This is a genomic window from Stieleria neptunia (genome assembly GCF_007754155.1).
GTDB lineage: Bacteria > Planctomycetota > Planctomycetia > Pirellulales > Pirellulaceae > Stieleria > Stieleria neptunia.
Genome location: NZ_CP037423.1, coordinates 230,686 through 461,371, shown reverse-complemented (window position 1 = coordinate 461,371; position 230,686 = coordinate 230,686). Strand labels below are relative to the sequence as shown.

The following is a 230,686-nucleotide window of genomic DNA, read 5'->3' as shown; positions in this document are numbered from 1 at the left end:
ACGCCGCGATGGCCGATGGATCGTTCCGCAGCGACCTGTTTTATCGCTTGAACGAATTCACGATCTCGTTGCCCCCGCTTCGCGAGCGCGGCCAAGACCTTCGCAAGATGACGGAACATTTTTTCCAGCTGTTCGCCCGCCAGCTCAAAAAAGACTTCGTTTCGATCGCGCCAGAAACGATGCAACGGCTATTGGGCCACGATTGGCCCGGAAACGTCCGTGAGCTGCAAGGCATCATCAAGCAGACCCTGCTCAAGGCCAGCGGCCCGGTGATCCTGCCCTCGTTCTTGCCGAGCGGATTCGGCGCCGCGTCGCCCGGCTCGACTGCTGGCGAGACATCTTCCCAAGAATGGCAAGGCGGGCTCGTCAAAGAGATTCACAGACGACTTGCCGAGGGATCGTTCACCATCGGCAGTGACATTCACGACGACGTCGATCGCATTCTGATCGCCGAAGTCATGAAGTCGAGCGGCAACAACATCAGCGAAGCCAGCAATCGTCTGGGCATCAGCCGTCCGACGCTGCGGAGCCGAATCAATCATCTGCGGATCGACGTCCGCTGATCGGGTCGCACCGCTGAAATCGTAGCGGAACGGCGCGAGCGGGCTGTCGATTGAGTCGGGATCTGCTGAGTCAATGGTGAGCCGCTGGCCGTAAGGCCTCGGGCAGCGTCGCGGCTCACAATATCGACAGCCCGCTTGGCGTCAAAGTAGATGGCATTGGGCACCCACGTGCGTCGGCAACAGAAGAGTAGGCGTGCCAAGACAAGCTTGGCACGCCCCTGGGATGGGGACCTACCTGTGACCATCAAGGCCGAACCTCCTGGTCATCCAGTAGCTCCATACCAGTTTGCGGTGTTCCGGTAGCGGATCTTGTTAAAGATCCAAGTGCTGCACAATTTCGCGTTTGGCGATCAAGCGCGTGCCCCGTTTGCGTTCGACGCCACAGACGTCCAACCAACGATCGCGCAGCAGGTTGGAGACCTTGTCGATCGCGGCGGCGCTGTCGCCGACGTTGGGGATTTTCCCGCCGGCCCGATGCGCGTGTCCCCCCGAACCTCCCAGACCTTTCATGGTTTCTCGAATCATCTCCGCCGCGTTGTCTTCAACATATTGTGTCCGCGCCGAGACCAGCAGGTCCCCCGCGATCACGGCGCCGCACATCACCCGGCTGACCGAATCCCCCCGGATCAGCAGATCGGCGATCTCGCCCACAATCTCGACGCCATCGGCGCGGGGCAAGAAGCACATCGCCACATCCTCATAGAGAAAGGTGTTTTGCAGTGCCAGAAGCAGATCTCCGTAATACGATCGCTGCAGCGGTGCGTTGTGGATTTCGGCCAACAACTCGGGTTCGCCGTATTCCATCAACCAGGGCAAGATCAATCGATCCAGCGACGAATAATGGGACTCGTAGGCGCAGGTCTCGGTGCTGATCGCATACAGCATAGCGGTCGCCAACTTCGCCCCCGGGCAGATCTTTTGCTCACGCAGGTAGCTGGCAATGATCGACGCCGACGCGGCGACCTCCACACGGATGTCGCTAAACGGCGTCTGGACCCTGCGTTGATCGGCGATGTGATGATCGATGATCGCGAAGGGCTTGACCCCCTGACGGGTCAAAACGTGGTTGGAAGCTTCGGCCCCACAATCGACCAGAATCGCCGCGGTGCGGTCATCGAATTCAAAGTCGTCCACCAATTCGATCGGCGGTTCCAACAAATCCACCATGTGTCGGTTTTCGGCCCGCACGATCGCGCCGCCGCCGATCACCCGTGTCGGCAGCCCGACCGTTTCATCGATCAGGACTTTCAGCCCCCAGCCCGACGCGATCGCATCCGGATCGGGATTATCGTGCATCACGACGACGACCTCGGCACAATCGTCGAGACGCTCCAACAGCCGGGTGGAGACGGATTTCGCATTCAATTGCGTTGCCTTCATAACGCCGTCGCTTTCATCACACGCCTACCCTTGATTCAAACCGGGGAAACACCGCCCCTGTTTGCTATCGTATCCGCGGCCAACACCGCTATAAAGGTTGGGAATCCTGATTCGGCGAAGTTCGCGCTCCAGATCCGCCCAACGGGGCCGGTTAGGCAACGCGGCCCCCCCGGAAACGGGCGACAATGGATGACAGCCCCTCTGGTTGACCATGATTGAATCGATTTTCTTGATCTCTGACGAGTTGCGGCAGACATTCCGCCTTGTCGACGCGATCGACATTCTGCTGGTTTCGGCGTTCCTGTACGCTTCGCTACTCTGGTTCCAGCAGACGGCATCACGGGGCGTCCTGGTCGGCGTGGCGGCGCTCGCCTGGGTGTATTTTTTGGCCCGCAGCCTGGACATGTACCTGACGTCGCTGGCCTTTCACACCACCTTTGCCGTTCTGTTGTTCATCTTGGTCGTGGTTTTCCAGGAAGACCTGCGTCGGCTGCTGGAACGGGTGGCTTCGTTCCGGTCCGTTCATTTCGAGCACGGCGGCCAGAGCCTGGTGGAGATCGACGCGCTGGTGGACGTGGTGTTTCGCATGGCGTCCTCGAAAACGGGCGCCCTGATCGTGCTGAAGCGAAAGGAGTCGCTCGAACGTCTTCTCAATGGCGGCTTCCCGCTGGACGGCAGGTTCAGCGTGCCACTGGTCTACAGCATCTTTGATTCCAGTTCGCCGGGACACGACGGTGCGATCGTGATCGACCGTGACCACATCGAACAGTACGCCGCCCAACTGCCGATCTCCCCGAACACCAACAAGATCGAAGGCCGCGGCACCCGCCACAGCGCCGCACTGGGGCTTTCCGAACGCTCCGATGCGGTGACCATCGTGGTGTCCGAGGAACGGGGCAGCGTCAGTGTCGCCCAGGCGGGGACGCTGACCGAAATGGCCACCCCCGCCGACCTGCAACACTGCCTGGAACAAAGTTTCGCATCCGTTCTCGGCGATTCCCGGCCACCGATCTGGAAACAAATCCTGGTCGACCACGCGGGTTTGAAAATCCTGTCGCTGATCGTGGCCGTCGCAGCCTGGTTCGTGCTCGCCTACGACCCGCACACCGTCCAACGCACCTTCATCGTGCCGATGGAGTACCGGAACGTGGCCAAGCAACTGGAGATTGACACCTCGGCGCCGATGGAATGCCGCGTGACGCTGTCGGGTTCCGAACGCGATTTTCGATTCCTCGACCCGGCCAGCCTCAAAGTCTCGTTGGACCTCGGCGACTCAGCGGCCGGGTACCACGAAATCCTGCTCAGCGAGCAAAACATCCGCTTGCCCGCCAACCTGTTTCCCTATCGCATCGACCCCCGCGTCGTGCTGTTGAAGATGAATCTGAAACGGCCGGATCCGCCGACGACCGATCCGAGCACCGCTCCCAACTAAAGTCCGGCTGACAGGTGACATCGCGGTTGGAAAACATTTTTCCATCACGATGCAGCTTCTTTTCCAGACCCTCGCCGGCGCCCGACGCTCCCACTGCGTCTTGTTGCCGACAAACCGCACCCCGGCTCCCTGTCGGTGACATTGGCACGAGAAATGCATTTAACCGCTGCGATCGACCCGGCGTGGGTCGCCCACCGAATCGTTTGCTCCTGCGAGGAAACTGCAATGGCCAACCGTGGCAAGAACCAAAAGAAACCCAAGGGCTTCAACAAAAAAGTAGCGCCCGTCGTCACCCCCGTCACGAACCACAAGGGAAAGTCGGCGGCTTCACCACGCGGTAAAAAACGATAAGTCGATCGCCCCAATTCTGACGCGTGCCAAGGCAAGTTTGATCATCGCCCTACCACGCTTTTTCATAGCGACCCGCAAAGTATTATTTTGGCTTTGCGGGTCGCGTCGTTTTTGGATGTCGTCTAATCTTCGATCGGTCCGCTAAAAAAACACCCTGCTTGACGTTCATGTCGATGGCATTGGATCACCCGGAGATTGCTTGTGGTCGGTGTAATTTCACTATTGGTGACACTCACGCTGTCGATGATCGTCACGCGGGTGGCCGCGATGGCGCTGATGTTCACGGGACTGTCACGCGAAGCCGCGAAATTTCAGGCCCGATCGGCTTTCACCGGATCCGGTTTCACCACCCAAGAATCGGAAATGGTGGTCTCCCATCCCGTGCGGCGGCAGATCGTCATGCTGTTGATGCTGTTGGGAAACGTGGGGATTGCCACCGTCGCTGCGACCGTGATGGTGTCGGTGATGAGCACGTCGAACTCCACCTGGCAAACCCAGGTCCTGCTGTTCACGATCCTGATCGGCGGCATCACTTTTCTGTGGGTCTTCTTTTCCAGTCGTTGGGTCGAACGACACATGAACCGCGTCATCGCCTGGCTGCTCAAAACGTTTACGGATCTGGACGTTCGTGATTACGTCAGCCTGCTGGAACTCTCACGCGGCTACGCCGTGACCGAAATGCTGGTCGAGCCACGTGATTGGATGGCCGGTAAATCACTCGCCTCGCTGCGGCTGAGCGACGAAGGGATTTTGGTGCTGAGCATCCGGCGTGAAGGCGGCATTTTTCAAGGCACGCCGCGGGGCGACGACGTGGTCCATCCCGGTGACGTGCTGATCCTGTACGGTGATCTGGACGACGTCGAACGACTGGATAAACGCCGGGCCGGATTCAGGGGTGACCAGGAACACGCCATGTCGGTCGAACAGCAAGAAGAATTCGAAGCCGAACAGCGGGAATTGCTACACGCGCTGGAAGCCAAACAGGCGCTCGAGTCGGAGATTTCGGAAAAGGCCGAGAAGCTCGATGCGTAAGCGTCGGTGTGCAGGCTTTAGCCGCCTAGGACGACCGGTTTTTCCAGTACGATGGCCCTTCCGGGCCGTCGTCCGCAGGGCTCGCCCCGACGACCTAGAAAGGACGTCGTACAACGCCATACCATTGCGTCACGCCATGATCTCTTCCACGACCCGCGAAGGCTGCGTGACGTTGGACAATCGTTGCGGCAGCCCTTGATGCATGTAGGTCAATCGCTTGTGGTCGATCCCCAGCAAGTGCTGCAGGGTCGCATGCAGGTCATGTGGTGAGACCTTATTTTCGATCGCTTCATAACCGATCTCGTCCGTTTCGCCGTAGGAGATCCCGGGTTTGATTCCGCCGCCGGCCATCCACATCGTGAACGCACCGGGGTTGTGGTCGCGACCGACGAATCGCATCTCGCGTCCGCCACGATTTTCCCGCATCGGTGTGCGACCGAACTCGCCGCCCCAAACCACCAGCGTGTCTTCGAGCAACCCTCGCCGAGCGAGATCATTCAACAGAGCCGCGATCGGGCGATCGACTTCTTCGCAGCGGGTTTTGAAACCGCCGTTGAGGGCTTCGCTTTCGGCCGCGCCGTGTGAATCCCACCCCCAGTGAAACAGCTGGATGAACCGCACACCACGCTCGGCCAAACGCCGGGCGAGCAAACAATTGTTGGCAAACGATTCTTTGCCCGGCTCGGTGCCGTACAGGGCGTGCGTCGCCTTGTCTTCCTGCCGCAGATCGAACGCTTCGGTCGCATGGGTTTGCATTCGAAACGCCATCTCGTATTGAGAGATTCGCGTCAGCACTTCCGGATCACCGGTCTCATTGAACGTTTGCTGATTGATCCGTCCAATCGCGTCCAAGGCCCGGCGTCGCTGTTGCAGCGAAACGCCGTCCGGGTTGGACAGATACAGCACCGGATCGCCCTTGGATCGGCACTGCACTCCCTGGTAGACCGAGGGCAAAAAACCGGATCCCCAAACGCTTTTCCCGGCCGACGGCGTTTTGCCGCCAGAGACCAATACGATGAAGCCTGGCAGGTTTTCGCTTTCGCTGCCCAGTCCATACATGGTCCAGGCACCGAACGACGCACTGCCCAGATTCTGGTTTCCCGTGTGCAGCAGCAATTGGGCCGGCCCGTGGTTGAACTGGGTGGTGTGCATCGACTTGACGAAACAAACCCGGTCGACGACCGATTGGAATTCGGGCATCCGATCGGAAACCCAGGCGCCGCTTTGGCCACATTGTTGAAAGGGATACTGCGGCCCCAACATTTTCGGAACGCCTTGAATGAAGGCGAAACGTTTGCCTGCTAAGAAACTGGCGGGACAATCCTGGCCGTCAAGCTTCTGCAGCGCCGGCTTGTAATCGAACAGTTCCAGTTGGCTGGGTGAACCGGCCATGTGCAGAAAAATGACGCGTTTGGCCCGCGGCGGAAAGTGCGGAATCGATTGCCCGGCGTCGGAGGCGTCCGGTTGCGTGCCAACGCGGTCGGCGGCCATCGACTGTCCGCCCAACCAGACCCCGGCGAGTCCCATCGAGCAGTTTCGCAAGAAATGTTTCCGCGTCTGCAGCCTTGCAAATTCTTCTTGAACCTGGTCGTGAAGAGTTTTCATTTCGTTACCGCTCGATCCAAATTCAAAATGGTGTTGGCGACGATCGCCAGGGCGTCTGGGGCGATCCCATCACGGGCGGCATCACCCGATCGGTCATCCCGCAAATCGTGATACAGTTGTATTAATTCATCGATCTCGAGTTGACCGGGCGTCCGCTGTGTCACCGCTCGGTACATCCACTCGATCGCTTGCCCGATGTCCGCGGTGTCACTGGCCGCGGTGTCACTGGCCGCGGACGCAGCGGTCGCGCGACTTGCCAGTGCCCGTCCACATTCGACATAGACGGGGTCGTTCAACGTGACCAGCGCCTGCAGCGGTGTGTTGGTCGCGATCCGCCGAGCCGAGCAAAGATCTCGGGTCGGCGAATCGAACATTAAAAAACTGGGGTAGGGACTGGTGCGTCGCCAATAGGTGTAAAGCGCCCGTCGGTACTTGCCGGCCCCTTCAGGTGTCTTCCACTGCGCGCCGCTGTAAACGGTTTGCCAAACACCGTCGGGTTGCGGCGGCATGACCGACGGTCCGCCGAGCCGATTTTCCAGTAGCCCCGCCACCGCCAACGCCTGGTCGCGAATCATCTCCGCCGTCAACCGTGTTCGCGGGCCGCGCGCCAACAGTCGATTGCGAGGATCTTGCTGGCGTAACGACTCCGGCGCCGTGCTGGTCTGGCGATACACCGACGACAGCACGAGTTCTCGCAACAACGGCTTCAACTGCCACCGATGCTCGTCGCGTAACCGCAACGCCAAATGGTCCAACAGTTCGCGATCAAAGGGCTGTGTTCCGCTCGATCCGAAATCTTCCAAGGTCTCGACCAATCCGATTCCAAACAGCTGCGCCCAAATGCGATTGGCCCAAACGCGGGCCGCCAACGGGTTGTCGTCCGAAACGATCCAGCGGGCGAAATCCAAGCGGTTGCGAACCGTATGTTCGGTGTCGAAGACGGCGGGGATTCCCGGCGGGATTTCTTCACCACGATCGAGCCAATTGCCGCGAATGAACTGACGTGTCGCGCGGCCGACCGCGGCTTGGCGTTGCTGCATCACGGGCAGGGCCGCGCCACGCACTTTGGCGGCCGCTTGCTTCGCTTGCGCCAAAGCTTGATTCGCGTCGGCAAGTGCCTGCGATGCGATCAATTCGATCCAAGCCGGTTCGTCGCAAACGTCCCAGCGAAAATGACGAATCGGCGTCGCCAGATTACCGGTAACGCTGTTGGATTGCAGCATCTCCAACTGCAGCACGGCACCGGGGCCAACCTCATCCAGCAGCAGACGATCACGCAGCACAAAGACGGCCCAACGGGGACGATGCAGTTTCGGATAACCACCGACACCGGCCGCGTCCTTGTCCAGACTCGACCGCGGATCATCCGGACCGGTCAGTGCGTCGGCGAACACATCGGCGATCGGCACCGGCATCACGGCACCGTCCGCTTTCACCACGGACAATTTCAATTGACTCAACACGGATCCTTGTTCAGGCCACTCGGAGGGGTTGTCCGAGGCGGGCAGAATCTCAATCCGCAAGGCAGTCAGCGGCGACGCGTTTGCTTGGACCGTGTACCGCACCCCCGGAGGGAACGTGCCGCCGGCGGTGCGGACCTGATCGCCATCGATCCGCAGTTTGCCTTCGGTACTCGAAACGCTCGACGGCACCAGTGGGCTCCAGGAAACATTCCCGGCGAGCGCGCTGCCGAGTTGATTGCGCTCGGCACGCCGCTTTTGGTAGGTCCGTTGGACTTCCACCGCCGCCGAGATGCGTGCCGGATCGTCGGGAATTTTCAGAGTCGGGTAATCCGACGCCAAATCGGCATCCAACGTGTCGTTCATGATCGCCATGCAGGCGTAATACTCGTCGTGCTTGAACGCGTCGTAGGGGTGTGAATGGCATTGCACGCATCCGAACGTCGTCGCCTGCCAGACGGTCCACGTCGTGTTGATCCGATCGATCAATGCCGCCACGCGAAACTCTTCGTCGTCGGTCCCGCCTTCGGTATTGGTTTGCGTGTTGCGGTGAAACGCGGTCGCAATCAAGTCATCCGACGTGGGATTCTCCAACAGGTCACCGGCCAACTGGCGGATCGTGAATTGGTCATAGGGCAGGTCGTCGTTGAACGCCCGAATCAGCCAATCGCGATACGGCCACATGTCGCGATGCGGGTCTTTTTCAAAACCTTTCGAGTCGGCGTAGCGGGCCAGGTCCATCCAGACCGATGCCCATCGTTCTCCGAACCGTTCGCTACCGAGCAGCCGATCGACCTCGCGCAAATAAACACGCTCTCGCGACGCAGCGTCGACGGCTCGGCCGAGCGCGGTCGTGAACGTTCGGATGCGTTCCATCGACGGCGGCAAACCGATCAGGTCAAACGACACACGTCGCAGCCATTCCTCCGGAGCGGCTTCGGGTGATGGAGAAAGCCCTCGGCTCGTCAGTCGCTCGAGCACCCGTCCATCCAGCGGTTGCCGGGGCCAGTTCGAGTGATTTTCTCCGGCCGAGAACGTGGCCGGCTGGAGCGGCTCCAACGACCACAGCCCACCCCATTTGGCGCCTTCGCCGATCCAACGTTCCAGCAACTCGATTTCATCCGGTGACAACGGATCGGGATGCTCATGCGGGGGCGGCATCCGATCATCGGGATCGTCGGATTTGACCCGCTCGATCAGGATCGACGCGTCGGGATCACCGGGCTCGATCACCCATCCGTCGGGCGGCAAGACTTTGTCGGCGTACACAAACGACAGATCGCCGGCTTGCTTGACCCCGCCGTGACAGGAGGTGCAATGCTGCGTCAGGATCGGGCGAATTTGCTTGTTGAAATCGATCGGCTCCTCGGCCCGAGCCACGTCGCCAACGCAACTGGCGATGATCAGCAACAGGATTCCGAACCGCCAACGGGACCGACCGGCTTTCCCAAGCGGCTTTGCAACTCGATCCGACATCTGCGGCTTTGCAGTGGGCCGCATCCCACCTGGCAAGTCACCCTCCCTGGCAGGGAGGGTCGAGCGCAGCGAGGGGAGGGTCGAGCGATCGTCACTAAGCGATTCCCAGCCACATCGACCCTCCCCGCGTCGTCGTAAACTCCTCCGCGACCCTCCCAGAGGGAGGGTGACTACGACTCTTGCAACTTGTGCAGATACCAATGCCTGGCAAGAAGGTCGAGCGAAGCGAGGGAGGGTCGAATCGCAAATCGCCGATGCAAGTTCAACTTGAAACACGCGTTTCGCCGTTTGGTGTGAAAGGGGCAAAAGCATCACTCAGCTTTTCAAAATCGTGTCGATGACGCGTCCGTGCACGTCCGTTAAACGGAAATCGCGTCCCGAGTAGCGGTAGGTCAAACGTTTGTGATCGAATCCCAACTGGTGCAACAACGTGGCATGGAAATCCGGCATCGTGACTTTGTTTTCCGTCACCGCCATCGCCAGTTCGTCGGTCGCTCCGTAGGTCATTCCCCCACGCACACCACCACCGGCCATCCACACGGTGTAACCATCGATGTGATGGTCGCGGCCGACTTTGGTCGGATCCTTGACCTGCTGCACCGTCGGCGTGCGGCCCATTTCGCCACCCCAGATGACCAGCGTTTCGTCCAGCATTCCACGTTGTTTTAAATCGGTCAACAACGCGGCAATCGGCCGATCGGATTCCTTGGCCAACCGTGTGATATTTCGAACGATCGAACCGTGGTTGTCCCACGGTTGACCGCCGCCATGGTAACACTGGATGTAACGTACACCGCGTTCGGCCAAGCGTCGAGCGTAAAGCATGTTGCGGCCCTGAGTCGTCTCGCCGTAGAGCTCGCGGATGTGCGCCGGTTCTTGTGACAAATCAAAGGCATCGGTTCCGGCACGTTGCATCCGAAACGCTAACTCCATCGTGTGAATGCGACTTTCCAGCCGCTCGTCTCCCGAACGCTGTGCCGCGTGTCGTTGATTCAAAAATTGGGTCAGCGCCACCTGGGCCCGCTGCGAGCCCGGGCGAATGTCATCCCGCGTCAGGTTGGCGACGATCTGTTTGCCGGTCGTCTCGGTGTCGATGTGTGTACCCTGATAAACGCCCGGCATGAACGCACTGGTCCAATTGCGCGACTGTGCGGTCGGCAACCCGCGGGGACACAAAACCACAAACCCCGGCAATTCATCGCTTTCGTTGCCCAAACCGTACAGCAACCAGGACCCGAGACTGGGGCGGGGCAGCGTGGCGTGACCGCAATTGGTCAACAGCAACCCGGGCGTGTGGTTGGCGATTTCACCTTGCATGCTGCGAATCACACACAGATCATCGGCGTGCCGGGCGACGTTGGAAAACAGCTCGCTGACCTCCAATCCACACTCGCCGTAGCGTTTGAATTTAAAGGGCGATCCGAACAGATTGCCGGCGCGTTTGCGTTGAACCGGTTGAAGCTGTTTCTTGACCGAATCGGGAAGCGGCTTGCCGTCGAGTCGATTGAGTTCGGGTTTGCGGTCAAACGTGTCCATCTGGGACGGACCGCCGTTCATGAACAAGTGGATCACCCGTTTGACCCGCGGCGGAAAGTGCGGCGTTTGTTCGCTCAACGGCGACTCTTCGGGCGCCCTGCCGGCCGCGGCCGGTTCGTGCAACAGACTGGCCAGCGCGATCGACCCCAGACTGGTCGACTGCAACAACTGGCGACGCGAAACGAAAGGGCTCATGTTGCTAGTCCACATACTGAAATTCGTTGCTCATCAACAACGCCTGGGCAACGAGTGGCCACGGCGAATCGATGTAGCGTGTTTGCGGCCGGTCTGGTTTTTGAAATCGTTTCTGAAACTCGACCAATTTCAACGTCCTGGAAACCTCCGCGGGAACCGGCTGGCGTCCCAGGATCGACCGAAACAAAAACTCCACTTTGGCCTCGTCGGCTTTCATCCGCGTCAACGCGTCCGACGAACCGATCGCGGCGGCCTGGTCGATCACCAACGGCGAGTTCATGATGAACAGCGCCTGTTGGGCGACGATGCTTTCGCCCCGCGCGGGTTGCGTTTGCACCGGGGCCGGGAAATCAAAGGCCCTGAGCGTCGGGTCCAAATTGAAGCGATTGATAAATCCGTAGATCGCGCGGCGTCGGGTGTAGTCGTCGCCCCAAAGTCGCTCGGGGTGACCACCGATCCGTCGGTCCAATTGGCCGGCGACCAGCAACATGCTGTCGCGAATCGCTTCGATGGTCAGGTGTTTTCGATTGGCCCGCCACAGCCACCGGTTCTCGGGATCCGCCACCACACAGGTCTCGCGTGTTCGACTGGATTGCTGATACGTCTGTGACATCACGATCCGCCGCACCAAGTGTTTGACCGACCAGTTGTGGCGGATGAAATCGTCGGCCAACCAGTCCAACAGTTGCGGGTGCGTGGGCGGTGCTCCCTGCAATCCGAAATCCGACGGCGTGGCCACCAAGTGGGAACCGATCAGGTATCCCCAAACGCGGTTGACGAACACGCGAGCGGTCAGCGGGTTCTCCGCCGACGCGATCTTGTCGGCCAATTCCAATCGGCCGCTGCTGGTCGCCGGAAAGGCGTGCTGTGGCGGATCCAGGATTTTCAGAAACCGACGTGGCACCGCCTGACCGCGTGCGGCGGCATCGCCGCGGAGAAAGACAAAGGATTCCGGTCGCTGTTTCCGTTCGGCAACCACCATCGCCCGCGCCGGGGCGCCGGGGTGAAACGTCAACAACTCGGCCAACTCCGTTTCACGAATCTTCTGCGCGATGGGGCGATTGTTATTTTTCGCCTTCTTGCCCGCAGCCCCGTTGATCTTGGCTTCGATGGCCGATCGCTTCGCGGCGAAGTCGGCGGCCTGGGATGGCGTCGGTTGATACGAGGTCAACAACGGCTGTTTCGTTTCATCCAACGGATTCACGCGAGCGACTGAGGCAAACACGCCGCGCAACGAATAGTAGTCCGCCGTCGGCACGGGTTCGAACTTGTGGTCGTGACAACGTGCACAGGCAGCCGTGATGCCCATCAGCCCGCGTGTGGTCACGTCGATCCAATCATCCAACGCTTCGTTTTGCGCCCGGCTGGAATACGGACCCGCAGCATAAAAGCCCAGTGCCGCCATCTCCGGTGCATCGGCCGCAAACCCCATCAAGTCCGCCGCGATCTGTTCTTTCAAAAATTGATCGTAAGGCTTGTCGTCGTTCAGCGAATGCACGACGTAGTCGCGATAGGAAAACGCGAACGGGTGGTAATGCGGCGTCCGTGTGTCGGGACGATAGTTGTTGTCGGTGTCGGCATAACGAACGACATCCAACCACAGACGACCGAGATGTTGTCCAAATTCGGGTGATTCGATCAGTTGGTCGATCCGCTGCGACGTCGCGCGATCGGGATCCAATTCCGTCGCTTCCTGAAACGCGGTGACTTGCTCAAACGTCGGCGGCAACCCCGTCAAATCATAGTGCAAGCGACGCACCAACGTCGCAGCGTCGGCGACCGGGGACGGCGTCAATCCGGCGTTGACCATCGCATCAAGCACGAAACGGTCGATCGGGTTGTCCCCCCAATGTTTGAGATCCGAATCGAGCGCCGACGAGGGCACGGTGACCGATCTCACCGGCTGGAATGCCCAATGAGTTGCCGCTTGATCAAACAGATAGTCCTGGTCACCCAATCGCGAGAACTCGGTCTCGCCCATGTCATCGGCCGGGCCATGAGCACCACGCCGGACCCACCGCTCAAACAACGCGATGGTTTCCTCATCGAGTCGCTGTTCCGGCGGCATCTGCAAATCGTCGTTGTCATAACGAATCGCGGCGATCAGCAACGACGCATCGGGTTCGCCGGGAATCACCGCTTTGTTCGTCTCGCCACCCTCGATCCATCCCGAGCTGCGATCCAGCAGCAATCCGCCCTGCTGCTCACCGGCCTCTTCGCTATGGCACTCGTAACAGTGCTCGACCAACAGCGGGCGAATCTTTTGCTCAAAAAACCGCAGCTCGTCGGCTGACCCGGACGTTCGCCGCCCTTCGGCAAGCAGCGATCGCGTGCCGCAGGGCATCAGGGTGCCCGCGACGAGTCCGGCGAAAACGGCAAAGCCGGCGAGGGCGTGGCGATGGAAACAGGCGTGCATCGACGGGGCAGCGGTTGGAATGGCGAAGAATTCACCGTGGCGGGGGACCGCTCTGCGGCCATCCTCATTGTGATCGAGTCGGCAAACGCTGTCCAGGCAAACGCTGTCCAGGCAAACGCTGTCCAGGCAAGTAAGGATCGGACGCAAAATCAGTGTCGGATCTTGCGAGTGGGATAGGCTTCCAGCCTGTCATTCCAGAGTCGACAGGCTGGAAGCCTATCCCACTTACTTTCCGCCTGATGCCAGCCGGGTGGCGACGACGCAGCCCGATGGGGAAAGTCACGGCCGATTGTATGAGCGACAGATTTGATCGTAACACAAGGCGCTAAGACTCTTGCAGCGTGGGCCCTTTCTGGCGTTTGCTTGCTGCGCAAACGCCGTCTCTCCCAGAGGGGGTTCTTCGCGGATTTTAGCGGCTGCTCTCGGATACTCGGAGAAGGTTTTTTGAGGGATGACTGCGATGTCCGATGGTTCTGTTCGGTCTGATGGCGAAGCCAGCTGTAGCGGAGACGGGCTCTGCGGAGGAGCAACCCGCCTCGGAATCACCTGGTCTGCGATGCGGCGAAGGTGCTTCGTGCCCTCCACCGGCCCGCGTCGCCGGAGGGGCGTTTGAACCGAGCGGTTGTCGTCCAACACCCATTCGGACATCGCAGCAATGCCTCAAAAAACCTGGGTCCTGAGTGATTAGCCACTAAAATCCACGAAGAACCCCCTCTGGGAGAGATGCCATTGGGTTGCCAAAAGCTGCCGTCGTGCAATCGCCCCCCGCGGCGTAGGGCGGAACCTGGGAACACGCAGCAAGCCTATTCGCCGAATTGCGGTCCACCGGCGTTACCGAATTTCCGCCACCAACGGCTTGTGCCAGGTCTTGGATTCGGCGGTGTAGTACAAGTACGCGCGACTCGGCGGACCGGTGTATTTCCCCGCGATTTCCGCGACACAGGCAATCGGGATGCGTTTGGATTCCGCCGGTGCAAAGGTTCGCCAATACAAGACGACTTCGCGACCGCGCAATTCGTAGAAATCAATTTCACCCGACTGACGGAGTTTCTCCAAGCTCTCGATGATCGGTTCGAGGCCTCCGGGAAGTCCGACCACGGCGACGGTCATCGGACGCCCGGTGTTGGTCGCGTTGGTGACGTTCGCAACGACGTCGATCGTCTCGCCGCTTTCGACGTTCGCTTGATCGGGCTGGCCGGCGAAGGACAGGTTCATCGCGATCGGACATTCGGGATCACTTGATGGCGTCGTGGTCCGCCCGCTGAATCGAAGCGTGAAGGGCAAGCTAGCCGCATCGCTGCTGCGAAGCGTCAAACGCGTCGTGGGATCGGAAACGAATGCGTCGATCAGCGTCGGCGTCATTTGCCATGTCACGCCCTCGGCGGGACGCCCTTCCCAGCGAACCGTTTCCACGACTTCACCGTCGATCAAAATGTCAACGCTGCCGCCTTCGCCGCCGACCATCTGATCGTGCATCGCGATCAAGGCCTTGAGCGCCAACACCGTCGCTTGGGTCGATCCGAATCCGCCGCCGCGTCGATGGTCGATCAACCACGCCGCCGCCTTTTGGGCCACGCCGCGATGGTCATCGCTGCAGGCAAACGCCAGGATCGCCAGCGCTGTCGTTTCGACGGTCCGCGAGATCCCGCCGCTTTGCGTGATCGTCGTTTTGCCGACGAAGCTTCCGTCTGGTTGTTGCAACTCTGCGAGCCGTTCCAGCAACGCCGCAGCCTGGCTGTTTCGGCCGACGTTGGCCAGCGTGATGGCGGACAACGCGATCAGGTAGGGATCGTCAGAGGATTCTGCCACGTGTTGCATCGCATCCAGTTCGGCCGACAGTTCCGAATCCGTACGGGAAGCATCGTCCGCGGCCAAGTCGGCTTGCGAGAGCGCCCACAACAAGTACGCATTGACGACCTCTTGCTGAACCGACCAGACGTGCAAGTGGCGTGGGTTGCGTTTGAAACCGCCCTTGCCGTCGCGTCGGGACAGCAACCATTCCCGTGTGCGGCTGAGCATTTCGCGATCGATGTCGATCATCTTCGCCATCTCGGAAAACTGCATCAATCCGAATGCCGACAACGCTTCGTGCCCGGGATCGTTGCCGAACCATTCGTAACCGAGCGTGGAGCATTCGTAGCTGGTCAGTTTTCGATAGCCGCGACGCAGCAACGACACGGTGCGGCGTTGGGCACGGTCATCGACGACGCCTTCCAGTTGCAGCAATTGAAATGCCATCACGTTGGGATAGTTCGACGCCGATGCCTGTTCGAAACACCCGTGCGGTTCTCGCAAGATGCTTTCCAGCCCCGCGCTCAACTGCGATCGGGGGCTCGGGAAAAACTCCATCTCGGCCGACAACGATCCCGGCACCACGGTCTCGGGCAAGTTCGCCGACAGGGAAGTGGTCTTGGACAGCGAACCCGACTGAGAAACGTCGAACGGAAATCCGTCGGGAACGATTCGCACGGTTCGTTCGACCTGATCGGCGAGCGTGCTGCCGCTGAGTGTCGCCGAGACGCGGACCTTGGCGTCGGTCGGTTTGGCCGGTTCGGTGACGTCGAGGGAAAAGACTTCGGTGCTTCGCTCGCCGGCGGCGACGGAGGTCATTCCGGACCGTCGCGTCGCATTGAATGCCGGGTCCAATTGCAATTGAACCTCGAACGCGCCGTCCTGGTCGGTCGCATTGACCAAACCCACGGGCAAGTCGATGCGATCGCCGCCGGTGACTTCCAACGGCAATTTGGGTTCGACTTGAATCGGAATCTCGGTCACGACCGAGCCTCCTCCACTGCCCAAACGTCCGTCGGTGCTGTGCGCGTCGACGTCCACGCGGAACATCGTCAGCGAGTCCGACAGATCGAATCGAATCGTCGCCGTTCCCGTTGAATCGGTCACCATCATCGGGTTCCAATACAATGTTTCGGTGAAGTCGCTGCGGACATCGTCTTCGCTGCGGCGATGCAGATGGGCGTACTGACGTATCGGAAACCGCAGTTCGTCCATCAATTGATCGGCCAGCGTCTGGGCGTCCAGATCACGCGACTTTGCCCAGCGTTGCAGTTGTTCCGGGGTCAGTCGCGACTGCGACACCTCGGTCGGCACCTTCGCGCCCCGCTGGCCCAAGAATGCTTGGACGACACGTTGGACAAACGGTTGGGTCGCGCCCGGGTCGGCACCGGCTGCATCGGCCTGTTCTTCTTCGCCCCGAAATCGTGCTTCATCGGCGGAGCTTGATGCGGACGGTGCTTCTAACATCGGTGCGATGTCGCCGGCGGTCATCTGATCGCTGGCAGATTCCGACGTCGCTTCGACGCGATAGTTTCCTTGGCTGCCGCAACCGGATTGCGCGAGCATGACCGCCGCGAACAACAGCAGCCCGGCGGCAACGGCACCGGCCTTTCGCGGACGGACCAACAACCCGATCAACCAAAACGCGCCGATCAAGATCAACGCGATGCGGACTTCGGAAACAAAGCTCCGCCAGGCGGCCGCGAGGTGCAGTCGGTACTGGTGCAACTGCGCCGCAATCGTCGCCTCGTTCGTCTGTGTCCGACCGGTCAATTCCGTTCGTTGTCCATCCAGTTCCAGCAATCGCGTCAGTGCGTCGCGAAAGGTTTCATTGAACTGGTCCGGTGATCCGCTGACAAACCGTCGCCAGCCCTGGGTGCCCAGCAACAGATCCAAACTCTCGGCCGCCTCGGGCGAATCGTCTAGATAGAAATCGGCGTGTTCCAAGTCCTCCGGCGACTGAATCTCGCTGGTTAAGAAGAAATGGGTGGCGATCGACGGCAGGTCCTGTTGCCGCAAGCTGAGCGCGGCGTCGTCGACGACTCGGACACCCAAGACCGCTCCGGGGACGGGTTGATCGTTTTCGTCGGTGACCGCGATCGTCATCCGCACCGACTCGCCGGGCGAGTGGACGCGACGGTCCTCGTCCACGCTGGCCGTGACGTTCAGTTTCTTGACGGCTTTGCGATAGACCAAACGCTCGACCAGCGGGGTGGCCGTCTCGCCGGCGGCATCCAACACCGTGACGCGAATCACGCCGGCGGCGCGGTCTTGAATCGGTACCGACACGGACGTGTCACCGATGCCGAGTTCGGTCGTCTTGACTCCCACCAGTTCCCCGCGACAGACCACGCGAACGATGCACGACCGGCGTTTGGTGCTGCGAACGGTCATTGAAATCGGATCGCCGGGTTCGAACACACCGCCGCCGGTATCCAACACCGGCAAGGCTTCGACGACCGATGGCAACCACGGTGTCTCGGTGATGTCCAACGGCGACGTGATCCGGAGCGAGTAACGTTGTCCCGATTCGGGCTTGAATTCGAACCGGCCCATGCCGTCGCGGACCGTCTTGATGCTGGCGACCATCCGTCCGGCTTGCGACAGGACTTCGCCAGCGATCTCGATCGGATTGCCATCGGGGTCCCGTGCGGCAAAGTAGACTCGGTTGTTGACGCCGCCGACCAGGTAACCGCCTTCGGGATAGAAATCGACTTCGGCGCGTCCGGTGTGAATCGGGATCGGTCGGGCGGCGGTTTCAGTAACCGATCCATCGTCGATCGCGATCGACAACGTGCCCTCGCCTTCGCGGATCACTTTGGGCAGATCGAAGTCGACCGCAAGCTCTCCATTGATGCCCAGTGAGCTGGTCGATTGATGAACGACACTCCCGTCGACGACGGCTTGGATGCGCGCCGGGGCGGCGACGGGGATCGAATCATCCGCGCGGCGGACCGTCAACGTGGCTTCGACGCGATCGGATGCACTGTAGGACCGCTTGGAAAATTCGAGGTCCGTTTTCAATCGAACCGCACGGTAACGCCGCACTTCCAGTTCGCAGATCTGATCCGGGAAAAAGCCGTCCAGGCTTTTGGCGATCAACTGGTACGTTCCACCGGGTGCGGTTTCGGGAATCACAAACGTGCCGTTGCCGACACCCCGCTCGGTAACGCCTTCAAGGATCGCGCCGTCAACCGCCGCACCGCTGGCGTCGGCGAGTTCGAAACGGATCGGGACGTCGAGGTGCGCCGCCAGCGTTCGACGGTTCAGCGTCACCGACCGAAAGAACACGGTTTCGCCTGGGCGATAAACCGGTCGATCGGTCGACAGGAACGTCAAACAACGCGTCGGTTCCAGCGGCACCGTCAATCGCACTAGACCTTTGCGACCGGTCGGATTGGCGTCGACGTGCAAGACCGCATCACCGGGAATCGCGATGTCGTCGGGCACGCGAATCCGGCAGGGGCCTTGCGTGGTCGTTTCCGAGGTCCCGAAGAACAGCACCGCCCCCTGGGAGAGCACCTTGAAAGAGATCGTCGCCGGCACCACCGGCATCGACGGATCGAATGTTTCGCCGGCCGTCGGATCGGCCGGTTGGGGTCCGACCGCGACCAGAAACTCGTTCCTCGCACCGGCGTCGGCTCCGGCGACGGGTTGCACTGCGACATGCAGCTCGGCGTCGGGCGATGCGGGGCGCTGGTTTAGGTAGCGAACGCCGCTGATCGCGATCGCCAGTGTCGCCGCGGTCGCCAACGATCCCAACCAGAGACGCAGAAAGCGATTGGGGGCTGCGGGCGAGACATCTGCCGGCGAGACATCTGCGGGTGAGGCATCAGGGGGCGACGCCGCAGCAGACATCTTGTTGCGTTCCGGTTCGGTCTCGGTCGGTTCGCGCGGTGTCGTTGGAACCACGGGCGGCGGGGTGACCGGCGTCTGGACCGCCGGGGGCGCGTTGGGTTCCCGCTTTGCCGGCGCGCTGACTTTGGCGGCGGCGGCCAGTTTCGAGGCGACCAACAGCGTCTCGGCCCACCGTTGTGCGACCGTGGGATCGGTATCGATGCGTTGTTTCAACTCCGCCGACTCGTCGTCATCCAGCAATCCGTAATGCAGCTCCAATAGGGCTTGTCGCAAGTCGTCGTCGTCGGTGGGCGGGTGATTGGTATTTGGCTCGTGGTTCATGACAGGTCTCCCACGCTTTGGCGAAGTTGACGGATGGCAGAACGCATACGGGTTTTGACGGTCCCCAGCGGCAGCGACATCGCGTCGGCGATCTGGGAATAGGTCAGGTCGCCGTTTTGCCGCAACAAAAACACCTCTTGCTGTTCCGGCGGCAGCGTCGAAACGGCCCGCCGGAGCCGGGCGAGTTCCTCGTTTTTCATCAGCCCGTCCGTCGGGCTGTCAGCGGTCGAAGCCATCGGATGGTCCTCTTGCAGGGATTTTCGACGACGATTCCAGGCGGTTTTTCGGAAATCGCGTCCGGTATTGAGCGCGATTCGAAATACCCAGGCCCGTAGGTTTTGGATGTCATCGATCTGGTGCCGGCGATGCCAACACTTCAAAAACGTTTCCTGCAACGCATCCCGGGCGTCCTCCAGATTTCCGACGACGTAATACAACGTCCCCAGAATTTCGTCCGGGCAGGAATCAAAAAACAGCTCCAGACGCTCGCATCGGGCGTCTGTCGTCGTCTCTTCGATCGATTCCGGATCGTCGCTCATGCGATACGCCTGCGGCGGAAAATGCGTTGTCCGAAGATACAGACGAGGCACGGGAGTGAACGGATTTTACAAAATCGGATACGATCGGGCTTTTTCCTGTCCGACAGCGAGATCAAACGTGGGACTTCAGGCGGCATTTGACCTTTTACTTCGTTCGGACCAGCCCCTGGTCGAATTGGACGATTTGGTTTGGCAAAGCCTGCGGGCCGGTGCCAACTCCTCCGATCACCCCTGGAATTTGGGGGCATTTTCGACGATCGATTCGGCGCACCCGCAGTTCCCTCGCCCCGATTGTCGCACGGTGGTACTGCGTCATGCCGATCAGCAGCGGCGGACGATCGATTTCTACACCGACGTGCGATCGGACAAAATTCGACAACTGAATTCCGGCCACTCCCCCGCTTTGGCGTGCTGGATGTTCTACGAAGCGTCGACCAAAATCCAGCTGCGACTTGATGGCACAGCGGAGGTGATCGACGGGGTACAAGCCGACCAGGCCTGGGAACAAACGCCGCTCGTCAGTCGGTCGGCGTACCTGTCGCTGCGGCGTCCGGGTGATCGTTTCGACGGTCCCCAGCCGCCCGACACCGGCGACCGCACGGTTTCACAAGCCGAATCGGAGCGGGGGCGAGCGAATTTTCGCATCGTCCGCACGACCGTCCGGCAGGCGGACTGGTTGTATCTACGTCGCCAAGGCCATGTCCGTGCGACGATCGGCTATGGCATCGACGGAAAATCCGACGTGTCCTGGGTGGTGCCTTGATCGGCGATCTTCACTCGCCCTTGTCCTTGCGGGCGCGGCGTTTTGCTTCCAACAATCGCTCGGTGTAACTGGTTTGTGGTGGCGCGGCGACGGATTTGCTTTCCGTCGGTTTGGACGCCGCTTGGCCGATGTCGGAGAGTTCGACTTGGTCGTCGGTTGATTCGACGCGCGTCGGTTCAAATCGGACGTTGGCCCGGCGTTTCTGCAAGTCCTCGTCGATTTGAGACTTGTTCTTTCGCAACGCATCGAGCCGCGTGACGACTTGGGCCGCGGATTCTTGTTCGCCACGCATCTTTTTGATCGTCCGGCCGACCCAGCTGAAATCAAAGGCGATGCGGCGGATCATCACGTCGCCGAGGAACAGACAGCATCCGCCCAACACGAACCAGGGCCAGGCGTCACGGATGCTGCGGGCCAGCGCCAACCCGCCGCGAAACGCGTTGGTTTCCACCAGTTCCTCGCTCGCCCGATTCTCCAGCGGCGCGGTGACTTCGCCGACCGTTCCGCCACGGGGCTCGGTCGCGGCCAGGGATTCGATCAGCGCCAGGTTGGTTTCGCGGACACGATACTCGTCACTGTAGGGCACCGTGACACCGGTCGTCAGCGGCGCGGCGCCGGGGCCGGGGACGACGTTGACGAAATAACTGCCCGCGGTCGTCGCCGGGAACGAACCGACATAGCGTCCGGGGGCCGCCTGTCGCATGCCGAGCGGGATCGGTTTCAAGTTCGCATCGAGCGCCGTCGCGTTCATTTCCAGAAAATCCAGAAACGAATCATCGTTGGCCAGGGCGTTGACGACCACTTGGACTTGGCCGTCTTTGACACTGGTGGCGATCGTAAATTTGCCGGTGTCGCCGGTCGGTCGCATCAGCCAACGCACCAATTGGCTATAGAATTTGTCGTAGTCGGCCCAGTCGTTCCAGGCGCTGGCCCAGCGCGCCCCGGCGTCGGTCGTCAGCACGGCCGTGCGGCCCAGCCCATAGGTCCAAGCCGCCAGGATCGTCGCGTTTTCCGGTTGGTCCGGCTTAGGCGATTGAATCAAGACCTGCGCCAGCGGACTGTCTTTGGTTTGCGTCATCACAAACCCGGTGACCGGCGGCAGAACGCGATCGATTCCGTCGAGCATCGCATGCGGGAAGATGACTTCGGGGACCGCGCCGCCGGGCGGTTCGTAGACCAGGGGTTTGGAGACGCGACGCGCTTCGCGTTGAAAGATCCTCGGCAACGCACGTCCCGATTTGACGCTGTAATACTTGCCGCCGGTTTGCGTCGCGATCTTCTGCAATCGCTGGCTGCCCGCCAGACCGTGCGAGGCCACCGCAACGGTGCTGATCGTGATGTTGTTGTTTTTAAACGCGGCGATCGTGCCGGGCATCGGATCACTGGGGTCGCCATCGGAGATGATGATGCAGTGTTTGACCGACGCCGGAGCCGACGAGAGCGATTTCACCGCCATCTTCATCGCCGGGTCAAATTGCGGCATGTCGCCGGGCGTCATCTTGCTGATCCGGGCGAGCATGTTGCGGCGATTCGGGCCGACTTCCAACAGCCCCGGTGACGACGGATAGCCGCCCCACAGCCACGCATCACCGCTGAAATTCCAGTGCAGCACGCCTGCCAGGTCTGACGGGCCGAGTTGTTCGATGGCGGATTTGCAGATCACTTTTTGCCAGTGGTTTCCGTCGGCCATCTCGCTGGCATGCATGATCAAGGCCAGCGCGCCCACCGCTTGGACCTTGGCGTTCTTGATCTTGAAATCGACCGGCATCGCTTTTTCGATTTCCGATCCCGTCCAACCGCCGGCGCCAAAGGCTTCCGGTCCGCCGAGCATTAGCAATCCGGCGCCGAGCTGTTGCGTGTTACGGACCAGCATTTCAATTTGCGGGTCGGTGAAGGAAACGATTTCGTTTTGACTGCTGCCCGAGACGCGGGGGACGCCGGCCAGGATCGCGGCGTCATAGGCTTGCAACTCGGCGAGCGAACCGAACAGGTTGTCGTTGGTTTGCGTGACGACTTCGATGTTGTTGTCACGCAGACGACTGACCAGCAAATCAAAATCGCCCAGACGACTTCGGTCTTCGATCATCAACACGCGTCCTTGACCACGCACGTGCGTGTAGGCCGTCGCGCTATTGTTCTGACGCAATCCGTCGTCATCCTTGCTGTCGGGAACGAACTCTGCTTGATAGATGTACGGCGCCGGTTGATCGATCGTGTGCCGCAACGGAAACACGTTCTTGCCGGGGTCCAGCGTGATGTCCTGTTCCAGCAAGATCGATTCGTTGTCGCCGACTTTCTGTTTGACACGAATCTTGCCCTTGGTCGGTTGGCCGCCCTCGGGCGTCGCATCGGTGTAGTTGTTGACAACGATTCGGGCTTCGAACGGTTGGCCTTTGCGAATGTCGCTGGGCAAGTCAATCTTTTCGACCAGCACTTCGCTCTTGGCATCGAGCATGACGGGAACCACATCGATGCCGATGCCCGCCGCGGCGACCCGCGCGACCAGCTTTCGCGCTTGGCCGAGGTTCTCGTTGCCGTCGGTGACCACGACGATCCGCCGCGCGGTGTCTTCGGGCATCGTCGCTTGGGCCAGGTTCAACGCCGATTCCAAATTCGTCGCGTCGCTGCGATCCATCAGGCTTTCCAGCCGTCGCAATCGAATCTCATCGTCAAACGGCGGGATTTCGATCGACGCGTCGCGGCCGAACACGATGATGCCGGCTTTGTCACCGCGACGGCCGTCACGATGGCGTTTGACATTGCGGACCACAAAATCCAGCATCACTTGGCGTTTCGCGTTGGGAATGCTCTCGGATTGATCCAGCACGTACATCACCGTGATCACGTCACTGACGCGAACCAGTTGCACGCCCGCCATGGCAAACACCAAAATCGTCCACACCAGCGTTCGCAACAGCAATGCCAACGCACGCCGGGTCTTGCCCAGCACCCCCAGGGATCGGAACCCCAGGTACCACAACACCGGCAACGCCAGCATCAACCACAAATAAATCGGATGCTCAAAGCTGAGGCGATAGGGCAGCATGTCGGTACGGCGCGTGGAGTGCAAAACGAGCGATGGAGCGTTCCATCGGGCGAAGCAACCAGCTTAACATCTCCCACCGGAAAAGGACGCGCCGGTTTGCGATTTCAACGCGCGTCCGGGGGCAGATTCACGCGTCAACACCAGCGGGAAGCGTCACGGCCTGTTGATGGATTCGGAATCTGCGGAGTCAATGGTGAGCCGCTGGCCGTAAGGCCTCGGGCGGGCGCCGGAATGCCCGGCCGCTTACGCGTCGCGGCTCACTCAATCAACAGACCGGTCAGCGAGCGGCGCGTGCAGGGCGGAAGACTCTGAAACCAGCACCCACCACCGGCTGACGGCCAATCCCACTTTCTTTGACGCCAAGCGGGGTGTTTTTTGTTAGCGGCAGGGCGCAAGCCCTCCGGTCTTTCACGGTGTTTTTGAAGCGCGACCGGACGGCTCGCGCCGTTCCGCTAACACCTTGAGAGCGAAAGTAGATGGCATTGGCCGTGACGCCACGTGCCGGAACCGTCGTCCCCCGCCCGCTACGAAACGGCGGGCTCAGGCGTCAGCCGCACCGGCGGTGGAACGGGCAGACGCCACATCGCGACCGCGGTCAACAGGGCTCCCATCAGGCCCAAGCCGATCACCACCACCAAAAACAGGGCCATTTCAGGCGACGGATCCTGGTCCTGAGTCTCCGGCCCCAGCACGACCGCGAACACGCTGATCGAATTGTTGACGAAGTGACCGAGCATGGCCGGGATCAACGAAGCGCTGCGCCAGGCGATCACGCCCAGATACACCCCCAACGGAAACACGGCGATGATGTGGATCAAGTCCATGTGAAAGACGGCAAACAATGCCGAGGACAGGAAAATCCCCAGCGCCGGTCCGATACGACGGTTCAGCCGTGTTTGCACATAGCCGCGAAACAAAAACTCTTCGCAGAACGCCGGTGTCGCGCCGATCAAGATCGCCAGCGGGATCAGAAATCCCGTTTCACCGTGACTGCGAAAAATATCGGACATCATCTTCAGGCTCTCACTTTCTTCCATCAGAGAACCGACCGCGATCGACGAGATGAAACCGATCAGCGGCGTCGTCAACGCCGCGGCAACCCAGGCCCACAACGGCCAATGTCCACGGACCAATGACAACCGCTTGGAAAAACCGACCGGCGACAACGCAGCGGCGATCAAGGTCGGCAGAACCAACGCCAACTGCGGCGCGACGACCATCAACAACAATCCCACGCGTGAGGCGGACACCGTTTGCATCGCCTCGGCACTGACCATCATCCGCGGACTGAACTCGCCGTGGACGACATAAAACGCCACCACCATCATCACCAGGCTGGACAGCAGAAACGCGACCAGCGAAATCAGCGGCAACAACAACGCCGGCCAGATCCGCGGTCGATCCCGCTGGGCAGGCGGTGGCGGCGACTCCCCTCCAAAGCCCGTCGACTCCCCGGCTGAAAACTCCCCGGCTGAAGATTCCCCCATTGCGGGGTCGACGGCGTAGGGATTGTGCGGCTGTTCGCCGTAGGGTTCTCGCATCGCTGATTTAGCCTAGACCGGATTGTTGGTCATATCCGAACATCACGTTCATGTTCTGTACCGCGGCGCCGCTGGCGCCTTTGGACAGATTATCAATCGCCGACAACAGCACCAACCGCTCGCCCGCGCGGCGCACCGACATCTGAACATAGTTCGTTCCCGCAACGTGTGCGGTGGCGGGCAGGTGATCCACCGGAGTGACGAAGGGACTGCCGGCGTAACAATCGCGCCAACTCTGCATGACCCGGTCAACCGCCGGGTCGGTTGATCCGTCTGCGGTCGAACCGCTCGCCGATTCAGCGGCCAACCCCTCCGATGGCCGGACATAGATCGTCGACAGAATGCCGCGGCTCATCGGGGTCAAATGCGGTGTGAACAAGGCTTCGATTTCACGCCCTGCGATCCGGCCCACCAGATCCTCGATCTCCGGTTGGTGACGATGGCAGCCGACGGCGTAGGCGGCGATCGACTCGTTGGTTTCGCAGTACAGCGTCCCGACCTTGGCGCTGCGGCCCGCACCGCTGACCCCGCTCTTGCTGTCGATGATGATGTCATCGCCGCGGATCAGCCCCTCGCGAATCAACGGGGCCAACGGCAGAATCGCGCTGGTCGGGTAACACCCGGGGTTGGCGACCACGTCCGCGCCGGCGATTTCCTCGGCGAAAAATTCCGGCAACCCATAAACCGTCTTGCCCACCCGCTCCGGCCAGGGGTGCTTCACGCCGTACCACGATTCGTAAACGCGCAGCGAGGAGAGTCGGAAATCGGCACTGAAATCGATCACACGGACGCCGACATCGACCAGTCGCCTGACGGTCTCGGCCGACGCCGCATGGGGCAGACAGCACATCGCCACGTCACAGCGTTTGCCGATCCGGACCGGGTCCAATTCCTCCAGTTCCAGATCCAGACGCCCGGCCAACGAAGGGTGCACCGAAGCGATCGGTTTGCCCGCTTCTGCCCGCGCCGTCGCGATGGCCAATTCGGCGTGGGGGTGATGGGTGAGCAATCGGGCGACTTCCAATCCGGTGTATCCGGTGGCACCGATCAGGGCGACAGAAAGCGACATGGGGCGATTTTCGATTCGGGAAAAAAGGGGGGGGACAAAAACGTCATTTCGTCGCACCCGTCTCAAACAACGCCACGGGCAGACGGATGGCGATGCACGGGGGGGCCGACCGTCGATTGTCACGTTTCGGCGTTTTAGGCCACCAGCGACGAGACAAATGACCATTTAGCACCGGAAAGTCATTACTTTAAAGGGGTTGTGAAACGGTTCACGCTGTTTTTTTCGGGCGCTTGCACGTGCGCAGTTTCCTGCAAAGCTAGCCGAATGCGACGCGGTCCGCGACCAGGAATTTGCATGTCCACTTGTTATTCGCACGCACGAAATCATCAACCACGATGCGCCGGGCCCACAAAGGTTGCATGAGCCGTCTGAGCTACCAGAGATTGGAATCGCGTCGCCTGCTGGCGGCCCGACTGGATGCTGCTGGCGATGGCCCGCTGGACGATTACGAAACCGACGCCCGGTTGATTGAGCGATTTTATGGCCCGCTGGTTCCCGGCCGCCCGGTCCCACCGATCCAGGGCATCGCGCCGCTGGTCGGTGAAACACCCGACGGTGACTTCCCCGTGGCCTCCGACGAGGCCGACGACGAGGCCGACGGTGGGCTCAGCGAGGCCGCGCCGTTCTCGTTGGACGATACGTTCACGCTGCACAGTCGGCCGGATTCCAATTTCACGATCTACCTGGACTTCGACGGACACACCACGACCGACACGAGTTGGAACACGGGTTACGGAATGTCGGTCATCGAGCATCCGAACTATTGGGGCGGAACGGGAGCGGACTTTTCCGCCGCTCGGCTGGAATTGATTCAGCAGATTTGGCAAATCGTCGCCGAGGATTTCGCGCCGTTTGACGTCAACGTCACCACGCAAGAACCCGGCGATCTGGATGACCTTCGTTACAACGGCAGCCAAGACACCCGCTGGGGCACGCGCGTGGTGATGACCAAGGACACGTTTGCCGATTGCAGTTGCGGCGGTCACGCCTACCTGGGCGCCTTCGATGATCGCCAAGACGAACCCGCGCTGGTTTACAACAACGGACTCAACACGGGCAGCGAAACGGCCAGCCACGAAGTCGGCCACCAACTGGGCCTGCATCACGACGGGGCCGGCAGCAAGACGTACTACAGCGGGCACGGCAGCGGATCCACCGGATGGGGGCCGATCATGGGCTCTCCGTTCAGCAAACAGATCACCCAGTGGAGCGCCGGCGACTACTACAACGCCAGCCTGACCGACGAGGACGACTTGCAACGGATCACCGGCAGTTCCAATTTCCCTTACAACGCGGACGACCACGCCAACGATCCTTCCTCCGCTTCGCCGCTCCGCGAATCCGGTTCGGTCGCCGTCGATGAATTCGGCATCATCGAACGAAACGACGACGTCGATTGGTTTCAATTTTCCACCGGCGGTGGCAACGTCTCGCTGCAGATCGACGTGCTCGATTACAAACCGAACCTCGATGTGTGGGCCGGACTGTACGATGCGTCGGGCACCTTCCTGGTTGATTCCAACCCCCAAACATCGCTGTCGGCTTCGCTGCAAAACATCCCGCTGGCCGCCGGTGATTACTTCCTCAAAATCGACGGCGTCCCCCGCGATGGCAGCTACGACGCTGAACTGGACGCCGTGGTCGAACCCACGCCGGCCCCGTACACCGTGGCCAACCCGCTCGGTTACAGCGACTACGGCAGCTTGGGCCAGTATCGGATCAGCGGAACCATCATCGACCCCGGCATCGCATCGGTCTCGATCACCGCCACCGCGGCAACGGTTGCCGAGGGGGAACAGGCGGAATTCACGCTCAGCAACAGCGATGGCGGCGACGGCGATGTGATCGTCGAAGTCCGCTCGGTGCGTCAATCGGCGCCGGGCCAGCCGGCCCCCAACTCGACCGAGCCCGCCGATTTCGGGGCGCCGCTTCGACAAACCGTTTCGATGATCAACGGCAGCGGGACGTTGCGGATCCCGATCGTTGACGATGCAATCAGCGAAGGCCCCGAGTTCTTTGAGGTGCACATCGTCGACGCGGCAACGTACGCCGTGGCCGATCGCGTCGCCGCCATGGAAGTCGAAGAAATCATGTCGATCTATTCCATCGACGCGACCGCGACGATCGCAAATGAAGGGGACTCAGGGATCGGTTCGACGCACCAGTTCACCATCGATCGCGACGGACCGCCCGCGCTGGCCCACGAGGTCCATTGGCGACGCGTCTTCCCGACCGACACCATGACGTCGGCCGACCCGCTGGATTTCATTTCCCCCGCCTCCGGATCGGTTTTCTTTGAGATCGGCGAGACGTCCCAGACGCTGGAAATCGAGGTTCTCGGTGACACCGATTCGGAGCCCGACGAATCCTACTCCATCGAGTTGTACGTTCCGACCGGCGGAACCTATCAAGTCGATCCAGACGCATTCAGCGCCGACGGCCAGATCATCAACGATGATCCGGTCCTGCCCGAAATCACGTTGCGCGGCGATCAAGCATTGTCGATCGACGATGGCGCTCCGGCGATGATCGACAACGGGACCGACATGGGATTGGTGGACGTCCAAGCAGACACTCAGACGCAAACCTTCGCGATCGAAAACGACGGCGGCATGGATTTGTACCTGTCGTCGATCGCGATCTATGGAGCCCACAGCGGCGATTTTTCCGTCACGCGGCAGCCCGCTGTCTTGGTCGGGCCGGGCGGATCAACGACCTTTGACGTCACCTTTGATCCGACCGCCGCCGGACGGCGAGACGCCAGAATCCTGATCTCCAGCAACGACCCCGACGAGTCCGTGTTCGACGTCCCCGTGTCGGGGCTGGCGACCGATCTCCGTGTCGAACGGGTCGAAGTCAACCAGGGCGCCATCTCACGCAGCCGACTCGATTCGGTCACGGTCGTTTACAACCAACCGGTCGACCACCAATCGCTCTCGGATGCCTTCGAAATTCGAAACCTCACCACCGGCCGGTCTGTCGATTCCATCCAAGCGACGCCGGCCGATATCGACGGACGCACCGAAGTCGTGCTGACCTTTGAAAATCAAAGCGGCGCCGTGATTCTCGACGACGGCAATTACGAACTCCGCGTGCGATCGTCCGCGGCGATGTCACTGGCCGTCGAACCCTATCCGATGCGCAACGATCTGCTATTCGGCAGCGAAGCCGGGGCGGTCGATCGGGCCGACGCGTTCTTTCGCCTGTTCGGCGATTCCGACGGCGATCGCGACGTCGACGGTCAAGATTACGGGCGCTTCGGATTGTCGTTCCTGCGGCCCAACACCGCGGCGGAATTCAACGACGCCTTCGACGCCGATCGGGATGGCGATGTCGATGGACTCGACTACGGCCAGTTCGTCCGCAGGCTCCTGACGACGCTGTAGCGATTGATTCCAATTGAAAACGAGGGTTAGACCGGACGGCTCGCGGTCTGCCGTTACTGTGAGCCGCGACGCGTAAGCGGCCGGGCATCGCGGGCGCCCGCCCGAGGCCTTACGGCCAGCGGCTCACCATTGACTCCGCAGATCCCGACTCAATCGAACCGGAACCAAGCTCTAACGCAGCGGCGGTGAGTTTCCGGCGGCGATGCTGAGGTCTCCGCCGGGGACGAAGTTTCCGCTCAACAGGTCGGTCAACTTCGCCCGCGCGTCGCGTTCCCGCGGTTGCTCCATGCCCGGCGGGCTGCCCCAGAACAGGTGCGTGTTGTCGCCGGTGGTGATCTCCAATTGGGGCACCAGGTTTAAACGTGAGTCCCCGCTGACAGTGATTTTGGCGATCCGAATTTGATCGCGGACGGCCGAGAGCAGCTTGGCCAACAACGCCGCCGACTCCACGCGGCGGTCGCCAAACGGGGTCCCCTCGTTGCCGGTCGGGTACAGCTCCCAGACCTCGATGTGAATCAATTCCATCGCATCGTCGTACGTCAAACCGGCGGTCGGCAGCAGCATCCCTTCGCCATCGAGCGGCAGATAGCCGTTCACGTCCGAGACCGGATAGCCGAGACTTTTTAGGTGCTCGGCGATCATCTGTTTCCATTTCTCGCCTCCGGTGACATGGAACGCCGCCACCGGTTGGCGGTAATCCAGGTCCAGCTCGAACTTGCCCGACGGCAGCTTTCGAACGCGATGGACATGTTTGACCCAGGGGTGGCTGGCAAAGGCCGACGCCAGTTTCGCCGTCACGCTGCGATCGACCGGCGACAACTCCGTCAACCGTGTTTCGTCATAGACTTCCGCCACCAAATCGGTCCGGACGTACTGATGGGGCGGGGAAATCGTGATCGATTGCGGATCCACGCTCCCATAGGCCTGGGCGAAATGCTCGGCGTACCAGCGTGAATAGGCGACGTACGAACCGATCAACAACAGCATCGGCCAAATCAACGACCAGGCCGCCGGCGCCAGAATCAGTCGGCGCAGGATGCTGCGGATCGGGCGATGATCGGTTTGCTCGCTTTGCTTGGCCATCCGGCCGTACCTTCCCTGGATAAAGCCCCCCATTGCCGGCCGATTCCGATCGGCCACGCAGCACGTCCCCCCAGACTTACCAAATCTGAAGATTCAGCTGCAAGTCGATCCCGGTTTGCAGCAAGACTTGCTCTCGAACACGGTCGATCAATTTCAAGCACTCGTCGCTGGTCGCCCCGGCGTGGGCGACCAGGTAGTGGGGGCGGGCCGAATCGAGCGCCACGTTGCCTTCGCGAATTCCGGCAAGCCCCACGCTTTGGATCAATTCGCGCGCCGGCATGCTGTCGGGGTCGATAAACGGCATCGCGATCCGCTCGATGTCCGCCGGCCGAGCGGCATTGCGGGCGATCCACAGTTTTTGCAGCCGTTTGGTCAACGCGACCGGGTCGGCGGCCTCGAGTTTGAAATCCACTTCGACGATCGTCAAACCGTCCAACGCCGTCTTGCGGTACGTGAACCCGACCTCGTCCTGATCAAACTGCTTGATCGTGCCGTCGTTTTGCAGCACCCGCACCCGTTCGACGGCCGAGCCGATGTCGCGGCCCCCGCTGGAAACGTTGCCGACGACCGCCGCGCCCACCGTGCCGGGGATGCCGACCAGGTGTTCCAGTCCGCCCAGCCCGCCGCCGACGGCTTTGACAACCGCGTGCGAAAGCTTGCCGCCGGCACCCGCCGTCAGCCGATCTCCGTTGATCGAGAGCGCGCTCGTCGCCGCAGCACCCAGGGTGATGACCAGACCGTCAAAGCCCGCTTCACGCACCAACAGATTGCTCCCCGAACCCAGCACGCGTGTCGGCAAGTCGTTTTCGGCTGCCCAGGTGACCACCTGGACGATCTGCTCGAAATCCACCGGCTCGGCGAAAAAATGGGCCGGACCGCCGATCCCGAGCCAGACCAAGGGGGCGAGGGGCTCATCGGAGCGGATGAGGTGCTGGAGGTGTTCGGGAATCGTCATGGTTGGCTAGCACGTCAGAATCGAAAGCGTCGCCCGTGAGAAACGGCCACGGGCCAAGCGAAATCATAACGGCCCGCGACGCATTTCAGGTAGGCGGAGTCGCTCGACTTCACCGCCGAAGTGCACTGGATGGTCTGAAAGGGGACGTCCCCGCGGATTCCGCCAGCCGCGTCGCTGTGACGCATTGGTTAGCGGTAGGGCGCAAGCCCCCTGTGTTTCGGCAACGATGAGGAACCGGAGGGCTCGCCGTCGGTCGGTTTAATGGGATTTGTCGAGTCAATGGTGAGCCGCTGGCCGTAAGGCCTCGGGCGGGCGTCTGACAGCCCGGCCGCTTACGCGTCGCGGCTCACTCAATCGACGGGCCACTGGCGCTCTGCCGCTATCACCCGGTAAAACGCAGGGAATCAATGCCTGGGCGGCGTTCAACCGCGTCCCAACGAAACGGCCGAGCGAATCAGATTCCGGACCGGTTGCTGTGTTTGAAAGCCTTTCAACTGATGACGCTTCCACTCTCCCCCGCCGGTACGGGTGAACATGATGATCTGGGGAAGCATCCGCTCGCCCTTGGTCAACTGCTTGACCAGCTCGGGGTTCGCATCGCGATCCAACACCGCGACGCTGACCTCGTCCAACTCACCGGTCTGGGCCATCGGCTCCAGGGTCGTCTGTTTCAGCACGTTGCACGCCGGGCACCAGGGGGCTCCCACGACGACCATCAACGGCTTGTCCTGCGCGACCGATTCTCGGTAGGCCTCGGCGTAATCGGTCTTCAGCGATGCCGACGTGACACTACCAAGCACTACAGCTAACAGCAACGAAACCATTCCTAGCTCCTTTTTTCAAGCAAAATGACCGTTCGGCGATGGCGACACAATGTCGGTGATTTGAATCAATCGTGATGAATAGATGCCGATTCATTCAGACGAGGAACCGCCGAGGGCTAGTTTTCCCGTTGTCGGTCCACCCGGCGTGTTTCCGCGTCGATTCGGCTCGCCGTCTCGATCGGCGCCCAAGTGACCAACAATCGTCCCTAAGGTGAGATCGTCTTTCACAAACGAATTCTCGCCTTGATCCTCCCCAGGACCATTCTGGAACGCCTGGTGAAAGGCTTCCGAAAACAGGCTCCGGGTAGACTGGGCGGAGTATATGGGTGCCCCGGACGGCTTCAAGCCGTGCTGATTAGATTTCTGTGATTATCAATTTGCGGTTCATCGTGCTAAATTGAAGCACCCGAGAGCCAATTCGCCGCCCAGTCGCTAAGCTGCTGTTAGACAACAAGTTGGGGCGTGCCAAACGGATGCCCGCCGGGCCAAAACGACAGATGCACAAAAGTCCACCTGTCGCGAGAATGGAACGATGCACGCCCTTGTTTGGAAATCCCTGTTGGAAGCCGTTGTTTGCAAACCTGTTCATTGCCGAACGAAACGTCGTGCGGCACTCCCGATTTCCGCACGATCCCGCCGCGATTGAGACGTCGACCTGATGAAGCTTCGAATTGGTCTGATCGGGCTGGGTGATCTGTGGCAAACACGCTACCGGCCGGCACTCCGCATGCTGGACGATCGGTTCGATGTCCGTGCGGTCTACAGCACGATTTCCAAATTAGCCGAATCCACCGCGGCCGAGTTCCAGGCCGATCCGATCGACGGCTATCGCAGTCTGGTCTACCGCTGCGACATCGACGCCGTGTTGATCCTGAAACAGTGTTGGCTCGGCTGGCTGCCGGCGCTGGCCGCCTGCCAGGCGGGCAAGGCGGTCTACTGGGCCGCCGGGCTGGACTTTGATCCGCATCGTCAAAACGCGGTGCTGCGGGCGATCGAGCAAAGCGGTGTTTCGTTCATGGCCGAATTGCCGCGTCGATTCGCCCCGGCGACGCTGCGGCTGAAGGAATTGATCGCGACACGCCTGGGCCCGCCGCGGCTGATCCGCGTGCATCGCCAATCGATCAGCGACCAGACACCCGGCGACGCCGGGCCGACGGCCTGTCGCACCGACGATTCGGAATTGGTCGAGCTGGTCGATTGGTGCCGCTACGTCGTCGGAAAAACCCCGCACTGCGTCACCTCGGTTTGCCAGGAAAACACGTTCCAATCGCTGATGCTTCAATACGACTGCACGCCCGATCAGGGCGTGATCGCGGAGATCGCCACCGACGGCACGCTGCCGAGTCGCTGGAAGGAAGCGGCCAGCTTTCGGTCGCCGGCGGCGATGAAGATCCAGTGCGAAAACGGTGTCGCCTTCATCGATCTGCCCAGCAGCCTGGTGTGGTTCGATGATGCCGGCCGCCATGTCGAATCGCTGGAGACCGAATCGCCGGTCGGCGAACGCATGCTGCGTCAGTTTCATCGCAGCGTGACCAGTTTGGTCCGTGACCTGGGCGGTCTGGTCGATGCCTATGAAGCCGCCGCGGTGGTCCAAGCCGCCCGCCAAAGTCACGAATCGGGACAACGCGTCCTGCTTCCCGCCGGCAGGGTGGCGGGTGAACGGTAACGGGTGTCGGTGGAACCAGCGGCCACTGCCCGCCCCCCGGCGAACGCCCGTCCGGTCAGTACACCGTGATCGCGCGGACCGTGTCGGCCCGTCCGTTGTAGTACACCCGCTCGCCCGGCCGTAGCGTTCGGATCGGCCGGCACAGCTGTTCGGCCGACCAGATGCGGATCGGGTCCCCGCGACGCACGATCACAAAACGCTGCGAGGCCAGCGAGACGATCAACGCGTCACAGTTTGCGATCGTTGGGGACGGCGTTGCAGGGCGTCGGGAGTGCGTCCGCGGTTCGGTTGGCTCGGTGGTGGCTGTCATGCGCGAATTCTTGGACCGGCCGGGACACGTTTGGTCCGTCTCGGTCCGTCAACCGCTTGCCGATCGGGCGGTGCAGTTGCGGCAAGAAAATCCAATCGGATTGCCGATGTCGCGGTTTTGCATCCTATGTTTTTCCAGGGTTCATTCCCGCATCCAGCGTTCGGCGGCCTTTGCCGAGCTCGCATGCCCGGATGACCCGCACAAACCAAACGACTCGCACGGGACAGTCGGCCGATCAGCCTGCCGACACGGCGAGGCCACACGATTTCCCCCACCCTGCACCTCGCGATCGCGCAATCCTAAGGACGAGACTACAGATATGGCAACTCGATCAATGCCCGGCAAAGCGGATAGTCGCCAAGATCAATTCGAAGAAATCAAGACTCGGATTCACGGCAAATTGGTCGACAAGCTCGACCTGTCGCGTGTCGGAGACATGAAGGGTGATGCGTTGCGTCGCGAAATCCGCGTCGTCATCGAACACCTCTGTGATGCCGATGATGCCCTGCTGAATCGTCAAGAACGCGAACGCATCGTCGACGAGGTGTTGGACGAAACCTTCGGGTTGGGGCCTCTGGAGTTGATCCTCAAAGACCCCAAGGTCAGCGATATTTTGATCAACGGCCCCAAGAGCATTTATGTCGAAAAGGGCGGCCAGATGCAGAAGACCGACGTGGAGTTCCGCGACGGCAAGCACCTGTTGCAAATCATCGACCGGATCGTCAGCAAGGTCGGACGTCGCGTCGACGAAACGTGCCCGATGGTGGACGCGCGTTTGGAAGACGGCTCGCGGGTCAACGCGATCATTCCGCCGCTCGCCCTGGACGGAGCCGCGGTCAGTATTCGACGTTTCGGCAGCAACCCGTTGAAGCTGGAAGACCTGCTCAACTACAAAGCCTTCACCCCGGAAATGGTGATGCTGCTCGAAGGTTGCATCAAAGCCCGACTCAATTGCATCATCGCCGGCGGTACCGGTTCGGGTAAAACCACACTGCTCAACACGCTTTCGTCCTTCATCGGTCACAGCGACCGGATCGTGACGATCGAAGACGCGGCGGAATTGCAACTGCAACAAGACCATGTCGTGCGGCTGGAAACCCGTCCGCCCAACATCGAAGGCAACGGTGCCGTCAGCGCCACCGACCTGGTCAAGAACGCCCTGCGGATGCGTCCCGAACGGATCATCATCGGGGAATGTCGTGGCGGTGAAACACTGGACATGTTGCAGGCGATGAACACCGGTCACGACGGTTCGTTGACCACGCTTCACGCCAACACCCCACGCGACGCCATCGCCCGTCTGGAAACGATGGTCATGATGGCCGGCTTCGAATTGCCCGTCAAAGCGATCCGGCAACAGATCGCCGGTGCGGTCGACGTGCTGATCCAAGCCAACCGCTTGCAGGGCGGCCCCCGACGGGTCACCGCCATCACCGAAGTGGTCGGGATGGAACAAGACACGATCGTGCTGCAAGACATTTACAAGTTCGAACAAAAAGGCATCGGGGAAGACGGCAAGGCGTACGGAACCTTCGAATGTTCCGGTGTCCGGCCCACGTTCATGGACAAACTGGAATCCGCCGGCGTGCGGTTGCCCTCCAGCGCGTTCCGTGAGCGAACCATGATGCAAGCCTAAGGGCGACCCGCCCCAACTCTCCAGCATCCCAGCCCGATTACGACTCCACGACTCCACGACTCCTCGCAACCTCAACGACCTGATCTGACATGACCGGTACCGTCATCATCATCGCCGTCGGCATCTTTGTCGCCTCCCTGGTGGCACTTGCTGCCAACATGCTTGTTCCCGGCGGTGACAATACCGCGACCGAAGACCGGCTCGCGCAAATCGCTTCGCGGCGTCGCGTCAGCGGCGGCAAACAAGCCGAAGAGTCGGGTTCGTTGCTGATGGAAGGCGGCTTTGAAGACGCCTCCGGACTGATCGGCAGCATCATGAAAAGCCTGCCCGGTCTGGGTGAGTATCTGGACCAGGCCGACGTGCGAATGCCACCGGCACAATTCGCCATGATCTGCCTGGGCGCCTTCGGTGCCGGCGTCGCACTCTGCATCGCCAGTCCCTTCAAGTTATTGGCCATCTTTGTCGGCCCCGTCTTCGCGCTCGTGCCGGTCGGGTGGCTGATGGTCAAACGAAAACGTCGGCTTTCCAAGTTCGGCAACCAGATGCCCGAAGCCCTCGAACTGCTCGGTCGATCGCTGCGTGCCGGCCACTCGCTCAATGCCGGTTTCGGTTTGGTGTCCAAAGAAATGGAAGACCCGTTGGCACGCGAATTCGGACGCGCCTTCGAAGAACAGAACCTCGGCATCCCGCTCGATGAAGCGATCGAAGACATGGCCGATCGGGTCCCCAACATGGACCTTCGATTCTTCGCCACCGCCGTCGTGCTGCAGCGACAAACCGGTGGTGACCTGGCTGAGATCTTGGACAAGATCGGACACCTGATTCGCGAACGACTGCAGATCCTCGGCCAGATCCAAGCCTTGACCGGGGAAGGTCGAATGAGTGGTGCCGTCCTGCTGGCCCTGCCACCGGTGCTGTTCTTCGTGATGCTGTATTTGAACAAAGAATACGTGATGATGTTGTTCAACGATGAAATCGGTCAGTACATGCTCGGCTTCGGATTGATCTCCCAGATTATCGGTGCACTGGTGATCAAAAAGATCATCACGATCAAAGTCTAACCCGAATCCCACCCTTCACCGTCAGACCCGTCTTTTACCGGCCAACCGGATCCTTACGATGACCCTTCTGCTAGCCCTTTCGCTCAACCCCGTCTACGTCACCGCCGGTGCGATCTTTCTGTTCGTGACCGTGGGCATGTGGTTCGTTTTGGCACGTGTCTCCGGCGACGACAAGCCTCGCGCCGAAGCGCGTTTGGACATGATGCGAAAGCGTCGCGCCGGCCAAGCGACTGCCGCCGCGGGCGATGACACCGCCAGCAAAAAGAACGAAGCCCTGACCGCCTACCTGGAAAAAGCCGCCACGCCGCTGGCGGATAAGGTCAGCGGGAACGAAAAAGAGATGGGCCAGCTCCGCGAAATCTTGATGAACGCCGGCTTCCGACGCGAAGCCGCACCGATCGTCTACAAAACCATCCAACTCGGTGCCTCCGCGCTCGGACTGTTCATCGGCAGCGCTTACGGACTGTTCGCCAACGGCTTCGGCCAAGACATGATCATCAAAGTCGGCGGCGGACTGATCATCGGATTCATGGTGCCGAAATTCACACTCGGGATGATGGCCAAAAAGCGGATGGAAAAAATCTTCCTCGGTCTGCCCGATGCCCTCGACTTGATGGTCGTCTGCGTCGAAGCCGGCCTGGGGATGGACCAGGCGCTCAGGAAAGTCGCCGACGAAATGGAAAAGAGTCACAAGGAGATCGGCGAAGAATTTGGCATCGCCAACAAACAGCTTCAACTCGGACGATCACGTAGCGAAGTGCTCCAGGCACTCGGCTTTCGAAGCGGTGTCGATGACTTGAAACAACTCGCGTCGATCTTGATCCAAGCCGACAAATTCGGGTCCTCCATCGCCGCGGCGCTGCGGGTCCAAAGTGACGCGATGCGAACGCGACGACGTCAGATCGCCGAAGAAAAAGCGGCCAAGACCGCGGTGAAAATGATCTTCCCGCTCGTCCTGTTCATCTTCCCCGGCATCTTCGTCGTCCTCGTCGGCCCGGCCGGTATCAGCATGTACCGCAACATGCTCAGTCAGTAGGCAGGTGTAGGGTATGCTGTGCATACCAACCGTCACGCACAGCGTGACCTACTCAGTAACCAGCCCCCGCGCGACGGTGATCTCCACGTCGGCGACCAGGCGGTCGGAATACTGCGTCATCGTGAACGTTCCGCCGCGGAACCAATTCAACAACGGCGCGACGTAGTCGGCCGGCGGTGTCGGCAGCGGTTCGTTGCCGTTCCAAGCCGTGCTCTGCCAACGTTTTTCGATCGGGTCATACTCGTACCGGCCCCCCAACGGGCATTGCAGCGGCACACCCAGCACCAACGTGACCTGCTCGATCGCCTCGTCGGGACCGACATGCAGTTGCTCGGAGAAAAGATTCAAAAACTCCGCGCCCGCCCGACTGGCTTGGGCCGCGTTCTGATACAGCTCGTTGTTGACCCAGCCTTCCAACTGGCTGCCCAGCAAACTGCCGACGCGTCCGCGGGCCGTCGCCGGTTGCCCCACGTCGGTCGCTTCCAAAAACGGCAGCGTGGCGTTGAGGATCTCGGGCTGAAACGACAGCACGCTAAAGCCTCCGCCGCTGTATCGGTACAAGCCGCCGAGCAGTTTGGACAGACCGGGGCCGACCGGTCGACCACGCCCCAGCCCCAGCGGCAATCGGTCCAGCGCCCCCGGTTGCGGCCATGCCCCCAAGTACGCCGGCAACTCGCGGAGCGCCCAATAGGTCTTCAGGATTCCGTCAAACTGGTCCGGTGCCGGCGGATACGTGTCCTTGATGCCCGCGAACAGGTGAGTCGGCGGGCCGATCTGGGCGCTGGCCACGTGGGCCTGGACGGAGACGATGTCGTCGGGTGCAAATCGCATCGCGACCGAAGTCGGCGGACCGAGTTGCTTGGCCCACTTGCCGTACTTTTCCGGGGTCAGCGGAGCGATCTCGGCGTGGATCGAGATCCGTTCCAGCGTGTCGTCGCCCGGAATGTCTTCGCGACGCAACGCCACGATGATCGGGTCGATCTGCGGGAATCGTTCACTGTATTCGTTGGCGATCCGCGTGTACCAATCAGATTCCTGCTGTGTGACCGATTCGATCTCGATGTCCGCGATCGGCACGAAAGTTCCCCGGACGCCGCGCAGCGTGTCGATCACTTGATCGCCGACCGAGATCACGCCGCTGCCGTCGCTGCGGTTGCCGAACGACAGCGGCAAAAATCCCTTTTCGATCAGCTCCTCGACGCCCAATCCCCAATCGCCATCGGCGCTGACTCCCTCGGCCGTCGCGGCCAGTCGTGCCAGATGAACCAGGGCGACATCGCTTTCGGCCCTGGACCGCCGCCGCAGCTCGATCAAGTATTGGGGCGAAACCAAACCTTGCAGCATTTCGGGCGAGAAGTACGCAAAGATCGTATCGTCACGTGTCGTCGGCACCAGCGACCGCGACAAACGAAACGAGTCCGTCGCGGCGAGTGATTCACCGCTCTGGCCGACTTCAAAAAATCGTCGCACCAGCGTCTTGCTGTTGGTGATCAAGAAATAGCCGTCGTCTTCGGCCAGAAACGAGCGTACCGAATTGTCCGCGCTGGACAGAAACGACACGTCACGCCCGGCGATCTTGACCGTCTTCAACGTCACCGCCTCATCGCCGCGGGCGCGATTGGAACGGTCCGACGACAACGACGAACGCAACAGAAACGCGTTGGCCGATTTTAAGATCACCCCCATCGACGCGCCGTCGGACGTAAACAGGTCGCGTCCGATCACCGCCTGGTCCAGCACGACCGTGGGGCCCAATGTCCGGGAAAGTTGGTTGATTTTGACCGAAATCTGTCGCTGGAATTGCGCCGTCGCTTGAACTTCCGTCCCACGCAGTTTGACCATGCGGCCGACGTCGCCGCCGTACTCTGCCGCCAAATCCAGGAACCACAGGTAATTGGAAAACTGCCCAAACCGCAGATAAAAACATTCCGTCGGCACCCGCGTCGCGATCGGTTCGGTGACCACCGATTCATCGATCGGCCCCAGCGTCGGGGCTTTCCATCGTGGGCCTGCCGGCAGCGCCACCATCGCCGCGACATCGTGACGCTGCTTGGCCGGCAGATTGACATCGGTCAGCCCCGCCGACGTACGACGAAACACTTCTTGCGTGACCGCTTCGGCCCCGCCCAAGTATTTCAGCGTCGCCCACAACGGATCGCCGTGGTCCGTGGTTTCGGTGAACCACGTCGGCAACGCGTTGTCCGTCCTGCCACTCAGCATCGCGACCAGGTAGCTTTCCACCCAGGGCGGATAATCGCCGGCGTCGATTTGTTCTTTCGCGTTGGCCGCATACGTGTTCCACCAACGGGCCAACGCCACACGATACACCGTCGCGTCGCGGGTCGGTTTCAATTCATACACGCCCACGTCACCCAAGCCGTCGGCCACGCGGACCCGCAGCGGCGTTTCGCCCTTGAACAAGAACGTCGCCCGCCGCGCGATGATCTGGCTCGTCGGCGCGTCCGTGTCGGTGATCTCGCGGAGCAGATTGCCCAGCCGACCCAACAGTCGGCCGTTGCCCGGTTGCGGCACCGGCCGCTCCGACGGGGGGATGATCCGGGCCTCCACGTCCTCGCTGACCGGATAAAAAACGCGCCCCGAATCGCTGCTGACCGTCAACGGCCGAGGGGCCTGGCCGATGATCGGGGCGGCCAACGGTAACTCGATCGTCGCGATGCCATAGAGCTGTTCTCCGGGCGCGAGCACGGCGGAGGCCAACACATCGACCGCGTCGGCCGCCGGTGAAGCGAGCATCTGTGAGCACAACACACACAGCAGCACGAACGTGGATCGCATACAACGCATCAGAAAATCCTGGAGAGAAAATCACACGGCTAATTCGCGTCCGTCCGCCGGGTCGTCATCGACCCAGGACTTGGCGATACTGTTCCGCAGCACTGATTATCTCCCACACGACCTTTTTTGGATAGCCAGACCGTGGATAGCCCCTCTCGCAGCGGTGTTTTCGAGGCCAGCACCGATGCCCGACTCGAATCGTTCGCCGAATCCATCAGCTTCGACCGCCGCTTGTTCCGCCAAGACATTCGGGGCTCGATCGCCCACGCCGACATGCTGCGGACCGTCGGCCTGATCAGCGACAAAGATTTCGCGGCCATTGGCGACACTTTGAAGCAGATCGAAGCGGAATTCGAATCCGGCGACTTTCCGGTCCGGCTGGAACTGGAAGATGTTCATATGCACATCGAGTCGGCGCTGATCGACCGCATCGGCGACGTGGGCCGAAAACTGCACACCGCCCGCAGCCGCAACGACCAGGTCAGCACCGACGCGCGGATGTGGATCCGCGAAGCACTCGACCAGGTCGACGGCTTGCTGGAGGCGTTGCAAAAATCGTTTCTCAGCCGATGCGACGGTGACATGGACGTCATCCTGCCGGCCTACACCCACCTGCAACGCGCCCAACCGGTGCTCGCGCCGCACTACTGGCTGGCCTACATCGAAAAATTCCAACGCGACCGCGATCGGATCGCCGACTGCCGGCGACGTGTCAATCAATCGCCGCTGGGCGTGGCCGCCGTCGCCGGCACGACGCTGCCGATTGATCGCCAGCAGACCGCTGCGGCACTCCAGTTCGATGGCGTCACCGCCAACAGCCTGGACACCAGCAGCGACCGCGATTTCATTCTCGAATCGGCGTTTGTGCTGTCCATGATCGCGTCCCACCTGAGCGGTTGGGCGGAGGAATGGATCTTGTGGAGCACCGTCGAATTCAACTTCATCAAGATCCCGCAACAGTTCTGCACCGGCAGCAGCATCATGCCGCAGAAGGTCAACCCGGACACGCTGGAGCTGACCCGTGGCAAGTCGGCGCGGGTGATGGGAAATCTGCAGACGTTGATGTTGTTGGTCAAGAATCTGCCGCTGGCCTACAACCGCGACCTGCAAGAAGACAAGCCGCCGCTGTTCGATTCCTTTGACACGATCATCGCGATGCTGGAGCTGGCGATTCCGATCGTCGCCGGCAGCGAGTTGCAGCGTGAACGGATCGCGGCGCGGATCGAAGAGGGTTACTTGGACGCGACGACGCTGATGGAATGGTTGATCAAGAAAGGCATGCCGCAGCGCACGGCGCACCACGCCGTCGGCGCGATCGTCGGCGCCGCGATGGCCGCCGACGTCCCGCTGGCCGAGTTGCCGCTGGAGACGATGCAACAACACGCCCCCGAAGTCGACGCGTCGATCTTAGACGTCCTGGGCACCCAGAACGCCATCGCCGCCTTCACCAGCTACGGTTCGACCGCCCCGACCCAAGTCCGCAACCAAGTCACCGCCTGGACCAAGCGGCTGAACGTGGAATAGGCTTCCAGCCTGTCATCCGCGGCTGACGTCGCGTGCCATCGGTGGGTTCGCCCCGTTTGATCGGTCGTACGTTGCTCGCCGGGATAACAACCGTGCAATGGGACCTATAGGACATAGAGGACACATGGGTCCCATTTGTCCTCTTGGTCCTATCGATCGCGGGACCCTTCGAAGCGATGGCTGGACCAACCACCGTCAGTTCCGAGATTGCCAAATTGTGATGTACAATCCAGGTTGATCGATTCCTCGAATTTGGCAATATCATCGCTGTGATGTTCGAGTTCCTGCTGGTTCGGGTTTCCGTTTGGTTGGCTTGCGTTGCGTGGTTTGCGGGAGCATTTTGTCGATTACTGTCCGCAAGACCGGGCAAGGCATCTACGGCCTTGCCGACGCGTCCCCGAGCAGTCGAAGCGGCTTACGGATGGCTGTGGTTGGTGGGCTCCTTGTTGTTGTGCATTCATATTGCGGCAAGCTACGGATTCGTCCATCAATGGAGCCATCGCGATGCGATCGAGGTGACGGCCCGCGAGTCATTCCGCGTGACTGGAATACGCGCGGGTTGGGGCGTGTACGTCAATTTTCTGTTCGCCATGTCCTGGCTCTGCTACAGCATCGCACTCGTCACCACGGGTCGTCGTGAAAAGGTAATCGACCGAACGCTTTACGTTTTCTTGGCGACCATCCTCGGATGCGCAACCGTCGTCTTTGAAGCCGGCGTGATCCGGTACATCGCATTGGCTGCCTTCATCGCCTTAGTCGTCCTACACGTTCGCGCAAAATCAGCCAGCGCACCTGTGTGAAACGGTGTTCAAGCTGGGAGAGACCCGGGGCGCCGATTCGTCTAAGGCGACCGTGCTCCCATTTCTCGATTAATCAGTCTTTCCGCTTCCGAAACACCGCAAATTCAGGATCAATAGAACACACGCAACACGAACTGCAGAACCTGCACCGGAATCGGCCGCCGGAGCATCGAATTAGCTGGTTCGAAGGCGTTCTACTTGCTGCACCAAATCAACGTCGACAGCCGACTCTAAGCGTTTTGCAGCCGCGAGACAGTATCCCCAATCGAGCCGCTCGCCTTGAATTTCCACGATGCCCTTTACATCTTGCAGGTCTCGTTGACGGCCCGCCAGAACCTTCAGCACTATCAGATCCTCTGGAGTCGCCACGAAAATTTCGTGCCCCTCAACGATAATCGGATCTGCCCGTTCGACGATTTCTTTCTCAAACCCAGAAAGACCGATTGCCAAGTGACCGCGCCAAAGCCAATGCCTGATCCAAGTTGCACAGTAAAATGAGGTCAAGATCTTCCGTTGCTCGAATCCGCCCCCTCATCGAAGCGGCAAGTCCGCTGATCAACGCGTAGCGAAAGCTTCGCCTCTCCAACTCGCCTGCGAATTTGGCCAGCACCTCGATCAACATTTGTTTCAACGCCTAATCTTCCGAGTTGAACGCTGCAATCTCTCGAAGCCGAATCGGAAGTTTTTCGATCAGCCACCGGTTCTGGCGATCGACCAAGAGCGCATCTGGTTTCTCTGCGCACCGGGAGAGGGAGACCAATTCAGCGAAACGCTCTGCCTTCTGCATCGGACTCGCCTGCCGTTCAACGTCTAGACGCGCCATCGCGATCGCAGCTTCGAATTGGTGAAAGTCGTGTTTGGGTGCAAAGCTCATTTCTACAATATAGACCGTCCGACCCGAATGCGTCATCCAGCGCTCCGGCGGCCGACGCCGGTGGGCTCATCGAGATGCGCTGTTTTCTGCGAATGAAGACCACATTGCTGATTTGCCAGTGATTCTGGCGGTCTATCTTGGCGGCCGTCCTTTCATTTTCCTGCCCACCATTTTTCTGCCATCTCTCCATCTGCTGCGCGTACACGCAGCTTCACTCTATGGGCTCGGCTTGTAGCGTTCTTCAATCGATTTCCGGAACTCAGCGTCAACGAAGGGGTCCTCGGTTTGCTCTTGCCACTGCTGCAACGCAAGCTGAAGTCGCGATTGGATGTTCGCCAATTCGGCGTCCCCGGCCCGGATCTGGAATTCAACCGGGTCGGTTTCTAGATCGTACAGTTCCCACTCCGGCGGATGTTTAAGCCGCTGCATTGCCTCGCGCGCCGGGTGGTCTTCTGGCAACGTTTGTGCTTCGGCGTAGGCGCGATCTCCGTCGACCGATTCTGAGGCCGTCGTCTCGCTCGCCCGCAGGTTGTGAATCAATTTGTACCTTCCATCGGTGATCGCTCGTCGTGGAAAGAACGGTGTCGCGCCGTGGAAATGAAATTCGCCGACCAACGTGCTCCGCCAATCGGACGGTTCGTTCTGCGTCTTTAAGACGCCGCGGAGTGAGCGGCCGTGCATCGGTGACGGCAATTCAATCCCGGCCGCGTCCATGATCGTCGGGTAGATGTCGACGCTGCTGACCAGCCGATCGGAGGCATGGGGCTGCGAGACGCCGGGCCAACGGACCAGGAACGGGACGCGGAGCCCGGATTCGTAACAACTGGTCTTTCCACGCGTGAACGGCGGGCCGTGATCGCCGAGAAAGACGATCAGCGTGTTGTCCCAGTTGCCGGTCTGCTGCAGCACGGATTCCAGCATCCCGATGGCCGCGTCGATGCGGTGCACGCAGTTGTAATAGCCGGCGATCTTTTGTCGCTGCTCCGGCGTGTCGATCCGTTGCCACGGCCAAGCCGCGACGTCATCGGGGCCGAGCACCTTCGTCGGCAATCCCTTGACCGAGTCGGGAAAGAACTGCGGTCCGCGGCGGCCGTCGGGCAACCGCTGTCGCGCCACGTGCGGATCGAACAGGTTGAACATCAAGAACCAGGGTTCGTCGCCGGACTGTGTCAGAAACTCGCGTGCGAAATCGATTTGCAGCCGGACGTCTCGGCCGCCGAACCCTTCGCCGTGTCGCATGTCAAAGGCGAATGCTTTTTCAGGGCCGACGTGCAGTTTGCCGATGATGCCGGTCCGATAGCCATGGCCCTTGAGGACGTTGGGCAACAATGCATCGACGAGTGGTTCGTGAACGCGAAAGCCGAGGTTGGCGTTCAGCAACCCGTATTGTCCGTTCCCGTGCGGATAAAGTCCGGTGAACATCGACGAGCGCGAGGGGCTGCACGAGGCCTGGCTGACGTAAGCGGTTTGAAAGCGTACCGACTGGTCGGCCAGACGATCGATGTTTGGGGTATTGGCGACGGTGTCACCGTAACAAGAAAGTTGCAGTCCCAGGTCATCCGCCGTGATCAATAAAATGTTCGGCCGATCATTTCCCAAGGCCCCAGCCGCGAAGGCCAACAAAATGGCGACCGCGCCGAGTCGGCGAAACAGGAACAGGTGATGCATTTTCAATCCTCACAACGCGTCTAAAATGAATCTCAACGTCCAATCGGCAACCATTCTACATTCGCAAATCTCCCCGCGTGATTTCGATTCCTCGCGTGGCCCGGTGTTTAGCTCGACAGGCCTGTGGCGATCGCACGATCGACGGATTGCGCCCAATCCAGGGCCAATCGATCTGCGGCCGCCGAAAAAGGTGTCCGACACCTTTTTGGTAGACAGGGCAGCTTGGTGGGTATAGGAAAACCCGTTCGCTTTGATGGGGGCGGCCAGGGCGCTATCAGGCCTCGAAGTGATGACTTTGTCGCTCGCTGAGGATTCCCGCTGGCATCTTGCGTGGCGCGAATGTTTAGTTCAGCAGACCTGTCGCGAGCGCGCGGTCGACGGACTGTGCCCAGGTAAGGCTCAATTGTTCTCGGGCCAGATGCTCCGTCTCGGATGTTGTGTGGGTCCCATCGGAGATCGGTTGATCGTCATGCCGCTGAGTCTGATGATCGTGACCCGCATCGAGCGTTCGCAGTGCCGCCCCAGTTCGGTTGTCTGTTTGAATGTTTTTCCGCCAAGTCGTCTCCGAGCTCGCGTCTCTCTCCTTTGCCGATGGGACCGCGGGGAGGAAACTATGATCGGTGATCAGGTTGGAGATCGGGCTGAGGGTCGGCGTCACTTGTTCCGATTCTGCAGCACGCTCACCCTCGGCTTGTCGTGCCAAGGTGTTGATCACGAACAAAGCATCCAGCGGAGAAATCATCTGGTCTCCGTTGGAATCGTAGTAGTCGCCGGGCCATTGAGTTAGGCTCAACGGATCAGGCAGCGTGACTTCAGGAACTCTGGCGATTCGGTTGATCACGATCAACGCATCGATGGCCGACGTTGAGCCGTCGTTATTCACATCTGTCGTCTCGACGACGTTCTGCCAAGGTTTTGGGACGTCGACCATGATGGGATTTAAGAGGGTCCCGGGCGCAACGATTTGACGATAAAACTTGCCTTCCTGCTCGAACGCATCTCCCATCCGCCAAACCGATCGGTCATTGAACCGCAGTTGTTCCCGCGAGGAGGCGACAACGGTCAGGTTCTGTGCCGTTGAGATGGATGCCAAATCCTCGACGAGGAGTTGCATTCTCTCGGAGTCGGCGATGTCCAGCATCTCGATGTTGTCGGTTTGGAAATCGCCGGTTGCGCCAAAATCCAGAACCAGTGGTTGTTGATTGGCTCGGTCAAGATCGCGAAACGCGAGTCGATTGATTTCGCCATTGCCCTGAATGGAAATTTGATGGTTCGGCTGTTGTCCAAGTTCAATGGTCAAGGAGTCGCCGGCGGCGGGCATCGAGACGTCGAGTTGTGAGAAATCGCCTTCGGTCTGAAAGATCGGCGGTTCCTGGCCGTTTCCGACGATGACGTGGTCGGCGATCAGTTTCAGGTAGCCGTCCGGATGAATGAGGTTGACGGCGAGTGGTACTGGATCGGATTTGGCATCGATGAGATCCAACCAGTAATCTTCGACTTCGCCATCGGCTGCCGCCCCCGTCGGCCAAGTCTGCCCGGCGGTGCTGAGCCGAACTCGGGCCGCGGTCGGGCCTGCGAAGGCTCCGGCCGGGATGGTCAGGGGGATCAAATTTTCGCCGGCTTGGACGTCTTGTGCGATCACGACTTCATCGATTCGATCACCCCAGTCGCCGTCGCGATCAAAGTCGATCCAGATACTGATTTTCCCTGCTTGTGATGCCGTCACTTGCATGGTCGTCAGCGTGTCCGTCTGTGTGACGAGCAAATTGCTCAACCACCGCACGCCCTGGTTTTCGTCCGGCTCGTTCTGGTCATCATGATCAGCGGTTGCGGTGGGGTGTCCATCGGAATCGACATCAACACCCGCACCCAGGAAGAGTTCCGTGACGTTGTGCCGGGCACCATTTTGCGAAAGTGTCACCGGGTAAGATTGACCGAGCCCATCGGGCAATCCTTCGGGGGCATCGCCGAAATCGGCGACCTCTCCTTCGTCGTCGAAGATTTGAACTTCGCCGGATTGATGGAGCTGACTGCTGTAGATGACGTGGGGAGCAAACGAGCCCTGCCGGACGCCGTAGGCAAGGCCCGTCTCGGTGGCAGCGACGGCTGTCCAGCTGACATCAAATTCACTCGGCAGCAGTGGGTTGATCCGCGACGCTTGGGACCGACCATCGACCGGGACGACGAACAACTCCAGCTGATCATCGACCAGTTGATCCGCGAAATAGTACAGATCTTGTCCGTCCGTGCTGAAAAGGAACGGTGCAAAGCGAGGGATCGCTCCGCCGACCACGAAGTCGCCGTTGAGCTTTTTCGGCGGCTGGGAACCGTCCAGTGGGACGCTGAAAATTTCCACCAGGTCGTCCTCCGGATCACGGAATTCAATGGCCTGGAAGACGATGTGTTTTCCGTCGGGTGACAGAGTGATCTTGTCGATCGCCCTGCCTTCGATGGGGTCGAGCAATTTGCGTGGAGGCTGGGAGCCATCGCTCGGTACCAGATACGTTGAATACCCGTCGGATTCGTTTTCAAAATTGGATCGGAACAGCACGTCTTCGCCGATCACTCGAAAACCGTGCTCCACCCACTGCGAACCGGTCAATTCCGGATGCAAGATCTTGGGCTCGGCGGAACCGTCGACGGGAACGGTGAACAACTCGTGCGGCGCCTCGATTCCCTTGTCCATTCGGTAAACGAGGTATTTTCCATCGGAGGAAAACTGAAAGGACGAGCTTCCGATGTCAAACGCGACTCGTTTCGATTCCCCTTGGCCGTCCAGTCGCGATGTGAATAGATTGCTGATCCGAGAGGAATTCGGGTCGCGTTTTGCGAACGCCAACGTCTGGCCATCGGGGCTGATGGTCCCGGCGAGACCCCAAGTGCTTCCCGGTACATCGGCGGCGACCAGCCTGGGCTCGAACGATCCATCCATCGCAGCAACATAATGCCGCAGATCGTCACCGTTGCGGCTCTGAAACACGATCGAGTTGCCATCGGGCGTGAAATCGACGGTGCCATAGAACGGCGGCAAGTTGTTGATCGGGATAGCCGGCGAGGAATCATCCAGCCGGGCGGAGTACATCATCGATGCATCTTCACCGTCGGGCGTCCAGCTGTACACGAAGCGTTCGCCATCGGGAGCCAAGGTGAAGCTCGACAAGACGCCCGAACTGAGATCGCTCGGTACTCGCATCGGATTCATCGATCCGTCGGCAGGGACGATGTAGACGTCCGATTTTCCATCGGTCTCAAGGTCACCCGAATAGATCAGCCACTGGCCGTCGGCAGAAAATCGGTGTGTCTGAACGGTTTTGTAAAAATCGTCATCATAGCGTGCCAACTCGATGGGAGCCCTCGAACCGTCGGTTGGTACCGAGAGAATCGCGTGGGATGTCGTTCGTCGGGCACCATAAACGATCATGGATCCGTCCGGGCTCGTTTCCAGCCAATCGACAAACAGATCCCCGGGTGGCGAAAACCCTTGCTGGTCGGCGACCACGCGTCCCCCATCGTCATCGACGATCGCGACGCGCACGCCGAAGCTGAGATCCCCGTCGCGCAGTGCATTGTCCAGTAAATCGACGTCGACCGACTTGACCGTTTGGCCCGGTGAAAACGTCAGTCGCTGACCCGTCACCGGCACAAAGTCCCGTCCCCCGACCGCGCCGGAATCGATCGTGTCAAAGAGGACTTCCACGGGCTGAACCTGAGCTTCCGCCAAAGAGACATTGATGGTCACGTGGTCGTCGTTTTCCATGGCGTCCGGCGTGGACAACAACAATTGAGCAAGCAATCGTCGCGGTTCGAGCCATTCAAGCGTCAGTGGATTTTGATCACGACGTTTCGTGGCCAGGGCATTTTGGTTGACAGGGCGACGACGTGGTTGGTTGTTCATGCGATACGAATCGAACACGGAATAGAGTCTCTAAGCGAAACAAAGCTGGGCAGTCTAGCATAGTTGGCGCCCGAGGAATCTGCTTGCTCTGGACGATGCCGCAGGCCTAAGATGACTCCTTCGTCCCCCTGATGCCCCGGCAGGAATTGATGATCATGCTTCGCTTTCGCAATCGTTTTGTGCTGCCAGCGGCCCTTGTCGGCTTCGTGATTTACCTTTGCTGCACGCTGCCAGGCATTGGGCTGCTCCGCGCACAGGACCCGGGGCTGGATGCCTTTCGAATGCTGCACGCCGAACTGCGCGAGCGGATGGACGACGATCTGCAGGGCGCGGTGGAGTTTCTTGATTCGAAAATCGCCGAAAATCCCGATTCCGAGGACCATCATGTGCTTCGCCACAGTCTGGCATCGCGGTTTTCGGACCAGCAAGATGACCAGAAAGCGATCGCACAATTTCGCAAACTGCTCGATTTCTACCTGAAACGCGCCGACCAGAGCAAGAATCTGTTCGGTGCCTGGATGACGATCCAAAGTATGCGGGAGGTCGCCGATCAATCGGGCAACGATGAAGCCCTACGGTCGGCCGTCGAAGACGCGTTGAAGGCTTTCGGCGACGCGCCGGCCGAATCGAATTTCGAGTTATTGTTGCCGCTGTCGCAATTGACGGTTCTCAAAGCTCAGATGATGGTGGACGCGGGCGAGACGGAAGCCGCTGAGGAGTTGGTCGAGATGCAAATCAATCGTTTGCGCGGCATCAATGAATCCGCCGATGCAGACGAAGTGTCGATGACAACCTACGTCCGCACACTTCGCGAGCTAACCGGCGACGAACGCGGCAACGATCCGTGGCGTGACGGATACATCGAAAAATTGGACCAGGCGGTCGAAGTGGCCCTCGAAAACTATCCCCAGTCGACCGCTCTGCAAAACGACTTTGCCGAGGTGCAGCTGATGATGATCACCACCTGGAAACAAGAGGATCCCGCCGCGACCCAAGAGCGGATCGAGAAGGTGTCGAAGCGTTTGGCTCGTTTTGCGATCAAGAATCGATCGGTCCAGGCAACGCTTCGTCGAATCGAGCTGCACCGCGAGCGGATGGCGGCGGCCAAACCGGTTGCCTCGCTCGTTGGCAAACCCGCACCGGATTGGGAAATCGATGCCTGGGTCAACGTCATCGAACTGGACCCGGAGACGCTCAAGGGAAAGGTCGTGCTGCTCGACTTCTGGGCCATGTGGTGTGGACCTTGCATTGCAACGTTTCCGCATTTGCGAGAGTGGCGTGAGGAATTCGCCGATCGCGGTTTCGAAATTGTCGGTGTCACGCAGTACTACAACTTTCGCTGGGACGAAGAAACCAAACGCGCCTCCCGCGCCTCGGAAGACGTCACCCCCGAAGAAGAACGCCGCACGCTCGCCCGCTTTCTGGAGCATCACGATCTCGAACATCCCGTCCTGGTGACGCCCGAAGGAAGTAAAATGCCCGGCGAATTTGCCGTCCGTGGCATCCCGCATGTGGTGTTGATCGACCGCCAGGGGATCGTGCAACTGGTCAAGACCGGTGCCGGACAAGCGACGGCCGACGCCATCCACTCCAAGATCAGCAAGTTGCTCGGCGACGACGAAAAATAAGTGGGATAGGCTTCCAGCCTGTCGACGTTGGAATGACAGGCTGGAAGCCCATCCCACTGGTGAAGGGATTCGCGGGCTCGTTGATCGAGCCCGTTTACCGGCACGGGCTCACTCCGTTGCGTCGGCGACGGATTCTTTGTCGGGTTTTGAATTTCCCGTCAACCTGTAGCAAGCCGCTTGAGCTTGGCGACTGTAGTCGGCGGATTCGGCCAGGATCCGGGCCGCTTCTTGATCGGCGTGAAATCCCTTGCTGTTCTCGCTACTGATGTAATCCAGACGCCACATCGCTTTGCGTTGCAATTTGAGGATCGGCGCGAGTTCCTCTTCGCTGGCACCGGCCGACTGAGCTTCGATGATGGCGTCAAGCATATCCGTCATCGCCGCCGCCGCACGATCCATCAGCGAACGCGTGCGTCCCTGGATGATGTCAACCCGCGCCTGCAGTTCTTGCTCGGGAACATTGTGGCATGTTTGGCAGGCCCGGTTGATGTTCAGCATCGGGCTGCGGACCCAGTGGCTGCTGACCTTGGTTGCCCCCTGTCGCTCATAAGGCATGTGGCAATCACTGCAGCTGACACCTGCGCGGGCGTGAATCCCCTGGCTCCACAATTCGAATTCGGGGTGTTGAGCCTTAAAAACCTTGGTGCCGGTTTCTTTGTGAACGTAATCGTAGAACTCGCCTCCCTTGCTGCCGTCTTCGGCGTCGGGAAACACGGTCTGTTCCCATTCCTGCTCGAGATCTTCCATCTTCAGCCCATTGCTCCACGGAAACGTCAGCGTCATTTTGTTGGCGCAGTAATATTCGACGTGACATTGGCCGCAAACGAAGGATCGGAGTTCTTGGCGGCTGGCATGGACGTTGGGGTCGTAGCTTCCCCGGGATCCGGCATCACGCCACGCTTGGATGCTGGGCAGGTGCGGCACCGGATCGTCGCTCTTGGCAAGCTTGTCGATGCCGAGGATAAAACCAGGGCGTGTCACGCGGATCGCCATCGTTTCCGGGTCGTGGCAGTCGACACAGGAAACCGGGTGGGCGCCACCCAAGTGTGGATCTGACGATTCTGGATCGGCGATCGCATCGGGCGTCTGCTCGATTTCCGCGTGCACCTCTTCGTACTTCATTTGGCTGACCGCACGAAAACCCTCCATCACCGCTTCCTGGTGAAACGACTCACCCAACGTTTCTGCAGAGACCTGTTCTCCCAGTTTTTCCATGCCGATCCGCCGGTATGTCGGCACGATCGACGCGTGGCAATGCAAGCAGGCGCCTGCCTGCTGCACATCGGTCACCCGTTTGGTGACCTCCTGATCGCTGAGCATGAAGGCGTGGCCCCGAGCTTCACGATAGTCGATGCTGAATGCGTAACCGGCGAACAACCGTTTCAGCCACGGGTCTTGCTCCAGTTTACTGGGCGGCAATGCGTTGCTGCCGCCGTATTGCGTCCGCTCGCTATCGGCGGTTTTCAGGTACGATTCGTATTGCAGAGGAAAATTGACGCCCCAAGGCTTGGGATCGGTGCTGATTTCATTGACTTCCACCAAGCGGACGAATGGCGCACGTGCCTCCTGCTTGTGTTCAAAGATGCTGACCAAGACGGAGACGACGCCCACGGTCGCCAAGGCGACCAACAAGGTGAGTGTCGCCAACCAAACGATGCCGCGCGATTGATTCTTCGTCATCTCAACAAGACCGAGGGAAGGGATCGGGAAGTGAAAGGTGGATGGCCAGCGTCAGCGAAGGACGTGACCGACGTCGGCGTGGCAGTGAACACAAGACTGAGTCTGGGCGTCGGCAGCCACCGGAAGCATCGCGTGGACGAAGTCTTTGTGGCACGAAACACACGTGCTCTGGGTGACGCGTTTATTGCGAGGCTTGATTTGAATCGGGTTTTTGAAGTCCCCGGTGGTGAAGGCCAGCGAGTGAAAGAACCCATTGTCGGCCTTGGTCACCCACTTGCCGATCGCGTCGTGGGGTAAATGACAATCGTTGCAGACGGCAACATGGTGGTGGCTGGAATGCTGCCAGGAATCGAGGTGGTCCTGCATGACGTGACAATTGACGCACATCTGTGGATCGTTGCTCAAGTAGCTTGCGCCCTTGCCATATCCGAATGTAAACGTGCCGACGCCGATCAGAATGCCCACCAACACACTCAACAAGATCAATCCGGAAGAAAACCACCGCGGTCGTTTCTTCCCCTGTTGGTGGGCGACGAGTTCCGGCTCGTTTCCATTATCCATGCTCGCGTCTTCCATCGGCCCGCTTTCGTTGAAGCACGATCAACCCCAAACTCCACCACATCGTTGCCCATCATAACGCAACCAACCGAGGTGGTGGAACGCGACCGTCTCACGGAGAAGGATCGATCACTTCACACGGAGCCCGGCACCGTGCCATAACACGTCCAAGTCAGAGGTGGACCATTGTTCAAGTCCTACCGATGGATCGCCGATCAACAGTTCGCCGGTCGGCGCTCGGCCGAATGCGACAACGGAATGGCCCATCCCGGGAATCCAGCCCCATTGTTCGACATAGCGACGGTCGTCGACGCCGTAGGGTAATTCGACGGCCAGCAACACCGGCCAGTCGTCATCGCTGAGCAAATCATCGATCGTGCCATCGACGATTTCCAATTCACGACCGTTCTTTGCGGCGATCAGTTTAACACCGCGATACAGGCCCAACGTCGGTGTGCCGCTGGAATCGGTCAAACACAGTGGAATCATCTCGGACTCGCTCACCTCGATCCTCTCGGCTCGAAACAAGGTTGCCGCGGCAGCCGGGCTGCAAGTTGCCCAAGAGGTTTGCATCGCGACTCCGTTTTCCCATCGATCGCCGCCAAGCGGTGGCGGTCGCAGCGCAATCGACAGCAGCGGCCAGGTGATCGCGGCCAGCGAGGCGGTGGCGAGTAGTGCAGACATGATCATGCGTCGCCAGGCAGACACGTTCGGCAGTCTCCACGCCCATCCGGCAGCCAGGGCCGCAAAGATGGCGGCCAAGTTCGTGTAGATGATGGACGCCGATGCCGGAATCCACTTTGCCCAGAAGAGTTGTCCCGAAGCGTAGAACAGGAAGATCACCGTCGCGAGAACCGCGATCGCAACACTTGCGGTCGTCCGTTGTCCTTTGTCCGAGTAGACGCAACAACCGGCCAGCAAGCCGCTGCCGAGCGAGACAACGGTCATCACCACGATCGCGACGAAGAGATCAGTTGCCATCGGTTCGGCTCGTTGGGGGGGAGGAGTTCGTTAGGAGAGGAGTGTAACAAGAGAGGAGTTCGGGACGTCCAGTTTGAATCAATGAACTGGATCGCGTCCTATTTTCGACGCAACCCAGTTCTGGATCATCCCCACCTTTCGCTCCGCAAGCGTTGCGAAAGAACGCGGCGCCCGCGGCAGCGAAAGGAGACGCAGATTGACTTGGCGTCCTGGATGCGGATGTGACTTCGAATCGAACGACGGGCATCGCCGAACTCGACTTCCTACGGACGCTCGTCAACGGGTTTCGGATCAGCTGGTGCTGTTGCTGGAACTGGGCGTTCGGCGATGGATTTCGGTCGACTTGCCATCCTGCGTGATCTTGCGGGCCATCAAGACGACTCGATCGTTGACCTTCAGCGGGACACCTTGAACGGTGATCTCGGCGCCATCGCTCAGTTTCGACTGGCGGTTTTTGGCGGGCCCCAAGTCGACCATCATTGTCTTTCCGTCAGACGTTTTGACTTTGACCAACGTGTGGTCGACGCCGCGGATGTCGATGGTTTTCGTCTTTTCGATCGTTCCTTTGTACTTTTTGCCGTGGCGATCGATCTGCACGCTGCCATCGTTCGTCGACGCATCCGTGGCGACCAGAATCGATTTGTCGCCGACCTGCAATGGATGACCGGACGCGGTTAATTGATCGCCCTTGGTCAGCGAGGTTTCTTCCGTGGTCGGTCCAAGATCAACCGCAAGTGTATCTCCTTGCTTGGTGTTGACCATTGCGACTAAGTGCTCACGGTCTCGCACCTGCACCGTCTTGGTCTCCGCGACGTTGCCGGAAACGCTCCGCTTGCTGGACTTCAATTCCTTCTGCTGATTCTTGGCCTGTTCTTTCGACTGGTCTTGGCCATCGGACTGGGAATCAAACGCGTAATAGTTGAAGTCCTCATAGAACCCGTCACCGTCGGTGTCCGTGTACGAGGCGTACGCGTCGTAGAGTCCATCGTCATTGGTGTCGTAGTAGTGCGAGAAGTACCGGTTGCCCCAGTAGCTGTACCCGTCGTCGTAGTAGTCGTAGAACCAATCGGAATCGGTGCCGTCGTTGTACCCGTAGTCACCGTAGAAAAGACCGCGATCGTTGTCCGAGTCCGTGCTGGTTGCGTTGTCGGTGAAGGTAAACACCTCGTCATCCCAGCGTCCGATCGCTTCGTCGGTGGGGTTGTAGTCGTTGCCGTCGAACCACTCGCTGACGTCGTACCACGCGTCGTCTTCGTAGTACGGTGTATTGCTACCAAATTCGTCGGCGCGGACACCTGCAACCGGGATCGCGAAGACGGCGGCCAGTGCGGCAGAAAAGATCATGCGTTTCTTGGTCGTATTCATAGTGGGTCTCCTTTTAGAGTGCGGGATTGGAGTTGCACGCTGCAACCCCGATGACAGGAGACGATGCAAAGTGAATGCCAAAACGGGATTCACAGCGAGGACGTTTCGCCGAGAGCGTCGATCGACGCGGGGTTTTGTGGGGGTGACACCAGATTGAAAGAGCCCCAGGACTCACCGCTGGTCGATTGCCGGTGAAGCGGAATGCGCCGCGACGAAGAGCACGCCACCGGAATGATGGAGAGGCGGTCAGACTGGCCGCTGATCGGACAGTGAGCGCCGAGATCTCGATCAACGCGCGGGATGTCGATTTCCTTGTTCCCGGGCTCCCGCCTCCTGGCCGTGAACCGCGTGTGGCAGAGCCACACCGCCAGAAGCGTTCCAAGGTGGAACCCTGGAACGAGTGGAAAGCCTGACCTCAGGGCCTACGTGTTCTTCCCGTGCTTCCGGTGTTGCGCTGGCGCGTCGCGACCGGGTGGCTACCGATCCGAACGCAGGTTCCATGCCGCACGGGCGACCGGCAAGGCGGCTCGTCGCAGCCCGTCAATCAAGCGTTTCTGTGACTCATGGCTCGCTCGAGTCTCCGCGATCTTTTGGTGCGTGTGTGCGATGGCTAAGTTGAACGGATCCAGCGCCAGCAATTCAGCGTCGGTCTTGGCGTGGTAGACCGAGCGCGCGAAATCACGCCAGACTTGACCGCCTCGCACCGGCACATGAAAACCCTCGTGCTTGTCGCCCCGCCGGAGAAGCGGACGTGTCATCGGCTTGTAACAAAGGCCGTCGCCGGAGTAGGTCCGGAAGACGCCCTCGCGAATGGTGCCGTTGGAACGCGTTGTCTTGTACAGGAAATGTTGATCCACGGTGGCCAGCAGATCGAGCTCCCAGAGCTGGGGGCTACGGTAATCCCAAACCCCTTGGGTCGGAAGCAGATCGGCAATCGTTTCCGAGCCTTCCTGAAGCCCGCCGCTGGAGTAGCTCGGAAAATAGTCGTACCGCGTCCGCGTGGCCGGTTGCATCGATCGATGGTCTCTCAGGAACGATTTGCCGGTTTTCTTTTCGAAGTCGAACATCGCGTTTTGAAACGCGCGCATGCGAGTCGGGTCGGTGCTCAAGTCTTGGTGGGGTCGCAGTAACAGCGCCGGTATGGCCGGATAGGGATGCAGCGCCGCGACCTCCTGCTCCGCTGTTTGTGGTTTCGGCGTCGGAACCACTTCGTTCACGTCGCGGCTGGGCGAAACTGCGGGAGCGGTGTTGATCGTCGAGACGGTTTCAGTCGGTCGCCGATTCGGCGGTTCGTATTGACTCAAAAACCACCAACCGCCACCGACCAGACAGGCTGCGATCAGCACCTTGTGGTAGTGCCCCGCGACGTAGGCTCCGATCAGACCGGTCACCAGCCCGCCGAACCAGCGACCGTCACCATCGAGCAGCCCCATTCCCCAGCTGCCCGCCAGGACGAATCCAAGGATCGCGAAACCTGGGCTAACCGGTCCCTGTGGTGTCGGCGGGTTCGGTTTCGACTTCGGCTGAGCTCTCGCCGACTGAGTTTTCGCCGACTTGGCTTGTTTGGTGTTCGCGTTCGGCCGGCCACGCGCGTCACCCTGGTTGCCGAAGTCGGGTTGGCTGAACGCGGCTTCGGCTTGCGCGGCTTCGGCTTGCGCAGCGGCATCCCACGCGGCCTGCTCCTGCTGCTGCCGATTCAGCTCGTCCTGCTGCATCCGCCGCATTTCTTCGGCTTGCGAACCCGCCGGGTCGTTGTACCCATCGACGCTGCTAAATCCGCCACCGGGATGTTGATCGAAATCGCTCACATTGTTCCTCTTCGGGTCCGTGCGAAACTAGCAAACCCGACGGGGGTCTAGCCAGAGGAGTGCGCCGAGGGAAAAAGGTGTCCGACACCTTTTTGGGGGAATAGGTGGTTTGCCCCGCGCCGAGGACCTCGGCGTCTAGAGAAAACGGGCGCGTAAGTGCTGACCCGCTTTCATCTGCAGACCTTGCGGGAAACGCACCACGTATCGTCCCGCCTCGGATTGAAAACGGGAAAAAGGTGTCCGACACCTTTTTGGGGGAATGGGCGGTTTGCCCCGCGCCGAGGACCTCGGCGTCTAGAGAAAACGGGCGCGTAAGTGCTGCCCCGCTTTCATCTGCAGACCTTGCGGGAAACGCACCACGTATCGTCCCGGCTCGGGCTGAAAACGAGACGTGAGGGGCCGGTCATCCAGCGTGACCTCGGCACGATTGGCACTGGTTCCGTCGACCTGATCGAACGCCAATTCCTTTAGATCAAGCCGGCCGTATCGCAGTTCGATCGATCCCGTTTGAACACCCCGACCAGCCGTTTGCTGGAAACGGCCCCAGCCTTCGGCGGTCGTAAAGGCGGCGCGGAAGTTGTCCTGCTGCATCCGCGGCCCGAAGGCCAGTTTGCCTTCGGGGCCATCGTAACGGTATCCACAAACGGCCATGAACGCGCTGTAGCTGGCCATGGCGCGGGCATAGTGGTCGCTGCATTCGATTTCGTTGTACGGGTTGCGGTCTTGCGGCTGATATCGATCGTAGATCGCCTTGCCGATCGCCAGGCCCTTTTCGACCAAACCTTCCCAGATCATGTGGGCGGCGACCTGCCACTCGAACCCGGTCATGCATTCATTCAAATAACCCGCATAGTTTTTCTTGCCGCTCTTCGGCTCGACCTTTCCGTGCGGAAACGAACACATGACCAGGCCCGCATTGCCTTCGACGGCATACCAACGCCCATCGGTCATGACGTTTCGGAAATCGCCCACGTTGGGAGAAAAGTTAAAGGTCCAAAGCGATTCCAACGCGCGACGGATCTTGTCTTGCGGCAGCACTCGGTCCAGGCCCACATTCCAGAGCCAAAACTCGCCGAGGACTTGGTCGATGTGGCAACCGTTGGTGGAACCGTGCTGTTCGTCCTTGCCCGGCCCCGGTTTGTGGATGAAGTGGCCGTACTGCTCGTTCCAGAGCAGGTCGACCATTTTCGGAGTGCCGTTCGCGACGATCCGTTCATAGCGCTGGGCGACGGCGGGCTGCTTCATCTGCCGCGCCATCACGGCCGCTGCCTTGAGCGCGGCGTGGTACAGATTGATCAGCCAATGCACTTGCCCGTACCAGGGTTCGTCCAGCGTGTTGTGCTGGGCACCCGCCAACAGTCCATCGCCATCGGGGTCCCATTTGCGAATCACGTGTTCCATGGAAAGCCGGGTGCGATCCCAGATGCTTTCCAAGAAGCGATGGTCCGCGGTCATCTGACTCTCACGCAGGACGCGCAGGATCGTGCCGCATTGTCCGTCGATGGCATCGTTGAACGTGCTGATGGAATGTCGGAAATTGATCGAACCATCGTTCGGTCGGAACCCCTTGCCGTATTCCACCTTGTCACGGCATTCGCGTTCGATGACCGGAAAGATCCGCGCCAACCCCTGGGCATAGTGCCAGACGTGCGTGCAGTTGCCCGGACAACAGTTCACGCCTTCGTCCAGGTTGTACATGCCGTCCTGCAGGGCCAACCGTTCGGCCACTTGAGTCTGCATGCAGTTCAGTGAGATCAACGTTCGCTCCAGGAACCAATGGGGCAACGTCGAGTCGTACCAGGTTTCGACCCAGGAATGAGTCGTCTGGAGCAGTTCCGATTCCCGGACGGCCACGGCGCCCGCGGCATCGCTGGCGGTCGGCCACCGGGTGGAATAGTAGTTGATGTCGCGGGCACCCGGTTTGCGTCCGAACGCCGTGACGTAGTTTGCATTGGGAAATCGCCAGGACAACGTGAAGGAAACGGTTTGTGCTTCGCCGGGTTGGAGCGTCAGGGTACGTCCCAGAGAGGCAAATCCCCGTTCGCGGAAAGGTCTTTGGTAGACCTCGTCCTGTTTCGCGTTGGATTGCCTGGATGCAAAAAGACCCGCTGTGCCCGGTTCGGATCGCCTGATATCCACGATGTCCGGTGTTTCATTGCCCAGCATCCCCAACGCGACCGCCCCGAAATCCGTCGCCCGTTCCAACGGCGACTCGGGTTGTTGTCTGGCTGGATGGGTCGAGAACACGATCTGATCGATGTCGATGTGTCCCCATCCGCGCGAGGACGCATCCAAGATTTCAAGGTGCGCCTGCTTGCCGACCAGCCCGGCTACATTCCAGCCGGCCCATGCCATGGCGTCGGATTGCTTGCCCGCCGCGGAGCGAACTTTTTTCCCATCCACCCACAAACTGATATTCAGCTTGCTCTCGTCGCGTCCGCCGCCGATCAAAAAATTGAGATAGGGTTGTTCGATTTTGAACTCGGGTGAGATCAGTTTGCCTTGGAGGTCGTCGCTTCCGGTCCAGGAATTTACCAAGCCCTGGCCCTTGAATCCTGACAGTTTTTGAATCGTACGCCCGCCCGACGCCGGCGCCTCGCCAAAGGCCTCTCCTTCCACTTTCCAGTCGCCGTAGTCGCCACCCTCGAAATCAGCGAACACGACGGTTTGTTCGGGACGGTGATCCTCGGTGGCCGATTTCGCCCAGCATTCCACGGCGGCCAGTCCATCCCGCTGGCGATACCGACTCAACCGAATGCCGTTCTTTCCCCGTCCGCTCCTGAAGTTGGAGAAGTTTTCAACCCAACCCGCGATCGCCGTCTGTTGGACTTGATCGGAAGTGTTCTTGATCGTGTAACGAAATGCGATCTATCCGGGTACGGAGTACACGGATAGATCGTGCGTTGAAGTTTGTCGGCACGACTTGGCCGATCTGGGGGACGCTATTAGAACAGCATGAGTTGCTGCATGCCAGTTTCTGCGGTCGTCTCGGTCATGGCGTCCAAGCCCGGGGACTCTCTTGCACTTTCAATGCCACTTTTCAGATACCACTCGTACCACTCCGAAAAACCTTCCCCCATCGCATCGTCCCAGAACCGAATATCATCAAGTTTTTGGCTCTCTCGGTACCAACCTGGGCTACACTCCGAATCGCGTCCCAAGATCACGCTCCAGGATCGCTTCGGATACTCGTGCGTCAGACGAACCGACTCGCTGCCACAGTGCTCACAGCATAGCTCCGGCTCGGTCTCCAACTCGGCCTCCGCTTCTTCCACCGCAGCCATCACGGCCATGCGAGCCTCCGCACCGTCGACTGCACTCAGGGAGGCAAGGCAGCGTTGCTGATACGCCACCGCTTTCGTGCTCGACCAACCTCCGAATTGACGCGTTTTGGTTAGCTGATTGGGCTGGATGTGCAAGCACCAGCGGCAAATGAACTCCGCTGTCGAAAGAGTCAACGGAACTTGAATCGACTCACCACCCGTCGTGTATCCTTCACGTGCCCAGAACGTTACCTCCTGGTCATCGGCCGCGATGATTCGATGGTCGCTGATCGGCCCACCGGTCAGATAACGCGTCAAGTAACGAACCACATGCTCTCCACTACTGCTTTCGGTCGGCGGGGGCTCGATGTAGCTGACCCATTCCTTCGATTCAATCTGATCGATCATCGTGTCCCAGGCTTCATCACAGCGCAGGTACTCAACTGAGCCGTCAAGTTGAAGTTTGCCGTTCTTGCGCAGACGCTGCAGGTGAGCCACCGCGATTTTGCGAAACGACCGCCGGAGATTGATCGCATCGACAAGGTACTTGCGATCGTCGTCGTATCCTGCGGCCGCCGGAGCCTTTGATTCCGTCCAGCTCCCATCGACCAAGCTCGGTCCTGCACCGGGGACCAACGCGTGGACGTGCCAGTGAGCATCCAGCTTCTGGTTCCAGGTGTGAAGGACCATCAAGGCGGCCAGTTCGTATTGCTGTTCGGTTTCGACTGTCTTCTTGAGAGCTTTCCAAGCCGAGTGAAACAGCAACTCGGCGATCTCTTCGCGGTTCGCCAACGCCATCGTCGAGATCACGTCCGGCAACGTGAAGACGACTTGGTAGTAGTCCACACCGTCAAGGATCAGCTTCGAAGCACGATCCGAAAACGTCTGTCGTTTTCCTCCGCTGCATTGCGGGCAGTGACGATCACCACACGAGTTGTGTCGTTTCGTAAGCCGATCACAATCATCACACTGGTACCAACGACCACCAAGTGCAGACGTACGACACAGAGTCGTTTTGGCCAAGACACTTTGGACCGTCATCGTCGCTGCACCGTCGCGGTGCTCGTTGACGTAACGTTCGGCACCGCGACGAAGGAGTTGGTGGACGGTTAGCTTTTCTTGTCTGAATCGTCCTGTTCGCCGTTCTCCTGCGGCGGCGTGTACGTCGGAAGTTGCTTGACCGGCAACCAGTCCAGTGGGCTCGGGACACTGTGCAGGTGCTCCCGGCGGCAATGCAGATAAACCATCGTCGTGATGAAGCTGGCGTGGCCGAGCAGCTTGCTGATCGTCAACAAGTCCACCCCGGCTTCGAGAAGTCCTGTCGCGTAGGAGTGCCTCAGGACATGCGGATAAATCCTGCGTTTGATCCCCGCTTTCACTCCGGCGTCCTTCATCGCTTTGCGAATCGTGGTGTCGGCGTAGGGCTTCCCCGGTTTCTTGCCTGGAAACAGGAAGTCGGTCGGCTTGTACTTGAGCCAGTAGAGCCTGAGCTCTTTCAAGAGTCTCGGTGAGAGTGGCACCAACCGTTCCTTGTTGCCCTTGCCGTTGGCGACTCGGATCATCATCCGCTTGGAGTCGATGTCGTGGATCCTCAAGTTGGCCGCTTCGGAGAATCGAAGCCCTGCGGAGTAGAGCGTCATCAGAAAGGTTCGGTGTTTCAGATTGGCCGTGCATTGAATCAGCTGGTCGACTTCTTGTCGGCCGAGCACGGTAGGCAGCTTCTTGGGCCGTTTGCCGAAGGGCACCATCGTGACCGGCCAGGGCATGGGCTGGGTGTGGCGATAGTAAAACCGTAAAGCACAAACGGCTTGGTTGAACGAACCGTAGGCAAGCTTTCGTTCTTGGATCAAATGGAGCTGGAAGGTTCTAACGTCTTCGCAGGTTGCCTGGCCGAGCGGTTTTTCGATAAAGTCGGCGAATTTGCGAACGTGGTAGGTATAGGCGTCGATGGTTGCTTCGGCCATGTTGCGGATCAACATGTCTTCGGCAAGTCGCTTGGTGAGCTTGCAAGTTCGTTTTTTGTGTGACATCACGGTTGCTTGTCCTTGTTGTGAAACAGAGTTCAAAAGAAGTTCGTGCCGCAGCGTGCGGGGAACACAACAAGGGTGCGTCAACGAGCAAAAAGCGCAAGTTAAAACGTCAGGCAAAGCACCAAGAAAGAGACAGTAAGAACGCCTAGCGCGCACAACTGGCTAACCGAAAAAGCGCCTACAGGCGCGCCGAAAGACAGACACGTTGTGACCCTCACACACTCACCGCACCGACAAAAGAAAACAGTCGCGCCAATGAAGTCGCTGCCGATTAAGTTCAACGCATCACGATCACCGGGTAGCTGGAATCGTCGCGGTTGAGTGGAATGAAGGGGGTGTAGGATTCCAGTTCGACGCGTACCGGACACGCCGCATCGGCATACGTCACCTGCGCCATCGGATACCGATTGGTGAAGACCACGTCTTCAAAGCCGTTGGAATCCAGGGTGAAGATCCGCTTTTCACCGCCGGAGTCGACCTCCAACGCAAACCCCTGGTCCATGGGAGCGTGGATGGTATCCGGATCGGTGAACCGGGGACCACTGCCGATCTGTTTGGCGTCTCGGTTCCCGTCCAGATTCCAGTACCAAAGCCGGCCGTCACCGCCCAGATAGACTTGACCGGTGCAGATGCCGTTGATGGGCATGCCGATGAATCTCAAATCCGCGCCGGTCGCGCGGAGCGGTTCACCCCGGGCGTACAGACTTTCGATCCACGCTTTGCTGAGCTTTTTATCCGAGGGAATGATCTGCTCAAAGTCTTCGTTGGCAAACGGTCCCGCCATGACATTCATCCGCCCGGCCATCAGCATCGCTGCGGTGAGCCCGGAAGTTTTGATGAAATCACGCCGCCCGGTCGGGGCCGGACCGCAGGGACCGGTGCCACCGCAACAGGGGTTGCTGAAGGAGTCGGATTTCTTGTTCATGATTTGTCCGGGTTGGGTTGGCACGTATGGGGATGCGTCAAACGTCTTGTTTCAATCTCGCCTCACGAAACACAACGCACTTGCAACGTCTGTCCCGCCTTCAGGTCCAAGCCCTGCGGGAAGCGGACCACATAGCGGCCTTGCTGCGTTCGAAATTCCGCCGGAATCTCATCCCCATCCAAAACGATGACCGCACGACTGGCCGCTGTACCCTGGACTTGATCCAACGCAAATTCCTTCAACGCGAGCTTGCCGTCATACATTTCAATGGAAGCGGATTGCTGATCGTCCGTCACTTTCTGGGTGAAGCTTCCCCAGCCTTCGGCCGCGGTGAAGGGCGCCTTGAAGTTGCTGGGCGACACGCGCGGGGCAAATCCGATGCGTCCCTGGGGGCCGTGGTACTCGAACCCGCACACGGCGAGAAACACGCCATAGCTGGCCATCGATCGGGCATAGTGATCACTGCATTCGATCTCGTTGTAGGGGTTTCGCTTGTTCGCTCCGTAGCGTTCATGCACCGCCTTGGCGATGGCCAACCCCTTTTCGACCAGCGAGTCTTCCGCGTTTCCTTCATAGACCATGTGGGCGGCCACCTGGTACTCAAAGCCGTTCATGCATTCGTTGAAATAGCCGCCCGGTCCGGTGTACACCGCCGGATTCTCTTCCGTACGCAGCCGGTCTCCGGGGATGGCGTCGGTTGCACCGCCCTTCGGCCAAGTGCACATCACCAAACCGGCTTCTCCCGGCATCGCATACCATCGAAACGCCTGCTCGATTTGAATGTGATCGAGCGCATACTGGCCGGCGTCAGGCGCAAAGTTGTACTTCCACAGGCTGTGGAGCGCCGAAACGGTTTCTCGCTTCGGTATCACCCGCCCCAAGCCCACCTGCTTCATCCAGGCCTGGCCGAGCACTTGATCGATGTGGCACCCCTTGTTGGAATTGAGGGCGCGGACGGTCGGGTCGGGTTTGTGAATGAAGTACTCCCCGTCGAATAGTTCAGTGACGATTCTCTCGGATCCCCGGTCGATCATCGTGCGGCACCGCATGGCAAACTCCGTGTCGGCCATCTCGATCGCCATCGCTTCGCCGGCCGCCAACGCCGCGAGGTACATGCCGCTCAGCCAACCCATCGGTCCGAACCACGAAGCATCGAGCGTGTGCGGCTGTTTGCCTTCGAGCAGCCCGTTGCCGTCGCCGTCTTCGCCGATCAAGTACTCGACCGCCTTTTTGACGTTGGGCCAGATTCGTTTCAGGAAGGCACTGTCGGCCGACATCTGATGTTCGCGATAGGCCCGCAGGATCGAGCCGGCTTGCCCATCGGTCGCAGGACTGGCATGGATCTCGCCGCGGTGCCCGATGATGCCGGACTGGGGATGAAACCCGACGCCGGCTTGGAAGTCCACCTTCTCGCGAAAGGCACGCTCCAGCTCGGGGAACACCCGTCCCAACGCTTGGGCATAGTGCCAGACGTGCGTGCAAGTTCCCGGACAGCAGTCCACGCCCTCCCACGCGTAGGGTCGGCCGCTGTCGAACCAATGAAACGCTTGACTGGCGACGCAATCGAGCGGAATGAAACTGCGGTCAAGCAACCAATACGGCAACGTGCTGTCGTACCAGGTCTTGTTCCACCGGCGCGTGCCGTCAAGCAATCGTTGCTTGTTCTTGCACAGGTAATCGGCAACGCCATCGGCCGAGTCGAACCACGGCGCATAGTGCCTGCGCAGCTTGGCAAAGTCCTTGATCCCCAGCATCTGCCGACGGCGGGCACCCTTTTCGTTGTAGTCGGGGAAATACCAGGTGACGACAAACTCCACCGTCCTCGATTCTCCGGGAGCCAACCGAAATCCGGCAAACAACCCGCCCACGAGCAACTCGCCCAGCGGGCGGACCGCTTCTTCCTGCTGCGATAGGTCCCGCGCCTGTTCAAACAGCCCCGCGGGGCTGTCCGGATCCGTCAGCGACGCGGCGGCCGAGACGGTCAGTCCTGCTTCGTTTGCGTCGTGCAACAGCGTCAGCGTGGTGGATCCGTACCCGTGTTTGTTTTGGATCCCGACGCCGGCACGCGTTCCATCCGAGACGCTGGTCGGTTCCACCGTGCTCAGCACGCCGACCTTGCCATCGGCTTGCACGACTTGATTCCTTCGCTGCCCCGATGCCACATCGGTCGTATAGGGACAGGTCGCGTTCTGCATCCAGCTGCCCAGGTCGACCTGCACGCTGGACTCTGACGTGTTCGTCACGGTGTAGGCCATCACCGTCGCCGGCAGGGCGGAGTCTTTGGTGCGCAGCGGAATGAAAGGAGTGAACGCTTCAAGCTTTGTCGCAACGGGAAATCCCTGCTCGGCATAGGTCACCTTGCCGATCGGGTATTCCCCGCGGAACGTCACGCCGGGGAAGCCCTGTCGATCGAGCGTTCGGGTCGTTGCCTTGGCGGATGTCGTGACGCGAATCAGGAATCCCTGCGCCACGTCGGCGCCGTTGCGTTTTGTGTACTCTTCACCAGCGGCGACCGGATGTGCGTAGTGCCCGCCGAGTGTGAAGGCCGCAATCCGTTGCCCGTGGCCGGTTTCGCGAGTGTAGTTGCACTTGAAGATGTCCCACAGCCAGAGCCGGCCATCACCGGCCAGATAAAGCTGTCCGCAACCGATGCCACCGACCGGCATGCCGATGTACTTGAGCTGATCACCGGAGAACACCTCGGGTCGGCCACGTTGGGTCAGCGAGGCGATCCACTCGGACGCCAGTTTCTTATCGGCGGGAATCAGGTGGCCTGCGACATCCTCCGCCGCGAACGGGCCGGCCATGACCGGCGCGCCGATCGGCAGGGTCGAGGCCGTCGCACCGGCGCCTAAAACTTTGAGCGCATTGCGACGGTTGACGTTCGGTTCGCACCCGCACGAAGACGAGCAGCTAGAGGGCGTTGGGATTTCCGGCTTGGTCAAATCCATCTCGCTCGTTCCTCTTCGTTTGACTAGAGAATGTGACACATTTGTCGTGACACGGACGCTTCCCGCTGCGGTGAATCCGCCCGACTGCGATCCGCCCGACAGCGACCCGCCGGGACCGCGCTCACCTTGGCCCCGGCGCGTTGGTCTGGTCGGCCGAACGGTCTTCCCCCGGCGTCGTCGCGCCGTCGGCATCGATCGCATCCTTGCCGAGCGGTTTGCCGGTTTCGCGATCGAAGGTGTCCGGGGAGAGTTTTTTCGGCACGCTGTCCCCGGTCGCCTCCATCCACCGTTCCAGTACCGCCATCAGCTGCGTTTTGGTTTCGGCGTGTTCGGGCTGCGCTGCCAAGTTATCCAGTTGATGTGGATCAGTTTTCACGTTGTACAGTTCCACGCTCGGACGCGGTGCCAAGAACACGTCGGCTTGGGCGTCGCTCAACTGCCCCGACTCTCGCAGGGTACGCAGTTGCTGGTGCGAATCGCTGCGGACCGAGTCCGCCGGACCTTGCCATGCCAGGTAGGGCCGTTGGTTAAAGATCAACAAATGGTCGCCGTGACGCACGCTGCGGCCAAACGCCTCGTAATCATGCCAGTTGTGCTCCGAAAATGCATACCGGCGAATCGAGGCCGAGGCTTGTTCGAACAACGGCAACATCGATGCACCTTGCACCGTTTCGGGAATCTGGCAGCCCGCCGCAGACAGCACGGTCGGCGCCAAGTCGATCACGCTGACCAGTTGATCGCTGGCACCGGTCCACTGGATCCCCTGCGGCCAATGGGCCACCAGAGCCGTCTTCATTCCGGAATCGTGCAACCGGGTTTTGGCGCGCGGGAACGGCCGCCCGTTGTCGGCCAAAACGTAGATCAATGTCTCGTCCAACACCCCCTGGCGACGAAGTTCCTCGACGACGACACCGATGCGATGGTCGAACCGGGTGACTTCGTTGTAGTACGACGCCAGGTCCTGACGCGTCTTGGTGTCATCGGACAAAAACGGCGGCACCACCACATCCTCGGGGCGGTGCTTGGGGCCGTACTCGTCCGGCTTCCATTGTCGATCGGCGTCCCAACCGCGATGCGCATCGTAGGACGCAAACCAAAAGAAGAACGGTTGGTCTTTGGGGCGCTGACGCGTCACGCTCAACCAATTCGCCGAACCGCTCGTGTCGCCTTTCGTCCTGCCCGCATCGACGTGGTCAAACGCATCCGGCCGCGGCGATTCGCCTTGCCCCGGCGCGGTCGACTTCATGTGGTGCTTGCCCGACAACGCCGTGTAGTAACCGGACTGTTTCAAAATTTCGGGAAACCATGGCAAGTGCAACGAGATCGGTTGGTGCAGCTCCGCGGCCTTGCCGTTGTTGTGTGGGTAACGCCCCGTGATGATGCTGCTGCGCGAGGGGCTGCAACTGCTGGCGGTCAAGTAGGCGCGGTCAAACCGAATGCCATCGGCGGCCAGCGCATCGATGTTCGGCGTGCGGGCGGCCGGATTGCCATAGCATCCGTAGTCATTCCAACTGACGTCGTCGGCCAGAAACAAAACGACGTTGGGCCGATCTGCGGCCGGCGACAGCGAGGCGTGAAGCAGCGCGACGCAAGCGAACGAAAAGAGAACGGCGCGCCGAAAGAGGTTTGATAGCATTTTCAGCCTGTTGGCAAACAGTAAAAAAAGGGATTCAAATGGCTCCCTAGCTTAATCGGTGCTCGAAATCGATGTGTCGCGCGATAAGATTTTGGCAAGCCGATTCTACGGGTGCGGAAACGGGGACGACGAGCGGAAAAGGGGTCAGGTACCAAAAACCAAATGGCCCGCAGGGTGCTTCGCATTTTTGGTACCTGACCCCTTTTCCGCGGCACCCTCAGTTTCAACGTTGACGAAGCACTTGCGGCGGGGGAGTCACGCAGATGTTGGAAACCCTTGACGATCGTTTGCAGCGGTTTGAAATCAACGCCGAACTGACGGCGACAGCCGATGTGGACGCGCTGCGGGGGCGAACCTGGCTGGCGCTGACGTCCAGCCACCTTGGCACATCGCCCCGGCTGCACGCCGAGGTCTGTCGCTACATCAGCCGTTCGATGATCGAGGCGCGGCAAGCGGGACATGTCTTGTTGGTCGCAGCGGGTTCGGCGATCGAACCCTGGGCGGTCCGTGCGGCGGATCTGTTTTCAGTGCCGGTGATTCGCGTGCATGTCAATGCATCGGAGGCGTCGGATCGGTCACCGGGACTGCAGCGGCGGATCGAGGTTCGCGGCGACCGATCGCTCAGTCGCGACTGGGTCGTCGTCGCGCTGGCCGACCGTGTGGATTGTGTGTTCACCCGCCGCAAGGGCAACGTCGAACGGTCGTTGCGATTGCGTCTGGATCACGAGCGTCAACCCACGGTTCGCGTCGCCGTCCACGACGGTTCGGTCGACAAGACCGCACAACGCTCGGCGCGGGATTTGATGGGGTGGGGTGCCGTCGGTTGGTACTGTCGCCCGGGCGCGACCGAATGTGTGTCCGCTGACGGGGGTCGCGAATCGGAGTGTGGTGCCCCGAGGCGTCTTTCCACGGCGTGCCGATCGCCGCAGTGGGCAACGACGCGTGGCCGGTGGCTGGTTCATTGCACGCGGACCAGCCAAGGTCCCTGGCCGGGACAAACCGATCGACAGCACCGCGATGGTTTGTTGCTGGGGGAGACAACGCAGGCAACCATCGCCAAACGCACGCCGTTGGACTCGTTGCAGCGAATCGTTCGCATGCGTCGCTTGGTCGCTTCGGCGATCGCGAGCGACCGGGCTTGGCCGGTGGTTTGTTTTTCCGAGGAGTCGCTGCAGCGGTTGCTGTCGCGAAGAAGCTATCGCCCGCATCTGCACCGGTGGGATTACGAACCGTATGGCATTGCGATCCGCAAGTCGGCCGCGATTGCCGCGGGAGCCGAGCCGGTGATCTACGGCGACGCAGCGCATCGCAAGACGATTCCGGAAACCGACCGGTTCCGTTTTCAATCCGTCGGCACGACGTACGATTGGACTCGCGAGTGCGAATGGCGGTTCGCGGGCGATGTGGATTTGGATCGATTCGATCGCCGTGACGTGCGGGTGTTTGTCGCCGACCGGGCAGATGTCTGGCGTGTCAGCGGACGTTTCGATGTCAGCGTCGTGGGACAGCTCGTTCGATCGGCGGAACATCCGGCATAGGTTGTGCGAAGAGTGGGATAGGCTTCCAGCCTGTCAGTTCAGAATCGACAGGCTGGAAGCCTATCCCACTGGCACTGGTCCCCGCGTCAACGCATGCCTGAGATCCGGTACCAAGGTTGTTTGTCATCGACGGCGTTGGAGTTGTCTTGGCGGATCGTGGACGCCGGCGGATCCGCGGGTGGCAGTTCGCTGATATACGACGGTGGCTGGTCGGCTTGCGGTTGGGGTTTGCCCGCGTGCCGTTCGGGGTGATCTGTCTGCGCTCCCGGTTCTGCCGGCACGTCGGTCGGACAGACCTCGATCGGCCGCGACTCCATCAGCGTTCCGGTGGCGCGTTTCAAGTTGAAGATCGACAGTTTGAAGGTCAGTTGCGATTGCAGGTATTCGTATTCGGCGCCCGCCAACGCGTCTTGTGCGATCAGCAAGTTTTCCAGGGCCAGGCTGGCGGTGACGTCTTCACCGGGCAGCTGCTGCCAACGCTTGGTCAACGCATCGAGCTGGGCGGCGCGGGCCTGCATGGCTTGTTGCTTGGTCGACAATTCGGTCTGGGACGTCATGCATTCACGGGCGGCGACTTCGACTTCGAACCGGACGGTTTCCAGAGTGGTCGCGTACTGGTTGCGGAGTTGCCGGATTTCCAGTTGCCGGCGTCGCTGACGGGCATTGGCGGCGCGGTTCTGAATCGGAAACTCGTACTCCAGCCCAAATCCGTAACTGGGGCGTCCGGTGTCAAACTGGTTGGCCCAAGCGTCGAAGGCTTGCCCCTCGCCTTCCAATCCGCTCAGGTAGAAATTGGTGACCAGGTCCAGCACCGGCAACAGTTCGTGCTTGGCCATTTGCAAACGCACCGATGCGGCTTTAATGTTCTTGATCGCTTGATTCAGTTCCGGTCGTTTTTGAAAGGCGATGTTGATCGATTGATCGAGCTCGACGGGCAGACTTTCGAAAACCGGCAGGTCGATCGGAATGATTTCGACGTCGTAAAGGGTGGGGTCGTTGACGAGTGAACGGAGTCGCGATTCGGCGTTCTTGACTGCCGCGCGGGCCCGCACCAATTGGCTGGCGCGAGATTTCAGCGTCGCTTCTGCACTGATGATCTGCGTCAGGCGTGCGTCGACTTCCCGTCGCTGGTTCAACCGGTCAAAGACGTCTTTGCCACGGATGTACGAATTGATCTTCTGGTACAAAACCGCTCGCTCCAGGAACAAGGCCCAGTACGACCGCGCGACTTCCAGCAGGTGGGACTGAAGTTGGCGTTGGACTTCGTCTTCGGCGACGTTCTTGTCGATCTGGGCCAACAGCACCAGGCTTTCGTTGTACTGGCTTCCGCGGCCACGCATCAGCGGCTGCGTGAAGGACAAGTTCAACCGCGCCGTGCCTTGCGGATCGGGCACGAAGAACTGGGAGTTGTTGTCTTGGAAACCGAGGCGTTGATACAGTTCCAGGTCGGCACCGGAACGTGTGCGTCGACGCAAGCCCGCCCGCGCGCTCAAGCGATGGTCTTCGAAAAATTGGACGTCGCCACCGGCGGTCAGCGAGTTCCCGATCGGGTCGGTCGTGTCGTCCCAGCGGGCTTCGGTGAACGCGGTCCAGTCGAAGGCCGCATCGGCTTCGATGATCGCGGTCTCGCGGATCAACGGCAAGTCGCGAAAAACCTGGATCTGTTTGGAATGATCCAGTGCGCGGATCAACGTGTCATCCAAGGTCAGCCCCGCCGACGGATCTTCCGGGCGGATCGGTTGAGAAACCAGGGGTTGCCACCAGCCGGGATCAAAAGAAACGTTGGCCGGATGAAGCTGATCGGCATCGATGTTCTGATGGGCCTGTTGAAGCGTCTGGTAGTCCGCCACCGAATCCGGCGTCAGCGAAGGAGTCGGCTGCTGCGCGGTTGCGGGGGTTGGGGATTGCGCAGCGACACCGCCCGGGACAGCGAAGACGCTGAGCGCGACGATCGAAAGCTGTGCCAGGGCGGCACGAGCCGGCGGCGTGCGGGCCGGCGCAGTGTGTGTCGCCGCCGTGGGCGCACGACCGAACATCGTCAATCCTTGACGAAGTGAAAACATCACGTTGATTCTGTTCATGTGGGGCAAGTGAACCATCCGGACCCGCGATCGATCTGCGGTACCCGACGGAATGCCCGTGTGGGGCAGGGCAACGATTCCGATGTTGAGGGTTTTCGGTCACGCTCGACGGCGGACTCCACGAGCCGGCACGCAGATCGCCGTTTGAGGTCGCCCCGGGAGCGTTCTGTAGCAGATGTTCATGCCGGTACGTTCGTGAGCGTTGCGACGGTCGTCGCCAAGATGCCGGGTGGCAGCGGCGGCCCACTCGACCGCGGAACAGGGGTCAGGGAGGAGTTTTGTTCGCGGCAGGGCGCGAGCCCTCCGGTCTTCCACGCTGAAACCGGACGGCTCGCGGGCTGTCGGTTTAATCAGGATCTGCTGAGTCAATGGTGAGCCGCTGGCCGTAAGGCCTCGGGCGGGCGTCGCAATGCCCGGCCGCTTACGCGGCGCGCGCGGCTCACAAAAACGACAGCCCGCTCGCGCCGTTCCGCTAACACCTGCAGAGACAAATTCAAAGCTGACCAAGCACTAGCGTTGCCCCGTTGCCCCTTCCATCTTCAGCACCGGCAGTCGGCCGCGGACGTCGATTTGGGAGCGGATCGATGCGGGCGTCTTGTCGGCCGGTCGGGGGCGATCCTCGGGCAGCAGTGCCGGTGGGCGATAGAGCGAACCTTGGCGTGTGCCCCGCCGCGCGAATTCGGCTTCGATTTGAAGCTTCAACGTTGACTTTTCCAGGCACCACTGCGGGGCGATCAGGAACTTCGGCGGCGCATCACCACTGATTCGTTCGACGATCGTGGTGGGGGGGATGCGTTCCAGGAAGTCGACGACGGTGTTCACGTAAGTGTCCTGTTGCATCATCTGAATTTTACCACCGGCCACTTCTTCCCCCAGCGGGGTCCCCTGGACGGCATACAGGTTGTGCAGTTTGATCGCGTCGAAACCGAGTCGTGACACTTCGTCGGCGGTTTGCATCATCATCGCATGGGTTTCGCCGGGGATCCCCAAAATGATGTGGACGCAGCATTCGAAGCCTTGTCCGCGGCTGCGATCGATCGCGTTGACCATGTGGTCGTGGGTGTGGGCACGATTCATCCAGTCCAGTCCCGGCTGATGCATCGTTTGCATCCCGAACTCCAGCGAGACATAGTGTTCCCGGGCCAACTCGCGAGTCAACTCGATGACACTCTCGGGAACACAATCGGGTCGGGTCCCGATCGCCAGGCCGACGATATCGGGGTGCCAACGGAGCGCCATCCGAAAGACTTCTTCGAGTTGGTCGACCGGCGCGTAGGTGTTGGTGGCGGGCTGGAAATACGCTAAAAAACCGGCCACCTGCTTGTAGCGTCGCCGAACGCTGGTGATTCCGCCCTCCAATTGCTCGCTGACCCGTTTCAGCCGCACCCGGCGAGAGGGGCTGAACGAACGGTTGTCGCAAAAATTGCAACCGCCGCGGGCGACCGCGCCGTCGACATTGGGGCAGGTGAAGCCGGCGTCGACACTGACCCGCTGGATTCGCCCGCCGAAACGCCGCCGCAGGGCGGCGCCGAACGCGTTGAAAGGTAGACCTTCGCGTTGCCAGGCCAAACGATCGTTACAATGAGAATTTGTCAAAGGAGTCCGTTGCCAAACGATGGTACTGAATCGATAGTAGTAGAGTGGCGGGAACCCCGCCCGTTATCATTGGATTCTTTCCGCTCCCTCCCAGTCTACCGCGACAGACAGTTCCGCCACATCCCGCGAGGACGACGGTGAATTATTACGACGACGACGAAGACCTAGATTTTGCCGGCCCCTATGGACAATTGACGCCCGTCGGCGGCGGCGACCCGATTCCCCTGATCAAGGATCGGCTGACCGTCGGTCGACGGTCCGAATGCGATGTCCAGCTGAAGTTCAATAACGTATCCGGCCAGCACTGCCGTCTCTCACTCGAGCACGGTTATTGGTTCATCCGTGACATGAACAGCCGCAACGGTGTGAAAGTCGACGGCCGACCGGTGATCCGCAAACGGCTCGATCCGAAATGCAAGTTGTCGATCGCACGCCACGAGTACTTGGTCGAATACGATCCGCAGGCGCTCGGTGCCTACGGTCCCCCGCCGGCCGATGACGAGTACCTGGACGAGTTGATGCGTAGCTCGCTGATGGACCGCGCCGGACTCAGCAAACGGGACACGAAGCGACCCTTCGGAAACAAGGACCCCGAGTAGGGCATGCGGTGCATGCCAATGGTCACGCACCGCGTGACCGGCCCGGCGATCGATCGGCGCACCCTGCCCGACGCCGCGTGCTAGGGTGTCATCCGTTGCGTTTCGGTCACGTCGACACCTGCTGCGCGTTTGGAGGTGTCACCCTGGGAGGGCTCGCGTTCGGTCGGCGAGGCCTCCGGTTCGTCATGTTCTCGGCGATGCCTGCGATGGACGCGATCATCGCCGACCCGGCGGACAAAGATCCAAAGCGTGCCGCTGACCACCAGAATCGACAGCATCGCCGCGGCCCCTTCCCAGTGCAACGTCTGCTTCATCGCCGCGACCGGCGCGAACACTTTGCTCAATCGGTATTGCACCAGCACCAGTAGATCGGCCTGGTTGTCGCCGCCGGAGCCAAATTTGCCTTCGCCGGGCACGGCGACCGGTTGCATCGCCGCGATCCAGTGTCCACCGTAAACCTGGGCGTCTTCGGCGACGGCCACGGGATCTTGGTAGTCGACATCGCCGCCGCGCAACAGATCGTCCATCTTCTCTGCATCGACCTTGTACGGGTCGCCCGCGTTGCGCATGCCGGCCCGGTGCCGGGCCTCCAAGTACGGGTGTTGCAAAATCGTCCCGCGCACCTTGCCTTCACGGGCCTCGACGAGCACGGCGACCTGGTTCGCCCCCTCGTCGCCTTGCAGCAATTCGAAATCCCCCAAGTTGACGGTGGCCACGAACACGGCGTCGGGCTGGCCGGACCGGTCGCCGGACAAGTACACCGGCCCGCTGATCGCGACTTTCCACAACCCCGTGGCGGTCGACTGGAAGGCGGCCGACAGATGCATGTGATCGAGAGGCTCGATCGAGTCGAACGGCGTGTCTTTGGGCAGATCATTTTTCAGGGCGTGGAAATACGTCCGGTAGGCATAGTTGCGGCCGGCACTGTTTTGATCGCGCGCGACGGGGTTGTCGTAAGCGATCGCGAAAATCGTCCCCGATCGGTCGGTCACAAACATCGTCGCCAAACGTGGAACGCGCGAATCGTCCGCTTGATCGGTGTACTGCTGCAGACGTTGATCGAGGTACTCATCGAAAGCGATCCGCGCCGGCAGGTCCAGCAGGGTGTCGCGTGTTTCGACCATCTTGAGGGCCGACGCGCTGGAGCCCTGATCGGCGATGATTTTCAAATTGCGACTGACCGCCTGGTCCTCGAGCGCGGCGGCGAGCGTGGCGCGAAAATCGGGCTCGTCGATCTCGTCGCGGCAGAGCCGGAAATAACGTTCCAGTTCGCTTTCGAGTGTTCGCGCGGCAAATTTGGCCGCCAACTCGTTGCTGCTGAACGCTTCTTTGCGCAAGGCTTGCTTGGTTTCTTCGCTGGCGCGATTGATGGTGCGGATCGCATAAATACTGGTCACGACCAACAGCAAAATGGGGCCGAGAATCCCCAGCACCATCAGCGGCCGTCGCGCACGCAGTTCGTCTCGGCGATCCAAGCGGTCCAAGATTTCTTGAACGTTGGTGAAGCGGTCGTCGGGATTGGCCGCCAAACAGCAACTGACGATCCGTGACAATTCGCGGTCGACGCCGGATCGCTGGATGTGCCGGACCGGCGGCGAGGCTTTTTGGATCGATTCGCGGTAACGCTGCAACCGCTTGGGTAGCGAACCGGCGGTGTCGAGCTGTTCGATGATCGAATCTTCGCGATACGGTGGCCCGCCGGTCAGCATCCGGTACATGATCGCACCGACGGCGTACACGTCCCACGCGCTGCTGGGTGAGGATTCCAGATCGGCCTGTTCGGGGGCCATGTAAAACAACGTGCCCAACGAAGGCGATTGGTCATGGGTCATCCGGCTCTGACCGAAATCGGCCAGCCGGGGCTCGTGGTCGTCGCCCAGCAGAATGTTGGCCGGTTTGAGATCGCAGTGCAAAACCCCCTTGCTGTGGCTATGGTTGAGCCCGACGCAGATTTTGCGAAACATCTGGACCGATTCGGCGATCGGCATCGCCCCGCGTGCGGTCAGCTCGTCTTCCAGTGACCCCCCGTTGACCAGCTCCATCACATAAAAGGGTGGATCGCTGTCCCAACCGACTTCCAGCACTTGGACGATGTGGCGATCGGAGGATAATTGCACGAGGTTTTTGACCTCATGGCTCAGCAACGACCAATTCACACCGCCGCGGTGCAAGAAAAACTTGATCGCGACGGGTCGACCGGTGTTCAGATCCCGTCCGACCCAGACTTGGCCGAACGCGCCGCTGCCCAAAAACCGTTCCAGTCGATACCCTGGGACATCGGCCGGTGGTGTCGTCGCCTGCATCGACAGCTTTTTGCTGGTCGATCGGCCGCCCTCGGTTTGATACTGCGTTTGGTCTTCGTTGCTCACTCCGTCACTCTCGCCCTCTTGGAGCCCACCGTTCGTCTTCGATGCCATTTCATCTTTCACGATCACCGTTTTTTATTGTAGCGGTCGAGGACCCCACGGTCGTCGCGGTGGCGACAAAGCTTTGCATCGGAGGCTGGCTTCGTCTACCGTCGCAAATCTCGTTTCGCACCTCGCCCGCCGCCCTGGTCGTCGTCCTGGCCGCCGCCTGGTTCGCCCCGGTAATGACCATCGCCCAAAATCCGCCGCCGCAGGACACGCGCCGGCAGGCTGCCAGTGAACCGGCTGCCAGTGAATCGGACGCGTCGCCCTTGCAGCTGCCGCTGGACGGACGTGACGGACGCGAATTGCTGCTGCGGAATTTTCGTCCAAATTCCAAACTGGTCGTCCCCCAGCATCCGCGACACGCTGCGGCAATGCCCGTCGTCGATGTTCACACCCATTTCCATTATCGGCTGCGTGATAGCAAAGAAGCCCTCGATGACTTCGTCCAACTGATGGATCGCAACCACATCGCGGTTTGTGTTTCGCTGGACGGGAAACTCGGCGCTCAACTGGATCACCACCGAGAGTTTCTCTGGACCGACTATCGCGATCGCTTTGCCATCTTTGCCAACATCGACTGGCAGGGAAACGCGCCTCGAGATCAACCGGCGTTGTGGCCCTGTCAGCGGCCGGGGTTCGCCGACCGCACCGCCGCCCAGCTCGAACAAGCCGCCAAACAGGGCGTCAGTGGGCTGAAGCTGTTCAAGCGATTCGGGCTGCAGTACAAAAATCCCGACGGGACGCTGATCAAGATCGACGACCCGCGGTGGGATCCGATTTGGGCCAAGTGCGGCGAGTTGGGGTTACCGATCATCATCCACACCGCCGATCCGGCCGCGTTCTTCGATCCGATCGATGAGACCAACGAGCGCTGGGAAGAACTCAGTCGTCACCCCGACTGGAGCTTTCACGGCGACGCCTTTCCATCGCGTCAGGAGTTGTTCGAGGCCCGCAACCGGGTGATCGCGCGTCATCCGAAGACGCAGTTCATCGGCGCCCACGTCGCCAACAACCCCGAGGACTTAAAAGTCGTCGCCGGGTGGCTGGACGCGTACCCGAATCTGTGGATCGAACCGGCGTCGCGAATCGCCGAGCTGGGACGGCAACCCTTCACCGCGCGGGAGTTCTTGATTCGCTATCAAGATCGACTCTTGTTCGGCACCGACGGTCCCTGGCCCGAGACACGTCTGCAGCTGTATTGGCGATTCTTCGAGACCCGCGACGAGTCGTTTCCGTACAGCGAAAAAGTGCCCCCGCCGCAAGGGCTTTGGCAGATCTATGGTGTCGATCTGCCCGACGAGGTGTTGAGGAAACTGTATTTCGAAAACGCCGGCAAGCTGATTCCGGGGATCCGCCAGCGACTTGAAACTTGGGCGAAAAATTGACATCCGCCTTAGTGGGATAGGCTTCTAGGCTCGTCGATTCCACGCGGTAGGTGACGCTGTGCGTCACGGCTGAGATGTGACGCACAGCGTCACCTACCGTTCAGAAAGAACTCGAGTCTGACAGGCTGGAAGCCTATCCCACTTTTCACCTCACAAAACGCAGACCATGACCTCTCCCGACAAACCCACCGCCGAGCCAACGTTTGCCATGTTGTGCTGCGCCAATGGCGCCGAAAAACAGGTCAAACAATCGATCGCCGCGGCGGGTTGGCGTTTGGCGTTTTCGCGGCCCGGCTTCGTCACCGCCAAACACGATCAACCGATGGCGTTGCCCAGCGGGACCTTCATCCGCACCGCGGCGCACTCGATCGGCCATCTGAAAGACGGCGATGGCGAAACCCAAGTGACCCGCTTGGTCGACTTGCTGGACGAAACGTTTGCCGGCGGTCGGGTGTTTGATCAACTGCACGTCTGGCCGCGCGATCGCCTTCCGATCGGTAAATTCGGTTTCGAACCCGGGGTCGATGAAGTCGCCAAACTGGTCGCCCAGCGGGTCCATCAGTCGCTGGCGGAGCGATGGGTGCGCGGCGATCAACCCAACCGCATCGCCCAGCCCGGTGAGCGGGTGCTGGATCTGGTGTTGGTCGATCCGGACGACTGGATGATCGGTTGGCACACCTCAGCCAAGTGGCATTCGCGCTGGCCCGGCGGCGTGCAGCCGATCGAGCCGCAATATGAACCGATCTCACGCGCCTACTACAAAGCCGCCGAATCGATCACGTGGAGCGGCTTCGATTTCGCGCCCGGTGATGTGGTGGTGGAAATCGGCAGCGCCCCCGGCGGTGCCTGCGGACGGCTGCTCGAGTTGGGGTTGAAGGTGATCGGAATCGATCCGGCGGAAATGGACGAGCGGATTGCCAATCACCCGCGATTCAAACACCTCCGCGCCCGCGCCGGGGATCTTCCCCGCCGAGAGTTCCGCAACGTCAAATGGCTACTGGCCGATTCGAACGTGAAACCGGAAAAGACACTCACGACGATCGAACACATCGTGACGCACCGTGAATGCTCGTTGTCGGGAATGTTGCTGACGATGAAGCTGGGCCACTACGACGCGGCGGGGCGAATCGACGCTTGGCTGGAGCAGATCCAGACGTGGAACCCGGTCGACGTGCAAGTGCGTCAACTGGCCCGAAACCGCTGTGAAGTCTGCCTCGCCGTGCAGTTGCGGTAATACCTATCCGTTGGCTCCTTACAAATGCACGGGCAAAAACAGCTTGGTTTCAGCGGGCCGTTTTTCTGCCGGCGGCACGATCCAGGCGGGGGTCTCGCCGTTGGCCAGGCTGTCGGCGACGGCCGATTTGAAGCGTGCGACGATTTGACCGAGCATTTCTCGCTGGCTCGATGCCGATACCTCAATTCCGCCCAAATTGGCGACGCGACCGCAAAACGTGCCACCTTCGCGGGCGAAATAGACGATGCAACCAAACGCCGGCGGGGCCGACGGTTCGGATTCGATCGGTAACCCCGGTTGCGGCGGCTGATCGATCGCAGGCTGTTGGACCGGTGCCGTCTCGCCCACCCGGTCGGACGGTGTCGGATCGCTGGGGTTCAACATCGGTTGCTCCTGCGGCACTGTTGCGCCGGTTTCGATTGCGCGCCGGTCTCGGTTGTCGCCGGTTTCGATTGCGCGCCGGTCTCGGTTGTCGCCGAAAAAACGGCTCGGCTTAAAAAAACCTTAGTAGAATACGGTCCAAGCAAAGTCAATTGGGAAGCGATTGCCTTTACAATACAGCAGCGTGATCTTGTTGCCCACCAAATTCCCATTCCCAAAAAACTCGCCGGCCGACGACGCACTTGTCGCGTCGCCGCCCGTCGAGTTGATCATTCCGAAAGGATAAACAGATGGAAAATCATCCTAGCCGACGTAACTTCTTGAAAACTTCCACTGCCGCTGCCGCCGGCGCGACCCTGACCAGCACGATTGCTCGAACCGCACACGCCCAAGGCAGCGACGAGATCAAGTTCGCTTTGATCGGATGTGGCGGCCGCGGAAACGGTGCCTCGGTCAACATGTTCAAATCCGGCGGCAACGTCAAATTGGTTGCGGTTGCCGACGCGTTTGACGGCAAGGCCTCGGCCACCATCAATTCCCTGTCCAAGCGTTACAAGGACAAGGTCGATGTGCCGGCCGAGCACAAGTTTGTCGGACTCGACGCCTACAAGAAACTGCTGGAAGTCGACGCCGACCTGGTCATCATCGCGACGCCTCCCGGTTTCAAACCGCAACAATTCGAAGCCGCCGTCAAAGCCGGCAAGCACATCTTCATGGAAAAACCGGTCGCCTCCGATGCCACCGGCGTCCGACGCGTCTTGGCCAGCGTCGAAGAATCCAAGAAGAAAAACTTGATGGTCGGCATCGGTCTCCAGCGCCGCCACGAAGCCCAGTATCTGGAAACGATCGGACGCATCCACGACGGCGCGATCGGTGACGTGATCGCCACCCGCGTCTATTGGAACGGCGGCGGCATCTGGTACCGCAACCGCACCGAAGAGCAAACCGAAATGGCATTCCAGTGCAACAACTGGTACCACTTCAACTGGCTTTCCGGCGACCAGATCTGCGAGCAACACATCCACAACCTGGACGTCGGTTGCTGGCTCAAGGGCGAGTACCCCGTCGAATGCAACGGCATGGGCGGACGCGAGCAGCGAATGGATGGCGACCCGACCAAGAGCCAGATCTTTGACCACACCTTCTGCGAATACACCTTCGCCGATGGCACCAAGATGTTCAGCCAAGGCCGTCACCTGAAAGGCTCCTGGACGCACGTCGCCGAGTACGCCCACGGCACCAAGGGAACCGCCGACGTCTCCGGATCACAAATCTCCGGTGAAGGCGGCGATTGGAAATTCAGCGGCCAGCGTCAACAAGGCCACCAGCAAGAGCAGAACGATCTGATCGCGGCTCTCGGCCGCGGAGAGATCTACAACGAAGGCGAGTACGGCGCGTTGTCGACCTTCACCGCCATCCTGGGCCGCGAAGCGTGTTACAGCGGCAAGGTCATCAAATGGGATGACCTGCTGAACAAGGGACGCGAATTGGCGCCCGGGATCGATGACTACACCATCGACACCCCGCCCCCGGAATCGGCGCTGCCCGGCCCCGACGGCAAGTACCCGATTCCCGTCCCCGGCCAGTACGACCCCTTCGCGTGATCGACGCTTAGGATTGTCACTGCCTCGTCCCCAGGGGCCCGCCTGGGGACGGCACGTGCCAGGGCAAACACGCGTCGCCCGCTCACGGCGTGTCAATTGAATCGGGATCTGCGGAGTCAACGGTGAGCCGCTGGCCGTAAGGCCTCGGGCGGACGCCGAAAGGCCCGGCCGCTTACGCGTCGCGGCTCACGGCGCGGGCTACAGCTTGATCACGCCGTTGCTGTCGCCGAATTGTTTGGCGTCGGCGCCCATTTGCTGCATCATCCAGACGTACAGATTGCACAGCGGGGTGCCGTTGTCGTACTTCAGATGCCGTCCGGTCTTGATCCGACCGGCCGCCGAGCCGGCCAACAAAATCGGCAGGTCGTCGTGGTTGTGGCGGTCGCCATCGCTGATCCCACTGCCGTAAACAATCATGCTGTTTTCCAGCAGCGTCCGGCTGCCTTCGCGGACATTTCGCAACCGCCCCAGCAGATACGCGAAACGGTCCAGATGATAGCGATTGATCGTTGCGATTTGCGTTTGCTTGTGCTCGCTTTTGCCGTGGTGCGACAACTCGTGGTGCCCCTCGCTGACGCCGATCTCTTTGTAACTTCGATTGCTGCCGGCATTGGTGAACATGAACGACAGGATCCGCGTGCTGTCGGTTTGAAACGCCAGCGTGACCATGTCCATCATCAGATCGCTGTGCTTGTCCAACTCCCGAGGCACACCGCTGGGGCGCGGGTAATCCGGCACGCCACTCTCATCGAACCGCAAACGTTCTGCGCCGCCGAGTCGTTTTTCCACATCGCGGACGGCGTACAGGTACTCGTCTAGTTTGCGACGATCCACGGCCGGCAAGGCTTGATGCAATCGCTTGGCGTCTTCGAGTGCGAAATCGAGCACACTTTTGCGAAACAGTTCACGTTTCGTTTTGGCCTGCTTGGTCGCTTTGACGCTCTTTCCGGCGAACAGCCGATCGAACACCGCACCGGGATCGATTTCCTTGGCCATCGGGTTGGTCGGCCCGCGCCACGACATGTTGGATGCGTAGGCACAACTGTAGCCGCTGTCGCAATTGCCTGCCTGGGCGCTGGCTTCGAGCCCGAGTTCCAGCGAGGCGAAACGCGATTGGTCACCGACATACTTGGCGGTCGCTTGATCGACCGAGATGCCATTTTGGATGTCCGCACCGTTGGTTTTGCGGGGATGGGCGCCCGTCAGAAACGCAGCCACGCTGCGGGCGTGGTCGCCGCCGCCGTCGCCGTGGGCCCGCGCGCCGTCGAGCGTCAACCCGCTCAACACATTGATGTCATCCTGAAAGTCGGCGATCCGCTCGAGCGTCGGCGGCAGGTCGTATTTGTACCCCGCTTTCTGTGGCGTCCAATCAGGCATGTGCATGCCGTTGGGCACATAAAAGAACGCCATCCGCAGCGGCGGCCGCGCAGTTGCTTCCGCGGCGGACAACAGGCGGCTTGATGACATCACATCCAACAGCGGCAAGGCCAGCGAGACACCGGCGCCACGCAGAACGGTTCGTCGAGAAAGGGTTTTGGGCATCGGATTACTCTCGGAAACCTTGTTTCTGGAAAGGGTCGCTTTGAATGATCGCTGCGATCAAATAGGCGAAGCGGTCGTCGTGCTTGCGACACTCGCTGACAATCGTATCGATCGCACACTTGTCATAAAACGCGGTGCCGCGGCCGATCGCATAGATCAACAGTTTCTCCGCCAGACAGCGAACGAATTGTTCTTTGCGGGGGCCGGCCAACAGACGGCGCAGATCATCCACGCCGTCGAACGTCGTGCCATCGGGAAACACGCCCGCCGCATCGATCGGCTCGCGGCCTTCGCTGGACCGCCAACGCCCCACGGCGTCAAAGTTTTCCAGGGCAAAACCGAGCGGATCCATCATGTTATGGCACGTCGCACAGCCCGGATTCTGACGATGTTGCTCCATCCGCTCGCGCAACGTGCCGACCAATTCGTCACGTTGCAATTCGGGAACATTCGGCGGCGCCGGCGGTGGCGGTGTATTGAGCAGGTTGTCCAGCACCCATTTTCCGCGTTTGACCGGACTGGTGCGGGTCGGGTTGCTGGTCACCGTCAACACACTCGCGTGCGTCAGCAATCCGCCACGCGGTGTCCCGGCCAGCGAGACCTTGCGAAATCCATCGCCAGCGACACCGGCGATGCCGTAGAACTCCGCTAGGGGCTGATTCAGATACGTGAAATCCGCATCCAGCAGCGTCGTCACGGGCAGGTTCTCCCGCATCACGGCGGCGAAAAACGTCAACGTCTCACGCATCATCAATTTGCGAATCTGGTCGTTGAAACCCCGATACACCCTGGTGTCCGGATCGACGTTTTCCAAGTTGCGAATCTGCAACCATTGCGAGGCGAAATTCTCGACGAACTGGTTGGCACGTCGGTCCTGGATCATCGATGCGATCTTTCGCAGCAGCACGTTCGGATCTCGGATCGTCCCGCGATGGGCCATCATCAACAGTTCATCGTCGGGCATGCTGCTCCACAGAAAGTACGAAATCCGGGTCGCCAGTTCATAATCGGTGATCCTCGGCATCGCCCCATCGGGACCCGGCGATTGCGGCCGCTCGACTTTGAACAGGAAGGATGGCGAAACCAGAACGGCGCCGATGGCGACTTGGATGCTTTCTTCAAAGCTTCCGTCCGCGTCACGCACCTGGGCGGCAAGCGCGGACAACCGATCGACTTCCCAACTGCTGGCCGGTCGACGGAACGCACGACTGGCAAACCGGGACAGCACGGCACGTGTCGCCTGGTCGACCGTCACGTCTTTGGACGGCGTGACGAAAATGATTCTCTGATGACTCGGCGGAATCTTGGACGCGTCGACCGAAACGCTGCGGGTCTCGGTGCCGGTCAATTTCACGTGGTGCAAATGGAAATTTCGGTCCGCGACGTTCTTCTGGTAATAGTCGTTGATGAAACTGATTTTGATCGAGCGGCTGCCTTTTCCCAACCGCATGGGAATCTTGAATTCCCGGGGCTCATGATTGGGGACCTCGATCACGACCGGCCGTCGCCCCCAATCGATCTCCACCTTGACCGGTTCGTCCCCGCCCTGATCGCCGCCTGCCAACAGCGTCAGCTGGTACATCCCGCCGAACGGCAGCGTGACCGGTAACGAGACGGTGCCCTGGGACGCGAGCACCAGTGGAACGCGCGATCCGAATTTTTCGGCGCCGACCAAAGATGCGGGGCCGCGCTCGATCTCGTACAGTTCCGGCGGCGGTGGCGTGTAGATCGCTTCGCCGGCGACCTGCAACGCCGCATCGACGTACTTTTCCATCAGCAACGGGGGCAGCGAGAGCACATCGCCGATGTTGTCGAATCCGTACCCCACATCGTCACCGGGAAAATCCGCCGCCGGCGTGTAGTCGACGCCCGTCAAGTCACGAATCGTGTTCCGGTATTCGTCACGGTTGAGCCGACGCAAAGCGACGCGACCGGCGTTGGGATTTTCGACACAGTCGACCGCATTGGCCACGGCGTCAATCATCCGCACCATTCGCTGCCGCGTTTCGGAATCCAGCTCCGGACCGTCTTCCGGCGGCATCGTCCCCAAACGCAAATGGGCGATCGCTTGGGTCCAACGGGTCCGATTGGTCTGCAAACTGGCGGCACGGTCGTCGCTGGCCAAGTCGATTTCGCTGCCGGAATCGTGACAGTCATAACAATACGTGCGAAGCAACGGCAGCAAATGCGTTCGGAAGTTGGCTTCACGGGTGGCCGAGTCCGCCCGGCAGGGGGACGCCCCAAACACCAGCACCATCAACGTCACGTAAGGCAGAAACGTTGAAAAAGGCCGGCGAAAGGACATGAGTGCGGGCGTGGAAACGATGATCGGATCAGGGAGATTCAGGGCGGATACGGACAGTCTACCTCATGAGAAACGCCCCACGCCGGTCCAAGGTGCTCAGTAATCTGTCGCCGGCTGTCTCCGTTTCCACCGAGTGCGCGTCGTGATTCGCCGGCGGGGCGTCCCTTCCGCTTGGGCATCGAGCCGGTGGTGCAATCTGATAGACTACCGCCGCCACCGTAGCGTGATGATTGAATCGGCGCTCACGTTGCATCGCGAACTATCTGAACCAAGGAACCATGAAACCCACCGACATCCGCATCACCGGCGTCCGAACCAATTACGAGCACCACGATTATCGCACCACGATGAAGTTCGGCGGCATGCCCGTGGACAAAGCCACGGTGTTGAACGTGGAGTGTGACGTCGTCACTGGCGATGGAAAGACGGCCACCGGATTCGGTTCCATGCCGCTGTCGAACATCTGGGCGTTCCCGTCGCGTGAAATGGCGTACGATCAAACCCTGGCCGCGATGACCACACTGGCCGCGCGCTGCGAAACGATCGCTGGCGATTACGCCGAATTCGGACACCCGGTCGACCTGGGCATGGCGCTTGAGGAACTGTACCTGGCAGCAGCCGCCGAAGTCAGCGGCGAACTCAAGCTGGTTCAACCGATTCCCATGCTGGCCACGATGGTCACCGGCAGCCCCTTTGATGCGGCGATCCACGACGCCTTTGGCAAAGTCCACGGCAAGAATTGTTTTCAAACCTATGGCCAGGATTTCATGAGCCGTGACGTCGGTGCCTACCTGGGCGCGGACTACGCCGGTGATTGGATCGGCGATTTCTTGCTGGACAAACCCAAACCGCGGATGCCGCTGTACCACCTGGTCGGCGCGCTCGATCCACTCGATGATGGTGAATTGACCAAACCCACCGGCGATGGCTTGCCCGATACCTTGCCCGAATGGATTCGCTACAACGGACTGACGCACCTGAAACTCAAACTCAACGGCGACGACGTCAATTGGGATCTGGAACGGATCGTCAAAGTCGATCGCATCGCCGCGGAAACGCAGGCAACACTCGGCGTCGACACCTGGTATTACTCGCTGGACTTCAATGAGCGCTGCCCACATGTCGATTACTTGATCGAGATGTTGGAAAAACTTCGCGAGCGGACGCCGAAAGGGTTTGACCGCGTGCAGTACATCGAACAACCGACGGCCCGCGATCTGAAGGCGCATCCGGAAAACAAGATGCATGAAGCGGCAAAACTGAAGCCGGTCGTGATCGACGAATCGCTGACCGATCTGGAATCGCTGATGCTGGCCCGCGAGATGGGCTACACCGGGGCGGCGCTCAAGGCCTGCAAAGGACAATCGCAATCGATGTTGATGGCCGTCGCCGCGCAGAAACTGGGCCTGTTCCTGTGCGTCCAAGACTTGACCTGTCCGGGCGCCTCGCTGATTCACTCCGCCGCCATCGCCGCCCACGTCCCCGGCGTCGCCGCGATCGAATCGAATTCACGGCAGTATTGCCCGAAGGCGAACCTGCCCTGGGAAGACAAGTTCCCCGGGATCTTCGTCGTGCGAGACGGATCGATGGACACCAGTTGCCTGGGCGGAGTCGGGTTGGGTGCGGTGCCGAACACCGACGCCGCAACAGCACCCTAGCAACCGTTGGTGTTTAGCCTTGAGGCGTCCAGCTTAGGGCTAGCGCGAAACGCGACAAATCTGAATGATCTGACCGAATGGGTGAGAGGTGGTCGGCGGAGGGGTGCACGACGTCCTTTCAAGGTCGTCGCGCAGAGCCCCACGGGCGACGGCCCGGAAGGGGCCATCGTACATCAGAAAAGCGATCGCCTGAAGCTGGACGGTCTCCAAAGCCTGCACACCAACAAGCCGATCACTGTTCCGGCACGCGGTTGATCGTCCAGTAGATCTCTTCTTCAAATCCCTCTCCGTCGCGCGCCTTTAGCTTCAGCAACAGGTGGACTTGATCGACCGGTTTTAGATCAGGGATGTTCAACAGCACGCTCTTGCCGTCGCTGCCCAACGAGACACTGGTCACGTTCATCTCATCGACGCCGATCTCACCGGTTTCGGGCGAATACATTTCCGAACCGTACGATTTCGCCCAACGATAATTCCAGTGCGTCACGTCGTAGGATGCCAGGTCGGTCGCCGACGGGACGTCGAGCGGGAAATTGAATTGCAGCTTCAATCCGTCCGCTTGGACGGCACAATCGCTGACCATCTTGTGTGGTTTTCCGGTGTACCGCAGCCGCTGGATCCCTTTGTCGCCCAGACCGATCCGTCCGCCGCCGTTCCAGCCTTGCAACCCGGTGGCATAGACTTGTCCGTCGGCCGGATTCACACGGGCGCGCATGATTCCGGTGCTGAAATCGAATGGCAACTTGATGATCGCGGCTTGCGAGACGTCGGGAAAATCTTGGATCATCGTGTAATACATCCATCCCTTGCCGAAACTGGTGTGCAACAGGTGCCCCGACAACGGCCCCCAACGCTCGTCGTCGACCCAGGCCTGGCCGCCACACGAATTGTCGAATTCCTGTGGCATCCAAACCAGCGGCGGGTCGAACGCATCCGGCGGGACGACTTTTTCGAGGTCGATCGTTCCGCCGCCGGGCGCCCACATGCCGGGGATCGAATAGTTGCCGACCCAGCCGTAAAAACCGCCCGGCCGCAGCAAGCTGATTTTGGATGCCGGCGTCCATTGACCTTGGTTGTCGCTGGCGACCACGCGGCCGTCGGGCAAACTGCCCATCCCGTTGGGCGTGCGAAAACCGGTGCAATACACCTCTCGATGCCGCCCATCGGCCGAGACCTTGATCACCGCGCCGGGGATGTCCGAGTCCGTGCCATGCCCGCTTTTGGCGTAATAGAAGTTGCCTTGATCATCGGTTTGCAAATCAAAATTGAAGGCATGGAAGTTGACCGAAACGTCTTGATCAGCGCTGTAACTTTCATAAAAGTCCGCTTCGCCGTTGCCGTCGGCATCGTGCAGTTTGACCAGCCGATCCTTGCACGTCACGAAGACGTTTCCGTCCACGATTTTGACACCGAACGGTTCGTACAACCCGCCCGCGAATCGCTTCCATTTCAAATTCAGCAAGTCGTCGTCGATGCCCGAAACGATCCAGATGTCGCCGCCGTGTGTCGCAACCGCCATCCGTCCGTCGGCAAAGAAGTCCAAGGCCGAAGTGCGAAACCAAGTGTTCCACGGCGTGGCGTCTGGAATCGTGATCGTGTCGAGCGCGTACGCCCCTTGTTCCAATCCCAGGTATCCGGTGGTCGTCAACACGTCGGGCCACAACAGCGGCCCGCCGGACGTCAGGCGGTCGAACTCCACCAGCGGTGATGTCGATTGAGACTCGGCAACGAACGTTTGGAATTGCGACAGGGAAACGTGCTCGCCTGCTCCGCTGGAATCCTCGACCGATCGGCCCGCCAGAGTGTGAACGTCGACTTGCCGTGTTTGATCGCTCGCCGGAATCACCAGTTGCAATCGATGCTTCGCGTCGACCTGCCATTTCAGTCCCTGGACCTGTCCGGTCACGGCCGCGGCAGTGAACACATCGAGCGCTGCTTCGGCACGGTCGTCATCTGACGGGGCACCGACCACGGCGATCACCGCCCCCGCGTCTCCGCCGCCGGCGTCAACCTTGTCGGCATCACCGCTGCCGTCGATCGGCACAATCATCGACCGGCCCCGCGACGCGTCGCCTTGGGCGGCCGCGAGCACAAGTGCCTTTCCCGGGCCGATTCGCAGCGAATGCCGGACGGAGTTTCGTAGCGCGCCCTGCTGCGGCAACTCCAGAATCTCGCGGCCGTCGATGCGATAACGGAGGACCAATTGATCGCCGTGCAAATAATGCCCGCGATAGTCCATCCACCGCTTCGGCATCGGCCCCCGCGGTAGCAAATGGTCCCGCGGATAATCGAGTGTTCCGTCATGCCCCCATTGCCAACCCGCCAGTAAATCGAGCGACCGGCCGTCGGGATTGGCGGTCCCTTCGCCTCGCGCCCGAACGTGCTGCGTGTTGCTGAGATCCAAGAACCCGTCGCGCCAGATGCCGGCCTGGTTCATCGTGTGCAGGTCATACGAGACGGTCAGATCGCCGAGCTTGACCGTCAGCACGCTGCTGAATTGCCGTTTCAATTGGGACGCCAGGGCGGGACCAAAATCTCGCTGCACGTTTTCGATTTCCGTGCCATCTTTGGATCCCTTGGGCAACCCTGCCAAGTAGTCCGTGTCGACCTTGAAGTAGTCGGGGTTGGACGGCTTCATGAACTGCTCGCGGATGTAGTGCACGACCTGATAACGTTCTTTGGGGGTCAGGTGCGACATCGGAGCCATCAGCCCGTTGCCTCGCGTCAGGGTCATGAACATCCGGTAGGGGTCGCTGCCGAACTTCAGCGTTTGGGTCCCGAAGGCGCGGGCGGTGGGCAACGAGGGTGTGTTGCCATCGCTGCCGTGACAATTGAAACAATAGCCGTGATAGATCCCCTTGCCGGCTTCGAAATCGCGCGAGCGGAAACCGCGGATGATGCCCGCATGATCCAGATCCAGAGAGTCATCTTTGACCGCCAACTGCTCCGCTGGCGGTTTCAAATCGGCGAATCGTTCGGGCCCCCCGGCGGCGACTTCGCTGACGTAGCGGACCAGATCCAAGAAATCTCGCTGGTCTGGCAGCGATGCGACCAGCCCCTCGGGCATCATCGATTTGGACGCCGGCTTCATTTGCACAATCTCGTCGCGCGCAAGGCTGGTCTCGCGGGTCAAATCCGAAGCCGATCGCAAGGTCACGCTGTCATCGGTCGTTTTTGCGATCAACCCCGTCACAACCGACCCGTCCTCCAGCAACAGGGTGTGGGTTTGATAGCCGTCGCGAATCTTCTTGGACGGATCGAGCAACGACTCGATCACGTGCTCTTCGGTGACCGGTCCGATCGTCGCCAAATCGGGACCGAGTGGTGTCGCGTCCGCGCCGCTGCCATGGCATTTCACGCACCCCGCGGCGGACTTGTAAAACACCAACGCGCCGCGACGTGCGTCACCACGTCGACGCACCTGTTCGGCCAAGAAACTGGGGGACACGCTGCCGAGTTGTTGCTCCAGACGGTCCGGTTGCCGGAGTGTTTCGGCCCCGGCCCACGAAGAAAGACAACAAACCGTCAGGGGGACAAGCCAACAAAGTAGGTGACGCATGGAAATCGGGGCGGGCGGGGACGGGAGGCGGGCAAGGGGCACAACCGCACAGTCTACACGCTCCCGGCCGCGGCCTCACGTCGTTGACCCCCAACCTGTTAGCGGAACGGCGCGAGCCGTCCGGTGGCTGCTCGTAAACAGACTGAAAGACCGGAGGGCTTGCGCCCTGCCGCTAACAACCCCCAAACGCGTTAGCGGGGCACGTAGATCCTGGAACCACCGTGCGGCGGGTGCATGCGGACGTTCAACAGGTTGTGGGGGTGGCGGGCTCCGGCTTCGATCGCCAGATCCATCGCGGCTTGCCATTGACGCCACGTGTCGACTTCACCGGTCAAAATGACGACTCCATCGCTGACCTCCACGTCAATCTGATTGGACGTGTCAAACAGTGCCAGCTGTAGTTTTCGCTCCAAGTCTTCGCGGATCTGATCATCCGCTTTCGGTTTCCAGTCGTCTTGGACGGCAAGCGCGTTGTTGACATGCACCACACCGGGGACCCCGTCGACGATCCATTCGGCCAATTGTTTTTCGAATTCGCTTTCCACCAAACCGTACAGACTCACGTGCGCGGCTTGACAATGGATGCGAAAATCACGCCGGTCGAGGTTGGGGCTTCGCGAAAGTGCTTGCTGGGACAGGCGAATGATCTCGGCATCCGACGGGGGTTTGCCTCCGTAGCGTACCTCCAGTTCGTTGATAACGCGAGCGACGCCGACCACATCCATGGCCAACCGCTCGGCCTCGTTTTTCACCCGCAGGCGTCCAACGGTCCCGTCAAGCGTGACCACGCCGGACTGGACCGTCGATGAAATCGAATCGGCGAAGGGAAACACGACCGGGTCATTCGCGAACGCGCGATCGAGCGTCTGCCGGATCGACTCGTCGGTGGCGCTTGCGTAGCGACCGGCTCGTCGCGTCGGATCGAGTTGATCGGGATCGACCGAAACTTGGTCGGCAAGCACACCTTTGACGCCCCAGATTTCAGCCGTTTCAATCAGGTGCGATTTCTGGGTGACCGAACCGACGGTGCCGCTCAAATTGACCAGCGCATCTTCCACCTCGACGCGGACTTGGACGTCGTCGAAGTAGACCGAGTTGACGATCAACGCCTGAACTTCCTCGCGCAATTCGCCATCACTTCGTGGACTGGTCAGCGCGACGGTGAGTTGATTTTTCACTTCGGTCACGCCACGCACTCCGGCGGCGGCCGTTTCGGCGAGCCGCTTCTCCGCCAGCGAATCGACCTTGCCCGTCATCGCGACGCTCCCGTTTTGGACGTTGACCACGATTTCGGGACGGTCAAGACTGTCGTTGACACGCAACCGCATCAGAACGTCATCACGAATCTCGTCGTCGCTGCGATCGCTGCGGTCGACGTAGAGCTGATTGAGGACACCTTGGATCGATCGAGTCCGTTTGGCGATTTGTCCCGCACGGCGTTTGTCCATCAGACTGGAGACGTTGCCGGCGAGGGTCACCAGTCCATTTTCGACCTCCACACTGATCCGGCTCGCGTTGAGAGACTCGGTGTCATCGAGGTCGGCCTTGATCGCCGATTCAAGTCTGTCGGAATCAAATGCCGGACGCCCGGCCGCGATAGCCACCGAGGGCCCGAACACGGCGGGGCTGGGCAGGAAAAGACTGACAAGGGTCATCGTTGCCGCCACTGCGACAACGGGAAAGGATCGAAGGTTCATGATGGGATTCGCGTGATGGGAGGGAGTCGTGATTGACCTTCAGCGTCGGGACCGGTGCGTGCCGATCAAGATGGCATCCCGGCCGGCAGCGCGGTTACTTTCTTGAGCGGTTTACCACAGCATGTGAACTCCACTGTCGGGGACTCACAGCTGCACGGCTGGGTGATGTGGATTTCCAGATCACACGTTTGGCAACGGTACATGTCACCGGTCTTCGGTGGTTCTTCTTTGATGGGCATCTGCGATCCTCGGTGGTGCGGTCAACGATCGATGACGTCCATCGTTCTTGATGGAGGCCGTCAATGAAGTTCAGTGACGACTGATATCGAGCACTTCGCATGCCGAATCCCCTTGCGGCGAAGATCCGATCCCCGATGCCGACACAACCGATGAAAATGGCTCCCACGTGGTTGGGCAGCATCCACAGTGGTGCCTCTTCATGCATTCCACCACGGCTTGTTTCGGCTCGATAAACCCGCAGTGATGAACCGATGCGTTTTCGACGCCAACTTGCCGAACCGATTTCCGATGATCGGAATGCGAGTTGCGTCGTCTATCGAACACGGTTTGAACGGCCAATCGGATGCGTCTTCAAGCCCTTTTTTGAGACTGTTTGATAGGAGACCCATCATGTTGATCGCTTTTGAATCAGTTCGCGGAACCACACTGGCCGGCATTGACGACGAGGTCGGAACGATCTTGGACCTGCTGATCGATACCGACGATTGGCTGACCCGGCATCTGGTTGTCGATACGGGCAAGTGGCTTTCGGATCGCCGCGTCTTGTTGCCGCCGAGCATTCTGGGTCAGCGTGATTGGCAGCAACGGGCGATCGCCGTCAAGCTGACCAAGCAACAGGTCCAGGACAGCCCCCACGTCGACTCGAAAAAGCCGGTCTCACGACAGATGGAAGCGGAACTGTTCAAGCATTACGACGTGCCCGCGTACTGGGGACCGGCCGGCGTCTCGATGGCCGCCGGTGGACCGGTGGGAATGCCGATGTCTGCCCACGTGCCAGCCGAGGAGCAACAAACGGTGGAAGAGACCCTTCCCAATCTTCGGAGCGTCAAAGAGATCAGAAACTACTGGATCGAAGCAACCGATGGTGACCTCGGGCACGTCGAGGACCTGATCGTTGACGATGAAACTTGGGCGATCCGGTATGTCGTCGTCGACACCAAGAACTGGTTGCCGGCACGCAAGGTTTTGATCTCACCGCAGTGGATCGAATCCATCTCGTGGTCCGAAACCACGGTGTCCATCAACATGACTCGCGAGGAAATCAAGAACTCGCCGGAGTACGACCCGCTGACACCGATCAACCGTGGCTACGAAGAACACTTGTACGACTACTACGGTCGAGAGCGCTACTGGTTGCCGTGAGTATCCGCTGAATGCAAGTAATCTTCCACGTACAGCATCTCGACCATCGTTTTGCCGGTGGCAAGCAAAGGGGATGCGACGGCGGCACCGATGAACCCGAACAGCACGCCCATGACCGCTTGAAAGGAGATCAGCAATGCCGGCGGCAGTGACACCGCTTTCTGCTGAATGAGCGGCGTCACGACGTAGCTTTCGAAAAGCTGCAATGCAACGTACCCGCCGATGACGGCTCCCACCGATCCGACGCCTTGTGGCAACGCAAACAAGATCGCCAAACCCAACGCGATTGCGGCACCGATGTTGGGAACAAAGGTGAGCAGTGCGGTCAGCATGCCGAGCGTACCCGCCATCGGAATCCCCAACACCAGCAGCAGCAAAAACGCACCCACTCCGGTCACCAGCATCGAACCGAATCGACCGATCAGCCAACGCCAGAGCGTCTCGCTGGTGGTGTCGAGCACTTCCGCAACCCGCGTCCGTTTCGACTCGGGAACCAGATGCACCACTCCATCGCGGTAGCCGCCCGGTGAAATCGCCAGAAACAGCCCGACGAAAAAGATCAGCAGGCTGTTGACCACCAATCCGAACGTCGTCCGAAACATCTGCCCGACGGATCGCGCAGCCTGCTTGACGGGCTCTGGAATGCTGCCGAGTTGGATGCCTGATTGCTCCGACGAACCACTGTTGTTGCGATTCTTGTCGTCCCCCTCCACCCCGAGTGCGTCGGAGACAATCGGTGTCGACGCGAGCGTTGATTTCAAAGCCGGATACCTGCCGACCAGACTTCGCAACTCACGGATTCCCTCGTCAATCCGTTCACTCGCCTTTTCCACTTGCTCATTGACTTGCACGAAGAAGAACGTCGCCGAACCGGCCAAGCCCAACAGCAATGAGACGACGACGATCGCCAACGCCCCCCGATAACCGACGGGAGAGCGGGCGGAAATCCAGCCGGACAGCTTGGTCAGGAAAACACCAAACAAGACGCCGAGAAACAGAATCAAAACGATTTCGCTGGCCACGATCAACGCCGCCCCCAACGTCACGATGATCGTCAGGATCGTGATCGCGCGAACAAGATCGACGGGGATTCGGTCGGTGGATTCGGTATTCAATGGAATCGTTTGAGGGCATGGGGGTGGCGGCGTCGGCGGCCGTCACGCGTGCGGTCACCTGAACTCTTGTCGATGACGGGACGGATGCGAATCACGATTCAATGGCCGAAGGCAACTGCTCGCTGTTCTATCATATTGCTCGGTCATCCGCCGCTGACCATGGCGCAGGAACCCGATCCGAAAAACGAAACTTCAGCCCCTGCCGCTCAACCGAGGGGGGTCTTGATCGGCGAGCGATTCGTCTACGATTGACGCCCACAGTCGCGGTCGGTCCAATTCAATTAGACTTGAGGACTCGTACAGACAGGATTGCCTCGCGGCAGAGATGTGAACATCACACAAGGAATTCGACTGCGCAATGCCTGGGCGATCTGACGCGGATCACCGGCGCCGCTGAGTTCTGTTTCTCTCGACGATGCGATTGCGACACGGACAGCCCGGTCATCTTTTGCCGCATATTGATCTTCGGTTTTCGCATTTCATTTCTCCACGAGCGTTGCAATGAGCGATCGATCACAGACGACGCCGTTCGTCGTTGGCGTCGGAGTTGCAACCTGCCGACAGGACGCTTTACAAAACTTTGTTGCTGCGCTTGGTGACACGCCCGGGGTGGCGATCGTGCTGGTGCCACTGCGCGATCCCGGCGTCCGTCCGCTGCAACCGACGATGCTGCAGAAACACACGTCGGCGCCGGTGATTGAGGTCGTGTCACGGGAAAAACTCACGGCCGGCTGTATCTTTGCCTGTCGGCCCCACTCGTTTCTCGAATTGCGTGGCGACGACCTGGTCGTGATCGATCAAGACCATGCCGACGGCGAATCAAACCCGATCGACCACTTTTTTCGTTCGCTGGCGCGGCAACGTGGGGAGTCCAGCGCGGGAGTCCTTCTCGTTGCTTCCAGTGGTCAGGGCAGGCTGGGTCTCAAGGCCATCGGCGACGCCGGCGGACACACGTTCGCTGACGACTCCGAATCGGTGACGGCCGCGATGGCCGACGTCGCCGATTCGATCTTGCCTGCGGCGAACATTGCCTCGGTGATTCACCAGCATGCCTCCAACTGGATGAAGATCGCACAACTCCGTCGGGAACTGGCGGCCGTCCGCGCGGACCTCGAAACGACGACGCAGGCATTGCAGAAACAATCAGCCGACGCCGGCCAGTCATTGGCGAGGACCGTGTCAACGCCCACCCCGGTGGCTCCACCGGAGTCCGACCCAACGTATCTTCTCGACAGCACGAACATCGCCACGCTGTTCCTGGACAACGAGCGAAAGATCCGAAGTTTTACGCCGGGGGTCACTGCACTTTATCAATTGAGCCCGGCCGATATCGGCTTCCCGCTGCAGGCCGTGAAGCACGTTGCGGTCGAGATGCCGGCGTACCCGGACGATGTCTCGCTCGACTCGCACTCATCCATTGAAGATGAAATCGAAACGCAAGACGGCCGCTGGTTCCTACGACGCGTCCAGCCCTATGCGGACGCTACCCATGGTCGTGGTGGGCTGGTCGTCACGTTCTATGAGATCACGGAGCAGCACCGACTCCGCATGCGGTTGGCGGCAGCGCATGCGGTCACCAAATTGTTGGCGGACGCCGATTCCTTTGAGACGGTGATACCCAAAGTCTTGAGGGCGCTCCGCGTTTCGCTGTCGGCGGAAGCCTGTTTGCTGTGGAGAATTGACGCTGACGCAGAGTTCCTGACATGTGTCGAAGCGGACGCGTCCGACAGCTCCCTGCAACCGTTCGTGGACCTCAGTCGCCAGACACGGTTTGCCCTAGGAGAGGGTTTGCCCGGACAAGCCTGGCGGGACCGTGAACCGGTTTGGTTTGAAGACATCCAGAATAAAAAAGGGTTTCTCCGAGCGGCTGCTGCAAAGCAAAGCGGCCTTGCCAGCGGCGTCGGGACTCCGATCGTCGTGGGTCGCAAGTTCAAAGGTGTCATCGAGATCTACACCACTCGAAAGCTGACGCGAGAACCCGAATTGCTTCAATTGCTAGGAGCCGTTGGGAACGAAATCGGACAATTCATTCGACAACGTCGACTCACCGACACGATTCGTGACGAAGAAGCTCGCAAGACGGCGATCCTTCGATCTGCACTCGATTGCATCATCACGATGGACACGGCCGGCCGCATCGTCGATTTCAATCCGGCAGCAGAGCGGACCTTCGGACATGCGGCATCCGACGTCGTCGGCCGACGTCTATCCGACGTGATCATCCCCGAAGCATTCCGTGAAGCCCATCGCAACGGACTGACCCGGTTCCTCGATACCGGTGCGTCCGACTTGCTGGGCCGACGCGTGGAGCTAACGGCAGAACGAGCCGACGGCAGGTTGTTTCCTGTCGAGGTGGCGATCAGCGTTTCCCATGGCCGTGACGGCTCACCATTCTTTACCGGCTATCTACGCGACATCACCGACCGCAAGCTCGCCGACGCAACCCTCTTGGAACGAGCCGAATTGGCAGCCTTGCACGCTTCACTGGCCGTCTCCTTGGCGGGCGAGGCACCGCTAAGCGAAATACTCAACACCTGTTGCCAGAGGATCGTCGACGGACTCGATGCCGCCCACGCACATGTTTGGTTGCTGGACGAACAGGACGCGATGCTGGAACGGACGGCCAACGCCGGCATCGACACCCACCTGGACGGCCCGCAACGGCGGGTGCCTCTGGGGAAATCAAAAATCGGGCAAATCGCGGCAACCCAACAACCGCTGCTGACCAATGACTTGCCTGACGCCCCCGATGCCGGTGATCCACCATCAGCCAACTGGGAAGGCATGGAAGGGTTCGCCGGGTTTCCTCTGGTCGTCGAACATCGCGTCGTGGGAGTGTTCGCTTTGTTCACCAGACATTCGCTGGCCCAAGCAGTCTTTGAACAATTGATCCCGATGGCCGACGCGATGGCTCAGTGCATCGCCAGAAAGGAGTCCGAACAAAGGCTGCTCGATCGCGAGCAACGATTGAACTTGGCACTGGACGCCGGTCGCCTGGGGACCTGGCACTGGGACATCAAAAATGATCGCGTGACATGGTCCGACCAGCTGTTCGAAATTTTCGGCTATGCGCACGACCAATTCAGTGGGACCCGGGCCGGGTTTCTAGACATCATCCATCCCGACGATCGAGCTTCTGTTGTGGAGCAGCTTGAGAGCATCTTCACGGGAACCTGCGAATCCTACGAGATGGATTTCAGGGTCATCCGAGGTGATGACGGGCGGGCCATTTGGACGTCGGGACGAGGATTCATTGATCGCGACGAGCTCAATCGCCCACTGAGCATCACCGCCGTGGCGAGTGATATCACCGACCGCAAAGTCGACGAACTGAATCTCGCATTTCTGTCCGATTTGCAAACACGGCTTGTCCCGTTGACTTCGGTCGACGAGCTGATGGCGATTTCGACTCGGCTGACCGCAAACTACCTCGGGTTGACGCGTTGTCTGCTCGTTGAATTCGATCAACGGGGTGAGACGGCTGATATTCTGTGTGATCATCACATCGGCGACGGCCCCAGCATGGTGGGAAAACATTCGGTTCGCGACTTTCATGACGACGCCGAACGGTCGATCCTGATCGCCGGAAACCAAGTGCTCTCTGACGACGCCCAAAGCCCGCGACGAGAGGCTCGGTTGGTCAAATCGTTCCACACGTTCAACATCGGTGCGTTCTGTAATTCTGCCTATGTGACCGATCGCGGCACAAAGTTTGTTGTCTCCGCCCTGTATGACGAATCCCACCACTGGCAGCCCGACGAACGCAGGCTGTTGCAGGAAGTTGCCGATCGCGTCGGCATTCGGATCGAACGGGCGAGATCGGAGGAGGAATTGGCCAATCGCGAAGCGCATCTGCGACGCGTGATCAACAATCAACTCGGGCTTGTCGGAGTCGTCGACCGCAACGGGATCCTTCTGGAGGTTGACGACCGGTCACTAAAAATCGCGCGGACCCGCCGTGAAGACGTGATCGGTAAACCGTTTGATGAGGCGCCGTGGTGGAGTTACGACCCGGCGGTTGCCGCCAGAATGCGTGACGCCATGCGGAGAGCGATGGCGGGTGAGGTCGTTCGATACGACGTGTCACTGTTCGCACCCGGTGACGAAGGGGTGATGATTGATTTCATGATCGCGCCGGTGACCGATGACCATGGCGAGGTCGAGTTCCTGATCCCTTCGGGTGTTGATATCCGTGACCGCTACCGGGCTCAGCAACAGTTGATGGAAAATGAACGCCGAGTCTCGATGGCCTTGCGAGCCGGCCGAATGGCCGCCTGGGAATGGACTCCCGAAAAGAGCCATTGGGATTCCAAACTGTTTGAATTACTGGGAATCGCCCCCATCGCGGACCCGTCTCCGGAAACCCTGTTCGAGTACGTCCACCCAGACGACCTGTCGACGCTGCAATCGAGCTGGAAACGAGCCACCGCGGGCGAAGGCGATTTCGATGTGGAGTTTCGGGTCAGATTGCCCAACGGAGGCATTCGCTGGCTGGCCGCCGTCGGCACGGTCATTCGCAGCCCTGACGGCAGCGTCGTCGCCATGCACGGGCTGAACTGGGATATCACCGAGCAAAAAGAGTCTCAGCAACGGATTCGTGATAGCGAACAACGGTTCCGCAATATGGCCAATGCGGCTCCCGCGATGATCTGGGTCAGCGACCAGAGCCATCAATGCACCTTCCTGTCACAACGCTGGTGTGATTTCACAGGGCAATCCGAACGGGAAGGGTTGGGGACGGGCTGGATCGAAGCGGTCCACCCAGACGATCGACAATCCACGCGGCAGGCTTTTTTGACCGCGGTCGATCGCCACGAACCGTTCGAACTCGATTTTCGTTTGCGCGCCGCCGACGACAGCTACCGCTGGGCAATCGACGCGGGACAACCGCGATTCGATGAATCGGGTGGGTTTGTCGGCTACGTCGGATCGGTGATCGATGCCCATGACCGACACGAAGCCCAATCCGCACTCCAGGAAGCACGGGCCGTCGCCGTCGCCGCCAACGAATCCAAGAGCGCTTTCCTGGCCAACATGTCGCATGAAATCCGTACGCCCATGACGGCAATCCTGGGCTATGCCGACCTGCTCGGCGACTTGACCGATAACGAGGAAGCGAAGCAACACTTGCAAACGATCCGACGCAACGGTGACTACCTGCTGGAAATCATCAACGACATCCTGGACCTCTCCAAAATCGAGGCGGGCAAGTTGGACGTTCAATACGACAACTTCGATCCCCATCGGTTGATCGAAGACGTGCGCAGCATCATGGAAGTCCGCGCCAGCGAGGAGAACCTCACGCTGAACGTCCAATACCAGGGCAAGACCCCCAGACTGATCCATTCCGATGCCAAACGGTTGAAACAGATTCTGATCAACCTTGTCGGCAATGCGATCAAGTTCACACGGCAAGGAGGAGTCCAAATTCGCGTTCGATTTGAATCTTCATCGCAACAATTGCTACTCGATGTCATCGACACGGGAATCGGCATTCCAGATGAACAGTTGGAGAAACTGTTCAAACCGTTTTCGCAGGGCGATGCGAGCGTCACCCGAAACTTTGGCGGAACCGGACTGGGGCTGGCGATCAGCCAGAGACTCGCAGAGACGCTCGGAGGATCCATCACGGTGAACAGCACCGTAGGCGTCGGCAGCACGTTTACAGTCAGCATCGACACCGGAAACATTGCCACATCCGATTTGGTCGACTACAGCAATCTGGAAACGGATGACGCGACGGAAACGACGACGGCAGAAGGTGCGATCACACGATTGCCGTGGCATGTGCTGGTGGTGGACGACCGCCGCGACATCCGATTCTTGAGCAAACACATCCTGACCCAATCGGGCGCGACGGTGGATGAATGCGAAGACGGACTGCATGCCGTGAACTACATCACGGCGTGTATGGCCGGTGGCGACTGTCCTGATCTGATCTTGCTGGATATGCAGATGCCGAATCTAGACGGTTACTCGACCGCGGCAAAACTGCGGACGCTCGGCTATACCGGTCCGATCATTGCTCTGACAGCCGATGCCATGCAGGGCGATATGAACAAATGCCTGGAAGCAGGCTGCAACGACTACCTCTCCAAACCCATCGACAAAGCGTTGATGTTGGAAAAGGTCGCCGCGTTCATGAAAACGTCCGCGAAACCGTCACTCGACCATCCGTAACGGGGAACGCTGTGAAGCATTTTCCCCATGTGTTTCTTGAGGTTTTAGCGGCAGGGCGCGAGCCCTCCGGTTCTTCCTCTCTGCCAAAACACCGGAGGACTCGCGCCCTGCCGCTAAAAAATGCTTCACAGCGTAGCGTAGCGGGCGTCGCGACAAGGCAAACGGAGTCGCGGGGCTGGCGGGGCGGCGAACGTGAAAACCGTCGAAACCGCGCGTTGCGTGCCGCGGAAAAGGGGTCAGGTATCAAAAATGCGAAGCACCCTGCGGGCCATTTGGTTTTTGGTACCTGACCCCTTTTCCGCTCGACAAACGCAGGCTCGAAAATTGAAAGCTGACAAAGCCCTAGGTAGGGATTTGCCCTTCGACCTCGGCGGCCTTTTTTTCGGCCTTCTGCTGAAGCTCCTCATCCGTCATTTCGGGGACGATCACCGTTGGCCGGGAATCGCTGCACCCGACGGCGGTCATGCAAGACACCACGAAGACGGACAGGATGGCGAGATGGAACAGGTTTTTCATGGATGAATTCTCAGTTTGAATGGTGGTACAGAGTGTGACGTCACGGCGATGACTTGTGGCCGCTCGCCGTGCGTGAACTACAGTGCGTGAACTACAGTGCGTCCGAAATGACTTCTCGACCCGCACGACTTCCGAGCGCCCCCCAAACACCGAAGGGACTGCCGCGCCCCACCATGTTTTGGTTGGCGTTGTCGAAGTAGTACACGACCGACGCGCTGGCGTTGCCCGCGTCGATGGAATCGGTGACGAACCTCACCGCACCATCGCCCATCAAGACATGCGTCCCGCCTTGATGCCGACTGCTCGCCGACATGGTCCCGCCGTAGGTCCGTGCAAACGTCGAAAGAATGCAGGAGGGACTGTTGGGTCCATGGATCGTGTAAAAGCCGGTGAAGACGGGGCCCCAGTCGGCCCAGCGGAACCCGCGTTTGTCGTCGGCCGACGGGATCAGCGTCACTCCGGTCGACAGCCAAAAACGCGGTTGTTCGGGATCAATCATGTCATCACAGATACTCGGATCGGTGAAAGAATCCCCCGCGCTCGGGGCTCGTGCGGACGAACCAGAAACCACGCGCGGGTCGGTGCGAGCATCTCGATCTCCCAGATCCGTCGCGATCTCGCCACACAGGATCGTGTTCGAAAGACCGTCCAAGGTATCACGGAACTTCATGTCCACCCGGGGGCGAAACATGCCGCGGTGGCCCGCTCGACTTCGCTCGGCGACCTGGGCAAGCGAAACACCGCCGGGGTAGCCGCCCGATCCGCCGTTCCCGTTCGGGTAGGTGTATTGATAGACGTAATGGCTGTCACCGAGACACGCGGCGTAGTTGGTTCGCCCCTGAGCCGGAAGCCCCGTCCCCGGATCGCTCGGGCAGCGCAGGGTCGGAATCTCAGACGCCCACGGCACATAGCCATCTTGCACCCACGGGTTGGGGCCCATCGGATTCCATGACCCCGTCATCACGCTTCCGTTGGTGTTCTCGCGAAGCGGGTTCGAGATCTTGTCCCACAATCCTTGCTGCTCGATGAACGGCATGATGCCGACCAAAAAGCTCAGCCGTCTGGAACTGTAGCCGCCACCAGATGTCACATTGCCGCCGCCGGCCCCCCAGCCTGTGGATGAATTTGCATTCGTCCCAGTACCTTGGATCGGTTGCTGCTTGTGAGCCGCATAGTAGTTGTGAACCCCTAAACCGATCTGCCGAAAGTTGTTGCTACAACTCATCCTGCGGGCAGCCTCTCGCGCCGCTTGAACCGCGGGAAGCAGAAGGCCGACGAGAATGCCAATGATCGCGATCACGACCAACAATTCGACAAGCGTAAAGCCTGTCCGTTTCTTCGACTGCATTATGAAACCTCTTACGGAATGCCATCTTCCAAGTAAAACCGATGGGCTGTGAACGGACCACTCGGCTGATGCGATTCCACCTAGGCGGACCTTCAGCAACACGCCTGACCTTACGTCGATCGGAGTTGTCGTCACCGCCTTTGATGAAAAACATACGTACTTTGGTGGGTCTTCAAACACGCAAAATTCACAGCGACGATTTATGGAAAGATGTGCCTCCGAATGGCGCGAGAAGGGTGAACCGCAGGACGACAGGGACATACATTTTTGTCGCCCACTCTGATCAGGACTTTCGCGCAATGGATGCATCACTCTCCCCCCCGGGCATCGGTGCCGACGCAAGCTGCGGCCGGCAGGTCCCCCGTTTCCCCCGGAATCAACAGGCGAATCAACAGCTGAATCAACGTGACCGACGCTCAACCGTTTTGCAGTGTTCGTGCAACGCTCGGAGTTGCTGTTTCACGGTCTAGTCCATACGCTGAGAACGGCGCGTGTGGCAGCGAACGAATCCTCCGATCGATGTCCCATCGCTCCTTCATCCCAAGGGCCAGAAAATCGTAATCCCATGTATCCATTGATCAGACTCACGTGCGTCCTGGTTGGCTTACCCCTGGCGAGCCATCTGTTGGCTCTCAAGACGACGAAGGCCCAATCCGCCCCGATCGCCCCGATTCAAGCAGCGACCGATGCCGTTGACTGGAACGAGACGCTTTCACGTTTCAATCCACGCTGGGACCGAATGCCAAACCGCTGGGATGAAGCCCCCTTTCTTGGCAATGGAGAACAAGGGACGCAAGTTTATCAGACCGGCCCCCGCACCCTGCACTTCGGCGTCGGCTGTTCCGCCGCGCACGACCATCGTCCACCCGCGAGGGACGACCTGAACGAGAAACATGTCGAAGTCCTCAATCGGGGCCGGCACTTCATCGGCCATCTGGAGCTTCATACGTCGGCCCCGCTGATCGCCGGCACCGCCGAACTGGACCTTTGGAATGCCGAGGCGACCGGTACGATCCGATCCGCAGGTGGGCAGCTAACGTGGCGGTGCCTTGTTCATGCGGACGAACCCGTGATCATGATCGACACGCGGGGCAGCGGGGATCTGAAAGACAGTGCGTTCGAATACATCCCGGCGAACGCACAGAGCCCGCGAGCGGTCCGCAGCCGACAACCACGCCAACCGGCAAACCCGGCAACGCTTCGCCGCGGCGACCCCAACGGCGTCCAGACCGCGATTCAGAATCTGGTCTCCGGAGGCCAGACGGCGGTCGCTTGGAAGGTCGTTCGCTCGGACGAAGGCGCGAACACCTCACAGGTGATCTACCTCTCCGTGCAACATTCCTTTCCCGAATCGACGGCCGCCGCATCGGCCGTCCACGCCGTCGAAACGGCATCCGCCCCCCCCGTCGATCGATGGGTCAGTCGGCATCGCGCATGGTGGCACCACTATTACCCGCTTAGTTTCCTGTCCACGGGCGATCCCTACTGGGACGCGTTCTATTGGGTCCAGCAATACAAACTCGGATCCGCCACACGAGACAAAGGATGGATCATCGACAATCAAGGCCCGTGGCTGCAACCGACGGCGTGGAATGCGACCTGGTGGAATCTGAACGCCCAAATCTCGCATGCCGGTCCGTACCAGGCGAACCGGCGGGGACAGGGGAGCGCCCTGAGCCATCGACTGAGCATCAACCGCGAAAACCTGTCACTCAATGTGGACCAAAAGTATCGCAGCGACTCCTACGGCCTGGGGCGTTCCAGTTCCGGATGGGACCTGATTGCCCACAGCGGGCAACCGGGTGGGCGACCGCCCATCGATCCACGCATCGGTCACGAAACCGGCAACCTGCTCTGGGCGCTTCACAACGTCGATCTGGAGTACCGCTACTGGCATGACGAGTCACTGCGAGACGAAGTGCTGTACCCGTTGCTGGTTCGAGCCGTCAATTACTACCGCCATTTTCTGGTCGAGGAAAACGACGGACAATACCACCTTCCTCCGACACACAGCCCCGAATACCGCACCGTCGCCGACTGCACGTATGACCTGGATCTGTTGCACTGGGGATTGAACCGGTTGATCGAGCTGGCCGAAGAGAAACATCAAATTGATGCGCAGTTCGAGGAGCCCCTGCTGCCGAAATGGAAGCAGATCTCGCACAAGCTGACGCCCGTCCCTACCGACGAAACGGGACGAATGATTGGCCGAAACACGGCCTTGACCGGCGGTCATCGCCATTGGTCCCACTTGCTGGCCGTCTATCCGCTGCGGACGTTGACCCCCGAGACATCCGCCGATCGAGATCTGATCGAAACTTCACTCAAGCATTGGCGCAGCTTTGGCCGCAGCTTCGCCGGCTACTCCTCCACCTCCGCCGCTTGCATGGCCGCCATGCTGGGCCATGGCAACGACGCGTTTGAATACCTGAATGGCCTGAAACATTACCTTCGTCCCAACACGATGTATTCCGAAGCCGGCAATCCAGTCATGGAAACGCCACTTCACGGCGCCACTGCGATGCAGGAGATGGTTTTGCAAAGCTGGGGCGGAACGTTGCGAATCTTCCCGGCGGTTCCCGACGCATGGACCGACGTCCAATTTGCCCGGTTTCGAGGCGAGGGCGGATTCCTGGTTTCGGCTCGCCGCTCCGCTGGACAAAACCAGTGGGTCGACGTGTTCGCGGAAAACCAAGGCGCCGTCAACATCGACTGCGGCTTCGACATCGAACGTTTTTCCGCCGATGCCGGGGTCACCGTTCAGATCCACCAAGGCGGCAAGGCGACCGTCCACTTTCCGGCCAACCGTCGCGTGCAGTTTTTCGCCGCCACCATGCCTCAAACGGAACCGGTGATCAACGCGATCCCGGCGCGGGGCCAACTGCACCGCTTCGGTTTAAGCGGGCCGCAACCCGAGCGTTAGGCATCGAGCGTGAAGCCGATCTTGACGGTGACTTGCCAATGATCAACTTTTCCCTCGTTGAGATTGCCGCGGATTTCCACGACTTCAAACCACCGCATCCCATGCACGCTCTGGGACGCGCCAGCGATCGCGTTTTGCACGGGCTCTTCGATCGAATGGGTCGATGTACCAACGATTCAGGGCGTTTGCACGAGCGGGCTAAAGGGAGTGTATCATCTATGCATCCGCGGGAGTCAAACGCACACGAATCGGGACCGGCCAGCCGACCTGCGTTCCTGTTCTATTCTTGGAGTCGAAAGCATGAGTGAATCTTCAACACCGATTGTCGTCGAGCAATCGTTTGACGCTTCCAAACCGGCTGTTTGGAAGGCCATCACCGAGCGGGAACAAATGGTCCAGTGGTTCTTTGACAACATCCCCGAATTCCGGGCGGAACCGGGGTTCGAAACCCAGTTTGACATCGACGCCGGCAGACGCATCTTCCGCCATCTTTGGAAGATCACCGAAGTGATCCCGGAACAGAAGATCGTTTATGACTGGCGATACGAGGGATTTCCGGGGTCAGGCAAAGTGACCTTCGAACTCTTTGAGGAAAACGACGGGTCGAAGCTGCGCGTCACCAATGAAGGCATCGAATCGTTTCCCAAGGACGTGCCGGAATTCACGCGCGAAAGCTGTGAAGACGGGTGGACGTACTTGCTGCAAGACAACTTGAAGCATTATCTGGATGGCTGACACACGCAACGAACGGTGGAACGATGATTCGCAACGTAACGGCCATCGTCGCGGGCCTGATCGCGGGCAGCATTTTCAACATGGCCCTGGTCAGCCTTTCCCACGCCGTGTATCCGCTGCCCGACGGAATTGACCCCAACGACTTCGAAGCGTTTCGGGACCATGTGCAGGCCAACGGGATGCCAACCGGGGCACTGTTGATCGTGCTGGTGGCCCATGCCGGCGGCAGCTTTGTCAGCGGTTTGGTGTGTGGGCTGATCGCCAAACGGACCTGGTACATCGCGGCTGCGGCACTGGGAGTTTTGTGGATGTGCGGGGGCATCACCATGCTGATGATGCTGCCTGCCCCGATGTGGTTCGCCGTCGCCGACACCGTATTGTACGTGCCGGTCGCCCTGCTGGGCGTCAGGCTCGGCGGGACACTGGTCGGCCCCCCCCCGCAACCGCCCACGGATGAAGCTTACGCCACTTTGGCTCTGACCGACAACCTCAATTAGAATCATGCGCGAGTGCACCGTTTCCCCCCACACCACGACATAGGATTCCCCGATGAAACCGGTTCTCCACGCCGCCTTGTTTGCGTCGCTGCTGTTCTGGACGCATGCATGGCTGGCGACGCCTTGTGATGCCGCCGACCAACCCAACTTCATCGTCTTTCTGGCGGACGATCTCGGCTGGGGCGACCTGGGCTGTTACGGACACCCGAAGATCCAGACGCCGAATCTGGACCGGTTTGCGTCCGAAGGGGTTCGGTTGACGCAGGCCTATGCCGCCTGCGGCGTCTGCTCGCCGAGTCGTTCATCGATCCTGACCGGCCGCACCCCTTACCGAAACGGCGTTTGGCGTTGGCTGCCCGTTGGCAATCCGGCTCACCTGCGCGAGAGCGAAATCACGATCCCCGAGACGCTGCGGCCACTTGGATACCAGACCATGCACAGCGGCAAGTGGCATTTGAACGGCTATTTCAATAGCGACGAACAACCGCAACCCGATGATCACGGATACGACTGGTGGTTCGCAACACAAAACAACGCATCACCGTCGCACAAGGACCCGATCAACTTCGTTCGCAACCGCAAGGAGGTCGGCCCGCTGCAAGGATTCTCGGCTCCGTTGGTCGCGGAGGAAGCGTCGGCGTGGTTGAAGCAACAGCGCGACCCGAACCGACCGTTCTTCATCACCGTCTGGACGCACGAACCGCACCTGCCGATCGAAAGCGACCCGAAGTTTCAACAGCTCTACAGTGAGATCGACAACCCCGGCGTACGGCAGCACCACGGCAATGTCACCCAGCTGGACCACGCGTTCGGCAACTTGATGAAGACGGTTGATGCGTTGGGATTGCGAGACGACACGTTTGTCATCTTCACCAGCGACAACGGCCCCGAAGGCTCTGGAAAAGGCAACCTGAGAAAGCCGGAATCACAACAGAACCGCACCTGGGGCTCCACCGGCGGCTTGCGCGGCCGCAAGCGTGACAGCCACGAAGGCGGAATTCGTGTGCCGGGAATCATCCGCTGGCCCGGAAAGATCCAACCGGGAACGGTCAGCGATGTGCCCGTCATCGGTTCGGACATCTTCACGACGGTGCTGCAGATCGCCGGTGCGCCGGTACCGACCGACCGCACCATCGATGGCGTCAACCTGTTGCCGGCTTGCGAGGGCAAAGCCCTGCAGCGCCCCGTGCCGCTGTTTTGGCGCACCCACATCGCGCCTCCGGCCAGCCACGCGGCGATGAGGATCGGCGACTGGAAGATCATTGCCGATCAAAAACTGGAAAAGTTCCAGCTGTATCAAATCGTGAAAGACTGGAAAGAAGAACATGACCTGGCGGACGAGATGCCCGAAAAGCTTGCGGAGATGAAAGCGAAGTTCCTGGAGGTTTGGGAAGGCGTCGAAAACGAAGGCCCGAAACAGTGGTGGATCAATCAAGCGGACGGCGGCAAACGCAAGCGAGGCCCAAAACTGTCCGAGGGCACCGACGCGACCGGAGACTTTGATGTGGTCAAAGGGGCAACGGTTACGGCGAGCGATCTCGGGTACTTGTTGGATACCGGCCAAAGCGAAGGGTTTGCGTTACAAAAGCTGGACGCTCCGATTCAGGAATCAGCCACCTTTCGAATCCAATATCGCTCGGCCACCGACAGCGCGACCCAAAACGCGTGCTTCTGCTTCGGGGCGACGCCGTTGAACGATCGCTTGCACAAAGCCGGCACGATGATCGGAATGGGCCGCCACGGGGCGTTTGACGGCAGTTGGGCCAACGTCGGGATCGGCGCCAGCAAGCGAGGCCGCTTTGCCCCCACCAAGACATTTGACGCCACGGTGACGATCGATCTGGAGCACGGCAAATTGATCTTGAGTGTCGACGACACGCGGATCGAACACCAATTGCCGAGCACTTTGGAAAGCGTCGACTACGTCGGCATCTATGCCAAGAACACCCAAGCGGAATTCTCCAAGATCACGCGGGTGAAGTGATCACCCGGACGCCCACCAAGTGGCGTAAGCTTCCAGCTTGCGAACCGTGGCGTAAGCTTCCAGCTTGCGAACCGTGGCGTAAGCTTCCAGCTTGCGAATCCCCTGCAACCCGAGCAGGCAAGCAAGATGCTTACTCCACGTCGGCTCCTAATTCATCGATCCGCCATCGACGCGGATGATCTGGCCGGTCAGCCAGCGACCGGAATCGCCGGCGAGAAAGGCGACGGCTTCGGCAATGTCATCGGGATGTCCGAGCCGCCCAAACGGAGACATGGCGGCGAATGCTTCGGCCGCCTCCTCGCCGCTTTGTTCAAACATTCCCGGAACGGTCGCGCCTGGTTGCACGGAATTCACCGTGATGCCGCGTTCCCCCAGTTCTTTGGAAAGCGAAACGGCCATCGCGTCAATCGCGGCCTTCGTCGCGGAATAGACCGCGGTGCCCGCCATCGGCCGTGCTGCCAATCCGGACGAAATTAAAATCAGGCGTCCGTTGCGTCTGATCCGCTTGGCAGCTTCAAACGCCGTGAGAAAGGTCCCGCGCAGGTTGACGGCGACCATCGAATCAAATTGATCGATCGACATCTCGACGACGGGGCACTTGGTGATCGTCCCCGCGTTGGCAACCACAACATCGACGCCGTCGAAGGCATCTTCGGCCGCCTCGAACAGTTCGCGAACCCGCTCGGGATCCGTGACATCCGCAGTTGACTTGATCGCGCATCCGCCGCCGGAAACGATTTGCTCGACAACGTCCGATGCCGCCTCCTCGTTGGATCCATAATGAACCACGATTTGGAAACCGTCCGCGGCCAATTTTCGGCAAATCGCACCGCCGATGGCCCCCGAACCGCCCGTGACGATCGCGGTTTTTAAGTCATCTCGCATCCTGTCCCCCCAAGCCTGTTGCCATCGAACTGCCCGTTTCTGACCCGCGGGAGCGAAGTTCTGCCCCGCGGGTGCGAAGTCCGTCAACCGAATAGTCGTCGTAGCGACGGAGGACCCACAGCGTATAGCAAGCGGCCAACATCGGAATCGCCGCAAAGAACAGCAGGTGCGGGTAGGTCCATGGATCGGCGTATTGCTTGAACGAGCTGAACGTTGAGACGCTGTGCAAAAGCAGGATGATAGGATAGGTGATGTTTCGCATCGCACCGAGTGCAAACGCAATCACGAACACCAATTGAATCGCCCCGACGGCACAGGCCAGCGAACTGCTCAGCGAGGGGACCATATAAAACTTCTTGAACACCGCTGCGGCGTGTTCTGGGTTGACGAATTTGTCAATCGTCCACATCAGAAAGACGCTGGTGATGCCCAGCCGCATCAGTAGCAGACAGAGCGCTAGTTGTGGGCGCAGCTTTGAATCGGAGGCAAACACGCGACTCTCCTGGAGGCGATGAAGTGGAACGTTGGAGGCCGAACGACGCGGTTGAGCGACCACGCAAGGCGTCATAGCACACAGATGGCCATCCGCTGCGATCGACCGCCGGCTGAAATCGTTCTGCCCCCATCGTTCTGCCCCATGTGTTTCTTGAGGTTTTAGCGGCAGGGCGCGAGCCCTCCGGTTCTTCATCTTGGCCAAACCATCGGAGGGCTCGCGCCCTACCGCTAAAAAATGCCTCTCAGCGTTGCCCACGGATGACAGGGTGCCAAAACTCCGTGGGTCCGCGCTGCCATCGGTGGGTATTCTTTTTGATGCTTAGTCCGTTCACCTTGTCTAGGACCGTCGGAAGAATAAGTGGCGGAGATTGATTGTGGGATAGGCTTCCAGCCTGTCGTTTTCGCCATGACAGGCTGGAAGCCTATCCCACTTATTCTTCCGACTGTCCCTAGCTGCGGTTGAATCGGGGATGGCTGAGCAGTTGTCGGAGCTGGTCGATACTGGGCGGTTTAACCAAGTGATCATCGAATCCGGCGAGCTTTGACTTTTGGCGATCTTCATGTTGCCCGTATCCGGTCAGCGCGACCAGCAGGAACGAATCGTCCGTCGCCGATTGCCGGATTCGGCGGGCGAGTTCGTATCCGTCCATCCCGGGCAAACCGATGTCCAACAGCACCAGGTTGGGCCGAAACGTGGAAAACGCCTCCAGCGCCGAGGGTCCGTCTTCGGCCGTCGCGACCTCTTCGGCACCGAGCTTCTCAAAGATTTTTTCCAGCATCAATCGGGCGGCGCGATTGTCATCGACCGCGAGCACCCGCAAAGGACAAGAAATGACGTTTGCGGTGGAGCGAACCGCCGCCTCGTCCGGTTCACACGGAGCATGACAGCACGGCAACCGGACCGTGAAGGTGCTTCCGGTCCCCAGCCCGTCACTTGTGACCGACACCGTACCGCCATGCATCTCGACAAGGTTTTTGACCAGGGTCAGCCCGATGCCCAGGCCACCCTGCGATCGCTCCAGAGTTCGGGTTGATTGAGTGAACAGTTCGAACACTTGCGGCAACAGGTCGATTTCAATGCCGACCCCGTTGTCTTGGACGCGGATCAACGCCTGGTCGTCGTCCTGCTTCGTCACCGTGATCGACAGCTTCCCTCCGTGATCGGTGTACTTGCAGGCGTTCTTGAGCAAGTTTTCGATGACCTGGGTCAGGCGAACGGGATCTGCCTCCACCCAAACCGGTTGCTCGGGAAGCCGAATCGTCAGTTGATGGCCGGCTTGATCAATCGTATGACGTAACATGTCACGAGCATGTTCGACCAATTGGGCAACTTGCACGCGTTCGCGTCGCAATTCGACTTTGCCGCGCATGATTCGCGAGACGTCCAACAAGTCATCGACCAACCGAACCAAATGTTCGACCTGGCGCTGCATCATTCGGATGGCGTCTTGATGATCGCTGTCGCTGAGCACGAGCAGGTCCAATCCGGAGCGGACCGGCACGAGAGGATTTCGCAACTCGTGCGAAAGCATGGCGAGAAACTCGTCCTTTCGTCGGTCTGCTTCCCGCAACGCTTCGGTTTGGCGTGCCAGACCGTCTTCGATGGATTGTTTACGGATTCGCAGTGCAACGCCATTGGCAACGGTGGCGAGCAGAGCCGTGACCGATTCACCGATGGGATGGCGGGCAAACATCGCCATCACACCAACGGTCACCCCATCGTCAATCAATGGGTACCCGGCGAAGGCGATCATGCCTTCACGTTTGGCCCATTCCTGGTCGTGAACTTCCGCGTCCCCGATCACTCGGTTGGTCACGTGCGATCGTTGCCGTTGCGCGATCCGTCCGATCTTGTAGTCGCCAAAGCGGATTCGACTGTGTTGCCCATCAACGTGCGTGTAAAGCCCGCTGCTGGCGATCAGTATTAATTCGGTTTGCTCTTCGTCGGCCAGCCAGATCCGGGCAAAGGCAGCGTTCAAACGCGAGACCATCAATTCCGTGCACCGCATTAAAGCCTCATCCAACCGCCGTGACTGGACCAGTGCGATCCCGATATCACGACCGAATTCGGCCACATCGCGTTCCGTTCGCAGTTGCAACTCCGCCGCCCGGCGGCGGGCGATTTCTCGATTGAGTTGATCGAACTTTTCGTTCAACGCCGCAAACTGCCGAGTCGCGATGTGTTGTGGCTCGATGCGAAGCATTAGAAAAATTCGCTCGTCGGCGCCCGTGATTCGTCGCGCGATCACGCGGTGCGACAGGGAAGGATCACCGAGATCAATCGCTCCGATCGTCTCGTCCGACGTCCGCCGCGCCAATCTTAACAGCTCCTTCAAGCGCGGAGCTGATTCACCAGCAACCTCGGCCAGGTCGCGATGTCGCAATTGAGTCTGATCGACCACACCGATGGCCGTCGCAGCCTGCTGATTGCCCGCATGGATGGTGCCGTCCGGCGCGACCAGCAGCAGCGCATCCCTGAACGCGTTGGCGAACTTCTCGAATGATTCAGGTGTCAAGATTCGCACCCTGACCGAGTTCTTCGGAAAAGTATTCACGCCCGTCGGCCGATCTACTTTCCGGCGATTGTTTTAAATAAACCACCACCCGACACCCCTCATCGCCACGCGCGATCGCTTCCTCGATCGAGACTTTCGCATAGCCGAGATTTTCAGCGGTAATCAAACCGAACACGTTGGACGTCATCATGCACAGTGCCGGTCGATCCGCCACGTCGTCGCCAAAGGGACAACGGCGATTTCCGAGCACAATTTTCTCGTCGTCTTGGGAGATGATATAGAAATCACCTTCGATGCGCCGTTTCAAATCCACGAGAACCTCGCCGACCTGCTGAGCATTGAAGCGATCGCCGCCGGCCGCGGTTCGGTACATCTCGTTGATCTGTTCTCCCATCCGCTGGCCGACCACCGCCACAAACCCGGCCGCCTGATCCAAACCGACAACGTCTTGCAGCGTCCCGGATAACTCGCGCAACAGCGTTCGCATAAAACCGCCGCGAGCCAGGTCGACGGGCAATTGATTGATCACCGGGAGTTCAGGCTGATGACGCATATCGGTTCCCTCGTGCGGCCGCGGTTCAAATTGCCCAGAGTTGTCGACCTCAATGCTACCACAACGTGTTCGGCCGAGTGCCTCGACAGTCGCTGATTCTACGTCTGGGGTGACGGTTAGCGGTACGGCGCGAGCCGTCTGTCGGTTTAGTGAGCCGCGACGCGTGAGCGGCCGGGCGTTCTGGCGTAGCCCGAGGCCTTACGGCCTACGGCTCACCGCAGACTCCACAAATCCCATTCGATCGACAGGCCGCTACGATGTGGCGGCTTCGCTGGGCACTTCCAGATGTGACGTGCAGTTTGGACAACGGGTCGCTCGATAGGCGATCGCGGTCCGGCAGAAGTCGCATTTCTTATCGCTCGGCTCGCCTTCAGGCGGTTTTTCGCCAAAGGCTTCGTCGAGTTGCTCGTCGAGTCGATTGATCAGGCGAATGATGACGAACATTGCGACCGCAACGATGCACAGCGCCAAGCAACTATTGAAGAATTCGCCGTAGTTCAACGTCACCGCACCGGCCTCCTGGGCTGCCTGGAGCGTTTGAAATCCGCCCTCCGGCTCCGCAACTCCATCGGGGATGTCCAGCACCCAGAACAAATCGGAGAAATCGGCGTTGCCGGCCAACAGACCGATCGGCGGCATGATGATGTCGTTGACGAGTGACTTGACCACCGTCGTGAAGGCGGCCCCGACGGTGAACCCGATCGCCAGATCCACCATGTTGCCGCGTAAGGCGAACTTCTTGAACTCCTGGATTATACCCATGTCCTTTAGGCCTCTTGCGCCTGCAGCATCCACAGATGCTTTTCCATCGGGCCGGCAATCGCGATCAGCATGTCTTCGCTGATCGGATCCAAGTCGCCGAGTGTTTCGATCGCCGAACGCAGCGAATCGATGGTCGTCTTGGTCGCGTCGGCGACAAGCGTAATCGTCTGCTTCACGTCGACGAATTCGCGCGGGTAATCTGCCAGGTCACTGCTGGCGGCAACGGTGCACGACCGTCCGTCTGCGGCGACGCCCAACGCTGCAATCCGCTCGGCAACCTCGTCGCTGCCGCCACGCACCGTTGCAATGATCTCGTCAAGCTGCAGGTGAATGCTGCGAAAATTTGGACCAAAGACGTTCCAATGCGCTTGCTTCATGAGCAACGCGAGGTCGACCAGATTGATCAAGTTCTGCTGCAGAAGTGACGTCACCTGTTCGTTCGTTTCGCCGTCGAGAATGTCACGTTTGAATTGAGTTTGGATGGCCGTTGCCATTACAGTCTCCGTTGAAGGATGGAGCTTGGAAGAAACACGACGGTCACCTGTTGCCCAAAACCAATCGGGGACCGTTCGATTCAAACAACGCAAACCGTGGGCCAAAGCCGGACACGCTCTTGCAGAAGATGCACAAGAACGTTGAAAGGGTGCAAAGGGTTGGCAAAACCGCGAGATTGACAGCCTGACGGGATCGCATTGACCGCGATTTGACCACGCTGATCGATCAACAACCAGATCAGAGCTCAGCGGAAAAGGGATTCAGCAACCGTTGGTGTTTCGCCTTTAGGCGATCGCTTTTCGGATGTACGACAGCCCTTCCGGGCTGTCGCCCGTGGGGCTCTGCACGACGACCTAGAAAGGACGTCGTACACCCCTCCGCCGACCACCTCTCACCCATTCGGCAGATCATTCAGATTTGTCGCGTTTCGCGCTAGCCCTAAGCTGGACGGTCCGTAAAGCCTGCACACCAACACGCATGTCGTCCGTCTCGGATCTCACACTTTTTCTGCTGAATTCCTATCGGGATTCGGCCAACATCCCGGGTTCGCTGCGTGTGCGATACAGGAAGGCGTCCGACGTCAACAGCGAGGTGATCAGCGCGTTCATGCTGCCGCCGCTCTCCTTGTAGGCTCGATGGGCGTCTTGCAGCACGGGTGCGTCGTGGAGTGTTTCGTTACGGCCCATCCAAAAACGAAAGGCGTGACGCACGAAAACCTGTTCGGTACGTTCGCTCTCGGCGAGTTTTCGGATCATCTCGATCGCATCGGCGACCTTGCCGTCGAGTGCCGGATCTCCCGAATCGATGATCTCGCCGGTGGTGTCGACGGGTTTGTCGAGTTCCAGCGTACGATACACCCCGGCGTGGTTGTACATTTCGAACGGCAACCCGAGCGGATCCATTTTTTCGTGACACGTCCAGCAATACGTTTCCCGCGTGACCCGCATGCGCTGGCGCAGCGTGCTGTGGGGTTCATCGGGCAGCATCGCATCGACGGTGATCGGCACATCGGGAATGCCGCCGCCGAGCAGTCGTTCGCGTATCCATCGGCCGCGCAAGATGGCGTGATTGTCCATCGCGTCGGAATGCGAAACGAGCCAGCTGGGATGGGTCAGGATGCCCAACCGTTGGCCTTCGGGTGCGGTGGCGAGGACTCGTTCGGGTTTCATCGACCCGGTGCCAAAGCTGCGACGACTGACGCGGGCAAAGATCTTCGGCCCGGACAGGTCTGCCGCGGCGATGCCGAGCTTTTCGTTTTCGAGTCGAAACTGTCTGACGGTTGCTGCTCGCGCCTTTTCGGCCGCCGTCACCGCCTTCTTTTTCGCCGCCAGCTCTTTCTGTTTCTTCGCCGTGTCTTCGTCCGGATTCTCTTTCAACCACTGCTCGAGTTCGGCCAATGCCTCTCTCGCCGACTTCAGCGCGGCGTTGTCCTTCTTTTTTGCCTCGGCCTCGGCCCGTTTGGCCTCTGCCACCGCCGCGGCTTGTTCTTCCTTGGTACGTTTTCGGCCGAAATAGACCTCGTCGGTCTTAGTGGCGACCACCTTGTCCGTGGTCAGCAGTTGCTTCAGTACATCTTTGTCTTCTTGCAGGATCAGCTCGACCAGACGATCGGTGCTGGCGGTGGCGTCGAACATGGCGCGGTAGTGTGAGACGCCCCGCGCGCTAACACCGGTAGCGGCGAGCGCTTGGTTGTCCTTGCAAATGTAGCCGCCCAGGTCGTAATCGAAGTAATCGCGAAAGAACCGCAGGATGCGAGGCTTTCGGATCGTGTCGTCGGCGAGCATCCGTTGGACCTCGCGGCGAACATCGTCCCGGGTCCGCATGCGTCCTTCCAGGACCGCCGTCCGCAACGCTTCATCGGGCTTGATGTACCGCAGCGCATGATTGACGGCCAGACCGAGTTCCCAGTCCTGCAGCATGACGCGACCGTGCGGGTCCGGCGAACCGTACTCGACAAGTTCCGGCCGGAACAGCGCGTCACGATCCAGAAAAATCGACGACAGCCCCAGGGCGGCTCCATCTTCTTTGCCGAGCTTCTGGATCGATTCGTTGACCATCTGCAGGTACTGATTCGACTCCCGCTCGGTCGGCGGCCTGTAGGTCAACGCCTCGAACAGAAAGTCGACCGCGCGGCGGACACGTTCGTCTGAGACGCCGTCTTCTTTCATCAGGTCATAGACGGGCGTCAGCGGGCGGACGACCTTGGTGCTGTAGACCAGACTGGTGGGCAAGCCGCGAAGATCCCCCACCATCTTGTCGGCAATCGATGCGGGATCGTCCGTGATCTGATAGGGCTGGGCGATACTCAGCGGACCTTCGGCCATGTACCGAATGATGTCGTCGGCGACGTCCAAGATTTGCGTCGCTTCGGCGCTGTTGACCGTGTAGAAATCGGGATAGTTTTCCAGCCCGTGTTTGCGAGCCGACGACAGAATCGCGGGAACGCTTTTGACCGACGTGGCGTAGGCCACCGTGCCGCCTTGCCACTTGATGATGCGATCGACGCCGAAGTACAGCTTCAGTTCACCGCCGTGGTTGGTCGGCACGACGTCGCCGTGTGTCCGCAGCCCCGGTTTGCCCGGATCGTATTCCGGTTCCGTGTTGATCAGATCATTCAGACGCGTGATGTGCTCTTGCGGCGTCACCCGCCAGATCCGGGCCGGCGATGACGTCGGCACCAAGCGAATCTCCTCGGGCAACGCGGCGAACAACAAGTCGTGATCAATGAAGTTGCCTTTATTCGGGTCACGGTGATCATGGAAACCACCCTTGTCCTGCATGACGCGTGACAACTCGGCGACGATCCAATCGGAGAACTGCAGCCGGTCGACGACTTCAAGCTCCGATGCGTCCGGCGGCGGCATCTCCTGCAACGAGACCTGCGCCCACACGCTTCTCCAGGTGCCGGCGTTGATCTCGTCAACCGGCCCCAGATCGTGCAGCGACAGATCGCCCTCCGGTGCCGTCTCGCCATGACAGTCGATGCAGTGGTCGGCAAGAAACGCCCCGGCAAAGCTCTCAAAGTCCTCCTTCGGAGGTTGCCCCGGCGTGTAAGTCTCGGCGTTTGCCGAAGACGTCTTGCCGAACGGATACATGCCAAAAGAAACGCAGAACACGGCGAGCAGGACGCAGCGATACGCGTCGATCGCCAACGAGTTTGTTTGTCGGACTTGTTGCTGCGGATTGCCAGCCGTCATACGAGAACCTTCGATTGTTTTGTCCAATGGAGTCTCAGGATTGGAGCGAAAGTGGCGTAAGCTTCCCGCTTGCGAGTGCCCAGCCACCGAAGATGGCAAGCAAGATGCTTACCCCACGTTCGAATCGGCACCAAGCACCAGCCCCGTTCAAAACCGATCCGGTGTTGCTTACGCCAACACTTCTTTCAGCGGTCCGTTGCCGGCGTCGAACTTCATGGCCTGTTTCTCGTCCATGTTGAAGCGATCGACGTTCTGGCCGACGGCGCGCAACAGACTCGCGTACAGCGCGTTGATCGGACGTTTGCCATCCAACTGGGTGAAGCAGCCGGACTTGAAGGCGCCGTCAAGGTTGCCCAACAACATCACCGGCCAGTTCGCACCGTTGGTGTGCTGCTTGTCGGCGTTGTTGCTGGTGTACACGATCAACGTGTGGTCCATCATCGTGCCGCTGCCCTCGGGAACACTCTCGAGCGCTTCCATGATCCGGACCAGCATGCGGCTGTTGTACTGGCGGATCTTGATCCAGATCGGGTTGTCCGGCTGGTCCATGTGCCCCAGGTTGTGACCCTGTTGCTCGACGCCCAGTCCTTTCCATGCTCCGAAGATCTCGCCGCGACCCGAACCGATCGTCAGCGTGTTGGTGATGCCAGAGGTCAGCGCCGAAATCCCCAGGTCCAGCAAACGATCGTGCCAGTCGGTTTCGAATTCGGGATTGGTGTAGCGCTCGTCCACCTCGGGTGCGAACTTACGGAGGTGGTCGCTGACCGCGCCGAGTCGATCGCGCAAGCCATTGGCTTCCTGGAAACCTTGGACGTATTGACCGTAACGCTGGCTGTCGGCCGCCGGAAGCGCTCGCCCCTTGGCCGCGGCGAACTGTTCGATTTGCAACATCAAGCTCGTCCGCGCTTCGTGCTGCGTTCGAATGTCACCGGTCGAGATGCCGCCGTACAACATCTGAAACAGATGGTTCGGGTTGGAGTGCATGAAGATCGGTTGACCGGCGCCGCTGGCGGACAGCGTCGCAAGCGTCGGCTTCGTCGTCATGTTCTCGATCGAGTCCATGCCGATGCAGAGGTGCGGCAGCAGCGTCTGCGGCAGCACCTTGCTCAATTCGTAATCGATCGTCGCGGCACTCGGTGGCACACCGTCGCTACCCCGATAGCCGCCCAAGGCGCCGAAGAACGCACTGTGCGAGGGACTGGTGTGCAGACCGTGCAGACCATTGATGATGTGCAACCGATCCTTGTAGGGTTCCAGTGGACTGATCGGTTCGGGCAATTTGGCCTTGCCCAGCGAACCGCTGTTCTTCATCCCGCTCGGAATGCAGGTCTTGGGATCGAAGCCCTGGTTCTGCATGAAGAAGACGATTCGCTTGGGAGTCGAATTGCCGAGGGCGGGAACGCTGGCCGCGGGCGATGCCAACAAACGCTCGGTGAGAATCGAAGGAGCAAAAGCAGCGCCGACGCCAGCTGCGATTCCTTGCAGCATGTTTCTACGGTGGATCATTATGAATCTTTTTGCGAGATCGGAGAATTGCGTGTCGATTGTCCGGCTCAATCGACTGGAACGCAGATTGGGTGATCGCCTAATGCCGCGACACGCCAGCCGATGGAGGGGAAAGCGGCTGGCTGGGGTGAGTTTGGAAATGTGGCAGGCGTCCCGATTATATAACTAGATGCATATCGGAGTCCAATTATTTCACGCTGCAGGAAATTAGGCGTTCTCGCCCGGCCCCTGAGCAGTTTAAGGAGACCGGAAATCCCCTAATTGTCGCCATTCACCTTGCCGCCGCCTACATTTCCCGCGGATTGACGCCGTGGCACTCGACCAGAAGAGGGAGTTGCTAACCGTTCTCGCGAGCCGCCCGGTCGCGGTTCAATAACACTGTCAAAGACCAGAGGGCTCGCGCCCAATGCCACCTACTTTGGTCCGAAAGGTGTTAGCGGAACGGCGCGAGCGGGCTGTCGTTTTAGTCGGGATCTGCTGAGTCAATGGTGAGCCGCTGGCCGTAAGGCCTCGGGCAGCGTCGCAGTGCCCGGCCGCTGACGCGTCGCGGCTCACAAAAACGACAGCCCGCGAGCCGCCCGGTCGCGTTCCAAAAACACCGTGAAAGACCAGAGGGCTCGCGCCCTGCCGCTAACAAGAAACACCCCGCTTGGCCAGGGTTGCACCAAGCGTGACACGCCCTACTGCTGGGATAGATTCGTCAGCGTCGCCAACTCCTCGGCACTCAATGCCCGATCAAACACCGCGACGCCACCGATCCACCCGGTAAAACCGACGCTGCGCGAGCTGTGAATGACGCGGCCGATGGTGAAGGGGCCGCCACTGCCGTCGTCGCTGGGCGTGTAGATGCCGTGCGGGTACCACCACGGATTGAGCCTCAGCGCGACCAGATCCCGTGCGGTTTCGGTGAAGCTTCCGTCGGCATTGGCCTTGAGTGTGACGTTGACTTTGGTGAACCGGTACTCGCGCTGTTCCGTCCGCTGGTCCGCCGTCTCGGAGAGGACTTTGACGGAAAGGGGATGGTCCTCGGGCGGATTGTAGAACTGGTCTTTTGGAAAACTCGGGTCTTCGCCGGGCTGCTTGCCGGGCGTGCGGTGCCAGTGGCCTTGCATGTAGGCGTTGTAAGCGGATTGGAGCAGCCCACCGCGACGGGGGTTTTCCAGCCAGCGATCGCCCGATTGTCCATCCAGCCAACCGGTCAGTTCATCGCGCCGGTGATCGAACGTCATGGCGAAGCAATGCCACGAGCGATCCAAGACATCGAGCGACGAATCGGCGGGAACCTCGGGTGACTGACCAAGTGAATTGCATTTGTGCAGCGCGTACTTGTTCAAAAACGAACTGGCTCCATTTTCAGAAACGTGACCACAGGCGCTGCCGGCTTTGTTCAGTCCGGCAAACAGCGCATATTGCCGCTGTCCACGTTCCACCTTGCGAATGCCGGCCGTCTCTTTCTGGTGCAGGTCGGTGCCTTCGTGCCAGATTCCCGCCAGGGCATGATTCCCGCTCTCGCGAATCGCCCACACGACCACGGAAACCGATCGGTCGTCGCCCTTGATATCCAGTGGTGTGTCGTGCAGTCGCGAACGGGGCACAAACAAGAACGGTCTGAAATTCGGATCGGTCTCTTTGCGAATTCGAATCGCCTGTCCAAACGGCCCCCGTCCGAGCAACGGAAAATCGGCATACGACGCCGCGCGTCCCTGTCCCCAGTAATCCTTCACGTAATTCGCCACGTCGAGCGGATACTCGGTCGACGAACCGCTGGGAACGTGCGCCAGAAAGCGATGCCCGCCGTCCGGTTCTCGTTTGACAAAATCCCAGAACGCGACCAACCCCGGTGTACTGACTACTGTTTGTCGCTTGGAATCAAGATCCTCGGCATGGATCGCGGCGGGAACGAGCAGGAACAAAAAGACCGTGAGGAAACTCTTCATGAAGGTCAGACGATTCGAGGAAGGAGAAACAGTGAGGCGACGGCTTCGAATCCGCCGGCAGAGCGACGTTCGCACAGTGTACCTTCGGCGACCGGGCATTGTGGCCAGATCACTCGAACCACTCGATTGGGACCGACTCGAACATACCCCTTGGGCAAAAAGTCAACGACCGACAGGCCAGCCACAGCCGTCCCATCCTCGCCAGCAGAAACCGGACACGTTGACACGGCCAGCAAGACGGCCAGCAAAACCACACGGGCATTCATTCGGAGCAGCATCAGGGGGAATTCCGTCGGGGAGGATCGATGGCGTCAACGGTCGGCGTAAATTTATACCCCAATGCATGTCACCCATGGTCCGCGACATGGTTGGCGATCAAACCGCAGCGGTGAAACGGGCGAGGAGAGTCGATCTGCAACCGCCGGGCGTTCTTCCCGTCCGTTGATCGTTGCTTAACCCCGTTCATTTGCTGCGCACCGATCTTCAACGGCAATGACGACCGTTGCGATCAAGGCGTGCACCAGAATCACCAATCCGGCTCCCCAAACTGCCGAGTTCTGAATCAAGAAACCGAGCAATGCAGCCGCCAGGCCAATCGCCAAGGCAATCTTTTGAAACAATCGATACCAACCCGGGCCGGGAGTGTCATTCATGGCTGAACCTTCTGAGTCCTTGAAAGTGAACGATCGGTGGTGAAACGTGGTTAAAAAAACATGTCGATTTCTCGTTACCCGACTCAGATCCGCCTCAGAAATCGCAGACCGAATTGTCCGTAGTCTTGCCCGTCGACGTCTCCGTCGCCATCGAAGTCCAGGTCGGGATTGAATCCTGGAGTTCCTGCGGTCTTCAAGAACGTCAATCCGAATCGTCCGTAGTCCTGTCCGTCCACATCACGGTCTCCGTCACTGTCGCCGTAGAGGGCAAAAAACTGGTCCGTTGCCGACGTGCCAATCACGTAGTCGCCGCCTCGAAGTCCATCGCCGTCACCGTCGAGCGAGACGGAGGTTCCAGTTCGACGTACTTTTGTCGGGTCGATCGCTAACTGATAATTTCCGTCAACGAGCGCACCGATCGCACCACGCGTGAGCGGCCCGCTGAAGGTGAGGGTCGCGACCGAGTTGTTTTGAGCGTCCGTTGTGAGCGTGAACGCCGTGGTAACCAGACCGCCCTGGGAACCTTGCTTGCGCAATTCAAATGCGTCCGCATCGACGTCCACCAGACCATCAAAGGTGATGTCAACTTGGGTGACGGTTGACCGCTGCGTCGTGCTGCTGCCGCTGCCAAGCGTCAACACGCCGACTTCGGCCAGATCCACCAAGGTCAATCGAACTTCGGTCGCGCCCACCTTCAAATCCCAGTCGGCACCGAGCGGGGGTGTGGGAAGGTCCAGGCTCGTGAACTCACCGCTCAGCGCCGTCGCGGTCACCAACACGAAGGCGTCTCCGACGTCTGGAGTCACCCCCACCGGCGGACGAAACTTCAACGTGCCGCCGATCGTAACGGGACCGCTCGTTTCGATTCTGCCGCCCGCGAATTCCGTCATCGTGCCAAGTGTGATGGAGCTTGTCGCCGCGAGTGACAACACTTGATGGGCGACGTTGAGCGAACCATCGATCTGGATCGATTGCATCGCATGCACACTGGTCGGACCGACGCCTGCGAGTCGGACTTCGTTGACTTGTGACGCATCATTCACCTGCACGATGGCGCCGGCAAGTGTCCCGTCGGGTGATCGCAGGGTCGCGGTGGACGTTCCCGTACCCCGGATGACGACCGAGTCGGAACCGCCTGCCGCGTCGATCTCGATCCCGTCTGGCAGCGAAAAAATACCACCCTCGCCGTAGTCGACGATAAACGTGTCGTCACCCGTCGTGCCGGTCAATTGAAGCGACTGCGTCGTCGCGATCGGTCTTGCCAACAGCGCTGCGCCGTTGTCGTTGTCGATCACTTCGACGTTTTCCCCCGCGAGCCTGACGGTGATGTCGTTCTCCGCTGGTTGGGCGACATACACCACGTCTTCGCGGATCGTGATCGAGTAATCTTCGACTTCGCCGTCGTCGGCAAACCCTGTTGGTTCAAGGCCGCCGGTCGTGCTGACTCGAACCCGACCGTAAGTTTCACCGAGCGCCATCGTTGTCGGAACGGCATAGTTGAGTGTCTGAAGACCGGAGTTTACGCTTGCACTGTCAAGGATTTTTTCGCTCGCGTCCCACACTCCATCTGCGTCAAAGTCTATCCAGGCATCGATCCAGGCATCGCCGCTGCCCTGCAATTCGATGTTCACAGCGGCCATCGTTTGACCAAGCTTGAGCGTGCCGAACAACACCCCGTCTTCGTCATCGGTTAATCCGTCGACATCGTCCCCGTCAGCATCGACCGATGGAATGCCATCGTCTTCGCTGTCGCGCTGCGCTCCCAACTGCGGTCCCACTGCGACGTGGACGGCACCGTCGTCGGCAATCAATGTCCCGTAGCTCGCCGGGGCATCGCCAAAGTCCAGTGGAGCGATGTCATCGTTGAGGATGGTCGCAACACCGGTACCGTCAGAGATCGCGGCACCCACTGCGTTGGAAAGCGTCAACTGAAATGTTTCGTCCGATTCAAACTGCGGATCATCGATGGTCGAAACCTGGATCGTTCGGCTGGTCATCCCTCTTGGAATGGTCAACGTGCCGCTGGTGGAAACGTAGTCGCTGGCTGAATTCGCAGTCCCATCGGTGGTGACAAAGTCAACTTCGACGGTCTGGCCAACGGGTGACGACAGCATCGCCGCAAATGCCGCTCGATTACGACTGGAATATCGCAAAATGTTGCGTGTGCCAGAGCTGACAACCAGCAAGTCACCGTCAGACGTGAACGCCAAGCCCTTGGGATCGCTTAATCCTCCAGCCCCCGATTCCACGACCCTATCAAGCAGCGCGCGGGTCGTGGGGTCGAACGCCAAAATCTCCGCGGGACCGTCACCGTTGCTCGCGTACAGTTCGCCGACACCATCACCATTCAGGTCGGGGCCAAAAATCAGCCCGGCGGTTGGAACCAGTGCCAGCGTTGAGGTTCCGGAAACGTCGAAGGCATCGATGAAGTCACCTGTTGTTCCATCGAATCTTAGAATGCTGTTGTTGTAGACGGCATGGGCTCCACTGGCGACGTAGAGCGTCCCGTCGGGGCCAAAGGCCAACGTGGTTGGATTGTCCATCCCCCCGTCGCCTGCTGTCACGAATGCGTCGATCAATCCCCCAGGGTCTTGCTCCAGCGGGCCTTGGTAACGCAGGATTTCGTCGGATTCCCCGTTGGCGACATACAGGTTGTTGTCCGTTCCAAACACGATGGCACGCGGGATACTGAGGGCGCCTCCGGCTGGAACGTAGACGTCGATGAATTCTCCGGTCGTTCCGTCGAATCGCAGAATCTTGTCGGTACGGTTGTTGGTCACGTACAGGTTGCCATCGGGACCAAATTCAATGTCCTTGGCACCATCGAGTTCATTGTGCGCGGCAAACACCCCCATGAATTCACCGGTCTGGCCATCGTATCGCAGCACTGCTCCCGGATACGGCCCTTGTTCGACAGTGACGTATAGATTTTCGTCTGGACCGACATCCAGTCCACGCGACATCACCCAGAGCCCATCGATTGCCGGCGGCACAAATTCGTCGGTAAACGTGAACGTCGGGTCTCCCTCGACGGCCGATGCATCGCTGATGAAAAGCGATGCATCATCATTCAGAATCGTGCCGATGGCTTGGTCATCGACGATGATTGCCTGACCTAATGTCATATCAATCTGGACGAACAGCGATTCGAACGCTTCTTCGGTGAGATCGCCATGAATCGGCACGGCGATTTGCTGGACATCGGGGCCTCCTGCTACAAATTCAATCGTTCCGGATGCAGCCGTATAGTCAACTCCCGCCACCGCCGAATTGTCGGTCGTCTGCCATTGAACCCTTGCTTCCGCAGGGCCGTTCCGTTGAACTTCCAATACAAGTTGCCGCGTTCCGCTGTCTCCTTCCAAAATCTCCGCGTCGTGAATTCCGATCGTTGTGCTCAGGTCCACCAGCGGACGGAACTGCCAGTTCAAGATTTCGTGTCGATTGCCTCCCGCAGCGAATCCGACCCAAGCCCGGCCGAAATCAAGATCAAGCAAATCGTCGATATCGACGTTGACGGACAGAGCCGGCGTCATCAAGTCGTCAACGAAGACCTGCAAATTGCCAGACTCGTAGCGTATCTTTGCGGTGTGCGGCAGATCATCGTTCATATCCGGAACAATGGTGGCCGTGCCAAGCGAATAGTCTTCGCTGGCGTGATTGTGTTCAATCCCCCGTGATTGAATGCTGACATGGTTGTTGTCGGGGTCGTTGTCCTTTGACCCTCGATGGGTATCGAATTCGATCGCAAGACTGTTCGGAATCGCGTTGAAACCGGCGTCTCCGCCAAGCATTTCAGGGCGACTGTTCTGAATCACAAATGAGAACGATCGAACGTTGGATGCCAGGACAAAATCAAACTGTGTTTCGAAAGCGGTGGAGACCGTTTGCTGTTCAGCATGCCAGACGCTTCCTTGGCGAAGCCCCGTGTCCGATAGCTGCATCCGGTCGTCCAACGTTGTGAACGCATGCCCCACAAGGTTCAAATCACTGACATCAAAAAAATCGGGGTAGTCGATCGTCGGCGGTTGCTGCACCTCGTCATCGGCTAGGGTACCAATTCCAATCGCGTCATCGAGTGAAGCGTTGGTCGGGTTGGAAAGAAGCAACTCGAAGGTTTCGGTCGACTCGAACACTGCATCGTCGACGGTAGGCACGATGATGGTGCGCGAAGTCACTCCAGGTGGAAACGTGAGTGTCCCACTGACCGGCGTGTAGTCACCGGACTGGGCGGTCCCGTCGGCGGTGGTGTACTGGACCGTCACGGGAACACCAGATGGCTTGGAAAGCGAAACGGTAAAGACGGCTTGCGATTGGATTCCATAGCGCATCAGATCGTCATCGCCGCCGACTTTGCCAACCAGCAGATTGCCGTCACCGTCGAAGGTGAGCCCGGCCGGCAGATCCAGGCCGCCCAAGCCGGCCGAGAAGAGGGGCTCGATGTAACTCCCATCGTTCCCATCGTAAACCAGGACTTCATCGGTACTGCCACTGGTCACATACAGGTCGGTTTGGCCATCACCGTTCCGGTCCGGCCCGAAAATCAGCCCACCTTGAAAGAGTCGATTCAATCCTCCGGAACCCGGCTGAACGAAGGTGCCTAAAGAGGCGCCCGTGGTTCCGTTGTAGCGGTCGACCGTATTCGAATAGCCAACAAACAGGTCTCCGTTTGGACCGAAAGTCAAGTTGTCGGGCGTGTCCGGGCGTCCGCTGCCGGAAACGAATTCACCAAGGAAGGCTCCCGGCTCGGATCCGAAAGGACCTTGGTACTCCAGCACTTTGTCGCCATGGCTCGCTACATACAGATTGCCATCGCTGCCAAAAACGAATGTCTTGGGGCTATCCAATCCTCCCGAACGCGATGCAACGAATTCGCCCCGGTACGCGCCACTCGTTCCGTCAAACCGCAGCACTCGATAGCCCGGCTTGCGATCAATGACATACAGATCCCCATCGGGACCGAAATTAAAATCTCGGAACGTCGCTTGTTCCGAATTCGGCATCGTGGCAAAGCGGTCGATGAACACCCCCGTGTCGGCGTCGTAGCGAAGGATTTCCGGGGGCACTTCGGAATTCAAATACAGGTAGCCGTCCGGTCGGATGATCGCTTTCCGGATCGCATTGATACTGACGGCCGTCGTATCGACCGCAGAACCGATGAAGCGATACTGTTGATCGCCTTCGGTCACGGTAACGTCGGCGACCGAGATGCTGACGTCGTCATTGAAGATGCTGCCGATGGCAGTCCCATCGACGACGGCAAGCGTTCCCTCGGTGACTTGGATCGAGACATGAAAGGTCTCATTCGTCTCCTCGTCGGTATCACCGAAGACGGGCACCGAAATCGTCTTCTCGGTTTCGTCTGGCAAGAAGATGACTTGGCCTTGTGACGAGGCAAAATCGTCATCGGCATTCGCGGTGTCCGCCTCAGTAGCCCAAGCGACGGTGGCTGACGCAGACACATCGCCCAATCGTTGCAACGTCAAGTCGAGGCTTGCCGAACCGGAATCACCTTCGATGAGACCCGAATCCAGAATACTGAGCGTGCTGGACGTGTCTTCGGTGTTGGCGAAGGTCCAACTGAGAATGTCGTGGTTCTGAATTCCACCGCCCGCCGACGCCGTGAATCCAACCGTCGCCCGGCCGTGGTCAAGGTCAAGCAACTCCTCCAAGTTCAACGGAATAACCAATTGAGGCGTCGCAAGATCGTCCAAGTAGATCTCCATCGTTCCCGGCGAGTACGTGACCTTGGCCGTGTGAACATTGCCGTCATCGAGCCTGGAACCAGAGGTATTGAATGATCCGAGCGAGAAGTTTTCATTCCAGTGGTTTCGCGCGGGACCTCGTGAGTGAACGCTGACGTGGCTGTCGCTGGGGTCATTGAGACTCGCTTCCTGGACCGTGTCGAATTCGATCGCGAGATTATTGGCGGCTTGGTGATAGCCCAAATGGCTCGCTTTGGCGACCGGCGCGGGGTTGTTCTGGATGACGAAGGCGAAACCGGCGCCGCCACCGTTTTCACCATCGTTACCTTCGCTCATTTGGAATTGAAACGTCGTTTCAAAGCCGATCGACACGTATTGTTTGTCGTGATGCCACGCCGCCCCGCCCACATCCAGGGTTGCCGTCGTCAGTCGCAATCGTTCCGGCGTCGCGCTCGTGTCGGCAACCAGAGTCAGATCACTCACGTCGGAAAACTCGGCGTAATCGATGGTTGGCGGAAAAGGCGACGCAAGCACGCCAGCAGCCAGCAGGTGTCGTCGCTCCAGTGTTTGCAGACCGGCGGCCAGCCGGCGTCGCTGCGGTTTGCTCAGTCGACGCTGCAACTTTCGACGGGGTTGAAACATCAAAAACCTCTTACAAGTGAACTGGATCGCGTCGCGAGAAGCCCCAGTTCAGAGATAAAGACACCGCGAGCGTCGACAACCTGCCGGAGGCCAAGAACGGCCATCCAGAAATGATGTTTTGCGGCATCGATCGAGAACCTCCGGCATCGAGCATGCCGACGTGCTTGGATCCCCAAAGCGCACCGGACTGCTGGAATGAAATGGCCCCAGGACTGATCCGGGAAAAGCGACCCGGAACGTCACCAAAAAAATGTCGCGTTTTGTCAGATCGAGCGAAAATTAGTGGGAGAGGCTTCCAGCCTGTCGATTCCCGCATGACAGGCTGGAAGCCTCTCCCACGGCCGCGCTATGGCCGCGAGGCCGCGTCGAAAACGTGGACGTGGCCGTCGGAGGAGAGGGCGACCAGGACGCGACCGCTGGCATCGAAGGAGAGTTTGTCGATTCCGAAATCAAGGTCGGCAAGCGTGTAGAGTTCCTGGCCCGTCGCCAAGTGCCACAATTTGATCACGCCGTCGGAATCACCGGACACGAGCGTTGCCCCGTCGGGCGAGAAGGTGACTCGACCGATCGATGCGGCGTGCCCGGTGAGCGTTCCTTGCAATTCCCCCGTTCCCGGATTCCAGATCCGTAACTTGCGATCTTCACAGGCAGTCACCAGCATCCGGTTGTCGGGTGAAAACGCCAACCCGTTCACTGTTAGGGAATGGTCGGCAAATCGTCTGACTTCGCGGAAAGGCTCCGTCGAGACGACGACCGCCTCTCGGCCATCGCAATACGCCAGCCATTGCCCATCGGACGAAAACACAAAGTCATCGCAATCATCCGCCGACGCGGACCACGTCGATTGCCACGTTGCCGTGCCAAAGACTTTCAATCCATTCCCACGCCGACTGCAGGCGGCCAACCATCGTCCGTCCTGCGAGAGGGTGATCGCTGTCACGCCGGCATCAATTTCCATCGCCTGGATGACGTGAATCGGCGGGCCCGGTGATGGGTCCCAGAACCGGATGGAACCGTCACGGTGCCCGGTCACGAGCCGACCGCCGTTGGGGGCCACCGCGACCGACTCAAACGCAAATCCCATGACGCCGAGCCCGGATTTCCCCCACCATCGATAATGATGCCGCAGGTTTCCTTCTGGCCATTGATAAATCAGACCGCGTCCGATCTCTGCGATTCCCAGCGTCGTCTGATCGTCTGACCAGGCGAAGTCATCGACGCGAAAGTCGAGGTGGCGGCGTCGCGAAAGCCATTGCCAGCGGTCGACCGGTTGGGACCAGCGACGGAGCGTTCCGTCGCGGCTGGCGGTGAGCATCTGCTCTCCGTCACCCGTGACCGAGAGAGACCAAATCCGATCGGTGTGACCTTGCAGCAGTTCGTTCTTGTCGGAGGTAACTTCGAGTCGGTCGAGGTCCCGTACTTCGACTCTGACGCCCCGAACGTTACTGAGAAACAGACGATGTCGCTGTAAAACCTCCGTTTGCTCGGCACCCTGATTGTCCGCAAGTGTTTCGATGAATCCGTCCGGCCGCAACCGGTAAAGGAAATCCTGCAACCCCGGTGCGGTCAACGCGAGCGAGGTTCCCCGGTCGAACCAACTGACGCTGCTGCAGTGACGCTCGCCAAGATCCAACTCTCGCCACCGCAAGGTCTGCTCATCTCGAACGGCGACAGCACCGTCGGCTCCGCACGTCACGATCCCGCTTCCGTCGGGCGAGGGTTCCAGGTCAATGATTTGATCGTGGGGATGGTCGATCGTTTCGACGACATTCCCGCCCGGCCAATCCCAACGGACGATCGGCCCCTCGGTTGCCCAACCGAACAACTGATGGCCGTCATGGGAGAATCGCAGCCCCGTGATCGTTTTGATCGGAGAATCGAATTCGCGTAACTGTTTCCCTGTTTCTGCGTCATACGACTGGATCGATCCGTCCCGGCCCACAGCGATGGACTTTCCCTCCGGCGCGAAACATCCGGGGGCGCCCACGGGGATCTTCAGCTTGAGCGGCGGTTGCAATGCATCGTCCCAATTGGACGGCAGCGTCACGATTCGATCCACGCAGAACAGTCGCGATCCGTCGGGAGAAAACGCCAACTGTTCGCGTTCGGCGAGTGGGATCTGAACCGCGAGGTTGCTCAATAAGACGCGGGTTCGTTGGGACGCCAGATCACGTAAGATCAAATTCCCATCCGCTGTCAGTCCTGCCCATGACTTCCCGTCGGGCGACAATTGAACCGACAAGAATCTCAAGAATCCATCATTACGAAATCGATCCACGGGTTTCCTGCCGCGAATTCGCCAGATCCGCAGATTGCCGCCTCGATCACCGGCAACGATGCCACCGTCGGCGAGGATCGCGAGCGATTGAACGCCGTCGCGGTGCTGGCGGACGACGCAAACTTCCTCGCCGGTGGCGTGATCCCAGAACCGAATCGTGTGGTCGTTGCTTCCGCTGATCAGGTAGCGCCCGTCTGCGGTGAACGCGGTGCAAAGGACCATCCCGGTATGGCCGCGCAGCGATCGAATCGATTCGCCGGTCGCGACACGCCAGATTCGAACGTCGCGGTCGTTGCTTCCCGACGCGATCGTCGCATCATCGGCGGCGAACGCGACCGTGCGGACATCGCGACGGTGCCCGACCAGCGCCAAACGCTGCTTCATGGTGATCGGATCCCAAAGGCGCACGTTTCCATCGCCACCTCCGCTTGCCAAGGATTTTCCGTCGTGCGAATAGCGAACGGCAAACACGGGTTTCCCATCATGCCCTGATTCGATCACGCCGACTTCTTGTCCGCTCGCGACGTCCCAGATGCGGACGGTGCCGTCTGCGCCGCAACTCGCCAAACGCTGGTCGTTGATGTCCAGATCCAAGGCGTGAACCGGACCATCGTGCCCATCCAGTCGCAACGGCGTTCCGGATTCTCGCATCAAGCGAATCGTTCCCTCGGCGTCACCGATCGCGATCAGCGTGCCGTCGCGAGAAACGGCCGCGGCGGTCAATTCCTGATCGGACCGGAAGACAACATTGTCGGGCGGCAACAACAACGAATCCAGAAAGTGCCACTCGAACCCTCGCAGTTCCGGCTGCGATTGATAGGCCGGGTTGGAACGCATCAGCGCCGCCGCACCCGCGCCGTCACCTTCGCGCCAGGCTTTGGCGGCCAGGCCTAAACCGCGGACATACAGCAGGCGCTCGAGGCGGCCGATTGCCGTTTCTGCTTTCGCGCGATTCAACTCGGACCGTTCAAAATTCTCCTCGGCTTGCGACAAAGCGACCTGCGTCTTGGTCGTCTGCCGAACGAGCAGCACGCTGCCGATCAGCCATGCCAGTGCGATCACGGCAAGCATCGCGAAGGATGACCGGACGATTGCCGGATGGCGTCGCCCCCATTTACGGATCCGGGCGAGGCTCGAGGGACGCCGTGCCGCGATCGGGCGATCTTCCAAGTAACAACGCAAGTCGTCTGCCATCGACTGCGCGTCGACATATCGGGCATCGCGATCTTTTTCCATCGCCTTCATCACGATCGTCTCAAGGTCGCCCGGGACGCGAGGGTTCCATTTGGACGGCGCGACGGGATCGACACTGATGATTTTGCGAAGCAGTTCTTGTCGGTCGTCTCCGATGAAGGCCGGTCGACGCGTCAGCAATTCATAGAGCGTCGCGCCCAACGAATACACATCACAGCGATGATCGACCGCGGAGCTTTTCGATGTCGCCTGTTCCGGACTCATGTACCGGAGTGTTCCGACCAGATCGCCCGTCATCGTCAACTCGGAATCTTGTTCAATGCGGGCCAGCCCGAAATCGGTGATCCACAACTTGCCTTGGCGGTCCAAGAGCAAATTACCCGGTTTGATGTCCCGATGAATCACTCCACTTTGATGGGCATGCTCGAGCGCCTCGGCGGCCTGGATCGCTAGATTTGCCATCGAACGAAAATGTTGCCGTGCGTCGGTCGCAGATTCAGAGCCACTTGTGGACTCGCCGCGGGCTCGACTCGAAGGTTCGGATGGTTGGCCGTCGGACGAATCACGCAGCGTTTCGGCTTCTCCGGCAGCCCCCAAGTCACCGATCGAACCGGATTGCCTGGTCGACGCGAGCCGAGCCTCCCTCAGCACCAGGGCCAAACTGGTGCCATCGATGTACTGCATCGCGTAGTAGTGCACGCCACGATCACACCCGACCGAATAGACGGGAACGATTCCGGTGTGGTGCAGTCCGGCAGCCGCCTGCGCTTCGACCTTGAATCGGGCCAACTGACGTTCGCTCGAAATCGCCGCAAATGGAAGCACCTTGAGCGCGACCCGTCGATCCAATGAGATCTCGTTCGCTTCGTAAACGATCCCCATCCCGCCGCGGCCGATTTCGCGAACAATTTGAAAGTCGCCCAACTGCTTGAACAGCGGCGCGTCGTCCGAGCGATCAAGATTCGCACTGAGGTCGGCATCATTCGTTAAAGAACCATCGGTCGTGACATCGTTCACTTCACCGAGATAGCGCAGCGTCGGGATCAACTGTTCGATCCGGTCGGCATGCTTGGGAAAACGGCGGATGTACTCGACCGTATCGATGTCACCGCCGGACCGCAGTTGATCGATGATCTGGTCGACAAGATCCGCGAGGTCCGATTCGGAGTCTGATGCGTCAGCCGAAGAACTCATGGGTGAATCAGACACTCCTTCAAGGACCTCGAGACGATGGACGCGATCCCGAATCGTCACGGCAAAGGATTTTCCGCAATCGCTCGACGCCGCGCAATTGACGCATTTTCACCGCGCTTTCACTCAACCCGCAGGCGACCGCAATTTCCGCCACTTTCATTTGTTCCAGGTGTCGCATGACCAGGATTTCACGTTGCTGATCGGGCAATTGATCCAGGGCTTGATGGAGACGCTGTAGCATTTCCTTTTTGATCGCGCCCTCGATCAAGCCGCCGGTTGCCCCGCCAAGCTGGATCGCCATGCGTGCCATCGAGTCCTGGGAAAGCCCCCAAACCTGCTCGCGCAAGACCGAACGTTTCTTCGTACTGACATGCCGCTCGTAGAGTTCCGACAGACGATCTCTGGCGATCTGTCGAAGCCAGACGTAAAACGGAACACACGCCTTGTCGAACTCCGTCAATCGCTGTGCGGCGCGCAGCAGCGTGTCTTGAACCACGTCCGAGGCGTCCAGTCGTCCCGCCAATCGGTGGTCCATGTGCACCTTCACCATCAAATTCAGCCGGTCTCGGTACCGCGCCAGAAGCCGATCCGCCGCCCTGCGTTCTCCGCTGGTCGCTCTGCGTAGCAGCCTGGTGACACTTGAATCAGTCACGATCGAGTCACCCCTAGATTCGACGCGTGTGAAGAACGGCGAGCCAATTGCGTTTCGCTGCATTCAATATAGACACCGCTGACACCCAAAGGGCCATCTGATTGCTGTGATCCTGGTATTCTAAGCACGTTGGCAGGAAAGTTGCGGTGTCATCGTGTGAGCCGAACGCGCTGGCGCCCGAGAAAGTACGACGGCCTTTCCAGGCCGTCGAAACCAGCGACAGCCTGGAAAGGCTGTCGTACATTAGCCTGCAAACCCCTGATGACATGCTTCGTTGAAATCTAAAAATGCTCTCGCGCTCGAAGGGCGGCGGTCCATTCTGGCAATCCTTTGATGTGCGTGCTGCACGTCTTACACCATGCTGATCAAGTCATTCTATGCTCCGTTATGCTCTGACGATCTTCACCAGTGCATTTTTGCTGTTTCAGGTACAGCCGATCATCGGACGCTTTATTTTGCCATGGTTCGGCGGAGGGCCGTCGATTTGGACGAGCTGCATGCTATTTTTTCAAGCGGCACTGTTGGGCGGCTATCTCTACTCGCACCTGATTTGCGCCAAGCTCTCGGTTCGTTCCCAGGCATGGGTCCACCTGGCGGTCCTGGCAGCGTCCGTGTTGTTGTTGCCGATCGCTCCGGATGAAACTTGGAAACCGCTGCCCGATCAATCGCCCCTGGCCCGCATTCTGTTGGTCTTGATCGCAACGGTCGGCGGTCCGTACTTCGTGCTCGCCTCGACGGGCCCCTTGATGCAGAAGTGGTTCAGTCAGACTTCGCCGGACCGCTCGCCCTATCGCTTGTACGCGCTGTCCAACATCGGTTCACTGCTGGCACTGCTCAGCTACCCGTTTGTGATCGAACCCCGGTTCACGCTGCAACAGCAAAGCGTCTCATGGACGTCCTTGTACGTTGTTTTTGCCTGCTTTGCCGCTTGGTGTGCGGCCGGAATGTTGAAACACGATGCGATGCCGATTCAGCGTGATCAAGTTGCCGAGCAGCCGACGGTCGAACCTTCGTTACCCCAAAAACCTGGCTGGATCGTCGTGTTCCTGTGGCTGATCCTGTCGGCGTGCGGATCGGCCATGCTGCTTGCGACCACGAACCAGCTTTGCATCGATGTCGCGACGGTCCCGTTTCTTTGGATCCTGCCGCTGAGTCTGTATTTGATTTCTTTCATCATCTGTTTTGATCGTCCACAGTGGTATGATCGACGCGCCTTTGGATTGTTGTTGCTGGTCTGCGGACCGCTGGCGTGCTGGGCGATTTCGTCGGGTCCCGATTTGGAGTTGGCAAAGCAAGTCGTCATCTTTTCCGCCGCCCTGTTCGCTTGCTGCATGGCGGTCCATGGTGAACTTGTCCACTCCCGCCCAGACCCACGCTACCTCACGCTTTTTTACCTGCTGATTTCTGCCGGCGGTGTCCTGGGCGGGCTGTTTGTCGCCATCCTGGCCACGAATTTGTTCACGGGGTACTGGGAGTTTCAGATCAGTCTGGTGGCGTGTTGCGTGTTTGCATTGATGGCCGCCTGCCGACAACGAGCCTGGGACGTGGCACCGTCAAGCGATTTTTGGACCTGGACCGGCGGAGCGTTTGCGACGACCGTTGCAGCGATTGCGGTTCTCTGGCAGCCCCATCACGAGTCCCTGGATGCGATCGACGAAGTCGCATGGCTTGGCGGCTTCGGCAGCTTGATCTTCTTGGGACTGATCGCCGTCGGCACACGCAGCGAGCGTTCGGTATCGACTTGGACCTGGTGCGGATCGGCGGCGTTGCCCATCGGCTGGTTGGTGGCTTGGGGAGCGTGGCGAATGCCCGACGTGATGACCGCTGGCCTGAGCCTGCGGTTCGCGGCGATTTCGATGGCAGCCTGGGCCGTCGCCCTGGTTGCCTTGTGGGGGCTGAGGCATTTCAGTGAGCAACGTCAGAGCCAGTTGATCCGCGTCGCGATTCTGGCGTACGCCATGATCTTGCTCGCCCTGGCGTCTGAGCACGACGTCGTCACCAGGGCGCAAACCTGGACGCTGCTGCTGGTGGGACTCGGTGGCATGATGGCGGAGTGGATGATCCGAAAACTTCGCTCGTCCGATCGGCCATCGCTGGGCATCTGGTTCGGGGCGCCCCTCCTCACGTTGGTGGCGATCCTGGGATACGACTTTTGGGAAACCCTCGATTCACATTCACACGCCGTGGTCCACAGGTCGCGCAACTTTTATGGCGTCTTAAATGTCGACTACGTGCCCGCTCGGGACGATGACGAGTCCCCGATGCCGGCGAAGTTCAGGTTGGAACACGGTCAGATCCAGCATGGTTTTCAGTACGCCGATGACGATTGGAAAAGGCAGCCGACGACCTACTATGGCAGGGCGAGCGGATTGGGGCTTGCGATCGAAACAGCGCGAGCGCGCAAACAGGCGGGCAAGCAGGCGCGTGCGCAGGCAGACCAGTCGATTCATGTCGGAGTCGTCGGGCTGGGGACGGGCACGATCGCCGCCTATGGAGAAGCGAACGACGATTTCCGGTTCTACGAAATCAATCCCGCCGTGCAAGAACTGTCCGGCCGATTTTTCACCTATCTGCAGGATTCCGCCGCCAGAACGAAAGTTTGCATCGGCGATGCGAGAATCGTCATGGAACGGGAACTGCGCGAGAACCGGCGGCAACACTTTGACGTGCTGGCGATCGACGCGTTCAGCAGCGACGCCATTCCGGTCCATCTGCTGACCACCGAATGTGCGGAGATTTATCGCCGGCACCTCGCCGCAGATGGCATCCTGGCAATCCACATCTCGAATCGTTTTCTCGACCTCGGCCCCGTCGTCCGCGGCTTGGCGGACAGTCTTGATTGGCAATCGATCCGCGTGAGCAATGACAAAGACGAATCGACAGGCGTTTACAGTTCCACCTGGGTGCTCTTGACGGAAAATGTGGAGGTCGCCGAACAACTTCGATTGAGTCCGGCATTTGAGGCGTGGGAGAAAGACGATACGATTCTGCATTGGAGAGATGATTATTCCGGGCTGTGGAACCTGCTCTCACTTTAGCGGATGCTTGCATGATACGTTCCTTTCGTCGTCATCTCTTGAACCGTTTCGTTTTGCGGCCGTCGCGAAACGAGTTGGTCTATGCGCCGAAAGAACGGGTGTTGGTGACCGTCGATCGTGTCACGGACGAATATTTCGTCGAGTACCGCCGGGCGCGGGGCGATGGAACGACCGGCGAACTGTCGCCCGATCATCAACCGCTGGACCTGATGATTCTGAAATTTCCCGGCACGGCGGGACGGGCCGAGCGGGCATCGGATTGGCCGTGCCGATTCCTTCCCCAAGCGACGGTCAAGATCTGTACCTGGAACGCGCCCGGATATGGCGCCAGCAGCGGCCGCGCCACGCTGGCCAACATCGCCCACCGCGCGTCACGATTTTGGTCCCTGGTCACCAGCGGCCTGCCGGCCCGGCGTCCGCGGATTTGGTTGATCGGCAATTCGCTCGGCTGTGCGACGGCGACGTACCTGGCGTCACAGACGAACGTGCAGATCGAGGGGTTGATTTTGCGCAACCCGCCACCGTTGATTCAAACCGTCAAACGCGTCGCGCGGCGATACCCGCTGGGGCATTTGACCGATGCGATTGCCGAGAGCGTTCCGGCGGAAATGAATCTGTCGTTGACGGCGCCCCTGGCCCATGTCCCGACGGTGATGCTGCAATCCGAGCGGGACCAATTGGTGCCGCCGCCGTTGCAAATGGAAGTCTTTGACGCGCTGCCGGGCCCCAAACGGTTGGTAGTCATGGAGGGTTTGGACCATGACGGAATCGCGACCGACGAACACGAAAACGAAATCGGCCGGGCCATCCACTGGCTGTGGCAACAGTCCGGTCGTTGACGCTTCAGCGTGACGCGAGCGCGGGCCAATACAGGAGATCGAGATCTCGGATGCGTCCCCCGGAACGGCGCAGCATGTTGATCACTTGGGCCCGATGGTGTGTTCCATGCAGGGCGACGTGCAGCGCCGATTCGCCGATCCGAAATGCCGTCGGCGGTCCGTCGGGTTTGATGGTGACGACGTCCATCGCGACGGTCGAATCGACGCCGGCCAGAAACTCGTTTCGCTGTTTTGCGACTTTTGCCCAGGCCTCACGGATCGCCACCAACGGAGTCTCGGGGGCGGAATGGGGAAACGCACTCGCGCGGCCGTTCCAGTTGTCCACCCACCAACGATCGGCATCCATCAGGTGCAGCAACGATTTCCGAATCGTCCCGCAACCCATCTGGAAGTCGCGATCGAGCGCGGCGACTTCGACCGTGTCAGCCATCGACAGGATTTCGATGTTCGCCCAGTCCTGGTACTGGAAAAGCCGTTCGATCAAGGCGGCATCGTAGCGTGGGTCCGGCGTCGGGACCGTGGCGACATCTAACCCGAACGCTTGCAGCTGCCGGACGGACTCGGGCGACTGCTCCACCGTCGAGGCCGCCAAGCGATAGAAGATGTAGTCCAGACCGGCGGGAACCGTCCGATCGAATTGTTTCAAGAAGTGCAAGGCTTGGGCGCGATGGTGAACGCCATGGTTGGCGACGTGAAGCAGCAGATCGAACAGCGAGTGCGTGAACTCGGTTTTCTTGCTGTCCTGATACGTGATCCGTTCACGCCAGCGCGTGGCGCGATGGATTTCGATCAGCGACCGTCGCTGCGCGGCGACTTCGGCCAACCCGGCGGAGAACTCGTCCAACGACATGCCGTCCGGGTCGGTCGGAAACGGCCGCCACGGGGCGCCCGTCCAACGCTCCATCCACACCCGCTCGGCCGTCAACAGGTGAAACAGGGTGCCGCGCAGCGTGCCAAAACCGATTTCGCGTTTCGCATCGAGTTGCGCATCGCGCAGTCCCTGGCAGAGCGTGGCAATTTTCGCGTTGGCCCAGCGGTTGTAGGCAAACAGATCGTCAATCAATTCGTAGGCAGTCATTTCGCGGCGGTGGCAAAGTGATAAAAATCCGGCGCGGTCGTCGGCACGCCTTGCCACGTAACTTGACAACAGAACGTACGAACCACCACCCGACTGAATGGAAACCGGATCGTGCGGATGATCCCACGATCATTTCGGCAGCTCGATCACCTCGCCGTCGCTGTCCCCCGAAAGAATCTGTTTGACCATCATTTGTGTCGGCCCGTCCCAGGTCGGCAGGGAACGAAATTGTTTCAACGCCGCGTCCAGGTCACCGCCGCAAAACAGATCCAGCGCGGCTTCGTAATCGGCGATCAACGCATCGGTCACTTGATGTGTCCCGATCGCCGCTTCACCGATCAATTCCGAAATTTCCACCGGCGACGTGAACCCGGCGGGGCGGACCTTGGCCAATCGACGCAATTTGAATTGCTGTTGCCCCGACGCCACGATCCCCGCCCGCGTCGCTTCGTCCAAGATGATCTCGGCCCCGAATCGCTTGGACATCGATTCCAGCCGACTGGATAGATTCACGACCGGCCCGAATGCCGTCACCTTGACCTGATCCTTGGTGCCGATCTGCCCGGCGACGGCGCGACCGTGGGCCAACCCGATCCCGCAACGGAACCCGAGATCCGAGCGATGGTATTCGGCTTGAATCGCCAACGCGGCGCTGGCTGCTTGGAGGATGGATTGGTCCTGCGCCAACGGCCAGCCCCAAAACCCCATCGATGCATCGCCGTGAAAGTCACCGATCACACCGTCGTAACCGAGAATGTGTTTGGTCATCACGCCCAGCGCGTCGCTGACGTCGGACAACAACTGCAACAGTTTTTGCGAGTCCTGTTCGCTGCGTCGTGAAAACCCGCGGAGATCACAGAACATGACCGTCAGGTCCGCCTCGCGCGGCTGTAGCACCTTGGCGGTGTCGCCGCCGGCGAGCGCACGCATCACGACCGGCGCGAAAAAGTTGCGCATCGCCGCTTGGCGACGCTGCAATTGGCGACTCTGCTGCAGACTGGCCATCGTGGTTCCGACCAGTTCGGCAAACTTGACGTCATCATGAAGCTGTTCGGAAACGTCCAGCGGCTTTCCCGAACCGGTCGTCTCGGTGTCGGGAAGTTTCCCCGTGATGTAAATCACCCAACCGTGACAGGCTTCGGTTCGCAGCGGAACGCAGTACGCCCAATCCACGTCTTCCCGCGCCGTGAACGCACTGGTCGTGTACTGGGAATCTCCCCCGGCCCAAACGTTCAAGATGCTTTCCCGCTTTTCCATCGAACGCTTGACCAGTCGTCGACTGATCGGCGAACCGCCAAGCGTAGCGCTGCGGTTGTCATAGTGCAGCACTTCGATCGGGGCGTCCGGGTCCGTCTTCAATTCCGCGGCAGACAAAATCGAGACGGCTTCGGCCGAGGGCGTCGATTGCAACAAGACACTCGTCACGCGGACGAGCAACTCTTGATCGCTGTCGCTGCTGGCGATCAAATCGGGCAACCGCGTCAGCACATCGATCCGCGAGTTGACGTCGCGAAAGTGCTTGCGTCGCAGCGCCACGTGATCAAACACGTTTTCGGTAACACCCAGTCCTTCCTCACCGGCCGCATCCCGAAGTCGCTCGGGCGAACGGTTGCTCGTCGCCGCCGCCAACGTGAACGTCGTCTTGCCGATCACAAAGTGGTCCCCCGGGACCAACACAAAACGAAGCGCATGACGACCTTGGTGGTAGACCGGATTGCGCGCCGATGCGACCGCCATGATTTCGATCCGCCCGTCGGCCTGCGGAATCAGACGCACATGCGCCCGAGAAATCATCGGGTCCCAAGGCACATTCCAATCCGCATCGCTGCGACCGATGACCAAGTCACGACCCGTCGTCGCATCGGGAATCTCCCGACGCCAGCGATGATAATTCTGCGGTCCCTGTGCAATCAAATCAGCCATGACAGTAAGGTATCGAGTCTGGGGGTTGAGTTCCAGGTTTCAGGTTTCAGGTTTCAGGTTTCAGGTTTCAGGTTTGAGATTTCAGGGGCGAGTTGATTTCCGCTGCATTTTCTTGTCACCCCTCTTCTTGTCTCCTCTCCCCCATTTTCCTGCCCACCATTTTTCTGCCATCTTCAGTCCCTCCCCTTCACCATGCACGACGACGAAACATTGACCGCGTACCACGAAGCCGGCCATGCGGTCGTGGGCTATGTGCTGGGCGGGGAAATCGAATCGGTCGGGCTGTACGGTGAAGCGGACGACTGGTTGCCGGAACGGTTCGGTGACTGCCACGTCAATTGGGGGCGTGTCGACGCGGGCTGCGACTGGCAAGTTCAACGTGAAGTGCTGACCATTCTCGCCGGTCCCGTCGCCGAGATGATCTATCGCGGTGAAAAACTTCACCCGGCCACCTTCGCTCCTTGGCAACACGACTGGGCCTGGGCGTGGCAACGCAGCGAATCATTGATCCCGGACCCGAGACGTCGCACGAGACTTTTGGAAGCGATCGTGGTATGGTTGCACCACCACCTGAGCGACGACCTGTGCTGGGCGGCGATCGCTGCGGTTTCGGACGAATTGCTGGCACACGAGTACCTGGACGCCGAACAATTAGCCGAAACCCTGTCGTTTTGGATCCGAACCTGAACGCCGGAAACACGGCAAACCTCGAAAAGGTTTTGCAGAACCGCTGATCGATCACCTATAACCTATGGCCTTTGCGCGAGACGCTCGTCAGCCGAACTCTGTCAGGTTTGTTGCGATGCCGGCTTCTGATGTTTTGAATTTACCGCCCCGCCTGAGCCGCAACGCCGCGTCGCGCCACGCCTTTACCCTGGTCGAGCTGCTGGTGGTGATCGCGATCATCGGAATCCTGGTCGGCTTGCTGTTGCCCGCCGTCCAGGCCGCCCGTGAAGCCGCCCGCGTGATGCAGTGCCAGAACCGGCTGAAACAAGTCGCTTTGGCATGTCACAACTACGAATCGGCGTTCAAGTCGTTGCCGGGCTACGGGGGAGAGCGCCCCGGCTACCTGATCACGCAGCGGGAAAATCGTTTTCGAACCAACCTCGGCGGGGGGACCTGGATCACACAGGTGTTGCTTTATCTGGAAGAACCACAGCTGGCGACCAAGATCCAACCACTCGCTCGGTCGTTGTCCGTGACGCCGTCGGATCGGATTCAATCGCTGGTTCGTGTTCCCGTCGAAACGTTGCATTGCCCCTCGCGCCGCGATGCCGAGCCGTATCCGCTACTGGAACCGTACAACCTTCGTTACGGCGATGCCGGGGCGCGCAACGATTACGCGATGAACGGCGGCTCGGCCGTCATCGATCACAGCGCCACCCCCAACAGCAACGAAGCGCCCGCGATCAAGTTGACCCACGACGGCGTCTGGGTGCTCGGCCGGCGGACGCGATTCAACAGCATCTTTGACGGGCTGAGCAATACCTACCTGGTCGGCGAAAAGGCGATGGACCTGAACAAGCTGGAATCCGGAGACGGGTTCGGCGACCGCTCACCGATCGCGGGCTACCACGAAGTCCCCATCTCCTCCCATTCCTATGTCCGCTATGCGGCTCGATCGCCCAAAATGGACTCGCGGGAAAACTGCTTGGAATGCCATGACTTCGGCGCGACGCATCACAGTGGTTGGAATGTGGCATTCGCCGACGGGCGTGTCACGCTGATGGATTACAGTTTGGATTTAGAGATCCATCGCGCCCAGGCGTCGGTCAACGGGCGCGAGATCATCCCGTACCATCATTGATCGGTTCGTGTATGCTGTGACGCAATCCAATTCAGCCTACGATCATCTTCCTATCCGTCGACCGTCCATGCGTTTTGCGTCATCGTGTTTTGCGTCTCCATGCGTGACACTCGCTTGTTTTTTTGCCGTCAGCGTCTTGCCGGCCCACTCCCAAGACCCCACGTCATCGCAGGATCACAGGACGGACCCCGACTTCACCGTCCAGGGTGAATACACGGGGGATCACCGCAGCATGCAAGTGATTGCGGTGGGCGACGGCGAGTTCGAAATCATCGTGTACGACGTCGCACTCGATCGCATCGCGGGGTCGGCCAACCCGCCGCGCCGCTTGGACGGCGACGAAGACACGGTCGCCGACTTGGCCGATTCCCTGGAACTGGAACGCGTGGAGCGCACACCACCTTCGCGGGGCGCCACCCCGCCGCCGGACGCCATTGTCTTGTTCGACGGTTCCCAAGAGTCGCTGGCCCAGTGGAACGGCGGAGTCCTTTCCGAGGACGGCCTGTTGCAGCAAGGCACCGAAACCAAGCAGTCGTTTCGTGACTACACATTGCACCTTGAATTTCGCACGCCCTGGATGCCCGAGGCGAGCGGACAGGCGCGCGGCAACAGCGGCGTGTACCACCAAGGACGCTACGAAACACAGATTCTGGATTCGTTCGGGCTCTCCGGCGCGGCGAACGAAACCGGTGGCATTTACGGCGTGAAGGCCCCCGACTTCAACGCCTGCTTGCCGCCCATGCAGTGGCAAACCTATGACGTCGATTTCACCGCCGCGCGGTACCAGGGAAACACCAAACTCTCCGACGCGCGGATGACGGTCCGGCTGAACGGAGTCACCGTGCAAAACGATGTCGCCGTTCCCAACAGCACCACCGCGGCGAAATTCCGTGAAGGCCCCGACGACGGGCCGATCGTGTTGCAGGACCATGGGAACCCGGTTCGGTTTCGCAACATCTGGCTGGTCCCACGCGACGCTGCCCGTGAAGCGACCCGGCCGATCGTCCCCGGCTTTGAACGATTTTTCGCCGGCCGCGAGGATCCCCAAGGTCTCGGCGGCGAACTGCTGATCAGCACGCTCGGATGTGTCTCGTGCCACGACGGTGCCGAAGGCGTTTTGCCGATCAAGCAAGGGCCCGTGCTGTCGGACGTGGGTCGGCGAGTGCGTCCCGATGCCCTGGTCGACATGATCGCCGATCCCCACAAGGCGAAAACCGGGACGACGATGCCCGACCCCTGGATGGGGCTCAACACCCAACAACGTCACACCGCCGCGGCGTCGATTGCCAGTTACCTGTTGTTGGCCGGAAACCCCTCGGATCTGACCGACCGGCCCGCCAAACCGAGCGCCGTCAAACGCGGCAAAAGACTTTATCACCGCGTCGGCTGCGTCGCCTGTCACGCCGCCTTTGACGGCACCGAGACGCCGAGGGCCACGACCGTCCCGCTCGGTCAAGTCGACGCGAAGTACACCGTCGATTCACTTGCCCAACTGATCGCCCAGCCCCACGCCGTCCGCCAAGGCGCCCGCATGCCCTCGTTGGTCGGTTCCATGGGCGACGCGTATGCCATCGCCAGTTATCTCACGCGAAACGTCACCGAGCGGGCAAGCGATGCCAAATTCCGCCGTCAAATCTACAAGGGCCAGTGGGAGCGGCTGCCCGATTTCGATGCCTTGACTCCCGTCGCCGAAGACCTGGTTTCGGATCTGCAACTCAAACACGACGGCGATCCGGCGAACACCGCGATGGTGTTCGAGTCACAGATTCGGATCGCCGCCGCCGGCCGGTATCCGTTCTCGATCGCCAGCGACGACGGCTCGCGATTGATCATCGGCCCCCACCAAATCGACAACGATGGGATTCACCCGGTCGTGACCAAACAGGCCACGTTTGAACTGGCCGCGGGAATCTATCCCGTCCGCATCGAGTGGTTCAATAAAGGCGGAGGCGTCGGGCTGGAAGCTCATGTCGAGGACCCATTGCTCGGCCGGGTTCCGCTCCGCGAAGTCATCACCGACGGCAAAGAAGACTCCGGTCCGTTGTTGGCCAGCGAGTTCCGCCCGGATCCGAATTCGGTCGACAGCGGCCGACAATTGTTCCAGTCGACCGGCTGCGCCTCCTGTCACGAATTTCAATCGACACGCCCGGCGGCGCGACAGATCCCAGGGCTGGCCGACGTGCGAACGGACCGCGGATGTCTCGCCAACTCGGTCTCCAGGCCCGCGGTCGATTTTCACCTGTCGCCGCGACAACGGCTGGCCATCGAACGCGCGATCGAGCTGCGAAAGAAACAACACTCCTCGGCCCATTCGATCACCGACGCCGACCTCGTCCACCTGACGATGGCGGGACTGAATTGCTATGCCTGTCATCGACGCGGTGAGTTCGGCGGTCCCGAAGCGGCACGTGATGCATCGTTCCAAACCACGACGGCCGAAATGGGCTGGGAAAGCCGTTTGCCGCCGCCGCTCGATGGGGTCGGCGACAAGTTGAAGTCGGACTACCTGACCGATCTGTTTGCCGCCGGTGCCAACGAACGCCCCTACATGTTGACCCGCATGCCGGGCTTCGGCGCCGGCCACTTGGATCTGCTGCACCAGAGCCTGGTGCGATTGGATCGCCAAGGTTCCAGCGACGACGCGGCGCTGTCCGAGTTGGCGGACCAGGTGCATGTCAACGACGGCCGTAAACTCGTCGGGGCCACCGGGCTGTCCTGCATCAAGTGCCACTCCTACAACGACGTCAAAGGCGGCGGGATCGGCGTGATCGATTTGTTGGCGATGCCCAAACGGCTGCGGGCCGACTGGTTCAACCGCTACCTGCAAGACCCGACGAAGTACCGGCCGGGCACGCGAATGCCCAACAGCTTTCCCGACGGCAAAAGCTCGTTCACCAGCCTGTACCATGGCGATCCCGCCAAGCAAGTCGCCGCGATGTGGTCCTATTTAGCCGCCGGGACATCCGCCAAAGAACCGCCCGGGCTGCGGGTCGGCGCGATCCTGCTGGCGGCCGCAGAGCGTCCCAGGATCTATCGCAACTTCTTCGAAGGCGTGTCCGGTCGCGGCATCGCCGTCGGCTTTCCCGGCGAAGTCAATTTGATCTGGGACGCCGAACGCATGGGACTGAATTCGGTTTGGAAGCACGAGTTCATCGATGCGGCTCGGCACTGGACCGGGCGCGGACAGGGCCGCACCACGCCGGCCGGCGACTCGATCCACACCCTGGAACCCTGGACGCCGCTGGCACACGGTGATTCGATCGACATGACGTGGCCCGGCGAATCGGGACGCGAACTCGGTTATCGATTCGGCGGCTACCGACTGGACGAAGGCGGCAACCCGACGTTCCTGTATTCCATCGACGACGCCCGAGTGACCGATTCGATTCGGCCCCTCGGTCCCGGCGGATTCGAACGACAACTGACCATCACGCGAGTCTCCGATGACCAGTCGCCGGGACTGATCTGGCGGATCGCCCAGGCGGCCACGATTGAAACCGCAGGCGACGACCTGTATCAGATCGGGCCGCTCAAACTGTCCGTCCGCGGTGCCGAGTGCGAGATCGTTTCGGTCGACGGCCGCAGCGAATTGCGCGCCCGGTTGCCGGCAAGCAATACCGTGACCGTCACGCAAATCCTTCAGTGGTAACGCGTCTTCCTACCTACACACCATGCTCTCCGTGAAGTGCTCTCCATGAAGTCTCCCCTTCCGATCGCCATCGTGGCCGTGCTGTCGGTCGCGACGATCACGTCGGCGCAATCGGCCAAAGAATCCGATTACTACACCATCACGACCTTCGAAACGCCCGTCGGTGAAGTCATCGAGGCCTGTGGTTTCCAATGGATGCCCGACGGTTCGATGGCGGTTTGCAGCCGCCGCGGCGACATCTTTCGCATCGCCGACCCGCTCGCGGAAACGGTCGGCCCGGATCAGTTTTCGTTCTTCGCCCGCGGGTTGCATGAACCGCTCAGCTTGGCCTGGCGCGAGGGCTGGCTGTACGCGACCCAACGCTGTGAAGTCACTCGGATGCGCGATGAAAACGGCGACGGGGCGGCGGACGTTTTTGAAACGGTCGCCGACGGTTGGGGCGTGTCCACCGATTACCACGAATACGCCTTCGGATCCAAATTCGACAAAGACGGCAACATGGCTGTCACACTTTGCTTGACCGGATCGTTCAACAGCGACGTTCCCTTTCGCGGCTGGGCGATGAAGATCACGCCGGACGGCAAAACGCTGCCGATGACCAGCGGTGTGCGATCCCCTGCCGGCATCGCTGCCGACGCCCAGGGACGCTGGTACTACACCGACAACCAGGGTCCGTGGAACGGAACCTGTGCCTTGAAACCGCTACGGCAAGGAAAATTCGTCGGCCACCCCGGTGGGTTGAAATGGTACGCCGATGCCGAATCGACGATGGGCCCGAAACCGGTCGAGCCGGAAAGCGGTTCGCGACTGCACATCGAAGCCGATCGGATCGCCGAGCTGGACATGCCGACGGTGCTGTTTCCGTACAACAAGATGGGAAAGAGCGCCTCGGGCATCGCCTGCGACACGACCGGCGGCAAGTTCGGCCCGTTCCAGAACCAGCTGTTCGTCGCCGACCAATCGGCCAGCACCATCATGCGGGTGTTTTTGGAAGAGGTCGACGGACACGTGCAAGGCGTTTGTTTTCCGTTTCGTTCCGGGTTCGCGTCGGGGAACGTGGGAGTCGAAATGACGCCTGATGGTTCGCTGTTCGTCGGCGGAACCAACCGCGGCTGGGGATCGGTCGGGCCGCGGCCGTTTGCCATCGAGCGGTTGGACTGGACGGGAAAGACGCCCTTCGAAATCCTCGCCATCCGCTTGCAACCCGATGGCTTTGAACTCGAATTCACTCAGCCGGTGGACCCCGGTTCGGTGATCGATCCGGCAACCTATCAACTGCAGACCTACACGTACGAGTACCGTTCGCAATACGGCAGTCCCGAGGTCGACCACACACAACCGACGATTCGATCGGCAACCGTTTCGGAAGACCGCAGGAAGGTGCGCCTGGTCGTCGACGGGCTGCAACGCGGACACGTCCACGAGTTTCTGTGCGACAAGATCAAAAACGCCGACGGTCAACCACTGCTGCATCCCCAGGCGTATTACACGGCCAGCTATTTGGTGAAGTAGCGGGCAAAAAGTGGGATAGGCTTCCAGCCTGTCGATTTCGAAACGACAGGCTGGAAGCCTATCCCACCTTGCCTCCGATCGACACCTAGCCACCCTTTTCGATCGACTCGATCGCGAGCTTCAATTGGCGTCGCGCCCGGCTGAGGCGACTGCGGACGGTCCCGATGGAGATCTCCAAGATCTCGGCGATCTCTTCGTAGGCGAACTCATCCATCTCGCGCAGCACCAAGATCTTTTGATGCTCTTCGGTCAGGGTGTCGATCGCGCGGCGGACCAGGGACACGCGTTCGTCACGCAGCATTGCCTCGTCGACGCCTTCGTCATCGCCGCCCATTTCCATCCCGCTTTCTTCACGAAGCTGATCGAGCGAGACGCGCGCTTTCTTTTTTCGCCGCAGTGTCAACGCGCTGTTGAACGCGATCCGATAGACCCACGTGAAGAACTGGCTGTTGCGTTGGAACGTGTCCAGTTTGACGAACGCCCGAATGAACGCCTCTTGCGACGCCTCTTCGGCCTCTTCGGGCGAACCGGTCACCTGCAACATCGAAGCAAACAAGCGGTCTTGGTTCTGACGCACCAATTCGGCAAATGCCGAACGGTCACCTGCGAGTGCCCGATCGATCAACTCGGACTCTTGAAATGCTCGCTGAACGCCCAATCGGCCGATTCCACTTTTCGTTGCTGCTGAACCCAGGATCGTTTGGCCGCTGACGACAAGCGGCCCAAGAGAATTGTAAACGCCCGGACCGCGCCTGTGATCCGCCCCCCCGACGGGAATAAGTTTTCCGGATGTTCCGCCGCCCACGACGCTGCAAGATGACCGATCGTCCAGCGAGGATTGCCATTTCGCCAGAATCGGTGGATCGTCAAGAACAGACCAACGCAATCACTTCGTTTCGGCTTCTTGACGGGTCAGGATTCCATCGCCGTCGGCGTCCAATTCCTCAAACACCTTGTGCAGATTGCGCGGCGTTTGTGCCTTGGTCAGCTTTCCATCCTTGTCGCGGTCGATGCGATCAAACGTCGCCAAACGAATGGCGCGCTGGACCGCCGCCCGACGAAGCTCGGCTTGAGTGGGGCCGGACACGTCGCCGGCGCGTGGGACGGACAGATGATAGTAGCCGATCATCATTTCGTCCCACGTCTGATCCCCCCAAGTCACCGTCGCCGTCGGGTCGGGATTGTTCAGGTTGCCTTCACTGTTGTCGAACACCGCGCGACACAGCATGCGGTCGCCTTCCTTCAGCGGCAGGGGCTGCTGGAGCACATAGGTCGTTTGCCAATTGAAGTCGTACTGCGGGATCGACAACACACGCTCGCCGGTGGATTCGATCGCATACTCAAACGATTTGCCACGGACGTGCATGTGGGGACTCAGACTCAACAATTTCGCCCCGGCCGGAAATCTGGGGCTCGCTGCGGCAACCGGGTGATCTGCCTTTCCCGGCGGAATCGCGAACCGGGTCTGGACCGCACTGGTCGTCACGATCTCGTGTGTGACCGTTGCGTCATCCTTGACACAGATCCCCAGTTCACTTTGATCGTGCGCGACCGTTCCGATCGGCGTGTAATGCACTTGAAAGATCAACTCGCTGCCGGCGGGAATGCGTTTGGCGTGACCGGCCGGCCAGGGTTCGACGCGAGCGCCGGGAACGTATCCGACCAAAAATCCCCGGGCGCCATCCAGCCCGCGGCGTTGTCCTTTGGGGACGGCAAACGCCAGGATGTGGTGCACGACACTGCGGTTACCCGGCTTCAATTCAGCCGCTTCGATCCAGACGTCACGGTCCAGTTTCGGATCGACGCGAAAGTACTGGTAACGCACGGCGCCCTCGGCGGGAACCTCGAACGGTTGGGGGCTGATGTTGAAGACCAAGTCGGGTTCGCGCGGCAATTGCCAGAGAGCCACCTTCGCCGGCGGCACCGGCAGATCGCTCAAGTCACCGGCCGGTGCGCCGGCCTCGGCCCAATCATAGAGCCGTTGTTTTTCTTCGTCGCTCATCTGCCTGGCGTTGGCAAAGTGACCGTGGTCGGGGTCCGCGTGCCAGGGCGGCATCCGTTGATCGCGCACGACTTCGGCGATCATGTCCGCCCATCCGGCGACCTCTTCATAGTCGGTCAACGCAAACGGAGCGATCTCGCCCTCGCGATGGCACTCGACACAGTGGCGATTCAGGATCGCCGCCACCTGACCGCCATAGGTCACCGACGCATCACTGTGAACCGTCTTTTTCCGGCCGATGATGCAGCCCACCGCCTCGGTCGTGGGAACCGAAACCGGTTTCCCGTCGATCAACTCATCCAGCGCGGTGCGGAGATCATGGCGACGCGGTTCGTCGCGGACGTAGCCGATGCCATATTGATCGTCGACACGGCCGCGATACTGAAGCCGCCGCTTGGCATCAAACACGTACACTTCCGGCGTCCGTTTGGCGGCCAGCTGGTCGGCCAATCGCCCGCCGGCGTCTCTGACGATCGGAAACGTCAGGTTCTGTCGCTGGGCGAACGAGCCGATCTCCAACAGTGAATCGTGCCGGTTGCTCATCACGCCGAGGATCCGAACACCGGCCTCGGAAAGCTCGTCGTGCATCGATTGCAAACGCACGGCGTAGAGCTTGGCCAACGGACATTCGGTGCCCAGAAAGGCGACGACCAGGATTGAATCGGATTCAAAATCCTGCAGCTGCCACCGCCGGCCGCGGTAGTCATCCAGATCGATGCGCGTCAACTGGGTGCCGAACGCGGAAACGGCCACGGGCTCGGCCGCCGCCGCGGGTGCGATCCACGATCCGACGAACAGGCCGATACACGAGGCGGCCGACACGATCAGGTTTACATTCAGTTGAGGTCGCTGCATCTTTATTCGGGAATGGCGTTTCAGGGGCGGTTCTGGCGTCCTTGTTAGAATACCGATCAGGACACCGTCAGGTTTCATTCTTTTTTTGGAAACCTCCAGCTCGCACCATGCTTTCAAACTCCCTCCCCCAATTGCTGGACGTGCCGCTGGAGGTGGTCGATCAACGGCCGCTCGGTGGCGGTTGCATCAGCGAGGCGTCGGTCGTGACGATTCGTTGTGACGACGTGAAAGCTTGGGAAAAATTTTCCGATCACGGGCCGCCCGAACCGCCGACCCGGCTTGTGATCAAACGCAACTCGGCGGATATGGTTTCGAATTTTCGCTGTGAATCCCGCGGATTGCAGGCATTAGCCGACGCCAACGTGATCCGCGTGCCGCAAGTGTTCGCCGTCGATGTCGTCGGCGATCAAGCATTTTTGGCGATGGAATTCATCCCCACCGATCCATCGGGACCGTCGCCGGAACGATTTTCCGATTTTGGGCGGCAGCTGGCCAGACTGCATCGAGCCACCGCGGGCGAACGTTTCGGATGGCCCGAAGACAATTATCTCGGGTCGGCGAAGCAGCCCAACGGGGCCTGTGATTCGTGGGCCGAATTTGTGGCGACGCGGCGGATCGGTTTTCAGATCCGCTGGGCCACCGACCAGGGGCTTGCCGATGCGCGTTTGAAATCCGACTGCGATCGAATCATCGCCCGGATGGACGACCTGTTGGCCGGGCGCGGCGACGAATGCTCGCTGCTGCACGGTGACTTGTGGAGCGGGAACTACCTGTTTGAAGATGCGGGGCAACCGGTGTTGATCGACCCGGCGGTGTACCGCGGATGCCGCGAGGCCGAATGGGGCATGATCAAATGGTTTGGCAACTGCCCTGGCGAATTCGAGCAGGCGTACGAAGACGAGTGGCCGATGGCGGACGGTTGGCGGCGGCGGGTGGCGATCTACCTGCTGTACCACCAGCTGAACCATTTGAATCTATTCGGGTCGTCTTATGCGAATGCCTGCCGGCAGACGGCGAGAGAGGTTTTAAGGTAACGGTCCCAATGGCACGGGCAGGAGTGTTGGTGTGCAGGCCGTCGAGACTTTCGCGAGCCGCCGGCCCTCTCCGGCGTTTGCTTGCTGCGCAAACGCCGTCTTTCCCAGAGGGGGTTCTTCGTGGATTTTAATGGCTAATCACTCAGGACCCAGGTTTTTTGAGGCATTGCTGCGATGTCCGAATGGGTGTTGGACGACAACCGCTCGGTTCAAACGCCCCTCCGGCGACGCGGGCCGGTGGAGGGCAACAAGCACCTTCGCCGCATCGCAGACCAGGTGATTCCGAGGCGGGTTGCTCCTCCGCAGAGCCCGTCTCCGCTACAGCTGGCTTCGCCATCAGACCGAACAGAACCATCGGACATCGCAGTCATCCCTCAAAAAACCTTCCCCGAGTATCCGAGAGCAGCCACTAAAATCCGCGAAGAACCCCCAGAGGGAGAGAAACTGAATCGGTTGCCAAATCCTGCAGTAAAAAAATCGACGTCCCTGCAACTCGTTTAGCGATGTGCCCGGATCGCCGTTTCGACTTCGGCGGGATCGACGTCGCCGACCAGTTCGACGTGTCCGATCTTGGTCGGCAGAATGAACCGCAACTTGCCGTGGGCCACCTTTTTGTCGCGCATCATCACCGGCAGCATGGCTGCGGCGTCGGCGGCGGGGAACGTGATCGGCAACCGACAAGCTTGCAACAACTGTGTTTGACGTTCCAGCACGCCGGGGTCGCAAAGGTCCAATTGGATCGCAAGCGACGCGGCCATTTGCATTCCGATCGAGACGGCTTCTCCGTGCAGCAAGGTTCCATAACCGGCTGTGGCCTCGATGGCGTGGGCGAAGGTGTGTCCGTAATTCAAGATCGCCCGTCGGCCGCTGGTTTCGCGTTCGTCTTCACCGACCACGCGTGCCTTGGACAGACAACTTTGCCGGATCGCGTACCGCAACACCTCGGGATCTCGTTCGACCAGCGCGGCCGCGTTGGATTCCAGATCGTCGAAGAATGCGGCGTCATCGATCACGCCATACTTGATGACTTCGGCCAGTCCGCTCAGGTAACTGCGGTCGGGCAAGGTCTTCATCGCCAGCGTGTCGATCCAAACCAGTTCGGGTTGCCAGAACGCGCCGACCATGTTCTTTGCGCCCGACAGGTTGATCCCCGTCTTGCCGCCCACGCTGCTGTCGACCATCGCCAACAAGGTCGTGGGGACTTGCACGAAACGGATGCCGCGGGCGAAGGAAGCGGCGACGAATCCCGCCAGATCTCCGATCACTCCGCCGCCGACGGCGATCACCACGCTGCGTCGGTCCGCGCCCCGCTCAAGCATCCAATCGAGCAGTTCCTGGTACTGGGCGATCGACTTACTGGGCTCGCCCGAAGGCACCGACGCGATGTCCACACGCAGGGTGTCGCTGCGGATTTGGGCGGCCACGGCCTCCGCCCAGGGCTCGACGGCGGCGTCATGGATCAGCAGCGCGTGACTGGTCTGACCGAGTGTTTTTTCCAGCGCAGCGGCAATCCGCCCGGTTGCCCCTGTGGAAATGTGAATTGGATAACTACGATCACCCAAGTCGACTAAAACGGTGCTTTCATCCCGATCGGTGGCAAGGTCTGGTTTCATGGTGTTGTCATCCAAGTGGACTCGGTGAGCGATTCGATTTCGATCTCCCCTCTCATTTCCCGGCAGTTTAACCGATGACCTCTGCAACCGACGACCACAGCGACCCACACGCCGACAAGTTCAACGACCCCCGCGTCGAGTACACGCGGCGGGGGATCCTGCTCGGCGTCGGCGTCGTGCTGTTCGGGATCGCCGGGGCCGCACTGAGCATCTGGGCACGGCGGACACGGCTGGAGCAGAGCCCGCAATTTTGGGGGCCCGAGGTGATCGAAGCCTTTCAACTGGCGGCGGAAATCCATCTGATTTCCCAGCCGGAGCAACCGCCATCGGAAATCCAACCGGTGCGTTTGACCGGCATGCCGGGGCTCGGCCACCTCCGACACCTGCTGCTCGATGACCGCAGCTACATCTGGGAATCCGTGCGGGACGAACCGATCCGATCGCGTCTGACCCAGTCGACGTGCATGACGCTGTGGTTCTCCGACCCCGAGGCGAAACGGTTTCCCGATGCCAAGGTCGTCATCGATTTGGACCAGGGCTGGATCGGAAAACAAGACGGAACCCAGCAAGTTCAGCTCGCCGAACGCTTTCGCAATGCGCTGCCGGCCTTTCTGAAACGGATCGCCGACTTCGAGCCGCTGCGGGTGGAGATGCGAGAAAAAGAACGCTCCGGCGACGAATAGCCCCCCCATCGAGCGGACCAATTCGCTGGCCCAACCCGTTCAGGCGATGCATCGGGCACGAACCGACCGTGGGTACAATGTCGCAGGGTTTGCGTTTGCAGAATGTGGATTTCCACTGTGCTGGATTATCCCTCTTTCGCTTATACTTTAGGGCAGACAGCCGGCTATCTCTGGCCGCTGTGATCCCGAGTTCTTCTCCCGTACGACTTCAGGAAATGCTTTCGTGAGCACTGCAGCCAATCCCGATAAGGCATTAGGCGACGCCGACGCGCAGAACCCGAAAACGGACGAGAGCGCGATCACCGATGCGGTGTTGAATGCGGATCTGGTCGACGCGGAGGAAGCCGAGGACGAGGAGGAAGCGGCCGGAACCCAGCACCGGTTCTTGTTTTTCCAAGCGATGCCCGCCTGGGCCGTGAGCACGTTGGTCCACGCGTTGATCCTGTTGATCCTGGGCTTGGTCTCGATCGCCGATCCGATCCAGATCGTCAACGTGTTGACGGCCTCCAGCGGCGGTGACGACGGGCCGGAGATCGAAGAACTGTCGATCGAGGAATTCGATCCCGGCGAGATCGAAGAGGCCGAAGAAGAAACCGAGGAAGTGGAAATCACCGACCCGGTGGAGATGGTCGAACCGGTCGCGATGGAAGTGCCCATGATGGACATCGCCGCGGTGCCGTTGGACATGAGCGATTTTGCCGCCGACATGGCGCCGGCCGCGGCGACGCTGCAGTCGATGACATCGATGAGCATGAAGCCGATGGGCAGCCGAAGCTCCGAGATGAAAGAGAAACTGCTCCGCAAGTATGGCGGCACCGACAGCAGTGAAGCGGCCGTGACCGAAGCGCTCAAGTGGTTCTCACGACACCAGATCAAAAGCGGCCCGACCGCGGGGGCCTGGACCTTCCAACACGAACTGGTCTGTCGCGGCGCCTGCGGCAATGGCTGCACCAAGCCCAGCCGCGCCAAACAACTCAACGCCGCCACCTCGCTCGCACTGCTGCCCTTCATGGGAGCCGGCCAGACGCACCTGCAAGGCGAATTCAAGAACGTCGTGATGGGCGGATTGAAGTTTCTGATTCAAAACGGCAAACCCGGCAAAGAGAATGGTCTGCCGTATATCGATTACACCGGCGGCGGCAACATGTACGACCACGGATTGGCCGCGATCACGTTGTGCGAAGCCTACGCGATGACCGGCGACCCCGACCTGGCCGGCCCGGCACAAGCGGCGCTCAACTTCATCGCCCTGGCGCAGTGCCGTGACGGCGGCTGGCGCTACGGAAAACGAGACTCCAGCGGCGGTGACACCTCGGTCGTCGGCTGGCAAGTGATGGCGCTCAAGAGCGGGCACATGGGACACCTGATGATCGCGCCCAACGTGATCCAGGGCTCGACGCTGTTCCTCGATCGCGTCTCCAGTGACGGCGGCTCGATCTACGGCTACAACAAACCCTCAGCCTCGCCGCGACCGGCGACCACCGCCGTCGGACTGCTGTGTCGCATGTACACCGGTTGGGACAAGAACCATCCCGGGATCAAGAAGGGCGTCAAGCATCTGACCAAAATCGGCGTCAGAAAACCCGACCTGTATTACAACTACTACGCCGCTCAGGTGCTCCGCCACCACGGCGGAAAGGAGTGGGACAAGTTCAACGCCGAGCTGCGGGATTGGCTGGTCGAAACCCAGGATCAATCCAAGGGCGCCAAGGGGAGCTGGTATTTCAACGGGGCCCCCCACATGAGCGAAGCCGGCCGATTGTGCCTGACCTCGTTCGCCACGATGATCCTGGAAGTCTACTACCGGCACATGCCGCTGTACGCCGAAGCCGCTGCGGAAGAAGAATTTCCGCTCTAGTTTGGCGACTTCCGCAACTGATGCGTCTTCGTCATACTGCCAAGCTTTTCCCGTTTCCCAGCTTCGCTCGGTCAGGACGTTTGGCATGTTTGAAGACAAAATCAGCTACTCCGGAGTCACCTTCGATGACGTCCTGCTGGAACCCCGTTACAGCGACGTCGTGCCCAGCGAAGTCGACGTCAGCAGCCAACTGACGCAGCGGATTCGTCTGCAAATCCCGCTGCTGTCGTCCCCGATGGACACCGTCACCGAAGCCGAAATGGCGATCGGACTGGCCAAAGAAGGCGGGTTGGGCATCATTCACAAAAACCTCTCCACCGAAGCGCAGACCAAAGAAGTCTTGAAGGTCAAGCGATCGGCCAACGGCATCATCGTCGACCCCGTCACCCTCCAACCGGGTGAAAAGGTCAGCCGGGCCGCCGAGCTGATGGACCAGGCCAACGTCTCGGGCATTCCCATCGTGGACCAGGACCGCAAGCTGGCCGGAATCCTGACCCGCCGCGACCTACGCTTCCTAGAAGACCCAGATCTCCCGATTTCCGAAGTCATGACCCGTGAGAATCTGGTGACGGGGACGGGGAATGTAACGCTTGAGGAAGCTGAGCGAATTTTAACGGCAAAAAGAGTCGAGAAACTTTTGCTGATTGACGAAGATAGAAAACTAACGGGCCTGATCACCATCCGCGACATCGACATGATGAAGCGTTTTCCCCGTGCCTGTAAGGATCCGCAAGGCAGATTGCGGGTCGGAGCGGCAATCGGGGTGGGTGATTTGGAGCGTGCCGAGGAACTGATCCGACAAGGCGTAGACTTGTTGGTCGTCGATTCGGCTCACGGCCACAGTAAAAACGTGGTCGAGACGGTCAAAGAGATTAAGGCACAGACCGGCTGGGACATCGATGTGATCGCGGGGAACGTCGCGACCGCAGAGGGGGCCCAGGCACTGATTGATGCCGGTGCGGACGCGATCAAGGTCGGAATCGGCCCCGGGTCGATCTGCACCACGCGTGTGATCAGCGGCGTCGGCGTGCCCCAAGTCTCCGCGATTTTGAGGGCGACCGCGGTCGCCAAGCAGAAAAACATACCTGTCATCGCCGACGGCGGCGTTCGCTTCAGCGGTGACATTACCAAGGCAATCGTTGCCGGGGCCAACACCGTGATGATCGGCAGCTTGTTTGCCGGACTGAGCGAAAGCCCCGGGAAAGTCATCCTGTACCAAGGTCGTACCTTCAAAACGTACCGTGGCATGGGATCGATGGGAGCGATGGTCAAGGGCAGCAGCGATCGATATCGCCAGAGCGGAGTCCAGGCCGGAAAACTGGTCCCCGAAGGCGTCGAAGGCCGTGTGCCCTACAAAGGTCCGCTCAGCGATTACGTCTACCAACTGGTCGGCGGGTTGCGATCGGGCATGGGATATTTAGGAACCAGGACGATCGACGAATTGAAACGCGATGGACGATTCATTCGCGTTTCCGCAGCGACGGTTAGGGAGAACCACCCGCATGACATTGCGATCACTCAAGAAGCGCCCAACTACAGCCCTGACGTCCACTCGACGGACCAGAATTAGGCGAAGCCTGACCCGGCATACCCTGGTCGCGGCCGTGACTTGCCTGTCGGTCGCAGCCTGGGGCCCGGCCGACGTCCAGGCCCAACAACCGGCCCAATCACCGGCCTCGACCACCACCCCGGGTTGGAACCTGCGGTGGCGCAAGAGTTCAAAACTCACTCCCCCGCCGGCACCCGCCGCGTCACAGCACGCCGCCCAACAGGACGTGTTCGCAATGCCGCCACGGCCGCATCATGCGGTCGCCCCCGCCGGCCATCTCGCACCCAGCCCCTCCTCGGCCCCGGTCCAAGCGACCGCTGCCGGCCGAGTCGCCCAGGTCGCCCACCACCAGCCGAATGCCAATCCGATGCGGGCGGACCAACCCAACGCCTTTGCACACGCCGCCGCCGCGCGGTCGATCCGGCAAGCCCAATACACGGCGCCGAACAACGCTGCCTCGATCAGTGGTTCTGCCCCGCTCAATGGTTCTGCCCCGGTCGGAAACTACCGTCGCCCCCCGACCGGATCGTCGGCCGCACCGGAGCGGCTCGCACAGGCCAACGATTTTTTCAACAACCCCTTCGCGGAAGGTCTCAACGCGCCCGCCCAATCAGCATCGACGCCCCGACGGGCCGCCGCCCCACAGCGCCGCTCGGCGGCGACAGCCCGGCTGGCGCTCGCACCGGCAACCCAAGCGACCGGCGACGGCCCGGCGCCCGGGTTCAGCCTCCCCGATCTGCCGGCGGCCGAACCGCCCGCGGGCGGACTGACACCGCCGGCGATCGAGCAACTGCCGCCCAACGCGCTGCGTGGATCGGAGGCCGACGCACAGACCCTACCCGCGCCCAGCCTACCCGCTCCCAACCCACAGTCGCCGGGCCAAGATTCGTCGATGCGAGACCTGCTGAGCGATCCCAATGAACAAATCGGGGACGCTGACGAACCGGCCATCCCCGCACCCTCCATCGCCCCCCCGCCCCAGGATGCGATCGAGACTCCATCGGACCGACAAACCGATTCCCCGTCGGACAGGGGTGGCGCAGAACCTGGCATCACCGAGAATCCGTTCGACCAGAACCGAGCCGAACGCGAACAAAACGATCGCGAGGGTCTGGCGCCCCAGGCCAGACAGCCCGGCGACACCTCGATGCTGAAAGCCAACCAGCTCTCCTGCGAAGACTTTCGGGCCCGCATCGCGCGGGAAACCATTGACAAGATCTCACTGGATCCCAGCCCGCCGTTTCGCCCCGATCTGTTTGATCCGGAAGACTACCAGCGGCAACGTGAGAAATTCGAAAGCCGCCAATCCGTTCGCCCGTGGAGCAGTATTGAAGGACGTGTGATCGCCACCGGACGGTTCGTCGAACTGGCCTACGAAAAGGTGATCATCGAAACTGAAAACGGCGGCAAACAAGAACTGCCGGTCGAGCGACTCAGCGAAGGTGACCTCGGTTACCTGTCGGAAAACTGGGGACTGCCCAAAGAATGTTTGATCGAGCAAGTCGCTTACACGCCGCGTGCGTGGTCACCGCTGACGATGACTTGGAAAGCATCGAATCTGTGCAGCAAGCCACGTTACTTTGAACAGGTCAATTTGGAACGATACGGACACACCGCCGGCCCCTTGTTGCAGCCGGTCGTCTCCTCGGCCCACTTCTTCGCCAACATCGCCGTGCTGCCGTATAAGATGGGAATCCATCCGCCGAACGAATGCCAATATGCGTTGGGCTATTATCGACCGGGCAACTGCGCACCGTGGATCGTCCCACCGGTACCGATCAGTGCACGCGGTGCGTTGGTCCAAGGCGCCGCGATGACCGGGGCGTTCTGGTTGATCCCCTGATCCCAATCGTTTCCGACAAAGTGGGAGAGGCTTCCAGCCTGTCAATTTAAACATGCCAACCCGAACGCTCCACAACATCGACCTTCAACGGCTCCACCAATTGGCCGGCCAGCTGACGCGACATTTTCCCGCCCAGCTGGTCATCGGGTTGGTCGGCACGCTCGGGGCGGGAAAGACGACGTTGACCCAAGCCCTTGCCGGGGCGATGGGCGTCGATCCCGAAGACGTCACCAGTCCCACGTTCACGCTGCTATGCAGCTACCAGGCAAAACTTGCCGCCGGACCGATTCGGCTGCATCACCTCGACGCGTATCGGCTGAGCGACGAAGACGAGTTTTTGGAATTGGGCGTGGAAGAATTGTTCGATTTCAAAGACAGCTGGGTTCTGATCGAGTGGGCCGATCGCGTCGAAGCCGTGCTGCCGCCGGAAACACTTTGGATCCACATCGATGTCGCCCCCTCGGACGCCGACGCCGCGCCGCACCGATTGATCACGCTGACCACCCAAAACACGGAACTCGAACGCCCGCTCGATGCACTCGCCGATGCGATGTCGCGGTAGTAGCAAGCCGCGAGTTCTATGCTTCTATGCCATCGACTTTGGCATTGAAGGAGTTAGCGGAACGGCGCGAGCGGGCTGTCGATTTAGTCGGGATCTGCTGAGTCAATGGTGAGCCGCTGGCCGTAAGGCCTCGGGCAGCGTCGCAGTGCCCGGCCGCTTACGCGTCGCGGCTCACAAAATGGACAGCCCGCGAGCCGTCCGGTCGGGCTTCAAAAACATCGTGAAAGACCGGAGGGCTCGCGCCCTACCGCTAACAATCAACACACCGCTTGACGTCAAACGAGATGGCGTTGGGCGCGAGCCCTCCGGTCGCCGCACCCTCCAACCCATTCGACGATGATCCCTGCAGAGATTCGAAGCGGTTTGCAACGACAGGGTGTGACATCGATCACGCCGCTGCCGCCCGGCTTCAGCGGCGCGCGGGTGTTTCGTTGCAGCGGATCCGAAACGCTGGTGCTGCGCTGCTGGCCCGATGGCACCGCCGTGGAACGCGTCCACGAAATCCACTCGGTCGTCTCGGCAGTCGCATCCACGCTCGAGTTGCTACCTCAATACAAACCGATCGATCCCCACGGCTCGTCGTTGGCCAATGCGTCGCTAGCAAATGCGTCACTGGCGATCGACGCCGCGGGACGAATCTGGGAACTGGCGACATGGATGCCCGGACAGCCGCTTGAGGATGACGCACCGCTGCGGTCGATCGGCGAGGGTGCCGTGGCGATTGCCCATTTGCATGATGCGTTGGGGCGATTGGGCCGCTGGCATCAACCCGCCCCCGCGATCGCCGAGCGGCTGCAGCGTCTCGCCTGGCTGAACCAGCATCTGCCCGGTTGCCTGGCGACGGATCTGGATGGCCGGGTTCACCCCAGCGTGGCCGCCGCCCTGGTCCGGGCCTGTCGGTTGCTGCAACAACGCTGGCCGACGACGGCCCCACGATTGACCCGCGCCCTGACGCCGCTGGCCGACCAGGAGTTTCCCCTGCAGTACGTTCTCAGGGACATTCACCGCGAGCACATGCTGTTTTCAGCGGAAAAAGTCGTCGGAATCATTGATTTCGACGCCCTGCGGGTCGACACCGTTGCGGTCGACCTGGCCCGCTGGGCGACGAGTTTTTCACAGTTTCGCATTGCCCCGGCGCAGACCATCGATCGAATCTTGGCGGATTACCGGCCCACAACGCCATTGTTCAGGCAGTCGGCCTCCCGCCAGTTCGACGCCGCATCGGCTGCGGACCCGACGTCCGGCATCCCAGGGTCAGGTCTCCCAAAGTCAGGCATCCCAGAGCTTGATGCTCCAGAGTTTCGTACACTGGTACTGACGCTCGCCGAGACCTCACTCTGGATCAGCTTGGCAAATTGGGTCGTCTGGCTCGTCGGCGAGTCGAGACAATTCCCTGATTTGCAGCTTGTGTCTCGGCGGCTGGACCGATTAATCGAATCAGTTGATGGACCAACGAAACGTTGACGTTTTTTAGCCGCCACAAGTAAACTCGTGGGGGCGATCACCGTGACGATACGATCACTATGAAAAGAAATCATCCCTATATGACCACGACGTCTTTGGACAGAGCCTCCCGGGCGGCTTCGCTCACCACCGCTGCGTCGGGTGTGGCTGCGCTTCGTGCGGCGGTGCTTGGTGTCGCCGTCTTGGGTGCGGCACTGCTCGGTCTCGTCCCGGCGGGTCAACCGAGTGCGTTCGCCCAAGGCACCTTTGATGCATCGGCGCTGGACCAGTCCGGTGACGTCTTCGGCGGCATCAGTTTTGGCGGGCTGACCGATGCCCAGCAAGACCCGGTCAGTTGGACGGCCAGCTATGTCACCGACGGTCAGCGGGGACGACTGGACATCGAAGCGACGGTGGGTCGTGCGTGGCACATCTATTCAACCACCCAACCGCCCGGCGGTCCGTTGGCGACCAAGTTTTCGATCGCGTCTCCCCAGACGGTATCGATTGCCGGCAAGTTCAAACCCGATGAACCGCCGACGAAAAGCGTCTCGGATGTGTACCCGGGTGTGACGATCGAAGAACACGAAGGCGTCGTCCGCTGGTCGGCTCCGATCAAGATCCCCGCCGGGTTCCAAGACCCGATCAAGGTCGACGTCAACGCGTTGGTGTGTCAGACCAGCGGGTCGTGTTTACCGGCCAACGAAACCCTGACCGCCACCTTCGCCGGACCGGACAAGACGTCCGTCGAACCAGGCGGCGACGCGGCAAAATCATTTGTGGCGAACCCCGTTGCGGCGGAAACGGCTGCCAAGTTGCTGGCCGCCCCGGACGCCAAGCCGACCACGTTTCGTGACGGAGACTACGACGTCACTTGGACCGCCGGCGTGTCCTCGTCGGTCGTCGCAGGCGAGCGTGGCCAGTTGGTCTTTCGCGCCACCCCCGAAGCCGACTTCCATGTCTACCAGGGCGTCGTCGATGATTCCGAATCGTCGACCAACTTTGTCGTCACCGAAAAGAGCGGCTTGTTGGTCGGTTCCCCCAAAGCCAACCAGCCGATCATTTCCAAGTCGCTGTTCCCCTCCATCCCGGGCGTGCCCGACACGCCACCGGTCAAGTACTACAAGGGCCAAGTGACTTGGTCGCTGCCGATCAAAGTCCCCGCGGGGACGGCGCCGGGCGACTATCCGATCCAAGGCTATGTCTGCTATCAAGCATGCACCGACAAAAGTTGTCTGCGACCGATGGCGTTCGAATTTAGCGCGGTCGTGAAGGTTGCCGCCGAAGCCGACGCGACGCTCGGTCCGTTGGAGATCAAGTCCGCCAAGTTTGTCACCGCAATCGATCAGGCGGCGGAAACGAAGTGGGTCGACGACTTGGACAAAGTCGCGGAGGAACCGACGGCTGGGCAACCCGGCGTCAACATCACGGCACCCGACAACGCGATCCCCGACGCACCCGCGACGCAGCCGGCCGATCCGGTCGCCCAAACCCAACCGACCGAAAATGCCGATCCGAATGCGGTCGCAACGGCCGGCGACATCCCGAAAGCATCGCTCCCCTTCATTTTGCTGTTGGCACTCTGTGGCGGGTTCATCTTGAACTTCATGCCCTGCGTCTTGCCGGTCATCGGGATCAAGGTGTTGAGCTTCGTTCAACAGGCCGGCGAAGACCGCCGCCGCGTCGCGCTGTTGAACTTCGCTTATGTCGCGGGCATCATGACCGTGTTCGCCGGCCTGGCCGTGCTGGCGGTGGTCTTTTCGTTCGGCTGGGGCCAACAGTTCGCTTACTTCCCGGTGCGAATGGGATTGACGGTGATGATCTTCGCCCTGGCGCTGTCGTACCTGGGTGTTTGGGAATTGCCGACACCGGGGCTGGCGACCGGTAAATCGTCAGAAAACCTGCAGAGCAAAGAAGGGTTGAGCGGCGCGTTCTTCACCGGAACCTTCGCCACGATCTTGGCGACGCCGTGCAGTGGCCCGTTCCTCGGCGTCGCGCTGGGATACACGATCTATCTCAATTCCGTCGAATCGGCGCTCGTCATCATGACGGTCGGCCTGGGCATGTCGCTGCCCTACATCCTGCTGGGATTGTTTCCGTCGCTGGTCGGTTTTCTGCCCAAGCCGGGGAACTGGATGGTGACGCTGAAAGAGTTCTTGGCGTTCCTGTTCTTGGGAACCGTCGCCTACTTCTTCAACCAATTCAGCGATGAGCAAAAATTGGCGGTCTTTGTGACACTGATCGGCGTCTGGTTCGGCTGCTGGGTGATCGGAAAAGTCCCGCCGTGGCAAACGATTGAAAAACGATTGCAAGGCTGGACCCTCGGCATCGCCAGCGCCGTTGCGATCGGCTGGTTCGGGTTCGCGTACCTGGAACGCAACCCGGCTCCGACGATCGGCCCCGGTGAAGTCCAGTACGTCGCCGACGACCACGTCCGCTGGGAAAAGTTCGACGAAGAACGGCTTCAGGAACACCAGGCGGCCGGCCGCACCGTGATGCTCGACTTCACCGCGGCCTGGTGCCCCAACTGTATTTTGAACACCCAGATCGCACTGGACACCCAGCCGACGAGCGAGTTGCTCGACGAGCTGGATGCGGTTCCGATGCTGGCCGACATGACCGATCTGCCCGAAGACATCGTCGAAAAGCTGGAAAAGGAATTCGGCAGCAAATCGATCCCGTTGTTGGCGATCTATCCGGGAACCGCGCCGGAAAAGCCGATCGTGCTGCGTGATATCGTGACACAATCGATGGTTCTCGATGCGTTGAAGCAGGCCGGCCCCAGCATGGGGGCATCGATGGCGTCGCGTTCGTCGGGCCAAGCCGCGCGCTTGACATCCAAGCCGGATCCCGCGGTCACTTCCAGTCACTGATCGCCTGGCAATGGGATTCACCGGCGCTATCGAGACCGAGGACACGATTGTCGCGATCGGATCCTCCACCACACCGGCCCCCCGCGGCGCCGTTCGGTTCTCGGGCGTGCAGGCGATGGAGATCGCGCGACAACTGGGCATCGAGCCGACGAGCGATCGATCCGCACATTGCGTCGACGGCACGATCGCCTTGGACCATCCGCTCGGCGAGATCCCCGTCCGCGCGTTGGTCTGGCCGACGGCGCGGAGCTACACCGGTCAACCGTCGCTGGAAATCCACACCTTCGGTTCGATGCCGATTCTGGGCGCGATCGTCTGGCGTGCCATCGAATTGGGTGCTCGTGCGGCGCGGCCGGGTGAGTTCACCTTGCGCGCCTTCCTGGCAGGCCGGCTCGATTTGACGCAAGCCGAAGCGGTCTTGGGAGTGATCGAAGCCGAAGGACGAGGGTCGCTCGATCATGCACTACGCCAGCTGGCCGGCAACCTTTCGCGACCGATGGAATTCATGCGGAGCCAATTGTTGGACCTGTTGGCCGACGTCGAAGCCGGACTGGATTTCGTCGACGAAGACATTCAATTCATCAGCGATGACGACCTGGTCGCACGGCTGGATTCGATCCGATCCACGCTGGCCACGACGCGGGAACAATTGACACAGCGAACACGGGACAAGTCGCAATGGATCATCGCCTTGCGCGGGTTACCCAACGCGGGCAAAAGTCGACTGCTGAACGTCCTGGCCGGTCATGACGCCGCGATCGTCGCCGATCAAGCCGGCACCACGCGCGACGTGGTTTCCGTGCCGATGCAGTGGGACGACCACAACGTGGTGCTGGTCGACACCGCCGGGATCGAAACCGCCGACGGCGATTCGTCCCTGGAACAGATTTCGCATCAGGCTCAACTGCAAGCGCACCGCGCCGGCCGCGACGCCGACATCCGGCTGTGGTGTGTCGATCACACATCGTCCGATTGGCAGGCGACGTGCCGCGCGATGCGACAGCTCGCCGACGAAAAACGACGCCCGGCGATCGATCTGTGGGTGGCCACGAAATGCGATTGCTCGGGTGAACAAGATCTGCCGGATCCATGGATCCGCACCAGCGCGTTGACCGGCGCCGGGATTGAATCGCTACGGCAGCAAATCACCGCTGCGATCGAATCCCTGGATACCTCCGAGGGTGTTTCGATCCTGGGAACCGCGGCCCGCTGCACGGGCAGCCTGCGCGCGGCCGAGACGGCGATTGCATCGGCCATCGGCTACGTCGGCGGCGGAGACGGCCATGAATACGTTTCGTCCGAACTCCGTCTGGCGGCCTCCGCGTTAGGTGAAGTGACCGGAGCGGTTTACACCGATGACATCTTGGACCGTGTCTTCAGCCGATTTTGCATCGGAAAGTAAGCTCATCACGCCCTCGTCGGCGTGTCCGGTTGGTATCGCGGTGACGCGTTTCGTTCACATGTTTGGCGAGGTTTTAGCGGCAGGGCGCGAGCCCTCCGGTTCCTCACCACACCGGATGGCTCGCGGGCTGTCGATTTAGTCGGGTTCTGCTGAGTGAATGGTGAGCCGCTGGCCGTAAGGCCTCGGGCTTTCGTCGCAGTGCCCGGCCGCTTACGCGTCGCGGCTCACAAAACCGACAGCCCGCTCGCTCCGTTCCGCTGGCAAGTCGTGCGGACGTGCGACCCTACGCCGGCCCCAAGCCCATCATCCGTCGCCAGGCACTGAACTGGCCCATGTGCAAGGTGACATGACCGCCTAAATAAAAGGCGTGCGCCGCGCCGATGGTCGGAAACTTGCCCCGCATCGCTTCGTTGGGGTTCTCGCCGACGAACTGATCGTCGGTGGCTTGCTCGACGGCATCGATCGCTTTTTCGTAACCGCTGCGAAACGCCGCGACGACTTCGTCCATGCTCGGGTACAGCGTCCCGTCGGGATCATCGACGCACTTGGCATCCTTGCTAAACACCTTCTGAAAGGTCTCCGTCGGCTGGATCGCCGACGCATCCCCGCCCAGTTCGCTGACGACTCGCGAGGGGTACAAACTGAGGTGACCGAGGATGAAGCAGGGGTGATTGGACTCGATCACGCGGCCATCCGCGGTCGCAAATCTCGCGAATTGGTCGGCGCTGACATCGGTCAGCATTCGTTCGGCATAACCGAGTCCGAGTCGTGCCGAAGCTGAAATCACGTTCCCGATCAGATGGTTTGCTTGGTTCATTGGGGATCTTCATGTTTTGGGGATAGAAACCGTCCATGACGCCGACGAGACGTTCTACAATCTCGGGCCGAGATTCACCATGGGCGATTGAAGCACGCACTTTTTTGGAGGCTGATTGAAATGTATAGGTTCACCGTCCCACATTTCTTGATCGCTTGTTGTTGGATGTTCATCTTGCCCTGCGGTCCGTCCGCCAGGTCGGTGAGCGGGTTTGAACCCAATTATGACGAGTCAAAAATTCCGGATTACACGCTACCGGATCCGTTGGCGACCATCTATTACGGTGACATCGATCCGGACTTCGACGACGGGTTCCAAAACGGCATCCATGGCACGCTCGGTGATCAAGTCGCCCACGTCGCGCCGGAATCGCGTTGGGGCAGCATCGCGGCCTGGGCCTTTGGGCTCAGTCGCGGACTCGATTGTCTGGAAGCCGAGACCGATCTGGGCATCGATGCCAGCAGGGTCGCCGTGCTCGGTCATTCACGTCTGGGGAAAACCGCGTTGTGGGCCGGCGCTTCGGACCCGCGTTTTGCGATGGTCATCAGCAACAATTCCGGCTGCGGCGGCGCCGCGCTGTCGCGACGTGCGATCGGTGAAACGGTGGGACGCATCAACACGTCGTTCCCGCATTGGTTCTGTGACCAGTTCACCCGGTACAACGAAAACGAAGCCGCCTGTCCGGTCGACCAGCATCAGTTGATCGCCTTGATCGCGCCGCGTCCGGTTTACGTGGCCAGTGCGACCGAGGATCAATGGGCCGATCCCAAGGGCGAATTCCTGGCGGCCGCGGCGGCCGATCCGGTCTACCGTCTGCTGGGCACCGACGGCATGGGCGGTGACGCACCGCCGGCCAAGATGCCCGCCGCCGAACAACCGATTGCCAGCGGCGCGATCGGTTATCACTTGCGATCCGGCAAACACGCCGTGACCGACTACGACTGGCAGCAATACCTGGACTTCGCCGATCGGCACTTGAAAAACGGTCATTGAAAAACGGCACTTTACGCGGGCCGCGCAAATTTCGTATAGCCGGCTCGAACAGGACTTTCTCTCGCCATTCAAGGATGAATCGCGATGTTGCTGGCAGAAGCAATCATTCCGACGACAGAAACACCATCGGGCGACACGACGAACGAATCGTCGCTGGACGGTGTGCTCAGCCAAATGCTCAACGGTGAATTCCAGGGCCTGAGCGAGTACCTCCGATTGACCGTGATTCCCAATCTGGTTCCAGCTTGCTTCGGATTGGCCGTCATTTTCTGCGGCTACTTCGTCGCCAAGTACTTGTCGCGAATCATCAGTCGGCCGATCCGCGAGCGGATCGACGAGACGTTCGGCCGGTTCGTGGGCACCGCTATTTTCTACAGCGTGATGCTCAGTCTGATCGCCGCGGTGGCCAGCAAACTAGGTGCACCGCTGGGCGGGATGGCAGCCATTTTGGCGGCCGCCGGCTTCGCGATCGGCTTAGCGTTTCAAGGCACGCTCAGCAACTTTGCCGCCGGCGTCTTGATGATTGTCTTTCGTCCCTTCAAAGTCGGCGACGTCGTCAACATCGCCGGCGTGTCGGGCAAGGTCAACGAAATCGACCTGTTCACCACCACGCTGGACACCCCCGACAATCGACGACTGATCATCCCCAACAGCTCGATCAGCGGCGCCACGATCGAAAACATCAGCTTCCACGCCCATCGCCGCGTCGAGGTGGTCGTCGGAGTCGACTATGACGCGAACATCGATGCAACCCGACACGCCTTGCAAGCCGCCGCCGACGTGTATCAGCACGAGACGATTCATGGCGAAGGCCGCGGCACCGCTGTCATCCTCGGCAACCTCGGCGACAGCGCCGTGGAGTGGAAAGTCCGCATGTGGGTCAAGTCGGCCGACTATTGGAAACTGACCGAATCCTTGACGGCGGAAATCAAACGGCAACTCGACGCGGTCGGCATCGGGATTCCCTATCCACAGATGGACATTCACCTCAACCGCATCGACGCGGCCGACACGCAAGAGACCGACCGACATGTTCCCACGCGTCCGCGGATGCGACCGGCACGTCGTGACGGCAGCCTGCCCTACGCGTCTTAGCCCTTCGTCAACTTTTAAACTTAGGGTGCCGCGAAAAAGGGTCAGGTACCAAAAATGCGAAGCACCCTGCGGGCCATTTGGTTTTTGGTACCTGACCCCTTTTCCGCTCGCGGTGCCAACGCCATGACCAATCGATTGCACGCGATCATTCGCCGCACGCACTGCCTGGGCACGCATCATCGATTCGCGATCGATGCGCTACCGATGATCCGCTCCGAGGCCGGCAAACGGTTCACCGCTTGGCTGCTGTACTACCACCGATCGTTCCTGCGTGGCGCGATCGATCCCGACATCCGCTTTCGCGACTACCAGAATCACATTCTGCATGTTCGCGACGGCGATTGGGGCGGCGCCCCACGGGTTGCCCATCAGTGGTACAACCGCTTGCAAAAATACCTCCGGGCGGAACGCTTCCGCGATGCGGCTCATGCGGCCGGGGTGCTGTCACACTACATCACCGACATGGCCCAGCCCCTGCACACGACCAGCAACGAACGGGAGGCGTTGATCCACCGGCCGTTGGAATGGAGTGTTGATCAGTCCTATGATCGCATCCGACAAAAATGGCATGACGACCAGATCAACGCCGTGATTCAACTCGCCGACGGCCCCGGTTGGCTGGGTTCGCTGATGATGCATCTGGCGCATCATGCCAACGGGCATTCCGATCGGCTGATCCGGCACTATCGTTTTCACGACGGCGTGCGAGACCCCTGCCAGGGGCTCGACGAACACACCGTCACGTCTCTGGCGGAACTCTTCTGTTTGGCGATCACCGCGGTCAGCCTGGTCCTGGATCGGGCGGCCGAGGAGGCCGAATCGTACACCGGATACCCGATCCCGGAATGCCGCTGCGGGTGGGCACTGATCGGCGCGACGCTCCGAGCCCCGATCGCGGTTTGGAAAAAACGGGTCAGGCGGCACGTGCAGTCGCGGTCGGTCCGGGCGCTGGCCGAAGAGTATTTTAAGACCGGAAGCCTTTCCCAGTGGCTTCCCGCCGAAGTCGACATCAAGCGGCGTGTGATCGCGATCCGCCAAGACGAAAAACGTCGCAAGCAGGCCCGCCGTGCCGCGGCCTGACTCGGCAACACGCTCCAACCCAAGCTACACTTGATGCGCATCCCCTTCATCACACCATCCGGGCGATCACGATGAGAGCTTTCGAGGCCACCCGCCGATTTTTTCACACCGCAGCCGAGCATCTTGATCTGAACGCCCAAGCGCGCGAAGCGATGCTGATGGCGTCACGGGAAGTCCGGGTCCAAGTTTCCATTGAACGCGATGACGGCTCCCTGGCGACGTTTGTCGGGTTCCGCGTCCAGCACGACAACAGCCGGGGTCCGATGAAAGGCGGCTTGCGGTATCACCCCGAAGTCAATTTGGACGAGACGCGGTCGCTGGCGAGCCTGATGACGTGGAAAACCGCCGTCGTCAATCTTCCCTACGGCGGCGCCAAGGGCGGGATCGGCGTGGACCCCCGATCGTTGTCGCAGCGTGAGATGGAACGGCTGACGCGGGTGTTTGTCGATCAAATCCATGACATCGTCGGCCCCGACACCGATATCCCCGCACCCGACATGGGCACCGATCATCGCGTGATGGCCTGGTTTCGCAACCAATGGGAAAAGTATCACGGGTTCAACCCCGCCGTGATCACCGGTAAACCGGTCGAAGAATACGGCGCCAAGGGCCGCGAAGAAGCGACCGGCCGCGGCGTCGGCACGTTGACGGTCAAGCTGACCAAGCGGCTGGGCATGAAACCCGAAGCGACCAGCATCGCCATCCAAGGGTTCGGAAACGTCGGATCCCATGCGGCAAAGTTCTTGTCCGAAGCACAATTCCCCGTCATCGCGATCAGCGACATCACCGGAACGTACTACCGCAAAGAAGGTTTGGATATCGCCGCCGCACTCCATCACAAACTGCAACATCCCTACGGGCTGCTGGAAGGATTCACCGAATGCGAGGTCTTGCCGACCGATGCGCTGCTGACCCTGCCAAACGTCGACATCCTGATTCCCGCGGCGCTCGGCGGCGTGATCACCGAAAAGAATGCCAAACAGATCTCTGCCAAGGCGATCATTGAAGCCGCCAACGGCCCCGTCGATCCCGACGCTGACAGGATTCTGCATGACCACGGCGTCACCATCTTGCCCGACATCCTGGCCAACGCCGGCGGCGTGACCGTCAGCTATTTTGAATGGGTCCAGAACCGACAGCACTATCGCTGGACCCTGGACCGCGTCCGCCAAGAACTGGATCGCACGCTCTCAGAAGCTTTTGAACACGTTTGGCAAAACGCACACGAGCGAGACCTTTCACTCCGCACGGCGGCCTACATGATCGGCATCACCCGCGTCCGACGGGCCAGCGAACTGGCGGGACTGACGTAGGTCACGCTGGGCGTGACGCAGGGCATGCACAGCATGCCCTACCAAACTGTGAAGCATTTTTTAGCGGCAGGGCGCGAGCCCTCCGGTGTTGTGGCAGAGATGAAGAACCGGAGGGCTGGCGTCCTGCCGCTAAAACCTCAACAAACACATGAGAAAAATGCTTCACAGCGTTGCCTACCGGGGTGGGGCAAATCCTCCCGAACGAGTTCCACCATGGGTTCCACCCTCGCAGTCTTGCTTGTCGTCGTCGTCATCTCGATCAGCTACCTGCTGCGGTCGGCGTTGACGGGATCCAGGTCGCCGGTGCTGTTGATCGTGGCGGTTTCCATCATCGCCATGGCCACACTGGGTGCCTGGTACGCCTGGGCGGAATCGCGATCGGTCGGCTGGACCCTCGGATACCTCGGCGTCGCCCTCGGCACACTCGCGCTGGCGACGGTCGGTTGGGTTCGCGGTGGACACCGTAAGTAGGTCACGCGGTGCGTGACGATCGGCATGCACAGCAAGCCCTACGCAACGACTAAATCGTTTTCCAGGCCCGCTCGTGGGCGCTGGCCAGGACCGCATCGCAAACCTTTTGGGTCTCCAGTGCCGTGCGGAAGCTCGGCTCGATCGGCTCACCGGTTTCGAGCGACTTGAGGAAGTCGGCGACTTGGTGAATGAAGGTGTGTTCGTAGCCGATGTTCAATCCCGGCACCCACCAGTTGCCCATGTAGGGTTGATCGCCGTCGCTGACGTGAACGCTTCTCCAACCGCGGACGATCGAGTCGTCGCTGTGATCAAAATACTCCAAGCGATGCAGATCGTGCAGGTCCCAGCGGATCGACGCGTGTTCGCCGTTGATTTCCAAGGTGTACAGCGCCTTGTGGCCGCGTGCGTAACGGGTCGATTCGAACAGCCCCAACGATCCGTTGTTGAAGTGGCAGTGGAACGTGCACGCGTCGTCGATCTTGACGGCTTGCTTGGCGCCCGTCTCGGCGTGCGTTCGTTCTTTGATGAACGTTTCGGCGACGGCCGAAACGTCGGTGATGCCGCCGTTGAGCCAGAGGGCGGTGTCGATGCAGTGGGCCAGCAAGTCGCCGGTCACGCCGCTGCCGGCGGCCTCGGCATCCAGTCGCCACGTGGCCGCACCGCCTTGGGGAACGTCGGCGTTGATCGTCCAGTCTTGCAGGAAGTTCGCACGGTAGTGAAAGATCCGTCCCAAGCGACCTTCATCGATCAATTGCTTGGCAAGCGACACCGCGGGGACGCGTCGATAGTTGTACCAGACCATGTTGGCGACACCGGCCTTTTCAACCGCATCGCACATCTCTTCGCCTTCGGCGACGTTCATCGCGATCGGTTTTTCACACAACACCATCTTGCCGGCTTCGGCCGCGGCGATCGAGATTTCTTTGTGCAAATTATTCGGCGTGCAGACATCGATCGCATCGATATCGTCACGTTTGAGCATCTCACGCCAGTCCGTCTCGATCGACTCATAACCCCATTGGTCGGCAAAGGCTTGCGCCTTGTCCTTGTTTCGGGCGCAGACCGCTTTCAAGACAGGCTTGTACTCGAGATCAAAGAAGTGGTTGGCTTGGCAGTACCCGTTGCTGTGGGTGCGGCCCATGAATCCGTAGCCGACCATGCCGATGTTAAGAGGTTTCATAGTTGTTTGTGTGATATTAGGGAATGGGATAGCAAAGTGGGATAGGCTTCCAGACTGTCAGACGAAAGTGGATCAACTTCAAGGCTCGCCGATGCTGCAATCGACAGGCTGGAAGCCTATCCCACTTTCGTTTCGAACCGAGTCACTGCGTTACTTCAGCGACTCGTCGACTTTGATCATCGTGTCCAGGATGGTGTTCCACGTCCCGGACTGTTCCAGCGTTTCATTGGGGAACATGCAGCCGTCCCAGCAGATGTGTTTGATGCCACGCTGCTCGGCGTCTTTGAGCCAGTATCCGGCGCACTTGACGATGTCCAATTTGCCGTTGGGGTCATCGGCTCGGCAGTGCTTGCCGGTCTTGTCGTGGTCGCCGGCACCGTGGACTTCGCCGTCGTTTTGGGCGACGTGGAAATCGATCGTCCAGGGCCGCAGCTTGTCGGTCATCTTCTCGTACGCGGCGTAGAACTCTTCGTCGCTGTAGCCATCGTGCAGTAGCGCGTGCTCGGGGGCGTTGTAGCCCATCAGGTACAAATAGGTGTGGGCCAAGTCGGCTTGAAAACCGAGCGATTCGGGCATCCCGACGGCTTCCAGCAGGTCCAGCATGTCTTTCCAGCTGTGCATGCCGGCCCAACAGATTTCGCCCTCGGCGGCCAAGCGTTCGCCGTGATCGGCGGCGATTTTAGCGGCCTCGCGGAACGTGTTGGCGATCTTGCTGGTGTTGGCTTGCGGATCTTCTCGCCACTTTTCGACGCCGAATTCCGCGCTGTCGATCCGGATCACGCCGTACTGTCGCACGCCGTGCTCGTTAAAAATCCCGGCGACACGGCAGGCCATTTTGACGGCCGAGAGGAACTTGTCGGTCTGCTCCTTGTCGCCCATGGCGGAATCACCGATCGTGCCCGGCCAGACCGGTGCGACCAGTGATCCGACGCTGAACCCCTTGGACTGGATCAGATCGGCGATCTTCCGCAAGTCATCGTCGCTGGCTTCCGGATCGGTGTGCGGCAGGAACAAAAAGTAATCGATGCCGTCAAACTTTCGCCCGTTCACTTCGGCCGCGGCCGTCAGGTCAAGCATGTGTTCCAAGCTGATCGGCGGTTCTTGGTCGGGGCCATCGCCTTTGCCAACCAGTCCGGGCCACATCGCGTTGTGCAGTTTCATCGTGTCTTTCGAATTCAGGGGATGAGGGTCGATTCAGGGGTTCGCCGCGGTCGCGGGAGTGTCGATTTTATTCGATCCCAATGGATCGAGGGGGCGATCACGCGTCGATGCGTGAACGGTTCAGAGCAGCACGAAAGTAACCGAGTCGGCTCGGATCAGTCCGTCGTCGAGCTTCACATTCGTCACGGATGCATTTATGGTTGGACGGGGTGGAGATTTTTGGAGCTATTGTGGCGGAAAGTCTGCCCGCATGTTGTATTGACTGGAGCACTGTGCGACAAGAATGCAGACAGGCCCGAATCCGAGCAGAAACCGCCATGCGGTTCGTGTCATTCTATCGGCTCAAACGAATCGCCGAGCGGGTGCAGCCGGAGGGCGATCAGGCTGCGGCAATTCGTCCGCGGACGACAGATATAAGGAATTCTGATGGTAAAAACGAAGACGGCTCGATCGATCGATGATCGGCTCAAGAGTGTGGTTTGGGACGATCAATCGCCGCTTTCGGTCGCCATTGAAACGCCCAAAGGAAAAATCCAAACCCGGCACGGGCGGTTCGTCGGCGGACGTGCCGACGGAGTCGAAATCGTTCGGATCGACACCGGCGCCGTCGTCGTGAACGTGCTCCCCACTCGCGGGATGGCGATCTGGAGCATCGAATCCGACGCGGGCCGCTTCGGCTGGCACTCCCCCGTCGATGGCCCCGTCCACCCGTCGCTGGTCCCGATCCACGACCCCAGCGGACTCGGCTGGCTGGAAGGGTTCGACGAGCTGGTCGTCCGCTGCGGTTTGGAAAGCAACGGAGCCCCCGAGCATGACGAGAGCGGGAAACTGGCCTACCCGCTGCACGGACGCATCGCCAATCTGCCCGCCGACGGGTTGCAGATCGAATACGACGAGGTCTCCGGACGCTTGGAATTGATCGGCGACCTTCGCGAGAGCCGGCTGTTTTTCACCAATCTTCGCCTCAACAGCCGCATCCGCGTCCACGCCGGAAGTGCATCGGTCCAAATCTTTGACGACGTCACCAACGAACGTTCGACGCCGGCAACCGTGCAACTGTTGTATCACATCAACGTCGGCCAACCCGTCCTGGAAAACGGCTCCCAATTGATCCTGCCGATCGATGAACTGGCCCCCAAAGACAAACTGTCGGCCGGCGAAATCGAAACCTTCAACGAGTACGGTGAGCCCCAAGTCGGTTACGCCGAACGAGTCTACTTCGCCAAACTCCGCTGCGACGAAACCAATTTGACCTCGGTGATGCTGCAAAACGCCGATGCCTCCCAAGCCCTGGCGGTCACCTACGGCACCAAGACCTTGCCGCGGTTTGTCCTCTGGAAAAACACCGCCGATCCCGCCGACGGCTACGTCACCGGACTGGAACCGGCAACCAACTTCCCCAACCAACGGTCCTTCGAAGCCTCACATGATCGGGTCGTCGAAATTCAACCCGAACAAACCGTCTGCTTCCGAGTCACCATCGATCCCTTGTCGGATCCCGAATCGGTCGCCGAGATGGCCGAGCGGATCAAGAAACTTGCCGGTGACCAACCGCCGCTGATCCACCCCGGCCCCCGACCCGGTTGGTCCCCCGGGGCGTGACACCGTGGAATAGGCTTCCAGCCTGACCCGATATTTTCGTGTCACCCATTTTCTTGTCTACTGCCCCTGCACCGGCCAGCCCTGCGCCCATTGCAATTCGAACTGAGCCCGGTTGTGGTCGACGACCGCACGCAGGTAGGCGCGGCTGGCGGTTTCCAACGCCTGCAGCGACTGCAGCACTTCCAGCGGCAATCCTTCGCCGTCGCGAATCCGTTTCAGATTGCGATCGTAGGAATCGAGAGCGAACTCAATCGCCCGCTCGGTCGCGGCGATTTGGCGATGACGCGACTGCACCCGGGCGTAGCCTTCGCTGATCTCTCGGGCGACCTGGTCCATCACGCGGATCCGCTCGTACTTGGCTTGCTGGACGCGCGCCGACTGCTGACGCCGCGCCGCTTTTTCGCCCAGACCCAGGTTGCGGACCTGCCATGACATCACGGCGTCGATGTCGTAGCGCCCGCTGACATCGTCCAGTTCATTGCCCAGTCCACCGCCGAAACCGCCGGTGCTGAATCCCAACAGCACGCTGGGCACAAACGGCGCGTACTTTTCGCGGTTGTACGCCTGGCAGGCGGCCGCGACGAGCGCCTGCGACTCCTTCAACTCGGGTCGCATCGCGAGCCCCGTCCCGATCAGCGAGGCTTTGTCCACTTCCAGTGACACCAGCTCCAGCGGGACCACCGTGACGTCCATCGGGTTGATTCGCGGCTGGCCGCTCAGACTGATCGCTTGAGCCAACCGGGCGGAGGCGACGGCGGTTTGTTCCTGTGCGGCGATCAAACGATTCTCCATCAACGCCAACTCGGTTTGCATGCGATCGGCGTCGGCCTTGAGCCCCTGGCCGGCTTCGGCGAAATCACCGGTCAGCTTGGCCAGTTCCGCCGTCCGCGTCTTGGAGGCTTGCAAGATGCTGACGTCCTGGTGGGCGCTGACCAAATCGATGTAGGCCAGCGCGGCGGACAACATCTGCGCGTTCTGGGTCGCGTTGGCGGCGTGTCCGCTGGCCCACGCGGTCGCCTCGGCCACCCGCGGCTGAAAGATCGCGTCGGCCAGGTGGAATTGCGCCACCAGCCCCGGGCCGGGCGTCGTGCCCGCCCCGGTCGCCCCCGTTCCCAGGCCGTATTGAAAGGAGTTGCGGTTGACGTCGACGATAGAACCATCGCTCGCTTGGTAATTGCCGTCGTGACGATGAAAACCAAAACCGGCTTGAATCGACGGCAGCCACATCGCTTCGGCTTGGGCCAGTCGGGCGTAGGCTTCTTGGACCCGCCACCGCGCCAGTCCGACCGCCGGATGTTGGCCTCCGACCATCGCCAGCGCCGAGGGCAAGTTCAAATCGACAGCGGGTTCGCCCCACTCAACGTCATCCGAATCTGCTGCTCCCTGTACGGCCGCGACCTGACGGACGGGCGCCGAAATCCCTGCCGATTCGGTCGCGTCCTCCGGCTCGGCCACGAACGGTTCGTTGGCGATGTAGTCGACCAGTGACAACGTGTCTTCGGGCGGCCCGGCAACATCGATGTTGGTCGTCGTCGGCTCCGTCGGCAGTTCGACCGCGGGGGGGACCCTCGGCGCCTCGGGGATGTGCCCGACCATCGCGGGACCGGTTGCACAACCCACGCAGCCGATCAATCCTAGAGTCAGAAGTCGCTTTGGCATCCTGCCGCCTATCGGTATTGTCCATCGATCCCGTTGTCACCGTCGCGTCGAACGCAGCGGTCCTGTCGATGGTGCTTCGGCAAACGACGGCTCCGACAATAACGACTGGAACAACTGGTTTATCGAAAACCGCGTGATCACCGAGCGAAATTTCTTGTTGTGATAACTATGATGCACGGACGCATCGGCGAAACTGATTCGCTGGCAACAACTGTGACGGTTGCACCGGTCATCCCGGCATTTCCCACCCTTTGAACCATGGACAATTCATCGATGATCCTCCGCCGCGGCAACCCCATTCGGCTCTCCTTGGCGGCAGCCCCCCTGCTGCTGGCCGGATGTCTACCGGCACCGCCCGTCGCTAAAAAATCGGACGCCGACCGCGTCGTGGCGGTGCGAACGGTCGCCGTCACCGAATCGGAGGTCCAGCCGACGACGTTGCAGCCCGCGACGGTGCATGCGTTCTACCGCTCGGAAATTCGCCCCAAGGCTTCGGGATTTGTCAGCCAACTCAACGTCGACATCGGCGACGTCGTCCAGGCCGGCCAGACGCTGCTTCAAATCGACGTTCCGGAAATGTCCAAACAGCGCGAAGTCATCCAGGCCCGCATCGCACGACTCAAAGCGGAAGAAAAACGCGCCGCCGCCGGCGTCAACCTCGCCGACGCCCAAGTCCGTTCGTCACAGGCCGGCCTGGTCGAGGCGGAGAGCGAGATGAATCGCGCGGACGCTTCCCTCGCCGCCGCCGAGTCGGAATTCCAACGCACCAGCGATCTGGTCGAGCGCGGATCCCTGCAGGACCGGATGCTGGACGAAGTGCGAAAGAAACGCGACAGCGAGCGGGCCACCAAACAGGCCGTGGCCTCGGCGATCGATTCGGCCAAGGCCGACGTCGCCGTGACCGAAGCACAAAAGGTTGCCGCCCAAGCCAACCTGGAAGCCGCCCGCGCCGAAACCATGATCGCCGAGCGCGAGCTGGAAGAACTAGACGTGATGATCGACTACGCAACCGTACGGGCACCGATCGCAGGCATCGTCTCGGAGCGCAACGTCGAACCGGGCGACCTGGTCGGCAAGGCCAGCGACCAAGCGTCCACTCGACCGCTGTTCGTGATCAGCCAAGTCGACAAGCTACGTGTCCGCATTCCCGTCCCCGAAACCGACGCCGCCCGCGTCAATCCGGGCGATGAAGTCACGTTGACGTTCCCGTCCTTCTCCGGCGAGCCCCCGATCAAGGCCCCCGTCACCCGGCGATCGGGAAGCCTGGATCCGAGCACACGCACCATGATCGTCGAAGTCGAATTGGAGAACACCGACGGAAAGTTGCTGCCCGGAATGTTCGGCCAAGCATCCATCAACCTGTCCACCAAAGTCGCAGCCAACATGCTGCCATCACGCGCGATCCGGTTCAGCGAAGACGGCAAGGCGTACGTCTATGTCGTCGGCCAAGACGAAACCGTCACCGTCGCGGCAATCGAAACCGGCCTGGACAACGGCAAAGCGATCCAAGTCCGCTCGGGGTTGTTGCCCGGCCAACGCGTCATCGACGCGCACCTGAAGCGTTTCACCGACGGCCAAAAGGTCACGGTCCTGGCCAATTGACGCGCTCAAACTTGTTCCCAGGCTCCGCCTGGGAACACCCTGTCATGGAGGCTCCCGCCTCCTGGCTGCCAACGGCGTGTGGCGGGAGCCACACTGATCTTGTTCCCAGGCTCCCGCCTGGGGACACATTGACTCGGAGGCTCCGCCTCCAGACACCGCACAGACGGTGGCGGAGCCACAGCGAAACCGCGTTCCAAGGCGGAGCCTCGGAACGAGAGTACGAGGGTCGACGACCAACGGATGCCAGACCCAGCCTGACCAACCAGACAATGCCCCCGAGATTCGGATAGCCCCTGATGGGATTGATTGATTTTTCGCTACGCAACCGCTTTGCCGTTCTGGCCGGTTCGATCGCCCTGTGCGTGCTCGGGGCCGCCGTCATCCCCGGCATCACGATCGACATCTTGCCGGACTTCAAAAAACCAGTCGTTGTCAGTTTCTTTTCCTATCCCGGTCTACCGACGATGGACATGGAAAAGTCCGTCACGTCACGCGTCGAACGCGCGCTCACCCTGGCGGGCAAAATCGAACACCAGGAATCGCGCACCGTGCCCGGCGCCGCCGTCATCAAAGTGTTCTTTCAACCCGGTGCCGACGCCAGTTCGGCGATGAACGACATCGTCAACCTGGAAGCCAGTGACATGTTCCACTTGCCGCCGGGCATCGAGTGGCCGTTCACCCTCCGCAGCGAACCGGCCAACCTGCCGGTCGTGCTTGCGGCGATCTCCGGCGAAGGGCTCAGCGAATCCCAGCTCTACCAGATCGGTTACTACGCCGTGCGGAACAAGATGGGCGGACTCAAGGGCGTCCAGATTCCACACCCCTTCGGTGGCAAGTTCCGCCAGATGATGGTGTACGTCGACCCGGCAAAACTGCAGGCGTACCACGTCAGCGCGACCGATGTGGTCGACGCGATGCGAAAATCAAACCTTGTGCTCGCCGCCGGCACGGCGCGACTGGGCGGGACCGACTACCAAATCCATCCCCGCAACACCTTGCCGACGATCGAAGAGATCGAAGCGATTCCGATCACCGTCCGCGACGACCGGCCCATCTTCATCCGTGATGTCGGCCGCGTCGTCGATGATGCGGCACTGCAATACAACATCGTTCGCGTCAATGGAAAACGCAGCGTCTACTGTCCGTTGCTCCGCGAACCCGGCGAAAACACGATCGCCGTGGTCGACCGCATCTACGAAGGCATCGGCAGCGAAATCCCCAAGATGAAGGAACGGGGCGATATCCCCGAGTCGACCGAAGTCACGTTGGTGTCGGACCAGTCCAGCTACATCCGTAAAGCGATGGCCAACCTGCAGACCCAAATCGGCTTGGGCGCGCTGTTGGTCGCGATCGTCGTGCTCGTTTTCCTCCGCCGTTTGCTGCCGACGGTGATCATCGTCGCGGTCATCGTGTTTGCCGTGCTGATCGGTGCACTCGGGTTTGCGTTCAGCGGCCAAACCATCAACGTGATGACCCTGGGCGGACTGGCACTGGCGATCGGTACGGTCGTCGACGCGGGAATCGTCGTCGTCGAAAACGTGATCCGTCACCAACGGATGGGCAAGTCCGCACTCGATGCGGCGCGCGACGGGACGGCGGAAGTCTCCGGCGCCATCCTGGCGGGAACCGTCACCACGCTCGCCGTGTTTCTGCCCGCCGTGTTTTTGACCGGGATGATCAAGTACCTGTTCACACCGCTTTCATTGGCCGCCACGCTCACCATCGGTGCATCCTACATCTTGGCACTGACCGTCGTGCCGGCCTTCTGTGCGACATTCATCCGCGAAAAGGTCGGCGCCAAAACCAGCGACACCGACCGCGGTGATGCGATGCCCAGGGGACTCTATGGACGACTGCTCGGCGGAGCGATGAAAGTGCCCGCCGTGAGCGCACTGGTGATCGTCGTTGCCGTCGGCGCCACGTTCCTGTTGTGGCCGCGGATCGGAACCGAACTGTTCCCCAGTGTCGATTCGGGATCGTTCGAATTGCGTCTGAAAACGCTGCCCGGGACCGAGTTGATCGAGACCGAAAAACTGGTCGCGCGGATCGAAGAGACGATCAAAGAAGTGATTCCCGAAGACGAAATCGAAACGCTGATCGCGAACATCGGGTTGCCCGTTGGTAAAGGCGCCGGGTTCTCGACCGTGCTCAGTTCCAATTCCGGCCCCGACACGGCCTACGTGATCGTGAACCTGAAACAGGACGGCCGATCGACCAGCACCAACACCTACATCAATCAGCTGCGTGAAAAGCTGGCGGCCGACTATCCGTTGGAAGAATTCCTGTTCGTCTCCGGAGGCATCGTCAACATGGCGCTCAACGAAGGCGTACCGACTCCGATCAGCGTCCAAGTCTCCGCCGGCACACTGGGACAATGCCGCGACGCGGCCGAGCGAATCGTCCGCGCCATCCGTCCGATTGCGGGAACCGAAGACGTTCAAATCGCGCAGTCGCTGGACTACCCACAATTTGACGTCCAAGTCGATCGAACACGCGCCAAGTACTTGGGGCTGGACCAAGAAGAGGTCGCACAAACGGTGTTGACTGCGCTCGGATCCAGCGTCGGCTATTCACCGACCATTTGGATCGATCCCAAATCCGGCGTCGACTTCTTCATGGGTGTTCAATACGAAAACAACACCTTCGAATCGCTCGACGAAATCCGCAACATTCCGCTGTCGCTCAATACGCCCGACGGTCCGATCACGATTCCGTTGTCCAACGTGGCGACGGTCAATCGAGTCAACATCCCCGGCGAGATCGCCCACTACAACATCTCCCGCGTCAACGACGTCCACGTCAACGTCTCCGGCCGTGATATCGGTTCGGTCGCCGCCGACATCGAAGCGACGCTGGCCGACATGGAATTCGAAAACGGCGTCGGCGTCACGCTTCGCGGCCCGGTCGAAAAAATGCGTTCCGGCATGAATCTGCTGGGCGCCGGCCTGGCGGTCGCAACGCTGTTGGTCTATCTGGTGCTGATGGCGCAGTTCCGCTCCTTTGTCGATCCGCTGATCATCATGCTGGCCGTGCCGCTGGGGATCGGTGGCGTGCTGTTGGTGCTGTTCTTGACCGGCACGACGATCAACATTCAATCCTTGATGGGAACGCTGATGATGATCGGCGTGGTGGTCAACAATTCGATCCTGTTGGTCGAGTTTGCCAATCGTCGTCGCGCTGATGGACTCTCCCCCCACGACGCGGCGCTTTCGGCGGCCGGCGTCCGTTTGCGACCGATCCTGATGACCTCACTGACGCTGGTTGCATCGATGTTGCCCCTGTCGTTCCAGCTCGCCCCGGGCAACGAGGCCATGATTCCACTGGCCCGAGCCCTGATGGGCGGCATGATTGTCAGCACTCTGCTGACACTGGTTCTCGTGCCCTGCGTCTACTCGCTCGTGCACCGCAAGTCCGCCCCGGCGTAGGGCCACGCCGTGAACGATTTCTTAGCGGCAGGGCGAGAGCCCAATGCCATCTAGTTTGGCTCTCAAGGTGTTAGCGGAACGGCGCGAGCGGGCTGTCGATTTAGTCGGGATCAGCAGAGCCATTGGTGAGCCGCTGGCCGTAAGGCCTCGGGCAGCCTCGGAGTGCCCGGCCGCTTACGCGTCGCGGCTCACAAAATCGACAGCCGGCGAGCCGTCCGGTTGCGGTTCAAGAACACCGTGAAAGACCGGAGGGCTCGCGCCCTGCCGCTAAAACCTCATCAAACAATCGTTCACGACGTGCCTACCCCCCGGAGTACAAAATTGTTGCGAGTGCCACCGGGAAAAGCGTATAGTGCGGGTACCCCTCTTCTTACCCGGCGCGTCGAAATGTCTCGCCGGGACACTTTTCAAACGGAATGCCAGCCATCGTCCACACAACGAAAGGGTCCGTCGGTTTTGCTCGTTTTCCAGCGGCAGTCGTCGCGACGCTCGCGATCGGCTGTCTGCTCGGCAGCCCCCATTGCAGATTCATTGCCGCCGGAGACGCGCGCTCGACGGGCCGGCTCAAAGGCATCGACTTGGACGGCCGACTCTGTCGACTCGGCGAACGCGGCGACTCGAAAGCCGTGGTCGTCACGTTCATGTCGACGCAATGCCCAATCAGCAACAGCTACGTGCCACAGTTGAATGAGCTGTCGTCGAAGTATCGGCGCAGCGGCGTGGAATTCTATGGCGTGATTTCCGATCCGTCGGTGACCCGCGCCGATGCAATCAGCCATCGCGCGACGTACAAGGTTCGCTTTCCCGTTCTGTTTGACGGTTCCGGCGAATTGCGTCTGGCGCTCGCGCCCACGCACACGCCACAGGTCTTTGTACTCGACCACCGCGGCCGGGTCCTTTACACCGGTGCGATCGATGACCGCTATGTGCAACTGGGGCGTAAAAAAGAAGCCGCCGAGACGTCGTGGCTGGAAGACGCGGTCAAATCCGTCGTCCATGGCACACCGATCGCTGTTGCGTCGACCAAACCGATCGGCTGCCAGATGGAGGAACCGCCCAACAAGACCCGCGAGGGTAGCGTGACGTACACGCGAGACATTGCGCCGATCATCCAGGCGCATTGTTCCTCCTGTCACCGTGAAAATCAGTCGGCGCCGTTCCCGTTGTTGACCTACGACGATGTCAGCAGCCATGCCAACCAAATCGCCGAAGTCACCCGCGACCGTTACATGCCGCCGTGGAAACCCGCCCCGGGATTCACGCGACTGCGCGACGAGATGCGGCTCTCCGATCATCAAATCGACCTGATCGACGTCTGGGTCGAATCGGGCAAACCCGAAGGCGACCCGGCCGATTTGCCGGCCCCGATCCGACATGTCAAGGGATGGAAACTCGGCGAGCCGGACTTGATCCTCGAGATGCAAGAAGCGTTCACTGTTCCCGCCAGCGGCCCCGACATCCGACAATACTTTGTGATCCCGTCACGACTGACCGACGACCGGCTGATCACCGCCATCGACTTCCATCCCGACACGCCACAAGCGGTTCATCATGCAAGCTTCTATCTCGACACCCGGCGTGCCGGACGACGTTTGGATGAAGCTGACCCGGCACCGGGGTACAGCGGCTTTGGCGGTCCCCAATTTGAATCCCAAGGCACACTGACCAGTTGGTTCCCCGGGATGACGCCCCGCAAGCTGCCCCGCGGGATGGGCCGGTTGGTGGCCAAGGGCAGTGACATCGTCGCCGAAATTCACTACGTGACGACGGGAAAAACCGAACGTGACCGTTCCAAGATCGGGCTCTATTTCGCGCACCGTTCGGCCCGACAACTGGTCGTCGAAGTCCAGGTGGGCAACAAGGACATCGAGATTCCCGCCGGCGAGTCACACCATCACGAACGAGCCAGCTACACGCTACCGGCCCGGACGATGCTGTTGGATCTGGTCCCGCACATGCACATGCTCGGCAGCGAAGTGAAGGTCTGGGCCAAATCACCCGACGGCCGCAGCAAGCCGCTGTTATGGATCAAAGACTGGGACTTCAATTGGCAGGGACAGTATTCGTTTGCCAAACCCGTGATCCTACCACAAGGGACACAGATCATCGTCGACGCCTGGTTTGACAATTCGTCCGACAATCCACTCAACCCCAACTCACCCCCGGCGACCGTCCGCTGGGGCGACAACTCGACCGACGAAATGCTGCTGTGCACGTTCCAATGCACCTGCGAAACGATGGACGAACTCAACGAGTTGATCGACCACCAACGCCGCTACATCAGCGAGGCACAAAAGGACTAATGGCACGGGCGTAGGTAAAAAGGGATTCAGCAACCGTTGGTGCTTAGCCTTCAGGCGATTCCCGGTCGCTGCGACGCAGCGACAGTGGACGGCTAAAGTCTGCACACCAACACTTATGCCTGTGCCATGCGTACCTGACCGCTTTTCCGTGGCACCAAACTATGCATTCTCGAATTATCTTGTCAGTGGCCGTTTGCTGGTTCGCAACCACGGCGACATCTTCCCAGGCTGACGAGTCTGTCGCTGCACAGGACCGCCCGCTGAACGTTCTGCTGATCATGGCGGACGACATCGGCTTTGAATGCTTCAGCAGCTACGGCAGCAAGGAGTACGACACGCCGCGGATCGATGCGCTCGCAAAACAAGGCATCCGATTTACCAACGCCCACTCGACTCCGCTGTGCACGCCGACTCGGGTCAATCTGATGTCGGGCAAAAGCAACGTGTTCAACTACCAGGACTTTGGCATTTACCCCAACGGCGAACCGACGTTTGCCAACCACTTCCAAACCCATGGCTACCGCACGGCGGTGGCCGGCAAGTGGCAATTGCAAGGCAAGCAACCCGGAAAAGGCATCACACCCAACGAGGCGGGTTTCGAAACTTGGTGTCTGTGGAACATTCCCGGCGGCGCGCGAGAACGTTACTGGAAACCCTCGTTCGTCCAAAACGGCAGACTGTTGGATCTGCCGCCCGACTCGTTCGGCCCCGACGTGATGACCGATTTCCTAATCGACTTCATCACCGACGACAGCGACAAACCGTTTCTCGCCTACTACCCGATGATCCTGGTGCACAATCCATTCGTGCCCACCCCGGATAGCGAAGGCGGCAAGCGAGTCGACAATGCAAAGCGGACGGTCAAGCAGCAGAAACAGAACTACGTCGACATGGTCGCCTACATGGACCAGTGCGTGGGTCGGCTGGTCGATGCCCTGCAGGCCAGCGGGCAACGCGACAACACCCTCGTGATCTTTACCGGCGACAACGGCACCAACGCGGTACTCTCCTCCCAGCTTGATAGAAAGACGATCAAGGGCGGCAAGGGTTACACCCATGACTATGGCACGCACGTGCCGCTGGTGGCCAATCTGCCCGGTCACATCCCGCCGGGGCAAGTCAACGAAGACCTGATCGCGTTCTCCGATTTCTTCCCGACGATCGTTCAGGCGGCGGGACTGCCGCCGAAAGCAATCAAAGATGGCGATGGCAGGAGCTTCTGGCCCCAATGTCTCGGCCGGCCCGGCCACCAGCGTCAGTGGATCTATGGGTACTACTTTCCGCGTCCCTACGCCGCCAAGCTGGACAACAAGTACAGCCATTACGAAGTCCGCTACGCCCGCGACAAAAGATACAAGCTGTACGACAACGGCGACTTGTACGACACGATCGCCGACGTGATGGAGATGGCGCCCCTGCTGATCGACAACGCGAACACCGAACAGCAAGCCGCCCGCGACCACTTGCAACGTGCCCTGGATGCGTACCCGACGAAGGGGCAAGCCATCCGCCACGACCAAGTCAGCAGCGAGCGGAAACCGGGGCACAAGAAACGCTCCAACGACTGAGTCGCTTCAGAACAGACAACATCGTGACGCGTGCCTCTTTTTTGCTCGTCAATTTCCCTCCCATGCCGTCGACTGCTTGAAGAGCGAGTGGCAAAACAATGGGGGCAAAACAATTTCAGCCGGCGATCATTCTGCTACCCCATCATTCTGCCACCATCATTCTGCCACCATCATTCTGCCACCATCATTCTGCCCCCATCGTTCTGCCCCCATCGTTCTGCCCCCATCGTTCTGCCCCCATCGTCTTGCCACCATCGTCTTGCCACCATCGTCTTGCCACCATCGTCTTGCCACCATCGTCTTGCCACCATCGTTCTGCCCCCATCGCTCGGCAAACTTGCCTGATCGCGGCGCAGCGCCGATCCGTTGGCGGGCTCCCTGTCCTCGGGGCACGTTAGAATGAATTCACCGTCGTTCTTCGATGGTGCAACTGACCCTCGGCTGGATATCACTTTTGTGGAGTGCCGGACATGTCCAAAAAAACGCTTCAGGTCTCTGTTTCCATTGATCGCGATCCAGAGACCGTGATCGGTTTCATTAGCGATCTTCGCAATCGCATGAAATACCTTCAGTCGCTCAAGGGCGCCTCCAATCTCCAAGGTGAACCGGGCGAGGTCACCAAGAGCTGGGATTGGAAGTGGGATCTGCTCGGCCAAGAATTCCAGGGCAGCGCCAAGACGGTCCAGCACGAGCCCGGACGTTGCTACTCATTTGTCACCGAGGGCGGCATCGAAAGTCAATTCACCTATCGCGCCGAACCCGAAGCAGCGGGCACCAAGTTGACCGTGACCGTCGAAGCCGAAATCCCGGCGGCGCTGGCGGGGGTCGAAGGTCTGGACGAATTGTTGGCCGGCGCCGCGGAGCGTGGACAACAATCGATGCAGAAGCTGAAGTCGCTGTTGGAACAATAACAACATGAAAATCGGCTTGATTGCAATGAGCGGCATTCGCTGCTGCGACGAGGAGTTGCTGCGCAAAGGGTTGACGCTGCCCGGCTTTGTCGAACGCAGCGAAACCATCGCGTCGCTGCCCAGCCTGGGACTGTTGACCCTGGCCGGCATGATCCCCGACCAGGATTCGGTCGAATACTTCGAGGTGCAAGACCTGAAGCAACTCGACCCGCTGCCCGAGAATCTGGACCTGGTGGCCATCTCCAGCTTTAGTGCCCAAATCCCCGAGGCCTACACGCTGGCCGATCAATTCCGCGCACGCGGCATCCCCGTCGTACTCGGTGGACTGCATGTCACTTCACTGCCCGACGAAGCGCTTCGGCACGGTGACGCGGTGGTGATCGGCGAAGGCGAAGTGGTCTGGCGCGACCTGCTTGACGACGCCCGCGCCGGCAAACTGCGGCGCCGCTACAGTTCCTTTGACGTCGCCGAATTCGATCTCGCCGACGCGCCGATGCCGGCGTATGAATTGCTGGACATCACCAAGTACAACCGGCTGACGGTGCAAACCAGTCGCGGCTGTCCGAGGCGTTGCGAATTTTGTGCGTCCAGCATCTTGCTGACACGGCGCTACAAACAAAAACCCATCCCAAAAGTCCTCGCCGAACTCGATCGCATCTGCGAACTCTGGCCGCGTCCCTTCATCGAGTTTGCCGACGACAATTCGTTCATTCATCGCGCGTACTGGAAAGAGTTGTTGCCCCAGTTGAAACAGCGGCGGGTGAAGTGGTTCGCCGAAACGGATCTGTCGGTACACGAAGACGAGGGACTGTTGCGAATGATGCGCGACAGTGGATGCGCCGAAGTGCTGATCGGATTGGAAAGCCCGATCTTGCCGGGATTGAAAGGCATTGAACTGAAGAACGATTGGAAGCGCCGACAATGGCCGCACTACATCGAGGCGGTGGAGCGGATCCAGGGCAACGGCATCCGCGTCAACGGTTGCTTTATCTTGGGCCTGGATGGTCAGGGAACCGACATCTTTGACGCCGTGTACGACTTTGCCGAGCAGGCCAAACTGTATGACGTTCAGATCACCTACCAGACGCCGTTTCCCGGCACACCGCTGTACGCGCGTTTGGAGAAGGACAATCGCTTGCTGTATCCCGGCGCGTGGGAACGATGCACGCTGTTCGATCTAAACTATCAACCCACGCCGATGTCGGCCGACGAACTGCAGCAAGGCTTTCACGAGCTTGCCGAACGACTCTACTGCGAGGACTTCACCCAATGGCGACGAAAGCAATTCGCAAAGCACTACCTGTATTCACGCCGCCACAAGCGGGACGACCCACTGCCTGTTTCCTAGCGGTTCATCAACCATGAAGGGCACAGGTTGCTCCGACCGGAGGGCTCGCGGGCTGCCGTTTTTGTGAGCCGCGACGCGTAAGCGGCCGGGCACTGCGACGCTGCCCGAGGCCTCACGGCCAGCGGCTCACCATTGACTCAGCAGATCCCGACTCAATCGACAGCCCGCTCGCGGGCTGCCTTTTTTGTGAGCCGCGACGCGTAAGCGGCCGGGCACTGCGACGCTGCCCGAGGCCTCACGGCCAGCGGCTCACCATTGACTCAGCAGATCCCGACTCAATCGACAGCCCGCTCGCGGGCTGCCGCTAACACCGTAGCGAGGCATTGAACCGATGACGCAACCGAACGACGACGGCTTTGTCTCGTCGGGCCATCTGAATCGGCTGGTCGGTTGGACGACGCTGTTGATCGGATTGGCGTTGTCCGCCGCATTGGATCCCTGGCTGTTGGATGCGACACCTGCGGCCGATTCTGACAACGGCGTTCGGCTTGCCGTCCGGCACGCCCATGGCGTCGTGATCGCGATGGCGTTTCTGCAATTGGCGATGGCGCACCTATTGGCGACGCCTGCCTTTCATCGCCGCGAGCGGCAAATCGCGGCGTTTTTGACGACGATCGGTGCCGGCAGCTACATCGCCGGCTACGTCGTGGCGTTGGGGTGGCCGGCGGCTCAATGGTTGGTGCTGGTCGGCAGCCTGGTCAATTTCAGCGGGTTCGCCTTGCTGTGGCGGACCGGACCGTCGGGCGTCTACGCACCGCAGATCAAAATGATTCTGCCGGTCGCGTGCTTCGGGATGCTGTTGGATTTCGTGGCCGGGCTGCTTCCCGTTTTGCCCGCACCCTGGGTGCTCGACTACCTGGGCTCCGACGACGGAGTCCGTCTGCGGATGTTGCGTCTGGCCCGCGTGGCTGCGATCGCGTTGTCGGTGCTGACGTTGCTGTTCTACGGAATCGCGCGGCATGGCACAGCGGATCGCGCCAGAATGCGCTTGGGCGGAACCAGCTTGGCACTGGGGGCTGTCGGGATGCCGTTGATCTTGGCCGCAGCCTGCTTCACCACGCTGCAGGTGAAGTACCTGCTGCCCTTGCCGGCCACGGCGGTCGTGACCGGAGTCATCATCGGCTTGGTGATTGCCCTGAAAGCTGGCGGCATGCTAGAACGATGGGGTTGGTTCCTAATCGCCGCCTCGACATCGGTCGGCATGTTGATCGGGCTGTACGCGTTCGAGGGCCCGTTTCCGACGCCCGGTTTCATGGGCGACTACAACGCCCTGCCGCGACGTCTGACACGGTTGGCACACAGCTATTGCATCGTGCTGGGCATGCTGTCGATTTTCCTATCGCGGGAGACGAGAGGAGCAGGTGAACGGAAAAACCTCGCCAAGATCGCCGCGTCCGTTTTCATCGCGGGCTGCGTGGTCTCGCTGGCGGTGCTGTTGCTGCACACCGTGATTTCACCTCTACCGACAGCTTTCTCCGTTGGTCCGCTCCTGGTGCTGATCGGTGCCGCCGGATGTCTGGCGGGTCGTGCGTCACCCGCGAAACTGGCAAACTGAACTGGCAAACTGAACTGGGGGCAAGGCCGGAGCAACCGATTCATTCCTGCAAGTAGACGGGTCGGCCGTTGCGTTGCTTGGTCAAGTAGCCAAACCGCGACCGGTCCAGGAACCCTTGCGGATTGACCAGGAGTGCCTCGTTGGGTTTCAGCGGCGTCGCAAGGACTTTTTGATACTCACGTCGAAGCTTCTCCCCACGTACTTGCGGCGGGTCCAGAAAGTCATAGTCCAGCGTTGATCCATCGGAACCTCGTTCACCGGGAAGCGACCGGTACGCGCGTTCGGAGATCAGCCGAATGGCGTCGTAGGGATCTTCCATCCCCATCAGCAGATAAAATCGCATCCAATCGGTCCCCGATGCTTCCCGAGCGGGTTGCCATTGGAACGCGTTGACTTGCAACACCCGTTGCGCGGCATCGCCGCCGAGAAAATACAACAGCGACGCGGCCGTGTTCTGTTCGATCGGCGCCAATTCCGGTTTGTCATGTCCATACCACGCGGCCAGATGCGTCGCGGTTTCTCCAAGCGTCTGATCCAGGTGACAAAGGTTGCATGCGTTGGGGCGACCGGTGTCGATGGTCGTGGCGACCGAGGGGCTGGAGATGGTGTGCGAACGAATGGTTTTAAGAATCCCGTAGACGGTGTGCGGCATGTGGCAATTCATGCAACGACTGCCTGCGGAATCGATGGGGTGATGCGTGTGCTGCGTCCCCAGATCTTTGTAGCTCGGATGACATTGCAGGCACGCGGCGTCGCCACGCATCTCCGGTTTCAGCTGGTCGTTTTTCCATTCGGTCTGCAGCGTGACATCCTGTTGGTGCATCGTGTGGCACGACAGGCACGAGAGTTCGCCTTGTTGGAAGCACTTCGACTCGATCATGCCGGTGTAATCGCGTCCGGACACCCGTACCTCACCGTCGGGCCAAAAGTGCCCATGAAATTTCCCCGGCATCGCGTTGAACTTGCCGAATGTCTCGCTGTCCCAATGCTCCTTGCTCCCACGGACGACCTTCAAGAAATACGCCTCGTCCAGATCCTCTCCGGGGCGGAATCGACGCCCGAATTGAAAGAACTCTTCTTGATCGGCGGCATTATCGATGTTGACCATCATGATGCCGTGACATTGGCCGCACATGTCCGATCGAGTGTCGGGGGGCAATTCCAACGGGTTGACGATCGGATCGGCCGCCGGTTTTGCATCGCCGGAATCGACTTGATGGAACGCGGCGTGTGATTCGCCCGGCCCATGACAGGCTTCACACGTGATCCCAAAATCACTAACCCGCGTGTCCCAGGTGGGATCGTCGGGATCGGGACGGGTGCGGGGATGGGTCGAATGACATTGGCAACAGGTTTCGTTCCAGCGTCCCATTTCATGATCCTTTTCCATGTTGGGTGGTCGCAGGAACGCACTCCGTCTGGGGATCCATCGCTGCTGATCGGTCAGGAACAAGATCGGCAACTGGGCGGGGGTTTGGTCGAACCCGGATTCGTACCAAAAGATGTGCATGTGGTGTGATCCGGTCATCAACACCAAACGGCGCGTCATACGTTTGCCGTTTGCGATCGGATCCTCCAGCTCGACGAAGAACTGGTCATGGCGACGCTGGAACCGGTACGTCCGCCCCTCGACCACCACGCTGCGATCGATGATCGCGGCCGGCGCGGCTTCCGACGTGACCGGCTGGGTCATCGTGCGGTGATAGGATTCGTGCCACGATTGATGGTATTCCTGATGACATTGCTGGCAGGACTCGGCCCCGATATACCCACCACTGCGGTCGACCGCGGGACGGGCGGCGATCAAAGTGGTCTGCTGGTGCGGCAATCGCTCATCCGCCGCGGGCACCGTCGGCGGGTCGGCGTTGTCGATTTCCGTTGTCGCAGGATCGGTCGAACGAAGGCCGCAGCCGGTCGCCGCCAAGACGGTCACCGCGATCAAGATCCCCACATGTTTTCGACTCATTGACCCAGCACCAACTCTCCACCGCTAGATATCATTGCCACCGGCGTCCAGAACTCGTCTTCAACGCCCTCTGCATTTTAGACGAATCAGGCTTTGATCGTGGCCAGGACTTGCCCGGTCGTGACGTGGTCGCCGACCGCGACGCGGACTTCGTCGACCGTGCCATCGACAGTGGAGTTGATTTCCATCTCCATCTTCATCGCTTCCAAGATCAGAATCGGTTCACCGGAGTGGACGTGATCGCCCGGTTGGACCAGTTGCTTGAACACGGCGCCGGGCATTTGCGATTTGATCTCGGTGGACGCACCGGGGCTTTCACTGACTTGCGATTTCGGCGTCTGAGAACCTTCGGGGCGAATCGCCACCCGATAAACTCGGCCGCCGACGGTCACCACGTCACCCTCGAACGCCATCATGATGTCCTCGCCGTTGACGGTGACGGTGTATTCGGCGGGTCCCGTCTGTGGCTTGCCGGTCGGCTGAGCGACTTCGGCGGACTTGGCAGCCTCGGCCGCCTTGTCGATTTTCCGCACCCCCACTTCGGCTTCGCCCTTGAGAAACTTGATACCTTTCTCTTTGCACGTCGAGGCGATGAAAATGTTCTCATCGGTCACCGGCAACCCCGCTTGTTCCAACACCGCCGTCGCCGCGGCGATGCCCTTGGTGGGGTCGGCATCGTTGATCTCCAAAACCGGCCGCGTCGTCGGTTCCAACTTGAGCTGTTCGGCGGCCAATCGAACGACATCCGGATCGGGCTCGACGGGCGTTTTGCCGAAATAACCGAGCACCATTTTTCCGTACGGTTCGGCAATCTTTTTCCAGGGGCCGAACATCACGTTGTTGAACGCCTGTTGAAAATAAAACTGCGACACGGGCGTCACCGAGGTGCCGTAGCCGCCTTTGCGGACGACATCACTCATCGCCACGATGATCTCGGGATACTTTTCCATGATCCCGTTGTCACGCAGCATCTGGGTGTTGGCGGTCAACGCACCGCCGGGCATCGGGCTCCAGGGAATCAGCGGTTCGACGGCGGTCGCTTCGGGCGGCAGAAAATAATCGCTCATGCAGTCCTTGAAGACCTCTTCGGCCTCGCGGACCTTTTCGACGTCGACATCTAGTTCGTAGTCGCTGCCGCGGAGCGCGTGCCACATCACCAGGATGTCCGGCTGACAGGTTCCTCCCGAACACGGTGCCATGGACAAGTCGATCGCATCGGCGCCCGCGTCGAGTGCGGCCTTGTTGGCCAACACGCTAACACCGGCGGTCTCGTGCGTGTGAAAATGGATGAAGGTACCCGCGGGCAGCATCCGCCGCGCCTCTTTGATCGTCTCGTAGACCTTCGAGGGCACGGCCGTCCCCGACGCGTCTTTGAAGCAGACGGCATCAAACGGAATCTCGGCGTCGAGGATCTGCTGCAAGGTGCGGGCGTAGAAAGCGGCGTCGTGGGCACCGACGCACCCCGGCGGCAACTCCATCAGCGTCACACAGACCTGGTGTTTCAGTCCCGCATCGACGATGCACTGGCCGCTGTAGATCAGGTTGTTGACATCGTTGAGCGCGTCGAAGTTGCGAATCGTGGTCATGCCGTGCTTTTTGAACATCTGGGCATGAAGTTTGACGATGTCGCTGGATTGCGAATCCAGCCCGACGACGTTGACGCCCCGGGCCAGCGTCTGCAAATTCGCATCCGGCCCGGCGGTTTGGCGGAACGCGTCCATCATGTCGAACGCGTTCTCATTGCAATAGAAATACAGCGACTGGAACCGCGCCCCGCCCCCGGCTTCGAACCAGGTGATCCCCGCATCGCGTGCCGCTTCCACGGCCGGCAGAAAATCGTTGGTGAACACGCGGGCGCCGAACACGGATTGAAATCCGTCACGGAATGCGGTGCACATGAAATTGACTTTCTTTTTCGACACGTCGTTTTCCTCGTTATCAAAACACGCTCTTACAAACGGCTAGGTCAGCACTGGCCCCGCTAGGTCAGCACAGCCCACAACACACCCGCGGCAATCGCCGAACCGATCACACCGGCCACGTTGGGTGCCATCGCATGCATCAACAAAAAATTGTGCGGGTCTTCCTGTTGACCCACCATTTGCACCACGCGCGCCGAATCGGGAACCGCGGAAACCCCGGCGGCTCCGATCAACGGGTTGATTTTTTCTTTCAAGAACAGGTTCATGAACTTGGCGAATAAGACGCCGCCGGCGGTGGCGATCGCGAACGCCAACGCACCGAGTCCGAAAATCAACAGTGACTGCCGCGTCAAAAAGGTGCTCGCCTCGGTGCTGGCGCCAACGGAAAAACCCAACAAGACCGTGACGATATCGATCATCGCCGTCCGCGCCGTGTTGGCCAACCGCTCGGTCACCATGCTCTCTTTCAACAGGTTGCCGAAGAACAACATCCCCAACAGCACCATCGCACCGGGTGCGACCAGGGTGCAAATCAGAAACGCCGCGACGGGAAAGATCATTTTCTCACGACGGGAGACCTTCCGCGGCGGCTTCATGCGGATCAGTCGCTCGTCATGGGTGGTCAGCAAACGCATGATCGGCGGCTGGATCACGGGAACCAACGCCATGTAGGAATAGGCGGCGATCGCGATCGCGCCCAACAATTCGGGGGCGAGTTTGGACGAGAGAAAGATCGCGGTCGGCCCGTCGGCGCCGCCGATGATCCCGATCGCACCGGCCTGCTTCAAATCAAACCCCAGCCAGATCGCGCCGAGGAATGTCAAAAAGACGCCGACTTGCGCCGCCGCCCCCAGCAGGACGAGCTTCGGATTGGAAAGCATCGTGGAAAAATCCGTCATCGCGCCGATGCCCAAAAAGACCAACGGCGGGTAGATGCCCCAGCTGACCCCAAAATACAAATAGCTCAGCACACTGCCCGGCTGATAATTGACTTGCCCGTCTTCGATCACCCACCGGTGCATGTCGTAGACACTCAGCGACATGCCTTCGATCAACGGGATGTTGCCGACGATCGCGCCCATCCCGATCGGGACCAATAGCAACGGCTCGTAATCTTTTGTGATCGCCAACGCGATGAACACAATCCCGATCACGATCATGACCACGTTGCCGGGTCCGAGCGACCAGAAGCCGGTTGTTTTTATAAACTCTTGGAGGATATCCATCGATTACCTTCACAATCCACGGTGCCAACAACTGCCCCACATTCCTCTCGCCGTCATCCGTTCTTCTTCGCCGCGTTCTCGGCCGCGCACTGACGCTGAAACTCGGTGTGCAGCACAAATCCGATTGCCGCCAGAACGGCTTCGTCGTCACCATTCAGCCCCTTCGGATCCGGTCGCTTGCGATGCCGCTCGACAGGCTCCGGATAGACCTTGGCGACCGCGGCGAGAATGCGGGGTGATGCGGCGATGAAAAGGCTGATGAAGGTGAGCGCAAACATCACGATCAGCATGCCTGCCACGGCAATGGAAAGGCCGCGAACGGCTATCTCGTCAAGCGCTAAGAGGTTGCCGAAAACCGACAGGACTGTCGCCGAAAACACTGTTGTCGCAAGCATGGCCCGTTCGTGGTGGTCGTCGTTGAAAAGCGGGAACCGGGAGACGCATCATAGCGGTATCGGACGAACCGCAATTCTTCACCCTCACGAAATCGCCATTTTTCGCTCCGATTGTCACCCGCGATCGGATCGGCACTCAATCGCACGACTACAACGAGTAAACCTCGTTGCCCGCGATGAACCAAGTCGAGTCATTTTGTCGCGGGCGAATCAGATGCGTCCCGGTGAATTCTCCGATCGCGGGCAAGACCAGGCACCCGCCGGAATACCAAAAACAAGACAGTTTTCCCGTGGACTCGCGACCAACGCGATAGCGTATCGCAGGATGCAAATGCCCGCACACAGACAAGTCGGCACCCTCGGGTGGTGCCATCGGATGAAGGCCTAACGCGAGCGAACCGATGCACCAACCGGGCTCATGAACCGTGATCGGCCAAGCCGCCGGAAGTCGACCGACCTGCGCGTCATGGTTTCCCCAGATCAATGAAAACTTCAGGTGTGCGAATTCGTCAAAAAAGGCATCAACCTGATGACGAATCTCGGTGGACAATGATGATCGCGCGTGAAAGAGATCTCCGAGGATGCACAATCGGGTCGCACACGTTTGCCGCAACACACCCGCGATCGTTGACAGCGTTCCTTTCGTGCTGCCGACCGGAACCGGAATCCCGTGACGACGAAACGTGGCGTCTTTCCCCAAATGCGTGTCGGCGACCAACAGCATGTCTACGGCCGTGTCCTTTCTCTTTAACATCAATCCTTCGGCATTCCACTGGCGACTGGTCGTTCGAATGTCGGCCCACGCCTCCCAGCTCTCACCGTCGATCAATTCCGTCGCTTCGAGATGGGGATGGTCGATCGACCCCAGCAACTCGTCCAAGCGGGCCCGACGTTCGACGAAACGAAGCGCTCGAACATCCTCGCCATGGTGCTCCATCACGTCAAAGGCATGAAAGACAACGGGGACTTCGTCCGGCACTGGCTGCCGGAGCTTGCCAATGTCCCGAACTCACACGTCCATCGTCCGTGGGAAATGTCACGCGAACAACAGCAGCAATCGAATTGTGTGATCGGTGTCGACTATCCCACCCCGATCGTCGATCTGCTTGCATCCGCCGAACACCACGAGATGCTCTACCGTGCCGCCACCGAATAATCGCCGGAGCAGCGTCCGGCGGATTGCCCCTTCGCGAGAAAGGCTTCCAGCCTGTCGGAACCGAGATGACAGGCTGGAAGCCTATCCCACTGTCTAAAACATTGACCGAACTAACGACAGAAAGGCGATTCGGAAATGCCCAACGCCGACCAGCGAACACAGACCCGACGGCACCCCAAATCCGAGCGAGCCAACCGTCTCACCATCGATCCGCAAGTCCAGTTCATTTTCCGTCCGCACCAACCATTCGCCGACCCGATTGACCTGGGAGCGAAGGGAGATGCCGGGGCCTGTGTTCCGCGTCGCCGTGAGAAGTGACTGCACGTCCGGGAAATCGACGACGATCAATTCCGGTTTCGCGGTGATCGTAAAGCAACGTCCCTGGACTTCAAATTCCAACAAGCCCTCCAGCGTCAACGCATCACGATTGTCCACCATCAGCTCGCTTGGCCGGCGGCAGCATCGCGGGTCGAGATCCGGATCGTTCCGTTCATCTTCCAATGGGCGCTCGGCGCATTCGGTGCGGTGGAACTGGGAACATTTAGTTCAAATTCGTCAAACGAGTAGCTGATCTCGGCATTGCGGCCGGTCAACTTGTCGTACAGTCCGATCGCCAATTCGGGCCAGTTCTTCGTGTTTTGTGCTTCAGCCATGTCAATCTCCGTGTGTAGAAGTGGTTTGTTTGCCCGGCGAAACTCTATGGGCGTGACAAGCGACGTGCAGATTCGCACACGACGGATGACTGAGAATTTCCGTTGGGCTACAGTGCAATCTCGGGATCACGCTGTCCCGAATCACAGCCCGCCCGCCCCGAGGTGACAACGTTGATCCTGGCCATCCTTCCCAATCAACTGTTTTCCAATCATCCAGGACTGCGTCAGAAACCGTCGCAGGTGCTGTTGCTGGAGGACTCGTTGTTCTTTGGTGACTGGCGATACCCGGCAAAGTTTCACAAGCAAAAACTATGGCTGCATCGTGCGACGATGAAACGCTATGAAGCCGATTTGATCGACAAGGGTTTCCGCACTCGCTACGTCGACTACGACAGAGAGACCCCCAAGCTAACGGATCAAATTAAGCAAGCGATTCCGGCGAAAGAGCGCAAGGGCCAAACGTTTGCGATCGCCCATCCGACCGATTTCATCTTTGAAAAACGTGTGCGAGAGGCTTGTGACGAACTGGAGATGGAATTGAAGTTTCTTTCCAACCCCGGATTCCTGAACACGCCCGAGCAGAACAGCGAGTATCGGTCCGAGAAAAACCGTTGGTTCATGGCCGACTTTTACAAATGGCAACGAAAGCGTCTGGACGTGTTGATGGACGGTGACGAACCGGTCGGCGATCAGTGGAGTTTTGACGAGGACAATCGCAACAAGGTCCCCAAGCGAGAACTCTCCTCGATCCCGGCGGTTCCAGAACCCAAACGCGACCGGTTTGACGAAGAAGCAGTGAGCTACGTTCAAGAGCGATTCGACGATCATCCGGGCACGCTCGACACGCTGTATTACCCCACGTCCGGCGCCTCGGCGCGGTACTGGTTGAAACAATTCTTGGACAAGCGACTGACTAAGTTTGGCGACTATGAAGACGCCATCGTGGAGGGCGAGTCGTGGCTGTGGCACAGTGTGTTGACGCCGTCGCTGAACATCGGCTTGCTGACGCCGGACGAAGTGCTCCGAAAGACGTTGAACTACGCCGAAGACCATGACGTGCCGCTGAATTCATTGGAAGGATTTGTGCGACAAATCATCGGTTGGCGCGAGTTCATTCGCGCCACCTACCAAGACTTGGGCGTCAAGATGCGGACGACCAATCATTGGCGACACCATCGACCGATGCCGAACTGTTTCTACGACGCGACAACGGGCATCGACCCGATCGATGAAACCATCCGACGCGTCTTGCAAACCGGCTACTGTCACCATATCGAACGATTGATGGTGCTGGGCGGTTTTATGTTCCTGTGCGAAATCGACCCCGATGACATCTATCGCTGGTTCATGGAACTGTTCATCGACAGCTATGACTGGGTGATGGTCCCCAACGCCTATGCGATGAGTCAAAATGCAGACGGCGGGCTGATCACCACCAAACCCTACTTCTCGGGTTCGTCGTACATTCGCAAGATGAGCCATTACAAATCCGCGCCCTGGTGCGACGTCTGGGACGGACTGTACTGGCGATGGATTTGGAACCACCACCAGGAACTGGGCAAGAATCCCCGCTGGGCGATGATGTGCAGCATGGCGAAAAAGATGGACGCCGACAAACGCGAGCAACACCTGGAGAACGCGGAACGTTTTTTGGACGGCCTGGAGTAGAGGATCGCGGGAAAGAGGTGGCAGAATGATCCGTGGCAGAATGATGACAACGCAGAACCCTGCCCCCTGCCCCCTGTCTCCTTGTCTCCTTGTCTCCTTGTCTCCTTGTCTCCTTGTCTCCTTGTCTCCTTGTCTCCTTGTCTCCTTGTCTCCGTGTCTCCGTGTCTCCGTGTCTCCTCTCCATCCAATTTGCCCCCTCAACATCGATCGACTACTGTAACGATCACCCCGCCCCCCGCCCCCGTCCCTTGATTGCCCGAGACCCCCGTCGTGACGTCCATCATCCGGCTTCTTCTGCTTGGGATCGCCCTGCTGAGTATCCACTCGCGCGTGTCGGCCGCGATCATTGACGGATTGGACCCGGAGCGTCACGACAGATTTCTGAGTGACGGGGAGCCCAATCCGTCTTTCCTGGTCGACGAGTCACTGCTCTCCGGCGTTGCACTGCATGGTGCCGTCTTGATCACACCCCGTCACTATGTGACAGCCGCCCATGCCAGTCCGACCGAAGTGACCTTCCGCGGTACCGACGGGATCGAGCGAACGTACCAATCGGCGAGTTCCCAAGACTTGACGACGGTGATTCCCGGGCAGCCATCGGCATTCAGCGATATCCGTCTTCACACGTTGGCGTCCGATGTCGCCCCGAGCGTCGTCCCCGTTCCGATCGTGGTGGGAGCTTTGGACGCGTTGATCGGCCGAACGTTGTTTGCCATGGATGCCCAAATGCGGGCCGGTCGCAACGTGATCGACGCGATTGGTGTCGTGGAGTTTGAGGACGGCAGCCGCGATTCATGGACCGTTCAGTTTTCGTACGACACCGACACCAACGGAGGGACAGGCGGTCTGGGACGCGACGAGATCGGATTGCTCAGCGGCGACTCTGGCAGCGCCGCCCTGATCGAGATCGACGGACAGATCGGGCTGATCGGCACACACATGGGGATCGATGTGCCTGCAGGGGCAAATGCCGGTGCGGGCGATCGATACGACAGTTTTTCGACGCTTGTCGGGGCTTATGAAGACGAACTCTCCAGTCTCGTCTCTGCGCAAGGTTATTCGCTTGGGACTCTCTCGATCACCGCAGTCCCCGAACCGACCGCCTGCGGTTTCCTGTTGGCCGTCTGGGCACCGGTGGGACTTGGACGCCGGCGACGCAACATGAGATCGACTGGCAATCCAGTGGGATAGGCTTCCAGCCTGTCAATCCAGTGGGATAGGCTTCCAGCCTGTCAATGCTGCAACGACAGGCTGGAAGCCTCTCCCACTTGCCCCCCGTTCACTCGCTCGCTCGTAAGGTCACGATCTCCGCCGACTCGGGCTGGTCGTCGGAATGGGTGACCAATAACAACGCGCCATCCTCTCCGCTGAACGCGGTCGCACTGGGCAGCCCCAGTTGAAAGTTTTGCAATCGAATGCCGGTCGCGGTGGACCACAGCGAGGCCACGCCGCTGCCATCGACGAGCGAAACGTGGTTGCCATCGGGGCTGATCGCCAACCAGAACACGTAGTTTCCGTTGTCGATTTTCGTGACGGGCGTCCAGGTTTCCACGTCAAAGATCGTCGTTGCGTAGGGATAGTATTCGCGCGTCCCGTGATACATCGCCACGGCCACCCGATCGCCGCCCGGGCTCAATGCAAACGCGAGCGTTTGACAATCCTCCCTGGCCACGACCTCTTGCACCACCTTCCCGGACTCCGCATCCCAGACGCACAAATGGGAGTTCGCGGTGTCGGAATCGGCAGCCCCGATCAACTGATTTTTCGTGGGGTGGAAAACGAATCGATCGTCGTTGGCCGTGCCCGCGGTTCGCTCCAATTCGATCAACGGCGTTCCCGTTTCACAGTCAAAGATCCACAGCCCGGGATCTCCATCGGGCGGTTGAAGCGACGTCGCGACCCGCGCTCCGTCACTGCTGATCGCGACAAAACGGCGAGATTGCAGACGAACATCGGGCAGCGTGATGGTCGTGACCAACCGCGAATCGCGAAGGTCCCAGACGCGGACGTCCGTCGCACCGGCGGCGGCCAAAAAGTGTCCGTCGCGGCTGAAGTCCAAGTGCGGCGGCGTGCGGGAACCCACCACCGCCAGCGGCCCCGCCGTGGGCGTTCCCGTTTGCACGTCGATGACGGTGATCTGTGATTCAAGCTCTTCATCGACGCCACTGGCCCGTTTTGACAAATAGGCAGCCCATTGCCCATCGGCCGAAAACGCCAGGATCGGTCGTGACCCGACATCGGGCAGCGAGACCAACGGAAGCGACAAGGGCTGAGTCGCCGCGACCGTGTATTTCTGAAACCGCAGCGTCTCCAGGGGCGGAAAGATCATCCAAACACAGAAAGCCACGATCGCGATTGAAATGATGGCAAAGCGAATCAAGCGACCCAGCGACCGCGGCTTGTCGGGCGCCGAAGCGGAGGAATTCATGGTCGTTCTCGTCGATGGAGTGTGATGCGGTCAGCGGATCGTTGTACGACGTCCTTTCAAGGTCGTCGGGGCGAGCCCTCCGGACGACGGTCCGGAAGGGCCATCGTACCTGCGAAAAGCAGTCGTCGTCAGCGGGACAGCCCCTCAAGGCTGGACACCAACCATTGCTGAGCCCCGCCGATCGCATCTGGCACCATTTGCGATTCAGCCTATATTGATGCATACCCGTTTCCCATCGCCTTCCCCCCTGGCCCTAGTGATTGACGCAATGCCTGCGCTGACCATGATCGTCTCCGCCGCGGCGATCATCTTGCTCGTCAAGTACGGGTTGCTGCGCGGCATCGACCACATCGCCGGGGCGATGAATTGGAGCGCCAAGGCGCGGGGCCAATTGACCGGATACGCGACCTCCGTGCCCGAATTGGTCTGCCTGGTCGCCGCGGGGCTGGCCGGCGTCTGGGAAGCGGGGCTGTGGAACATCGCCAGTTCCAACATCATCAACGTCGTCCTGATGCTGTTGGCGGTCACCTTTTACCGGCAATTCGGCAAGCTGTTCAACATCCGATTTCTCGACGAAATTGTGTTTGCCGGCTTGGCGGTCGCCGTCCCGATCGTGCTGATGAAATTGGGCATGGACAGCCAGTGGTACCTGGTTCCCGTCCTGCTGGGTTTCTTTGTCGTCTATCAATTGGTGGACAGGCGAGTCAATCGCCCCGCCAAAGAAAAAGAGGAGTCGCTGGAGGCGGTCGGCAATCTGCACCTCGGAATCACGTTGGGGGTGACCACGTTGATCGCCATTGCGGTTGCCGGGATGTTTTTAGGCGATGCGACCGCAACGGTCGTCGATGAGCTGAAAGTGCACCCGGCCATCGCCGGTTGGATTCTCGGCGTCGTCACCAGCATCCCAGAAATGGTCAGCTTCTTTGCCGTCTACGCGGCCTCCAAACGGGATGGACAACTCGGTGAGCTGAACGACACCCAAGAAGCCCTCGACAACCTGACCGGTTCCAACATGGCCAATGTGGGATTCGTCTACCCGGTTGGCCTGTTCGCCTACTTGATGGCGTTGATTTTCTGGGCCGGTTAGCCCGCTGCACCCTCGGCAACCACCCTGATTGCCCAGAGACCAAGCGTGCCGACGATTTCCGGCCGCAATCGCCGCAATCGGCCGTCGGTACGTCAGTTGCTCCTTGCACGGATTGAACCGCCACCGCGCGAATCGACGCCGTGGCATGAGATTCATTCAAAGGAGCCCCTTATGCAAGACAAGATGAAAATCAACGACAACGTCACCGTCGGCGCCCAACCGAGCGAAGACGAACTCCGCCAACTCGATCAACAGGGTTACAAATCGGTGATCAACTTCCGCGGCGAAGGTGAAGACGATCAGCCCCTTTCACCAGACGCCGAAGGAGCGAAGGTGACAGCCCAAGGCATGAACTACCTGCACGTCCCCGTCGCGATGGGCTCGATGGAAAACAAGCTGGTCGATCAGTTTCGCGACAAGTACGTCTCGCTGCCCAAACCCGTGTTCGCCCACTGCAAGAGCGGCAAGCGGGCCGGGGCGATGGTGATGATGCACCTGGCCGCCGAACAGGGAATGAGCGGCGAACAGACACTTCAAAAGGCCGAGCAGATGGGATTCGAGTGTGAACAGGAAGAGCTTCGACAGTTCGTCAAAAACTATGTCGACAACCATTCCAAGTAGTCTCCTTTCTCCCTGCAAACGGACTCCCCATGCCCACCGCCATTTCCCCCGCCGGTCGATCCGGATCGTCCCCCTCCGTTCCCGCTTTGGCCCCGCCTGACTCGGCACCGCCTGACTCGGCACCGTCTGACTCGGCCCCGCCTTCGTTCGCCGAGCGGGTTTGGTGCGTGTTGAAAGCGTGGGTGCGGAACCCGACGGAGGTCGCCACGCTTTGCCCCAGTTCGCCGTTCTTGAGGGAACACCTGGCCGATCGCGATTGTGTCCGCCAGGCAAGTCGCGTCATCGAGCTTGGACCGGGAGACGGTGGAACGACGCAAGCCCTGTTGGCGTCGATGCGCGACGACGCCCGGTTGCTGGCGATCGAGAAAACGGATGCCTTCGCCGAATCGCTCGGTGCCATCAACGACCCGCGGCTGACCGTTGAAATCGCCGACGCGTGCGATCTGATCGAGATCGTGACACGGCACGATTTCGGCAAGGCCGACGTGGCGATCTCGGGGATCCCTTTCAGCCACTTGCCGCCGATGGTCGCCAAGCAGATCACCCAATCGGTCCACGAAGTCCTTCGCCCCGGCGGCGTGTTCATCGCCTATCAATTGGCGTCCGATGTGAAAGACTACGCCCGCCCGTTGTTCGGTCCCCCCAAGACAGAAATCATCCCGGTGAACCTGCCGCCACTTCAGTCGTTTGTCTGGACCAAGATCGAAAACGATCAATCGGACGCCGCAGAGGGGTGAACGGCCTATTGATTGAGTGAGCCGCGGGCGCGTCAGCGGCCGGGCGTTCTGGCGCCCGCCCGAGGCCTTACGGCCGGCGGCTCACCGTGGACGCAACAGATCCGGACTAAATCAACGGGCCGTTGACGAGTTCCGCTACTGAAAGAAACGACGCGGCGACAAACTTTTCAACGCAAATCTTCGTCGGCTGGCAAGACTGATCCGATCGGCGGATCTACCATGCCTCAGCGAGCGTAGCTACGATAGACGTCCACCACTCGTTGACCCTTTCGGTTCTCATCACATGACAAAATTGCTCTTTCGGCAACCTGATCGCTTGCCCCAGATCGCGACGCTGATCACCACAGTGCTTTTGGCATGCTGTGCCTGCCAGGCCCGGGCGGATCGTCCCAATATCTTATGGATCTATGTCGACGACATGAGCGACTGGATGGGTTGCTACGGCGACACGGTTGCCGAAACGCCCCACATCGACAGCCTGGCCGACGGCGGCGTGATGTTCACCCGTGCCTACATGCCGGCGCCGGTGTGTTCGACCACCCGATCGGCTTTGATCACCGGTACGATGCAGACGACCCACGGTCTGCATCAACATCGCACGATGATCAAAAAACCGTTGCCCGACGGGGTGGTGACCGTCCCGGAACTGTTTCGAGATGCCGGTTACCTGACGTTCAACGAAGCAAAAGACGACTACAACTTCGCCCGCGATCGCGACATCCTGTACTCGCCGGATTTCAATCGCCCGTCGCGCAAACAAGTCAACAGCCACATGATCGGCCGCGACGTGTCCTGGTTGAAACAATTGCAAGGCAAACCGTTCTTCGGCCAAATTCAACTCAAGGGCGGCAAGATCGAAGGCGAAACGGGATCCAAATACCCGGCGCCCAGCCGGGTCACCGAAGACCAGGTGACTGTGCCGCCGCAGTATCCCGATCACCCCGTGTTCCGAAACGCCATCGCACGGCACTACGAACAGATCGCCGAAACCGACGCACAAGTCGGAGCCATCCTGTCGGCGTTGAAGCAGTACGGCCTGTGGGACAACACCGCCGTGTTCTTCTTCACCGACCACGGCAGCCCGCTGCCGCGAGCCAAACAGTTCTTGTACGAGGACGGCACCAAGGTTCCCCTGGTGGTCCACTGGCCGAGCGGCACCGATCGGATCGCCCGGCGTGGTCAAACACGGTCGGACCTGGTCAGCGGAATCGACATCACCACAACGTCTCTCGGGCTGGCGGGAATCGACATCCCCGCGTTCATGGAGGGACGCGATCTGTTCGCCGACGACTTTCAACCACGTCGGTACGTGATCTCAGCCCGCGACCGGATGGGCAACGCAATCGACCGCATCCGTACCGTGCGTTCGGGCAACTTTCGCTACATCCGAAACTACAAAACCGATCGCGCCCTGTACCAGCCACAGTACCGCGAAAACTATGCCACGTTCACCACACTTCGCAAGCTGCTCGCCGCCGGGAAACTCAGCCCGTTGCAGGCGTCCTATTACGACGCGGAACATCGCCCCGAAGAAGAGCTGTACGATCTGAGAACGGATCCCCACCAGACGATCAACCTGGCGATGAAAACCGAATACGATTCCGTGCTGAAAGAACATCGCCGGCAACTGCAACGGTGGCAGGACGCGACCGACGACAAGGGACGCTATCCCGAAAGCCGCGAGTCGTTGCGGTTGGTGTTCAAATCGTCCGCAGGCAGATGTGTTTCGCCGGAGTATGACTTTCTGAAGCCAGAGTCAACGAAGTAACCAACGTGGGATAGGCTTCCAGCCTGTCAACGTGGGATAGGCTTCCAGCCTGTCAGCCCCCGCACAGAGGTCGTGCAGTTTTCGTGCGCCACCCTCGTGGCAGTCCCTGGTATCACCACAACTGAAGAAACCCTCCCTGGCAGGGAGGGTCGAGCGCAGCGAGGGGAGGGTCGATTGGTTGTGACGGAGTGATCGTAGCGCAAGGCGCCAAGACTTTTGCAGCGCCGGCCCTCTCTGGCGTTTGCTTGCTGCGCAAACGCCGTCTCTCCCAGAGGGAGAGAATCGACGTCCCAAAGGGAGTGTGACTCCACTTCAATGATGAACGGCCGGCATCTCTTTCCACGTGGGTCGTCACGGCTGCTCGTCAAACAGTCTCACTCGTTCTGCATCTCGACGTCATCCAAGTAGAACGCGCCGTCGCTGCGTGCCGACGCGATGAAACCGACCCAACGCGTCTCGGTCCAATCGGGATCACACGTTAGATCGCCGACTTCGTGCCGCCGCCCATCGGGCAATTCAAACGTCGCCTGCCAACCACCGTTGGGCTGTCCTTGAATTGCCTCCATCGTGACGTGCAACCACGTCCCCGCTTCGATGTCGAACAGTTTTTGGCCGCGGCTGTGCACCGCCGTTCCGCTGAACTGCAAACTCGGCCCCGTTTGATAGGGTTGGGTCTTGCTGCGCCATTCGCAGGCCACCGCGACGCCCGGTTCCAGACGGATGCGGAAACTCAGTCGCGATTTCCCCTGCGTGTAATGGGGATCCCAATAGAAATGCGGATTGAACGCGGCCCGCATATCCGCCGCGTCTTGGACCTTGAAACAATGCCCGTTGCCGCCGGGCGTTGGCACCACCGAAAACAGTGACTTTCGGCCTTCGTCGGACAACGTCGCCAGACTCACCAGCGACAGCGGATGTTCGGTTTCAAAGTCATCGCGAACGTCGACCGCAGCCGGCGGTGGAACCTGATAAGGTTCGGGATAGGTTGTCGCCGCGGCCAGATCCTTCCAAGCCTGGTCACCTTGAACGCCGGCCAACGTGGTGTCGAAGGGGACAAAGCCGATCGAGGATGCGGGCGATCCGGGCCGCAATCTGAAATCGCGCCGGTCAACATCGACAAACATCGGATCGGTGATGATCGAATTCTGATCATGGCCGGCGTCGCGCCATTGCTGCCACGTCTTGCCGGCAAAGTCAAAGGGCTGGCCACCGGTGCGCCAGTACAGGTTGTGGTTCATCGAAACGTTGGCACCGTTGTTCCAACCCGAATACCCGAGCAACCGACCATCGTCAAAGTAAACCAAATTGCGCTCGAATGTAAACGAGAGATGCGGCTCTGCCCGCGTCACCGCAACCTGGCCTTCCTCGCTGAACGCCAGAATGTTATTGCGGACGATATTTTCGCGACCGTAGTGCTGATGAAATCCTCCGTCGCGAACGTCGTACACCAGGTTGTTTTCAAACACGATGTGGGAACTGCCCTCGTCGGGATACAGCCCCCAACCGCCGTAACGGGTCGCGTAGACGTCATGGATCACGTTGCCGCTGACGCTCGTGCCCTCCGATGGCCCCAACGTGTACACGCCTCCCATGTCGCTGAGAATGCGGTACCCGATGTGATGCAAATGGTTGGACTCGATGCGGTTGCGTTTCGCTCCGCTATCGGCATACCCCCAACGCCAGCCGACCGAAACGGCGGTGTAATAAAAGTCGGCGATATCGCAGTGGGTGATCGCGTTGTCGCTGCTGTGTCCGATCCAGACACCGACGGCGCACGGCAAGATTCGTCCGCCGCGGTGCAGGATGCAGTTGTCGACCGCGATTCCCGACGTGCGTACCGGTTCGGGAACCAACCGTGTCTCGCCGATTCGCACGGCGCTGACGCCGACATCAAAGACTCGCGTTCGTTCGACGCGACAATCGCGACACGCCCGACGAAACCAAAACCCGCTGCCGCCGATGTGTTCGACCGCGCAATCGATGAAGCGAATCCCGCGGGCGCCATCAAGCTGGACCGCGGTGGCGTCGACGTTCATCGCCGCCTGATTCGGGCGAATGCCTTCATCGGGAATGCGATACTCGGCGTGCCGCAGGGCCAGCCCTTCGAAATGAATGTGCAGAACGCGCCGCTGGGGATCATCCTCGTCACCCTGGAATTCGAACAACCGCGGCAGCGCGGCAGCGACCGCGTTGACCGTCTCGATCGTCTCGCCCTCGCGCGGACGATAAAACAACCATCCCTGTCGATCCAAAAACCATTCCCCGGCGGCATCGAGTGCACCGAAATCGTTTTCCAGAAAGTACAAACAATCACGTTTCATCGGATTGTGAGACTTCATCGGTGAGCCATGGGTCGTGAACAAGCCGTCACCGGGCGAGCACGATTGCAACCATTCACGCGTCGTGTCCCATTTGTGATACACGACGACTTGAACATCGTGGAGCGCATCCGAATCCGTGTCTTGCAGCGAATCCAAGTCGCTTGCCCGCGTGGCGAAGGTATGCTTCAATCTCGGCGACGACGCTTCGACGGGCGTTTCACCGACGCCCAACAAGGTGAAAAACTCACCATCGTTCGGCGTCCTCGCTCGCGTGGCCCGGCGCCCGTTGACCCACAATTGTTCAAATCGCCAGGCGTCACCCTCGCCGGATCGCGGCACCGCAACACGTGTCTTCCACAGCCCTGGATGTTCGGGATCACGTTGCCAGCCATCGATTCGACGTCCGCCGGACAAGACCACTTCGCCGGACTCCCCGCGATAACGCACCGGATGTTCCGACGACGCCCCCGAATCGGCTGCGGTAAACCTGATCGTTTGACTCAGTCGATAATGACCGGCCCGCAGATGAACGGTCACAGCTTGATCGCCACCGGCGGCACGAACATCACGAACCGCCTGCTGGGCTCGCGAGATCGAAGCAAACGGTTGCTCCGATGTCCCCGTTTGCGAATCCAGCCCCGTCGGGGAAACATAAATATGGACGCCCGAATCGTCGGCCATCGTGGGAGTTGCGAGCAGCAACCCGAGCACCAACAAAACGCAGCGACACGTCAAACCCATCATTGCTTCTCCCAATATGCGATCTCGGTTGCAACCAGCAATGCCATGGCGCCCCCGCGGTCATCACGACCGAGAATCGCCGTGCGGTCATGATAGTCTCGAACCGTTTTCTGTTTTCCTGTCCCGGTGCAGACATCGACGAGTTGTCCGCTCGAGCCGATCCGTGACTTGATCGCCCGCCAAGATTTCTCCACCACGGGCGTCCATTCCCGTGCGTCAATCCAACCCTGTCGCAGACCGCGAACGATGGCGAACGTGATCATACAGGTGCTGGTGAACTCTCGGTAACTCTCTTCACGATCGATCACTTGATGCCAAGCCCCCGTCGGGTCCTGATGTTCTTTCAAAGCCTGTAAATGGTCTCGATACGAATTCAAGCACACCCGATGAGCCTGCGTGTCCGCGGGAAGTGCGCTCAACGACAACGCCATTCCCAACGCCGGAAAACCGTTGCCGCGTCCCCAGGCGGCTTCATTGAGCGGCGAGTGACGGTACAGGCCGTCATCGCGGAGGCAGAGCGTCTGCATGAACTGCAAGTGCCGCACGCATTGATCAAAATACTTTGATTCTTCGGTCAGTGCACCGACCTCGGCCAGAATCGCGCAGCCCATAAACACCGAATCGCTCATTTCATTGTGAAACGGCATCGACTCTTTCGGCTGACCGTTGGCGTCGAAACCGTCATCGGCTGCCTTCTTCGCCAACGCCGTCCAGCGGCTATCACCGCTGCGTCGGGCGAGTTGCGAAAAAACGAGATGTCCCGACAACGTGCTGCCGTTCGATTTGGGCGGCATGGATTCCCGTTCGCCGCTCAGATACGGATCGCCCAGCTTGATTGCATCGCGCAACAGTTGGGGATCGTTCGTCAATTCGCCCAGCCGCATCCGGCCGATGACGGCCAACGCGGGAATGTACTGGACGCTATCGAGTTGATGCCCATAGACGACCGACAGTTCCCGAGCTATTTCAAGCGGCGATCGCGACAGCCGACGCTTGATCTCGTTGCGGGCCTCCGAATGCGGCCGAGCCATCGACAAACGATCCAAGGCAGCGGTGATCCATGGAATCGCGTGGCGACTGCCGGTTTGCAACGCTGGAATCGATCCCACCCCCGATGCCTGGTGCTGGTTTAACGCGGCGACCAGCGAGTCCGGCGGGGCCGTCCGATCACTGATGTCCAACCCATGGGACTGCAATTCTTTCAACAGTTTTGCCGGCTGGTTGGGGTAAACCCATTCGTCGTTGCCGACGGCCCGAAGATCGATTACCAGATCCGGCGCGTGCATGCCGATCCACCGCCAAAGATAGTGGGCGACGTCGTTGTCCGGTTGGTTGTAAGCGTTTCCACGCGGAGGAAACGACTGCGCATGGATCGTTTCGCGATCCAACGCGTCGGGACGCGCGCAAGGGACGCAGGAAACGGTGTAACGCTGCGAAAGTTTCGATTCCTTTTGAAAGGCGACCATCGCCTCGAGCGCCAGTCGAACCGATGCGAGCTGCCCATCAAGTCCACCGATCAGCAGAATGTGAAACTTCTTCGAGTCGGCATCCAGGCTTTCGGGGGAAAGCAAACAAGGGATCGGCGTGTCCGCGCGGGTGACTCCGATCGCCGACCGAACGACGCCTGCGATGGGATATTGCGAAATCGCTTCGTCGAGGGCGTTAGCCGCGGGGGATTCACCGCGAACAGTGGAACCGAGCAAAACGCAAGACGCGATGGCCGTCACCAGATGGAAGAGTTGAAGATTCATCGTGGAAAGCGGAAGGAAGGTCAACGAAAATCGAACGGGTCACATTTCGAAGTCACTCTCCTGGCAGGGGTCGAGCGAAGCAAGGGGAGGCGTCCGAATAAGTGTAACCAGTCCAGTGTGACGTCAGCGAGTTTGCGTTCCCAGTGGACACGCCCAAAGCGTAGGAAGTAAAATGACGAAGAAGAAATCTAATTTAGACCGTGCGTCGGAACGACGTCGTGTGCCCCAATTGCGGCGGAGACAAACAATGAACTTCAACTTACCGGTCGAAGCTAACGATTATGTTAAAAGCCTTGTCGCACAGGGTAGGTACCAATCGGAAGAAGAAGCAGTTATCGAGGGCATTCGATTATTGAAGGGACGTGAAGAACTTCGAGCGAAAATCGCGGTTGGCGTGAGCCAGCTTGATCATAGCGAGTCATTTGATGAACTGACCGTGTTCGCCGACGTCGAAGAAGAAATTCGCCGTGCAGAGTCGTCGGGCAATCAAGGATAGGTTGATGCCTAGACTTCGTTATTCCGCAGCATCGAAAGAAGACCTTACAGAGATCGCACGATTCATCGCTAAAGACAAGCCAGACGCCGCACGGAAATGGGTAGCGAAGCTCCGCCAGAGGTGTCGATTGGCTGCAAAGCATCCGGACATCGGTGATGATCGCAGCGATCTTGGCGAGCGCATTCGTTCCACCTATGTGGGAAGCTACATCATCTTTTTCCGTGAGAACGATGACACATTGGAAATTGTTCGCATTCTACGCGGAGATCTGGAGTACCCGTTTCTTTAAGTGGCGTATCGCCGGCTTTTGCTCCAAAGTAGTGAATCGCAGAATGCCGCGGCAGAGAAACGTATGCCTCGCCAGCCGATTGATTAGATGTTATTTCCTAACGTACTCGATTGCACGAAATGTCACGCTCAAGCAGCTCCGTCTCAATAGCGCTCAATCGATACGGACTGCCCACACCCGAAAGCTTGGATCGTGAGCCTTCGTTCCTTCCAGAACGCGTCCGTTTGGCGAAAGCGTGACCCGATCCGGGGGAATCCGTTTCCACCGGAATTCGTAGGTTCGCGTCTGCGGATCGACCAATCGCCAAGTCCCCGCCCCATTGGTTTGTCCACTGACAAGATTCTTGATATCCACACCGTTGTTCCAACGCCAGGTCCCCAAGATGTCCGGGGATCCAGCTGGCCCCGAACTGATCTCTTTCGTTGACGGCTGGTTCGGCGGAACAATCTCGGTTGCTTCGATTCGTTCCATGTGATCGCGGATGGCAACGGCGATGTCGAGCTCGCCCTTCTCGGTATGGGCCTTCTTTTGCTTGTTCAACCGCCGCACCAGCGTTTCACGGAGCGATTTTCGTTCTTGAATGTACGATTGTTCCAAGCGATCACGGGCGTCCAGAAAGCGCCTGTCGATCGATCGGATATCGGTTGCATGTTGGTCCAGCTCGGCGGCAACAAGATTCTCGGATGACTGAACCTCCGGAAGTTTGTCATCCGCGATCGACGCGACGTTTGGCTGAAGAAAAAAGGCAACACTCGCGAGGAATGTAAATGTCCGCAGGCTCACTGTTCTTCTCCACTTGGCACCGATGCTGTGATCATGACCCGACTATTCTGGCAAGTTCTTGACCACCAATCCAGTAAAAACCGCGTTAAAACCCCGCAGACACGTCTCCCACCCGTGGCCAGGACGTCGTGCAGTTCCCCAAACCACCGTCCCGGCAGGAAGTTGTGACCTCTTCAAGTCGATTGGGTCACACGCGGTCCGCGGATCGTTGTACGACGTCCTTTCTACGTCGTCGCACAGAGTGCAACGAACGACGGCCCGGAAGGGCCATCGTACGCGCAAAAAACGATCGTCCTAAACAACGCACGATCAAACCAGCAGTTCCCTAATCGGCTCGCCGCGGTCGGTGATCGGGACCGGGCGGTCGCCGGCGTACAGATTCTTTCGATAGTCGACTTGCGCAGCGGCACAGATCGTGGCGAAGAAATCAGGCACGCCGACAGGGTTGGACACGATCTTTTTGGACAGCTCATCGGTTTCACCCCAGACGCCCCGGTGGGCCATGCCGCCGCCGGCCAGGATACAACTGAACGCCGTCCCTTGATGGCCACGCCCGCCGCCACTGTCAAACTCCGGCGGACGACCGAACTCACTGGTGATCACGATCAGCGTTTTATCGAGCAGCTTCTTCTGTTCCAGATCCAGAATCAACGTGGACACCGCGGTGTCCATCTCCTGAATCAACTTGTGCTGTTGCTCGATGCCGGCATTGTGCACATCCCAGCCGGCACCGTTGAGAAAGTTCAGGTTGTGCGACACTTCAATAAAACGCACTCCACGCTCGACCAGCCGGCGGCTGAGCAAACAGCGCTGGCCAAATTCGCCGCCGTAACGTGTCCGCAAATCGGCCGGTTCGCGATCGAGTTGGAACACGCGGTTGAAACTCGGACCGCTCAGCTCCAGACTCTGGCGGATCGCCGCGTCGTAATCGATCAGTCGTTGTTCCGCGGTCGGATCTCCGTTTCGCTGCAGCGTGGCCAGAAACTTTTCTCGCCGCGATTGCCGCTGTGGCGTGATCCCATCGGGACGACTCAACCCGGCCGGGCCTCGGCTGGTATCGGTCAGATACAGATAACTGTCACGCGCCCCCAGGAACCCCGGACCACGCGTCACGTTGGGGTAGCCGATCAAGACGTACGGCGGCGCACCGTCACCGGCGGCACCGCGTTCGTGTGCGATGATCGATCCCAGCGACGGGTACGTCACCGTTCCGCTGATCGGCCGACCGGTGTGCATGCGGTTGGTGGCCGCGGCGTGTTCATCGATCATCTCATGATGCACACTACGGACCGCCGTGACACGGTCCATCAGCGGCGCGATGTTCGACAGGTGTTCGCACACCTGCACTCCGGGAACAGCCGTGTCGATCGACTCGTAATAGGAACCCGGCTGCTTCTTTTTCGGATCACCCTTGCGTTTGGGATCAAAGGTGTCGATCTGGCCCATGCCGCCGCCGAGCCAGATCGAAATCACGTGCTCGGTTTTGCCTTGGATCAGATTACCGGATGTTTCCTGCCTGGACGGATTCGCACGCCCCAAAGACGCGAGGCCCAATCCGCCTGCCGTCGCAGCAGCCGCCGTCAGCACGTCGCGTCGAGTGAAAGCTTTCATGTTCATGTCTTGATTACGGGATCCAAACAAATTCGCGGTGGTTGACCAAACTCCAAACGACGTCCTCATAAACTTCGCGCCAGGACGTTTCCAACCTCGGGTCGGGTGGTGGGCCGGCCGCGACGCGGCGTTCCAGTTCCACTTGAATCTCGTTGGCCCGCGGACGCAGATGGTTGAACCAAGTGACCAGCGGCAACGGCTCGGGCGGCTCGTATTGCGTGATCTCCGAATCGGGCAACACACGTTCGTTAAACCCGTCGGCCAGTGCGGCGGTGAATGTTTCGCGTTCCTCCGAATTCGGCAAACGGCACAGCAGACGCAGGAACAGCGTTTCGACCAACGATTCGGCGGAGGCGGCATCGATCGCAAGCTCGGCCAATTGGCTCTGTTGCGAAGCCCGTGTGAGCGTCATCGACAACGTGCCGTTGGCCAGGATGCCCGGCTGCAACACATTCGGGTCGGTCTCCCGCTGGACGATCGGCATTTGCCGCGCGCCCGTCCATCCGAACGCTTCCAATACATCGAGCACCGCCCGAGCTTTGGGCAGTGACAGACTCGGTCGATCGCGTTCGTTCTTGATATCGCCGAACATCCACGCCCGGCTGGGACGCCCCAGCGTTTGACGGTTGCTCAGCGGACGCCGCCCGTCATGCACAAACGTCAGCTCTTCGACATCGATCGAGTTGCCTGTCGCATGATGCAACGAATCGACGACTTGCTCGGCCGTCAAACGACGCCGCTCCGGCGCGTTGAAAAACCGCAACTCCGACGACGCTTGCAGATTCGTCCCGATCGCCGAGCGCTGATACAGTTTCGACGTCACGATCCGACGCACGATGTGCCGCAGGTCGTAATCGTTCGCAACAAGTTCGTGCGCGAGCCAATCGAGCAGTTGCGGATGGCTGGCGCCGCGGCCTTCCCAATCGTGGACGGGTTCGACAATCCCCGCGCCGACCAATTGCTTCCAAACTCGATTGACGATGACGCTGGAGAACCGTGTGTTCTGGGGAGCCGTGACCAGCGCGGTGAGTCGTTCGCGGGTGTCGGTCGGCTTCATCATCAACGCGTCAATCTCCGCGCCATCGACCGCACCGGTTTGCTCCGCGAATGGCCACTCGGGCGTGACCGATTCGTCCGCCGCAAGCGTCACCTGAATCAACGACTCGCGATTCTGCTGGTTTTCAAAGAACCCGGATGGAACGCGGCTGGTCGCGGGAACCTTGACCGATTTGCGGGCCATCATCGCGGCCAACGAATACAAATCCTGCTGCGTCGTGCTGTGATAGGGCGAATCGTGACAGCGAGCGCACTGCAGTTCGATACCCAAAAATGCCGACGCGATGATGTGTCCCTTGGCCGCCATCGGCGAGTCATTCTCCGCGGCCACGCCGAACCCGGCGCTGCCGCCTTCGGACGCACCACCACGCAACAACATCAATTCCGTCAGCATGCGGTCGAGCGGCTTGTTGTCCCGCAACGCATCATACAGGAACCAGCGAAACGGCCCCGTACTATTGAGCGAAGCATTCAGCAGCGATGGATTCTCCGCCAACAAATCCTGCCAGAAACTCATCCAGTGGTCGGCGAAACGATCGTCCGACAGCAGATCATCGATCAGACGCTGTCGCTTGTCGGCGCGTTGATCGCCAAGAAACGCCCTGGCCTGGTCGGCACTCGGTGGCACGCCCACCGTGTCCAGATAAATGCGTCGCAAAAACGCTTCGTCGCCGACGACCGGCGCCAGTGCCACCTGGTCGGGCGCCAGTGGCGGGGCGGGCCAGGTCGCTCCGTCGCGGACCCATTGCTCCAACAATTTAATTTGTTCGTTCGACAATCCCTCATCGGTCGGCGGCATCGCTCCGCTGCGGATCTGCGCGATCAACTCGCTCGATTCCAGATCACCGGGAACCACGGCGGGGAGTTCTGATTCACCGCCTTGCAGTGCCGCGGCGCGCGAGTCCAACTTCAAACCACCCTTGGTCTTTTCGCCGTGACAGCGGAAACATTGCTCTCGCAGCAACGGCAGCACCTTGCCGTGAAAGTGTTCGCTCTGACGATCATCGTCGGCGGCCGATTCGGCGATCGCAGTTTCAATCTTCTGCTCGACAAACGCGTCGACGGGATGACCGCCGGGCGCGGGAATCGACGGCGCCGGATGCTCCTGCGTCCATTGTCGAGCGAGCTGATGACGTCGATGCCAAAACGAATCCTGGGACGCCGCTGCGGCGCGACGGCGCTGGTCGTCGAGTTGTACCAACGAGTTTTCAATCCGATCGAGTGCCGGCTGGACAGCTTCATCAGTCAACGGCAAACGTTTCGTCCCGCCCCCCAGCACGTCATAGGACGTGCCGTCTTCGGTCAGCATCGCCACACAGACTTCGCCGGTCTCGGTACGGCGACTGCTGCCGCCGACCAACAGTTCCAACACGACACGGCAACGGCGCGTCGTGCGGTCAGCCTGCGGCTGGATCGTCGCTTCCGCGATCACTTCCTGTTGCCGATACCCGTGCACCCGCACGCCGGGCAGTGGCGGCACCGCGAGCGGCGTCATCGGTTCCTCACCGTTGGGCGGCGCCTTGCTGTGGGCCTTGGTTCGCGACACCAACTGGCCGTCGACCCACAACCGTCCCAGGCCACGGGCACGCAACAGAAAAGCATGCGTTCCGACCGGCAAATCGACGTCGGCGGCCATTCGCAACAACACCGGCGCGTTCCAGCCGGTACGAATGCCCCAATCATCGAATTGCAGCGGGATTCGAGGAAGCAGAAATTCATCGCCCACCCAACGCGCCGATTCGTCCGGCTGCATCTCGCCGTCATACAACCAACGGTCGTGTGTCGGGAAGCCGCTGAAAAGCTGCATCAACACGCGGCCTTCGGGAACATCACTCAGCTCGGGCATGACTTCGGGCTGCAGCTTGACGACACGCGGTCCTCCGACCCGTCGAAACTTTGCCGCGATCGTGTTGTCATCGAGCTCTTCGCGGTGGATGGCCACGGCGTCGATCATGCCCTTGAAACGGCTGCCGATCCGAACCTCGTCATCGTCCACGACCGGCGGCTCGCTCGTCGCGCCGCCCATGTCCCACACACCGTCGGTGGGCTGGCCGTTGATGAACCCGCGAATCGATTTGGGATCACCGAAACGATAGCGGATCGCGACGTGGTGCCATCCGGTGTTCAGCGGAAACCCTTGCTTCGACGTCCAGCGGTGCCAGTGCTTGTCGCCGCCGGTCGGCTTGGTCGCGAACAAAAAATTGACGCGTGCCTCGCCCTTGTCGCCGGTCACGCGGAGAGACCAGTTCTGGTTGTCGCGTGCAAAGCCCGGCGAACCGGTTCGCCCCTTGCCGATCACGTACCAAAGGTCTCCGGGGCGGATGCCGATCGGATTCACCCAACCCTCCAGCGTGACGGCATCACCGTTGGTGAAATCGAATTGACTTTCCGGCCCGGTGTCGGCGATGGCCATGTACCCGCCGCCGAACCGCACGGCGGAGTTGTTTGCGGCAAAGTCGGGAAATTCCGGCGGACGCGGCCCGGGCAGCTCCCGTTGCACGCTGCCTCGAACCGTCGGCGGAACGACATCGTCGTCGTCGAAGTCCCAATGCACGACATCCTGGCCCACCACCGGCTGGGATTTCGCGGTGTCTTGGGCAATCGACGCGCTGCCGCCGACCAACAACGCCAGACAGAAGAAAAATGACTGACCGTACTTCATGACGCCGCGATCTCCGTATACGCACGCCCTTCGTTTTGATCGATTCGTTCGGGGCGTCCCTTGTGGACATAAACCAGTTTGCGATGATCGACGCCCATCAAGTGCAGGATCGTCGAATGCACATCGTGGACGTGCAAACGATCTTCCACCGCGTGCAAGCCGACTTCGTCCGTCGTTCCATATGCCTGTCCCGATCGCACGCCGCCGCCGGCCATCCACATCGTGAACCCGGTCGGGTTGTGATCGCGACCGTCGCCTTTTTCGCTCATCGGTGTGCGTCCGAATTCGCCGCCCCAGACCACCAACGTCTGTTCCAACAAACCCCGTTGTTTCAAGTCCTTCAACAGACCCGCGACCGGCAGATCCATGCCGCGGCACATCTTGGTGTGGTTGGCTTCGATGTTATCGTGGGCGTCCCACTTGCTGCCCGCCCCGTGGTAACACTGCACAAACCGCACGCCGCGTTCGACCAGTCGCCGCGCCATCAACAAATTGCGACCGTACGGTTCCGTCGCTTCATCGTCGAGTCCGTACAACCGATGCGTGTCGGCGGATTCCTGTGACAGATCGACGGCTTCGGGTGCGTGCGATTGCATCTGGAACGCGAGTTCAAAGCTTCGAATCCGAGCTTCCAAATCCGTGTTGTCTTGGCGTGTGGCGGCGTGACGTTGATTCAGTTGCGACAGAAAATCGAGTTCCTGGCGTTGCTGGTCGGACGCCACGTGCTTGGGTGGATGGATGTTTGCAAACGGAGGCCCCGTCTTTTGCATCGTCGTGCCTTGATAGACCGCCGGCATGAATCCCGCGCCCCAGTTGCGCGCCCCGTTGATCACGCGGCCCTTGCCTTCTTGCATGACGACATAGGCCGGAAGATTTTCATTTTCTGAACCCAACCCGTAGGTCACCCAGCTGCCCAGTGACGGCCGGCCGGCGAACTGGCTGCCCGTGTTCATTTGGCAGATGCCGCCGGAGTGGTTGATGCCGTTGGTCCAACAGGACCGAATCACGGCCAACTCGTCGGCCATCTCTGCGGTGTGCGGCAGCCAGTCGGAAATCCACAATCCGCTCTCGCCGTGCTGTTTCCACTTCCGCGCCGAAGGAAGGATCGGCGAGTCGTATTCGCCCATCGCCGTGATCACCCGGCCGAAGCTTTCGGGGATCGGTTTGCCGGCCAACTTTTCCAATGCCGGTTTGGGATCGAAGGTGTCCAGATGGCTCGGCCCGCCGTCCATGAACAAAAAGATCACACTCTTGGCCTTCGCCGGGTGATGTGTCATCTTTGCGGCCAAGGGTGACGGAGCCGACGCCGGTGCCGCCATCGCACCGTCTTGATTCAGCATGCCCGCCAAGGCCATCGCCCCAAATCCGCTGCCGCTTTGCAGCAACATCTGGCGGCGTGACAGGTGTTCGCGATTCTTTTTATTAATCGACATAGATCATCTCATTGGAGCATAAGAGCGCGTGAAGCAACGCCACGCGGGCGCGCTCGCGGGGCGATGCCGTCGTGGCATCCCCCGATTGAATCACCGCATGCAAATCGTTGCCGGACAGATCCTGGCCCAACCGATCCGCTTTGGCGAACTGGACATCAAACACCAACCGGGCCTTCGATGCATCACCGGTCATCTGTTGCACCACTTCGTCACCGCTGAGGGCAGCTTGATGCAGACGGACATTCTGGATCAGTCCATCCCAGCGATGGCGATTCGAACGGCCACCGATTTCGATCGGCCGATCGGCTTGCACATTCCAGCGGGCACGATGCTGCACGTTCGCAACCTGTGGCTTTCCGTCAGGCTTTGACAAATCCTGCACGTAGAACGTGATACCGTTCTTCGATGCGTCGTCCAGATCGATCGACACGGCAACGTAATAGGGCCGGTTCAGTTCCAGCCGCAGATCGGACGCGACGACTTCGTATTCCGGTTTGCCTTGCGGATCGTCACGCGAACCGATCAGTTGCAAGATCAGGTTGCGGGGCTTGAACGCGCTCTTGGTGGACGTCACGCCGAGGGACCAGCCCCGTTGTGATTGATTGCCCGACCAGTTGGCGACGATCGTCCGCACGGAAGCATCCGGATACAGCGAATCCAACATCACCGTCGCTTCGATCGTGAAGTCACCACTGTCGGATGCGGTCGTGTCGGATGCGGTTTGCAGCGTCTTGACCGCCGGAATCTGAATCTCCGTCGGCCGCTCCGCTTTCAGCGAGATCGCCGATCGCCCGTCCGGGAAGGACGTCAACTGTTTCGGCACCGCGGGCATCGGAGAGATCGATTCATAGGAACCGACGAACTGCGCGGCCTGCTGAAGTTCGACGTCGCTGGGTTCGCGAAAGTAAATGTTTTGGTAAACACTGCGGACCAGCGTCTCAAGACTCGCCGAATCCATCTCGCGTGACAGATCGGTCGCCCGATCATGCAGCCACGGATCATTCATCATCAACAAGGCTTGGGGTGACGTGGTCGTCCGGTGCCGTTTGCATTGACTCTCCACACGATCAGGAAAATCGAACACCGCCAACAGCGGATCCAGCTTGTTGCGTTTGACCGTTTTGTAGATCGCGCGTTTCTCTTTCGCCAATTTCCCGCTGGCCACCAGCACCGCATCATGAATCTCTTCACCGGACAGCCGTCGTGGATTCATCCGCCACAGAAAAACGTTTTGCGGATCGAGCTTTGCCAGTTGCTCATCCATCGGCCGCTCGGAGGATTGGCGATAGGTGGCCGATGTCAAAATCAAACGATGCAGTTTTTTCAGACTCCAACCGTCCTGCATGAACCGCCGGGCCAACCAGTCGAGCAGCTCGGGATGGGACGGCGGCGTTCCTAAACGTCCGAAATCGCTGGTCGTTTCCACCAGACCACGTCCGAAGTGCTGTTGCCAAACGCGATTGACGATCACCCGCGCCGTCAGCGGATTGTCGGGATCAGTAATCCACCGAGCCAGTGCGGTGCGGCGTCCGGTCGATCGCAAGGCCGCCGGCGGCGGTTGAATCTCGGCCGGCTTGTCATCCAGAATCACCGGGTAGCCCGGGGGAATCGGCGATGAATCGGCGGAGTCGGGAATGGTGGTCGGCGGCGCGACCGGTCCGACATCACTGGCAACGAACTTGAGTGTGGGCAACGGCTCCGGTTTCAAATCGTCGAACTCGGCAAGCTGCTTTCGCAACCGCTGGCGTTCGGCCTCGGTTTCTTCATCCAACCACTCGGCCAACTTCTCCGGATGCACATCAAATTGATTCGATGCCAGCGATGCGATCTGATGCTCGTAGGGGCTGCGGTCACAGCGACGACTGGAGATCATCGCCCGAATCTCTTTGGTGAACTTGTCAAATCCTTCCCGCGTGGCATGCTCCAGCAACACCGGCGTTTCGATTTCGTGCAACCGCTCACGGATGTCCTCTGTCGCCGCTTCCCAAGCCTGTTGTTGTTGCAAATACCGGGTGCGTGTTTCCACGTCCGCGATCGGCTGATCTTCACGCGGTTGCAGCGGCGCGAAGAACGCCTTCATCGCGAAGTAGTCTTTCTGTAGCAGCGGATCAAACTTGTGGTCGTGACAACGGGCACATTTCAATCCCTGCGCAAGGAACACGTCGGCCGTCGTCTCGGTGACGTCGCTGAGAATCTGTTGCCATTGGCCCTCCACATCGCGTTGATTCCATTCGTAGATCCAATGCCGCAGATACATCGTGCCGATCAACGCGTCACGGTTGCCGGGATCGACTTCATCGCCGGCCAGTTGTTCCATGATGAATCGATCATACGACTTGTCTTCGTTGAAGGACCGAATCACGTAATCGCGATAGTGGTACGCTTCGGGACGCCCATGATCGGCGTTGTAGCCGTCCGAATCGGCGTAGCGAACCAGGTCCAGCCAATACCGCGCCTGGTTTTCTCCGTAGGCGGGCTCGTCAAGCAATTGATCGACGAGCGCCTCGTACCAACCCTCGCCGGTGGCCAGCGAGGCGGATGATGGACCGCTGGGCGGCAGTCCCGTCACGGCAAAGTGGGCGCGTCGAACGAGTTTCCCGGATTCGGATTGCGATGCCGGCTCGATGCCTTCTTGATCGAGTCGCTGGAACACAAAGTGGTCGATCTCGTTGCGGCACCAACCGTTATCGTCCACCTGCGGCACGTCGGGATTGCCGATCGGTTGATAGCACCACCAGTCGCGATCGGTGTCGGTGATCTTCGGCGTCGGCTTCAACACCAGACCCTGCGGCCAGGGCGAATCCGCTTGGATCCATTGCTCGATTCCGACGCTGACCGAATCGTCCAACTGGCCACTCGGCGGCATTTCGAACGATTCGTAGCGCAGGGCTTCGAGCAACAGGCTTTCCTCCGGTTTTCCCGCGACGATCACGGGTCCGGAATCACCGCCCTGGAGCAGGCTTTCGAAGGTATCGAGCCTTAAGCCGCCTTCCTGTTTGGACTCGCCGTGGCACTTGATGCAGTGCTGCATCAGCATCGGACGGACATGAATCTCGAACAGATCACGCCCGGGAGGGACGCTTTCGGCGGCGGCTAGCGATGCGGTCGGCAGCAGTGACAGCAGCAACAGCGCGGCGAGAGAACAGGTTCGCCGGGCAAGCCGGCGGGGATCGCAAGCTGGAAGCTTACGCCACTTGGATTCATTTCCCATGTTCAGTTCAGCTCCGGTAGGCCGGCGATGAAGACCGGATCAACCATGTGTTTGTCATCCAGCGCATCTTGAAAAAAAAGTCCGTCAACGCTTTCGTTCGGTGCATACCCCAGATCGGACAAATCGATTCCCACGGCCAACCCGCGAAACCGCATCGCCTGGCGTTGCTGCACGGCTTGGATCGTTTGCAATTGGGTGACCGAGTCCGCCGGTTGGGCGAACAGGTGGACGTAAAAATTCGCTAACACCTGGACCTCGGGCGATTCCATCGTCAAGTCGTATCGGCGGATCGTGTGGGACGTTAACCCTTCACGAAACACCAGCGGACTGACGTGAAACGCATCGCCATCGATCGGGTTGCCAAAGGTTTGCAAATCAAAGAATACCACGTCGGCTCCCGGCCCGTTGCGAACGGGCGCATCGAACCGGACGGCGAAACCCGGCGTTCCGGCATCGCCCGCCAGAATCGGATCGCTCGTCAACGGTTGCTCGCTGCCGTCGGGATTGATCACGCCGGTGACCAGACTGCGATCGAACACGACATCCGTTGCCGGAACGGGCAACTGTTGACCGCCGCACAGGTACGCCCGAGGCTCGGTGGCTTTGAACCAGGTTAAACGCGCCGCGATCAAGTCATCCGCGGCGATCTTCACCACGCGTCCGCCACGCTGCATCGTGACGCTGGTCAGATGCTCGGCACCACCGCCGACCGACTGCGTCGCCTCGTAGGACACCACACGATCAGGCAACCCGCGGCGATAGACGTTGGAATCGAAAGGCACCGGTTGGGCGCCCACTCGGCCCGCGGCGACAAACGCTTTCGCTTGCCCGCGGATCAATCGCGTTTGCGTTTCTTGTTCCGCAGCAACCGCGTCGGAACGCTCGTAAACATCCGCCGCCCCCTCGGTGACATGCACTTCCGTCTCGCTGGTTTCCGACACGCTGACCGCGAACCGTGTCCCGCGGTCCACCACTCGAGTCGCCGGCGTATCGATCCGAAACCCTTCGGCGCCATCGGGGGCATGCACGCTACAGCGACCGACGTCCAGGGCCAAGCTTTCATCGCTGGTGACGCGAAACACCGCGGGGCCTTCCAGGATCGCGGACGCACCGGCGGGAAACGCGACCTCCACCATGCCGCTCATCAGCACATACTCACGTTGCGGCGTCAGCACCGTTCCGACCGGCGGCGACAGTTCGCCGAAGAACGTCGCGTGCGCGGTACTGGCCAGCCGCACCTCGGCCTGCCTCGCCGCCATTTCAACGCCCCGCTGCCGCTTGGGCAACAGCAAAAACGACAACGCTGCAAGCAACAACACCGCCGCAGCGACCCACATCCCGACCGGCTTCAGACGCCGGCCGCCGGGAACGGTCAGCCCGTTCGGTGCTGTTTCACCTGGCGTCGTTCCCGTCTGGGCGACATTCGACATCACGCGGCCGACAAAATCGTCGTGACTCTCCGGCAACTTGGCCATCGTTTCACGCACGAATTCATCCTGCCGGTTCGGTGCTTCTTCGACGACCAATCCCAACAGCCGATGCGTTTGAAATAGATCTGCGGCCAACTCCACACGGCTCTGGTCGGCCGCCAACAATTCTCGCAGCTCGGCCAGACCGCGCTGGTCCAACTCCCCTTCCAGATAGTCGGTCCACAGCTCGGTGAATCGATCGTCTGTCATCACGCTGAACCTCCGTTCGCGGTCGCCATTCGGGTTTCAATGCACAGTTGCAGCTTCTGCCGGACCTTCCAAAGCTGTTTCTTGACGGCGGGGACCGAACGATCACAGCGGGCCGCCATCTCTTCCAACGGAATCTCTTCGTCGTAACGCCAAGTGATAAATTGGCGCAGCGACTCGCCGAGGGAGTCCAAACACATCTGCAAACTCTCCAGTCGCGTCGTCCACATCTCCGGCGTCTCGTCGCACCGCCGATCCAGCTCGCGTTGCAACAGATCAGGCCCGTAACGGGCGTGATAGTCGGCGATCCGCCGCAGCCGAGTCGTCTCGGTGCGCAATTGAAACCGTGCGATCGTGAACAACCAGGCGGCGAAATCCGTCCCCGGTTGGTACTCCTTCAGCCGCGTGAACGCGGCCACAAAACTGCGTTGGGCGAGCTCATCCACATCCACACCCGGCGGCGCGTGGGCGGCCAGCCAGGCCCGCAATGGCCGTTCATAGCGGCGCACGACGCCCTCAAATGCTGCCGTCTCACCGCGACACACACGCCTTAACGCAGATTCGGTCTGCAAATCGTCGAAGGGGGAATCAGTTGCCATTTCATGAGGTCTATGGCAGCAAGGCGGGACAGGTTACCCCGATCGGTGAAGAATTCGGGCGGTTTCCAAGAAGAGACAGTGTAGTCCACCACCCCTTTGCTCAAGCATCGCCGAAAACCCCACAGACCAGCCTTCGGGCCAGTCCAAGACCACCCACGCCTTGTGAATCCGAGCGAAAACGAGATACTACGAAGGCCACTGATCGCCGCCCCGAGGAGAAGGCCGTCAATCCAATATCCAGCCGAGCGTAAGGCGGCAGATGAGACCTCCATCCTGGCCAACCGGGTAATAAACAAGTTCGTCCAGCCAAGCAGACGTTCATGGAATGTCAACAACCAAGTAGTTTCAGCAGCGACTCGAAAAGGGGAACGTTTCTATCATGGCTCGTACCTGTCGTGGTTTTCGTAGTCTTGTTCGTGGGCAATGTCTACGCAATTCCAGAGGTATTATCAGATGCTCGTAGAGCTACGGGCGTCGATGCGCGGCGCGCCATCTTGTTTCGCTACTTTCATCTCTACGCGGTTCTCTGTTTCGCTTCGTCCCTCGTCTTGTTTCTTGGACGACGATTCAATCGCTTTGCGGTCGTCTTCACCACGTTTTTGCTTTTCGTGATTGCGACGGCGCAGGTTGCCTTTCACTGGTCCATGGTATGGTTTTGGGACGGAGTTGAAGCAGGGCTGTGAATTCAGCCGTAGTCGCATTGCCGAGGTAAATGGACGAACCAGGGTTGCAACGGATGCCGCGAATTGACGCTTTTGAAGTCGAGAGTCGTCCGCACGGCCCCACTGAACGCTGCCGTTAGCGCTGCTAACCACCGCCTGTCGACGGATCGCCCTTTTTCTTTTCGCGTCTTCTCGTGCTTTTTGTGGCAATTCATCTGCTGCGGTTTTACTGGTGCGCTGACGCCGTCGAGAAAAAGGGTCAAGAGCCTTTTTGGCAGTTCGTTGCATGCTTGCCAACTTCCGCAACGCAAATCGGAACGGTTGTCTTGATCGAGACCCGCGGGTGATGCATCGGTCGGAGAGGGAGGTAGGAAAATTTTGGGTAGGAAAAGAGGGCCCGGTGTTTGCCGGGTGTCTCGTCTTTCAGCCGCCCTTTTTCCTACCCGAAATTTTCCTACCTTCTTTCTGCATTCGGCTGGTGGGGAAAACGACTTGCCCCCGCGATCGATCCTGATCTTTCGTTCGGTCTTCGTGGTTGCTCTTTAACCGACGGATGCGTCTGGCGTGGTGCCGGAATTTGCTGCGACCCCGTCCGGGGTCGAGGGGAGAAATTGTGGTTGTGCTCCGGAGGTGGCGCTGCGCTGACCTCCGGCTAATCGCTGTGATCCCTCCGGGATAGCTCGGGCTCTGCGTCCGTGGCCAGGTTCGCGGGCGAGAAACAGGGTCAGGAGCCTTTTTGGCAGTTCGTTGCATGCTTGCCAACTTCCGCAACGCAAATCGGAACGGTTGTCCTGATGGAGACCCGCGGGTGATGCATCGGTCGGAGAGGGAGGTAGGAAAGTTTTGGGTAGGAAAAGAGAGCCCGGTGTTTGCCGGGTGTCTCGTCTTTCAGACGCCCTTTTTCCTACCCGAAATTTTCCTACCTTCTTTCTGCATTCGGCTGGTTGGGAAAACGACTTGCCCCCGCGATCGATCCTGATCTTTCGTTCGATCTTCGAGGTTTGCATTTAGCCGGAAGCCTGCGCTCGGCGGGGTGCCGGGTTTCGCTGCGCCCCCGTCCGGGGTCGAGGGGAGAAATTGTGGTTGTGGCCCGGAGGTGGCGCTGCGCTGACCTCCGGCTAATCGCTGAAATCCCTCCGGGATACCGGCGTAAGGTGACCGGATGTTGGGCGTACTGCACCGAAGGACGGCTTGCGGCATTTGCTAGAATGGAGCATCAACTCTCCGTCCCCCGTGATGTCCAACGTTCTGCACAGCATGTAAAACTGATCTCGCTATGCCTTGGAAGTGCAACAACTGCCAATTCGAAACGGAACGCGGCTACAACGTCTGCCGAAAGTGCAAGCGCCCACGCCCTGGAACCTCACCAGAGTGTCCGGTGCCGACAGACAAGATCGCGGCATCCGACGCTTGCGCGAGGAAGATCGTCTCGTTCCTTCTCGTGCCATCCCTGGTGCTCCTTGCCATCTTCGCTCCACGGCTATTCCCAAGAAAGGTCTCGCAGTATCGGCACCTGCGTAGCTACAAGGGATACATCACATTCTCGTGCACCTACCAAGGAGAACACGGCGTGTTCAAACACATCGAATTCGATGGGCAACCAATCCTTGTCGAGACGCGCCGCAGCGAAAGCACCGCGAACATTGCGTCAGGCGATGATTGCATCGTCACCGGCGAACTGAGACGCATGCGCGGATCGGTAACTGTCGAAACAACGAAGGTAGAATACGTCGTTGAAAATGCACTTATCCGTCCATCAAACGGCACATGACATCCCCTCGCCGACGACATCAACAAAGGGACACAGAACCATCCCGTGAACCGAAGGGCGACTTGCGCGGTTTTTGAAGTGCACCACTGAGATCAAAACGCGGCTTGCAACGCAACGCGGGTGAAGGGCGTGCAAGTGATCCAAGAAGCGGACGGCGTTCGCAGGGGCAGGTTGCTCGACGTGACCCGGTGGCGTGGGACGCATGCTTGCGAGAGATTGCGTTGGCATCCTTGCCAACTTCCTCAACGCGAAAAGGAGCGGGTGTTCCGATGGTGACCCGCAGGTGATGCATCGGTCGGAGAGGGAGGGAGGAAAATTTTGGGTAGGAAAAGAGGACCCAGCGCGCGGTCCGGAGGTGGCGCTGCGCTGACCTCCGGCGACTCGCTGCAATCCCTCCGGGATACCGGCGTTGGCGACCGGGCCCTGACGGGCTCGGCAAACACTCTGTCGGCCCGCTGGGCTTCGATGGCTCGCTTTCCGCGAGTCCACACCTGGCACTAAAAAAGCTGGAACCCTCTGACAGGATCCGCTCTAATCCAGTACTGCGATCGACCCACCCGAGGCCCGACAATGTTCGGGCGCCCGCTGGATCCCCGATCCTGCGGATGCGCAGATCGATCGCAGTTCGTTCGCCGACGGATACCCTTTCACCCGATTTCAATATACATCTGGACATCGACGATATCCGCGGATAGACCCCAATTCGTTCTACACCCAATTGGGGAGCAACAAGCAATGCGAGTCATCGCCATCATTTGTGTAAGCTGTCTCGTGCCGTCGTTACTGTTAGCTGACTCGGCAGTCGATGTTGCGGCGTTGCCGCAGAACGAATTCATGAAAGTGCTCACCGACCGCCAAGCTCCGATCTCGCCGGCCCAAGCAAAGCAGCTTCTGGGCGTGCTTCCCGAAAGCATTGCGAGAAACGAACTTGAAAAGGCGTTCGAAAACAGTGCGAGCGTTTCCCTATTGGAGATCCTTCCGCACATCGTCAACAAAGATGGAAGTCAGCCGGCACTTGCCAGCCTGAGGAAGCACGAAGACGTCTTTCTTCGGTTTGTGGCAAATTGTGGTCTGACGGGAAGCGGTGACACGGATGCCTGTGAAACAGTGCACCAACTTCTCCATGATGAGACCGTCAGCAAACTTGAGAAACGCCTGATCAAGACATGGGCAATTGGAGCCGGGATCGACCCGGCTAAAGATGACCAGGATGCGATACTTGATCACTTGATGAACCTGATGGGCAAGAACCAGAAACTGAATCCTGGAGACAGCTGTCCGGCATTTTCGGCAACCGATCGTTCTGGAAACGAACTGAACTCAAGTACGCTTAAAGGGACGGTCACTGTACTCCACTTCTGGTCTTCAAGTTGTCGCCCCTGTCTGGCACAAATGCCAAAACACATTGAAACCCTTTCGCAGGCCACGACGGACGGAGCGTCGGTCGTGTTTGTGAGTTTGGACGAGGACAAGGAACGATTTGAGGCGTCTGTTGAGAAGTACGCCATACCATTCCATAACGTCTGTGACGGGTCGGGTTGGGGCGGACCCTTGGCAAGAACCTTTGGTGTGAAGCAGCTGCCGTTTGACATCGTCATCGACGCGGACGGAAAAATCTTTTCACATTCGATACACAAACTCCCCCCTGAAACGGATTCGCTGGGAACAAAGCAGTGAATCGGTAGCGAAGGGTCAGATACGTTCTCTGCTCCGTTTCCGATTTACCCTACGTATACTTCTCGCGTTTTGCTTGGGAACCGCGTTGCGCGTCGCCAACGTTGCGTCTCGACATCACCCAAAACTTGAAGTGGACGCCGCGACACTCAATCGCATCGACCATTCCAGTCATCCTTTGAGTTCCGCTACAGCTTGGGCGCCTGCGGAAAATCCAGCGGGGTGTCGTGGACGTGGTTGAACAAATTGGAGAACGTCGCCAGACCGATGTAGCCGATCGCTTCGGCAAGCTGCCCGTCGCTGTATCCCGCTTGTCGCACGTCGTTTAAATCGTCGTCCTCGACAAACCCCTTGGTCTCGATAACCTTGCGGACAAACGCCAGCAGCGCGGCATGCTTTTTGTCGGACGATTGAAAACGACGCGCCTTCAGCGTTTCACTCTCCGACACCCCGACCTGCTTCGTCGCAATCATCGTGTGTGCTGAAACGCAGTAGTTGCAACCGTTGCCTTCACTGACCGCCAAGTAAACCAGCTCGCGTTCTTCCGCGGCAAGCTCGCCTTGGGCCAACGCATCGGACATCGAAAGATAGGCATTCAAAGCGGCCGGGCTGTTGCCCATCCCTTGAAAGATGTTCACCACCTTGCCCATCTTTTTTGTGATCCCGTCATAGGTTTCTTTCAGCGGGCCGGTTGCCTGGTCTGGAGCGATCACGTTAAGTCTTGGCATCGTTAGATCCTTTGACGAGTGTGGGGGAATGGTATCGGGGAACGATGGGCCATTGGTCCAATGACGATGGAGCTGCCGCGTCCGCCGATCAACCGTTTTACTTTCCCACATTCCACCGACGCAACAACCCCAGCACCGTTTTGCTGGTCGGCGTCAATCGCGTCCGATTGTATTGGTCCCCCAACTTGCGAATCGCTTCCGCTTGCGTCGGATAGGGGTGGATGACACTGGCGATCTTTCCCAGCCCCACCTCGTTGACCATCGCCAGCGTGATCTCGGAAATCATGTCGCCCGCGTTTTTCGCGACGATCGTCGCCCCAACGATTTTGCCCGTTCCCTTCTTGGTGTGGACTTTCACAAAGCCCTCTTCTTCGCCTTCCAGGATCGCGCGATCGACGTCGCTGAAATGCTGGACGTAGGTGTCGATTTCGATCCCCGCTTGCTCGGCGTCCTGTTCATACAGGCCGACGTGGGCGATCTCCGGTGACGTGTAGGTGGCCCAGGGAATGACCAAGTCGCTGACCCTCTTTTTGCCAAACGGACCGACGGCAAACAGGGCATTTTGGATCACGATCCGGGCCATGAAATCGGCTGCGTGCGTGAACTGATACTTCGAACACACATCGCCGGCGGCAAAAATACGCGGATGGGTCGTCTGCAGCTGATCGTTCACGCGAACGCCTTTCCGATCAAACTCAACACCGACCGCTTCCAGGTTCAAATTTTCCACGTTCGGTGCGCGACCGACGGCGACCAGCAACTGGTCGATCGGCTCGTCGTAGTGTTTGTCGTGCGAATCGACGGCCATCCGGATCGTTCCGTCGTGCTTGAGCTTCAGATCACGACCGCAACACAGCAATTGCACCCCGTCACGCTGAAGCGCCGTTTGAACGATCTCGGCCGCGTCGCGATCCTCTTTGGTCAGGATGCCGTGTTCGGATTCGACCAACAAGACGTCCGATCCGAGTTGGGCGAACGACTGCGCCATCTCGCATCCGATCGGGCCGGCACCGATGATCCCCAATCGCCGCGGAAGCTCGGTCAGCGAAAACACCGACTCGTTGGTCAGATAGTCGACGTCATCGAGTCCATCGATCGGCGGCGCCGCGGCTCGTGCCCCGGTCGCGATGACGGCCCGCTTGTACTGCAGCTTGGTGCCGGCGACGTCGATGGTTTCAGAGTCAACAAAACTGGCTTGGCCGAAGTAGACGTCGACTCCGAGATCGCGAAAACGCTCCGCCGCATCGTTACGGCTGATGCCGGCGCGCAGCCGGCGCATCCGCTGCATCACTCCTGCAAAATCAACCTCCGCCCCAGCGGGCACATGGACGCCATAGTTCGATGCCTGCTTCACCGTGGCGGCGATCCGTGCCGAACTGATCACGCCCTTGGACGGAACACAGCCGACGTTCAAACAATCACCCCCCATCAGGTCGCGTTCGATCAGTGCCACACGTGCCCCCAAACCCGCAGCGCCGGCGGCGGTCACCAAACCGGCGGTCCCCGCACCAATCACGACCAGGTGATACGGACCACCGGGTGTCGGGTTGATCCATGTCGGCGGATGAACGTTCGCTTCAAGCTGTTGATTGTGCGGGTCGCGCGGTAGCAGTGCGTTCATGCGATCGGTGTTCCTGGATGCAATGTCGGATTCAGCCCAAATGGCCGAACAAGGTCATCGACCGCCAAGGGACGCCAATCGCGAACACCCCGTCAACGCGATCGATTGCAGGCTTCCGTCAAATCTCGCAACCGCTGGCAGGCTGATTCGGACAGCATCGATGGAGTCGCGCGCCAGCGCCAGTTTCCTTGCGTCGTTCCCGGCACATTCATGCGGGCGTCTTCGCCCAAGCCTAACAGATCTTGCAGCGGAGCGATCGCCAGGTTCGCCGACGAGGACCAGGCCAGACGCAGCAGTTCGGCATTGGCTGCTTCACCGTCGAGACCGGGTTTGTCGAGGGTGCTGCAAACCGTTTCTTGCTCGTCCTCGGTGAGCGATTCGAACCAACCCCGCGTCGTGTTGTTGTCGTGCGTCCCGGTGTACACCACCGAGTTGGTCTCGTAGTTTTCCGGCAGGTACGGATTGTCGGGCGTGCCGTCAAAGGCGAACTGCAGGACGCGGGTGCCGGGCAGATCAAACTGGTCGCGCAGCTCGTTCACATCCGGCGTGATCAATCCTAAATCTTCGGCGATGAACGGCAGTGCCCCCAGATCCGTTTGCAGGGCGCGAAAGAAATCGCCGGCCGGACCGGGCTCCCACTCCCCGCTGAGTGCCGTCGGCGCCCCGGCGGGCACGTGCCAGGC

At 60.0% G+C, this 230,686-nt stretch carries 149 protein-coding genes (2 of these 149 running past the window's edge); 64 read left to right on the top strand and 85 right to left on the bottom strand.

All coding sequences use genetic code 11. From position 1 onward, the window contains the following. A protein-coding gene (locus Enr13x_RS01625; protein ID WP_145384406.1) for a sigma-54-dependent transcriptional regulator crosses the window boundary here: on the top strand, positions 1-563 show its 3' end. 877 nt of this gene lie to the left of the window's left edge; only the last 563 of its 1,440 coding nucleotides appear in the window; its start codon lies beyond the left edge, outside the window; its stop codon occupies positions 561-563. Between the two features lie 312 nt (positions 564-875). Here the strand turns inward: Enr13x_RS01625 and Enr13x_RS01620 are convergent, their stop codons facing one another. After that, entirely contained in the window at positions 876-1,943 is a 1,068-nt protein-coding gene (locus tag Enr13x_RS01620) for a DHH family phosphoesterase (protein WP_145384405.1), read from the bottom strand. Positions 1,944-2,154: 211 nt separating this feature from the next. Between Enr13x_RS01620 and Enr13x_RS01615 the strand changes: the two genes are divergently transcribed. From Enr13x_RS01615 to Enr13x_RS01610, 3 genes are all read left to right on the top strand, one after another. Then, positions 2,155-3,375: a diadenylate cyclase gene (locus tag Enr13x_RS01615; RefSeq protein WP_145384404.1), complete on the top strand. Its 1,221-nt coding sequence runs from the start codon at positions 2,155-2,157 to the stop codon at positions 3,373-3,375. Positions 3,376-3,600: 225 nt separating this feature from the next. Beyond that, entirely contained in the window at positions 3,601-3,726 is a 126-nt protein-coding gene (locus Enr13x_RS39315) for a hypothetical protein (RefSeq protein WP_261344166.1), read from the top strand. 201 nt (positions 3,727-3,927) lie between these two features. Then, positions 3,928-4,758 carry a TrkA C-terminal domain-containing protein gene (locus Enr13x_RS01610; RefSeq protein WP_145384403.1) on the top strand — a complete coding sequence of 277 codons (831 nt, stop codon included), beginning with the start codon at positions 3,928-3,930 and terminating at the stop codon, positions 4,756-4,758. A gap of 129 nt (positions 4,759-4,887) precedes the next feature. Here the strand turns inward: Enr13x_RS01610 and Enr13x_RS01605 are convergent, their stop codons facing one another. From Enr13x_RS01605 to Enr13x_RS01580, 6 genes are all read right to left on the bottom strand, one after another. Then, a complete protein-coding gene (locus tag Enr13x_RS01605) occupies positions 4,888-6,363 on the bottom strand; it encodes a DUF1501 domain-containing protein (protein WP_145384402.1) in 1,476 nt (491 codons plus the stop codon). Next, positions 6,360-9,299, bottom strand: a complete 2,940-nt coding sequence (locus tag Enr13x_RS01600; protein ID WP_231744042.1) for a PSD1 and planctomycete cytochrome C domain-containing protein — start codon at positions 9,297-9,299, stop codon at positions 6,360-6,362. The genes Enr13x_RS01605 and Enr13x_RS01600 overlap by 4 nt, the downstream gene beginning before the upstream one ends. Positions 9,300-9,614: 315 nt before the next feature. Then, positions 9,615-11,030, bottom strand: a complete 1,416-nt coding sequence (locus tag Enr13x_RS01595; RefSeq protein WP_197455702.1) for a DUF1501 domain-containing protein — start codon at positions 11,028-11,030, stop codon at positions 9,615-9,617. Positions 11,031-11,034: 4 nt separating this feature from the next. Continuing rightward, on the bottom strand, positions 11,035-13,593 hold the full coding sequence (locus Enr13x_RS01590; RefSeq protein ID WP_145384399.1) for a PSD1 and planctomycete cytochrome C domain-containing protein: 2,559 nt from the start codon (positions 13,591-13,593) through the stop codon (positions 11,035-11,037). Between the two features lie 684 nt (positions 13,594-14,277). Next, the gene (locus Enr13x_RS01585) at positions 14,278-19,416 is read right to left on the bottom strand and encodes an MG2 domain-containing protein (protein ID WP_145384398.1); all 5,139 of its coding nucleotides are present in this window, start codon (positions 19,414-19,416) and stop codon (positions 14,278-14,280) included. Beyond that, positions 19,413-19,955 (bottom strand): RNA polymerase sigma factor, encoded by a 543-nt coding sequence (locus Enr13x_RS01580; protein WP_145384397.1) that lies wholly within the window; start codon positions 19,953-19,955, stop codon positions 19,413-19,415. Before Enr13x_RS01580 ends, Enr13x_RS01585 begins: the two co-directional genes overlap by 4 nt. A gap of 118 nt (positions 19,956-20,073) precedes the next feature. Between Enr13x_RS01580 and Enr13x_RS01575 the strand changes: the two genes are divergently transcribed. Beyond that, positions 20,074-20,718: a PNPOx family protein gene (locus Enr13x_RS01575; RefSeq protein ID WP_197455701.1), complete on the top strand. Its 645-nt coding sequence runs from the start codon at positions 20,074-20,076 to the stop codon at positions 20,716-20,718. 10 nt (positions 20,719-20,728) lie between these two features. Here the strand turns inward: Enr13x_RS01575 and Enr13x_RS01570 are convergent, their stop codons facing one another. The 3 genes from Enr13x_RS01570 to argC form a co-directional block, all read right to left on the bottom strand. Further along, positions 20,729-23,764 (bottom strand): VWA domain-containing protein, encoded by a 3,036-nt coding sequence (locus Enr13x_RS01570; protein ID WP_145384395.1) that lies wholly within the window; start codon positions 23,762-23,764, stop codon positions 20,729-20,731. A gap of 524 nt (positions 23,765-24,288) precedes the next feature. Then, entirely contained in the window at positions 24,289-25,305 is a 1,017-nt protein-coding gene (locus tag Enr13x_RS01565; protein WP_145384394.1) for a type II CAAX endopeptidase family protein, read from the bottom strand. Positions 25,306-25,312: 7 nt separating this feature from the next. Further along, positions 25,313-26,374: an N-acetyl-gamma-glutamyl-phosphate reductase gene (gene argC / locus Enr13x_RS01560; protein ID WP_145384393.1), complete on the bottom strand. Its 1,062-nt coding sequence runs from the start codon at positions 26,372-26,374 to the stop codon at positions 25,313-25,315. A gap of 359 nt (positions 26,375-26,733) precedes the next feature. On the opposite strand from argC, the gene Enr13x_RS01555 reads away from it, so the two are divergent. Next, positions 26,734-29,760 (top strand): choice-of-anchor D domain-containing protein, encoded by a 3,027-nt coding sequence (locus tag Enr13x_RS01555; protein WP_197455700.1) that lies wholly within the window; start codon positions 26,734-26,736, stop codon positions 29,758-29,760. A 171-nt stretch (positions 29,761-29,931) separates the two neighbouring features. Here Enr13x_RS01555 and Enr13x_RS01550 read toward each other — a convergent pair whose 3' ends face one another. From Enr13x_RS01550 to Enr13x_RS01540, 3 genes are all read right to left on the bottom strand, one after another. Next, complete coding sequence (locus Enr13x_RS01550; RefSeq protein ID WP_145384391.1) at positions 29,932-30,843, bottom strand: cell division protein FtsQ/DivIB; 912 nt, start codon at positions 30,841-30,843, stop codon at positions 29,932-29,934. 76 nt (positions 30,844-30,919) lie between these two features. Further along, positions 30,920-31,798: a UDP-N-acetylmuramate dehydrogenase gene (locus Enr13x_RS01545; protein ID WP_145384390.1), complete on the bottom strand. Its 879-nt coding sequence runs from the start codon at positions 31,796-31,798 to the stop codon at positions 30,920-30,922. Between the two features lie 422 nt (positions 31,799-32,220). Beyond that, positions 32,221-32,622 carry a thioredoxin family protein gene (locus Enr13x_RS01540; RefSeq protein ID WP_145384389.1) on the bottom strand — a complete coding sequence of 134 codons (402 nt, stop codon included), beginning with the start codon at positions 32,620-32,622 and terminating at the stop codon, positions 32,221-32,223. A 658-nt stretch (positions 32,623-33,280) separates the two neighbouring features. Between Enr13x_RS01540 and Enr13x_RS01535 the strand changes: the two genes are divergently transcribed. After that, entirely contained in the window at positions 33,281-34,288 is a 1,008-nt protein-coding gene (locus tag Enr13x_RS01535) for a Gfo/Idh/MocA family protein (protein ID WP_145384388.1), read from the top strand. A 55-nt stretch (positions 34,289-34,343) separates the two neighbouring features. Here the strand turns inward: Enr13x_RS01535 and Enr13x_RS01530 are convergent, their stop codons facing one another. Next, a complete protein-coding gene (locus tag Enr13x_RS01530; RefSeq protein WP_145384387.1) occupies positions 34,344-34,598 on the bottom strand; it encodes a hypothetical protein in 255 nt (84 codons plus the stop codon). Between the two features lie 319 nt (positions 34,599-34,917). Here Enr13x_RS01530 and Enr13x_RS01525 point away from each other — a divergent pair, with 319 nt between their 5' ends. From Enr13x_RS01525 to Enr13x_RS01515, 3 genes are all read left to right on the top strand, one after another. Further along, positions 34,918-36,234 carry a CpaF family protein gene (locus tag Enr13x_RS01525; protein WP_145384386.1) on the top strand — a complete coding sequence of 439 codons (1,317 nt, stop codon included), beginning with the start codon at positions 34,918-34,920 and terminating at the stop codon, positions 36,232-36,234. Between the two features lie 89 nt (positions 36,235-36,323). Next, positions 36,324-37,295 carry a type II secretion system F family protein gene (locus Enr13x_RS01520; RefSeq protein WP_145384385.1) on the top strand — a complete coding sequence of 324 codons (972 nt, stop codon included), beginning with the start codon at positions 36,324-36,326 and terminating at the stop codon, positions 37,293-37,295. A gap of 58 nt (positions 37,296-37,353) precedes the next feature. Next, the gene (locus tag Enr13x_RS01515; RefSeq protein WP_145384384.1) at positions 37,354-38,331 is read left to right on the top strand and encodes a type II secretion system F family protein; all 978 of its coding nucleotides are present in this window, start codon (positions 37,354-37,356) and stop codon (positions 38,329-38,331) included. Positions 38,332-38,379: 48 nt separating this feature from the next. Here the strand turns inward: Enr13x_RS01515 and Enr13x_RS01510 are convergent, their stop codons facing one another. Further along, positions 38,380-41,136: a hypothetical protein gene (locus tag Enr13x_RS01510; protein ID WP_145384383.1), complete on the bottom strand. Its 2,757-nt coding sequence runs from the start codon at positions 41,134-41,136 to the stop codon at positions 38,380-38,382. A gap of 132 nt (positions 41,137-41,268) precedes the next feature. Here Enr13x_RS01510 and argH point away from each other — a divergent pair, with 132 nt between their 5' ends. Further along, positions 41,269-42,651, top strand: coding sequence for an argininosuccinate lyase (argH, locus tag Enr13x_RS01505; RefSeq protein ID WP_145384382.1), 1,383 nt, complete (start codon positions 41,269-41,271; stop codon positions 42,649-42,651). Positions 42,652-43,034: 383 nt separating this feature from the next. Beyond that, positions 43,035-43,451 (top strand): hypothetical protein, encoded by a 417-nt coding sequence (locus tag Enr13x_RS01500; protein ID WP_145384381.1) that lies wholly within the window; start codon positions 43,035-43,037, stop codon positions 43,449-43,451. A gap of 174 nt (positions 43,452-43,625) precedes the next feature. Here the strand turns inward: Enr13x_RS01500 and Enr13x_RS01495 are convergent, their stop codons facing one another. The 4 genes from Enr13x_RS01495 to Enr13x_RS01480 all read right to left on the bottom strand — a co-directional run bounded on the left by Enr13x_RS01495 (position 43,626) and on the right by Enr13x_RS01480 (position 49,888). Further along, the gene (locus Enr13x_RS01495) at positions 43,626-43,955 is read right to left on the bottom strand and encodes a nucleotidyltransferase (protein ID WP_197455699.1); all 330 of its coding nucleotides are present in this window, start codon (positions 43,953-43,955) and stop codon (positions 43,626-43,628) included. A gap of 130 nt (positions 43,956-44,085) precedes the next feature. Beyond that, positions 44,086-44,325: a hypothetical protein gene (locus Enr13x_RS01490; RefSeq protein ID WP_145384379.1), complete on the bottom strand. Its 240-nt coding sequence runs from the start codon at positions 44,323-44,325 to the stop codon at positions 44,086-44,088. A gap of 216 nt (positions 44,326-44,541) precedes the next feature. Then, on the bottom strand, positions 44,542-45,993 hold the full coding sequence (locus Enr13x_RS01485) for a sulfatase family protein (protein ID WP_145384378.1): 1,452 nt from the start codon (positions 45,991-45,993) through the stop codon (positions 44,542-44,544). Positions 45,994-46,336: 343 nt separating this feature from the next. Further along, the gene (locus tag Enr13x_RS01480) at positions 46,337-49,888 is read right to left on the bottom strand and encodes a GEVED domain-containing protein (RefSeq protein WP_145384377.1); all 3,552 of its coding nucleotides are present in this window, start codon (positions 49,886-49,888) and stop codon (positions 46,337-46,339) included. 155 nt (positions 49,889-50,043) lie between these two features. On the opposite strand from Enr13x_RS01480, the gene Enr13x_RS01475 reads away from it, so the two are divergent. Beyond that, positions 50,044-51,516, top strand: a complete 1,473-nt coding sequence (locus Enr13x_RS01475; RefSeq protein ID WP_197455698.1) for a TlpA family protein disulfide reductase — start codon at positions 50,044-50,046, stop codon at positions 51,514-51,516. 108 nt (positions 51,517-51,624) lie between these two features. Here the strand turns inward: Enr13x_RS01475 and Enr13x_RS01470 are convergent, their stop codons facing one another. From Enr13x_RS01470 to Enr13x_RS01420, 11 genes are all read right to left on the bottom strand, one after another. Continuing rightward, positions 51,625-53,196, bottom strand: a complete 1,572-nt coding sequence (locus Enr13x_RS01470) for an ammonia-forming cytochrome c nitrite reductase subunit c552 (protein WP_145384375.1) — start codon at positions 53,194-53,196, stop codon at positions 51,625-51,627. 51 nt (positions 53,197-53,247) lie between these two features. Continuing rightward, positions 53,248-53,757, bottom strand: a complete 510-nt coding sequence (gene nrfH, locus Enr13x_RS01465) for a cytochrome c nitrite reductase small subunit (RefSeq protein WP_145384374.1) — start codon at positions 53,755-53,757, stop codon at positions 53,248-53,250. Between the two features lie 126 nt (positions 53,758-53,883). Continuing rightward, positions 53,884-54,735, bottom strand: a complete 852-nt coding sequence (locus tag Enr13x_RS01460) for a cysteine peptidase family C39 domain-containing protein (RefSeq protein ID WP_145384373.1) — start codon at positions 54,733-54,735, stop codon at positions 53,884-53,886. Positions 54,736-55,026: 291 nt separating this feature from the next. Beyond that, positions 55,027-56,100, bottom strand: a complete 1,074-nt coding sequence (locus Enr13x_RS01455; protein ID WP_145384372.1) for a hypothetical protein — start codon at positions 56,098-56,100, stop codon at positions 55,027-55,029. A 476-nt stretch (positions 56,101-56,576) separates the two neighbouring features. Then, positions 56,577-57,908, bottom strand: coding sequence for a hypothetical protein (locus Enr13x_RS01450; protein ID WP_145384371.1), 1,332 nt, complete (start codon positions 57,906-57,908; stop codon positions 56,577-56,579). A gap of 294 nt (positions 57,909-58,202) precedes the next feature. Continuing rightward, positions 58,203-60,659, bottom strand: coding sequence for a GH116 family glycosyl hydrolase (locus Enr13x_RS01445; RefSeq protein WP_231744041.1), 2,457 nt, complete (start codon positions 60,657-60,659; stop codon positions 58,203-58,205). Positions 60,660-60,853: 194 nt separating this feature from the next. After that, the gene (locus Enr13x_RS01440) at positions 60,854-62,362 is read right to left on the bottom strand and encodes an IS91 family transposase (protein ID WP_261344195.1); all 1,509 of its coding nucleotides are present in this window, start codon (positions 62,360-62,362) and stop codon (positions 60,854-60,856) included. Continuing rightward, positions 62,281-63,201: a tyrosine-type recombinase/integrase gene (locus Enr13x_RS01435; protein ID WP_231743776.1), complete on the bottom strand. Its 921-nt coding sequence runs from the start codon at positions 63,199-63,201 to the stop codon at positions 62,281-62,283. The genes Enr13x_RS01440 and Enr13x_RS01435 overlap by 82 nt, the downstream gene beginning before the upstream one ends. Before the next feature lie 277 nt (positions 63,202-63,478). After that, entirely contained in the window at positions 63,479-64,126 is a 648-nt protein-coding gene (locus Enr13x_RS01430; RefSeq protein WP_145384369.1) for a GH116 family glycosyl-hydrolase, read from the bottom strand. 62 nt (positions 64,127-64,188) lie between these two features. Then, positions 64,189-67,077, bottom strand: a complete 2,889-nt coding sequence (locus tag Enr13x_RS01425; protein WP_197455697.1) for a GH116 family glycosyl-hydrolase — start codon at positions 67,075-67,077, stop codon at positions 64,189-64,191. A gap of 121 nt (positions 67,078-67,198) precedes the next feature. Beyond that, the gene (locus Enr13x_RS01420) at positions 67,199-68,713 is read right to left on the bottom strand and encodes a sulfatase family protein (protein WP_145384367.1); all 1,515 of its coding nucleotides are present in this window, start codon (positions 68,711-68,713) and stop codon (positions 67,199-67,201) included. Between the two features lie 263 nt (positions 68,714-68,976). On the opposite strand from Enr13x_RS01420, the gene Enr13x_RS01415 reads away from it, so the two are divergent. Then, positions 68,977-70,251: a hypothetical protein gene (locus Enr13x_RS01415; protein ID WP_145384366.1), complete on the top strand. Its 1,275-nt coding sequence runs from the start codon at positions 68,977-68,979 to the stop codon at positions 70,249-70,251. A gap of 86 nt (positions 70,252-70,337) precedes the next feature. Here the strand turns inward: Enr13x_RS01415 and Enr13x_RS01410 are convergent, their stop codons facing one another. Both Enr13x_RS01410 and Enr13x_RS01405 read right to left on the bottom strand, forming a co-directional pair. Further along, positions 70,338-72,332, bottom strand: a complete 1,995-nt coding sequence (locus Enr13x_RS01410; RefSeq protein WP_197455696.1) for a TolC family protein — start codon at positions 72,330-72,332, stop codon at positions 70,338-70,340. Between the two features lie 510 nt (positions 72,333-72,842). Then, on the bottom strand, positions 72,843-73,928 hold the full coding sequence (locus Enr13x_RS01405) for a TIGR01212 family radical SAM protein (protein ID WP_231744040.1): 1,086 nt from the start codon (positions 73,926-73,928) through the stop codon (positions 72,843-72,845). 137 nt (positions 73,929-74,065) lie between these two features. Between Enr13x_RS01405 and Enr13x_RS01400 the strand changes: the two genes are divergently transcribed. Further along, on the top strand, positions 74,066-74,527 hold the full coding sequence (locus tag Enr13x_RS01400; protein ID WP_145384363.1) for an FHA domain-containing protein: 462 nt from the start codon (positions 74,066-74,068) through the stop codon (positions 74,525-74,527). A gap of 80 nt (positions 74,528-74,607) precedes the next feature. On the opposite strand, the gene Enr13x_RS01395 is transcribed toward Enr13x_RS01400, so the two are convergent. Next, a complete protein-coding gene (locus Enr13x_RS01395; protein WP_145384362.1) occupies positions 74,608-76,944 on the bottom strand; it encodes a serine/threonine protein kinase in 2,337 nt (778 codons plus the stop codon). 173 nt (positions 76,945-77,117) lie between these two features. On the opposite strand from Enr13x_RS01395, the gene Enr13x_RS01390 reads away from it, so the two are divergent. Further along, positions 77,118-78,323 (top strand): amidohydrolase family protein, encoded by a 1,206-nt coding sequence (locus Enr13x_RS01390; protein ID WP_145392047.1) that lies wholly within the window; start codon positions 77,118-77,120, stop codon positions 78,321-78,323. Between the two features lie 166 nt (positions 78,324-78,489). Further along, positions 78,490-79,557, top strand: coding sequence for an SAM-dependent methyltransferase (locus tag Enr13x_RS01385; protein WP_145384361.1), 1,068 nt, complete (start codon positions 78,490-78,492; stop codon positions 79,555-79,557). 18 nt (positions 79,558-79,575) lie between these two features. On the opposite strand, the gene Enr13x_RS01380 is transcribed toward Enr13x_RS01385, so the two are convergent. Next, the gene (locus tag Enr13x_RS01380; protein WP_231744038.1) at positions 79,576-79,941 is read right to left on the bottom strand and encodes a hypothetical protein; all 366 of its coding nucleotides are present in this window, start codon (positions 79,939-79,941) and stop codon (positions 79,576-79,578) included. Between the two features lie 287 nt (positions 79,942-80,228). Between Enr13x_RS01380 and Enr13x_RS01375 the strand changes: the two genes are divergently transcribed. After that, positions 80,229-81,542 (top strand): Gfo/Idh/MocA family protein, encoded by a 1,314-nt coding sequence (locus tag Enr13x_RS01375; RefSeq protein ID WP_145384360.1) that lies wholly within the window; start codon positions 80,229-80,231, stop codon positions 81,540-81,542. A 198-nt stretch (positions 81,543-81,740) separates the two neighbouring features. On the opposite strand, the gene Enr13x_RS01370 is transcribed toward Enr13x_RS01375, so the two are convergent. Next, positions 81,741-83,084: a DUF1552 domain-containing protein gene (locus Enr13x_RS01370; RefSeq protein WP_145384359.1), complete on the bottom strand. Its 1,344-nt coding sequence runs from the start codon at positions 83,082-83,084 to the stop codon at positions 81,741-81,743. Positions 83,085-83,088: 4 nt separating this feature from the next. Beyond that, positions 83,089-85,389 carry a DUF1592 domain-containing protein gene (locus Enr13x_RS01365; protein ID WP_315856994.1) on the bottom strand — a complete coding sequence of 767 codons (2,301 nt, stop codon included), beginning with the start codon at positions 85,387-85,389 and terminating at the stop codon, positions 83,089-83,091. 278 nt (positions 85,390-85,667) lie between these two features. On the opposite strand from Enr13x_RS01365, the gene Enr13x_RS01360 reads away from it, so the two are divergent. Continuing rightward, a complete protein-coding gene (locus Enr13x_RS01360) occupies positions 85,668-87,047 on the top strand; it encodes an enolase C-terminal domain-like protein (protein ID WP_145384358.1) in 1,380 nt (459 codons plus the stop codon). Between the two features lie 232 nt (positions 87,048-87,279). Here the strand turns inward: Enr13x_RS01360 and Enr13x_RS38750 are convergent, their stop codons facing one another. Next, a complete protein-coding gene (locus tag Enr13x_RS38750) occupies positions 87,280-90,606 on the bottom strand; it encodes a DUF6797 domain-containing protein (RefSeq protein WP_231744037.1) in 3,327 nt (1,108 codons plus the stop codon). A gap of 191 nt (positions 90,607-90,797) precedes the next feature. After that, the gene (locus tag Enr13x_RS01350) at positions 90,798-92,303 is read right to left on the bottom strand and encodes a BON domain-containing protein (RefSeq protein WP_145384357.1); all 1,506 of its coding nucleotides are present in this window, start codon (positions 92,301-92,303) and stop codon (positions 90,798-90,800) included. A gap of 630 nt (positions 92,304-92,933) precedes the next feature. Here Enr13x_RS01350 and Enr13x_RS01345 point away from each other — a divergent pair. Continuing rightward, positions 92,934-93,686 carry a PRC-barrel domain-containing protein gene (locus Enr13x_RS01345; protein WP_145384356.1) on the top strand — a complete coding sequence of 251 codons (753 nt, stop codon included), beginning with the start codon at positions 92,934-92,936 and terminating at the stop codon, positions 93,684-93,686. Here the strand turns inward: Enr13x_RS01345 and Enr13x_RS01340 are convergent. Then, complete coding sequence (locus tag Enr13x_RS01340) at positions 93,671-94,801, bottom strand: AI-2E family transporter (protein WP_197455695.1); 1,131 nt, start codon at positions 94,799-94,801, stop codon at positions 93,671-93,673. The two genes, Enr13x_RS01345 and Enr13x_RS01340, sit on opposite strands and share 16 nt — an antisense overlap. A 501-nt stretch (positions 94,802-95,302) precedes the next feature. On the opposite strand from Enr13x_RS01340, the gene Enr13x_RS01335 reads away from it, so the two are divergent. After that, the gene (locus tag Enr13x_RS01335) at positions 95,303-100,981 is read left to right on the top strand and encodes a PAS domain S-box protein (protein WP_145384354.1); all 5,679 of its coding nucleotides are present in this window, start codon (positions 95,303-95,305) and stop codon (positions 100,979-100,981) included. 342 nt (positions 100,982-101,323) lie between these two features. Here Enr13x_RS01335 and Enr13x_RS37575 read toward each other — a convergent pair whose 3' ends face one another. Together Enr13x_RS37575 and Enr13x_RS01330 are read right to left on the bottom strand one after the other, a co-directional pair. Next, entirely contained in the window at positions 101,324-101,497 is a 174-nt protein-coding gene (locus tag Enr13x_RS37575) for a hypothetical protein (RefSeq protein ID WP_197455694.1), read from the bottom strand. Positions 101,498-101,588: 91 nt separating this feature from the next. Continuing rightward, positions 101,589-102,845 (bottom strand): DUF1559 domain-containing protein, encoded by a 1,257-nt coding sequence (locus tag Enr13x_RS01330; protein ID WP_145384353.1) that lies wholly within the window; start codon positions 102,843-102,845, stop codon positions 101,589-101,591. Positions 102,846-103,470: 625 nt separating this feature from the next. Between Enr13x_RS01330 and Enr13x_RS01325 the strand changes: the two genes are divergently transcribed. After that, a complete protein-coding gene (locus Enr13x_RS01325; RefSeq protein WP_145384352.1) occupies positions 103,471-105,768 on the top strand; it encodes a glycosyl hydrolase family 95 catalytic domain-containing protein in 2,298 nt (765 codons plus the stop codon). On the opposite strand, the gene Enr13x_RS01320 is transcribed toward Enr13x_RS01325, so the two are convergent. Next, the gene (locus tag Enr13x_RS01320) at positions 105,765-105,944 is read right to left on the bottom strand and encodes a dodecin (RefSeq protein WP_145384351.1); all 180 of its coding nucleotides are present in this window, start codon (positions 105,942-105,944) and stop codon (positions 105,765-105,767) included. The two genes, Enr13x_RS01325 and Enr13x_RS01320, sit on opposite strands and share 4 nt — an antisense overlap. A 124-nt stretch (positions 105,945-106,068) precedes the next feature. On the opposite strand from Enr13x_RS01320, the gene Enr13x_RS01315 reads away from it, so the two are divergent. The 3 genes from Enr13x_RS01315 to Enr13x_RS01305 are packed head-to-tail and all read left to right on the top strand — an operon-like array spanning position 106,069 to position 108,984. Next, positions 106,069-106,503, top strand: a complete 435-nt coding sequence (locus Enr13x_RS01315; protein WP_145384350.1) for an SRPBCC family protein — start codon at positions 106,069-106,071, stop codon at positions 106,501-106,503. Positions 106,504-106,526: 23 nt separating this feature from the next. Further along, entirely contained in the window at positions 106,527-107,000 is a 474-nt protein-coding gene (locus tag Enr13x_RS01310; RefSeq protein WP_145384349.1) for a hypothetical protein, read from the top strand. 52 nt (positions 107,001-107,052) lie between these two features. Next, a complete protein-coding gene (locus Enr13x_RS01305; RefSeq protein ID WP_145384348.1) occupies positions 107,053-108,984 on the top strand; it encodes a sulfatase-like hydrolase/transferase in 1,932 nt (643 codons plus the stop codon). A gap of 147 nt (positions 108,985-109,131) precedes the next feature. Here the strand turns inward: Enr13x_RS01305 and Enr13x_RS01300 are convergent, their stop codons facing one another. From Enr13x_RS01300 to Enr13x_RS01240, 13 genes are all read right to left on the bottom strand, one after another. Further along, entirely contained in the window at positions 109,132-109,869 is a 738-nt protein-coding gene (locus Enr13x_RS01300) for an SDR family oxidoreductase (RefSeq protein WP_145384347.1), read from the bottom strand. After that, on the bottom strand, positions 109,859-110,362 hold the full coding sequence (locus Enr13x_RS01295) for a hypothetical protein (RefSeq protein WP_197455693.1): 504 nt from the start codon (positions 110,360-110,362) through the stop codon (positions 109,859-109,861). The genes Enr13x_RS01300 and Enr13x_RS01295 overlap by 11 nt, the downstream gene beginning before the upstream one ends. Before the next feature lie 451 nt (positions 110,363-110,813). Next, on the bottom strand, positions 110,814-112,880 hold the full coding sequence (locus Enr13x_RS01290) for a hybrid sensor histidine kinase/response regulator (RefSeq protein ID WP_145384346.1): 2,067 nt from the start codon (positions 112,878-112,880) through the stop codon (positions 110,814-110,816). Further along, on the bottom strand, positions 112,870-113,433 hold the full coding sequence (locus Enr13x_RS01285) for a methanogen output domain 1-containing protein (RefSeq protein WP_145384345.1): 564 nt from the start codon (positions 113,431-113,433) through the stop codon (positions 112,870-112,872). Before Enr13x_RS01285 ends, Enr13x_RS01290 begins: the two co-directional genes overlap by 11 nt. Positions 113,434-113,685: 252 nt before the next feature. After that, positions 113,686-114,195: a large conductance mechanosensitive channel protein MscL gene (mscL, locus tag Enr13x_RS01280; RefSeq protein ID WP_145384344.1), complete on the bottom strand. Its 510-nt coding sequence runs from the start codon at positions 114,193-114,195 to the stop codon at positions 113,686-113,688. Between the two features lie 5 nt (positions 114,196-114,200). Then, positions 114,201-114,689 (bottom strand): Dps family protein, encoded by a 489-nt coding sequence (locus Enr13x_RS01275; RefSeq protein WP_145384343.1) that lies wholly within the window; start codon positions 114,687-114,689, stop codon positions 114,201-114,203. 519 nt (positions 114,690-115,208) lie between these two features. Next, a complete protein-coding gene (locus Enr13x_RS01270; protein ID WP_145392043.1) occupies positions 115,209-117,785 on the bottom strand; it encodes a DUF1588 domain-containing protein in 2,577 nt (858 codons plus the stop codon). Between the two features lie 270 nt (positions 117,786-118,055). Continuing rightward, positions 118,056-119,393 carry a DUF1552 domain-containing protein gene (locus Enr13x_RS01265; protein WP_145384342.1) on the bottom strand — a complete coding sequence of 446 codons (1,338 nt, stop codon included), beginning with the start codon at positions 119,391-119,393 and terminating at the stop codon, positions 118,056-118,058. A 680-nt stretch (positions 119,394-120,073) separates the two neighbouring features. Beyond that, positions 120,074-121,330, bottom strand: coding sequence for a LamG domain-containing protein (locus tag Enr13x_RS01260; protein ID WP_145384341.1), 1,257 nt, complete (start codon positions 121,328-121,330; stop codon positions 120,074-120,076). Positions 121,331-121,782: 452 nt separating this feature from the next. Further along, positions 121,783-121,983, bottom strand: coding sequence for a hypothetical protein (locus tag Enr13x_RS01255; RefSeq protein WP_145384340.1), 201 nt, complete (start codon positions 121,981-121,983; stop codon positions 121,783-121,785). 83 nt (positions 121,984-122,066) lie between these two features. Further along, complete coding sequence (locus Enr13x_RS01250; protein ID WP_145384339.1) at positions 122,067-128,327, bottom strand: Calx-beta domain-containing protein; 6,261 nt, start codon at positions 128,325-128,327, stop codon at positions 122,067-122,069. 346 nt (positions 128,328-128,673) lie between these two features. After that, the gene (locus Enr13x_RS01245; protein WP_145384338.1) at positions 128,674-132,993 is read right to left on the bottom strand and encodes a protein kinase domain-containing protein; all 4,320 of its coding nucleotides are present in this window, start codon (positions 132,991-132,993) and stop codon (positions 128,674-128,676) included. Between the two features lie 19 nt (positions 132,994-133,012). Further along, positions 133,013-133,645, bottom strand: a complete 633-nt coding sequence (locus Enr13x_RS01240; RefSeq protein WP_197455692.1) for a sigma-70 family RNA polymerase sigma factor — start codon at positions 133,643-133,645, stop codon at positions 133,013-133,015. A 377-nt stretch (positions 133,646-134,022) separates the two neighbouring features. On the opposite strand from Enr13x_RS01240, the gene Enr13x_RS01235 reads away from it, so the two are divergent. Both Enr13x_RS01235 and Enr13x_RS01230 read left to right on the top strand, forming a co-directional pair. Further along, positions 134,023-136,683 carry a fused MFS/spermidine synthase gene (locus Enr13x_RS01235; protein ID WP_145384336.1) on the top strand — a complete coding sequence of 887 codons (2,661 nt, stop codon included), beginning with the start codon at positions 134,023-134,025 and terminating at the stop codon, positions 136,681-136,683. Positions 136,684-136,694: 11 nt separating this feature from the next. Beyond that, entirely contained in the window at positions 136,695-137,522 is an 828-nt protein-coding gene (locus tag Enr13x_RS01230) for an alpha/beta hydrolase (protein WP_231744035.1), read from the top strand. Positions 137,523-137,526: 4 nt separating this feature from the next. Here the strand turns inward: Enr13x_RS01230 and Enr13x_RS39310 are convergent, their stop codons facing one another. Then, positions 137,527-138,600, bottom strand: coding sequence for a DinB family protein (locus Enr13x_RS39310; protein WP_145384334.1), 1,074 nt, complete (start codon positions 138,598-138,600; stop codon positions 137,527-137,529). Positions 138,601-138,729: 129 nt separating this feature from the next. Further along, positions 138,730-140,523 carry an adenylate/guanylate cyclase domain-containing protein gene (locus Enr13x_RS01220; protein WP_145384333.1) on the bottom strand — a complete coding sequence of 598 codons (1,794 nt, stop codon included), beginning with the start codon at positions 140,521-140,523 and terminating at the stop codon, positions 138,730-138,732. A 192-nt stretch (positions 140,524-140,715) separates the two neighbouring features. On the opposite strand from Enr13x_RS01220, the gene Enr13x_RS01215 reads away from it, so the two are divergent. The 4 genes from Enr13x_RS01215 (at position 140,716) to Enr13x_RS01200 (ending at position 147,491) form a co-directional block, all read left to right on the top strand. Continuing rightward, complete coding sequence (locus tag Enr13x_RS01215; protein WP_145384332.1) at positions 140,716-141,210, top strand: cell division protein FtsH; 495 nt, start codon at positions 140,716-140,718, stop codon at positions 141,208-141,210. A 115-nt stretch (positions 141,211-141,325) separates the two neighbouring features. Continuing rightward, the gene (locus Enr13x_RS01210) at positions 141,326-142,330 is read left to right on the top strand and encodes a DUF1559 domain-containing protein (RefSeq protein WP_145384331.1); all 1,005 of its coding nucleotides are present in this window, start codon (positions 141,326-141,328) and stop codon (positions 142,328-142,330) included. A 103-nt stretch (positions 142,331-142,433) separates the two neighbouring features. Further along, positions 142,434-145,979 (top strand): family 16 glycoside hydrolase, encoded by a 3,546-nt coding sequence (locus Enr13x_RS01205; protein WP_231744034.1) that lies wholly within the window; start codon positions 142,434-142,436, stop codon positions 145,977-145,979. 45 nt (positions 145,980-146,024) lie between these two features. Beyond that, positions 146,025-147,491 (top strand): DUF7133 domain-containing protein, encoded by a 1,467-nt coding sequence (locus tag Enr13x_RS01200; protein ID WP_145384329.1) that lies wholly within the window; start codon positions 146,025-146,027, stop codon positions 147,489-147,491. An 85-nt stretch (positions 147,492-147,576) separates the two neighbouring features. Here the strand turns inward: Enr13x_RS01200 and Enr13x_RS01195 are convergent, their stop codons facing one another. Together Enr13x_RS01195 and Enr13x_RS01190 are read right to left on the bottom strand one after the other, a co-directional pair. Further along, positions 147,577-148,149, bottom strand: coding sequence for an RNA polymerase sigma factor (locus Enr13x_RS01195; RefSeq protein WP_231744033.1), 573 nt, complete (start codon positions 148,147-148,149; stop codon positions 147,577-147,579). 228 nt (positions 148,150-148,377) lie between these two features. Further along, on the bottom strand, positions 148,378-150,348 hold the full coding sequence (locus Enr13x_RS01190) for a redoxin domain-containing protein (RefSeq protein ID WP_145384328.1): 1,971 nt from the start codon (positions 150,346-150,348) through the stop codon (positions 148,378-148,380). A gap of 107 nt (positions 150,349-150,455) precedes the next feature. On the opposite strand from Enr13x_RS01190, the gene Enr13x_RS01185 reads away from it, so the two are divergent. Then, complete coding sequence (locus tag Enr13x_RS01185; RefSeq protein ID WP_145384327.1) at positions 150,456-151,382, top strand: fructosamine kinase family protein; 927 nt, start codon at positions 150,456-150,458, stop codon at positions 151,380-151,382. A gap of 497 nt (positions 151,383-151,879) precedes the next feature. Here Enr13x_RS01185 and aroB read toward each other — a convergent pair whose 3' ends face one another. Then, complete coding sequence (gene aroB, locus Enr13x_RS01180; protein WP_145384326.1) at positions 151,880-152,995, bottom strand: 3-dehydroquinate synthase; 1,116 nt, start codon at positions 152,993-152,995, stop codon at positions 151,880-151,882. 74 nt (positions 152,996-153,069) lie between these two features. Here aroB and Enr13x_RS01175 point away from each other — a divergent pair, with 74 nt between their 5' ends. The 8 genes from Enr13x_RS01175 to Enr13x_RS01140 all read left to right on the top strand — a co-directional run bounded on the left by Enr13x_RS01175 (position 153,070) and on the right by Enr13x_RS01140 (position 165,208). Next, positions 153,070-153,678 carry a hypothetical protein gene (locus tag Enr13x_RS01175; protein ID WP_145384325.1) on the top strand — a complete coding sequence of 203 codons (609 nt, stop codon included), beginning with the start codon at positions 153,070-153,072 and terminating at the stop codon, positions 153,676-153,678. Between the two features lie 223 nt (positions 153,679-153,901). Beyond that, positions 153,902-155,536 carry a prenyltransferase/squalene oxidase repeat-containing protein gene (locus tag Enr13x_RS01170; protein ID WP_231744032.1) on the top strand — a complete coding sequence of 545 codons (1,635 nt, stop codon included), beginning with the start codon at positions 153,902-153,904 and terminating at the stop codon, positions 155,534-155,536. A gap of 85 nt (positions 155,537-155,621) precedes the next feature. After that, on the top strand, positions 155,622-157,106 hold the full coding sequence (guaB, locus tag Enr13x_RS01165; RefSeq protein ID WP_145384324.1) for an IMP dehydrogenase: 1,485 nt from the start codon (positions 155,622-155,624) through the stop codon (positions 157,104-157,106). 34 nt (positions 157,107-157,140) lie between these two features. Continuing rightward, positions 157,141-158,928, top strand: coding sequence for a hypothetical protein (locus Enr13x_RS01160; RefSeq protein ID WP_145384323.1), 1,788 nt, complete (start codon positions 157,141-157,143; stop codon positions 158,926-158,928). 52 nt (positions 158,929-158,980) lie between these two features. After that, complete coding sequence (gene tsaE, locus Enr13x_RS01155) at positions 158,981-159,490, top strand: tRNA (adenosine(37)-N6)-threonylcarbamoyltransferase complex ATPase subunit type 1 TsaE (RefSeq protein WP_145384322.1); 510 nt, start codon at positions 158,981-158,983, stop codon at positions 159,488-159,490. A 336-nt stretch (positions 159,491-159,826) separates the two neighbouring features. Further along, positions 159,827-160,954, top strand: a complete 1,128-nt coding sequence (locus Enr13x_RS01150; protein ID WP_145384321.1) for an aminoglycoside phosphotransferase family protein — start codon at positions 159,827-159,829, stop codon at positions 160,952-160,954. A gap of 80 nt (positions 160,955-161,034) precedes the next feature. Beyond that, positions 161,035-163,806 carry a protein-disulfide reductase DsbD family protein gene (locus Enr13x_RS01145; protein WP_197455691.1) on the top strand — a complete coding sequence of 924 codons (2,772 nt, stop codon included), beginning with the start codon at positions 161,035-161,037 and terminating at the stop codon, positions 163,804-163,806. A 10-nt stretch (positions 163,807-163,816) separates the two neighbouring features. Next, on the top strand, positions 163,817-165,208 hold the full coding sequence (locus tag Enr13x_RS01140) for a tRNA modification GTPase (protein WP_145384319.1): 1,392 nt from the start codon (positions 163,817-163,819) through the stop codon (positions 165,206-165,208). 283 nt (positions 165,209-165,491) lie between these two features. Here Enr13x_RS01140 and Enr13x_RS01135 read toward each other — a convergent pair whose 3' ends face one another. After that, positions 165,492-166,025 carry a DinB family protein gene (locus Enr13x_RS01135; RefSeq protein ID WP_231744031.1) on the bottom strand — a complete coding sequence of 178 codons (534 nt, stop codon included), beginning with the start codon at positions 166,023-166,025 and terminating at the stop codon, positions 165,492-165,494. Positions 166,026-166,145: 120 nt separating this feature from the next. Here Enr13x_RS01135 and Enr13x_RS01130 point away from each other — a divergent pair, with 120 nt between their 5' ends. From Enr13x_RS01130 to Enr13x_RS01110, 5 genes are all read left to right on the top strand, one after another. Then, entirely contained in the window at positions 166,146-167,018 is an 873-nt protein-coding gene (locus Enr13x_RS01130) for a glucuronyl esterase domain-containing protein (protein WP_145384318.1), read from the top strand. An 84-nt stretch (positions 167,019-167,102) separates the two neighbouring features. Further along, positions 167,103-168,113, top strand: a complete 1,011-nt coding sequence (locus Enr13x_RS01125; protein ID WP_145384317.1) for a mechanosensitive ion channel family protein — start codon at positions 167,103-167,105, stop codon at positions 168,111-168,113. 123 nt (positions 168,114-168,236) lie between these two features. Continuing rightward, a complete protein-coding gene (locus Enr13x_RS01120; protein WP_197455690.1) occupies positions 168,237-169,193 on the top strand; it encodes a zinc dependent phospholipase C family protein in 957 nt (318 codons plus the stop codon). 71 nt (positions 169,194-169,264) lie between these two features. After that, positions 169,265-170,506, top strand: coding sequence for a Glu/Leu/Phe/Val family dehydrogenase (locus tag Enr13x_RS01115; RefSeq protein WP_145384315.1), 1,242 nt, complete (start codon positions 169,265-169,267; stop codon positions 170,504-170,506). A 213-nt stretch (positions 170,507-170,719) separates the two neighbouring features. Then, positions 170,720-170,977 (top strand): hypothetical protein, encoded by a 258-nt coding sequence (locus Enr13x_RS01110; RefSeq protein ID WP_145384314.1) that lies wholly within the window; start codon positions 170,720-170,722, stop codon positions 170,975-170,977. A 49-nt stretch (positions 170,978-171,026) separates the two neighbouring features. On the opposite strand, the gene Enr13x_RS01105 is transcribed toward Enr13x_RS01110, so the two are convergent. Further along, positions 171,027-172,157, bottom strand: a complete 1,131-nt coding sequence (locus Enr13x_RS01105) for a Gfo/Idh/MocA family protein (RefSeq protein ID WP_145207022.1) — start codon at positions 172,155-172,157, stop codon at positions 171,027-171,029. 150 nt (positions 172,158-172,307) lie between these two features. Then, positions 172,308-173,318, bottom strand: coding sequence for a sugar phosphate isomerase/epimerase family protein (locus tag Enr13x_RS01100; protein WP_197455689.1), 1,011 nt, complete (start codon positions 173,316-173,318; stop codon positions 172,308-172,310). A 426-nt stretch (positions 173,319-173,744) separates the two neighbouring features. Here Enr13x_RS01100 and Enr13x_RS01095 point away from each other — a divergent pair, with 426 nt between their 5' ends. Then, a complete protein-coding gene (locus Enr13x_RS01095; RefSeq protein WP_145384313.1) occupies positions 173,745-174,920 on the top strand; it encodes an aldose 1-epimerase family protein in 1,176 nt (391 codons plus the stop codon). A 57-nt stretch (positions 174,921-174,977) separates the two neighbouring features. Here Enr13x_RS01095 and Enr13x_RS01090 read toward each other — a convergent pair whose 3' ends face one another. Next, positions 174,978-176,579 carry a TolC family protein gene (locus Enr13x_RS01090; protein WP_145384312.1) on the bottom strand — a complete coding sequence of 534 codons (1,602 nt, stop codon included), beginning with the start codon at positions 176,577-176,579 and terminating at the stop codon, positions 174,978-174,980. 258 nt (positions 176,580-176,837) lie between these two features. Here Enr13x_RS01090 and Enr13x_RS01085 point away from each other — a divergent pair, with 258 nt between their 5' ends. The 7 genes from Enr13x_RS01085 (at position 176,838) to Enr13x_RS01055 (ending at position 189,291) form a co-directional block, all read left to right on the top strand. Beyond that, positions 176,838-178,181, top strand: coding sequence for an efflux RND transporter periplasmic adaptor subunit (locus tag Enr13x_RS01085; RefSeq protein WP_231744030.1), 1,344 nt, complete (start codon positions 176,838-176,840; stop codon positions 178,179-178,181). Between the two features lie 296 nt (positions 178,182-178,477). Beyond that, positions 178,478-181,606 (top strand): efflux RND transporter permease subunit, encoded by a 3,129-nt coding sequence (locus tag Enr13x_RS01080; RefSeq protein ID WP_145384311.1) that lies wholly within the window; start codon positions 178,478-178,480, stop codon positions 181,604-181,606. A 416-nt stretch (positions 181,607-182,022) separates the two neighbouring features. Then, entirely contained in the window at positions 182,023-183,909 is a 1,887-nt protein-coding gene (locus Enr13x_RS01075; protein WP_145384310.1) for a redoxin family protein, read from the top strand. A gap of 161 nt (positions 183,910-184,070) precedes the next feature. After that, positions 184,071-185,477 carry a sulfatase-like hydrolase/transferase gene (locus tag Enr13x_RS01070; RefSeq protein WP_145384309.1) on the top strand — a complete coding sequence of 469 codons (1,407 nt, stop codon included), beginning with the start codon at positions 184,071-184,073 and terminating at the stop codon, positions 185,475-185,477. A 470-nt stretch (positions 185,478-185,947) separates the two neighbouring features. Beyond that, positions 185,948-186,388, top strand: a complete 441-nt coding sequence (locus tag Enr13x_RS01065; RefSeq protein ID WP_145384308.1) for an SRPBCC family protein — start codon at positions 185,948-185,950, stop codon at positions 186,386-186,388. Between the two features lie 4 nt (positions 186,389-186,392). Further along, the gene (locus Enr13x_RS01060) at positions 186,393-187,736 is read left to right on the top strand and encodes a B12-binding domain-containing radical SAM protein (protein ID WP_145384307.1); all 1,344 of its coding nucleotides are present in this window, start codon (positions 186,393-186,395) and stop codon (positions 187,734-187,736) included. Positions 187,737-188,067: 331 nt separating this feature from the next. Beyond that, positions 188,068-189,291: a hypothetical protein gene (locus Enr13x_RS01055; RefSeq protein ID WP_145384306.1), complete on the top strand. Its 1,224-nt coding sequence runs from the start codon at positions 188,068-188,070 to the stop codon at positions 189,289-189,291. Between the two features lie 40 nt (positions 189,292-189,331). Here Enr13x_RS01055 and Enr13x_RS01050 read toward each other — a convergent pair whose 3' ends face one another. The 5 genes from Enr13x_RS01050 to pdeM form a co-directional block, all read right to left on the bottom strand. Continuing rightward, positions 189,332-191,257 carry a cytochrome c3 family protein gene (locus tag Enr13x_RS01050; RefSeq protein WP_145384305.1) on the bottom strand — a complete coding sequence of 642 codons (1,926 nt, stop codon included), beginning with the start codon at positions 191,255-191,257 and terminating at the stop codon, positions 189,332-189,334. An 86-nt stretch (positions 191,258-191,343) separates the two neighbouring features. Next, positions 191,344-193,179: a biotin/lipoyl-containing protein gene (locus tag Enr13x_RS01045; protein ID WP_197455688.1), complete on the bottom strand. Its 1,836-nt coding sequence runs from the start codon at positions 193,177-193,179 to the stop codon at positions 191,344-191,346. Between the two features lie 59 nt (positions 193,180-193,238). Beyond that, positions 193,239-194,405, bottom strand: coding sequence for a sodium ion-translocating decarboxylase subunit beta (locus Enr13x_RS01040; RefSeq protein WP_145384304.1), 1,167 nt, complete (start codon positions 194,403-194,405; stop codon positions 193,239-193,241). A gap of 53 nt (positions 194,406-194,458) precedes the next feature. Beyond that, on the bottom strand, positions 194,459-194,800 hold the full coding sequence (locus Enr13x_RS01035) for an OadG family protein (RefSeq protein WP_145384303.1): 342 nt from the start codon (positions 194,798-194,800) through the stop codon (positions 194,459-194,461). 148 nt (positions 194,801-194,948) lie between these two features. Beyond that, positions 194,949-195,737 carry a ligase-associated DNA damage response endonuclease PdeM gene (gene pdeM / locus Enr13x_RS01030; protein ID WP_231744029.1) on the bottom strand — a complete coding sequence of 263 codons (789 nt, stop codon included), beginning with the start codon at positions 195,735-195,737 and terminating at the stop codon, positions 194,949-194,951. On the opposite strand from pdeM, the gene Enr13x_RS01025 reads away from it, so the two are divergent. Beyond that, positions 195,726-195,956: an FAD-binding domain-containing protein gene (locus tag Enr13x_RS01025; protein WP_197455687.1), complete on the top strand. Its 231-nt coding sequence runs from the start codon at positions 195,726-195,728 to the stop codon at positions 195,954-195,956. The genes pdeM and Enr13x_RS01025 overlap by 12 nt on opposite strands. A 93-nt stretch (positions 195,957-196,049) precedes the next feature. Here the strand turns inward: Enr13x_RS01025 and Enr13x_RS01020 are convergent, their stop codons facing one another. Together Enr13x_RS01020 and Enr13x_RS01015 are read right to left on the bottom strand one after the other, a co-directional pair. Beyond that, on the bottom strand, positions 196,050-196,394 hold the full coding sequence (locus Enr13x_RS01020) for a hypothetical protein (protein ID WP_145384298.1): 345 nt from the start codon (positions 196,392-196,394) through the stop codon (positions 196,050-196,052). Beyond that, positions 196,394-196,609 carry a hypothetical protein gene (locus Enr13x_RS01015; RefSeq protein WP_145384296.1) on the bottom strand — a complete coding sequence of 72 codons (216 nt, stop codon included), beginning with the start codon at positions 196,607-196,609 and terminating at the stop codon, positions 196,394-196,396. The genes Enr13x_RS01020 and Enr13x_RS01015 overlap by 1 nt, the downstream gene beginning before the upstream one ends. 162 nt (positions 196,610-196,771) lie before the next feature. Between Enr13x_RS01015 and Enr13x_RS01010 the strand changes: the two genes are divergently transcribed. Further along, complete coding sequence (locus Enr13x_RS01010) at positions 196,772-198,277, top strand: cryptochrome/photolyase family protein (protein WP_231744028.1); 1,506 nt, start codon at positions 196,772-196,774, stop codon at positions 198,275-198,277. 270 nt (positions 198,278-198,547) lie between these two features. Further along, the gene (locus tag Enr13x_RS01005) at positions 198,548-199,468 is read left to right on the top strand and encodes a hypothetical protein (RefSeq protein WP_145384292.1); all 921 of its coding nucleotides are present in this window, start codon (positions 198,548-198,550) and stop codon (positions 199,466-199,468) included. An 88-nt stretch (positions 199,469-199,556) separates the two neighbouring features. Here Enr13x_RS01005 and Enr13x_RS01000 read toward each other — a convergent pair whose 3' ends face one another. Beyond that, complete coding sequence (locus tag Enr13x_RS01000) at positions 199,557-200,705, bottom strand: WD40 repeat domain-containing protein (RefSeq protein ID WP_145384289.1); 1,149 nt, start codon at positions 200,703-200,705, stop codon at positions 199,557-199,559. A 268-nt stretch (positions 200,706-200,973) separates the two neighbouring features. On the opposite strand from Enr13x_RS01000, the gene Enr13x_RS00995 reads away from it, so the two are divergent. The 4 genes from Enr13x_RS00995 (at position 200,974) to Enr13x_RS00980 (ending at position 204,918) form a co-directional block, all read left to right on the top strand. Then, the gene (locus Enr13x_RS00995) at positions 200,974-201,792 is read left to right on the top strand and encodes a hypothetical protein (protein ID WP_197455686.1); all 819 of its coding nucleotides are present in this window, start codon (positions 200,974-200,976) and stop codon (positions 201,790-201,792) included. A 171-nt stretch (positions 201,793-201,963) separates the two neighbouring features. Beyond that, positions 201,964-202,413, top strand: coding sequence for a beta-lactamase hydrolase domain-containing protein (locus Enr13x_RS00990; RefSeq protein ID WP_145384285.1), 450 nt, complete (start codon positions 201,964-201,966; stop codon positions 202,411-202,413). Positions 202,414-202,442: 29 nt separating this feature from the next. Further along, on the top strand, positions 202,443-203,150 hold the full coding sequence (locus Enr13x_RS00985; protein ID WP_145384283.1) for a class I SAM-dependent methyltransferase: 708 nt from the start codon (positions 202,443-202,445) through the stop codon (positions 203,148-203,150). A 283-nt stretch (positions 203,151-203,433) separates the two neighbouring features. Continuing rightward, positions 203,434-204,918: a sulfatase family protein gene (locus Enr13x_RS00980; RefSeq protein WP_145384281.1), complete on the top strand. Its 1,485-nt coding sequence runs from the start codon at positions 203,434-203,436 to the stop codon at positions 204,916-204,918. Between the two features lie 374 nt (positions 204,919-205,292). Here Enr13x_RS00980 and Enr13x_RS00975 read toward each other — a convergent pair whose 3' ends face one another. Both Enr13x_RS00975 and Enr13x_RS00970 read right to left on the bottom strand, forming a co-directional pair. After that, on the bottom strand, positions 205,293-207,983 hold the full coding sequence (locus Enr13x_RS00975; protein ID WP_145384279.1) for a right-handed parallel beta-helix repeat-containing protein: 2,691 nt from the start codon (positions 207,981-207,983) through the stop codon (positions 205,293-205,295). Continuing rightward, positions 207,980-209,731 (bottom strand): glycoside hydrolase family 88 protein, encoded by a 1,752-nt coding sequence (locus Enr13x_RS00970; RefSeq protein WP_145384277.1) that lies wholly within the window; start codon positions 209,729-209,731, stop codon positions 207,980-207,982. Before Enr13x_RS00970 ends, Enr13x_RS00975 begins: the two co-directional genes overlap by 4 nt. Before the next feature lie 172 nt (positions 209,732-209,903). Between Enr13x_RS00970 and Enr13x_RS00965 the strand changes: the two genes are divergently transcribed. Further along, on the top strand, positions 209,904-210,227 hold the full coding sequence (locus tag Enr13x_RS00965) for a ribbon-helix-helix domain-containing protein (protein WP_231744027.1): 324 nt from the start codon (positions 209,904-209,906) through the stop codon (positions 210,225-210,227). Between the two features lie 4 nt (positions 210,228-210,231). Beyond that, entirely contained in the window at positions 210,232-210,516 is a 285-nt protein-coding gene (locus Enr13x_RS00960) for a type II toxin-antitoxin system RelE/ParE family toxin (RefSeq protein WP_145384275.1), read from the top strand. Positions 210,517-210,669: 153 nt separating this feature from the next. Here the strand turns inward: Enr13x_RS00960 and Enr13x_RS00955 are convergent, their stop codons facing one another. The 8 genes from Enr13x_RS00955 to Enr13x_RS00920 form a co-directional block, all read right to left on the bottom strand. Next, entirely contained in the window at positions 210,670-211,299 is a 630-nt protein-coding gene (locus Enr13x_RS00955) for a hypothetical protein (protein WP_145384273.1), read from the bottom strand. Positions 211,300-211,608: 309 nt separating this feature from the next. After that, complete coding sequence (locus Enr13x_RS00950) at positions 211,609-212,916, bottom strand: DUF1501 domain-containing protein (RefSeq protein ID WP_145384272.1); 1,308 nt, start codon at positions 212,914-212,916, stop codon at positions 211,609-211,611. Positions 212,917-212,923: 7 nt separating this feature from the next. Further along, entirely contained in the window at positions 212,924-216,628 is a 3,705-nt protein-coding gene (locus Enr13x_RS00945; protein ID WP_145384270.1) for a DUF1553 domain-containing protein, read from the bottom strand. Next, on the bottom strand, positions 216,625-218,061 hold the full coding sequence (locus tag Enr13x_RS00940) for a DUF1501 domain-containing protein (RefSeq protein WP_231744026.1): 1,437 nt from the start codon (positions 218,059-218,061) through the stop codon (positions 216,625-216,627). The genes Enr13x_RS00945 and Enr13x_RS00940 overlap by 4 nt, the downstream gene beginning before the upstream one ends. Continuing rightward, positions 218,051-221,272 carry a DUF1553 domain-containing protein gene (locus Enr13x_RS00935; protein ID WP_145384268.1) on the bottom strand — a complete coding sequence of 1,074 codons (3,222 nt, stop codon included), beginning with the start codon at positions 221,270-221,272 and terminating at the stop codon, positions 218,051-218,053. The genes Enr13x_RS00940 and Enr13x_RS00935 overlap by 11 nt, the downstream gene beginning before the upstream one ends. A gap of 2 nt (positions 221,273-221,274) precedes the next feature. Further along, positions 221,275-222,951 carry a FecR domain-containing protein gene (locus Enr13x_RS00930; protein WP_145384266.1) on the bottom strand — a complete coding sequence of 559 codons (1,677 nt, stop codon included), beginning with the start codon at positions 222,949-222,951 and terminating at the stop codon, positions 221,275-221,277. Then, positions 222,951-223,547: a sigma-70 family RNA polymerase sigma factor gene (locus Enr13x_RS00925; RefSeq protein ID WP_145384264.1), complete on the bottom strand. Its 597-nt coding sequence runs from the start codon at positions 223,545-223,547 to the stop codon at positions 222,951-222,953. Before Enr13x_RS00925 ends, Enr13x_RS00930 begins: the two co-directional genes overlap by 1 nt. A 449-nt stretch (positions 223,548-223,996) precedes the next feature. After that, positions 223,997-224,497 (bottom strand): hypothetical protein, encoded by a 501-nt coding sequence (locus Enr13x_RS00920; protein ID WP_145384262.1) that lies wholly within the window; start codon positions 224,495-224,497, stop codon positions 223,997-223,999. A gap of 1,090 nt (positions 224,498-225,587) precedes the next feature. Here Enr13x_RS00920 and Enr13x_RS00915 point away from each other — a divergent pair. Then, positions 225,588-225,980, top strand: coding sequence for a hypothetical protein (locus Enr13x_RS00915; RefSeq protein WP_145384260.1), 393 nt, complete (start codon positions 225,588-225,590; stop codon positions 225,978-225,980). A 735-nt stretch (positions 225,981-226,715) separates the two neighbouring features. After that, positions 226,716-227,657: a TlpA family protein disulfide reductase gene (locus tag Enr13x_RS00910; RefSeq protein ID WP_197455684.1), complete on the top strand. Its 942-nt coding sequence runs from the start codon at positions 226,716-226,718 to the stop codon at positions 227,655-227,657. A 185-nt stretch (positions 227,658-227,842) separates the two neighbouring features. Here the strand turns inward: Enr13x_RS00910 and Enr13x_RS00905 are convergent, their stop codons facing one another. The 3 genes from Enr13x_RS00905 to malQ form a co-directional block, all read right to left on the bottom strand. Continuing rightward, positions 227,843-228,382: a carboxymuconolactone decarboxylase family protein gene (locus Enr13x_RS00905; RefSeq protein ID WP_197455683.1), complete on the bottom strand. Its 540-nt coding sequence runs from the start codon at positions 228,380-228,382 to the stop codon at positions 227,843-227,845. 97 nt (positions 228,383-228,479) lie between these two features. Next, entirely contained in the window at positions 228,480-230,003 is a 1,524-nt protein-coding gene (locus Enr13x_RS00900; protein ID WP_145384254.1) for a mercuric reductase, read from the bottom strand. A 92-nt stretch (positions 230,004-230,095) separates the two neighbouring features. Then, positions 230,096-230,686, bottom strand: partial view of a 4-alpha-glucanotransferase gene (malQ, locus tag Enr13x_RS00895; RefSeq protein WP_145384252.1) — the final stretch only. 957 nt of this gene lie beyond the right edge of the window; only the last 591 of its 1,548 coding nucleotides appear in the window; its start codon lies off the right edge, out of view — the gene reads right to left on this strand; it ends in the stop codon at positions 230,096-230,098.

What these genes read in the sequence shown, in the direction of transcription:
- Enr13x_RS01620 (WP_145384405.1), bottom strand. Translation starts at nt 1,943, where the DNA reads ATGAAGGCAACGCAATTGAATGCGAAATCCGTCTCCACCCGGCTGTTG.
- Enr13x_RS01615 (WP_145384404.1), top strand. Translation starts at nt 2,155, where the DNA reads ATGATTGAATCGATTTTCTTGATCTCTGACGAGTTGCGGCAGACATTC.
- Enr13x_RS39315 (WP_261344166.1), top strand. Translation starts at nt 3,601, where the DNA reads ATGGCCAACCGTGGCAAGAACCAAAAGAAACCCAAGGGCTTCAACAAA.
- Enr13x_RS01605 (WP_145384402.1), bottom strand. Translation starts at nt 6,363, where the DNA reads ATGAAAACTCTTCACGACCAGGTTCAAGAAGAATTTGCAAGGCTGCAG.
- Enr13x_RS01600 (WP_231744042.1), bottom strand. Translation starts at nt 9,299, where the DNA reads ATGTCGGATCGAGTTGCAAAGCCGCTTGGGAAAGCCGGTCGGTCCCGT.
- Enr13x_RS01595 (WP_197455702.1), bottom strand. Translation starts at nt 11,030, where the DNA reads ATGAGCCCTTTCGTTTCGCGTCGCCAGTTGTTGCAGTCGACCAGTCTG.
- Enr13x_RS01585 (WP_145384398.1), bottom strand. Translation starts at nt 19,416, where the DNA reads ATGAACCACGAGCCAAATACCAATCACCCGCCCACCGACGACGACGAC.
- Enr13x_RS01580 (WP_145384397.1), bottom strand. Translation starts at nt 19,955, where the DNA reads ATGAGCGACGATCCGGAATCGATCGAAGAGACGACGACAGACGCCCGA.
- Enr13x_RS01570 (WP_145384395.1), bottom strand. Translation starts at nt 23,764, where the DNA reads ATGCTGCCCTATCGCCTCAGCTTTGAGCATCCGATTTATTTGTGGTTG.
- Enr13x_RS01565 (WP_145384394.1), bottom strand. Translation starts at nt 25,305, where the DNA reads ATGCGAGAACCCTACGGCGAACAGCCGCACAATCCCTACGCCGTCGAC.
- argC (WP_145384393.1), bottom strand. Translation starts at nt 26,374, where the DNA reads ATGTCGCTTTCTGTCGCCCTGATCGGTGCCACCGGATACACCGGATTG.
- Enr13x_RS01555 (WP_197455700.1), top strand. Translation starts at nt 26,734, where the DNA reads ATGAGCCGTCTGAGCTACCAGAGATTGGAATCGCGTCGCCTGCTGGCG.
- Enr13x_RS01550 (WP_145384391.1), bottom strand. Translation starts at nt 30,843, where the DNA reads ATGGCCAAGCAAAGCGAGCAAACCGATCATCGCCCGATCCGCAGCATC.
- Enr13x_RS01545 (WP_145384390.1), bottom strand. Translation starts at nt 31,798, where the DNA reads ATGACGATTCCCGAACACCTCCAGCACCTCATCCGCTCCGATGAGCCC.
- Enr13x_RS01540 (WP_145384389.1), bottom strand. Translation starts at nt 32,622, where the DNA reads ATGGTTTCGTTGCTGTTAGCTGTAGTGCTTGGTAGTGTCACGTCGGCA.
- Enr13x_RS01535 (WP_145384388.1), top strand. Translation starts at nt 33,281, where the DNA reads ATGAAGCTTCGAATTGGTCTGATCGGGCTGGGTGATCTGTGGCAAACA.
- Enr13x_RS01530 (WP_145384387.1), bottom strand. Translation starts at nt 34,598, where the DNA reads ATGACAGCCACCACCGAGCCAACCGAACCGCGGACGCACTCCCGACGC.
- Enr13x_RS01525 (WP_145384386.1), top strand. Translation starts at nt 34,918, where the DNA reads ATGGCAACTCGATCAATGCCCGGCAAAGCGGATAGTCGCCAAGATCAA.
- Enr13x_RS01520 (WP_145384385.1), top strand. Translation starts at nt 36,324, where the DNA reads ATGACCGGTACCGTCATCATCATCGCCGTCGGCATCTTTGTCGCCTCC.
- Enr13x_RS01515 (WP_145384384.1), top strand. Translation starts at nt 37,354, where the DNA reads ATGACCCTTCTGCTAGCCCTTTCGCTCAACCCCGTCTACGTCACCGCC.
- Enr13x_RS01510 (WP_145384383.1), bottom strand. Translation starts at nt 41,136, where the DNA reads ATGCGTTGTATGCGATCCACGTTCGTGCTGCTGTGTGTGTTGTGCTCA.
- Enr13x_RS01490 (WP_145384379.1), bottom strand. Translation starts at nt 44,325, where the DNA reads ATGAGCTTTGCACCCAAACACGACTTTCACCAATTCGAAGCTGCGATC.
- Enr13x_RS01485 (WP_145384378.1), bottom strand. Translation starts at nt 45,993, where the DNA reads ATGCATCACCTGTTCCTGTTTCGCCGACTCGGCGCGGTCGCCATTTTG.
- Enr13x_RS01480 (WP_145384377.1), bottom strand. Translation starts at nt 49,888, where the DNA reads ATGAACAACCAACCACGTCGTCGCCCTGTCAACCAAAATGCCCTGGCC.
- Enr13x_RS01475 (WP_197455698.1), top strand. Translation starts at nt 50,044, where the DNA reads ATGCTTCGCTTTCGCAATCGTTTTGTGCTGCCAGCGGCCCTTGTCGGC.
- Enr13x_RS01470 (WP_145384375.1), bottom strand. Translation starts at nt 53,196, where the DNA reads ATGACGAAGAATCAATCGCGCGGCATCGTTTGGTTGGCGACACTCACC.
- nrfH (WP_145384374.1), bottom strand. Translation starts at nt 53,757, where the DNA reads ATGGATAATGGAAACGAGCCGGAACTCGTCGCCCACCAACAGGGGAAG.
- Enr13x_RS01460 (WP_145384373.1), bottom strand. Translation starts at nt 54,735, where the DNA reads ATGGCAACTGATCTCTTCGTCGCGATCGTGGTGATGACCGTTGTCTCG.
- Enr13x_RS01455 (WP_145384372.1), bottom strand. Translation starts at nt 56,100, where the DNA reads ATGAATACGACCAAGAAACGCATGATCTTTTCTGCCGCACTGGCCGCC.
- Enr13x_RS01435 (WP_231743776.1), bottom strand. Translation starts at nt 63,201, where the DNA reads ATGTCACACAAAAAACGAACTTGCAAGCTCACCAAGCGACTTGCCGAA.
- Enr13x_RS01430 (WP_145384369.1), bottom strand. Translation starts at nt 64,126, where the DNA reads ATGAACAAGAAATCCGACTCCTTCAGCAACCCCTGTTGCGGTGGCACC.
- Enr13x_RS01425 (WP_197455697.1), bottom strand. Translation starts at nt 67,077, where the DNA reads ATGGATTTGACCAAGCCGGAAATCCCAACGCCCTCTAGCTGCTCGTCT.
- Enr13x_RS01420 (WP_145384367.1), bottom strand. Translation starts at nt 68,713, where the DNA reads ATGCTATCAAACCTCTTTCGGCGCGCCGTTCTCTTTTCGTTCGCTTGC.
- Enr13x_RS01415 (WP_145384366.1), top strand. Translation starts at nt 68,977, where the DNA reads ATGTTGGAAACCCTTGACGATCGTTTGCAGCGGTTTGAAATCAACGCC.
- Enr13x_RS01410 (WP_197455696.1), bottom strand. Translation starts at nt 72,332, where the DNA reads ATGAACAGAATCAACGTGATGTTTTCACTTCGTCAAGGATTGACGATG.
- Enr13x_RS01395 (WP_145384362.1), bottom strand. Translation starts at nt 76,944, where the DNA reads ATGGCATCGAAGACGAACGGTGGGCTCCAAGAGGGCGAGAGTGACGGA.
- Enr13x_RS01390 (WP_145392047.1), top strand. Translation starts at nt 77,118, where the DNA reads ATGACCATCGCCCAAAATCCGCCGCCGCAGGACACGCGCCGGCAGGCT.
- Enr13x_RS01385 (WP_145384361.1), top strand. Translation starts at nt 78,490, where the DNA reads ATGACCTCTCCCGACAAACCCACCGCCGAGCCAACGTTTGCCATGTTG.
- Enr13x_RS01380 (WP_231744038.1), bottom strand. Translation starts at nt 79,941, where the DNA reads ATGTTGAACCCCAGCGATCCGACACCGTCCGACCGGGTGGGCGAGACG.
- Enr13x_RS01375 (WP_145384360.1), top strand. Translation starts at nt 80,229, where the DNA reads ATGGAAAATCATCCTAGCCGACGTAACTTCTTGAAAACTTCCACTGCC.
- Enr13x_RS01370 (WP_145384359.1), bottom strand. Translation starts at nt 83,084, where the DNA reads ATGCCCAAAACCCTTTCTCGACGAACCGTTCTGCGTGGCGCCGGTGTC.
- Enr13x_RS01365 (WP_315856994.1), bottom strand. Translation starts at nt 85,389, where the DNA reads ATGTCCTTTCGCCGGCCTTTTTCAACGTTTCTGCCTTACGTGACGTTG.
- Enr13x_RS01360 (WP_145384358.1), top strand. Translation starts at nt 85,668, where the DNA reads ATGAAACCCACCGACATCCGCATCACCGGCGTCCGAACCAATTACGAG.
- Enr13x_RS38750 (WP_231744037.1), bottom strand. Translation starts at nt 90,606, where the DNA reads ATGCGTCACCTACTTTGTTGGCTTGTCCCCCTGACGGTTTGTTGTCTT.
- Enr13x_RS01350 (WP_145384357.1), bottom strand. Translation starts at nt 92,303, where the DNA reads ATGAACCTTCGATCCTTTCCCGTTGTCGCAGTGGCGGCAACGATGACC.
- Enr13x_RS01345 (WP_145384356.1), top strand. Translation starts at nt 92,934, where the DNA reads ATGTTGATCGCTTTTGAATCAGTTCGCGGAACCACACTGGCCGGCATT.
- Enr13x_RS01335 (WP_145384354.1), top strand. Translation starts at nt 95,303, where the DNA reads ATGAGCGATCGATCACAGACGACGCCGTTCGTCGTTGGCGTCGGAGTT.
- Enr13x_RS37575 (WP_197455694.1), bottom strand. Translation starts at nt 101,497, where the DNA reads ATGAAAAACCTGTTCCATCTCGCCATCCTGTCCGTCTTCGTGGTGTCT.
- Enr13x_RS01330 (WP_145384353.1), bottom strand. Translation starts at nt 102,845, where the DNA reads ATGCAGTCGAAGAAACGGACAGGCTTTACGCTTGTCGAATTGTTGGTC.
- Enr13x_RS01315 (WP_145384350.1), top strand. Translation starts at nt 106,069, where the DNA reads ATGAGTGAATCTTCAACACCGATTGTCGTCGAGCAATCGTTTGACGCT.
- Enr13x_RS01310 (WP_145384349.1), top strand. Translation starts at nt 106,527, where the DNA reads ATGATTCGCAACGTAACGGCCATCGTCGCGGGCCTGATCGCGGGCAGC.
- Enr13x_RS01305 (WP_145384348.1), top strand. Translation starts at nt 107,053, where the DNA reads ATGAAACCGGTTCTCCACGCCGCCTTGTTTGCGTCGCTGCTGTTCTGG.
- Enr13x_RS01300 (WP_145384347.1), bottom strand. Translation starts at nt 109,869, where the DNA reads ATGCGAGATGACTTAAAAACCGCGATCGTCACGGGCGGTTCGGGGGCC.
- Enr13x_RS01285 (WP_145384345.1), bottom strand. Translation starts at nt 113,433, where the DNA reads ATGCGTCATCAGCCTGAACTCCCGGTGATCAATCAATTGCCCGTCGAC.
- mscL (WP_145384344.1), bottom strand. Translation starts at nt 114,195, where the DNA reads ATGGGTATAATCCAGGAGTTCAAGAAGTTCGCCTTACGCGGCAACATG.
- Enr13x_RS01275 (WP_145384343.1), bottom strand. Translation starts at nt 114,689, where the DNA reads ATGGCAACGGCCATCCAAACTCAATTCAAACGTGACATTCTCGACGGC.
- Enr13x_RS01270 (WP_145392043.1), bottom strand. Translation starts at nt 117,785, where the DNA reads ATGTATCCGTTCGGCAAGACGTCTTCGGCAAACGCCGAGACTTACACG.
- Enr13x_RS01265 (WP_145384342.1), bottom strand. Translation starts at nt 119,393, where the DNA reads ATGATCCACCGTAGAAACATGCTGCAAGGAATCGCAGCTGGCGTCGGC.
- Enr13x_RS01260 (WP_145384341.1), bottom strand. Translation starts at nt 121,330, where the DNA reads ATGAAGAGTTTCCTCACGGTCTTTTTGTTCCTGCTCGTTCCCGCCGCG.
- Enr13x_RS01255 (WP_145384340.1), bottom strand. Translation starts at nt 121,983, where the DNA reads ATGAATGACACTCCCGGCCCGGGTTGGTATCGATTGTTTCAAAAGATT.
- Enr13x_RS01250 (WP_145384339.1), bottom strand. Translation starts at nt 128,327, where the DNA reads ATGTTTCAACCCCGTCGAAAGTTGCAGCGTCGACTGAGCAAACCGCAG.
- Enr13x_RS01245 (WP_145384338.1), bottom strand. Translation starts at nt 132,993, where the DNA reads ATGAGTTCTTCGGCTGACGCATCAGACTCCGAATCGGACCTCGCGGAT.
- Enr13x_RS01235 (WP_145384336.1), top strand. Translation starts at nt 134,023, where the DNA reads ATGCTCCGTTATGCTCTGACGATCTTCACCAGTGCATTTTTGCTGTTT.
- Enr13x_RS01230 (WP_231744035.1), top strand. Translation starts at nt 136,695, where the DNA reads ATGATACGTTCCTTTCGTCGTCATCTCTTGAACCGTTTCGTTTTGCGG.
- Enr13x_RS39310 (WP_145384334.1), bottom strand. Translation starts at nt 138,600, where the DNA reads ATGACTGCCTACGAATTGATTGACGATCTGTTTGCCTACAACCGCTGG.
- Enr13x_RS01220 (WP_145384333.1), bottom strand. Translation starts at nt 140,523, where the DNA reads ATGGCTGATTTGATTGCACAGGGACCGCAGAATTATCATCGCTGGCGT.
- Enr13x_RS01215 (WP_145384332.1), top strand. Translation starts at nt 140,716, where the DNA reads ATGCACGACGACGAAACATTGACCGCGTACCACGAAGCCGGCCATGCG.
- Enr13x_RS01210 (WP_145384331.1), top strand. Translation starts at nt 141,326, where the DNA reads ATGCCGGCTTCTGATGTTTTGAATTTACCGCCCCGCCTGAGCCGCAAC.
- Enr13x_RS01200 (WP_145384329.1), top strand. Translation starts at nt 146,025, where the DNA reads ATGAAGTCTCCCCTTCCGATCGCCATCGTGGCCGTGCTGTCGGTCGCG.
- Enr13x_RS01190 (WP_145384328.1), bottom strand. Translation starts at nt 150,348, where the DNA reads ATGCAGCGACCTCAACTGAATGTAAACCTGATCGTGTCGGCCGCCTCG.
- Enr13x_RS01185 (WP_145384327.1), top strand. Translation starts at nt 150,456, where the DNA reads ATGCTTTCAAACTCCCTCCCCCAATTGCTGGACGTGCCGCTGGAGGTG.
- aroB (WP_145384326.1), bottom strand. Translation starts at nt 152,995, where the DNA reads ATGAAACCAGACCTTGCCACCGATCGGGATGAAAGCACCGTTTTAGTC.
- Enr13x_RS01175 (WP_145384325.1), top strand. Translation starts at nt 153,070, where the DNA reads ATGACCTCTGCAACCGACGACCACAGCGACCCACACGCCGACAAGTTC.
- guaB (WP_145384324.1), top strand. Translation starts at nt 155,622, where the DNA reads ATGTTTGAAGACAAAATCAGCTACTCCGGAGTCACCTTCGATGACGTC.
- tsaE (WP_145384322.1), top strand. Translation starts at nt 158,981, where the DNA reads ATGCCAACCCGAACGCTCCACAACATCGACCTTCAACGGCTCCACCAA.
- Enr13x_RS01150 (WP_145384321.1), top strand. Translation starts at nt 159,827, where the DNA reads ATGATCCCTGCAGAGATTCGAAGCGGTTTGCAACGACAGGGTGTGACA.
- Enr13x_RS01145 (WP_197455691.1), top strand. Translation starts at nt 161,035, where the DNA reads ATGACCACGACGTCTTTGGACAGAGCCTCCCGGGCGGCTTCGCTCACC.
- Enr13x_RS01140 (WP_145384319.1), top strand. Translation starts at nt 163,817, where the DNA reads ATGGGATTCACCGGCGCTATCGAGACCGAGGACACGATTGTCGCGATC.
- Enr13x_RS01135 (WP_231744031.1), bottom strand. Translation starts at nt 166,025, where the DNA reads ATGAACCAAGCAAACCATCTGATCGGGAACGTGATTTCAGCTTCGGCA.
- Enr13x_RS01130 (WP_145384318.1), top strand. Translation starts at nt 166,146, where the DNA reads ATGTATAGGTTCACCGTCCCACATTTCTTGATCGCTTGTTGTTGGATG.
- Enr13x_RS01125 (WP_145384317.1), top strand. Translation starts at nt 167,103, where the DNA reads ATGTTGCTGGCAGAAGCAATCATTCCGACGACAGAAACACCATCGGGC.
- Enr13x_RS01120 (WP_197455690.1), top strand. Translation starts at nt 168,237, where the DNA reads ATGACCAATCGATTGCACGCGATCATTCGCCGCACGCACTGCCTGGGC.
- Enr13x_RS01115 (WP_145384315.1), top strand. Translation starts at nt 169,265, where the DNA reads ATGAGAGCTTTCGAGGCCACCCGCCGATTTTTTCACACCGCAGCCGAG.
- Enr13x_RS01110 (WP_145384314.1), top strand. Translation starts at nt 170,720, where the DNA reads ATGGGTTCCACCCTCGCAGTCTTGCTTGTCGTCGTCGTCATCTCGATC.
- Enr13x_RS01105 (WP_145207022.1), bottom strand. Translation starts at nt 172,157, where the DNA reads ATGAAACCTCTTAACATCGGCATGGTCGGCTACGGATTCATGGGCCGC.
- Enr13x_RS01100 (WP_197455689.1), bottom strand. Translation starts at nt 173,318, where the DNA reads ATGAAACTGCACAACGCGATGTGGCCCGGACTGGTTGGCAAAGGCGAT.
- Enr13x_RS01095 (WP_145384313.1), top strand. Translation starts at nt 173,745, where the DNA reads ATGGTAAAAACGAAGACGGCTCGATCGATCGATGATCGGCTCAAGAGT.
- Enr13x_RS01090 (WP_145384312.1), bottom strand. Translation starts at nt 176,579, where the DNA reads ATGCCAAAGCGACTTCTGACTCTAGGATTGATCGGCTGCGTGGGTTGT.
- Enr13x_RS01085 (WP_231744030.1), top strand. Translation starts at nt 176,838, where the DNA reads ATGGACAATTCATCGATGATCCTCCGCCGCGGCAACCCCATTCGGCTC.
- Enr13x_RS01080 (WP_145384311.1), top strand. Translation starts at nt 178,478, where the DNA reads ATGGGATTGATTGATTTTTCGCTACGCAACCGCTTTGCCGTTCTGGCC.
- Enr13x_RS01075 (WP_145384310.1), top strand. Translation starts at nt 182,023, where the DNA reads ATGCCAGCCATCGTCCACACAACGAAAGGGTCCGTCGGTTTTGCTCGT.
- Enr13x_RS01070 (WP_145384309.1), top strand. Translation starts at nt 184,071, where the DNA reads ATGCATTCTCGAATTATCTTGTCAGTGGCCGTTTGCTGGTTCGCAACC.
- Enr13x_RS01065 (WP_145384308.1), top strand. Translation starts at nt 185,948, where the DNA reads ATGTCCAAAAAAACGCTTCAGGTCTCTGTTTCCATTGATCGCGATCCA.
- Enr13x_RS01060 (WP_145384307.1), top strand. Translation starts at nt 186,393, where the DNA reads ATGAAAATCGGCTTGATTGCAATGAGCGGCATTCGCTGCTGCGACGAG.
- Enr13x_RS01055 (WP_145384306.1), top strand. Translation starts at nt 188,068, where the DNA reads ATGACGCAACCGAACGACGACGGCTTTGTCTCGTCGGGCCATCTGAAT.
- Enr13x_RS01050 (WP_145384305.1), bottom strand. Translation starts at nt 191,257, where the DNA reads ATGAGTCGAAAACATGTGGGGATCTTGATCGCGGTGACCGTCTTGGCG.
- Enr13x_RS01040 (WP_145384304.1), bottom strand. Translation starts at nt 194,405, where the DNA reads ATGGATATCCTCCAAGAGTTTATAAAAACAACCGGCTTCTGGTCGCTC.
- Enr13x_RS01035 (WP_145384303.1), bottom strand. Translation starts at nt 194,800, where the DNA reads ATGCTTGCGACAACAGTGTTTTCGGCGACAGTCCTGTCGGTTTTCGGC.
- Enr13x_RS01025 (WP_197455687.1), top strand. Translation starts at nt 195,726, where the DNA reads ATGGTGCTCCATCACGTCAAAGGCATGAAAGACAACGGGGACTTCGTC.
- pdeM (WP_231744029.1), bottom strand. Translation starts at nt 195,737, where the DNA reads ATGGAGCACCATGGCGAGGATGTTCGAGCGCTTCGTTTCGTCGAACGT.
- Enr13x_RS01020 (WP_145384298.1), bottom strand. Translation starts at nt 196,394, where the DNA reads ATGGTGGACAATCGTGATGCGTTGACGCTGGAGGGCTTGTTGGAATTT.
- Enr13x_RS01015 (WP_145384296.1), bottom strand. Translation starts at nt 196,609, where the DNA reads ATGGCTGAAGCACAAAACACGAAGAACTGGCCCGAATTGGCGATCGGA.
- Enr13x_RS01000 (WP_145384289.1), bottom strand. Translation starts at nt 200,705, where the DNA reads ATGAATTCCTCCGCTTCGGCGCCCGACAAGCCGCGGTCGCTGGGTCGC.
- Enr13x_RS00995 (WP_197455686.1), top strand. Translation starts at nt 200,974, where the DNA reads ATGCCTGCGCTGACCATGATCGTCTCCGCCGCGGCGATCATCTTGCTC.
- Enr13x_RS00990 (WP_145384285.1), top strand. Translation starts at nt 201,964, where the DNA reads ATGCAAGACAAGATGAAAATCAACGACAACGTCACCGTCGGCGCCCAA.
- Enr13x_RS00985 (WP_145384283.1), top strand. Translation starts at nt 202,443, where the DNA reads ATGCCCACCGCCATTTCCCCCGCCGGTCGATCCGGATCGTCCCCCTCC.
- Enr13x_RS00980 (WP_145384281.1), top strand. Translation starts at nt 203,434, where the DNA reads ATGACAAAATTGCTCTTTCGGCAACCTGATCGCTTGCCCCAGATCGCG.
- Enr13x_RS00975 (WP_145384279.1), bottom strand. Translation starts at nt 207,983, where the DNA reads ATGATGGGTTTGACGTGTCGCTGCGTTTTGTTGGTGCTCGGGTTGCTG.
- Enr13x_RS00970 (WP_145384277.1), bottom strand. Translation starts at nt 209,731, where the DNA reads ATGAATCTTCAACTCTTCCATCTGGTGACGGCCATCGCGTCTTGCGTT.
- Enr13x_RS00965 (WP_231744027.1), top strand. Translation starts at nt 209,904, where the DNA reads ATGACGAAGAAGAAATCTAATTTAGACCGTGCGTCGGAACGACGTCGT.
- Enr13x_RS00960 (WP_145384275.1), top strand. Translation starts at nt 210,232, where the DNA reads ATGCCTAGACTTCGTTATTCCGCAGCATCGAAAGAAGACCTTACAGAG.
- Enr13x_RS00950 (WP_145384272.1), bottom strand. Translation starts at nt 212,916, where the DNA reads ATGAACATGAAAGCTTTCACTCGACGCGACGTGCTGACGGCGGCTGCT.
- Enr13x_RS00945 (WP_145384270.1), bottom strand. Translation starts at nt 216,628, where the DNA reads ATGAAGTACGGTCAGTCATTTTTCTTCTGTCTGGCGTTGTTGGTCGGC.
- Enr13x_RS00940 (WP_231744026.1), bottom strand. Translation starts at nt 218,061, where the DNA reads ATGTCGATTAATAAAAAGAATCGCGAACACCTGTCACGCCGCCAGATG.
- Enr13x_RS00935 (WP_145384268.1), bottom strand. Translation starts at nt 221,272, where the DNA reads ATGGGAAATGAATCCAAGTGGCGTAAGCTTCCAGCTTGCGATCCCCGC.
- Enr13x_RS00930 (WP_145384266.1), bottom strand. Translation starts at nt 222,951, where the DNA reads ATGACAGACGATCGATTCACCGAGCTGTGGACCGACTATCTGGAAGGG.
- Enr13x_RS00925 (WP_145384264.1), bottom strand. Translation starts at nt 223,547, where the DNA reads ATGGCAACTGATTCCCCCTTCGACGATTTGCAGACCGAATCTGCGTTA.
- Enr13x_RS00920 (WP_145384262.1), bottom strand. Translation starts at nt 224,497, where the DNA reads ATGCAACGAACTGCCAAAAAGGCTCTTGACCCTTTTTCTCGACGGCGT.
- Enr13x_RS00910 (WP_197455684.1), top strand. Translation starts at nt 226,716, where the DNA reads ATGCGAGTCATCGCCATCATTTGTGTAAGCTGTCTCGTGCCGTCGTTA.
- Enr13x_RS00905 (WP_197455683.1), bottom strand. Translation starts at nt 228,382, where the DNA reads ATGCCAAGACTTAACGTGATCGCTCCAGACCAGGCAACCGGCCCGCTG.
- Enr13x_RS00900 (WP_145384254.1), bottom strand. Translation starts at nt 230,003, where the DNA reads ATGAACGCACTGCTACCGCGCGACCCGCACAATCAACAGCTTGAAGCG.